This window comes from Streptomyces sp. NPDC004721 (assembly GCF_053601495.1).
In genome coordinates this window covers 1-229,533 of the sequence record NZ_JBSGBZ010000007.1, presented here as the reverse complement: position 1 = coordinate 229,533, position 229,533 = coordinate 1, and the positions used below count along the sequence as shown (strand labels likewise).

The following is a 229,533-nucleotide window of genomic DNA, read 5'->3' as shown; positions in this document are numbered from 1 at the left end:
GGGACGCCGACGACCTGATACGGGATGTGGCGATGTTCATCCGCCTGGTCGAACGCATGCTCCTCCTCCAGCCGGTCCTGCCCCAGCCCCGCCCCGACACCGACCCCCCGGCCGGGGCGGGCGAACCAACCGGAACGAACCCCTCCCACCCCGAACGCACCCCGTCCCGCAACCTGCCGGACGCGGGCTGAAACCCACGGCACGCGCCCGTACGGCAGTTGCCGCCCCGGCGAACCGCCACGGCGGGGCGGCGACCGGGGCGGCGGCGGAGCCGAGCGGCAGGTCGGGGGCTGGAGGCAATAGGGTGGAAGGCGCCTGAAGCCCTTCCAGTTCCCGTGCGCCGGGCGGGGAGGGGCAGCCCGATCGCTCCGCCGTGCAAGAGGCGGTGCCGCGCCGAGGAGTCAACTGCCGTGTCGGACCCGATGCGCCCGCCCGCCTCCCACCACCCTCACCCGACGTCGCCGCGCTCCGACCCCTCTCGCCCCCGCGCTTCTCTCCGCACCGCCGTGGTCTGGGAGGTCCTGCACGACGCCCTCGACCGCCGGGTCAAGGCCACGGGCCGGGAGTCCCTGGACGTCCTCGACACCGGCGGCGGCAGCGGCAACTTCGCCGTGCCCGCCGCCCGGCTCGGCCACCGGGTCACCGTCGTCGACCCCAGTCCCAACGCGCTGTTCGCGCTGGAGCGCCGTGCCGCCGAGGCCGGCGTGGCCGACCGGGTGCGGGGCGTCCAGGGCGACGCCCGCGGCCTCTTCGACGTGGTCGAGCGCGGCGGCTACGACGCGGTGCTGTGCCACGGCGTCCTGGAATACGTCGACGACCCCGCCGAGGGCGTGCGCAACGCGGTGGCCGCCCTGCGCGCCGAGGGCGTCCTGAGCGTGCTCGCCGCCGGTCTTGGCGGCGCCGTGCTCGCGCGGGCCCTCGCCGGGCACTTCAAGGAGGCCCGGCAGGCGCTAGACGACCCCGACGGGCGCTGGGGCGAGGGCGACCCGGTGCCGCGCCGCTTCACCGCCGAGCAGCTCACCGCGCTCGTCGAGGGCGCGGGCCTGCGGGTGGGCGCCGTGCACGGGGTGCGGATCTTCGCCGACCTGGTGCCCGGCGTGCTCGTGGACACCGAGCCCGGAGCACTGGACGCCCTGCTGAAGCTGGAGGCGGCGGCGGCCGAGCGGCCCGCGTTCCACTCCGTGGCCACACAGCTCCACGTACTCGGTGAGACCCGGGGCGCGGCGGAGGACTGAGCCGCTTCACGGGGCGGGCCGCCGACCGGCCCTTCGGCCGGGCATGCAGTCCGCCACAGGCCACCCGGTCGGCCGCTTCGCGCCGTATGATCGAGGGAGACCGTCCGGCATGACGGCCCGCCCGCCGGGGAATGGAAGCCTCAGCGGACCGGGACGGACATGGCGGATTCCGGTTGGCCAATTGGCGCAGAGGGGCGGGTTTCACGGGGGCGATTCCCTGCCTATCCTGAAGGGACCCCCCGAGTCGCCCCGGCGACTGCACGATGAGGAGGACTCCGTGCCGCTCTCGGAGCACGAGCAGCGCATGCTCGAGCAGATGGAGCGAGCGCTGTACGCCGAAGATCCCAAGTTCGCGTCGGCGCTCGAGGGAAGCGGGCTGCGTACGTACACCCGGCGGCGGGTCTACCAGGCGGTCGTGGGCTTCCTCGTAGGTATCGCGCTCCTCATGGCAGGAATGGTCGTCCAGCAGCTCATCTGGGTCAGTGTGGTGGGCTTCCTGGTCATGCTGGGCTGCGCCGTACTGGTCGTGACCGGCTGGCGCAAGGCGCCCAAGCCGGGCGAGCAGGCCGCCGCAGGCCCGCAGGCCCGCCGTCCGGCCCGTCAGAAGCGTTCGATGATGGACCGCATCGAGGAGCGCTGGCAGCGCCGCCGGGACGAGCAGGGCGGCCGCTAGCCCGCCGTGCACCACAGCCCTTGCACGAGGGGGTGACCACCATCGGTGGTCACCCCCTCGTGCGTGTCCGGGAGCCGGCACGGGCGCCGGTCACCTCAGCCGGGGCTCCCGGTCAGCCGGAGCCTCACCGGGAGCCCCGGCCGGAGGCCTCGGCAGGGCCCCTCAGCCGGAGGCCTCGGCCCGGTCCCCCGAGCCCTGCTGCTCCGACGGTCCGCGCAGCCTCGCCCGGGCTGCGGCGACCCGGGCACTGACACGGGACCTGAGCGCGTTCCACCAGGCCGACGTCGCCCAGACCACGCGCACCATGGAGCGCGGGGCGAGTGCGGCCCGCAGCCCGGTGCGCCGGGACGCCGTGTCCCGCAGGCCGCCGGCGACCCGCCGGACGTCCTCGGCCAGCCCCGCCACCGGACGCGGGCGCGGCGCGTAGAGGACTTGCTCCACGGCGTCCGCCAGCCGGTGCGCCGAGGCGGCGGCCACCTCATCGAGGCGCCCCAGGCGGACGATCCGGGCGGCCGCCTTGCGCGGGGTCTGCGACTCGTCCGGCAGGATCCCGAAGTCCCAGGCGGTGTCGCCCAGTTCCTGCCAGACCGCCAGGATGTGCGGCCCCGCGTCCGCCTCGCCGCGCCCGTGCGCGCCCAGCCGCACGGCGCGCATCCGCCGGCGCCACAGCAGCGGCGACAGCGGCAGGGCGAGGACCAGCAGGCCGCCCAGCGTCCACCCCAGGACGGCGTACCACTTCGGGCCATCGTCGCCCTGGACCTGCACGGCTTGCGCGGACGGGCCACCGCACTCCTGGAGCCGCCGCAGTTCCGGCGGGCAGCTCTGGTTCGCCGACGGCGCGGCGGAGGGCGCCGTGCTCGCGTCCTCGGACGGCGTCGTCGGCTCCGGCAGGCGGGTGCCCGGCGTGTCCGACTGGGTGTACGTCGGCACCGAGCCGCGCGTGGGGGTCGGTTCGAAGCGGGTCCAGCCGACGCCCTCGAAGTACAACTCGGGCCAGGCGTGGGCGTCTTTCAGACCCACCGCCATGGTGCCGTCGCTCTGCGCGGTGCCGGGCGCGAAGCCCACCGCGACCCGGGCCGGTATGCCAAGCGTGCGGGCCATGGCGGCCATCGCGAAGGAGAAGTGCACGCAGAAGCCGCGCTTGTCCTTCAGGAACCGCGAGATGGCCTGCGGTCCGCTGCCCGCCTCGACCTGCGTGTCGTACTGGAAGCCGCCGCCGAGGGTGAACCAGTCCTGGAGCTCGACCGCCTGCTCGTAGTGGTTCGTCGCGCCCTCGGTGACCCGGCGGGCGGTGCTCGCGACGTCCGCCGGCAGCGACTTGGGCACCTTGGTGTACTCGTGCCTCAGCGCCGCCGACGGTTCCGGCGCCGCGGCGAGCTGCTCGGCGGTCGGCCGCACCTGAAGGCTCTTCACCTCGTAGGTCAGTCCGCGCGTGTTCTGCCCGTGGTCGCCGACGAGGGTCATGCCCACGGGCTCGTAGCGCCAACTGCCCTTGATCCGCACGGCGCTCGGCGGGTACGGCATCGGCAGCCAGTCCTGGCCGTACCAGTCCGCCGCCGAGATCGTCGTGGTGATCTCCGTGCGTTTGACGTCGCCGTCCAGGCCCAGGGGGGCGGGCAGCGGGTCGGGTACGCCGACGATGTGCCGCTGGGACGGCTTCCAGGTGGTGCCGTCGAAGTCGTCCAGGGACACGATCCGCAGGTACAGGTTCGAGGTGTCGGACGTGTCCGTGCGCAGGGTGATGACCGTGCGGTCCTCGTCGACGTTCAGGCTGTCGCGCAGCGACACCAGCGGGTTGACCGCGGAGATCGTGCCGCCGTTGCCGCTGCCCGAGCCGACCCCGGTTCCGGCGGCGCCGAGCAGCCCGCCCTGCATCGCCGGGAGGCCGAGCGGCACCACAAGGGCGATGCCGAGGGCGAGGGCGCCGATCCGGCGCCCGGTGCGCACGGGCGCGGTCGCGCCGCCCGGCTCGCCGCTCACCGGGCGCGATGCCCCGGAGAACACCCGCCCCCACTGCGAGAGCCGGTCCCGGCCCTCGACCAGCAGCAGCATCAGATAGCCGGCGGCCGCGATCAGGAACCACCACCAGCCGGTGCCGCCGTCGGACAGGCCCGCGGCCACGGAGTACACGGCGAGCAGCGGCAGGCCGGCGGGGGCCGCGCTGCGGAAGGTCACCGCGAGCGTGTCCACGATCAGCCCGATCAGCAGGACGCCGCCCACGAGCATCAGGCGGATGCCGTCGGTCTGTGGCGCCGGGATGGCGTACCGCCCGACGTCGTCCGCGCCCTCCCGCAGCAGTTCGGCCAGGTGCCGGAAGGCCTCCGGGCCCGGGATCAGCCCGGCGAAGGCCTGCCCCCGGGCGAAGACCAGGGTGAGCAGCATCAGTGTGGCCAGGGCCTGCGCCGCGACGGTCAGCGGCCGGGCCAGCGGCACCCGTCGGGTCACCGCGCCGACCCCCGACTGCACCGCCAGCAACAGGATGGCCTGGAGGATCCACGAGGCGGGGGATACCAGCGGCAGCAGCGCGGACGACGCCGCCAACGTCGCCGCCGCCGCACACAGCGCCAACCGTGTCCGCCCGCTCATACCCACCCCTCCCCGTCGCCGGTGCCGTTCGCGGGTACGTGGCGCTGGTCCTGACGCCGGTTCGGGGCCGTCCGGTTCGTTACGTTGCTCATGGTCATCGCGCTGGTGCCGTTCGCGGGCACGTCGCGCCGGACCTGGCGTCGGTCTGGGATCGTCCGGTTCGTCGCGCCGTTCATGGCCATCGCGCCGGTTCTGCTCGCGGGTATGCCGCGCCGGTCCCGGCGTCGGTATGCTGCCGTCCGGGTCGTCATGCCGCTCATGGTCATCGCGCTGGTGCCGTTCGCGGGTACGTGGCGCTGGTCCTGGAGCTGGTCCGGGGTCGCCTGGTTCGTCACGCCGTTCATGACCATCCCCCGCCCAGCCCCGTTCCGCCGGCCGCGCCCGCGCTGGTGCGCTCCTGGTCCGCGCGGCGCCACAGCTCGTCCGGGCCGGTGCCCCGGGGCACCGGCACGGCCGTCCAGCCCGCGTCGCGCAGCAGCCGGAGGCGGTCGTCGGCCTGCGACACGGGCCCCGGTACGTCGCCCGGCTCCCGGACCCAGGTCTCGCTGTCCAGGACGAAGGCGACCGCTCCGCCGCTGCGCTGCCGCATCTTGGCCGCGACCCCGGCCTGCGCCTCGTCGAGGTCGCCGAGGAAGGCCACCAGCAGTCCCTCGTTGCCGCCGCGCAGCACGTCGTAGGCGCGGGACAGACCCGCCCCGTCGGAGTGGTCGATCACGGCGAGGGTGTCCATCATCAGCCCGGCCGAGTCCGCCGACTCCTGGCTGGTGCCCGCGAACCCGGCGCCGCCCTCGCCGGGCACGGAGTTGCCGGTGTCGGTCAGCAACCGCACCGAGAAGCCCCGCTCCAGCATGTGCACCAGGACCGACGCGGCGCCGGACACGGCCCACTCGAAGGCCGAGTCGGGGCCCGCGCCCCGGTAGGCGAGCGCCCGGGTGTCGAGGAGCACCGTGCAGCGGGCGCGCTGCGGCTGCTCCTCGCGGCGCACCATCAGCTCACCGTAGCGCGCGGTGGACCGCCAGTGCACACGGCGCAGATCGTCGCCGTAGCGGTACCCGCGCGGGATGACGTCGTCCTCGCCGGCCAGCGCCAGCGAGCGCTGCCGTCCGTCGCCGTACCCCTTGGCCTCCCCGCTCAGGCGCACCGGTGACAGCGGCTCCACCCGCGGGATCACGGTCAGGGTGTCGTGGGCCGAGAAGGAACGGGTCAGTTCGCACATCCCGAAGGGGTCGGTCAGCCGCAGTTGCAGCGGGCCCAGCGGGTACCGTCCGCGCAGGTCGGAGCGGACCCGGTAGGACACCTCGCGGCGCCCGCCCGGCTCGACCCGGTCGAGCACGAACCGGGGCCGCGGCCCGAGCACGTACGGCACCCGGTCCTGGAGCATCAGCAGCCCGGTGGGCAGCCGCGAGACGTTGTCCATCCGCAGATGCACCCGGGCCTCGCTGCCGGCGGGCACGCGCGCGGGGGAGAGCCGGCGGCTGCCGGCGACCCGGTAGCGCGTGCGGAAGAGCACCGTGGCGCACACCAGCGGCAGCGCCGCCAGCAGCAGCCCGACCCGCAGCAGGTCGCTCTGACCGAGGACGTAGGCGCAGATCGCGGCGGCGATTCCGGCGGCCAGGAAGGAGCGCCCGCGGGTGGTCAGACCGGCCAGCGCGGTGCGGACGCCGCCCCGCTCCCTGCGGTCGTCGTGCGCGTGCGCCGTCCCCGCGTCGGACATCACAGGCTCCGCGGCGGCTGCTGGCCGTACACGGGCGCGCCCCGGCCCAGGCCGAAGCCGCCGGACTGCTGGGGCGCCGCGGGCACCGGGGTGCGCTGGAGGATCTCCTGGACGACCTGTTCGGCGGTGCGGCGGTTGAGCTGGGCCTGGGCGGTGGGCAGCAGCCGGTGGGCCAGGACGGCCACGGCCAGCGCCTGCACATCGTCCGGCAGCGCGTACTCCCGGCCGCTCAGCGCGGCGGACGCCTTCGCCGCGCGCAGCAGGTGCAGCGTCGCGCGCGGCGAGGCGCCGAGTCTGAGGTCGGGATGGGTACGGGTGGCGGAGACCAGGTCCACCGCGTACCGCCGCACCGTCTCGGCGACGTGCACCCCGCGCACGGCCTCGATCAGTTTCACGATCTCGTGCGCGTGCGCCACCGGCTGGAGGTCGTCCAGCGGGCTCACCCCGCCGTGCACGTCCAGCATCTGCAACTCGGCGTCCGGACTCGGGTATCCGATGGACACCCGGGCCATGAAGCGGTCGCGCTGGGCCTCGGGCAGCGGATAGGTGCCCTCCATCTCGACCGGGTTCTGCGTGGCCACCACCATGAACGGCGAGGGCAGTTCGTAGGTCTGCCCGTCGATGGTGACCTGCCGCTCCTCCAAGGACTCCAGCAGCGCGGACTGGGTCTTGGGCGAGGCCCGGTTGATCTCGTCGCCGATCACGATCTGCGCGAAGATGGCGCCCGGCTTGAACTCGAAGTCCCGGCGCTGCTGGTCCCAGATGGACACGCCGGTGATGTCCGACGGCAGCAGGTCGGGCGTGAACTGGATACGCCGCACCGAACAGTCGATGGACCGCGCCAGCGCCTTGGCGAGCATCGTCTTGCCCACCCCTGGAACGTCCTCGATCAGAAGATGCCCCTCGGCGAGCAGCACGGTCAGCGAAAGCCGTACGACCTCGGGCTTGCCCTCGATCACTTCTTCCACCGAACGGCGGACCCGCTCCACCGTGGCGGTCAGATCGGCCCCCACTCTCGACTCCGCTCGAGCGGGGGCACCCCCATGGCTCGCTCGATCGTCATAGGTCGTCACCCGGCGGCCCTCCTCGGCCCTTCCCCACGCTCGTCGGCGAGCGGGGGATACCCCAACTTTCCGGGCCGACGCTCTGCTGTGCGGACCGGCCCACCCCGAATCAGGCACCACGCGTGAATCGTTCCGCGTGAGGCCACCCCCGCATTCTTGCCGCCGTTACCGATTCGTGTCACTCGCCTGTGGACAACTGGCCGCGATTTGTCGGGTCTTGCGGCTTTCGCTGGTGACGGAGGCATGCCGCGCACCGGACTCCCGGTGCGCGTGCGGCGGTCAGGCGGGGTCGATCTCGCGCAGCAGGCCCGTCCTGACGTCGAAGACGAAACCGCGTACGTCGTCGGTGTGCAGCAGGAACGGCGAGGTGCGGACGCGCTGCATCGACTGCCGCACGTCCTGGTCCACGTCCCGGAAGGCCTCCACGGCCCAGGCCGGACGCTGCCCGACCTCCATCTCCAGGTCGTGCCGGAACTCCTCGGTGATGGACTGCATGCCGCAGTTGGTGTGGTGGATCAGCACGATGCTGCGGGTGCCCAGGGCACGCTGGCTGATGGTGAGCGAGCGGATGACGTCGTCCGTGACCACACCGCCCGCGTTGCGGATGGTGTGGCAGTCGCCGAGTTCCAGGCCGAGCGCGGCGTGCAGGTCGAGGCGGGCGTCCATGCAGGCCACGACGGCGACCCTCAGTACGGGCCGGGCGTCCATCCCCGGATCGGTGAACGCGGCGGCGTACTGCTGGTTGGCCTCCGCGAGACGGTCGGTGACGGTGCCACGCCGGTCTATGGCGTCCTCGGACCCGGCGGGAACTGATGCAGAAGTCGTCATACTCATGACGTTAGTGGGCGTCGGGGCCCGGGTCCTGTTGTGAGACGGTACAAAGAACCCCGTCATGGCTTGTTGTGAGGGACCCCACACGCAGGGCGAATCCACACCCGTACGAGTGAATTTTCTTCTTGCCGTGCGGCCGCTACTCCGTCGGGCGACGCGCAGGCCGGTTGATTGACCGCGAGACAGGGTGCACTAAAGTGACGCGAAGCGGGAGGCGTGGCCCTCCCTGCTGGACTGCATTCCCGACAGGCCCCGGCCCACGCGCCGGCGGTCTCCCCACGTGCGCGGCGCGTACGTACGGCTCGGCCTCCTCCCGCTTCCGGTCGGCTGACGCTTCCGGCGCCGGCAGGCCCTTTTCTTTCCTGAGCGGTCGGGGACCCGGCGGTGCGTGCGGGACGCGCCGGACTGAGAGGGCTCCTTGAGCGACAGCCGACACGTCCCCGTGATGCTCCAGCGGTGCCTGGATCTGCTGGCGCCCGCCCTGGAGCGGCCGGGAGCGGTGGTCGTCGACTGCACCCTCGGCCTCGGCGGACACAGCGAGGCGCTGCTCACCCGCTTCCCCGAGGCGCGGCTGGTGGCCCTCGACCGCGACAAGGAGGCCCTGCGCCTGTCCGGCGAGCGCCTGGCCCCCTTCGGCGACCGGGCCACCCTGGTGCACGCCGTCTACGACGAGCTGCCCGACGTGCTCGACCGGCTGGGCGTCCCGCGCGTGCGGGGCGTCCTGTTCGACCTCGGGGTGTCCTCGATGCAACTCGACGAGGCCGACCGCGGCTTCGCCTACGCCCAGGACGCCCCCCTGGACATGCGCATGGACCAGAGCACCGGGATGAGCGCCGCCGAGGTCCTCAACACCTACCCGCCCGGCGAGCTGGTCCGCATCCTGCGGGCGTACGGCGAGGAGAAGCAGGCCAAGCGGATCGTGGCCGCCGTCGTGCGCGAGCGCGAGAAGGAGCCGTTCACCAACAGCGCCCGGCTGGTGGAGCTGATCCGCGACGCGCTGCCGCAGGCCGCCAAGCGCACCGGCGGCAACCCGGCCAAGCGCACCTTCCAGGCGCTGCGGATCGAGGTCAACGGCGAACTCGCCGTGCTGGAGCGGGCGATCCCGGCCGCGGTGAAGGCGCTGGACGTCGGCGGGCGGATCGCCGTGCTGTCGTACCACTCCCTCGAGGACCGCCTGGTCAAGCACGTGTTCGCGGCCGGCGCCGCGTCGAGTGCGCCCCCCGGGCTCCCGGTCGTGCCCGAGCGCTACCAGCCCCGGCTCAAGCTGCTCACCCGCGGTGCCGAACTTCCCACCGAGGAGGAGATCGCCGAGAACCGGCGGGCGGCGCCGGCCCGGCTGCGCGGCGCCGAGCGCGTCAGGGAGGACGTCGAGTGAGCCAGGGGGACCAGTGAGCAGGAAACCCGTACTGAGGGGCCGTGCCGCCCGGCTCGCCCGGCTCTTCCCGGTCGGCCGGGGCCAGGCCGCCCGGACCCCGTTCGTCCTCCTCGTCGTGCTCCTGCTCGGCGGCGGCCTCATCGGGCTGCTGATGCTGAACTCCGCCCTCAGCGAAGGCGCGTTCCAGCGGGAGGCGCTCCAGAAGGACGCCAAGAACCTCACCGACGAGGAGCAGGCCCTCCAGCGGGACATCGACTCCTACTCCGCCCCGGACGCCCTCCAGCGCCGCGCCCGGCAACTGGGCATGGTGCCCGGCGGCGACCCGGCCTTCCTGGGCGCCGACGGGACCGTCAAGGGCGTCCCCTCGGCCGCCCCCACGCCGCCCCCCGCGCAGGAGACGCCGCTGTCGCTCCTGCCGCCCGCGGCGCTCGCCCTCTCGCCGTCCGCCACGGACGGCGCCGCCCCGGCAGCCGCGGACCTGGCACCGCCACCGGCCCAGGGACCCGTCCCGACCCCGGAGAACACCACCCCGGCCGTCCCGGCCGCCCCTCCTCCCGCCCCGACCCCGACCCCCGGCAGGTGACGGACGTGACCGACAGCGAACCGCCGCGCCGTCCGGTTCCCGGGCTGTCCGGGTCTGACGTGCCTGACAGGGTCCCGCCGAGTCGCCGGGTGCCTGGCCGGTCCGGGGCTGTCGGGCAGGGGGTTCGGCTGGGTTCGGTTTCTGGGGGTGTCGTGTCTGCCGCCTCGGCGGTCGGGGCTGTGTCTTGGCTCGCTCCGACCCGGGCTTTCGGCAGGTTGGCGGATGTGCCCGGTGGGGAACCGCCATGCCGTCCGGTTCCCGGCCTGTCCGGGTCTGACGTGCCCGACCGGGTCCCGCCGAGTCGCCGGGTGCCTGGCCGGTCCGGGGCTGTCGGGCCGGGGACTGGGCCGTGCTCGGTTTCCGGGGGTGTCACGGCCGGCGTTTCGGTCGGCACCGCTGTCTTCCCGTTCGCTTCGATCTCGACTTTCGGCAGGTGACGGACGTGTCCGACAGGGAACCGCCGCGTCGCCGGGTGCCCGGGCCCGCCAGGCCGGCGCGTCCGGCCGCCCGGCAGCGGCCCGGCCCCGGTGCCCGGCCGGCCCGCCGTCCGGCCCCGGCCCGGCCCCAGGCCGCGCGCATCCGGCTCGGCAGCCCCCGCCCCCGGTTGCGGCTGGTCGCCCTCGCGCTGACCCTGGTGCTGCTCGTCTTCGCCGTACGGCTGCTGCAGGTGCAGGCCGTCGACGCGAGCGCGTACGCCGCCAAGGCCGAGGAGAACCGGTACGTGGTGCACACCCTGGCCGCCGAGCGGGGCCGCATCACCGACCGCAACGGCGTCGACCTGGCGACCAGCGTGGACGCCGACGACATCACCGCCGACCCCACCATGTTCGGCCGCGACCAGCTGCACATCGGCGACGGCCCCGAGCAGGCGGCCGCGCTGCTCGCCCCGATCCTCGGCCAGGACCAGGCGGCCCTCACCGCGAAGCTCCGCACGCCGAACACCCGCTACGTGCTGCTCGCCCGCCGCGAGACCCCGCAGGTCTGGAAGCAGATCAAGGACCTGAAGACGGCCCTGGCGAAGAAGGCCCAGAAGGACAAGACCACCGTCAACGTGCTCGCCGGCGTCTTCTCCGACCCCAGCAGCAAGCGGGTCTACCCCAACAGCGGCCTCGCCGCCGGGATACTGGGCTGGGTCAACGCCGACGGGAAGGGCGGCGGTGGCATCGAGCAGCAGCTGAACGAGCGGCTGGCCGGCAAGCCCGGCAAGATCCGCTACGCCCAGTCCGGCGGCCGCGAGGTGCCCACTGCGGGCTCCACCGAGACGCGCGCGGTGCCCGGCTCCGACACCGAGCTCACCATCGACCGCGACATCCAGTGGGCCGCCCAGAACGCCATCACCGAGCAGGTGGCGAAGTCCGGGGCGGACCGCGGCTACGTCATCGTGCAGGACACCCGCACCGGCGAGATCCTCGCCATGGCCAACTCCCCGGGCTTCGACCCGGGCGACCTGTCCCACGCCGACCCGGCCGCGCTGGGCAACGCCGCCGTCCAGGACGCCTACGAGCCCGGCTCCACCGCCAAGGTCATGTCCATGGCCGCCGTACTGGAGGAGAACGCGGCGACGCCGCTCACCCACGTCGTCGTGCCCAACCGGCTGCACCGCGGCGACCGCCTCTTCCAGGACGACGTCGACCACGACACCTGGTACCTCACGCTGAACGGCGTGCTCGCCAAGTCCAGCAACATCGGCACCATCCTGGCCACCGGCCAGCTCGGCAAGACCCAGCCGGAGGCCAACAAGGTCCTCTACTCCTACCTGCGCAAGTTCGGCATCGGCGAGCCGACCGGGCTCGGCTTCCCCGGCGAGACCCGGGGCATCCTGGCACCCCCCGACAAGTGGTCCACCTCGCAGCAGTACACGATTCCTTTCGGCCAGGGCTTCTCCATCAACGCCGTGCAGGCGGCCTCCGTCTACTCCACGATCGCCAACGGCGGGGTGCGTGTGCAGCCGACACTGGTGCGCGGGAGCAAGGGGGCCGACGGCCGCTTCGCGCCGGCCGACAAGCCCGAGAAGACGCGGGTCGTGAGCGCGAAGACGGCGAAGACGCTCGCGCACATGCTGGAGTCCGTGGTCGGCGACGAGCAGGGCACCGGTGTCAAGGCGCGCATCCCCGGCTACCGCGTGGCGGGCAAGACCGGCACGGCCAACCGCGTGGATCCGGCCACCGGCAGATACCACGGCTACACGTCCTCCTTCGCCGGGTTCGCGCCCGCCGACAACCCCCGCGTCACCGTCTACTGCGCGATCCAGAACGCCACCAAGGGCAGCTACTACGGCGGCCAGATCTGCGGCCCGATCTACAAGGAGGTCATGGAGTTCGCGCTGAAGACGCTCCAGGTGCCGCCGACCGGCGTGCAGGCCGCGAACCTGCCCGTCGACTTCAAGCCGTGACCGGAACAGAACGACCAGGAACCAGCCCGTGACAACGATCACTCCCGGCCCCGGGAACCGCCCGTCGCACCGGCCCTCGTCCGCGCCGGACGGCGCTGCGCGCGATCCCCTTTTTAGCCCCACGGCGGGTACTCCCGGTACGCTCACCGCCGTGCCACACGCTGATCAGTCCCAAACCACCCAGAAGGGCGCTTCCGTGACATATCCGGGACCGCCGCGACCGGTTCAGGTCTCCGCCGCACCCCTCGCGGAGCTCGCCGATCAGCTGGGGGTCACCGCTCCGGACGGCGCCGCCGAGGTCACGGGCATCACCCATGACTCGCGCGCCGTGCGCCCCGGCGACCTGTACGCAGCCCTGCCCGGCGCCCGCACGCACGGCGCCGACTTCGTCACCCAGGCGGCGAGCCTGGGCGCCGTCGCCGTGCTCACCGACCCGTCCGGCGTCGAGCGCGCCGCCGCCACCGGCCTGCCGGTCCTGGCCGTGGACGACCCACGCGGCCGGATGGGCGAGCTGGCGGCCGCGATCTACGGCAGGCCCGGCCGCGACCTGCTCCAGATCGGCATCACCGGCACCTCCGGCAAGACCACCACCGCCTACCTCGTCGAGGGCGGCCTGAAGACCGTGAAGTCCACCGGACTGATCGGCACCGTCGAGATGCGCATCGGCGAGGAGCGCATCAAGTCCGAGCGCACCACCCCCGAGGCCACCGACCTCCAGGCCCTGTTCGCGGTCATGCGCGAGCGCGGGGTCGAGGCGGTCGCCATGGAGGTCTCCAGCCACGCCCTCGTGCTCGGCCGTGTCGACGGCTGCGTCTTCGACATCGGTGTCTTCACCAACCTCAGCCCGGAACACATGGAGTTCCACTCCGACATGGAGGACTACTTCCGGGCCAAGGCGCAGCTGTTCACGCCGGAGCGCAGCAAGCTCGGAGTGGTCAACTTCGACGACGAGTACGGGCGCCGGCTGGCCGGGGAGGCCACGGTCCCGGTCGTCACCTTCTCCGCCGAGGGCAACCCCGACGCCGACTGGCGCGCCGAGGACGTCCAGGTCGGCCCGGTCGACTCCACCTTCACCGTGGTCGGCCCCGAGGGCCGGCGGATCGCCGCCAGGTCGCCGCTGCCGGGCCCGTTCAACGTCGCCAACACGCTGGCCGCCGTGGTCGCCCTGGCCGCCGCTGGCCTCGACCCGCAGTCCGCCGCCGACGGCATCGCCGCCGTTCCGGGCGTACCGGGCCGGCTGGAGCGCGTCGACGTCGGCCAGCCGTACCTCGCGGTCGTCGACTACGCGCACAAGACGGACGCCGTGGAGTCGGTCCTCAAGGCGCTGCGCAAGGTCACCAAGGGACGGCTGCACATCGTGCTCGGCTGCGGCGGGGACCGCGACCAGACCAAACGCGCGCCGATGGGCGCCGCCGCGGCCCGGCTCGCCGACATCGCCGTGCTGACCTCCGACAACCCCCGCTCCGAGGATCCCCTGGCGATCCTCGCCACCATGCTCGAGGGCGCGGCCTCGGTGCCCGCGCACGAGCGCGGCGAGGTGCTCCTCTTCGAGGAGCGGGCCGCCGCGATCGCCGCCGCCGTCGACCGCGCGCAGCCCGGGGACGCCGTGCTGGTCGCGGGCAAGGGCCACGAACAGGGCCAGGACATCGCCGGAGTGGTCCGTCCCTTCGACGACCGCCAGGTGCTTCGCGAAGCTATCCAGAAGACCCAGGGATGAACTTGTGATCGCCCTCTCCCTCGCCGAGATCGCAGCAGTCGTCGGCGGGCAGACCTACGACATACCGGATCCGTCCGCGGAGGTCATCGGGCCCGTGGTCCGGGACTCCCGTGAGGTGGTGCCCGGCAGCCTCTTCGTCGCCTTCGTCGGCGAGCGCGTGGACGGCCACGACTTCGCCGCGGCCGTCGTCGAGGCGGGCGCGGCCGCCGTGCTGGCGTCCCGCCCGGTCGGCGTGCCCGCGATCGTCGTCGAGGACGTGCAGGCCGCGCTCGGCGCCCTCGCCCGCCACGTCGTCGAACGGCTGGGCGCGACCCTCGTCGCCCTCACCGGCTCCGCGGGCAAGACCAGCACCAAGGACCTCATCGCCCAGGTGCTGCGGCGCAAGGCGCCGACCGTGTTCACGCCCGGCTCCCTCAACAACGAGATCGGGCTGCCGCTGACCGCGCTGAGCGCCACCGAGGAGACGAGGTTCCTCGTACTGGAGATGGGCGCCCGCGGCATCGGCCACATCCGCTACCTGACCGAACTGACCCCGCCGAAGGTCGGCCTGGTGCTCAACGTCGGCACCGCACACATCGGTGAGTTCGGCGGCCGTGAGCAGATCGCCCAGGCGAAGGGCGAGTTGGTGGAGAGCCTGCCGGCGGCCGAGGACGGCGGAACCGCGATCCTCAACGCCGACGACCCGTTGGTACGGGCCATGGCCTCCCGTACGAAGGCGAAGGTGATCCTTTTCGGAGAGTCCGGCGAAGCGGACGTACGCGCCGAGAACGTGAGACTCACGGACAGCGGGCAGCCCGCCTTCAGGCTTCACACACCCTCCGGTGCAAGCGATGTGACGATGCGCCTGTACGGTGAGCATCACGTGTCGAACGCGCTCGCCGCGGCCGCCGTCGCGCATGAGCTGGGCATGTCCGTAACTGAGATCGCCACCGCGCTCTCCGAGGCGGGCTCCCTCTCCCGCTGGCGGATGGAGGTCACCGAGCGCCCGGACGGCGTGACGGTCGTCAACGACGCCTACAACGCCAACCCCGAGTCCATGCGGGCCGCTCTGCGCGCGCTCGCGGCCATGGGCGGGGGACGGCGGACCTGGGCGGTGCTCGGCAAGATGGCCGAGCTCGGGGACGAGGCGCTCGCCGAGCACGACGCGGTCGGACGGCTCGCCGTCCGGCTCAACGTCAGCAAGCTCGTCGCGGTCGGGGGCAGGGAAGCGTCCTGGCTGCAACTGGGCGCATATAACGAGGGTTCGTGGGGTGAGGAGTCGGTGCACGTGTCCGACGCACAGGCGGCGATCGACCTGTTGCGCAGCGAGTTGCGCCCGGGGGACGTCGTCCTCGTGAAGGCGTCCCGTTCGGTCGGCCTCGAGAGCGTCGCCCAGGCGTTGCTCGAGACCGGTGCCGAGGGTGAGGTCGCCGCCCGATGATGAAGCAGATCCTGTTCGCGGGCGTCATCGGCCTCTTCCTGACGCTGGTCGGCACCCCGTTGCTGATCAAGCTCCTGGCCCGGAAGGGCTACGGCCAGTACATCCGCGACGACGGCCCCCGCGAGCACGCCAGCAAGCGCGGTACGCCGACCATGGGTGGCATCGCCTTCATCCTGGCCACGGTCGCCGCCTACTTCCTGTCCAAGGTGATCACCGGCTACACCCCGACCTACTCGGGTCTGCTGGTGCTCGGCCTGATGGTCGGCATGGGCCTGGTCGGATTCCTCGATGACTACATCAAGATCGTCAAGCGCCGTTCGCTGGGTCTGCGCGCCAAGGCGAAGATGACCGGCCAGCTGATCGTCGGCATCGCCTTCGCGGTGCTCGCGCTGCAGTTCTCCGACAACCGCGGCAACACCCCCGCCTCCACGAAGCTGTCGTTCATCACCGACTTCGGCTGGACGATCGGCCCGGTGCTGTTCGTGATCTGGGCGCTGTTCATGATCCTCGCGATGTCGAACGGCGTGAACCTCACCGACGGTCTGGACGGTCTGGCCACCGGCGCCTCCGTGCTCGTCTTCGGCGCCTACACGTTCATCGGCGTCTGGCAGTTCCAGGAGTCCTGCGCCAACGCGCAGACCCTGACCAACCCCAACGCCTGTTACGAGGTCCGCGATCCGCTCGACCTCGCGGTCGTGGCCTCGGCGCTGATGGGCGCCTGCCTGGGCTTCCTGTGGTGGAACACCTCGCCCGCCAAGATCTTCATGGGCGACACCGGTTCGCTCGCGCTCGGCGGTGTGCTCGCGGGCCTGGCGATCTGCTCCCGCACCGAGCTGCTGCTCGCGCTGTTGGGCGGTCTGTTCGTGCTCATCACCATGTCGGTGGTCATCCAGGTCGGCTCCTTCCGGCTCACCGGGAAGCGGGTCTTCCGGATGGCGCCTCTCCAGCACCACTTCGAACTCAAAGGCTGGTCCGAAGTGCTCGTCGTGGTCCGTTTCTGGATCATTCAGGGCATCTGTGTGATTGTCGGACTGGGCCTCTTCTACGCGGGATGGGCAGCGGACAAGTGACCGACTGGCAGGGTAGGAACGTCACCGTCGCGGGACTCGGCGTCTCCGGTGTCCCGGCGGCCAAGGTCCTGCACGGTCTCGGCGCGCACGTCACCGTCGTCAACGACGGCGACGACGAGCGTGCCCGGACCCAGGCGGCCGAGCTGGAGGCGCTCGGTGTCACCGTGCGCCTCGGTGACGGCGACACCCTGCCGGAGGGCACCGAGCTGATCGTCACCGCGCCCGGCTGGCGGCCGGACAAGCCGCTCTTCCACGCCGCCGGGCAGGCCGGCGTACCCGTCTGGGGGGACGTCGAACTCGCCTGGCGGCTGCGCGGCCCCGACGCCGCCCCGTGGCTCGCCGTGACCGGCACCAACGGCAAGACCACCACCGTGCAGATGCTCGCCTCCATCCTGAAGGCGGCGGGCCTGCGCACGGCGGCCGTCGGCAACATCGGCGTCTCCCTGCTGGACGCCGTCCTCGGCGAGGAGCGCTACGACGTCCTTGCGGTGGAGCTGTCGAGCTACCAGCTGCACTGGGCGCCCTCGCTGCGCGCCCACTCCGCCGCCGTCCTCAACCTCGCCCCCGACCACCTCGACTGGCACGGCTCCATGGAGGCCTACGCCGCCGACAAGGGCCGTATCTACGAGGGCAACCGCGTCGCCTGCGTCTACAACGCCGCCGACAAGGCCACCGAGGACCTGGTGCGTGAGGCGGACGTCGAGGAGGGCTGCCGCGCCGTCGGGTTCACACTCGGCACGCCCGGCCCCTCCCAACTCGGCGTCGTGGACGGCATCCTCGTCGACCGCGCCTTCGTCGAGAACCGGCACAAGAACGCCCAGGAGCTGGCCGAGGTCTCCGACGTCCACCCGCCCGCCCCGCACAACATCGCCAACGCCCTCGCCGCGGCGGCCCTGGCACGCGCCTTCGGCGTCCCGGCGCAGGCCGTCCGGGACGGCCTGCGGGCCTTCACCCCGGACGCCCACCGCATCGCGCACGTGGCCGACGTGGCCGGCGTGGCCTACGTCGACGACTCCAAGGCCACCAACACCCACGCGGCTCAGGCCTCGTTGGCGGCGTACGAGTCGATCGTGTGGATCGCGGGCGGTCTGGCGAAGGGCGCGACCTTCGACGAGCTCGTCGCGAACTCGGCGAAGCGGCTGCGCGGTGCCGTCCTCATCGGAGCCGATCGCGCGCTCATCCGTGAGGCCCTCGCGCGACACGCCCCGGAGGTACCCGTCGTCGACCTCGGCCGGACCGACACTGGGGCGATGCTCCAGGCCGTCCAGGAGGCGCGGCGGCTCGCACGGCCCGGCGACACGGTACTGCTGGCCCCGGCCTGCGCCTCCATGGACATGTTCGCCAACTACAACAGGCGCGGCGAGGCGTTCGCGGAGGCCGTATCCGGACTCGGCGCCTGATCCCGGCCGCCCGCGCTGCCGGGCGACCTCGGGAGGGAGGCGTGGGACCCGTGAGCCGAGCCGGACTTGCGCGGCCGACGTACAGCGGAGGACCCGATGCCCGGTAGTCCCGGCAGCAGCCGTACCGGTCGCCCGCCCGTGCAGCGGACCGTCAAGCGCCCGACGGCCGACCGGACCCCCGGCCGGCGCTCCGCGGCGCGCCTGATCGATCGCGCGCGCAAGGCCTGGGACCGGCCGCTGACCGCCTACTACCTGATCCTCGGCGCCAGTCTGCTGCTCACCGTGCTGGGGCTGGTGATGGTCTACTCGGCCTCCCAGATCACCGCGCTGCAGAAGGCACTGCCGGGCTCGTACTTCTTCCGCAAGCAGCTGCTCGCGGCCGCGATCGGCGCCGGGCTGCTGCTGCTCGCCGCCCGGATGCCGGTCAGGCTGCACCGGGCGCTGGCCTACCCGATCCTGGCGGGCGCGGTGGCCCTGATGGCGCTGGTGCAGGTGCCGGGGATAGGGATGGCGGTCAACGGCAACCAGAACTGGATCGCGCTCGGCGGCTCCTTCCAGATCCAGCCCAGCGAGATCGGCAAGCTGGCGCTGGTGCTGTGGGGCGCCGACCTGATCGCGCGCAAACAGGACAAGCGGCTGCTGACCCAGTGGAAGCACATGCTGGTGCCGCTCGTCCCGGTCGCCTTCATGCTGCTCGGGCTGATCATGCTCGGCGGCGACATGGGAACCGCGATCATCCTCACCGCGATCCTGTTCGGCCTGCTGTGGCTGGCGGGGGCGCCCACCCGGCTCTTCGTGGGGGTGCTGTCGTTCGCCGGCGTGATCGGCTTCCTGCTGATCCAGATGAGCCCCAACCGCCTCGGCCGGTTCGCCTGCGTCGGCTCCAGCGACGCGACCAAGTGCTGGCAGGCGGTGCACGGCATCTACGCCCTGGCCTCCGGCGGACTGTTCGGATCCGGACTCGGTGCCAGCGTGGAGAAATGGGGCCAACTCCCCGAAGCCCACACCGACTTCATCTTCGCCGTCACCGGCGAGGAACTGGGTCTCGGGGGGACGCTGTCGGTGCTCGCCCTGTTCGCCGCTCTAGGCTATGCGGGCATCCGCGTGGCCGGACGCACGGAGGACCCCTTCGTGAGGTATGCCGCGGGAGGCGTGACCACCTGGATCACCGTGCAGGCGGTGATCAACATCGGTGCGGTGCTCGGTCTGCTGCCGATCGCCGGCGTCCCGCTCCCGCTGTTCTCCTACGGAGGATCCGCCCTGCTGCCGACCATGTTCGCCATCGGGCTGCTGATCGCCTTCGCGCGTGACGAGCCCGCTGCGCGGGCGGCGCTTGCCATGCGGCAACCTCGCTTTGGTAGAAAGCGGGCAGGAGGCTCCGCGCCCGGCCGGAGATCCGACCGCGGATCCGGTCGCGAGCCTCGGAGATGGAACACGATGCGACGGCGTGCCTCGGCGGCGCGTCCGTCCGGAGAGCGGTGAATTTCGGTGCATGTCGTACTCGCCGGCGGAGGTACCGCGGGCCACATCGAGCCCGCGCTCGCCCTCGCGGACGCCCTGCGCAGGCAGGACCCGACCGTGGGGATCACGGCCCTGGGCACGGAGCGCGGCCTGGAGACCCGGCTCGTCCCCGAGCGGGGCTACGAGCTCGCGCTCATCCCGGCGGTGCCGCTGCCGCGCAAGCCCACCCCCGAGCTGATCACCGTCCCGGGCCGGCTGCGCGGCACGATCAAGGCGGCCGAGCAGGTCCTGGAGCGGACCAAGGCGGACGCCGTGGTCGGATTCGGCGGCTACGTCGCCCTGCCCGGCTACCTGGCCGCCAAGCGGCTCGGTGTGCCCATCGTCATCCACGAGGCCAACGCCCGCCCGGGCCTGGCCAACAAGATCGGTTCGCGGTACGCCGCGCAGGTCGCCGTCTCCACGCCCGACAGCAAGCTGCGCGGCGCCCGTTACATCGGTATCCCGCTGCGCCGCGCCATCGCCACCCTGGACCGGGCGGCCGTGCGCCCCGAGGCCCGTGCGGCGTTCGGGCTCGACCCGAACCTGCCCACGCTGCTGGTCTCCGGCGGCTCCCAGGGCGCCCGCCGGCTCAACGAGGTGGTCCAGCAGGTCGCGCCCTGGATGCAGCAGGCGGGCATCCAGATCCTGCACGTGGTCGGCCCGAAGAACGAACTGCCCCAGGTACAGCAGATGCCGGGAATGCCGCCCTACATCCCGGTAAGTTACCTTGATCGGATGGACCTCGCGTACGCCGCGGCCGACATGATGCTCTGCCGCGCCGGCGCGATGACCGTCGCCGAACTCTCCGCCGTCGGGCTCCCGGCCGCCTACGTCCCGCTGCCCATCGGCAACGGTGAACAGCGGCTGAACGCCCAGCCGGTGGTCAAGGCCGGCGGCGGACTGCTGGTCGACGACGCGGAACTCACCCCCGAGTGGGTGCAGCAGAACCTCCTGCCCGTGCTCGCCGATCCGCACCGGCTGTACCAGATGTCCCGCGCCGCCGGGGAGTTCGGCCGCCGGGACGCCGACGAGCTGCTCGTCGGCATGGTGTACGAGGCCATCGCCTCGCACCGTTAGGACCGTATGCACGAAAGGGCTTGAGAGCGTGGCCGGACCGGCGACCGCTGAGCGCGGTGAACGTCAGCAGGAGTCGTCGTCCGGCCCGCCTCTGGTCCACCGGCTGAGACGGATGAGCCCTCGTACGATCATCATCCTTTCGCTGGTCCTGATCTGCCTGGGCGCCGGCTCCCTGTGGCTGCTGTACGACTCGCAGTGGACGCGCGTGGAGCACGTATCCGTCTCCGGCACCACGGTTCTGACGCCCGCCCAGGTGAGCGCGGCGGCCAGGGTCCGGATCGGAACGCAGTTGATTTCCGTCGACACCGATGCGGTCGAGGCCCGACTGCGCCATGAATTGCCCCGAATTGACTCGGTTGACGTGGTGCGTTCGTGGCCGCACGGAATCGGGTTGAAAGTCGTCGAGCGCACTCCGGTCATGGTGGAGGAAAAGGGCGGAAAGTTCGTCGAAGTGGACGCGAAGGGTGTCCGGTTCGCCACGGTTTCGCAGGCGCCGAAAGGCGTGCCCCTGCTGGAATTGTCGCTTTCCCGCTCGAGTGCGGCCGCCGCGAGCCTGCGGCGCCTCGGCGAGGCCCGGCTGGTGCGTGAGGCCGTCGCGGTCGCCGGGCGGATTCCCGCCGCGGTCGCCCGTGAGACCCGGGTCGTCAAGGTCCGTACCTACGACGACATCTCGCTGGAGTTGAGCGGTGGCCGCACCGTCGCCTGGGGCAGCAGCGAGAACGGCCGGCTGAAGGCCCGCACCCTGACCGCGCTGATGAAAGCGGCGCCCGGAGCACGGCACTTCGACGTCCGGGTTCCCACCGCCCCGGCGTCTTCGGGGAGTTGACGCACATCAGTGCAGGCCAACACCCTGGTTGAGCGCCGCTATGGCTGATCACATAGGGTGAAAAGAAAAACGGGAGGTTCGGCGTGTTCGTTGAACGGGCGCCACTTGTCGACTTAGTGTCCTGTTCCGAAGACTTCAAGGAACAGACACACTGGTAACCCTAAACTTCAGGGTTAGGGTTCGGGTCGGCGTTCGGACCGTCCCATTCGGCATCAGTCGTCGGATCGCGGCAGGACCGCGAGGCGGCGACACGTAACTCGAGGCGAGAGGCCTTCGACGTGGCAGCACCGCAGAACTACCTCGCAGTCATCAAAGTCATCGGTGTCGGCGGCGGTGGTGTCAATGCCATCAACCGGATGATCGAGGTCGGTCTCAAGGGCGTCGAGTTCATCGCCATCAACACCGACGCACAGGCGCTGTTGATGAGCGACGCCGACGTCAAGCTCGATGTCGGCCGCGAACTCACGCGCGGACTCGGCGCCGGGGCCAACCCGGCCGTCGGCCGCAAGGCCGCCGAGGACCACCGTGAGGAGATCGAGGAGGTCCTCAAGGGGGCCGACATGGTCTTCGTGACGGCCGGTGAGGGTGGCGGCACCGGTACCGGCGGCGCGCCCGTCGTGGCCAACATCGCGCGCTCGCTGGGTGCCCTCACCATCGGTGTGGTCACGCGCCCGTTCACCTTCGAGGGGCGGCGCCGGGCGAACCAGGCCGAGGACGGTATCGCCGAGCTCCGCGAAGAGGTCGACACCCTCATCGTCATCCCCAACGACCGGCTGCTGTCCATCTCGGACCGTCAGGTCAGCGTGCTCGACGCGTTCAAGTCCGCGGACCAGGTGCTGCTGTCCGGTGTGCAGGGAATCACCGACCTGATCACCACCCCCGGCCTGATCAACCTCGACTTCGCCGACGTCAAGTCGGTCATGTCCGAGGCCGGCTCGGCGCTCATGGGCATCGGCTCGGCCCGCGGTGACGACCGCGCGGTGGCCGCGGCCGAGATGGCGATCTCCTCCCCGCTCCTCGAGGCCTCCATCGACGGCGCCCGGGGCGTGCTCCTGTCCATCTCCGGTGGTTCGGACCTCGGTCTGTTCGAGATCAACGAGGCCGCCCAGCTGGTCAGCGAGGCAGCGCACCCCGAGGCCAACATCATCTTCGGCGCGGTCATCGACGACGCCCTCGGCGACGAGGTCCGGGTCACCGTGATCGCGGCCGGCTTCGACGGCGGCCAGCCGCCGGCCCGCCGGGACAACGTCCTCGGCTCGTCGTCCACCCCGCCCCCGGCCCGCCGCGAGGAGCCGGCCCCGGTGCGCCAGCCCGAGAGCCGCCCGACCTTCGGCTCGCTCGGCAGCGTGACGCCGAAGGAGGAGCCGGAGCCCGTCGCCCCCGAGCCGGTGCAGGACCTGCCGCCCGTGACCCCGCCCATCACGCCGTCGCCGCGCAGCTACTCCGACAGCGCGGCCGAGGAGCTGGACGTACCGGACTTCCTCAAGTGATAGGTCGGCACGACACCGTGAGCGGCGCGCACTTCGCCTTCACCGACCGGTGGGGCGGGGTGAGCGCCGTTCCGTTCGAGGAGCTCAATCTCGGCGGCGCGGTCGGCGACGACCCCGGCGCGGTACGCGCCAACCGCGAACTGGCCGCCAAGTCCCTTGGACTCGACCCGGACCGGGTCGTCTGGATGAACCAGGTGCACGGCAACGACGTCGCCGAGGTCGACGGGCCGTGGACCACGCGGCTCACCCCGCCGGTCGACGGCCTGGTGACCGCGACCCGCGGGCTCGCCCTCGCCGTACTCACCGCCGACTGCGTTCCGGTGCTGCTCGCCGACCCGGTCGCCGGTGTGGTCGCCGCGGTCCACGCCGGGCGGCCCGGCATGGTCAAGGGGGTCGTCCCGGCCGCGGTCGACGCGATGGAGTCGCTCGGCGCCCGGCCCGACCGCATCACCGCCCGCACCGGACCCGCCGTGTGCGGCCGGTGCTACGAGGTGCCGGAGGCGATGCGCGCCGAGGTCGCCGCCGTCGAGCCGGCGGCGCACTCCGAGACGAGTTGGGGTACACCGGCCGTCGACGTGAGCGCCGGCGTGCACGCGCAGCTCGAGCGCCTCGGGGTGCACGACCGGGAGCAGTCGCCGGTGTGCACGCGGGAATCGGGCGATCACTTCTCGTACCGCCGCGACGCCACCACCGGTCGGCTCGCGGGCTATGTCTGGCTGGACTGATGGGGCATGACGGACCGTAGGAACGAACTCGCCGCGAATCTGGCGAAGGTGGAGCGGCGCATCGCCGCCGCGTGCGCGGCCGCGGGCCGGGCGCGGGAGGAGGTGACCCTCATCGTGGTCACCAAGACGTATCCGGCCTCGGATGTGCGGATCCTGTCGGAACTCGGTGTGCGCCACACCGCCGAGAACCGGGACCAGGAGGCGGCGCCCAAGGCCGCCGAGTGTGCTGATTTGCCCCTGACGTGGCATTTTGTTGGTCAACTTCAGACCAATAAAGTGCGATCCGTGGTCGGTTACGCCGATGTCGTACAGTCGCTCGACCGTTCCCGGCTTGTCACCGCGCTCTCACGGGAGGCCGTGCGGGCGGAGCGCGAGGTGGGCTGCCTCATCCAGGTGGCGCTGGACGCGGGGGAGAGCGGACGCGGGGAGCGCGGAGGCGTCGGGCCGGGCGGAATCGAAGAGTTGGCCGACCTCGTCGCCCGCTCCGAAGCGCTGCGGCTCGACGGGCTGATGACCGTCGCCCCGCTGACCGGGGAGTACGCCGGCCGGCAACAGGCCGCGTTCGAGCGCCTCATGGATTTGTCGACCGACCTGCGCGCGGCCCATCCGGCTGCCACCATGGTCTCGGCAGGGATGAGTGGGGACCTCGAGCAGGCCGTTGCCGCCGGTGCGACACATGTGCGCGTCGGCAGCGCGGTACTCGGAGTCCGTCCCAGGCTCGGGTAACGTCGCCAAGAAGTCGGACCACAGCAGAAAATATGGTCAATATCGCCCAACGGGGCGCAGCGACCTCGTGGATCGCGGGCACTTGGCGGTCGTCAGCGGATCCACCACAGAGCGGAGGACTCAGAGCATGGCCGGCGCGATGCGCAAGATGGCGGTCTACCTCGGCCTCGTGGAGGACGATGGGTACGACGGCCGGGGATTCGACCCCGATGACGACTTCGAACCCGAGCTGGACCCGGAACCCGAGCGGGACCGCCGACGGCACGACCCACCGCACCAGTCGCATGGGGCGCATCAGCCCCAAAGGGATGAACCGGTGCGAGTGGTGCAGCCTCCGGCGCCCCGCGAACCGGTGTCGCATTCCGCTTCGCTCCCGGCGGAATCCGGGCGTCCGGCGCGCATCGCGCCCGTGGCGTCCATCACACAAGACCGCGCAAGCCTGGAGAAGAACGCACCGGTGATCATGCCCAAGGTCGTGTCGGAACGAGAGCCGTACCGGATCACCACACTTCACCCCCGGACGTACAACGAGGCCCGTACCATCGGGGAACACTTCCGTGAGGGCACCCCGGTGATCATGAATCTGACTGAGATGGATGACACAGATGCGAAGCGACTTGTCGACTTTGCTGCCGGTTTGGTGTTTGGTCTTCACGGCAGTATCGAGCGGGTGACGCAGAAGGTGTTCCTGTTGTCGCCTGCTAACGTCGATGTCACGGCGGAGGACAAGGCCCGCATCGCAGAGGGCGGGTTCTTCAACCAGAGCTGAGACGCACCACCGTAGAACTGGCACGGAACAGGGGAGAGGGAAGCACCGATCATGCGTGTGGCCATGGAGGTTCTTTACATCGCGCTGATGGTGTTCCTCATCGTGCTGATCTTTCGGCTGGTCATGGACTATGTGTTCCAGTTCGCCCGCTCATGGCAACCCGGCAAGGCGATGGTGGTCGTTCTGGAGGCCACCTACACTGTCACGGATCCACCGCTGAAGCTTCTGCGGCGGTTCATCCCGCCGCTGCGTCTCGGGGGCGTGGCGCTCGACCTGTCCTTCTTCGTACTGATGATCATCGTCTACATCCTGATCTCCATCGTGGGGAACCTCGCGAGGTGACTGTGGACGATACGGTCTTGCCGACTGCCGATGACTACGTTGAGGTGAAGAGATGCCGTTGACCCCCGAGGACGTGCGGAACAAGCAGTTCACGACCGTCCGCCTCCGAGAAGGCTATGACGAGGACGAGGTCGATGCCTTCCTCGACGAGGTCGAAGCCGAGCTGACCCGACTGCTCCGTGAGAACGAGGACCTGCGCGCCAAACTGGCCGCGGCCACGCGTGCTGCTGCCCAGAACCAGCAGAACATGCGCAAGCCTCCGGAGGACCAGCAACCACCGCATCCTCAGCAGCAGGGCATGCGAGGGCCGGGCGCTCCTGTGCCCGCCGGGATATCGGGCCCGCCGCAGCAGCAGATGGGTGGCCCCATGGGTGGTCCGCCCCAGCTGCCCAGCGGTGCTCCGCAGCTGCCCGCCGGCCCGGGCGGCCAGGGACCCCAGGGTCCCGGCCCCGGCCCCGGCCAGATGGGTCCCGGCCCGATGGGTCAGGGTCCGATGGGCCAGGGTCAGATGCCGGGTCAGATGCAGGGCCAGATGGGTCCCGGCCCGATGGGCGGCGGCCCCGGCCCGATGGGCGGCGGCCCTGGTCCCATGGGCGGCCCCGGCCCGATGGGTCAGGGTCCCGGTGGCGACAGCGCCGCGCGCGTCCTGTCGCTGGCCCAGCAGACCGCCGACCAGGCGATCGCCGAGGCCCGTTCCGAGGCCAACAAGATCGTCGGCGAGGCGCGTTCGCGTGCCGAGGGTCTGGAGCGTGACGCCCGTGCCAAGGCCGACGCCCTGGAGCGGGACGCGCAGGAGAAGCACCGCGTCGCGATGGGCTCCCTGGAGTCCGCCCGCGCCACGCTGGAGCGCAAGGTCGAGGACCTGCGCGGCTTCGAGCGCGAGTACCGCACGCGCCTGAAGTCGTACCTGGAGTCGCAGCTGCGTCAGCTGGAGACCCAGGCCGACGACTCCCTCGCCCCGCCGCGCACGCCTGCGGCCCCGTCCCTCCCGCCGTCCCCGGCGCCCTCCATGGCTCCGGCCGGCGCGAGCGCCCCGTCGTACGGCGGCGGCCAGCCGATGGGCGGTGCGCCCGGCCCGGCCGGTCCGTCCTACGGCGGTCAGCAGCAGATGGCCCCGGCGATGACCCAGCCGATGGCCCCGGTGCGTCCGCAGGGTCCGGCCCCGATGGGTCAGGCGCCTTCGCCCATGCGCGGCTTCCTGATCGACGAGGACGACAACTGAGGGAATCCTGAAGGGTTCTGGAGACTAGGCGTCGGCAGCCTGAGAGAACGGCCCCGGAGGGACATCCCTCCGGGGCCGTTCTCGTATGCCGGGGGCCGTGTGCCCGCTGCCCCACCGGGGGCCACGCCCCGTCAAGCCGCGCGGGGAGCCCGCCGGTTCGTGGCCGGGCGGGCTCCCCCCGGTGGGTCATGCCTTGCGGAGGCGGAAGACCAGGGACAGGCCCTCGTCGGTGAAGGCGTCGCCGTAGGTGGCGTCCGCCTCGCCTTGGGCGAAGTCCGTCGCCAGGACCTCCTCGGCGATCAGCGACGCGTGCTCGCTCAGGGCGGCGATGGTCGCCGGGTCCGTCGCGGTCCAGCGCAGCGCGATCCGGTCGGCCACGTCGAGGCCGCTGTTCTTGCGGGCCTCCTGGATCAGCCGGATCGCGTCCCGGGCCAGGCCCGCGCGGCGCAACTCCTCCGTGATCTCCAGGTCCAGGGCGACCGTGGCGCCGGAGTCGGACGCCACCGACCAGCCCTCGCGCGGGGTCTCGGTGATGATCACCTCGTCCGGCGCGAGCGTCACCGTCTCGCCGTCGACCTCCACCGACGCCGTGTCCTCGCGCAGCGCCAGCGACAGCGCCGCCGCGTCCGCGCCCGCGATGGCCTTGGCGACGTCCTGCACCCGCTTGCCGAACCGCTTGCCCAGTGCACGGAAGTTGGCCTTGGCGGTGGTGTCCACCAGGGACCCGCCGACCTCGCTCAGCGACGCCAGGGAGGAGACGTTCAGCTCCTCCGTGATCTGCGTGTGCAACTCCCGGTCCAGGGACTCGAAGCCGGCCGCCGCGACCAGCGCCCGGGACAGCGGCTGGCGGGTCTTGACGCCCGACTCCGCGCGCGTGGCGCGGCCCAGCTCCACCAGGCGGCGCACCAGCACCATCTGCTTCGACAGCTCCGGGTCGATCGCCGGCAGGTCCGGCTCCGGCCAGGTGGCCAGGTGCACCGACTCCGGGGCGCCCGGCGTCACCGGCACGACCAGGTCCTGCCAGACCCGCTCGGCGATGAACGGGGTGATCGGCGCCATCAGCCTGGTCACCGTCTCCAGCACCTCGTGCAGCGTGCGCAGCGCGGCCTTGTCGCCCTGCCAGAACCGGCGGCGCGAGCGGCGGACGTACCAGTTCGACAGGTCGTCGACGAACGCCGACAGCAGCTTGCCGGCGCGCTGGGTGTCGTACGCCTCCAGGGCCTGCGTGACCTGGTCGGTCAGCGCGTGCAGCTCACTGAGCAGCCAGCGGTCGAGCAGCGGGCGGTCGGCCGGGGCCGGGTCGGCACCGGTGGGCGCCCAGGCGGACGTACGGGCGTACAGGGCCTGGAAGGCGACCGTGTTCCAGTAGGTCAGCAGCGTCTTGCGGACGACCTCCTGGATGGTGCCGTGGCCCACCCGGCGGGCCGCCCACGGCGAGCCGCCGGCCGCCATGAACCAGCGCACCGCGTCCGCGCCGTGCTGGTCCATGAGCGGGATCGGCTGGAGGATGTTGCCCAGGTGCTTGGACATCTTCCGGCCGTCCTCGGCGAGGATGTGACCGAGGCACACGACGTTCTCGTACGACGACTTGTCGAAGACCAGCGTGCCGACCGCCATCAGCGTGTAGAACCAGCCGCGGGTCTGGTCGATCGCCTCGGAGATGAACTGCGCCGGGTACCGGCTCTCGAACAGCTCCTTGTTCTTGTACGGGTAGCCCCACTGCGCGAACGGCATCGAACCCGAGTCGTACCAGGCGTCGATGACCTCGGGCACGCGCGTGGCCGTCTTCTCGCACTGCGGGCACGGGAAGACGACGTCGTCGATGAACGGGCGGTGCGGGTCGAGGTCCGACTGGTCGGTGCCGGTCAGCCCGGTCAGCTCCGCGCGGGAGCCGACACAGGTGAGGTGGCCGTCCTCGCAGCGCCAGATGGGCAGCGGGGTGCCCCAGTAGCGGTTGCGGGACAGCGCCCAGTCGATGTTGTTGTTCAGCCAGTCGCCGTACCGGCCGTGCTTGACGCTCGAAGGGAACCAGTTGGTCTTCTCGTTCTCCTCGAGCAGCCGGTCCTTGATCGCTGTGGTGCGGATGTACCAGGACGGCTGCGCGTAGTACAGCAGCGCGGTGTGGCAGCGCCAGCAGTGCGGGTAGCTGTGCTCGTACGGCACGTGCCTGAAGAGCAGGCCGCGGTCGCCGAGGTCCTCGGTGAGCTTCTCGTCCGCCTTCTTGAAGAACACGCCGCCGATCAGCGGGACGTCCTCCTCGAACGTGCCGTCCGGGCGGACGGGGTTGACCACCGGCAGGCCGTAGGACCGGCAGACCTTCAGGTCGTCCTCACCGAAGGCGGGGGACTGGTGGACCAGACCCGTGCCGTCCTCGGTGGTGACGTACTCGGCGTTGACCACGTAGTGCGCCGGCTCCGTGAACTCCACGAGCTCGAACGGGCGTTGGTACGTCCAGCGCTCCATCTCGGCGCCGGTGAAGGTCTCGCCCGTGGTCTCCCAGCCCTCGCCGAGCGCCTTGCCGACGAGCGGTTCGGCGACGACGAGCTTCTCTTCGCCGTTCGTCGCGACGACGTAGGTCACCTCAGGGTGCGCGGCGACCGCCGTGTTGGACACCAGGGTCCAGGGGGTCGTCGTCCACACCAGGAGCGAGGCCTGGCCGGCGAGCGGACCGGAGGTGAGCGGGAAGCGGACGTAGACGGAGGGGTCGACGACCGTCTCGTAGCCCTGGGCCAGCTCGTGGTCCGACAGGCCCGTGCCGCAGCGCGGGCACCAGGGGGCGACCCGGTGGTCCTGGACCAGCAGGCCCTTGTTGAAGATCTCCTTCAGCGACCACCAGACGGACTCGATGTACTCGGGCTCCATGGTGACGTACGCCTCGTCGAGGTCGACCCAGTAGCCCATGCGGGTGGTCAGCTCGGAGAACGCGTCGGTGTGGCGGAGAACGGACGCGCGGCACTTGTCGTTGAACTCGGCGATGCCGTACGCCTCGATGTCCTTCTTGCCGCTGAAGCCGAGCTCCTTCTCGACCGCCAGCTCCACCGGGAGGCCGTGGCAGTCCCAGCCGGCCTTGCGGGCCACGTGGTAGCCACGCATGGTGCGGAAGCGGGGGAAGACGTCCTTGAAGACGCGTGCCTCGATGTGGTGGGCGCCCGGCATGCCGTTGGCGGTGGGCGGGCCCTCGTAGAACACCCACTCGGGGCGGCCCTCGGACTGCTCCAGGCTCTTGGCGAAGATCTTCTGCTCACGCCAGAAGTCGAGCACGGCGTGCTCGAGGGCGGGCAGGTCGACCTGCGCGGGCACCTGGCGGTACTGCGGCTGCGTATTCAACGAGCTTCCTCCGGCGGATGTGCTGCCTTCCGTCGGAGGGACGAGAGCCTTTGAGCTGTCCACGCCGTGTGCGGCGCGCTCCCGCGGTACCACCCTCCTTGGCTCACCGGTGCGCCGTACGCTCCGACGAGCCCCCTCATTGGGGTCGCGATGCCGGTTCTACCGGCCCCTGGCTCCGTGCTGGGGCGTTCTTCCGGCGGCTCCGGGGTGATCTTCACGTCGCGCTCGCCCCCGGGCTCACACCGTCCCCGGGTCGCTCTGGGCTGCTGACGCCGCTACTCGTCCCCATCCACGCTTTTCGCTCCGCCCAGTGTACGGCGCCCCGGCGACCGGGGCCGACCTGATTTCCGCCGCGGGGGTGACCCGGATGGCGCGACGGTGCCGTTCGGATCGTAGGACGTGCGGCTGGTCGGATTACGTGGCGGCGAGCTGGGCACAACGCATGCATGCCGGCCGCGCGATCCGCGCGAGGCGGGCGAATCGGGCGGCGTGCCCCGTTGCCGCGGGACTCGAGTCGATTTATCGTCCCAGCACGATTCGCGAGCAAGATCACAATATGTGAAGGGGCCGCGGCCATGGTGGCGAAGAAGACCGCCGAGCAGTCGGCGTCCGGCAGGTCCCGGGGCACCATCCCCGATGCCGTCGGCGGCGCGGCCAGGAAGACCACCCGAGCGGCGGCCAGGGCATCAGGCACGGCCGCGAAGGAGGCGGTGGCCATGAAGGACAGGGTCACGCCGAAGCAGGCGGCCCAGGCCGGACCGGCGACGGGTCGCGGGCGCAGGGGCCCGACGGCCGGGGCGAACGCGGCCAAGCCGGCCGCGGCCATGCCGGGCCGGTCCCGGCCGGCCGGGACCGGGGCGGCGGCCGGGGAGGAACCGGCTGCCGCGAGGTCGGGCGAGGAGCGGAAGGGCACCCCGTCGGAGTCCGTGGGGGAGAGGCCGGCGGCGCTTCCGGAATCCGCCCGGGCGACTCCCGCGAAGAGCGCGCGGAAGACGACGGCGAAGAGGTCGGCCGCGAGGAAGCCCGTGGCGGGCAAGGCCCCGCCGGAGGCGGCGCCTGGGAAGCGGCCCGCCGCCGAGGAGCCCGGCTCCAAGGGCGCCCCGGCGAAGAAGTCCCCGAGCAAGCGGGCCACGGCGAGGAAGACCGCCGCCGAAGCCCCGGACGTGGGGGAGAAGGCCGCCGAGGGCCTCGGCACGGCGGAGGCAGCCGACAGGGGCGCCCGTGCCGGTCGGGCGGCCATGAAGAAGGCACCCGCCGAGCGGCCGGGTGCCGGGGCGGCGGCCGGCGAGGAAGCGGGCGCCGAGGAGACGACCGCTGGGCGTGCCGTGGGCGGGCACGCAGGCGGCGGGAGCGCGGGTGCCCACGGCGCTGCCGCTGAGAAGGCGGATGCCCGCAAGGCGGGCGGAAAGGGCTCTCTCGGGAAGGCGGTCGCCGTCGGCGGGGATGCGGCTGCCGGGGAGGTGGGCGCGCTGGAGCGGTCCGTCGGTGACGGGGCGGGTGCCGGCGAGGGGTCGGTGCAGGAGACGGTCGGGGCGGGGGCTGGTGGCCGGAGCGGCGCTGCCGCCGAGAAGGCGGGTGGAAAGGGCTCTCACGGGAGGGCGGCGGCCGGGGAGGTGGATGCGCGGGAGCGGTCCATCGGTGACGGGGCGGGTGCCGGTGAGGGCTCGGCGGGGGCGGGCAGGCGGAGGAAGGCCGGCAGGAGGGCGACCGCGGGGACGGTCCCCGACCGGGGCGGCGGGGCGGATACGGGGGCCCAGGGAGATGGGGACGGTGCGGGTCGCGTGGCGGCTCCTGGTGTCTCCGGGACGGGTGGGGGCAGGAAGAGGACGGCCAAGAAGGTGGGCGCGGCGCGGGCCGCGAAGCAGACGGGAGCCACGACAGTGGTTGCGAAGAAGACTCCTGGCACGGCCGCGGCGGCGAAGACCGCCGTGCCCAAGGCGCGCATCGCCGCGGCGGTGGAACCGGGCGACCTCCCGGTGCGCCCGGGTGAGGATCCCTGGACGCCGGAGGAGGTCTCGGAGGCCCGCGCGGAGCTGGAGTCCGAGATGCAGCGGCTGAGCACCGAGATCACCTCGTCCGAGGAGTCCCTCGCGGGCCTGATGCGGGACTCCGGCGACGGCGCGGGCGACGACGAGGCGGACACCGGCAGCAAGAACATCACGCGCGAGCACGAGATGGCGCTGGCCGCCAACGCGCGCGAGATGCTCACCCAGACCGAGCGTGCCCTGCAACGGCTCGACGCGGGCACCTACGGCCTGTGCGAGAACTGCGGCGACCCCATCGGGAAGGCCCGCATGCAGGCCTTCCCGCGCGCCACCCTGTGCGTGGCGTGCAAGCAGAAGCAGGAACGCCGGTACTGAACCGGGTGCGAGGCGTGCCGTAGTCTCGTCCTCAGTCAGGTACCTAGGTCAAGGGACTCACGTGGCAGAGGCGGAGCGCATCATCGGTACGCCGGACACTCCGGACGCGGCGGGAGCGGGGCGGCAGCGCCCCGGAGGCAACGCCGGGCGGGGCGGCCCGTCCGGCGCCGAAGGGGCACAGGCCCCTTCCGGCGGGCCCGGCACCGACGGCACGGCGGCGGGCGCGGACGGGACGAGCGGGACGCCGGCCGGCGCGGACGGACGGGCATCCGCCGCTGAGCGGCCCCGCGGCCGGCGCCGGATCGCCGTGCTGTTCACGGTCGCCGCCATCGCCTACGGCCTCGATCTGGCCAGCAAGATGCTCGTGGTGGCCAAGCTGGAGCACCGCCCGCCGATCCAGCTCATCGGCGACTGGCTGCAACTGGAGGCGATCCGCAACGCGGGCGCGGCCTTCGGCTTCGGCGAGGCCTTCACCGTGATCTTCACGGTCATCGCGGCCGCCGTGATCGTGGTGATCACCCGCCTCGCGCGCAAGCTCTACAGCGTGCCCTGGGCCATCGCGCTCGGCCTGCTGCTCGGCGGTGCGCTGGGCAACCTCACCGACCGCCTCTTCCGCGCGCCGGGCGTCTTCGAGGGCGCCGTCGTCGACTTCATCTCGCCCAAGCACTTCGCCGTGTTCAACCTCGCCGACTCGGCGATCGTATGCGGCGGCTTCCTGATCGTGCTGCTCTCCTTCCGCGGCCTGGACCCGGACGGAACCGTCCACAAGGACTGAGCCCGGGACGGGAGCACCGGACCGGTCCGGCATACTCGACGGGTGAGCACGCTTCCCGAGATCCGTACCCTGCCCGTGCCCGAAGGCCTGGAGGGCGAGCGCGTCGACGCCGCCATCTCCCGGATGTTCGGCTTCTCCCGTACGAAGGCGGCGGAGCTGGCCGCCGCGGGCAAGGTGCTGGTCGACGGCACGGTGGCCGTCAAGTCCGAGCGGGTGCGCGGCGGCGCCTGGCTCGAGGTCGAGATGCCGCAGGCACCCGCACCCGTGCAGGTGGTCGCCGAGCCGGTCGAGGGCATGGAGATCGTGCACGACGACGACGACGTGGTCGTGATCGTCAAGCCCGTCGGCGTCGCCGCGCACCCCAGCCCCGGCTGGTCAGGCCCGACCGTGATCGGCGGCCTCGCGGCGGCCGGCTACCGCATCTCCACCTCCGGCGCCGCCGAGCGCCAGGGCATCGTGCACCGCCTCGACGTCGGCACCTCGGGCCTGATGGTGGTCGCCAAGTCCGAGTACGCGTACACGTCGCTCAAGCGCCAGTTCAAGGAGCGCACGGTCGACAAGCGCTACCACACCCTGGTCCAGGGCCACCCCGACCCGACCAGCGGCACCATCGACGCACCCATCGGCCGGCATCCGAACCACGACTACAAGTGGGCGGTCACCGCCGACGGCAAGCCCTCCGTCACGCACTACGACCTGATCGAGGCGTTCCGCGCCGCCTCCCTGCTCGACGTCAAGCTGGAGACCGGGCGCACCCACCAGATCCGCGTCCACATGGCCGCCCACCGCCACCCCTGCGTCGGCGACCTGACCTACGGCGCCGACCCCACCCTCGCCAAGCGGCTGAGGCTGACCCGCCAGTGGCTGCACGCGGTGCGGCTCGGCTTCGAGCACCCCGGCGACGGCCAGTGGGTGGAGTTCGCCAGCGACTACCCCGAGGACCTCCAGAAGGCCCTGGACCAGGTCCGCGAGGAGACGTACGCATGAGCCTGCCGTACGAGGTGCGTGTCGCCGAGGACCCCGCCGACCGCGAGGCCTGCTTCGCGGTGCGCAAGGAGGTCTTCGTCGTGGAGCAGGGCGTTCCGCAGGACATCGAGTACGACGAGTACGACGCCCTCGCGGTGCACGTGCTGGCGGTCCGCGAGGACGGCGTGCCGCTCGGCACCGGGCGGCTGCTGTACGGCGCGGAGGCCGCCGCGAAGACCGGCGGCGACCCGGCGGTCGGCTCACTGGGACGGCTCGCCGTCACCGGGGACGCGCGCGGGCTGGGCGTCGGCGCGGCCCTGGTGCGCGCCATCGAGGACGCGGCACGCGCGCGCGGCCTCTCGGCGGTGGACCTGCACGCGCAGAGCCACGCGCTCGGCTTCTACGAGCGGCTGGGGTACGAGGCGTACGGACCGGAGTTCCCCGACGCGGGCATCCCGCACCGGGCGATGCGGCGCGCCCTGTAGTCCACGGGCGCGAAGCGGCCGGTGAGCGGGGTGGCGTGGCAGGCTTGAAGCCTGTCGTGTGTACGTCCGACGTCCCGGAGCGCTGAGCGTGGATCAGTTGGCCCTGCTGTTCGTCGTGTTGCTGGGGGCCGTGATCAGCGTCCCGGTCGGCGACCGGCTCGGGCTGCCCGCGCCGGTCCTGATGACGCTGCTCGGGGTAGGCCTCACGCTGCTCGACTTCGTGCCGAACGTCAACATCCCGCCCGGCCTGATCCTGCCCACCCTGCTGCCGCCGCTGCTCTACGCCGCCGTACGGCGGACGTCCTGGCGGCAGTTCGCGGCGAACAGACGGCCGATCTTCCTACTGGCCGTGGCGCTGGTGTTCGTCACCACGTTCTGCGTCGCCGTCGTCTCGCACAGCATCGTGCCGGGGCTGCCCATCGCCGCCGCGGTGGCCCTCGGCGCGCTGGTCGCGCCGCCCGATCCGGTCGCGGCGACCGCCGTGGCCGGGCAGCTGGGGCTGCCACGCCGCCTGGTGTCGATCCTGGAGGGCGAGGGGCTGTTCAACGATGTCACGGCCATCGTCCTCTACCACGTGGCGATCGCCGCCGCCGTCAGCGGGGAGTTCTCGGCCTGGCGGGCCGGGCTCGACCTGGTGCTGTCCGCGGTGGTGGCGGTGGTCGTGGGTCTGGCGCTCGGCTGGGGCGCGAACAAGTTGCTGGGTCTGCTGGGCGACGCGACCCTGCAGATCGGGCTGACACTGCTGGTGCCGTTCGCCTCCTACGTGCTGGCCGAGGAGCTGCACGGCTCCGGGGTCCTCGCCGTGCTCACCACCGCGCTGTTCCTGGCCGAGTACGCCTCCGACGCCGACGACGTGCTGACCCGGCTGGCCGGACACACCGTCTGGGACGTCGTGGACACGCTCGTCACCGGGGTCGCGTTCGGACTGGTCGGCCTGGAGCTGCACAACGCCCTGCGCACGGCGTCGGGTCGGTGGGGCGAGCTGCTCGGCTGGGCGGGCGTGGTGGTGGGCGTGGTGGTGTTGGTACGGCTGCTGTGGCTGCTGCCGGCGACCTGGTTCACCAAACGGCTGCACGCGCGGCGGGATCAGGACGAGGACATCCCCACGACCTGGCGGGAGACCGTCGTCATGTGGTGGTCCGGGATGCGCGGTGTGGCCTCGGTGGCGCTCGCGCTGGCCATTCCGCTGAAGACGGACAGCGGTGCGCCGTTCCCCGACCGGGGCGAGATCGTGTTCATCGCCTTCGCGGTGATCATGGCGACGCTCGTGCTCCAGGGGCTCACGCTGCCGTGGCTGGTCAAACGGCTGGGGGTGCGGGCGGACACCGAGCGGGAGAAGGCGTTCGAGGAGGAGCTGGCGGCCCGGGCGGCGCGGGCGGCCAGGCGGCGGCTGCGGGAGATCGAGGCGGTCGAGGAACTGCCGGAGGAACTGTCCGAGCAGATGCTGCGGCGGGCCTTCGACATCGGGCTGCGGATCAGCCCGCAGTGGGGGGAGGAGGAGCGCCGGGAGGGCCATGACAAGCGCGTACGGCGGCTGAAGCGGTTGCGGCGGATCCAGAGCGAGATGCTGAGCGCGGCGCGGCACGAGGTGCTGGCGGCGCGCCGGGAGCCGGGGGCCGACCCGGAGATCGTGGACCGGGTACTGCGCCACCTGGACGTACGCAGTCTGCGGTGAGCCGCGCTCGGCGTACGGGACCGGCCGGTGCCGTCTCGGTACGCTCGTGACCATGAGTCGCAACGTCGTCATCAGCGGGGGCGGAACGGGGATCGGACTCGCCGCGGCGCGGACCTTCGCGGCCGACGGGGACCGGGTGCTGCTGCTCGGGCGGCGGGGCGAGGTGCTGCACAGGGCCGGGGTGCCGGGCGCGCTGACGTTCGCCGCGGACGTGGGTGACGTGGCCGGGGTGCGGTCGGTCGCCCGGTTCGTGGCCGACGAGCTCGGGGCGGTGGACGTGCTGATCCACAGCGCCGGAGGGTCGGGGCGGCTGGAGCCGCGGGTGGAGCGGGAGGATCCGCTCGACCTCGTCGCCGACAACTGGTTGGTCAACTTCCGGATCAACACCCTGACCGCCGTGCTGCTCACGGAGGCCCTCAAGGAGCGGCTCGCCGAACCGGGCGGCCGGGTGCTGTTCCTCAGCTCCATCGCCGCCTACCGGGGTTCGGGCAGCGGCGCCTACGCCGCATCCAAGGCCGCCCTGCATCCCTATGCCCATGACCTGGCCCGCCAGTTGGGCCCGCGCGGGATCACGGTGAACCTGGTGGCGCCCGGGTACGTCGAGGACACCGACTTCTTCGGCGACGCGATGGACGACGCCCGCCGCGAACGGCTCATCGCCGAGACCTCCACCGGCCGCCCCGGCACCCCGGGCGACGTCGCGGCCACCCTCCACTGGCTCGCCTCCGCGTCCGCCGCCCACATCACCTCCCAGATCATCCAGGTGAACGGCGGCGCAGAACGCGGCCACTGACCCCGCGGTGCGGCCACGGCCACGTCCCGCCCGGCGGCCGACGATCACCACGGCCGCTCCACGGTGGCCGAACCCGCTCCCGGCAGCGCACACCTGCCGACCGGGGGAGCCCGCGACCCGGACGCCGGACCGGCCCGCCCGGTCCGCGTGGGGCGGGAGGTCAGCCAGAGGCTGTTTGGGAATTGTTGAAGGCGGGGTGGGGCGTGCCGTCGTGGGGTGGTGTGGCGTTGGCCGTGGTGACGCGGGGGAGGGCGTAGGGGTGCTGTTCGGAGAGCCAGCGGAGCATCTGCTCGCGGACCACGACCCGTACCGTCCAGATGTCGTCGGCGTCCTTCGCCGTCACCAGCGCCCGTACCTGCATCGTGGTCGGCGTCGTGTCCGTCACCACCAGGTTGTAGGCGCGGCCGTCCCAGGCCGGGCACTCGCGCAGGATGTCGCGCAGCTTCTCGCGCATCGCGTCCATCGGCGCGCGGTGGTCGAGGTGGAAGAAGACGGTGCCGGTCATCTGCGGGGTGCCGCGCGACCAGTTCTCGAACGGGTTGGACGTGAAGTACGACACCGGCATGGTGATCCGGCGCTCGTCCCAGGTCCGTACCGTCAGGAAGGTCAGCGTGATCTCCTCGACCGAGCCCCACTCGCCGTTGACGACCACGGTGTCGCCGATCCGCACCATGTCGCCGAAGGCGATCTGCAGCCCCGCGAACATGTTGCTCAGCGTGGACTGCGCGGCGACACCGGCGACGATGCCGAGGAGGCCGGCCGAGGCCAGCAGCGAGGCACCGGCCGCGCGCATCGCCGGGAAGGTCAGCAGCATCGAGGCCGCCGCCACCACGATGACCACCGCCGAGACCACGCGCATGATCAGCTCGACCTGGGTGCGCACCCGCCGCACCCGGGCCGGATCCCGGTGCTCCCGGGCGTTGGCGTAGCGCGTGTACGAGGTCTCGACGATGGCCCCCGCGATCCGGATCACCAGCCAGGCCGCCGAGCCGATCAGCACCAGGGTCAGCGTCCGTCCGACGCCGACCCGGTGCTGCTCCAGCAACTGGGTCTGGTCGTAGGAGCCGCGCAGCAGGGCGGCGCACAGCACAAGCTGGTAGGGGACGCGGGCACGGCGCAGCAGGCCCCACAACGGTTTGTCGTGGTGCCGTTCGTCGGCCTTGCGCAGCAGCAGGTCGATGGCCCAGCCGATGACCAGTGTGAGGACGACCGAGCCGCCGACAACGATCAGAGGGCGGAGTACGTTCTCCATGCCTGCGAACCTAACCTGCGACGCGCGGTGTGAACATGTGTGGACGTGAAGATCGCGGGTAGGGCGGGGGTGGTGTGACGAGACTCTCTTCGGGCGCACGCGCACCGCGGTGGGCCGACGCCTTCCTGACCGGCTGGCACCATGGGCCCATGAACATCGTGCTCTTCCACTCGACCTACGGCCTCAGACCCGCGGTACGCCAGGCCGCGGACCGGCTGCGTGCCGCCGGGCACGAGGTGTGGACGCCGGATCTCTTCGAGGGCCGTACGTTCGACACCGTCGAGGAGGGCAGGGCCTGCCAGGAATCGATCGGCAAGGACGAGCTGCTCAAGCGGGCGGTACTGGCCGCGGCGCCCTACTCGGAGCGGGGCCTGGTCTACGCCGGGTTCTCGTTCGGGGCCGCCACCGCGCAGACGCTCGCCCTCGGCGACGACAAGGCCCGCGGACTGCTCCTGCTGCACGGCACCTCGGACGTCGCGCCGAACGCGAGCGCCGAGGGCCTGCCCGTCCAGCTGCACGTGGCCGAGCCCGACCCGTTCGAGCCGGACGACTGGCTGAGCGCCTGGTACCTCCAGATGGGCCGGACCGGCGCCGACGTGGAGGTCTACCGCTACGCCGGCGCCGGTCACCTCTACACCGACCCCGACCTGCCGGACTACGACGAGGAGGCCGCCGAGGCCACCTGGCGGGTGGCGCTCGGCTTCCTCGCGGAGCTCGAAGCCGACTAGGGCTGTCGGCCAGCACTGCCGACCAGGGCTCAGACCGGGTCGTAGGTGCGCTCGATCTTCTGCGTGCCGCTGCGTGTGCGGTACGAACGGGTCCAGGCCGAGGTCGCGTTCGGGCTGGTGCGGTCGGACAGCACGTAGTAGTCCGTCTGCGCGCGGTCGGCGGTCAGGTCCAGCACGCCGTAGCCGTGGCGGTCGGTGTCGACCCAGTGGACGTGCCGGTTGGCGGCGCGGATCACCGGTGCGGCGATCGCCGAGACCGTGCCCTCGGGAACCTTGACGAAGTCGTCGAGGTTGTCGGAGGTCACCGAGGTGACCACGAACTCCGTGGCGGCGGACGCCGACAGCGGGTACGTGCCGGCGTCCACCGGGACGTCGTTGGCCTACGCCATGTGGATGTCGCCGGTCAGGAAGACGGTGTTGCGGATGGCGTTCGCGCGTAGATGGGCCAGCAGTTCGCGGCGGTCGTCGGTGTAGCCGTCCCACTGGTCGGTGTTGACGGCCAGGCCCTCCCGCGGCAGCCCGAGCAGCTCGGCCAGCGGCCTCAGCAGGTCCGCGGAGAGCGCGCCGATGGCGAACGGCGCGATCATCACCGAGTTGCCGACCAGCCGCCAGGTGGTGTCCGACGCCTTCAACCCGGCCTTGAGCCAGTCGAGTTGGGCGCGGCCGGTGATCGTGCGGATTGTCGACCGAGCCGCTGCCCGTGGCGGCCTGCTGCGAGCGGAAGGAACGCAGGTCCAGCAGGGACAGATCGGCCGGCTTGCCGAAGCGCAGCCGCCGGTAGGTGGTGCCCTCGACCGCCGTGCGCATCGGCATCCACTCGAAGTAGGCCCGGCGGGCGGCCGCCGCGCGGGCGGTCCAGGTCCCCTCGGCGCCCTCGGTGTGGTTGACCGCGCCGCCCGACCAGGCGTTGTCCGCGAACTCGTGGTCGTCCCAGATGGCGATGACCGGGGCGCTGTGGTGCAGCGCCCGCAGATCGGGGTCGGTCCTGTACGTCGCGTGCCGGGTGCGGTAGTCGGCGAGGGTGAGGATCTCGTGCGCGGGGACGTGCGGCCGTACCACCTTGCCGCGGGCCGCGAACTCCCCCGACTCGTACTCGTAGATGTAGTCGCCGAGGTGCAGCCAGGCGTCGAGGTCGCTACGGGCCGCGAGGTGGCGGTAGGCCGCGAAGTGGCCGGCCTCCCAGTTGGCGCAGGAGACCACGCAGAAGCGCAGGTTGGCGACGGCGGCGTCGGCGGCGGGCGCGGTGCGGGTGCGGGCGATGGGGGAGTCGGCGCCCCCGGCCGAGAAGCGGAACCAGTAGTCGGTGGCCGGGCGCAGCCCCCGGACGTCGGCCTTGACGGTGTGGTCGGAGGCGGCCGTCGCGGTGGTCGAGCCCTCGGCGACGACGTCGGTGAACCCCCTGTCCCTGGCGACCGCCCAGCGCACCTCGGTGTCCGGGCCGAGCCCGGACACGCGTGCCGCCTCGGGGACGGGGGGCACCCGGGTCCACAGCAGGATGCCGTCCGGTGGGGGTCCCCCCACGCCCTCAAGGCAGTGGGGGAGGATCGCCGGAGGCGACGCCGTGCAGGAAGGCGGGCGCACCGGTGGTGGCGCGTGCGGGCAGCGCGGCGGCGAGCGGGCCCGCCAGCACGGCGCCTGCCGCCGCGGCCTTGACGAACGTACGGCGGCGCGCGACGGGTGGGTCGGCGCTCTCGGGGTGGCTCTGTCGACTGGTCACGGGCGATCAGACTACTGACCGGTAAGTGCGAAGAGCGGGCGAACCGGAAAAGGTTGGCCCGCTCTTCGCACGGGATTCACGGCGGCGGCGGTGCCGCCCGCCCGGGGATCAGCCCTTGAGGGCCGCGTCCACCGCCGCGTTGAACTCGTCCACCGTCATCGGCGGGTTCTGGGTGCCGGGCGTGGTCACCTTCTTGCCGTCCATGACCAGGCTCGGGGTGCCGTCCACACCGTCCTTGTTGTTGTCGAAGGTCTTCGACATCGCGACCGCCCAGGCGTCGTACTTGCCGCTCTTGACGTCGTTGCGGAACGACGCGTTGCCCTTCAGGGCCGGCACGGTGTCCGCCACCTTGATGAGGTAGTCGTCGCTCTTGAACTTGTCGTCGGTCTCCTCCGGGTGCCACTGCTTCGAGTACAGCGCGGCCTTGTACTCGAGGAACGCCTCGGGGCTGACGTTGAGCGCGGCGCCCATGGCGCTCATCGAGTTCTTGGAGCCCTCGCCGTTGTCGTGGTTGTCGATGAAGGTGCCGCCGATGTACTGGAGCTTGAACTTGCCGTCGTCGACGTCCTTCTTGACGGTCGCGCCGACGGTCTCCTCGAACTGGCCGCAGATCGGGCAGCGCGGGTCCTCGTAGATCTTGAGGGTCTTCTGGGCCGAGCTCTTGCCGATGACCACGGTCGTGCCGTCGGTGCCGGTGGTGTTGGCCGGGGCGACGACCTTCTCGTCCTTCACGGCCTCCCAGTGGCTGGGCTTGTTGGCCTGGACGACGGCGTAGCCGATGCCGCCGGCCGCCGCCAGCACGACCACGACCGCGGCGGCCACGGTTATCTGCCGCTTGACCTTGGCCCGCTTGGCGTCGCGTTCGCGCTCGGCGCGCAGCCGCTCCCGGGCCGCCGTCTTCGCCGACTGGCTGTTGCGCTTGCTCATGATGGTGTTCTCCTGTGGGACGCGCAGCTTCGTGCGCGGGGTGCGAATGGGGGACTGGTCGTGCTCGGGGGGCCCAGGGGAGTCGCTCAGACGAGCGCGAGGGCGTCCGGGCACGGCGGTCCGCGCCGTCCCAGGGAGTGCACGAGGATGCGGGCGCGCAGCGCGGCGATCCGCGGCGCGGGACGCGCCGGCCGGCCCACCGAGCGGGTGCCGCGCACCGTGACCGCCGCCACCGCGAGCAGCAGCGGCCGGAAGGTCGTGGCGGCCACCGCGCACAGCAGCTGGGCGAGCGCCCGCTCGCCGCGGCGCAGCCAGCCGGCCGCGACCAGGCCGACGCCGACGTGCGCGGCCAGCAGCAGCCAGGCCGTGGCCGGGTCGGCGTGTGCGAGCAGGGCGGTCAGCCGGCCGGTGTCGGTGCCGGTCATCTGGGCCAGCGGGGTGCCGACGTCGGTGTGCCCGCCGCACAGCACGTCGAAGCCGACCGAGCGCAGGGGACCGGCGACCGGGCCGCCCGCGGGGCCGTAGCAGAGGTGCTGGCCGGTGGTGAAGACGGTGTCGGCGGCCAGCTCCAGCGGGACCAGCAGGGCGGCGATCCGCCCGAAGCCGCGCTCGCGGCCGGCCAGGGCGTAGGAGAGCAGGAACACGGCGACCGCGACCGCGGCCACCGTGTTCAGCGGCAGCGGGACCTGTGACAGCAGCACGTGCGACGCGGTGCTGAGCGTCACGACCACGGCCGTGAACAGCGCCGCGCGCACGGCTCTGAGTTTGGTCCCTGATATGTCCATAGCGAGACAAGAGTCTGTCATGTGGGCCGGTAAGGGACCCCTAAAGGGTTCCTGTGTGCGGCCCATCCGTCACAGACCCGGAATCCCTCCGTTGCGGAGCAGGTCCACGAAGATGCGGTGGTCGTCACGCGCGCGTGCGCCATAGGCGTGCGCGAAGTCGACGAGCAGCGGCGCGAAGCCCTCCTCGTCGCCCGCGATCGCCGCGTCGATGGCCCGCTCGGTGGGGAACGGCACCAGCGACTCGCCCGAGGTGTCGTCCGCCGCCGCGTGCATGGCGGCCGTGGCCCGGCCCAGGTCGGCGACCACCTGCTCGATCTCCTCCGGGTCGTCGACGTGGTCCCAGTCCAGGTCCACGGCGTACGGCGAGACCTCGGTGACCAGCCGGCCCGCGCCATCCAGCTCGGTCCAGCCCAGCCACGGGTCGGTGTGCGCCTGGAGGGCGCGCCGGCAGACCACCGTGCGGTGGCCGTCGTGCCGGAAGTGGTCGTGGATCGCCTGGTCCGTGATGTGCCGGGCGGCCGCCGCGGTCCCGGCCCGCTGGATGGAGATCACCACGTCGTGCTCCAGGGCGTCGCTGTGGCCCTCCAGGAGGATGTCGTACGACAGTCCGGCCGGGCCGATTCCGTGGCGGCCGACGACGTCCTTGACGCGGTAGGACTCCGGGCGGGCCAGCGACGCATCCGGCAGGGTCTCCAGATAGCCGTCGAAGGCCGCGAGGACCTTGTAGCGGGTGGCGGCGTCCAGCTCGACCGCGCCACCGCCGGGCACGAAGCGGCGCTCGAAGTCGCGGATCTCGGTCATCGACTCCAGCAGCCCGGCACGGGTCAGCGAACGGGCGTCACGCAGCGCGTCCAGAAGGGGGCCGTCGGCGGTGTCCAGCGTGAAGGGCGGCACCTCGTCGCTCTTGGCGCCGGTGGCCAGGGCGTGGATCCGGTCGCGGTAGGCGGTCGCGTAGAGCGTCACCAGCTCGGTGATCCGGTCGTCACTGAGCGCCTTGGCGTACCCGACGAGGGCGAGGGAGGCGGCGAACCGCTTGAGGTCCCGGGTGAAGGGGCCGACGTAGGCCTCGTCGAAGCCGGTGGCGCTGAAGACCAGCCTGCCGTTGGCGTCCATGCAGGTGCCGAAGCTCTCCGTGTGCAGGTCGCCGTGGATCCACACGCGCGAGGTGCGGTCGTCCAGGTAGGGTCCGCCGCGCCGGTCGGCGTCCAGGTCGTGGTGGAAGAGACAGGCCGTGCCCCGGTGGAACGCGAGGGCCGAGGCCGCCATCCTCCGCAGCCTCATGCCGTACGCGGCCGGATCGTCGGCCAGGAGCTCGCCGAAGGCGGTGTCGAGGACGGCGATGATCTCCTTGCCGCGCTGCTCGTCGCTGAGCTGGGGGACCGACATCGCGGAGTGCCTCCTGGTGCAGGTGGTGCATGACGTGTGGAGTGGGTCCGGCTTGGGCGTTCCACCACACCAACGTCCGGCGGTGCGGTGGAGTGCCCGTGCTGACCCGCCTGAAGGTACGGCGCAAACGCGGCCGCGTGTCAGTGCCGGGGCATAGACTTCGACGCTGTCCCCCGGACTGTCCGCAGCACGTCGTCTATGTTGTCCATGGAGGCCGAACCGTGTCGAAGCCGCCGTTCACGCACCTGCACGTCCACACCCAGTACTCGCTGCTGGACGGTGCCGCGCGGCTGAAGGACATGTTCAACGCCTGCAACGAGATGGGCATGACGCACATCGCCATGTCCGACCACGGCAACCTCCACGGGGCGTACGACTTCTTCCACTCCGCGAAGAAGGCCGGAGTCACCCCGATCATCGGGATCGAGGCGTATGTCGCCCCTGAGTCCCGGCGCAACAAGCGCAAGATCCTATGGGGTCAGCCGCACCAGAAGCGGGACGACATCTCCGGTTCCGGCGGTTACACCCACAAGACGATGTGGGCGGTGAACAGGACCGGCCTGCACAACATCTTCCGCCTCTCCTCGGACGCCTACGCCGAGGGCTGGCTCCAGAAGTGGCCCCGGATGGACAAGGAGACGATCGCCCAGTGGTCCGAGGGCATCGTCGCCTCCACCGGCTGCCCCTCCGGCGAGGTCCAGACCCGGCTGCGCCTCGGCCACTTCGACGAGGCACTGAAGGCCGCCGCCGACTACCAGGACATCTTCGGCAAGGACCGCTACTTCCTGGAGCTGATGGACCACGGCATCGACATCGAGCGCAAGGTCCGCGACGGCCTCCTCGAGATCGGCAAGAAGCTCGGCATCCCGCCCCTGGTCACCAACGACTCGCACTACACCTACGCGCACGAGGCCGGCGCCCACGACGCCCTGCTGTGCATCCAGACCGGCAAGAACCTCTCCGACCCCGACCGCTTCAAGTTCGACGGCACCGGCTACTACCTGAAGTCCACCGAGGAGATGTACGCCATCGACTCCTCGGACGCCTGGCAGGAGGGCTGCGCGAACACCCTCCTGGTCGCCGAGATGGTCGACACCACCGGCATGTTCGAGAAGCGCGACCTCATGCCCAAGTTCGACATCCCCGAGGGCTACACCGAGGTCACCTGGTTCAAGGAGGAGGTCCGCCGAGGCATGGAGCGGCGCTTCCCCGGCGGCATCCCCGACGACCGCCAGAAGCAGGTCGCGTACGAGATGGACGTCATCATCCAGATGGGGTTCCCGGGCTACTTCCTCGTGGTCGCCGACTTCATCATGTGGGCCAAGAACAACGGCATCGCGGTCGGCCCCGGCCGAGGCTCCGCGGCCGGCTCGATCGTCGCCTACGCGCTCGGCATCACCGACCTCGACCCGATCCCGCACGGTCTGATCTTCGAGCGGTTCCTCAACCCCGAGCGCATCTCGATGCCCGACGTCGACATCGACTTCGACGAGCGTCGGCGCGTCGAAGTGATCCGGTACGTGACCGAGAAGTACGGCGCCGACAAGGTCGCCATGATCGGCACCTACGGCACCATCAAGGCCAAGAACGCGATCAAGGACTCCGCGCGCGTGCTGGGTTACCCGTACGCGATGGGCGACCGCATCACCAAGGCCATGCCCGCCGACGTCCTCGGCAAGGGCATCCCGCTGTCCGGCATCACCGACTCCGAGCACCCCCGCTACTCGGAGGCGGGCGAGGTCCGCTCGATGTACGAGAACGAGCCGGACGTGAAGAAGGTCATCGACACCGCGCGCGGTGTGGAGGGCCTGGTGCGGCAGATGGGCGTGCACGCGGCCGGCGTGATCATGTCCAGCGAGACCATCACCGAGCACGTCCCGGTCTGGGTGAGGCACACCGACGGCGTGACCATCACGCAGTGGGACTACCCGAGCTGCGAGTCGCTCGGCCTGCTGAAGATGGACTTCCTGGGCCTGCGCAACCTGACGATCATGGACGACGCCGTGAAGATGGTGAAGTCCAACAAGGGGATCGACATCGATCTCCTCAGCCTGGAGCTGGACGACCCCAAGACCTTCGAACTGCTCCAGCGCGGCGACACCCTCGGCGTCTTCCAGTTCGACGGCGGCCCGATGCGCTCCCTGCTGCGTCTGATGAAGCCGGACAACTTCGAGGACATCTCCGCCGTCTCGGCCCTGTACCGCCCGGGCCCGATGGGCATGAACTCCCACACCAACTACGCGCTGCGCAAGAACGGCCAGCAGGAGATCACGCCCATCCACCCGGAGCTGGAGGAGCCGCTCAAGGAGGTCCTGGACGTCACCTACGGCCTGATCGTCTACCAGGAGCAGGTGCAGAAGGCCGCCCAGATCGTCGCCGGCTACTCGCTCGGCGAGGCCGACGTGCTGCGGCGTGTGATGGGCAAGAAGAAGCCGGAGGAACTGGAGAAGAACTTCGTCATCTTCCAGGGCGGCGCCCGCAAGAAGGGCTTCAGCGACGAGGCCATCCAGGCCCTGTGGGACGTGCTGGTCCCCTTCGCCGGCTACGCGTTCAACAAGGCCCACTCGGCCGCGTACGGCCTGGTGTCGTACTGGACCGCCTATCTGAAGGCCAACCACCCCGCCGAGTACATGGCCGGCCTGCTGACCTCCGTCAAGGACGACAAGGACAAGTCGGCGGTCTATCTCAACGAGTGCCGCCGCATGGGCATCCGGGTGCTCCCGCCCAACGTCAACGAGTCCCAGTCGAACTTCGCCGCGCAGGGCGACGACGTGATCCTCTTCGGCCTGTCCGCCGTGCGCAACGTCGGCACCAACGTCGTCGAGTCCATCATCAAGTCCCGCAAGGCCAAGGGGAAGTACGCCTCGTTCCCCGACTACCTCGACAAGGTCGAGGCGGTGGTCTGCAACAAGCGCACCACGGAGTCGCTGATCAAGGCGGGCGCCTTCGACGAGATGGGGCACACCCGCAAGGGCCTCACCGCGCAGTACGAGCCGATGATCGACAACGTGGTCGCGGTCAAGCGCAAGGAGGCCGAGGGCCAGTTCGACCTCTTCGGCGGGATGGGCGAGGAGACCAGTGGCGAGCCCGGCTTCGGTCTTGACGTGGAGTTCTCCGCCGAGGAGTGGGACAAGACGTATCTGCTCGCCCAGGAGCGGGAGATGCTCGGCCTCTACGTCTCCGACCACCCGCTGTTCGGCCTGGAGCACGTGCTCGCGGACAAGGCGGACGCGGGCATCTCCCAGCTCACCGGCGGCGAGCACGCCGACGGCGCGGTCGTCACCATCGGCGGCATCATCTCCGGCCTCCAGCGCAAGATGACCAAGCAGGGCAACGCCTGGGCGATCGCCACCGTCGAGGACCTGGCGGGCTCCATCGAGTGCATGTTCTTCCCGGCGACCTACCAACTGGTGTCGACCCAACTCGTCGAGGACGCCGTGGTGTTCGTCAAGGGCCGCCTCGACAAGCGGGAGGACGTGCCGCGTCTGGTGGCAATGGAGCTGATGATCCCCGACCTGTCGAACGCGGGGAGCAACGCACCGGTGATCCTCACCATCCCGGCACTGAAGGTGACCCCGCCCATGGTCAGCCGCCTCGGTGAGATCCTCAGCCACCACAAGGGCGACAGCGAGGTCCGCATCAAGCTCCAGGGGCCGAGCAGGACGACGGTGCTGCGCCTGGACCGGCACCGGGTCAAGCCGGATCCGGCGTTGTTCGGCGATCTGAAGGTCCTGCTCGGCCCGTCCTGCCTGGCCGGCTGACATGAACGAGGGGCGTACCCGTGCGCATCGGGTACGCCCTCTCGTCGATTACCGCGCTTTGTTCAACAGCCCATGGACCGGACTCAGTTGTGGCCGAAGCGCTTCTGACGTCCCTTGCGGGCCATGGCAGTCGGACTTGTCTGCGGCCCGTGGGCATGATGCTCGGGCTGCGGCTCCGACGCGGAGTGCTCCGTCTCCTGCGGGCCGTTCGCGGCCACGGACGCCTTCTGCCGGCTGCGGTCCTGCTTGCGGTTCTTGGCCATGGTGATCATCCTCCTGTGGGGGATCTAGGGGCCAGGGCCGGGACCAGATTCACATAGGCCGACAATGAACGCATGTTGGATAATTACCGTATGTAACGCGGGGCGTCGGGGGGCGGGCGCCCGAAACGCCACGCCGAAGATCGAGTTCGGGCCGTTAACCCCGGCCGTGTCGGGCAGACTCGAAGCACATCCCGAAGCACATCCCGAAGCACATCCCGAAGCAACCTCCCGGAAAGAGGGTGGATCGCGTGGACCGCTGCATCGTCCTGGTGGACGCCGGGTATCTGCTGGGCGCCGCGGCCAGTCTCCTCGCCGGGGAGCCGTCGCGGTCCCGGATCACCGTCGACCACACCGCCCTTGTGCAGGGGCTGCGTGAACAGGCCGAGTCCGACACGGAGCGGCCCCTGCTCCGCATCTACTGGTTCGACGGCGCGCCCGACCGCGTACCGCAGCCCGAGCACCGCCGGCTGCGCGTGATGCCCCGGGTCACGGTCCGGCTCGGCGCGCTCACCCGCAGCGACGGACGCTGGGCGCAGAAGGGCGTGGACGCCGCGATGCACGCCGAGCTGACCGAGCTGGCCCGCAACCGCGCCTGCTCCGACGTCGTCCTCGTCACCGGCGACGGCGATCTGCTGCCCGGCATGATGGCCGCCAAGGAGCACGGCGTCGCCGTCCACCTGTGGGCGGTGCAGGCCGCCGACGGCGACTACAACCAGTCCGAGGACCTGGTCGCCGAGGCCGACGAGCGGCGCGTGCTGGACCGTACGTGGATCACCAAGGCCGTGCGCGCCAAGGAACTCGGCGGCATCTGCGCGCCACCGCCCGCGCCCCGCCCCGAGATCGCCGCGATCCTCTCCGCGCCGCTGCCCGAGTCCACGCTCGCCCAGGCCGCCGAAGGCCCCGCCGAACAGCGGCAGCACCCGGCCGCCGCCGCGGGACGCGGCGGCACCGAGGAGCGGGTGCCCGCCACCAAAGGCGTGCCCACCCCCAAGGACCTCGCCGCCCTGCGCGCCCCCGGCACCCCGTCCGCGCAGCACCCCTCCACGGCGACCCTGCGCTGGTCCTCGGACCGGGGCTGGGTGGACCGGCCGGGCCTGCCCGCCGAGCCGCCCGAGGCCGCTTCCATGCCGACGCTCGCCCAGCTGACGACGGCCGAGCAGCGGTGGGCGGACCGGGAGGAGGACATCACGACCGTCGGCGGCGACTCGTACGAGGTGGGACAGGTCTTCGCCCGGCGCTGGGTGGACCGGCTGGGCGACCAGGCGCACCTTCAGAAACTGTCGTCGATGTACCCCCGGATCCCGCACCGCGTCGACGGCGAGCTGCTGCGCTACGCCGCCCGCTTCGGTCTGCTCGCGCACAAGGACGACCAGATCGATGAGCACGACCGGTACGCCATCCGGGCCGGGTTCTGGCGGGAGATCGACGTACGGACGTCCACCGAGCGCGCTCCCGCCGGCGACTGAACCGCGGACCGGGCCGGCTCGGGGCGCCCCGAGGGCGAATGGGGCTCCGCGACCCCGTACCCTCGTCCCTTGTGAGTACGCGCACGGCACAGGCACTTCGGCCCGGGGACGACGTCGTGTGCGCGGTGCGCGGACTGACCCGGACCTACCCCGCGGTACGCGGCCGGCGCGGCGCTCCCGGGACGCCCGCGGTGCTGGCCACCGACGCGGTCGAGCTCGACGTCCGGCGCGGCGAGATCTTCGGGCTGCTCGGACCGAACGGCGCCGGCAAGTCCACCCTCGTACGCCAGCTCACCGGGCTGCTGCGCCCCGACAGCGGCACGGTCGAGATCCTCGGCCACGACATCGTGGCGCACCCCGAGCGGGCCGCGCGGATCCTCGCCTACCTCGGGCAGGAGTCCACCGCCCTGGACGAGCTGACCGTCTCGCTCGCCGCCGAGACCACCGGGCGGCTGCGCGGCCTGGACCTCAGGCGGGCGCGGGCCGAGCGGGACGCCGTCCTCGACGAGTTGGGTCTCGCGCCGATCGCCGGGCGCCCGCTGAAGAAGCTCTCCGGCGGCCAGCGGCGGCTCGCCTGCTTCGCGTCCGCGCTGGTCGGCGAACGCCCGCTGCTGGTGCTCGACGAGCCGACCACCGGGATGGACCCGGTGGCCCGGCGGGCGGTGTGGTCCGCCGTCGACCGGCGGCGCGCCGAACGCGGCACCACCGTCGTGCTGGTCACCCACAACGTCATCGAGGCCGAGACCGTCCTGGACCGGGTCGCGGTCCTGGACCGGGGCCGGGTCATCGCCTGCGACACCCCGGCCCGGCTCAAGGAGCGGGTCTCCGGCGAGGTGCGGGTCGAGCTGGTGTGGCGGGAGCGGGCGCCCCTGGAGGTGGCGGAGGTCGCCGTGCTCAGGGAGCGGGCCGTGGAGTCGGGTCGCCGCTGGACGCTGCGGCTGGCGCCCGAGGAGGCCCGCGCCGCCGTCGCCACGGTCACCGGCGGGGCCGCCTTCGCCGCCCTGGACGACTTCACCCTGACCACGCCCAGCCTGGAGGACGTCTACCTGGCGCTGGGCGGCGCCGCCCGGCAGGGGCTGGTGAAGACATGAGCCGCATGAACGGCATGAGCGCGCGGAACGACGGATCCGTAGAGGACTACGCGGGCGCCGGGGGGAACCCGTCCGGTGCGGGAGACGCGACCGCGCCCGCCGCACCGGCCGTGTTCGCCGCCGCGGACAAGCGCGCCGCGTCGTTCGCTGCCGCAGGTGAGCCGGCCGCGTTCGCTGCCGGCGGTAACCCGGCCGCTTGCGCTGCCGCAGGGAAGGGGAGCAGTTCGACGTGAGTGTCGTACCCGCCGGTGTGCTGCCGGGCGCGACGGCCGTGCAGGACGGCGGCGCCGGTGAGGCGGCCGTGCTCGGGCCGCGGGCGCGGCTGTGGCCGTCGCTGGCCGCCGTGTACCGGGCCCAGCTGTCCCGGGCGCGGGTGGCGCGGATTCCGCTGCTGTTCGTGGCGACCTTCCAGTCCGTCGGCATCATGATCATGATGCGGGGCGTGGTCAGCGGTGGGAGCGAGGCCCGGTTCGTGGTGTCCGGCGCCTCGGTCGTCGTCGTCGCCTACGTCGCCCTGAACCTGCTCTCCCAGTACTTCGGGCAGCTGCGGGCCAGCGGCGGGCTCGACCACTACGCGACGCTACCGGTACCGCCCGCGGCCGTGGTGCTGGGCGCGGCGGCCGCGTACGCCTCCTTCACGGTGCCGGGCACGCTGGTGACCGCCGTGTTCGGGTGCGTGCTGTTCGGGCTGCCGCTCGGCAACCTGTGGGTGCTGGTGGTGGTGATCCCGCTCGCCGGTGCCGCGCTCTCCGGGCTCGGCGCGGCCTGCGGGCTGCTCGCCCCGCGCCCGGAACTGGCCACCCTGCTGGGCCAGTTGGGCATGTCTGCGGCACTGCTGCTCGGCGTGCTGCCGCCCGACCGCATGCCCGGGGCGGTACGGCTGCTGCGCGACCTGCTGCCGTCCACGTACGGCGTGGAGGCCTACGCGCACACCTTCGCGGCCCGTCCCGACTGGGCTCTGGTGGCCGGTGACATGGCCGTCTGCGCCGGAGTCGGGGTGGTCTCGCTGGCCGTCGCCACCTGGGCCTATCGCCGGGCCGCCGTCCGGTGACGCGGCCGTCCCCCGCAACTGGCACGATGACAAGGTGACCGCTCCGTTGACTCCGCCACCACCGCCGCACCGGCGCTCCTCACAGCATTCCGGGTCCTCAGAGTCGTCTGAGTCCTCGGGATCGGGATCCGGGCAGGCCCCGAAGCCGGGGCCGGTCTCGCCCTGGCATTCCTGGCAGGTGCCGCCCGCCGGAGCCCGGCCGGTGAGCGCGTACGAACAGGACGGACCGGGCTGGGCGGCCGAGATCCGGGAGGCCGTCGTCGTCATGGTCGCCGTGGCCCTCTGCGGAGTGCCGCTGGGACTGCTCTGGCTGCGGCTGGCGCCCCGGGTGCCGCTGATCGCCGATGTGTCCGGGAGCAACTGGGTCGTCTACCTCAAGGACACCGAGGGGGAGCAGGCGATCGGCGTCGACGGCACGTTCACACTGCTGGCCCTGGCCTTCGGTGTGCTGAGCGCGGTGGTCGTCTTCCTGGTGCGGCGGCGCGGAGGGGTGCCGCTGGTGGTGGCCCTGTGCGTCGGAGGACTGCTCGGGTCGCTGCTGGCGTGGCGGCTCGGGGTGTGGCTCGGGCCCGAGCAGGACGTGGTCGCCCACGCCAAGGCGGTGGGCAAAGGGGTGACGTTCCCGGCACCGCTGAAGCTCGAGGCCCTGGGGGCGCTGCTGACCTGGTCGCTGGCCGCGCTGCTCGTCCACCTGGGGCTGACGGCCCTGTTCGGGCCGCGGGACCCGGAGATGTACGGGCCTGCGGTGCACGGGGACGGGGCACATGGGCACGGTTCGCACGGAGACGGTGCGCACGGGCACGGGTCGCACGGAGGGTCCTCGGCGCCCTAACCGGTCAGAGTCTGACCGGCGGGCGGGGTGTGGCGCGGACGCGGGGGGCCGACAGGACGGGCTCCGGCCCGGTCTCGTCCGCCGGCAGCCGCCGTGGGCGGTGCGCGGGCGCGGGCCGGTCAGGCGCGACCGATCGGGGCGAGGGTCGCGTTCGTGAGGCCCAGCAGGTCGCCGGGGGACAGTTCCACCTCCAGGCCGCGGCGGCCCGCCGAGACGCAGATGGTGGCGTGGGCCGGGGCCGAGTCGTCCAGGACCGTGGGGAGCCTCTTGCGCTGGCCGAGCGGGGAGATGCCGCCGCGGACATAGCCGGTGGTGCGTTCCGCGAGGGCCGGGTCGGCCATCGCCGCCCGCTTGCCGCCGACCGCGGCCGCGAGGGCCTTGAGGTCCAGGGAGCCCGCGACCGGCACCACGGCCACCGTCAGGGCGCCGTCGACGTCCGCCACCAGCGTCTTGAAGACCCGGTCCGGGGAGACGCCCATCGCCTCGGCCGCCTCCTCGCCGTAGGAGGGGTGGGAGGGATCGTGGTCGTAGGAGTGGACGGTGTAGGGCACGCCCGCCGCGGTCAGCGCCACCGTCGCCGGGGTGCCGCCCGCCCCTTTTTCCTGCTGCTTCTTCGCCTTCTTGGCCATCCCGACCCGTTCCTTCAGTTGAGACTCGTCGGGCCGCGGGTCAGCTCCGCGGCCGGCAACGACGGCAGACTACGGATGATCGCCGTCTCCCCGCGAAGGAGTTTCAGCTCGTCACGCAGCCGGGAGGAGACGTCGGGCGCCTGGAGCAGCCGCTGCTTCGTCGGAATGTCGAGCATCATCGCCGCCGCCACCAGGTACGACACCACGCTCGGCTCGTCCGGCAGCTCCGCGGCGGTCGACAGCGACCGCTCCCGGGCGCCCGCCAGCCGCTTCTGGTACTGGCGGAAGGACCGCAGCACCCCCTCGGCCAACGCGCCCGCCTCGTCGCCGGGCTCCTCGGTCAGCTCCTGCAGTTCCGCCACGAGGTACGGACCGGAGGCGTCCACCGACAGCAGCCGGACCCGGGTGGTGCCCGTGGCCAGCACTTCGAAGGAGCCGTCGGCCCGCTCCCGTATCGTCGCCGCGTCCGCCACGCAGGCCACGGAGTGGAAGGCCTTGGCGGGATCGGGGCCGAAGCCGGCGGCGGGGCCGCGTTCGGGCAGTGCGGTCGGATCGGGCATGCCCGGGGCGCTCACGGCCACTTCGTGGCCGTCGCGGATCGCCACGACGGCGAACCGGCGGGGCTCGTCCTCGGGTGTCTTCAGCAGCGCGCGCATCATGGCGCGGTAGCGCTCCTCGAAGACGTTCAGGGGCAGCACGAGCCCCGGGAACAGCACCGTGTTCAGGGGGAAGAGCGGAAGCCGGACGGTGGTCACGGCGCAAAAGCCTAATGCTCGCCGCGACGGGCGCGTCCGCCGAGCCCGTATCGCGGGCGCCGGGACGGCCGCGCGGGCGGTACCGACCCCAGGCCGGCGCGCAGTTTCAGGAAGAGTCCGAGGGGGTCGTCCGACAATCGGTCCCAGGGGAAGGAGGTGGCGTACGGGCCGATCAGGCGCAGCTGCGCGAGGGCGTCCTCGTGGCGTTCGAGCCGCAGCAGGACGCAGGTCAGCAGGTTGCGGATCTCCGCGGGCCAGGTCACGGCCGCCGGGAAGCGGGCGGAGAAGGCGATCGCCCGGTCGGCCGCCGCGTACAGCCGGGCCCTCGGCACCCGCGGACCGCAGCCGTCGGTCAGATAGGCGAAGGCAGCCCGCACGGGCAGCGCCTGGACGAGCGAGTCGGCCGGGGCGTCCTGGGCGGCCAGGTCGGCGAAGTCGAAGCACTCGCGGTGCGAGCCGTGCCAGGAGGCGGCCAGATAGCGCAGGGCGGCCACATGACAGCCGTAGTGGTGCGGGGCGCGGCGGACCGCGGCCTCCCACAGCTCCTCGAAGTACCGGTGCCCGGCGCGGCTGCCGCGCGCGTGGTCCAGCGCGACCCGCCACGGCACCGGGTCGCGGCTGTCGGCGCGTGCGGCGGCCGTGATCAGCGGGCTGACCCCGCGCAGCAGCTCGGCCCGCGCGGGCGAGGGCCAGGCGCGGTCGACCGCGAGCTGGGCGGCGACCAGCAGCGCGTCCGGGTCGTGCGGGGCGGCGGCCCGCCAGGCGTCCAGCCACTCCGGGCGCGAGCGGGCGATGGCGGCCAGCCGCGTCGCGTACCGGTCGCGCTCCTCCCACCGGCCTCTCTCCCGGGTGCCGGCGAGCAGCGCCGCGGCGGGCCGGTACGCGCCCTGGGCGGCGGCGACCAGCGCCGGGCCGAGAGGTTCGTCCGGTGCGTCGAGGAGGACCTCGTCATCGGAGGGGAGCCCGGCGGAGGGGAGCCCGGCCGCGGGGCTGGGGGCGGTTCTTGTCATCCGGGTGGGGCGGATGAAAGCGGGCAGCGATGCCATGGTGCCGACCATTGAAAGACGCAGGTCGCGGACGCGCCAGGGGGTTCGGGCAAGGCGGGGAAAGTTGTACGGCGGATAGTCAAGGTCAAGTAAAAGGTGACAGTTTCAACAACTGCCGCCCGCCGCCGGCACCCCGATCGCCACGCCTGGTTCCAGGAAACCGCCCTACCCGCTCACAGCACTAGTGCCCCAACACCAACGTTCGCCCCGTCGCGACGCCCGGCACGCTCCCCCGAGCTCTTCGAGCAGGGGCCCCCACTCGCCGCACCGCCCGAAAGCCCGAGTACGTCCAGTACGAGGACTTCCTGCCGGCACTCCCCCAAGCTCTTCGAGCAGGGGGTACCCCCAGAGCACGCACCGGACGCCGCTCCTTCACGGGCAGACGTTGCCTGCCGGGGCACTAGCTCCGCCGCAGTAGCCGGGTCGCGCCCGCCGCCACCGTCGTGGCCAGGGTCCAGCCGAGCAGGATCAGTGCCGCGGCGAGCCACTGCCAGCCGCCGCGCAGCTGCCACTCGCCCGCCTGGCCCAGGTCGACGACCGGCAGCAGCAGGTCCAGGGCGAACAGGGCGGGGTTCCACTCCGGGTGGCGGCCGGGGTCGGCCGGGGGCGGGGCCGCGCGCGCGAAGGCGAGCGAGCCGGCCGCCCACAGCACCGCCATCCACACCGCGGCCCGGCCGGGCCGGTATCCGTAGGCCACCGTCCAGTCCTGGAGGTAGCCGACGAGCTTGGCGGCGAGCGGCAGGGTCTCGCGGCGGCGGCGCTGCTTGGCGAGCAGCACCTCGCGCGCGTCCACGTCCTCGCCCGCCTCCCGCAGCACGGCGGCAAGGCGCTCGTACGGTTCCGGGTTGTACTCGGCGGTCGCCGCCGCCACCCAGTTCAGCCGCTCGGTCAGCGGGAACGGGCCCCGCGGCACCAGGTTCTCGTAGGCGAAGCCGCCCATGTGCAGGCTGCCCGGGGCGGGCCAGCTGCTCGCCCGGTCGACGAGAGTGACGACCCGCGCCCCGGACAGCAGCACCTGCCCGCGCGGCGGCCGCTCCCCGAGGAAGCGCAGCTCCGGCGTCTGCACCCGGCGCAGCGACAGCACCTGCTCGTCGGTGAGGGTGAAGCGGGCCCGTTCAAGATCGACCGCGTCACCGAACCGCCCGTCGTCCAGGCGCAGCCCGCCCCGGCACTCGAATGGCTGAATCCGCGTCCCGTGCGCGGGCGTCACCCCGCTCAGCGGTCCGCCGACGCCCGCCGGGGTGAGGTACAGGGTGCGCTCCACGGTGAGCTGCGGCGCGTTCAGCGCGAACCGCTCCCGCGGGTTGGCGAGCCGCGCGCCGCGCAGGCTCAGCGACACGCCGATCTTCGCGCTGCGCAGGCTGAACTCGCCGTACGACTCCAGCAGCTCCGCCTGGAGGTCCTGGCCCACCGTCATCCCGTCGGCGGCTATCGAGCGGCCGGCGCGGTCCCGGTGCACGACCGCCTGGTTGAGCAGCAGGTCCGTGCCGATGTGCGCGTCGGTCAGCCGTATCCCGCCGGTGAACCGGCAGCGCGGCAGATGCAGGTCGCCCTCGGTGCGCACACGGGCCGCCTCCAGCCGCGGCACCGCGCAGTCCACCAGCCGCACGGTGGTGAAGTGCGCCTCCGGCAGCAGGACCTCCTGGTCGAACCGGCAGCCGTTCAGCTCCATGTACGGCAGCACCGCGCCCCCGGCGAGGTCCAGGGCGCCCGTGATCCGCAGGCCGTGGAGCTTCAGCGACGACACGCGCCCGGCGAGCGCGGGCGGCCCGTCCAGCAGCAGCCAGCAGACGACGCGTGCCCGCACCGTCCGCTCGGGCCCCCACGGATGCCCGCCGTGCGGATCGTCCGCCACGGCGTCGCCGCTGCGCAGGTCGTACACGCTGCCGTTGCGGAAGGCCTGCCACATTCCCGCCTCGGTGGCGGTCAGGTCGTCGGACAGGTCCCCGGAGTGGACGCCGGCCCCCTCGGCCACGATCCTCCCTCCCTCCCTCCCCGGCTACTCGCTGGTTGACTACGCTTCGTACAACCGGTCATGCCCGATCGGTGACGCTCTGAACACGAAACGTGAAGGGGACCTTCCGTGTTCCGTACCAGCCACTGATGCGGCGTTCTGTATCAGCCACTGATACGGACGGACGGTGCCCGCGCGCGGTCTGAGAGAATTGACACCGTGATCTCCCGAATCGATCTGCGCGGCGACGCCCTCCCCGAGGGACCCGCCCTGCGCGACCTGCTGCCCCGAGCCGACTTCGACGTCTCGGTCGCCCTGGAGAAGGTGCGCCCGATCTGCGAGGCCGTGCATCATCGCGGGGACGCGGCGCTGATCGACTTCGCCGAGAAGTTCGACGGTGTACGTCTGGAGTCGGTGCGGGTCCCGGCGCAGGCACTCGAGGACGCGCTGGAGAAGCTCGACCCGGACGTGCGCGCGGCCCTGGAGGAGTCCGTCCGCCGCGCCCGGCTCGTCCACCGCGAGCAGCGCCGCGCCACGCACACCACCCAGGTGGTGCCCGGCGGCTCGGTGACCGAGAAGTGGGTGCCCGTCGAGCGTGTCGGGCTGTACGCGCCGGGCGGCCGGTCGGTCTACCCGTCCTCCGTGGTCATGAACGTCGTGCCCGCCCAGGAGGCCGGCGTCGAGTCGATCGCGCTCGCCTCGCCGCCCCAGGCCGAGTTCGGCGGGCTGCCGCACCCGACGATCCTCGCCGCCTGCGCCCTGCTCGGCGTCGACGAGGTGTACGCGGCCGGCGGCGCCCAGGCCGTCGCGATGTTCGCCCACGGCACCGAGTCCTGCCCGCCCGCGAACATGGTCACCGGCCCCGGCAACATCTGGGTCGCCGCCGCCAAGCGCTACTTCACCGGCAAGATCGGCATCGACACCGAGGCCGGCCCCACCGAGATCGCGATCCTCGCGGACGCCGGCGCCGACCCGGTGCACGTCGCCTCCGACCTGATCAGCCAGGCCGAGCACGACCCGCTGGCCGCCGCCGTCCTGGTCACCGACTCCGCGGAACTCGCGGACGCGGTCGAGGAGGAGCTGGAGCCGCAGGTCGCGGCGACGAAGCACGTCGAGGACCGGATCCGCCCGGCCCTGGCCGGCAAGCAGTCCGCGATCGTCCTGGTCGACGGCCTCGACGAGGGCCTGAAGGTGGTCGACGCCTATGGCGCCGAGCACCTGGAGATCCAGACGGCCGACGCGGCGGCGGTGGCCGACCGGGTGCGCAATGCCGGAGCGGTCTTCGTCGGCCCCTGGGCGCCGGTCTCGCTCGGCGACTACGCGGCCGGTTCCAACCACGTGCTCCCCACCGGCGGCTGCGCCTGCCATTCCTCGGGCCTGTCCGTCCAGTCCTTCCTGCGCGGCATCCACATCGTGGACTACACCCGGGACGCCCTCGCCGAGGTCGCCCACCACGTGGTGACGCTGGCGGAGGCGGAGGACCTCCCGGCGCACGGCGCGGCGATCAAGGCGAGGTTCGGCTGGAAGGTACCGACGAGCAAGTGAGCGGCAAGTGAGCTTCGGAATCGACGATCTTCCCGTACGGGATGAGCTGCGCGGCAAGTCCCCTTACGGCGCGCCCCAGTTGGACGTCCCCGTACGGCTGAACACGAACGAGAACCCCTACCCGCTGCCCGAGCCGCTGGTCGAGCGGATCGCCCAGCGGGTGCGCGAGGCCGCCCGCAGCCTCAACCGCTATCCCGACCGGGACGCGGTGGAGCTGCGCACCGAGCTCGCCGGGTACCTGACGAGGACCGGCGGCCACCGGGTCGGCGTCGAGAACGTCTGGGCGGCCAACGGCTCCAACGAGGTCATCCAGCAGCTGCTCCAGGCCTTCGGCGGTCCGGGCCGCACCGCGATCGGCTTCGAGCCCTCGTACTCCATGCACGCGCTCATCGCGCGCGGCACGGGCACGGGCTGGATCTCCGGGCCGCGCCGCGAGGACTTCACGATCGACCTCGCCGCCGCCGAGCGGGCGATCGCGGAGCACCGCCCGGACGTCGTCTTCGTCACCACCCCCAACAACCCCACCGGCAACGCGGTGTCGCGGGAGACCGTCCTCGCGCTGTACGAGGCCGCGCAGGCGGCCAAGCCGTCCATGGTGATCGTGGACGAGGCGTACATCGAGTTCAGCCACGGCGCCTCGCTGCTGCCGCTGCTCGAGGGCCGGCCGCACCTGGTCGTCTCCCGCACCATGTCCAAGGCGTTCGGCGCCGCCGGCCTGCGCCTGGGCTACCTCGCGGCGCACCCGGCGGTCGTGGACGCCGTGCAGCTGGTCCGGCTGCCGTACCACCTCTCGGCGATCACGCAGGCGACGGCGCTGGCCGCCCTGGAGCACACCGACACGCTGCTGGGCTATGTCGAGCAGCTGAAGGCCGAGCGGGACCGGCTGGTCGGCGAACTGCGCGCGATCGGCTACGACGTGATCGAGTCGGACGCCAACTTCATCCAGTTCGGGCGGTTCGAGGACGCCCACACCGCCTGGCGGCGGATCCTGGACAGGGGCGTCCTGGTCCGGGACAACGGCGTACCCGGATGGCTGAGGGTCACCGCGGGAACGCCGAAGGAGAACGACGCGTTCCTCGACGCGGTACGGGAACTGAAGAAGGAACAGGAGCAGAGCGGATGACTCGCGAGGGACGCGTCGGCAGGGTCGAGCGCACCACAAAGGAGACCTCGGTCCTGGTCGAGATCGACCTCGACGGCACCGGCAGGACCGACATCGCCACCGGTGTCGGCTTCTACGACCACATGCTCGACCAGCTCGGCCGGCACGGTCTGTTCGACCTGACCGTGAAGACGGACGGCGACCTGCACATCGACTCCCACCACACCATCGAGGACACCGCCCTCGCGCTGGGCGCCGCCTTCAAGCAGGCGCTCGGCGACAAGGTGGGCATCTACCGCTTCGGCAACTGCACGGTCCCGCTGGACGAGTCGCTCGCCCAGGTCACCGTCGACCTGTCCGGCCGCCCGTACCTCGTGCACACCGAGCCCGAGAACATGGCGCCGATGATCGGCGAGTACGACACCACGATGACCCGCCACATCCTGGAGTCCTTCGTCGCCCAGGCGCAGATCGCGCTGCACGTGCACGTGCCCTACGGGCGCAACGCGCACCACATCGTGGAGTGCCAGTTCAAGGCGCTGGCCCGGGCCCTGCGGTACGCGTCCGAGCGCGACCCGCGCGCGGCCGGCATCATCCCTTCCACGAAGGGCGCGCTGTGACCGGTCTGTCGACCCTGCTGATCGTCGTCGGCCTGTTCCTGCTCGGCGGCATCATCTCCTTCGTCAAGCAGCAGATGCCGAAGAGCCTCATCGTGCTGCTGTCCATCGGCGCGGCGATGTGCCTCGTCGCGGGCGTGATGCGGCTGGAGGTGTGGAATTGAGCACCGGCGCGAAAAGGGTGGTGGTCTTCGACTACGGCTTCGGCAACGTCCGCTCCGCCGAGCGGGCCCTCGCCCGCGCGGGAGCCGACGTCGAGATCACCCGCGACTACGACGCGGCGATGAACGCCGACGGTCTACTGGTGCCGGGCGTGGGCGCCTTCGCGGCCTGCATGCGGGGCCTGAAGGACGTGCGCGGCGACTGGATCATCGACCGCCGGCTGTCCGGCGGGCGGCCGGTGATGGGCATCTGCGTCGGCATGCAGGTCCTCTTCGCGCGCGGCATCGAGCACGGGGTGGAGGCCGAGGGCCTGGACGAGTGGCCCGGCACGGTCGAGCCGCTCCAGGCCGATGTCGTGCCCCACATGGGCTGGAACACGGTGCAGGCGCCGGCAGGTTCGGAGCTGTTCGCCGGCCTGGACGCGGACGCCCGCTTCTACTTCGTGCACTCCTACGCCGTCCACGACTGGCGGTTGGAGACCCACAATCCGGTGCTGAACGCCCCCAGGGTGACCTGGGCGACGCACGGCAAGCCCTTCGTGGCCGCCGTGGAGAACGACGCCCTGTGGGCCACCCAGTTCCACCCCGAGAAGTCCGGCGACGCCGGAGCGCAGCTGCTCACCAACTGGATCGGAACCCTGTAGAGACATGGCCAAGCTCGAACTCCTCCCCGCCGTCGACGTCCGCGACGGCCAGGCCGTGCGCCTCGTGCACGGCGAGTCCGGCACGGAGACCTCGTACGGCTCTCCGCTGGAGGCCGCCCTGGCCTGGCAGCGCGCGGGCGCCGAGTGGCTGCACCTGGTGGACCTGGACGCCGCGTTCGGCACCGGCGACAACCGCGAGCTGATCTCCGAGGTCGCCCGGGCCATGGACATCAAGGTGGAGCTGTCCGGCGGCATCCGCGACGACGACACCCTCGCCGCCGCCTTGGCCACCGGCTGCACCCGCGTGAACCTCGGCACCGCCGCCCTGGAGTCCCCCGAGTGGGTCGCCGAGGTCATCGCCCGGCACGGCGACCGGATCGCGGTCGGCCTGGACGTACGGGGCACCACGCTGCGCGGCCGCGGCTGGACCCGCGACGGCGGCGACCTGTACGAGACGCTGGAGCGCCTCGACAAGGAGGGCTGCGCGCGCTACGTCGTCACCGACATCGCCAAGGACGGCACCCTTCAGGGCCCCAACCTGGAGCTGCTGAGGAACGTCTGCGCGGCGACCGACCGCCCGGTGGTGGCGTCGGGCGGTGTCTCCTCGCTCGACGACCTGCGGGCGCTCGCCGGCCTGGTGCCGCTCGGTGTCGAGGGCGCCATCGTCGGGAAGGCCCTGTATGCGAAGGCGTTCACCCTGGAAGAGGCCTTGGAGGCAGTGGCGTCATGACGTCGGAAGCCGTACGGCGCGTGCAGAGCGGAAGTCCTTGGGAAGAGACATTCGGTTACGCGCGCGCCGTGGCGGCGGGCGACCGGGTCCTGGTGGCCGGCACGACGGGCTTCAAGGGCCGTGTCCTGTACGGGGAGGGCGATCCGTACGAGCAGGCGAAGGTCGCGTTCACCAGCTCGCTGGAAGCGATCGCCGAGTTCGGACTGGGCCCCGAGTCGGTGGTCCGGACCCGGATGTACCTGACCCATCTGCGGGACGTGGACGAGGTGGGCAGGGCTCACAAGGAACTGTTCGACTCGGTGCGTCCGGTCTCGACCCTGCTGGTGGTCGAGGGCTTCGTGGATCCGCGCATCCTGGTCGAGATCGAGCTAGAGGCATACAGAGGAGCCGTGGATTCATGACCCTGGCGGTCCGAGTCATCCCCTGCCTGGACGTGGACGGCGGCCGGGTGGTCAAGGGCGTCAACTTCCAGAACCTGCGTGACGCCGGCGACCCCGTCGAGATGGCCAAGGTGTACGACGCCGAGGGCGCCGACGAGTTGACGTTCCTGGACATCACCGCGTCCTCGGGCGACCGGGAGACGACGTACGACGTGGTGCGCCGCACCGCCGAGCAGGTGTTCATCCCCCTGACGGTGGGCGGCGGCGTCCGCACCACCGAGGACGTGGACAAACTGCTGCGGGCGGGCGCGGACAAGGTGGGTGTCAACACGGCCGCGATCGCCCGCCCGGACCTGATCCGGGAGATCGCCGAGCGCTTCGGCCGCCAGGTGCTGGTCCTGTCGGTGGACGCCCGCCGCACTCCCGCCGGGAGCTTCGAGGTGACCACCCACGGCGGCCGCCGGGGCACCGGCATCGACGCGGTGGAGTGGGCGCACCGGGCGGCGGAGCTGGGGGCGGGCGAGATCCTGCTCAACTCGATGGACGCGGACGGCACGAAGGACGGCTACGACCTGGAGATGATCGCGGCCGTCCGCAAGCACGTGACGGTACCGGTGATCGCCTCGGGCGGGGCCGGCAAGCTCGCCGACTTCCCCCCGGCCGTCACAGCCGGCGCGGACGCGGTCCTGGCCGCCTCGGTCTTCCACTTCGGCGACCTGCGCATCGGCCAGGTCAAGGAGGCCCTGCGCGGGGCGGGCCACCCCGTCAGGTAGTCGCGAGGCAAGGCCCCGGCCGGTTCCGGCCGGGGCTTTCTCACAGGCAGACGCGAAAGAGAAGTTGCGCAAATTATGTTGTGCAGTTTTTCTTTCGCGTCTAGCCTGTCGGCATGGCAGATGCGCAGAACCGCCGGATCACGGACGTGGGCACCCTCAAGGCGCTCGCGCATCCGCTGCGGTTGAAGCTCTACCGGGCGCTGTACCTGGAGCGCGTGGCGACGGCCTCGCGGCTGGCCGACGTCGTCGACGAGGCCGTGTCCCTGGTCAGCTACCACCTGCGCAAACTCGCCGAGCACGGGCTGATCGAGGAGGCCGAGGCGCAGAGCGACGACGGGCGGGAGCGCTGGTGGCGCCCTGCCGCGGAAGGCGTCAGCATCCACGACGAGGACTTCCGGGACGCGCCCGAGAAGACGGCCGCGCACACCGCGGCCTCCCGGCTCTTCTACGAGCAGCGCGGCGAGCTGTACCGGCGCCACCTCGACGAGCGGGCCCACTGGAGCCCCGAGTGGAACAGCGCGTCCATCGACTCCGAGTACCTGGCGCGGCTGACCGCGCCGGAGCTGGCCGATCTCGCCCGCGAAATGAACGCCTTGATCAAGAAGTACGAGGCGAAGGGACGCGCCGCCGAAGAGGCCGGCGACACCGAAGAACGCGAGCACGTCGCGTTGCACCTGTACGGATTCCCGTTCCGCGTCTGAGAGAGGCCACCCACGTGACCACCGTCTCCGCGGCATCCGCCGAGGCTCCCGCCGCCGAGCGTCCCGCCCACCGCGACGGCAACGTCCTGCGGTGGCTCGGGGCCTATACCGCCTCGATGGTGGGCGACAACATCTACTACCTCGCCCTGTCCTGGGCGGCCGTCCGGGCCGGGTCGCCCGCGCAGGCCGGAGTGGTGATGGCGGTCAGCGCGCTGCCCAGGGCCCTGCTGATGCTGGGCGGGGGAGTGATCGCCGACCGGCTCGGGCCGCGCAGGGTCGTCATCGGCAGCGACGTCGTGCGGTGCGCGGCCGTGCTCGGTGTGGCGGCGCTGCTGTGGCTCACCAGTCCCGGCCTGTGGCCGCTGGCCGCGCTCGCCCTGGTCTTCGGCGCCGTGGACGCCGTGTTCATGCCCGCCGTGGGCGCCCTGCCCGCGCGTGTGACCAGCCGGGGCCAACTCGCGCGCGTGCAGGGCATGCGCGGGCTGGCGATCCGCTTCGCGAGCGTCGTCGGCGCCCCGCTCGGCGGTCTCGGCGTGGCCCTCGGGGGTGCCGCCGCGGCGTTCGGGTTCGCCGGGCTGCTGATCGCCGTGTCCGTGCCGCTGCTGGTCTCCGTGCGGATGAGGGACCTGCCGCCGGACGACACCGCGGGCGCGGGCGACTCCACCGCCTGGCGTGACCTGGTGGGCGGCCTGCGGTACATCCGCCACCACCGCGTCCTCGCCCCGCTGATGCTGGCCATCGCCTTGGGCGACCTCGGCTTCGTCGGCCCGCTCAACGTGGGCCTGGCCCTGCTGGCGGACCAGCGCGGCTGGGGCGCCTCCGGCATGGGCTGGGTGCTGGCCGGGTTCAGCACCGGGGCCGGAGCCGCCTCCCTGCTGCTGACCGTCCGGGGCCGGCTGCCCCGCGCGGGAAGCCTGGCCGGCTGCTCGATCTTCGCCGGCTCCGCGGCCATCGGCGCCCTCGCCCATGTACCGAACGTCCTCGGCGCCGCCGCGGTGGCCGTGCTGGTCGGCCTCCTCACCGGCCTCAGCGGTGCCCTGTGCGGCGCGCTGCTGCAGACCCAGTCCGAACCCGCCTACCTCGGGCGGGTCACCGCCGTCGCCGGTCTGGCCGGCCTGGGCCTCGCCCCGCTCAGCATGCCGCTGTCCGCCGCCGCGATCGGAGCCTGGGGAACCGGCCCGGTGTTCGTCGCCAGCGCGGTGGTGTGCGCCCTGGGCGGGGTCGTGGCCCTGGCCGCCCCCGCCCTGCGCCGCGCCGAACTGCCCCACTGACCCCGCCGAGGCGGCGCGGCGGGGCTCAGAGCCCCAGCTGCTTCGTCTCCGACAGCTTCGTGATCGCGTCCTGGTCGCCGACCGTCTCGACCCGGGCCGTGCCCTGCCGGCCGAACGCGAACAGCAGCAGCTCCGACGGCTCGCCCGTCACCGTCACCACCGGCGTGCCCCGGTGCGCGACGGCCGTCCGGCCGTCGGGGCGGCGCAGGACCAGGCCGGTGGGGATGCCCCGGCCCAGCAGCCGCGCGGTGCGCTCCAGCCGGGACCACAGGGTCTCCTGGAAGACCGGGTCGAGCTCGCGCGGCGTCCAGTCGGGCTGGGCGCGGCGCACGTCCTCGGTGTGGACGTAGAACTCGACGGTGTTGGCCGCCTCGTCGATCTGCTTGAGCTGGAAGGGTGAGAAGCGGGGCGGGCCGGTACGGATCAGCTGGATCAGCTCCTCGTACGGCTTGGCCGCGTACTCCTCCATCACTTTCTGGAGGCGGGGCGCCAGCGGCTTGATCAGCACGCCCCCGGCCGCGTCGGGACGCCGCTCGCGCACCACCACGTGCGCCGCCAGATCACGGGTGAGCCACCCCTCGCAGAGGGTGGGCGCCTCGGGACCGGCGGTCTCCAAGAGATCGGCGAGAAGGAGCCGTTCACGCTTGGCAAAGGTCGACATGTGGTCAGCCTACGACCACGTAGCGCTTCCGCCCACCCGTCGACCGGCCACGCCGCGGCGCCGAGCCGCCCCGGGGCCCGGCGCCCGGAGGACCCCCGTCGCGCCGCGGCGCCCAGCCAGTGGAACGCCGCCCCGGCCGCCGGTCCCGCGCGGCACAATGGCACCCATGACCAGCACGCCCGGTACGCCCACGCCCAGCAGCCTCGACCAGGAGATCGCCCGCCGCCTCAAGCGCAGCGCCGACGGGCTCCTGCCCGCCATCGCCCAGCAGTACGACACCGGCGAGGTACTGATGCTCGGTTGGATGGACGACGAGGCGCTGCACCGCACGTTGACCACCGGCCGCTGCACCTACTGGTCGCGCAGCCGCCGGGAGTACTGGGTCAAGGGCGACACCTCCGGGCACGTGCAGCACGTCAAGTCCGTCGCCCTGGACTGCGACGCCGACACCGTGCTGGTCAAGGTCGACCAGGTGGGCGCCGCCTGCCACACCGGCGACCGCACCTGCTTCGACGCCGACGTCCTGCTGAAGGATGTTGGTTCCGGCGCGACGGCCGAAGGTCAGTAGGGTCAGCCGCCATGGACCTCGAGACGTTCCGCAAGCTCGCCACCGACCGCCGCGTCATCCCGGTCACCCGCAAGCTCCTCGCCGACGGCGACACCCCGGTCGGGCTCTACCGCAAGCTCGCCGCCGAGCGCCCCGGCACCTTCCTGCTGGAGTCCGCGGAGAACGGCCGTACTGCGTTCACATGGTCTCGGTACTCCTTCGTCGGAGTCCGCAGCGACGCCACCCTCACCGAGCGCGGCGGCCAGGCCCACTGGCTCGGCGCCCCGCCCGTCGGCGTCCCCGCCGAGGGTGACCCGCTCGCCGCCCTGCGCACCACCGTCGAGACCCTGCACACCCCCCGCGACCTCGCCCACGACCTGGGCCTGCCGCCCTTCACCGGCGGCATGGTCGGCTACCTCGGCTACGACATCGTGCGCCGCCTGGAGAAGATCGGCCCCGGCGAGCGCGACGACCTGCGCCTGCCCGAGCTGACCATGCTGCTCACCTCCGACCTCGCGGTCCTCGACCACTGGGACGGCACGGTCCTGCTGATCGCCAACGCGATCAACCACAACGACCTGGACACCGGCGTCGACGAGGCCTACGCCGACGCGGTGGCCCGCCTGGACGCCATGGAGGCGGACCTGTCCCGCCCGGTCGTCCAGCCGCCCGCCACGCTGCCGCCCTCCGAACTGCCCGAGTACACCGCGCTGTGGGGCGGCGAGGACTTCCGGGCGGCCGTGGAGGACGTCAAGGAGCGCATCCGCGCGGGCGAGGCCTTCCAGGTCGTCCCCTCGCAGCGCTTCGAAACGCCGTGCACGGCGAGCGCGCTGGACGTCTACCGGGTGCTCAGGGCGACCAACCCGTCGCCGTACATGTACCTGTTCCGGTTCGACGGATTCGACGTCGTCGGGTCCAGCCCCGAAGCCCTGGTGAAGGTCGAGGACGGAGGCGCGATGGTCCACCCCATCGCCGGCACCCGGCCGCGCGGCGCCACCCCGCAGCAGGACCAGGCCCTCGCCGAGGAACTGCTCGCCGACCCCAAGGAGCGCGCCGAGCACCTGATGCTCGTCGACCTCGGGCGCAACGACCTGGGCCGGGTCTGCGAGCCGGGCTCCGTGGAGGTCGTCGACTTCATGTCCGTCGAGCGGTACTCGCACGTCATGCACATCGTCTCCACCGTGACCGGACGCGTCGCGGCGGGCCGCACCGCCTTCGACGTGCTGACCGCCTGCTTCCCGGCCGGTACCCTCTCGGGCGCCCCGAAGCCGCGGGCCATGCAGATCATCGACGAACTCGAGCCGTCCCGGCGGGGGTTGTACGGCGGCTGCGTGGGCTACCTGGACTTCGCCGGCGACTCCGACACCGCCATCGCCATCCGCACCGCCCTGCTGCGCGACGGCACCGCCTACGTCCAGGCGGGCGCCGGCATCGTCGCCGACTCCGACCCGGTGGCCGAGGACACCGAGTGCCGCAACAAGGCGGCGGCCGTGCTGCGGGCGGTGCACACCGCGAACCGGCTGGGGCAGTAGGGCGTTTCTCACGTCCGGCACATGAACCCCGGATGACACCACGCCCGCGGTCCGAGCGATAGTGGAGTACGTGACTGCCCTACCTCACCCCCGTTCCGAAGCCGCCGCCCCCGCCCGGTCCGGCCGCCGCAGCCTCGCCGTCGCCCTGCTGTGCGGCGCGCTCGGCGCGGCCGTGGCGCTGCTCGCCACCCGGCAGCGCTGGGCGGAGGGCACCGCGACGGTGGCCGGCGGCGCCTTCCCGCTGACCGCCAAGGGCAGCGAGGTCACGGGCGTGCCCGCGGCGCTGGCCATAGTGGGCCTGGCCGCGCTGGTCGCCGTCTTCGCCGTCCGCCGCTCCGGTCGCGTCCTGGTCGCCGTGCTGCTCGCGCTCTCCGGCGCGGGCACGGTCGCCGCCGCCCTGCTCGGCGCCGGCGGCGACAGCGCCCTCGACGAGAAGGCCGCCCAGGTCTCCGGCGACACCGCCGCGACCGCCGCCGCGCTCAGCCACACCGGCTGGCCCTACGTCGCCGCCGTCGGCGGGGCGCTGCTGCTCCTGGCCGGCCTGCTCGCCCTGCGCTACGGCCGCCTGTGGCCGGCCATGTCCGGCCGCTACGAGCGCTCCGGCGCCCCCCGCTCCCGCGCGACCCGCCGGGTCGACCCCGACCGCCCAGAGGACCTGTGGAAGGCCCTCGACCGGGGCGAGGACCCGACCGGCTCCGGACCCGCCTGACCGCCGCCCGGCCGGGCGCGCTTTCCGCCGTGCCCGGACGGCGGCCGGGAGGTGCCACCCCCGCTCACGTCGTGTGCACGCGTACGGGACAATGGAGCCGAGCGTCCGGCTCAGACAAGAACACAGCAACGAGGAGCAAGTCATGGCGGGCAGCAGCCACGGTCACACCCCGGCCGCCTGGACCGGTGTCATCATCGCCTTCATCGGTTTCTGCGTCGCGGGCGCCTTCATGGTGATGGCTCAGCCGGTCGGCTTCTGGGCCGGCATGGGGATCGTGCTGGCCGGCGGCGTCGTCGGCGGCATCATGCGCATGATGGGCCTCGGCCAGAAGAACGAGCACCCGGTGCACCAGGTCGGCCCGCGCGAGCCGGCCCGCGCCGAGGGCTGAGGTCCGCGCGAGGCGGACCCGTACCACCCGACAGCCCAAGGGGCGGCCCGGTGCCGCCCCTCACGCGCGTGTGTGCCCGGTCCGGGGCAGAATGCGAGGCGTGAACCCCGACAGCCGGAGGGTGACGCACGGCCGGACGCCCATACCCCGCCCGCGGCGCACCCAGGAAGCCACCGCCGTCCCCACGCACGCCTCGGCCGTGCTCAGGCGGCTCGCGGTCCCGGCCGGGGTCCTGACCGCCGTCGCCGGCGCCTTCGCCTACGTCGGGGCCGTGGACCCCAACCAGCCCGGCCACTACCCGGTCTGCCCCCTGCTGCGCTACGCCGGTCTCTACTGCCCCGGCTGCGGCGGGCTGCGCAGCGCCCACGCCTTCGTCCACGGGGACTTCGCGACGGCCCTGCACGACAACGCCCTGGCCGTCGCGGGCTACCTGGTCTTCGCCGTGGTGTGGACGCTGTGGGTCCTGCGCGCCGTGCGCGGGCGGCCGCCGCGCCTCGTACTCGGGACTGCGCACCTGTGGAGCCTCGGTGCCCTGCTGCTGGTGTTCACCGTTGTCCGGAACCTGCCGTTCGGTGGCTGGCTCCATCCTTGATCGGGCCCGGTATGTCCAGGTAGTGGGACCGCCGTCCACCGGATGCGAGGTCGGCGCCCGGCTCCGGATACCATCGCAGTAACCACCGGTTTTGCCCGCCTGATCGGTTCGCGGCGGACCACCGGGGGCCGTTCGACCCGCTGGAACAGTCCACCGTCTGGAAGGGGGCCGCTCGCGTGAGTGTGCTCGACGAGATCATCGACGGAGTCCGTGCCGACCTTTCGGAGCGGCAGGCGCGCGTCAGCCTCGACGAGCTCAAGGAGCGCGCGGCGAAGGCGCCTGCGGCCAAGGACGGGGCCGCTGCGCTGCGCGGCGACGGCGTCAAGGTGATCTGCGAAGTCAAGCGCTCCAGCCCGTCCAAGGGCGCACTGGCCGCGATCGCCGACCCGGCCGGGCTCGCCGCGGACTACGAGGCGGGCGGCGCCTCCGTCATCTCGGTGCTGACCGAGCGGCGCCGCTTCGGCGGCTCGCTGGCCGACCTGGAGGCGGTCCGCGCGCGCGTGGACATCCCGGTCCTGCGCAAGGACTTCATCGTCACCTCCTACCAGCTGTGGGAGGCCCGGGCCTACGGCGCCGACCTCGCCCTGCTGATCGTCGCAGCCCTGGACCAGCCGGCCCTGGAGTCGCTGATCGAGCGTGCGGTGTCCATCGGACTCACCCCCCTTGTCGAGGTCCACGACGAGGAGGAGGTCGAGCGCGCGGTGGACGCGGGCGCCAAGGTGATCGGCATCAACGCGCGCAACCTGAAGACGCTCGAGGTCGACCGCGACACCTTCGAGCGGGTGGCCCCGGAGATCCCGGACGATCTCGTCAAGATCGCCGAGTCCGGCGTGCGCGGCCCGCACGACCTCATCGCCTACGCCAACGCCGGCGCCGACGCGGTCCTGGTCGGCGAGTCCCTCGTCACCGGCCGCGACCCGAAGACGGCGGTCGCCGACCTGGTGGCGGCCGGGGCGCACCCGGCGCTGCGGCACGGGCGGAGCTGAGCGAGCCGCTCACCCGAGTGGCCGTACGCCGGTAGTGTGTGCCCCGATGACCCTCCCGATCGCCGAACCCTCCCGGGACCCGTACGCCCGCCTCGCGCGCGGCTGCCGGCCCCGTGGCTGCCGCGCGCCCGCACGCCGTGTGCACGGCCGCAGGGTGCGGTACGTCATCGGCGACGAACCGGGCCAGGTCAACGGCATGCGATGGCGTCGCCCGCGTGCGCGCCACCAGCGGTGAGCTGAGCAGCGTCGTCCGGCCCCAGGCCGGTCGCCCCGCCTCCGCCGCTCCCGGCCCGTGCCGCCGTACCGCGACCGCGGTCCGCCCGCCGGCCGAGTGGCCCGCCCGCTGACGCCGTGCCCGCACACCCGGAGCACGGCACGCGCACGCGACCACCGTGACCCTCAGACCCACCGATCCCGGGGCAGACGCCCCTGTGAGGTATCCGCATGCCCAGCGAGTTCTTCATTCCCGACCCGGAGGGCCAGGTGCCGAGCGCCGAAGGCTACTTCGGCGCGTTCGGCGGCAAGTTCATCCCGGAGGCGCTCGTCGCCGCCGTGGACGAGGTCGCCGTCGAGTACGACAAGGCGAAGGCCGACCCCGAGTTCGCCCGCGAACTCGACGACCTGCTCGCCCACTACACCGGCCGCCCCAGCGCCCTCACCGAGGTGCCCCGCTTCGCCGAGCACGCCGGCGGCGCCCGCGTGTTCCTCAAGCGCGAGGACCTCAACCACACCGGCTCCCACAAGATCAACAACGTGCTCGGCCAGGCCCTGCTCACCCGGCGGATGGGCAAGACCCGGGTGATCGCCGAGACCGGCGCCGGACAGCACGGCGTCGCGACCGCCACCGCCTGCGCGCTCTTCGGCCTCCAGTGCACGATCTACATGGGTGAGATCGACACGGAGCGGCAGGCCCTGAACGTGGCCCGGATGCGCATGCTCGGCGCCGAGGTCGTCGCCGTGAAGTCCGGCAGCCGCACCCTGAAGGACGCCATCAACGAGGCCTTCCGCGACTGGGTCGCCAACGTCGACCACACTCACTACCTGTTCGGGACCGTCGCAGGACCGCACCCCTTCCCGGCCATGGTCCGAGACTTCCACCGGGTCATCGGCGTCGAGGCGCGCCGCCAGCTCCTCGATCGCGCCGGGCGCCTGCCCGACGCCGCCATCGCCTGTGTCGGCGGCGGCTCCAACGCCATCGGCCTCTTCCACGCCTTCATCCCGGACACCGGCGTCCGCCTCATCGGGTGCGAGCCCGCCGGGCACGGCATCGAGAGCGGCGAGCACGCGGCCACCCTGACCGCGGGCGAGCCCGGCATCCTGCACGGCTCCCGCTCCTACGTCCTCCAGGACGACGAGGGCCAGATCACCGAGCCGTACTCCATCTCCGCGGGCCTCGACTACCCCGGCATCGGCCCCGAGCACTCCTACCTCAAGGATTCCGGCCGCGGCGAGTACCGCGCGATCACCGACGACGCGGCCATGCAGGCGCTGCGCCTGCTGTCGCGGACCGAGGGCATCATCCCGGCGATCGAGAGCGCGCACGCGCTGGCAGGGGCCCTGGAAGTGGGCCGGGAACTGGGCGAGGACGGACTGATCGTGGTCAACCTCTCCGGCCGCGGCGACAAGGACATGGACACCGCCGCCCGCTACTTCGGCCTGTACGACACCGACGCCGAGGTGGCCGCCGACGAAGCCGACACCGCCGAGATCGAGGGGGACGCCAAGTGAGCGGGACTGCATCGACCGGTGGACAGGGCCGGCTGCTGGCCGACACGCTGGCCGCCGCCAAGGCGGAGGGCCGGTCCGCGCTCATCGCCTACCTGCCGGCCGGGTTCCCGACCGTGGACGGCGGCATCGAGGCGATCAAGGCCGTCTTCGACGGCGGCGCGGACGTCGTCGAGGTCGGGCTGCCGCACAGCGACCCGGTCCTGGACGGTCCGGTCATCCAGACCGCGGACGACATCGCGCTGCGCGGCGGCGTCAGGATCGCGGACGTCATGCGGACGGTGAAGGAGGCCCACGCGGCCACCGGCAAGCCGGTGCTCGTCATGACGTACTGGAACCCGGTCGACCGCTACGGCGTCGAGCGGTTCGCCGCGGAACTCGCCGAGGCGGGCGGCGCCGGCTGCATCCTGCCGGACCTGCCGGTCCAGGAGTCGGCCCTGTGGCGGGAGCACGCCGAGAAGCACGGCCTGGCGACGGTGTTCGTCGTCGCGCCCAGCAGCAGGGACGAGCGGCTCGCCGAGATCACCGCGGCCGGTTCCGGATTCGTCTACGCCGCCTCCCTGATGGGCGTCACCGGCACCCGTGAGTCAGTGGGCACGCAGGCCCAGGACCTGGTGGAACGCACCCGGGCCACCGGCACCGGCCTGCCCGTCTGCGTCGGCCTCGGCGTCTCCAGTCGCGCCCAGGCCGCCGAGGTCGCCGGCTTCGCCGACGGCGTGATCGTCGGTTCGGCCTTCGTCAAGCGGATGCTGGAGGCCCCGGACCCGGCGGCCGGAGTCGAGGCCGTCCGCGCCCTCGCGGGCGAGTTGGCGAGCGGGGTGCGCGGACAGGCGTAGCGACGGCCGCGGCACATCCTTCGATCGTCCGAACGGGTGGTCCTGGCACCGGGGAGGCGCAATGCGCCTCCCCGGTTCGTTCAGGGGGTGTGAGCGAGAAGAACCATCAGGGAAAGCGCCCCGCCCGGCAGCGTCTGGCGGCCGAGCGGGAGAAACAGAAGATCACGGAGAGGCGACGGCGCACACTGATCGTGGCCGCGACGGTCGTGTGCGTCCTGGGCCTGGCGGCGGTGATCGGCGTGGTCGCCGCCAACTCCGGCAAGCACAAGAGCAGCAGTTCGGGCCCGGTCGTGGGGCCCTCCGGCGCGCGGGGCAAGGACAGCCTGGCGATCCCGGTCGGCCGGGACGGAGCCAAGTCGACGCTCACCGTGTGGGAGGACTTCCGCTGCCCGGCCTGCCAGGCCTTCGAGACGGTGTACCGGCCGACGGTCCACGAGCTGGCCGACGCCGGCAAGCTCAAAGTCGAGTACCGCCTGGTCAGACTGATCGACGGCGCCCTCGGGGGCACCGGCTCCCTGCGCGCGGCCAACGCGGCGGCCTGCGCCCAGGACGCCGGCAAGTTCCCGGCCTACCACGACGTGCTCTACCGGAACCAGCCCAAGGAGTCCGACGACGCCTTCGCCGACAACGGCAAGCTCATCCAGCTCGCGGGCAAGGTGAGCGGCCTGAACACCCCGGCCTTCGACAAGTGCGTCAAGGACGGCACGCACGACAGCTGGGTCGACAAGTCCAACCAGGCCTTCAACGCCGGCGGCTTCTCGGGCACCCCGACCGTCCTGCTGAACGGGAAGAACATCCTCCAGGACCGGACGATGACCCCGGCGAAGCTGAAGCAGATGGTGGAGGCGGCCGACAGCAAATGAGTGAGGCACGAGCCGCCCGTTATGGACCCGTAGCCGAGCTGCTTGCCTTGGCCCCGCCCCGGCTGCGGTAGCGTCGACCCTGCCATGGAACTTGCCTACATCCCCAGCCCGTCGCGCGGTGTGCTGTACCTCGGTCCCATTCCGCTGCGCGGCTATGCCTTCAGCATCCTCGTCGGTCTCTTCGTCGCCCTCTGGATCGTCGACCGCCGGTGGGTCGCGCGTGGTGGGAAGAAGGGCACCGCCTGGGACATCGCCGTCTGGGCCGTCCCGTTCGGCCTACTGGGCGGTCGCCTCTACCACGTGATCACCGACTACGAACTCTATTTCGGTGAAGGCCGGAACTGGGTCGACGCCTTCAAGGTCTGGGAAGGCGGACTCGGTATCTGGGGAGCCGTCGCGCTGGGCGCGCTCGGTGCCTGGATCGGCTGCCGGCGCCGGGGTATCGCGCTACCGCCGTATGCCGACGCCGTGGCTCCCGGCCTGGCGCTCGCGCAGGCGTTCGGGCGCTGGGGCAACTGGTTCAACCAGGAGCTGTACGGGCGGGAGACGGACCTTCCGTGGGCGCTGCACATCACGTCCTCGGCGGACGGCCGCGTGCCGGGGTACTACCACCCGACGTTCCTGTACGAGTCGCTGTGGTGCGTCGGCGTCGCGCTGCTGGTGTTCTGGGCGGACCGCCGTTTCAAGATGGGTCACGGTAGGGCGTTCGCCCTCTACGTCGCCGCGTACTGCGCGGGCCGGTTCTGGATCGAGTACATGCGGGTCGACGAGGCCCACCACATCCTGGGCCTGCGGCTGAACAACTGGACCGCGTTGATCGTCTTCATCGCGGCCGTCGTCTACATGGTCCTCTCGGCCCGGCTCCGGCCCGGCCGGGAAGAGACGGTCGAGCCGGACGCCACGGACGGCGGCGCCCAGGACGCCGAAGAGGGCGAAGGCGCGGAGGGTCCCATTGTGCTGGACAAGGACGCGCCGGAGGCCGCGAGTAAGGAAACGTCCATTTCCGGTCAGGACGCAGTGGCTGATGAGGCTTCAGTGATGTCGGGGGAGAAGCAGCGGAAGCCCCGCTCGTAGCCGTACGCGGACGAGGGTGCCCCGGATCGCGGCGGCGCCCTCGTCGTGTCAGCACCGCCGGGCCAGTGCGAGGGTGCGCCGGGCCGCCGCCACGACCGCCGCGTCGATGAAGCGGCCGTCGGGGAGGGCCTGCGCGCCCCGGTCCGCGGTGGCCGCCTTGATGACCGTCTCGGCCTCCTCCAGTTCCCGGTCGGTCGGCAGGTAGGCGCGCTCGATGATCGGGAGCTGGCGCGGGTGGATGGCCGCGCGGCCGAGGAAGCCGAGGGCGCGGCCGTGCGCGCAGGAGGCCGCCAGGCCCTCCAGGTCCCGGATGTCGGGGTGGACGGACTGGGGCGGCGGGGCGAGGCCGGCCGCGCGGGCGGCCACGACGACCCGGGCGCGGCACCAGTCCAGGCCGGAGTCCTGCCGTACGCCCAGGTCGGCACGGAGGTCGGCCTCGCCGATCGAGACACCGCGCAGCGAGGGGTGCGCGGAGGCGATGGCGTAGGCGCGCTCGATGGCCAGCGCGGTCTCCAGGAGGGCGTACAGCGGGGGCCCCGAACCGTCCGCCGGCGGCGGACCCTGTACGGTCTCCGTCCGCGCCGCGACCCGGGCGACCTGCCCGGCGCACGTCACCTTCGGCAGCCGCAGCCCGGCCAGACCCGGCCGGGGTGCCACCGCCGCCAGGTCCGCGGCGGCCAGCGGACCGTCGACCGCGTTGATCCGCACGTGCACCGGGACCGGCGGCGGTTCGGTCAGCAGCTCGGCGGTGGCCGCGCGGGCGTACTCCTTGCGGTCCGGGGCGACCGCGTCCTCCAGGTCGACCACCACCACGTCGGCGCCGGAGACCAGTGCCTTGGCCACGACGTGCGGGCGGTCACCGGGGGCGTACAGCCACGTGAGCGGGCAGAAGGCGGTCGCCGTCACAGGGCGCCCTCCGCACGCAGCGCGGCCAGTTCCTCCGGGGTGAGGCCGAGTTCGGTCAGGACCGCGTCCGTGTCGGCGCCGTGCGGGCGGCCCGCCCAGCGGATCGCGCCCGGGGTGGCGGAGAGCCGGAAGAGGACGTTCTGCATGCGCATCCGGCCGAGCTCCGGGTCGTGCAGTGTGGTCAGGGTGCCGAGGGCCCGGTACTGCGGGTCGGCCATCACGTCCCGTACGTCCTGGATCGGCGCGATCGCCGCCTGGGCCTTCTCGAAGGCGGCCAGGACCTCGGTGCGGGTGTGCCGGGCGATCCAGCCGCCCACCGCCTCGTCGAGCACGTCGGCGTGCGCGGCCCGCTCCGCGCCGGTCGCGAACCAGGGCTCGTCGATCAGCTCCGGGCGGCCCACCAGCCGCATCACGCGTTCGGCGACCGACTGCGCCGAGGTGGAGACCGCCACCCAGGTGCCGTCACTGGTGCGGTAGGTGTTGCGCGGGGCGTTGTTCCGGGTGCGGTTGCCGGTGCGGGGCTGGACGTAGCCGAGCTGGTCGTACCACAGGGGCTGCGGGCCGAGGACGGTCAGGATCGGCTCGATGATCGCCATGTCCACGATCTGGCCGGCCCCGGTGCGCTCCCGCGCCGCGAGCGCGGTCATCACCGCGTACGCCGTGGCCAGGCCCGCGATCGAGTCGGCGAGCCCGAACGGCGGGAGCGTCGGTGGTGCGTCCGGTTCGCCGGTGATCGCGGCGAACCCGCTCAGCGCCTCCGCCAGGGTGCCGAACCCGGGCCGGGAGGCGTGCGGGCCGAACTGCCCGAACCCGGTGACCCGGGCCAGCACCAGACGCGGATTGGCCGCCGACAGCTCCGGCCAGCCGAGCTCCCACTTCTCCAGGGTGCCGGGCCGGAAGTTCTCCACGATCACGTCGGCGGTGGCGGCCAGCCGCAGCAGGGTGCGGCGGCCACCGGGTTTCGACAGGTCAAGCGTGATGGTGTGCTTGTTGCGGCCGAGCAGTTTCCACCACAGGCCGACCCCGTCCTTCGAGGGCCCGTGGCCCCGGGACGGGTCCGGCTTGACCGGGTGCTCCACCTTGATCACCTCGGCACCGAAGTCACCGAGCATGGTGGCGGCGATGGGTCCGGCGAAGAGGGTGGCGAGGTCGAGCACGCGCAGACCGGAGAGCGGCCCGGTGGCGTCGGGCGCGGCGTCGTGGGGCGCGGTCATGGGGTGAGCCGGTCGATGTCGCTCATGGGGCGGGACGCCTCCAGGTGCGTGAGGTGGGCCAGGGTGTCGAAGCCGGTGCCGTCGAAGTCGCCCACCGATGTGGCCAGCCGGTTCTTGAGCGGCGCCGTCCAGCGGTCGGGCAGCGCGTTCAAGGAACCGGCGAGGAGGGCCGCGACACCGCCGGCCGTGGCACCGTTCGAGTCGGTGTCCCAGCCGCCGGAGACGGCGCGGCAGACGGAGCCGGTGAAGTCGCCGTCGGCGTGGGTCAGGGCGGCGGCGATCAGCGCGGTGTTGGGGACGGCGTGCACCCAGTGGCAGTCGGCGTGGGTGGTGTGGAGTTCGTCCACGACCGTCTCGAAGTCCTCGTGGGTTTCCGCCAGTTGGACGGCGTGGCGCACGGCGCGGGCGAGCCGGGAGCCGGGCGGTACGACGGTCAGGCCGGTGGCCAGGCAGGTGTGGACGTCGTGGGTTCCGGTCGCCGCGGTGGCGATGGCGGCGGCGGCGAACATCGCGGCGTAGACGCCGTTCGCGGTGTGGGTGAGGGTGGCGTCGCGGTGGGCCTGCGCGGCCGCGGCCGCCGGGTCGCCGGGGTTGGTCCAGCCGTGCATGTCGGCGCGGATCAGGGCGCCGATCCACTCGCGGAAGGGGTTGCGGTGCCGGGCGGTGTGCGGGGGGTCGATGCCGAGCAGCAGGTTGCGGTAGGCGACGCGTTCGGCGGTGAAGGTGCGGCCTGCGGGAAGTTCGTCCAGCCAGAGGCGGGCGGTGTCGGTGGTCGTGAACCGCTTCCCGTGGCGTTGCAGGAGAAGGAGGTTGAGCAGAGGGTAGTTGAGGTCGTCGTCCTCGGGCATGCCGTCGATGTTCTCGGCCAGGGAGTTGGCCGCCGAGCGGCGGTTCCAGGGGTACGCGGCGGCCAGGTCCTCGGGTACGCCCTTGCCCGTGAACCAGGTGCTCAGGGGCCAGTTGCCGGTGGCCCGGGCGAGTTGGCGGATGCCGGTGAGGGGCAGCTTCTCCACGGGTTTGCCCAGCAGGCAGCCGGCGGCCCGGCCGAGCCAGGCGGCCTCCAGGGGCTCGGCGGTCACCGAGGGCGCGGGGGTGCCCGGCTGCTCGGGCCAGGCCGGGCACAGGGCCTTGATCGCGGCCAGGTCCGTCGGTTCCGCGTCCGCCAGCCTGCTGGGGAGTTCGGCCAGTTCGTCCAGGAGGTCCTCCGCCAGGAGGCGTAGGTAGCGGGAGGCGCGCCCTGGGGACGCGCCCGCGCGGGCCGGGGCCTCGGGTCCGCCCGCCGCGCGCCAGCGGGCGGCGATCGCCGACGGTTCGCGGCCGTCCTGCACCGCCTGGCGCAACTCGTGGCCGAGCAGGTCCTCCGGCTGGATCCAGGTCAGTCGGAGCATTCCGGGCCTCCCATTCCGGCGAACGCCCGCTCGTGGGCGCGCCGCCGCCGTACGTCCTTCTCGAAGATCTCCCGGGTCACCCCGGCCAGCGTGCGCGCCGGTTCCCACAGGTCCAGGCGGCTGGCCTCGGACACCGTCTTCGCCCAGTCCTGAGGGACGGGCGAGCCCAGTGCGCCCGCCAGCGCCCCGGCCATCGTCGCGATGGAGTCGCAGTCGCGGCCGTAGTTCACCGCGCCGAGGACGGCCTGGCGGAAGTCACCGCGCGCCACCGTCAACATGCCCAGCGCGACGGGCAGTTCCTCGATCGCGTGCAGCCGGGAGGGGCGGCGGGCGCCCAGGGACGGGTTTCGGTAGTCCGGCCCGACCGTGTCGTACGGCGCCATCGCCTCCCGTAGTGGGCCCAGCGCCGACTCGAAGTCCGTGCGGCCGCGGGCCACCTCGCAGACCCGCTCGATCGCGGCGCGGGTGCCGTCCTTCGCCAGCGACAGGCACGCGGTCACCACCGAGTCCGGGCTCGCCCTCGGCGTGCACGCCGCCGCGACCCCGGCCGCCAGGACGCCCGCCGCCTCCCTGCCGTAGGACGACTGGTGGGCGCCCGCGATGTCCAGGGCCTCGGCGTAAGCAGCCGCCGGATTGGCCGCGTTGACCAGGCCCACCGGCGCCATGTACATCGCGGCACCGCAGTTGACGATGTTTCCGGTGCCGGCCTCGCGCGGGTCGACGTGGCCGTAGTGCAGCCGCGCCACGAGCCACTTCTCCGCCAGGAAGACCCGGTGCAGCGGCAGCGCCTCCGCCTGGAGTTCCGGGATCCAGCGCGGGTTCGTCATCAGGTCGGGCACCAGGTGGTCGGCGATCGCGTAGGCGTCGAGGTGGTCGCGGACGTGTGCGTACACCCGAACCAGGGCGTGCGTCATCAAGGTGTCGTCGGTGACGTGGCCGTCGCCCTTGTGGTACGGGGCGATGGGGCGGGCGGTGCGCCACCGTTCGCCGTGCCAGGGGCCGACGACGCCGTGCACGCGGCCGCAGTGGCGCTCGAGGATCTGGTCGGGGGAGTAGCCCTCGACGGGGCCGCCGAGCGCGTCGCCGACGGCCGCTCCCACGAGCGCGCCGGCGATCCGCTCCTCCAGGTCCGCGTCCCGGACCACGCCTCGGCTCTGTTCTCCTTTGGGCGTCATGCCCGGAATCATCCTCCTGGAGGGGCCGGTTGTGCGGCTTCCAGGAGTTCGGCGAGTTCCACGAGGTCGGTGCCGGTGAGGCGGGGCAGCACGCAGCCGGACAGGGTGCGGCAGGCCTCCCGCCAGGACTCCGGGATCGCCTCGCCGCCGCCCAGCGCGCCGGTCAGCGCGCCCGCCAGGGCCGGGGCGGAGTCGGCGACCCGGGACAGGCAGGCCGCCGCCGGCAGCGCCTCGGCGATCCGGCCGTCCGCCGCCGTGGCCAGGGCGAGGGCGACCGGAACCGTCTCGGCGGCGGCGATGCCGTAGCTGTAGACGTGGTCGACGATCCGGTGCTCCAGCAGCGGGACGAGCGCGAACGCGCCCTCGGTGTCCCGGGCCAGGCGCAGCGCGTGCCGGGCGTTGCGGCCGATCTCCGTCCGCTCGGGCAGTTCGGCCAGCGCCGCCGTGACGCACGCCCCGACCTCCGCGCCCGCCAGTGCCTCGGCGAGTGCCGCCGCCATCGCGCGGGCTCCGTGGACGCCGTCGCCGTCCTGGGTGTACCGGGCGTCGAACTCGGCCAGTTCGGCGGCGCTCCGGGGGTCGCCCGGGTGGGCCGTGGCCAGCACACAGGCCCGTACGCAGGCGGCGTCGTCGAAGTAGTGCGGGTTGTCGTGCCCGCTGGCGGGCGGGCGCAGTCCGGTCGCCAGGTTGCCGAGCCCGGCATGGACGGAGATACGGGCGCGCAGCGGCAGTACCGCCGACTCGACCTCGGGGGCGCGTTCGGCCGCCGCCGCGACCTCGCCGGCGACGGCGTTCCAGGTCAGGTCGATCGCGGCCCGGATACGCCGCTCCCGGCCGAGGTCGCCGAGCGCCGCGTCGTCCCCCGCCCGCAGCAGGGCCTCCGCGGCGAACACCGCCCACTCCGCGTCGTCGGAGGGGCCGAGGCGCAGCGGCTCCGGAGGCTGGTTGAGCGCGATGGGCACGGGCAGCGTCGTCGTCGCGTTCAGCTCGGCGAACGTGTCCAGTTCCCGGGTGAGCCGCCGGGTCCACTCCGGCATCCGAGCGGCCCGATGCCGCGCGGCGGGCCACCCGGCGGCATCCCCGGCGGCCAGCCCCAACAACAGCCCTTCGACCCGCCGCGTCACGGCCGCGCCTCGTCTTTGTCGCTGATGGCGGTGTGGCCGTGCCGCGCGTGCGGATCGCCTGCCGCCACCGGCGGGCGGCTGTTCCATGCCGGCTTCTCGGCGGGGCGGCTCATGGTTGCGCCTTGTCTTCGTCGCTGGTGGGGACGTGGTTGCGCCGGGCGTGCGGGCTGCCGTCACCGGCGGGTCGCTGTTCCGCGCGGGGTCGCCGGCCGCCGGCTTCGTGGTTACGCCTCGCCTTCGTCGCTGGTGGGGGATGGCTGTGCCGGGTGTGCCGGCGTGGCGACATCGACGGGTGGCCGTTCCGGGCCGGGTGATCGGTTGCCGCTGTGGCGGGGTAACCCCGTGTGGCCGGGTGTTCGGGTGCGTGCCCCGCGGCGGGCCTCGTCCGGTGGTTCACGGCCGCGCCTCCTCGTCTCCGGCGGTGAGTGCGTACGCCGACCGGTCCGGAGCGGGGAGTGCCTCAGGTCGTACGGGGGCTTCGTGCCGGGGGAGACCGGTGGAGGCGCTCACCAGCAGGTCCGCCACGTCCAGTACGTGCCGGCCCGCCATCGACGGCAGGCAGCTGCCCCGGGCGGGGCCGATGGCCGTCGCCCACTCGTCCGGGATGGCCGAGAGTCCCTGCGTCGCGCCGGCCAGCGCGCCCGCGACCGCCGCCGTGGTGTCGGCGTCGCGGCCCATGTTGACGGCGGCGAGGACCGCCTCGCGGAAGTCGCCGTCGGCGGCGGCGTACGCGCCGAAGGCCAGGGCGACCGCTTCGGGGGCCAGGTCGGTCCAGGGATAGCCGCCGATGACCACCGCGGAGCGGACCGCGCGTTCGCCGCGGTGGGCGGCGGCCGTGGCCCGGCGCAGCGAGCGGGCCGTCCAGGAGTCGTCCGGGACGACGGCGAGGGCGGCGGCCACGACCGCGACCGGGGTCGCGCCCGCCATCGCCGCCGCGACCCCGGCGGCCACCGCCCGGCCGCCGTGGATGCCCTCACCCTCGTGGCTGACCGAGCCGTCGATCGCCACCAGCCGGGCCGCCTCGGCGGGCCGCCCGGCGGCGAACACCCCGAACGGCGCCGCCCGCATGGCGAGCCCGTCGCTCCAGGCGTGCCGGTGCTGGGCGGAGATGGGGGCGGCCAGCCCCCGGCGCAGGTTCTCCAGCGTGCCCCGCTCGCTGAACCCCGCCCCGCGGAAGGGGCCCTCGGCGCGGTCGGCGATGAACTCGTGCCAGGCCGCCTCCACCAGGGCGGGGGTGAGCGCATGGCCGTGCCGGGCCAGCAGCAGCCCGGAGAAGATGGCGTACTCGGTGTCGTCCGTGCCGGCCGGCCGGTCGGTGACGTAGCCGGTGATCCGGCCCCAGCGGGCGCGGATCTCGGACGGCTTCAGGTTCTCCGCGGGCGCCCCGAGCGCGTCTCCGACGGCGAGGCCGAGCAGCGCGCCGTGTGCCCGTTCGCGCGAGGCGGCCGGCGCCGGGGTCTGCGGGGCGCGGATGGTCGATCCCATGGCGGGCTCTCCTCTCGGGGCGACCCGCAGGGCGGGGAGCCCTCAGCGGAACTGTCCCCGGCGCGGGGCCCGGTGCAGCCTCGGGAACCTCACCATCACCCGTACGACATCTGGGCGCACTACGTCACGGATGAGCGTCACGACGCAAAACCGCAGGTTAGCCCAGCCTTCCCTTGCTGGCGGTGATGAAATTTCCAGCATAGATTCAGTGTTGTCAAAAAGTAGAACTCGTCCAAAAGTCAGCCTTACCTAAGTTCTCGTCGGCTCTCAGGGGGACCTCGTCATGGCCATCATCGACACCGAAGCGACGCTCCACGAGGCGCACCGCGACAACCACACGCACCGCGACGTGAACGGTGGCTGGCTGCGTCCCGCGGTCTTCGGCGCGATGGACGGCCTGGTCTCCAACCTCGCCCTGATGACCGGTGTGGCGGGCGGCGCGGTGGGCCAGCAGACCATTGTCCTCACCGGCCTCGCGGGCCTGGCCGCGGGTGCCTTCTCCATGGCGGCCGGCGAGTACACCTCCGTCGCCTCGCAGCGCGAGCTGGTCGAGGCCGAGCTGGACGTCGAGCGCCGTGAGCTGCGCAAGCACCCGGAGGACGAGGAGCGGGAGCTGGCCGCCCTGTACGTCTCGCGCGGCGTGGAACCCGGGCTCGCCCAGGAGGTGGCCCGGCAGCTGTCGAAGGACCCGGAGCAGGCCCTGGAGATACACGCCCGCGAGGAGCTGGGCGTCGACCCCGGCGACCTGCCCTCCCCGCTGGTCGCCGCCGTGTCGTCGTTCGGCTCGTTCGCGCTCGGCGCGCTGCTGCCGCTGCTGCCGTACCTGCTGGGCGCCAGCGCGTTGTGGCCGGCCGTGCTGCTCGCCCTCCTCGGGCTGTTCGCCTGTGGCGCGGTAGTGGCCAAGGTGACGGCGCGTAGCTGGTGGTACAGCGGTGTGCGGCAGCTCGCCCTGGGTGGTGCCGCCGCCGGTGTGACCTACGCCCTGGGTACCCTGTTCGGAACCGCCGTAGGATAAGGCGCTGGAACTTATGCGGACAGTTGCATAAGTAAGCCGTTGCTCGTTACCCGTTGGTTTCGGCCGTGTGACCACGGGGCATGAGCCGTAAGCACCCGCAGGCAATGAGGCCTGTCGCGCATGCGCAGGGCCGGGCGACTCCGTCCTCCCTGTTCCTCCGGGCCGACGGACACCGATCCGACCGATCTCGTCCGCCGCCCGCCCACAGCTTTCACCGCCGGTCGCGGTACCCCCTGTCGACCCACGGTGCCCGCATGCTGGAACGGAGTTTCCGATTCCCGAGAAACCCCCCATCATGTAATCTGCATGAAATTTCGCATTTCCGGCAGAGGGCCAACGTCGTCCCTCGGCACTCGCACTTGCCACATGACGACGACGGGAGAGCCGATGCGTATGCCGCGCCAGCCGTCCCAGCATCCCGCGAACGACCAGAACTGGTCGTTCATGGATGCCCGCCCTGCCGCGCAGGGGATGTACGACCCCCGCAACGAGCACGACGCCTGCGGCGTCGGCTTCGTGGCCACCCTCACCGGCGAGGCGAGCCATGCGCTGGTCGAACAGGCGCTCACGGTTCTCCGCAACCTGGAACACCGCGGCGCGACCGGCTCCGAGCCGGACTCCGGCGACGGCGCCGGTCTGCTCTCCCAGGTGCCCGACGCGTTCCTGCGCGAGGTGGCCGGATTCGAACTGCCCGCGGCCGGTGCCTACGCCGTCGGCATCGCCTTCCTGCCCGAGGACGGCACCGAGGACACCGTCTCGCGCATCGAGGCGATAGCGGGCGACGAGGGTCTGACCGTCCTCGGATGGCGCGAGGTCCCGGTCGCCCCCGACCTGCTCGGCGCCACCGCCCGCTCCACCATGCCCGTCTTCCGCCAGCTGTTCGTCACCGACGGCGTGAGCGAGGGCATCGCCCTGGACCGCAAGGCGTTCGTGCTGCGCAAGCGCGCCGAACGCGAGGCCGGCGTCTACTTCCCGTCGCTGTCGGCCCGCACCCTCGTCTACAAGGGCATGCTCACCACCGGCCAGCTCGAGCCCTTCTTCCCGGACCTGTCCGACCGCCGCTTCGCCTCGGCCATCGCGCTCGTCCACTCCCGCTTCTCCACGAACACCTTCCCGAGCTGGCCGCTCGCGCACCCGTACCGCTTCGTCGCGCACAACGGCGAGATCAACACCGTCCAGGGCAACCGCAACTGGATGCGTGCCCGTGAGTCCCGGCTGGCCTCCGGCCTGTTCGGCCCCCAGGAGACGCTGGAGCGGACCTTCCCGGTGTGTACGCCGGGCGCCTCCGACTCCGCCTCCTTCGACGAGGTCCTGGAGCTGCTCCACCTCGGCGGCCGCTCGCTGCCGCACTCCGTGCTGATGATGATCCCGGAGGCGTGGGAGAACCACGACGCCATGGACCCGGCCCGGCGCGCCTTCTACGAGTACCACTCCACGATGATGGAGCCCTGGGACGGCCCGGCCTGCGTCACCTTCACCGACGGCACCCAGGTCGGCGCCGTGCTCGACCGCAACGGTCTGCGCCCCGGCCGCTACTGGGTCACCGACGACGGCCTCGTCGTCCTCGGCTCCGAGGTCGGCGTGCTCGACATCGACCCGGCCAGGGTCGTCCGCAAGGGCCGGCTCCAGCCCGGCCGCATGTTCCTCGTCGACACCGCCGAGCACCGCATCATCGAGGACGACGAGATCAAGGCGACCCTCGCCGCCGAGGAGCCCTACGCCGAGTGGGTCCAGGCCGGCGAGATCGAGCTGGGCGACCTGCCCGAGCGCGAGCACATCGTGCACACCCACGCCTCGGTCACCCGCCGCCAGCAGACCTTCGGCTACACCGAGGAGGAGCTGCGCGTCCTGCTCGCGCCGATGGCCAAGACCGGCGCCGAGCCGATCGGCTCCATGGGCACCGACTCGCCGATCGCGGCCCTCTCCGAGCGCCCGCGGCTGCTCTTCGACTACTTCACCCAGCTGTTCGCGCAGGTCACCAACCCGCCGCTGGACGCGATCCGTGAGGAGCTGGTCACCTCCCTGCGCAGCTCGCTCGGTCCGCAGGGCAACCTGCTCGAACCGACCGCGGCCTCCTGCCGCAGCGTCGTCCTGCCCTTCCCGGTGATCGACAACGACGAGCTGGCCAAGCTCATCCACATCAACGCCGACGGCGACATGCCCGGCTTCAAGGCCGCGACCCTCTCCGGCCTGTACCGGGTCTCCGGTGGCGGCGAGGCGCTGGCCGCGCGCATCGAGGAGATCTGCGCCGAGGCCGACGCCGCCATCGGCAACGGCGCCCGCCTGATCGTCCTGTCCGACCGCCACTCGGACGCCGAGCACGCCCCGATCCCGTCGCTGCTGCTCACCGCGGCCGTCCACCACCATCTGATCCGCACCAAGCAGCGCACCCACGTGGGCCTGCTGGTGGAGGCCGGCGACGTCCGCGAGGTCCACCACGTCGCCCTGCTGATCGGCTACGGCGCCGCCGCGGTCAACCCGTACCTGGCGATGGAGTCCGTCGAGGACCTGGTCCGCGCGGGCACCTTCCTGCCGGGCGGCGAGCCCGAGGACGCCCTGCGCAACCTGATCCACGCACTCGGCAAGGGCGTGCTGAAGGTCATGTCCAAGATGGGCATCTCCACCGTCGCCTCCTACCGCGGCGCCCAGGTCTTCGAGGCCGTCGGCCTGGACGAGGCCTTCGTCGACAAGTACTTCGACGGCACCGCCACCAAGATCGGCGGCGTCGGCATCGACGTCGTCGCCAAGGAGGTCGCCGCCCGCCACGCCAAGGCCTACCCGGCCTCCGGGATCGCCCCTGCGCACCGCGCGCTGGAGATCGGCGGCGAGTACCAGTGGCGCCGCGAGGGCGAGCCGCACCTGTTCGACCCGGAGACGGTCTTCCGCCTCCAGCACTCCACGCGCACCGGCCGCTACGACATCTTCAAGAAGTACACGGACCGGGTGAACGAGCAGTCCGAGCGCCTGATGACGCTGCGCGGCCTGTTCGGTTTCGCTTCCGACCGCGCGCCGATCCCCGTCGAGGAGGTCGAGCCGGTCTCCGAGATCGTCAAGCGCTTCTCCACCGGCGCGATGTCGTACGGCTCCATCTCCAAGGAGGCGCACGAGACCCTTGCCATCGCCATGAACCAGCTGGGCGGCAAGTCCAACACCGGTGAGGGCGGCGAGGACGCGGACCGCCTGTACGACCCGGCCCGCCGGTCCGCCATCAAGCAGGTGGCCTCCGGCCGCTTCGGGGTGACCAGCGAGTACCTCGTCAACTCCGACGACATACAGATCAAGATGGCCCAGGGCGCCAAGCCCGGCGAGGGCGGCCAGCTGCCCGGCCACAAGGTCTACCCGTGGGTGGCCAGGACCCGGCACTCGACCCCCGGCGTCGGCCTGATCTCCCCGCCGCCGCACCACGACATCTACTCCATCGAGGACCTGGCCCAGCTGATCCACGACCTGAAGAACGCGAACCCGCGGGCGCGGATCCACGTCAAGCTGGTCTCCGAGGTCGGTGTCGGCACGGTGGCCGCCGGCGTCTCCAAGGCGCACGCCGACGTGGTCCTGATCTCCGGCCACGACGGCGGTACCGGTGCCTCCCCGCTGACCTCGCTGAAGCACGCGGGCGGCCCCTGGGAGCTGGGCCTGGCCGAGACCCAGCAGACGCTTCTGCTCAACGGACTGCGGGACCGCATCGTCGTGCAGACCGACGGTCAGCTCAAGACCGGCCGCGACGTGGTGATCGCGGCGCTGCTGGGCGCCGAGGAGTTCGGCTTCGCGACCGCGCCGCTGGTCGTCTCCGGCTGCGTGATGATGCGCGTGTGCCACCTGGACACCTGCCCGGTCGGCATCGCCACCCAGAACCCGGTGCTGCGCGAACGGTTCTCCGGCCAGGCCGAGTACGTGGTGAACTTCTTCCGGTTCATCGCCGAGGAGGTCCGCCAACTGCTCGCCGAACTGGGCTTCCGCTCCGTCGAGGAGGCCGTCGGCCACGCCGAGGTCCTGGACGTGGCCCGGGCGGTCGACCACTGGAAGGCGCAGGGCCTGGACCTGGAGCCGCTGTTCCACGTGCCCGAGCTGCCCGAGGGCGCGGTGCGCCACCAGGTGACCGCCCAGGACCACGGCCTGGAGAAGGCGCTCGACAACGAGCTGATCAGGCTCGCCGCCGACTCCCTGGCCGCGCCCGGCGCCGCCGACGCCCAGCCGGTGCGCGCCCAGGTCGCCATCCGCAACATCAACCGCACGGTCGGCACCATGCTCGGCCACGAGGTGACGAAGAAGTTCGGCGGTGCGGGACTGCCCGACGACACCATCGACATCACCTTCACCGGGTCGGCCGGCCAGTCCTTCGGCGCCTTCGTCCCGCGCGGCATCACGCTGCGCCTGGAGGGCGACGCCAACGACTATGTCGGCAAGGGTCTTTCGGGCGGCCGGATCGTGGTCCGCCCGGACCGCGCCGCCGACCACCTCGCCGAGTACAGCGTCATCGCGGGCAACACCCTCGCCTACGGCGCGACCGGCGGCGAGATGTTCCTGCGCGGCAAGACCGGTGAGCGGTTCTGCGTGCGCAACTCCGGCGCGCTGGTCGTCTCCGAGGGCGTGGGCGACCACGGCTGCGAGTACATGACCGGCGGGCGCGCGGTGGTCCTCGGCGAGACCGGCCGCAACTTCGCGGCCGGCATGTCCGGCGGCATCGCCTACGTCGTCGACCTCGACCGCGACAACGTCAACCCCGGCAACGCCGACGCGGTCGGGCCGCTGGACGACTCCGACCGGCAGTGGCTGCACGACGTGGTGCGCCGGCACCAGGAGGAGACGGGCTCGACCGTCGCCGAGAAGCTGCTCGCCGAGTGGGACACCGCGGTGGAGCGCTTCAGCAAGATCATCCCCAGCACCTACAAGGCAGTGCTCGCCGCCAAGGACGCCGCCGAGCGGGCCGGTCTGTCCGAGACCGAGATCACCGAGAAGATGATGGAGGCGGCGATCCATGGCTGACCCGAAGGGCTTTCTGAATCACGGCCGCGAGGTCGCCGAGTCCCGCCCGGTCGAGGAGCGCAAGAGGGACTGGAACGAGGTCTACGTTCCCGGCTCGCTGCTGCCGATCATCAGCAAGCAGGCCGGCCGGTGCATGGACTGCGGCATCCCGTTCTGCCACAACGGCTGCCCGCTCGGGAACCTGATCCCGGAGTGGAACGACTACGCCTACCGCGGGGACTGGGCCGCCGCCTCCGAGCGGCTGCACGCGACGAACAACTTCCCCGAGTTCACGGGCCGGTTGTGCCCGGCGCCCTGCGAGTCGGCCTGTGTGCTCGGCATCAACCAGCCGCCGGTCACCATCAAGAACGTCGAGGTCTCGATCATCGACAAGGCGTGGGAGGGCGGCGACGTCGCCCCGCGGATCCCCGAGCGACTGTCCGGCAAGACCGTCGCGGTCATCGGCTCCGGCCCGGCGGGCCTGGCCGCCGCCCAGCAGCTGACCAGGGCGGGCCACACCGTCGCCGTCTACGAGCGCGCGGACCGCGTCGGAGGCCTCCTGCGCTACGGCATCCCCGAGTTCAAGATGGAGAAGCGGCACATCAACCGCCGTATCGAGCAGATGCGCGCGGAGGGCACCCGCTTCCGTACCGGCGTCGAGATCGGCCGCGACCTGAAGGCCACCGACCTCAAGAAGCGCTACGACGCGGTCGTCATCGCCGCCGGCTCCACCACCGCCCGCGACCTTCCCGTCCCCGGCCGCGAACTCAAGGGCGTCCACCAGGCGATGGAGTACCTGCCCCTGGCCAACAAGGTCCAGGAGGGCGACTACGTGGTGGCGCCGATCTCGGCGGAGGGCAAGCACGTCGTGGTCATCGGCGGCGGTGACACGGGCGCGGACTGCGTGGGCACCGCCCACCGCCAGGGCGCGGCCTCCGTCACCCAGTTGGAGATCATGGCCCGCCCGAACGACGAGCGGCACCCGGTCGACCAGCCCTGGCCGACCTTCCCGATCCTCTACAAGGTCACCTCGGCCCACGAGGAGGGCGGCGAGCGGATCTACTCGGCCTCCACGACCCACTTCGAGGGCGACGAGGACGGCAACGTGCAGTGGCTGCACCTGGCCGAGGTCGAGTTCGTGGACGGCAGGCCGGCCCCCAAGCCGGGCAGCGAGCGCAGGATCCCGGCCCAGCTGGTCACCCTGGCCATGGGCTTCACCGGCACCGACCGGGAGAACGGCTTGGTCGACCAGTTCGGCCTGGAGCTGGACGAGCGCGGTAACATCGCCCGTGACGCGGACTTCCAGACCAACGTGCCCGGTGTCTTCGTCGCCGGTGACGCCGGCCGCGGCCAGTCCCTCATCGTGTGGGCGATCGCCGAGGGCCGCTCGGCCGCCCGCGGCGTCGACCGCCACCTCATGGGCGCCGGCGACCTGCCGGCCCCGATCCGCCCGACGGACCGCTCGCTGACGGTCTGACGGCACAACGGTGACCTGACGGTCGCTCATATACGTCCCACACAAAGGCGTGTGGAACACAGGCGGCGCCTGCCCAGTCCCCGACCGGACCACAGGGCAGGCGCCGCCGCATGTCCCAAGCGCTAGGACGCCTTGTACGTCTCCCCGTACACCTTCCACACCAGCGGGGTCTTCAGGTCCATGTTCCCGTCGTACAGGAACTGCCGCTGGGCGGTGTCGATGCGGCTGGTGTCGCGGTTCGTCTTCCGGGCCTTCATGGCCTCGCGGCGGATGTCCAGGAAGACGTCGAGGTAGCTCTTCTCCCGGCCGCCCGCGGCCGGGGTGTCGGCCTCCTTCAGGGCGTGCTCGCGCAGGGCGTAGAAGCCGTCCTTGTCGACGCCGGGGCCGTGGAAGACCATCGCGTCGTAGTAGATGAACTGGCCCAGCGTGCCGAGGCCGTCGAGCTTGGCGAGGCGGACGGCCGGGTTGAAGTAGGCGCGGTCGCGCTCGTCCTCCTGGGCCTTGCGGAACGCCGGACGTTCGGACTCCGCCTTCCACGCCGAGGTGAAGTCCGGGTCCAGGCCCTCGTGGGAGTCCGTGCCGTCCACCTCGCGCAGCGCCGGCAGGAAGCGGGCGAGGCCGTTGTCCGGGTGGGCCTTGGTGTAGCGCTCGACCAGGGTCAGCAGGTCGTGGGTACCGGTGCAGTAGCCGACGATCCCCGCGGTGTAGCCGTCGCCGTCGTCGACGTCCTCGATATAGCCGTAGGTGCTGCGCCAGTCGAGCGTGGAGTTCTCGGCGCTCGCCACGAGCCGCTGGGCCAGCTCCTTCTTCGCGGGCGCGGCCAGGCCCGGCGGTGCCTGGGCGACCACCTCGTCGTCCTGGGCCTTCTCCGACCGTTCGGCCCGCGCCTTGGCGTCCTCACGGGACTCGTGCGCGGCCGTGTGCTGCTTCGGCGCGGACGGGTCCGGGTCCCGCGGATCGAAGGCGAGCAGAACCGCCAACGCGACGACCGGAGTGGCCACCAAAAACAATATTCCAGGACGTTTCATGAAAATTACCGTACGGCCCTGATCAGGCCGCCCCTCCCGACAGTTCCGAGACCTTCGCCCAGCTGAGCGCCATGAGCAGGACCAGCAGGGCCACGCACACGCCCGCCTGGACCAGAGTGCGACGGCCGCCGCGCGGCGCGTACGCGTACGCCAGGGTCACCACGCCGCCCGCCAGCAGGCCACCGAGGTGCGCCTGCCAGGAAGTGAGCCCGGCGGAGATCACCAGCCACAGCAGCAGGCCCGCCATGTACCGGTTGACGTCGTTCATGTCGTAGCCCAGCCGGCGGGCCATGACGTAGTACGCGGCGCCGAGACCGAAGATCGCGCCGGACGCGCCGACCGTCAGGGCGTCCGGCGCGATCAGCAGGACCAGGACCGAGCCGCCGAGCGCCGACAGCAGGTACAGGGCGAGGTAGCGCGCGCGGCCCAACTGCGCCTCGACCACGCGGCCGGTGCTCCACAGCGCCGCCATGTTCATCACGATGTGCAGGATGCCGAACGTCCCCTCGGTGGCCGGCATATGCAGGAACGCGCCGGTCAGCAGCCTGTACCACTCGCCGCCGACAAGCCCCTCCGCGTGCATGTCGGAGCCGTACGGGTACTCCCACAGGTAGTGGCCGCCGTCGGTCCCCGCCAGTCCGCGCCCGAGCATCCCCAGACTGTCCACGACCGCCGGGCGCACCAACTCGCCCAGATAGGCGGTGACGTTGAGCCCGATGAGGACATACGTCACGACCGGCACCGCGCTGATCCGGCCGCCGAACGCCGTTCGCGCCTGCCGCACCGACCGGGCGCCCTCCCTCACACACTCCGGGCACTGGTGGCCGACGGAGGCCTCCCGCATGCAGTCCGGGCAGATGTACCGGTCGCAGCGGACACAGCGGACGTAGGACTCCACCTTGTTGTGGCGGTAGCAAGTGGTGACGGCGGACTCGGCATCCACGACCGGCTCCTCGGGCAACGCGGGGACATGGCTGAGCCGGTGGGGACGGCGGCGAACAAAATAGCGAAGTGCTGTGACAGATGGTAAAGGTGGGGCCCGCGATCCCGGAACCGCGATCAGGTCAGGTGTCGCACTCCAGGACGGTGCGGCACAGGGCGCACCGGGCGCGCATACGGCCTCCGACCGGGACCCTGATGCGCTGGTGGCAGGTGGGGCAGGAGAAGGACACGCGCAGGGGCTCCGGGCCGCCGCGGCTGAAGGAGTACGGCGCCTCCGGCTGGGCGAGCGGCGCACGGCCGTGGTCCTGGGCGTGCCGGCGGTCGCGGGCGTACCGGCGGCGGCCCGCCCAGCCCGCCGCCGTCAGGGGCGGCTGCTGCTCGTCACTGCGGGCCCGGGCCATGCCCTTGACGTACGCCTCGTACCCCTGGGGGCTGGTGAACCACGTCGAGGGATCCTCACCGAACACCAGCGCCCGCTTGGCCAGCACGTAGCCGAACTCCTCCGGAGTGAGGTAGCCGAGCTTCTGCGACGACACGCCGTCCTCCCGGAAGGCGTCCAGCAGCAGCCAGCCCGCGCCCAGGTACGTCGCCACCGTGTCCGTGAGGATCTCGTTGTCGCGGGTGCTGGGGAAGGACAGGTCCAGGCGGTGCAGGTAGACGTGGGTCACCTCGTGGGCGAGGGCCGCGCCGATGTCCCGGCGGTGGGTGCGGAAGCGGTCGTTCAGCTCGACGAAGTACTCGGGGCCCGCCGCCAGCTCGACGTTCGCCGCGTGCGTCATCTCGCGGAAGCCGACGATCATGCGGGCGTCCGGCAGCCGGTAGTGGCGGACCAGTTCGCGGGCCACGCGCTGGGCCCCCAGATGCAGGTCGTCGGTGTCGCAGAAGGCCACGTCGGCCGGGGCCACGCTGGTCGCGAACGTCTGCACGGTGCCGTAGGAGAGCCGCTTGTACAGGGAGGTGATCGCGGCCCGCACCGTCTCCAGATGCGGGTAGCCGTGCACCACCGGTCCGCCGTTCGCCACGTCCGAACCCCCAAAGACGCCCTGAACTCTCTCCCACTTTATGCGCGGGAGCCCCGGTTCCGCCCGGCGTCCGCGTCCCACGGTGCCTGGCGCCCGCCGTCCGCACCCGCTGTTGACCACGGGTCGGACGCTCATGATCGGAGCGCCGCCCACCCCGTAGGGTTGGAGCCCATGACCACCAGCAGCACCGGTACCGGTGACGTCGCCCCCGCCGTTCACGAGGAGCTCGCGCGGCTGCGCGAGAGCATCGACAACATCGACGCGGCCGTCGTCCACATGCTCGCCGAGCGGTTCAAGGCGACCCAGCAGGTCGGCCACCTCAAGGCCGCCCACCAGCTGCCGCCCGCCGACCCGGCCCGCGAGGCCCGGCAGATCGCCCGGCTGCGCTCCCTCGCCGAGGACGCCAAACTGGACCCGGCGTTCGCCGAGAAGTTCCTGAACTTCATCATCGCCGAGGTGATCCGCCACCACGAGCGCATCGCGGAGGACGCCGGCAACGGCGAGACACCGGCTACCTGACCGCCGCCTGCCCGCCTGCCCGCCTGCCCGCGCGCCGCCGAACGCGCCCCCGCGGACCGCGAACGCCTTGCGTCCCTCGGCGACACCCCCTCGTGTCCGCTCCGGGCCATCAGGCAGCATGGCGTCCATGTCCGTACTCACGCGCGACGAAGCGCAGACCCGTGCCAAGCTCCTCGACGTCCACCGCTACACCGTCGACCTCGACCTGACCGGCGGGGACGACACCTTCGACTCCCGGACCGCGATCCGGTTCACCGTACGGGCAGACCCGGACAGCACGGACACGTTCGTCGAGCTCAAGCCCGCCCACCTGCGCTCCGCCACCCTCGACGGACAGCCCCTCGACCCACGCGATCTCACCGGCAACCGCCTGCCGCTGAAGAACCTCGCCCCCGGTGAGCACGAACTGCGCATCGACGCCGCCATGCGCTACTCCCGCACCGGCGAGGGCATGCACCGTTTCACCGACCCCACCGACGGCGAGGCCTACGTCTACACGCAGCTGTTCCTGGACGACGTCCAGCGCGTCTTCGCCGCCTTCGACCAGCCCGACCTCAAGGCCGTCTTCGAAGTCGCCGTCACCGCCCCCGAGGGCTGGACCGTCCTCGCCAACGGCGTCACCGAGCACACCGGCGACGGCGTCTGGAAGGCCGCGCCCACCCCGCTGATCTCCACCTACCTCGTCGCCGTCGCCGCCGGCCCCTGGCACTCCGTACGCACCGAGCACCGCGGCCTGCCCTTCGGCATCCACTGCCGCCGCTCGCTGGCGCCCCACCTCGCCGCGGACGCCGACGAGATCCTCGACGTCACCCGCGCCTGCTTCGACCGCTACCACGAGAAGTTCGACGAGCCCTACCCCTTCGACTCCTACGACCAGGCCTTCGTCCCCGAGTTCAACGCGGGCGCCATGGAGAACCCGGGCCTGGTCACCTTCCGCGACGAGTTCGTCTACCGCTCCGCCGTCACCGACACCGAGCGGCAGACCCGCGCCATGGTCATCGCCCACGAGATGGCCCACATGTGGTTCGGCGACCTGGTCACCCTCAGGTGGTGGGACGACATCTGGCTGAACGAGTCCTTCGCCGAGTACATGGGCTACCAGACCACCGCCGAGGCCACCCGCTTCACCGGCACCTGGACCGACTTCGGCGTCGCCCGCAAGTCCTGGGGCTACGACGCCGACCAGCGCCCCTCCACCCACCCCGTCGCCCCCGACGCCGTCGACGACACCGCCTCCGCCCTGCTCAACTTCGACGGCATCTCCTACGCCAAGGGCGCCTCCGCCCTGCGGCAACTGGTCGCCTGGCTCGGCGAGAAGGACTTCCTGGCCGGTATCAACACCCACTTCAAGCGGCACCGGTTCGCCAACGCCACCCTCGCCGACTTCATCGACTCCCTCGCCTCCGCCACCGACCGCGACGTGCACGCCTGGGCCGAGGCCTGGCTGCGCACCACCGGCGTGGACACGCTCACCGCGTCCGTCGACGCCGTGCCCGGCCAGTGGACCCTCGCCCTCGACCGCGACGGCAGCCGCCCGCACCGCGTCACCGTCGGCGTCTACGACCGCGACCTGGGCGACGGCCGCAGCCTGGTCGTCCGGGAGCGCTACGAGACCGACGTCCCGCAGGACGGCGCCGGCCGCGCGCGCTCCGGCACCCGGCCCGCCCTGGTCGTGCCCAACGACCAGGACCTGACCTACGCCAAGATCCGCCTGGACGAGACCTCCCTGGAGACCGCCCTGCGCGGCCTGTCCGGCGTCCCCGACGCGCTCACCCGCGCCGTGGTGTGGAACACGCTGCGCGACATGGTCCGCGACGGTGAACTCGCCCCCGCCGACTATCTGGCGACCGCCTCCGCCCACCTGCCCGAGGAGACCGACCTCGCCCTCGTCCAGGGCGTCCTGGCCTTCGCCACCGGGCAGATCGCCGACCGGTACGTCGACCCCGGGCAGCGGCCCGCCGCCGTCGCCGCCCTCGGCTCCCTGTGCCGCGACCTCATCCGCCGCACCGAGGACGGCGACAACCCCGGCCTGCGCCTGATCGCCGTGCGCCACTTCATCGACGTCGCCGCCCACCCGGACACCATCGCCGCCTGGCTCGCCGACGGCACCGTCCCCGGCGGCCCCGAACTCGACCCGGAGCTGCGCTGGCGCGTCCTGAGCCGCCTCGCCGTCCTCGGCGCCGTCGACGAGGCCGCCATCGCCGAGGAACTCGGCCGCGACCCGTCCGCCACCGGCCAGGAGGGCGCCGCCCGCTGCCGGGCCGCGCTGCCCGACGCCGAGGCCAAGCGCGCGGCCTGGGAGTCGATGTTCGCCACCGACGAGCGCACCGACCTGTCGAACTACCTGTTCATCGCCACCGCGCAGGGCTTCTGGCAGCCCGAACAGGCCGATCTCGTACGGGACTACGTCCCCCGCTTCTACCAGGACGCGGTCGCCCTCGCCGACCGCCGCGGCCCCGCCATCGCCGAGGCCGCCGGACGCTGGGCGTTCCCGGTGCACGCCGTCGACGCCGACCACCTGCGGCTGGGCGAGGCCTGCCTGCACGACGGCGCCCCCACCCCGGCGCTCCGCCGCAAGCTCGTCGACCAGCTCGACGACCTGTCCCGGACGCTGAAGGTACGGGAGGCGTAGAACACGACCGGTCGCCGCCGGTCTGCGGGCCGGCGACGACCGGGATCACCGCCCCGCTGTGGGCACCCCGCGAAGCCGGCCCTCCTGCTCTCCTCCCCGAAGACCGGCGCTACGTCGAGCCCGTCCACCACCCCCTTTCCGAGGGGACGCCCGGCTGTTCAGGGCGGTGGTGTGGTGGTCACTCGTTCGTGTGGGCCTGGTGGGATTCGAAGAGGGGAGCGAGCGGTGGGATTACGTTGACGGCATGTCACGTTTTCGTATGTATCCGACGAGCGAGCAGGCGGGCATTATGCTCGAACACTGCGCGCACGCCCGGTACGTGTGGAACCTGGCCCTCGAGCAGCACGCGCACTGGGCGCCGGGCAGGAACCCCGCCCCGGGGTTTGCCGAGCAGTGCCGTCAGCTGACCGAGGCGCGCCGGGCAAGTGAGTGGCTGCACGCGGGGAATGCTGATGTGCAGCAGCAGGCATTGAAGGATTTCGCCAGGGCGAAGAACGCGCGGTTCACCTCCGGGCTCGGCGAGCCGACGTGGCGGAAGAAGTTCGTGCACGAGGGTTTCCGCGTGATCGGCACGGATCGGGTGCCGGAGTTCGAGGGCGACGGTAGGCCGAAGCTGAACGCCAAGGGCAGGCAGGTCATGAGCCGGTTGGTGGTGGTGCAGAAACTCAACCGGCGCTGGGCTCAGGTGAGGGTTCCCGGCTGTGGCTGGGTACGGTTCAGGCCCACCCGCCCGGACCTGCCCCAAGCGAAGACGTTCCGTGTCACCTTCCGCAACGGTCAGTGGCACATCGCGTTCGCGGTCATCCCCGAGCCGATCGGTGCATCCGGCACGGGTGGAGTCATCGGCGTCGACCGGGGAGTCAGGATCACCGCCGCGTTGTCGGACGGGCGGAAGCTGAACTGCCCGCAGCTCACCGTCCGGGAGCGTGCCCGGATCCGTAAGCACCAGCGTCGGGCGGCCCGCGCCCCGAAGGGAAGCGAGTGCAAGCGAGCCGAGCACGCCAAGGTGGCCAAGCTCAAGGCCCGCGAAGCCGGCCGACGCAAGGACTGGTGCGAGAAAACCTCGACGATGCTCGCCCGCGGCTATGACCTGGTGCGGTTCGAAAAGCTGAACATCAAGAACATGACCGCCTCAGCGGAGGGGACCATCGAGCAGCCCGGCAGGAATGTACGAGCCAAGGCTGGGCTGAACCGGGCGATCCTTGCCCAGGGCTGGGGCCTCCTGCGTCGTCGGACGCAGGAGAAGGCCCATGGCCGGGTCGAAGACGTACCCGCCCAGTACACGTCTTTGCGCTGTAGTGCCTGCGGATGGATCGAGAAGAACTCGCGCAAGAGCCAAGCCGAGTTCGTCTGCGTGTCCTGCGGGTTCAGCTGCAACGCCGATGAGAATGCAGCACAGAACGTCGCGGCAGGACAGGGCGGCATTCCCCGCCCCCGGCGCACAGCCGGTGCCGGAGGGGTGACAGCGGCCACCAGCCGCTCGAGCGCCCGTGAACCTCAACCCGCCTGGGTTGGAATCCCCCTCTTTTGAAAGAGGGGGAGGATGTCAAGGAGGACAGTCCCATGAGCACCCCGCCGCCCCCGGAGCACCCCGCCCGCCTCGCCTCCGGCCCCGACGGCCCGCACGCCCTGCGGCCCCTGCTCGACACCGTGCTCGACGCCCTCGACAGCGGCCGCCGCGCCCGCGGCGGCCCCCTGCCCGCGGGCGGGCCCGAGGTGGTCGCCGCCCGGGTGCGCGACGCCGTGGGCGAGGTCCTGCCCGAGCACGGCGACCCGGACGCCCTGCGCGGCCTCGTGCACGCGCTCGCCGAAGGCGCCGCCGACCCCGCCGACCCGCTGTGCGCGGCCCATCTGCACTGCCCGCCGCTCGCCGTGGCCACCGCCGCCGACCTCGCCGTCAGCGCCCTCAACCCGTCCCTGGACTCCTGGGACCAGGCACCCGCCGCCTCCGAACTCGAAGCCCTCGTCACGCGGACGCTCGCGCACGAGGCCGGCCTCGCCGACTCCGTCGTCACCACCGGCGGCACCGAGTCCAACCAACTCGCCCTGCTGCTCGCCCGCGAGTCCTGCGGCGGCGGCCTCCGCCTGGTCTGCGGTGCCAACGCGCACCACTCCCTGCCCCGCGCCGCCTGGCTGCTCGGCCTGCCCGAACCCGTGGTCGTGCCCGCACCCTCCGGCACCCTCGACCCCGCCGCGCTGCACAGCGTCCTCACCGACCTCGGCGGACCGCGCGGCTCCCTCCTCGTGGCCGCCACCGCCGGCACCACCGACGCCGGCCTCATCGACCCCCTCCCGGAGATCGCCGGACTCTGTGCCGCCCACGGCGCCCGGCTGCACATCGACGCCGCTCACGGCGGGGGACTGCTGTTCAGCGAACGCCACCGGGACAAGCTGACCGGGCTCGAAGCCGCCCACACCGTCACCCTCGACCTGCACAAACTCGGCTGGCAGCCGGTCGCCGCCGGACTCCTCGCCGTCCGCCACCCCCGCGACCTCGCCGTCCTGCACCAGCGCGCCGACTACCTCAACGCCGGGGACGACACCGAGGCCGGCCTGCCCGATCTGCTCGGCCGCTCCCTGCGCACCACCCGCCGCCCCGACGTCCTCAAGATCGCCGTCACGCTCAAGGCCCTCGGCCGCCGCGGCCTCGGCGCCCTCGTCGACCAGGTCTGCGCCCGCGCCCGTGAGTTCGCCGACCTCATCCACGACCACCCCGGCTTCGAGCTCCACGACCGGCCCACCATCAGCACCGTCCTGTTCCGGCCCGCCGGCGCCACCGCCGACGCCGTCGCCGCCGTACGCCGCCGACTCCTCACCGAAGGCCGCGCCGTCCTCGGCCGCGCCCGCCTCGACGACCGGCTCTGGCTCAAGGCCACCCTGCTCAACCCGGACACCCGGACCGAAGACCTGGCCGCCCTGCTGAAACTGGTGGAAGGAAGCACTCCCCGATGAACCATCCCGCGCACCACACCTCCCAGGCCCCCCGCGACCTGGTCGGCATCGGAATCGGGCCGTTCAACCTGTCCCTGGCCGCGCTCGCCCACCCGCTCATCGGCCTCGACAGCGTCTTCTACGAGCGGCGCCCCCGCTTCCACTGGCACCCCGGCCTGCTCATCGACGGCTCCCGCGTCCAGGTGCCCTTCCTCGCCGACCTGGTCACCCTCGCCGACCCGGCCAGCGAGTGGTCCTTCCTCAACTACCTCAAGACCCGCGGCCGGCTCTTCCCCTTCTACTTCGCCGAACGCTTCCACATCCAGCGCGCCGAGTACGACGCCTACTGCCGCTGGGTCTCCGAGAACCTGCCCGCGGTGCGCTGCGGCCACCAGGTCGACGCCGTCCGCTGGAACCCCGAACTCGCCCTCTTCGAGGTCGACTTCACTCAGCTCGACGCCGACGGAGAAGCACAGGCCGTCGGCCGCGCCCACACCCGCAACGTCGTCCTCGGCATCGGCACCGAACCCCATGTGCCCGCCCCGCTCAGGCCCCTCGCCGACGCCTCCGGCGTCCCCGTCGTACACGCCGCCGACTACCTCGGCCACCGCGACACCCTGCTCGCGGCCGGCCACATCACCGTCGTCGGCTCCGGACAGTCCGGCGCCGAGGTCTTCCTCGACCTGCTGCGCCACCGCCGGGCCGGCGGCGAGCGGCTGCACTGGATCGGCCGCACCGAGGCCTTCGCCCCGATGGAATACTCCAAGCTCGGCCTGGAGCACTTCACCCCCGACTACATGCGCTACTTCCACGCCCTGGCCGAACCCGTGCGCGACCGCCTCGTCGACGGCCAGTGGCAGCTCCACAAGGGCGTCGACGCCGACACCCTCGCCGCCATCCACGACGAGCTCTACCGCCGCACGCTGGACGGCGGCTGGCCCGACGCCGTCCTGACCCCCGGCGTCCGGGTCCGCACCGCCGGCCGGGTCGCCGGCTCCCGGATCGAACTCCACCTCGAACACGTGCAGCAGGGCACCCGCACCCGCCTCACCACCGACGCCGTCGTCCTCGCCACCGGCTACCGCGAACGCCCCGTCACACCCCTGCTCACCGGTCTCGACCCCTATCTGTGCCGCGACGGCAAGGAACGCCTCCGTGTCGACGAGCAGTTCCGCCTCGCCCTCGACCCGGCCATCACCGCCACCGGCTGCCATGTCTACGTGCAGAACGCCGAACGCCACACCCACGGCGTCGGCGCCCCCGACCTGGGCCTCGCCGCCTGGCGCAGCGCCACCATCCTCAACGCGGTGACCGGAACACAGGCCTACCCGCTGCCCGCCCGCACCGCCTTCACCACCTTCGGCCTGGAACGGGAACGGCCCCAGATCCCGCCGTCCCGCCAGGTCAAGGCGCTGACGCCGCTGGCGGACGGGATCTGAGGCCGTCCCTCGAAGAAGGAAACCGATCAGAACACCGGCGTGCCGTTACGCGTCAGCTTCCAGTCCAGCGACGCGAAGTCCTTCGGGTCGAGCACGCCCTTCGCCGTGACCCACTCCGCGATCCGGGTGCGGATCTCGGTCGACTCCGCCCACAGCTCCTTCGCCGAGGCCACGTGCGGGAACGCGCCGCCGCCGTTGGCCCGGTAGTTGTTCACCGCCATCACGAACTCCTGGGCGTCCTCCAGCGCCGCACCGTTGAACGTCAGGTTCTTGATCCGCGAACCGGCCGGCTGGGCGATGTCGATGTCGTACTGCAGCCCCGACACATAGTCGTAGTTGTAGTCCGGGCGGCCGCCCGCGTTCGTCAGCTTGTTCACGTCGACCGTCGCGCCGGCGGCCGTCTGCACGAAGTACTCCGCCGAGTACTCCAGGTACGCCCGCAGCTGGGCACCCGTCATCAACTTGGCGACCAGCGTGTTGTCGTACACGTACAGGCTCGACAGGTCCCGGATCGTCACCTTGCCGGCCGGGATCTCCGAGGTGCGCGAGAAGGGGGAGGCCTGCGAGACGACCGGCAGCGTGGCGTACTGCGTGCCCGCCAGCGCGGCCTTCACCACGTCCTCCTGCACCTTGTTGATCAGGTCGATGATCGGGGCGTCCTTGTAGCGGGCGTCGACGGTGGTGAGGGTCACCGTCGCCTGGCCGACCACCTGGTTGACGTACTTCACGACCTCCGCGTGCTGGTCCGACAGCAGCTTGGTGATCTTCGGGTCGTCGGCGACGGTGTTGGCGTTGCGCAGCGAGGCGGAGACCGACTCCACCTCCCACTGGCCCTTGACGAACACCAGCTCGATGTCGAAGAGGGAGAGCCGCTCGGCATAGCACAGCGGCTCCGACAGCACGACCGTCTTGCCGGTCTTGTCGTTGGCGACCTTCAGCTCCGCGATCTCCTTGTGCGCGTGGCCCACCAGGATCGCGTCGATGCCGGGCACCTGCCGGGCGATGTTCGCGGCGGCGTCCTCCACGTACGGCAGCTGGTCGCCGTACGACGAGGTGCCGGACGTGCCCGAGTGCGCCGAGACGATGACCACGTCCGCGCCCATCGAACGCAGCTTGGGCACCCACTTCGCGGCCTGCTCCTCAAGGCCCGGGAAGTCCAACTTGCCCTGGACGTAGGCCTTGTCCCAGATCGCGATGCCCGGGTTGGTCAGACCCAGCACGGCCACCGTCACCGGGGCGGCACCCGGCACGTGGAACTTCTTCATGAAGTACGGCGGGAAGGCCGGCTTCTGGGTCTTGTGGTCCACCGCGTTCGCGCCGAGCAGTGGGAAGTCGCACTGCTCCTCGAACTTGCGCAGCGTCTCGATGCCGTAGTTGAACTCGTGGTTGCCGAGCGCCACCGCGTCGTACCCGATGGCGTTCATGGCCTTGGCCATCGGGTGCACCGGACCGCGCTTGGCGGTGATCGGGTCGACCTTCGCGTAGTAGTACGTCAGCGGGGTGCCCTGAATCGTGTCACCGGCGTCCAGGAGCAGCGTGTTCTCACGGCCCTTCTCCTTGCGGACCTGGTCGACCAGCGTGGAGACCCGGGCCAGGCCCTGGGCGTTGCCCGCCGCGTCGCTGTACTCGCCGTCCTTGAAGTAGTCCCAGTTGAACACGTGCCCGTGCAGGTCGGTCGTGCCCATGACGGTGAGGGAGTAGCGCTTGCCCGGCTTCTCGGGGTTCTTGCCCGCCGTGGCGGAAGCGGCGGGCGCGGCCTGCGCCGCCGGAGCCGCCACGGCACCGGCCAGCGCCACCCCCGCCCCGGTGGCGGCGGACTTCGAAAGGAACTTCCGGCGGTTCAACGGCATGTCTGGTTCTCCTCGTGAACAGGTCGATGACGCGCGTAGATTCTGGCGGCCCGCGACGAACCGCAACACCCCCGGAAGGTTGCGATCTGATGACCGGCGGGCGCGGAGAACCGGGCACTGGTGACAGAGTGGGACGTATGACCTCAGCCCCCGCACCGGAACCCGTCCCAGCCGTCCCCTACGGCACCCCCGACGCACCCCGGATCGCCGTCCGCGGTGAGGCACACCTCGAAGTCGACCCCGAGATCGCCCGTATCGGCATCACCGTCACCGCCCGCGGCAAGGACCGCCGTTCCGCCCTGGACGACCTCACCCGGCGCAACGCCCGCGTCCTCGACCTCGTCAAGTCCTACGGCCAGGCGGTCGAACACCTGGAGACCGGCGCCTTCTCCATCGCCCCCGAACCGGCCCGGCACGGCCGCGGCGAGCGCGTCCGCACGTACCACGGCGTCGTACGCCTCACCGCCGAACTCTCCGACTTCACCGCCCTCGGTGAACTCACCACCCGACTGGCCGACTTGGAACTCACCCGGGTGGACGGACCCTGGTGGTCGCTGCGCCCGGGCTCGCCGGCCCACCGGGAGGCACGTCGGCAGGCCGTGCAGGAGGCCGTCCAGCGGGCCAGGGAGTACGCCGAGGCGCTCGGCACCTCGCTCACCGCCCTCGTGGAGATCGCCGACATCGGAGTGGAGAGCGCCCCGCCCCAGCCGCAGGCGCCCGGACGGATGCGGGCGATGGCGGCCTACGGAGGTCCGGCGCCGCAGGACGAGGCCGCGCCCCTGGACCTCGAACCCGAGCGGCAGCACGTCCACGCGCAACTCGACGCGCGATTCGTCATGGCACCGCCCAGACTGTGATTACGTCAGTTGCGTCTTCCGGTCCGCGAACGGGGCGAACGCTCGTCGGAGCGCCGCCCCGCACAGTTCAACAGTTGTCAATACTCCTTCATTCAAAGGTTGTTGAGTAGTCACGTCGCACCAATCGTCTACCCACTGGTAAGGCCTAGGCTCACATCATGCGCCGAGCAAAGATCGTCTGTACTCTGGGGCCCGCCACCGATACGTACGACCAGATCAAGGCACTGGTCGACGCCGGAATGGACGTCGCCCGATTCAACCTCAGCCACGGCGGTCACGCCGAACACGAGGAGCGCTACCGGCGCGTACGCCGGGCCGCCGACGAGACCGGACGCAGTGTCGGAATACTCGCCGACCTTCAGGGTCCGAAGATCCGGCTCGGCCGCTTCCGCGAAGGACCCGTACTCCTCGAACGCGGCGACACCTTCACCATCACCGTCGAAGAGGGTGTCGAGGGTGACCGCCGCATCTGCGGCACCACCCACGCCGGCCTCGCCGAGGACGTCACCCCCGGCGAGCGCATCCTCGTCGACGACGGCAAGGTGGGCCTCGAGGTCACCGCCGTCCACGGCCCCCGCGTCCGCACCCGGGTGATCGAGGGCGGCGTGATCTCCGACCACAAGGGGCTCAATCTGCCGGGCGTCGCCGTCTCGGTCCCCGCCCTGTCCAAGAAGGACGAGGACGACCTGCGCTGGGCGCTGCGCACCGGCTTCGACGTCGTCGCGCTGTCCTTCGTCCGCAGTGGCCGGGACATCCTCGAGGTCCACCGTGTCATGGATGACGAGGGCCGCCGCCTCCCCGTCATCGCCAAGATCGAGAAGCCGCAGGCGGTGGAGGCCGTCGACGACATCGTGGCCGCCTTCGACGGCATCATGGTCGCCCGCGGCGACCTGGGCGTGGAAATGCCGCTGGAGCAGGTCCCCATCGTCCAGAAGCGTGCGATCAAGCTGGCCCGGCGGAACGCCAAACCGGTGATCGTCGCCACCCAGATGCTCGACTCGATGATCGGCAACTCCCGCCCGACCCGCGCGGAGGCTTCGGACGTGGCCAACGCGGTGCTCGACGGCACCGACGCGGTGATGCTGTCGGGCGAGACCAGTGTGGGCAAGCACCCGGTGGAGACGGTGCGGACGATGGCCCGCATCGTCGCGGCGGCCGAGGAGGACCTCCTGGCCAAGGGACTGCCGCCGCTGACCGATCACAACAAGCCCCGCACCCAGGGCGGCGCCGTCGCCCGCGCGGCGGCGGAGATCGGCGACTTCCTCGGCGCCAGGTTCCTGGTCGCCTTCACGCAGTCGGGCGACACCGCCCGGCGGCTCTCCCGCTACCGCTCACCCATTCCCCTGCTGGCCTTCACCACGGAGCCGGCCACCCGTTCCCAACTCAGCGCCACCTGGGGCGTGGAGACGTTCCTGGGTCCGCGCGTCGACTCGACCGACGCCATGGTCGACCAGGTCGACGAGCTGCTGCTGCGGTACGGCCGCTGCAAGAAGGGCGACGTGGTGGTGATCACAGCGGGCTCGCCCCCGGGGGTGCCGGGCTCGACGAACCTGGTCAGGGTTCACCACATCGGGGAGGACGACACTCCCAAGTAGAACTTGCGACCTTGGATTTGGAGGAAACGTACCCCGGGTCGGATTCGAACCGACGCTGGATGGTGTTTGAGACCATTGCCTCTACCGCTGGGCTACCGGGGCCCCCTTTGAAACAAAGATCGACGGTCACCCGCCGTCCCCCCACCTTACCGCAGCTGGGTACGCTCTTGGAGCAGTACCGTCCGCCCCGGAACAAGGAGCGCCCCCGTGACCGCCGAGTCGCCCGAGCCCGTAGACGTGTCCGACGACGACAAGTCGCACGTGCCTCCGCTGACGACCCGCGTCGTCATCGCCGAGGACGAGGCGCTGATCCGGCTCGATCTCAAAGAGATGCTGGAGGAAGAGGGCTACCGGGTCGTCGGTGAGGCCGGGGACGGCGAGCGGGCCGTGGAGCTGGCCCGCGAGCACCACCCGGACCTGGTGATCCTCGATGTGAAGATGCCCAAGCTCGACGGCATCTCGGCGGCGGAGCGGATCGCCGAGGAGCGGATCGCGCCCGTGCTCATGCTCACCGCCTTCTCGCAGCGCGACCTGGTGGAGCGCGCCCGGGACGCCGGGGCGATGGCGTACCTGGTGAAGCCGTTCAGCAAGAGCGACGTCGTTCCCGCCATCGAGATGGCCGTCTCGCGGTTCACCGAGCTGAAGGAGCTGGAGAAGGAGGTCGCGGACCTCGCCCAGCGGCTGGAGACCCGCAAGCTGGTCGACCGCGCCAAGTCGATCCTTCAGACGGAGTACGGGCTGACCGAGCCGGCCGCCTTCCGCTGGATCCAGAAGACCTCGATGGACCGCCGCATGTCGATGCAGCAGGTCGCGGAGGCGGTCATCCAGGACAGCGAGGAGAAGAAGGCCGCGAAGGGCGCCAGGCCCGACAAGGACTGAGCCGGGCGGGCCGGTACCCGCAGGCGATGGGCCCGCGTCCCCTCACGGGACGCGGGCCCATTCTCGTTCCGGTGGTCACCGGGCGGGGTCAGTCCTCGCCCAGGTACGCCTTGCGGACCGATTCGTCGTGCAGCAGGTCCTGGCCGGTGCCGGACAGCACGATGTTGCCGACTTCCATGACGTGCCCCTGGTCGGCGAGGGAAAGCGCCGCCTGGGCGTTCTGCTCGACGAGCAGAATCGTCGTGCCCTGGGATTTCAGCTCGGCGATGGTCGCCATGATCTTCTGCATCATGATCGGCGAAAGACCCATGGAGGGCTCGTCGAGCATGAGCAGTTTCGGCTGGGACATCAGTGCCCGGCCCATGGCGAGCATTTGCTGCTCGCCGCCGGAGAGAGTGCCCGCGGCCTGCTTTCTGCGTTCACCCAGGATGGGGAAGAGATCGTAGGCGCGCTGAATGTCCTTTTCGATGCCTTCCCTGTCCTTGCGCAGGAAGGCGCCGAGCCGCAGATTGTCCTCGATCGTCATCCGCGGGAAGATGTGCCGCCCCTCGGGGGAGTGGGCGAGTCCCAGCGAGACGATCTGGTGGGCGGGGACCTTCTTCAACGACTTGCCGTCGAATCTGATGTGCCCGCCGACCGGCTTGAGCAGCCCGGACAGGGTGCGCAGCGTGGTGGTCTTGCCGGCGCCGTTGGTGCCGATGAGGGTGACGACCTGGCCGGCCTCGACCGTGAAGGAGATGCCCTTGACGGCCTGGATCTTGCCGTAGGCGACGCGGAGGTCCTCTACTTCGAGCAGTGCGGTCATCGGTCGTTCTCCTTGCCGGGCGCGGCGTCCTGCGGGGTGTCGTCCTCTGCCTGCGCCTCTGCCTGCGCCTCTGCCTGCGCCTCGGCCGCCTCGGCTTGTATCTCGGCTTTCTCGACCTCGGCGGCCTCCTCGGCGCCGGGGGCGCCCTCGAAGGGTTCGCCGAGGTAGGCGGCGACGACGCGCTCGTCGCGCTGGACGGTGGCGCTGTCGCCCTCGATGAGCTTTTCGCCCTGGACGAGCACGGCGACGCGGTCGCAGAGGTTCATGATGAACCGCATGTCGTGCTCGATGACGAGCACCGCGATGCCCATGTCCCGGATCGCGAAGACCAGTTCCTCGGTGGCCCGGGTCTCCTGCGGGTTCATGCCGGCGGTGGGCTCGTCCAGGAGCAGCAGGCCCGGCTCACTGGCCAGGGCGCGGGCGATCTCCAGCTTGCGCTGCTCGCCGTAGGGCAGGTTGCGCGAGAGGTGCTCGGCCTTGTGGGCGAGGCCCACGAACTCCAGGAGTTCCATGGCCCGCGCGCGGGAGGCGGCTTCGGCCCGGTGGAATCCGGGGCCGCGCAGCAGGGCGGACCAGAGTCCTTCCTTGGTGCGGGTGTGCCGGCCGACGAGCACGTTCTCCAGGACCGTCATGTTGGCGAACAGACGGATGTTCTGGAAGGTGCGGGCGATGCCTGCGGCGGTGACCTTGAAGGACTTGGGCGGCAGGACGTTGCCCTTGTAGCGGACCTCGCCCTCGGTCGGGATGTAGAGGCCGGTGAGGCAGTTGAAGAACGTGGTCTTGCCGGCGCCGTTGGGGCCGATGAGTCCCACGATCTCGCCGCTGTGGACGGTGAGGTCGACTTCGCGTACGGCGGTCAGGCCCCCGAAGCGCATGGTGACGCCGCGTGCGTCGAGGACGGTCTCGCCCGGCGCGGCCGGGGTGGGCGTGGTGTCCCTGGTGGTGGTGTCGGTAGTCATGGGTCAGACCCCTGCCTTGCTGAGGACCGCGGGTGCCTCCGTCTGCTCGTGGAACTCGAGCTGGCGGCGCCGGTTGGGGATGAGGCCTTCCGGGCGGAAGCGCATCAGCAATACGAGTGCGAGACCGAAGGCCAGCAGCTGGTAGTCGCCGAGGAACTGGAGCTTGGCCGGGATGAGGTAGAGCAGCGCCGCACCGACCAGGGGGCCGCTGATGGTGCCCATGCCGCCGAGGACGACGGCGGCGAGCAGGAAGGCGGAGTTGGGCGGCACGACATGGGCGAACTGGTACTGCTCGGGGGTCACGGTGTAGGTGACGTGGGCCTGGACGGCGCCGGCGAGGCCGGCCAGCGTGGCGCCGAGGGCGAAGGCGATGAGCTTGACGCGGAAGCCGTTGATGCCCATCGCGCGTGCGGCGGTCTCGTCCTCGCGGATGGCGATCCAGGCGCGGCCGATGCGGGAGTCGCTGCTGCGCCGGAAGACCACGACGACGATCAGCGTGATCAGGAGCATCAGCAGGAAGTAGTTGGCGAAGCGGGCGATGGTCAACCCGAGGAAGGTGTGCTCCTGGCCGAAGTCGAAGCCGAGGATGTTCAGGTTCGGGACGGAGGAGATGCCGTTGGAGCCGTTGGTGACGTCGGGTCCGGAGGTGCCGTCCATGTTGAGGACGGTGATGCGGAAGATCTCACCGAAGCCGAGGGTGACGATGGCGAGGTAGTCGCCGCGCAGCCGCAGGGTGGGGGCGCCGATGAGCACGCCGAAGATCATGGCGACCACGCCGCCGAGCAACGCCGAGGCCCAGAACGGGAGATGGAGGTTCAGGGGCGAGGACGGCGAGCCGGAGACCAGGGCCGCGGTGTAGGCGCCGACGCCGAGGAAGGCGACGTAACCGAGGTCGAGCAGGCCGGCGAGGCCGACGACGATGTTCAGGCCGAGTGCGACGGTGGCGAAGATCAGGATGTAGACGCCGATCGCCGCGTACTGGTCGTCGGACTGGGTGAAGGGGAAGGCGGCGGCGGCGACGAAGGCGCTCAGCATGGTGACGTTGCGGTGCTTGGCGGTGATCGCCGAGACACGGGCCACGAGCCCGGCCTTGAAGATCGCGGCGAAGCCGAAGCCGACGGTGACGAGGAAGCCGATGAAGAGTTCGTCGTACGAGGTGCTGATGCCGTATGTGAAGACGGTGAGGCCGATGGCCATGGCCGCGATGATGACGAGGATCTCGGCGTAGAGCGGCAGGGCGCGGGCCGGAGCGGGGGTGCCGGAGGGGACGGCGGCCCGGACCACGGCGAGCTTGTTGCGCGTGCTGTGGCGTACCCGGTCCCAGGCGCCGTCCTCGGGGTCGACGGGCTCGGTCACCGGCCGTTCGAACGGCAGGGAGAGTACGCCGATCACGGTGATGACGGTGGCCGCGGCGAGGACCCAGGCGCCTGGTTCGAGGTTGACCAGTCCGCCGAGTTTGCCGCTGATCGCGAGGATGGTGTACCAGGCGGTGCCGAAGGTGCCGAGTGCGGCCAGGGTGAGTCCGCCGCTGCCGCCGGCGGGCACGAGCCAGCCGAGGCCCTTGACCCCGTGGGCGGCGAGGCCGAGGAGGGCGGTGAGCGCCGCGCCGATGAGGACGAGGACCTGGAGGCCGCCCGGGTAGCCGTAGACGGTGAGGTCGCCGGGGAATTCGGAGGTCCAGGTCCAGGCGAGGAAGGCGGAGACGACGGTCAGCAGTGAGCCGCCGGTGGCCAGGGCGAGGCCGATGGGCTCGGGCAGGCGGATGAAGCCGGTGGGGGCGGCGCTGCCGGCGGTGGGTGCGCCGGCGGCGTCGGGTGCGGTGGTCTGTGTGGTCATCGGTGTCACGCCCTGTCCGCCACGCGCTCGCCGAGCAGGCCCTGGGGCCTGAACAGCAGCACGAGGATGAGGAGTACGAACGCCCAGACGTCGGCCCAGGACTGGCTGCCGAACTGGTGCATGCCGGGGATGTCGGAGATGTAGGCGGTGGCGAGGGTCTCGGCGACGCCGAGGACGATGCCGCCGATCATGGCGCCGTAGATGTTGCCGATGCCGCCGAGGACGGCCGCGGTGAAGGCCTTCAGACCGAGGATGAAGCCCATCCGGAACTGGATCTCGCCGTACTTGAGGCCGTAGGCGACGGATCCGACGGCGGCGAACGTGGCGCCGAGGGCGAAGGCGACCACGATGATGCGGTCGGTGTTGACGCCCATCAGCTTTGCGGTGTCCGGGTCCTGCGCGGTGGCCTGCATGCCTCGTCCGGTACGGGTCTTCATGACGAAGTAGGCGAGGATGGCCATGCTGAGGGGGGCGGCGCAGATGAGGAAGATGTCACCGGTCTGGATGGTGACGCTGCCGATCTCGAAGGGGCCTCCGGCGATCTGCGGGAAGGTGCGCGCGGACTTGGCGTCCGGGTACCAGGCCCACACCGCCTGCTGGAGCGCGAGGGAGAGACCGATCGCGGTGATCAGGGGCGCCAGGCGCGGGCCGCCGCGCAGGGGACGGTAGGCGAACCGTTCCGCCCCGATGGCGACGAGGACGGCGACGATGATGGCGCCGACGAGCATGAGCGGCAGCGTGATCCACATGGTGGTGCCGCCCGGCAGCCACAGGTAGACCGAGAGTGCCCCGAAGGCGCCGGTCATGAAGATCTCGCCGTGGGCGAAGTTGATGAGCTGGACGATGCCATAGACCATCGTGTAGCCGATGGCGACGAGCCCGTACATGGATCCCAGTAGCAGGCCGTTGACCAGCTGCTGCGGCAGTTCGTTCACCGCATGTCCTCCGAGACTTTCGGATATTCGACGGATTGGGGCCGGATGCGCGTGCGCGCGGGGCGCCAGTGGAACAGCGCCCCGCGCGACGGTTGAGCGGTGCTGGTGGTGACTCAGCCCGTGAACGTCCCGGAGTGGACCGACTCCCAGGCACCGTTCTTGACGGCGTAGACGGTGAGCTGCTTGTTGGTGGCGTCGCCGAACTCGTCGAAGGAGACCTTGCCGGTCACTCCGTCGAAGGAGACGTTCTGCATGGCCTCGGTGACCTTGGCACGGGCGTCGGAGGGCAGCTTGCCGCCGTTGTCGTCGACGACCTTCTTGACGGCCTCGATGATGGCCCAGGCGGAGTCGTAGGAGTAGCCGCCGTAGGCGGAGTACTCCTCCTTGTAGCCCGCGGCCTTGTAGTCGGCCGTGAACTGCTTGGCGGAGTCGAGTTCCTCGACCGGGGTGCCGACGGAGGTGGCGAGGTCGCCGCCGCTGTCGGGGCCGGCCAGCTCGATGAACTTGGCGTCGTTGATGCCGTCGCCGCCGATGAGCGGGATCTTGGCGCCGGCGGCCTTGATCTGCTTGCTGAGCGGGCCGGCCTGCGGGTACTCGCCGCCGTAGTAGACGATGTCCGCGCCGGACTTCTTGACCTTGGTGGCGACCGCGGAGAAGTCCTTGGTGTCGGGGTTGATGTGCTCGGTGCCGACGACCTTGCCGCCGAGCTTCTTGAACTCGTCGGTGAAGGTGCCGGCCAGGCCGGCACCGTAGGTCTTCTTGTCGTCGATGACGAAGACCTTCGTCTTCTTCGCCATGTTGTAGACGTACTGGGCGGCGAACGGGCCCTGGATGGCGTCCGTGGTCGCGGTGCGGAAGTACGACTTGTACTGGCGCACCTTCTTGGTCCGCCAGTCGGGGCCCTGGCTGAGGGAGGGACCGGTGTTGGCGGGGGAGACCTGGACCAGCTTGGCGTCGTCGAAGACCTTCTGCATGGACTCCGCGACGGAGGAGTTGAGGGGGCCGACGGCGCCGAGGACGTCCTTGTTGGCGACGAACTTGACGGCGTTCTGCTGGCCCGAGGAGGGCTGGGCCTGGTCGTCCAGGGCCTGGATCTTGAAGGTGACGCCCTTGACGAACTTCTGCTTGTTGGCCGTCTTGGCGGCCAGGTCGGCGGAGTTCTTGATGCCGAGACCCATCGCGGACAGGTCGCCGGTCAGCGGGGCGTCGACGCCGATGACCACGGTGGTGCCACCGTTGCCGGAGTCCGAACCCTTGTCTCCGCCACCCCGCGAGCCGCAGGCGGTGAGGGTGAGTGCTCCCGCTGCCAGTGCTGCGGTAATGGCGATGAGTGAACGTTGACGCACGATCAGTCCTTTCCCTGGCACGGCCCCTCCCCCCTGGAAGAGGTCGAGTCGAGCGCGGAGTCGAAGAGGTAATCCGACGCGCCGTGACTGGCGGTGACTCTAGGCGTGCGCAGGGAACGTCGAGGAGGGCTTGGCCAAGGCTGTGACTCTCTTGTTATGACACGACGTAATGCAGAGCGGTACGTGGCGGGTGGAAGTGTGGAATTCAGGCGGATTCGCCCGGTCCGGATTCTGAGAACCCGCAGGACGTGCAGTGCTGCGATCAGGCGTCTCAACGGTTTTGGTGATTACCGGGAATCGTTGCCGCAGGCGACTCGCAGGGCCTGGGAGAGGCTCTGTGCATAGCGTGGCCCGAGGATGAAACTGTGCACCTGGATTGCGCGCTTATTACGCAGTGTTACGTCCAGGAAAGGGAGTCCGGCGTTCCACGGCACCTTTCCGCATTCCTTCACATGCATGGTGATCACAACTTTATGGGCGGATCCTGCCCGGGTGAGGAAAGGGGCGGGGGGCTCGGAGGTGAGGGAAAGTCCCGCGTACGGCTGGGTGATGCCGGTGACGGTCACGGGTGGGCCGGACTGCACGCTGACCAGCACCGCGAAGGTGAATGTCCTGGTTTCGGCGTCCCCGGGCGCGGCGACCTCGTCCAGGTAGGACACGTCGGTCACCAGGGAGGGGTAGGGCGGCGCCGGGGGCTGCGGCCGGGGCTGCGCCGTGTCCTGGTGGGTGGTGAACAAGTAGCCGCCGCCCGCGAGGAGAAGGGTGAGCGTCAGGGCCGTGAGGGCGGCGCGGCGGTGCCGCTGGTACAGCCGCGCGAGAGAGCTGTGCGCGAGGCCGTCGGTGCGGGGTGGGTCGTCCGGGTCGGGCGTGCCCCACGCGCGCGTGCCCTCGCCCGGTTCGAGTGGCCCGACGCCGCTCACGGCAACGGCCTGCCGCCGGACGTGCCGACTTGGTGCCGGCCGGTGCGGTCTCCTGGGGGGTGGCGGCGAGTCAGTTCGCCGAGGGGGCAAGCGGCTTGGCGCTTCCCCTCGGGGCCCGGCCAGCGCGGGGCGAGCCGAGGTGGTACCGGGGGCGGGGCGCCGTGTCCGGGCGGGATCCGGGGTGGTGTTGGGGGTGCGGTGCCGTGCCTGGTGGGTGTGGGTTCGGCGTGGGCAGGTCCGGTGGGTGCGGGCCTGGCGGGTGTGGGTTCGGCGTGGGCGGGTCCGGCGGGTGTGGGCTTGGCGTGGGCAGGCCTGGCGGGGTTGGGTTCGGCGGGTGTGGGCTTGGCGTGCGCAGGCCTGGCCGGGGTGGGTTCGGCGGGCGTGGGCCCGCCGGGTGTCCGCCCGCCCGGGGTGGTCGCCGACGCGGTTGGCAGGGGCGGCAGTTGGGGGCGGGACCGGCTCGACCGTGCCCCCGGCCGGGGGGCTCCTCCCGTTGTCATGGCAAGAAGCTAGGCGGCCCGGTGTCCGGGGGCAACGGTGGAGGAGGCGCCTCCGCGGCTCAGCCGGCCGCGCCGGTGGGGCCGTCGCCCGGCTTCGCGTCGCGCAGCAGGCAGGTCAGGCGGGCGCTGCACACCCGCCGACCCTCCTCGTCGCTGATCACGATCTCGTACGTCGCCGTCGAGCGTCCCCGGTGGACGGGCGTGGCCACGCCGGTGACCAGACCGGAGCGCGCCCCGCGGTGATGGGTGCAGTTCAGGTCGACACCGACCGCGATCTTGGAGCTGCCGCCGTGCAGCATCGCACCCACCGAGCCGAGGGTCTCGGCGAGGACGGCGGAGGCGCCGCCGTGCAGCAGTCCGTAGGGCTGGGTGTTGCCCTCCACCGGCATGGTGCCGACGACGCGCTCGGCGGACGCCTCCAGGATCTGGACGCCCATGCGGGTGCCGAGATGTCCGGCGGAGAAGAGGGCGGGCAGGTCGACGCCGAGCGCGGCGTACTCGTCGAGGACTTCCTGCGGGAACTTCACGTTCTGCTGCTCGCCCATGGGGTCCGGCTCCGTTCGTCCTTGATCGGCTCGGCGTCGACCGGTTCGGCGTCGATCGGCCGCCGCATTCACTGAGCGAACGCTCAGTCGGCCGCCGATTGTTCCAGACGCACCACGACGGACTTGCTGGCCGGGGTGTTGCTGGTATCGGCGGTGGCGTCCAGCGGCACCAGCACGTTGGTCTCCGGGTAGTACGACGCGGCACAGCCGCGGGCCGTCGGATAGTGCACGACCCGGAAGCCCGGCGCCCGCCGCTCCACGCCGTCCTTCCACTCGCCGACCAGGTCCACGTACGACCCGTCGGCCACTCCCAGTGCCCGCGCGTCCTCCGGGTTGACCAGCACCACCCGCCGGCCGTTCTTGATCCCCCGGTAGCGGTCGTCGAGGCCGTACACCGTGGTGTTGTACTGGTCGTGCGAGCGCAGTGTCTGCAACAGCAGCCGCCCCTCGGGCAGTTCGGGGTACTCCACCGGCGCGGCGGTGAAGTTGGCCTTGCCGGTGGCCGTCGGGAAGCGGCGCTCGTCGCGCGGGGCGTGCGGCAGCGCGAAGCCGCCGGGGTGGGCCACGCGCGCGTTGAAGTCCTCGAAGCCGGGGACGACCCGGGCGATCCGGTCGCGGATCGCGCCGTAGGCCTTCTCGAACTCCTCCCACGGCACGACGGTCTTCTCGCCCAGCACCCGGCGGGCCAGCCCGCACACGATGGCCGGCTCGGACTTCAGCTGCGCGCCCGCGGGCCGCAGCCGGCCCCGGGAGGCGTGCACCATGCCCATGGAGTCCTCGACGGTGACGAACTGCTCGCCGCCGTCCTGCACGTCCCGCTCGGTGCGGCCGAGTGTGGGCAGGATCAGCGCACGCGCGCCCGTGACCACGTGGGAGCGGTTGAGCTTGGTCGACACGTGCACCGTCAGCCGGGCCCGCCTCATGGCGGCCTCGGTGACGTCGGTGTCGGGGGAGGCGGAGACGAAGTTGCCGCCCATGGCGAAGAACACCTTCGCCTCGCCGTCGCGCAGGGCCCGGATGGCCCGTACGACGTCGTAGCCGTGCTCGCGCGGCGGCGCGAAGCCGAACTCCTTCTCCAGGGCGTCCAGGAAGTCGTGGTCGGGGCGCTCGAAGATGCCCATCGTGCGGTCGCCCTGCACGTTGGAGTGGCCGCGCACCGGGCACACGCCCGCGCCCGGGCGGCCGATGTTGCCGCGTAGCAGCAGGAAGTTGACCACCTCGCGGATGGTCGGCACCGAGTGCTTGTGCTGGGTCAGGCCCATCGCCCAGCACACGATGGTGCGCTGGGAGGCGAGGACCATCTCCAGCGCTCGGTCGATCTCCGCGCGCGTGAGCCCGGTCGCGGTGAGCGTCTCGTCCCAGTCCGCGGCGCGGGCAGCCTTCGCGAACTCCTCGTAGCCATGGGTGTGTTCGCGGACGAACTGCTCGTCCACCGCGCCCTCGGCGTCGAGGATCAGCTTGTTGAGGAGGCGGAAGAGGGCCTGGTCGCCGCCGATGCGGATCTGGAGGAACAGATCGGTGAGCGCGGCGCCCTTGAGCATGCCCTGCGGGGTCTGCGGGTTCTTGAACCGCTCCAGGCCGGCCTCGGGCAGCGGATTGACGCTGATGATCTTCGCGCCGCCCGCCTTGGCCTTCTCCAGGGCGGAGAGCATACGGGGGTGATTCGTCCCCGGGTTCTGCCCGGCGACGATGATCAGGTCGGCCTTGTAGAGGTCCTCCAGGAGCACACTGCCCTTGCCGACCCCGATCGTCTCCGACAGGGCCGAGCCGGAGGACTCGTGGCACATGTTGGAGCAGTCGGGCAGGTTGTTGGTGCCCAGTTCGCGTGCGAAGAGCTGGTAGAGGAAAGCGGCCTCGTTGCTGGTGCGGCCGGAGGTGTAGAAGAGGGCCTCGTCGGGGGAGCCGAGGGCGGCGATCTCCTCGGCGACGATGTCGAAGGCGCGCTCCCAGGTGACCGGTTCGTAGTGATCGGCACCCTCGGGCAGGTACATGGGGTGCGTGAGCCGCCCCTGCTGGCCCAGCCAGTACCCGCTCCGGTCCGCCAGATCGGACACGGAGTGCGCGGCGAAGAACTCCGGGGTGACCCGGCGCAGGGTGGCCTCCTCGGCGACCGCCTTCGCGCCGTTCTCGCAGAACTCCGCCGTGTGCCGGTGCTCCGGCTCCGGCCAGGCACAGCCCGGGCAGTCGAAGCCGTCCTTCTGGTTGACCCGCAGCAGGGTCAGCGCGGTGCGCCTCACCCCCATCTGCTGCTGGGCGATCCGCAGCGTGTGCCCGATGGCCGGCAGCCCGGCCGCCGCGTGCTGCGGCTCGGCTACCTGTGGCGCGTCCTGAACCGGATCACCCATGGGGGGCTTCGTGGCCATCGCACGCTCTCCTTCGACTGCGGTGTGTGAAGAACGTCTCCGATCCTCGCACGGCCCCCTGGCAGGGCTTACGGCCGGGGACGCCGACCGCGAGGGCCCCGCGCGAAGGCCGGGCCGGCCGGACCCGGGGCGGTCCGTCCCGCGGACCGCGGAGGCGGACGGCGGGCCCCGGCTGTCAGTGGCACGTGGCAGGATCGGGGACGTGGCAGAGACAGCATCGAAGAAGACCGACACCACCCACGGCGGCGCCCGGCCGCGGCTGATGCTCATGGACGGGCACTCGCTGGCCTACCGCGCGTTCTTCGCGCTGCCCGCGGAGAACTTCACGACCGCGACGGGCCAGCCGACGAACGCCATCTACGGCTTCGCGTCGATGCTGGCCAACACCCTGCGTGACGAGGAGCCGACGCACTTCGCGGTCGCCTTCGACGTCTCCCGCAAGACCTGGCGCTCAGCGGAGTTCACCGAGTACAAGGCGAACCGCTCCAAGACCCCGGACGAGTTCAAGGGCCAGGTCGAGCTGATCGGCGAACTGCTCGACGCGATGAACGCCTCCCGCTTCGCCGTCGACGGGTACGAGGCGGACGACGTGATCGCCACCCTCGTCACCCAGGCCGAGGCCGAGGGCTTCGAGGTGCTGATCGTCACCGGCGACCGCGACTCCTTCCAGCTGGTCTCCGAGCACACGACGGTGCTCTACCCCACCAAGGGCGTCTCCGAGCTGACCCGGTTCACCCCGGAGAAGGTGATCGAGAAGTACGGACTGACGCCGGCCCAGTACCCGGACTTCGCGGCGCTGCGCGGCGACCCGTCGGACAACCTGCCGGGCATCCCCGGCGTCGGTGAGAAGACGGCCGCGAAGTGGATCAACCAGTTCGGTTCGTTCGCCCAGCTCGTGGAGCGGGTCGAGGAGGTCAAGGGCAAGGCCGGCCAGAACCTGCGCGACCACCTGGAGTCCGTCAAGCTCAACCGCCGGCTCACCGAGCTGGAGCGGAGCGTGGAACTGCCCAAGGCGGTCACCGACCTCGCCCGCACGCCGTACGACCGCAAGGCCGTCGCGATGGTCCTGGACACCCTGGAGATCCGCAACCCCTCGCTGCGCGAGCGGCTCTTCGCCGTGGACCCGGGCGCCGAGGAGGCCGACACCACCCCGATCACGACGGACGGGGTGCAGCTGGACGGCACCGTGCTCGGCACCGGCGAGCTGGCCGGCTGGCTCGCCGAGCACGGCACGCAGGTCCTCGGTGTCGCCACCGTCGACACCTGGGCGCTGGGCGCCGGCTCGGTCGCCGAGATCGCGCTCGCCGCGCCCGGGGGAGCGGCCGCCTGGTTCGACCCGTCGCAGCTGGACGAGGCGGACGAGAGCGCGCTCGCGGGCTGGCTGGCCGACGCGGACCGGCTCAAGGTCTTCCACAACGCCAAGGGCGCCATGCGGGTCTTCGCCGAGCACGGCTGGACCATCGAGGGCGCCACCATGGACACCGCGCTCGCCGCCTACCTGGTCAAGCCGGGCCGCCGCTCCTTCGACCTGGACGCGCTGTCCCTGGAGTACCTGCACCGGGAGCTGGCCCCCGCCGCCGCGGCCGACGGCCAGCTCGCCTTCGGCGCGGACGAGGGCGCCGAGGCCGAGGCCCTGATGATCCAGGCCAGGGCCGTCCTCGACCTCGGCGAGGCCTTCGAGGCGCGCCTTCCGGAGGTCGGCGCGGCGGACCTGCTGCGCGACGTGGAACTGCCGACGTCCGTGTTGCTGGCCCGCATGGAGCGGCACGGCATCGCGGCGGACCGCTCCCACCTCGAGGCGATGGAGCAGACGTTCGCGGGCGCGGTGCAGCAGGCCGTGAAGGAGGCGCACGCGGCGGCAGGGCACGAGTTCAACCTCGGCTCGCCCAAGCAGCTCCAGGAAGTCCTCTTCGGCGAACTCGCCCTGCCGAAGACGAAGAAGACGAAGACGGGCTACACCACCGACGCCGACGCCCTGGCATGGCTGGCCACCCAGACGGACAACGAGCTGCCGGTCGTCATGCTCCGCCACCGCGAGCAGGCGAAGCTGCGCGTCACCGTCGAGGGCCTGATCAAGACGATCGCGGCCGACGGCCGGATCCACACCACGTTCAACCAGACGGTCGCCGCGACCGGCCGTCTGTCGTCGACGGACCCGAACCTTCAGAACATCCCCGTCCGCACCGACGAGGGCCGGGCCATCCGGCGCGGCTTCGTGGTCGGCGAGGGCTTCGAGTCGCTGATGACGGCCGACTACAGCCAGATCGAGCTGCGCGTGATGGCCCACCTGTCCGAGGACGCGGGCCTGATCGAGGCGTTCACCTCCGGTGAGGACCTGCACACCACGGCGGCCTCGCAGGTCTTCGGCGTCGACCGCTCGGCGGTGGACGCGGAGATGCGGCGCAAGATCAAGGCGATGTCCTACGGCCTGGCCTACGGGCTCTCGGCCTTCGGCCTCTCCCAGCAGCTGAACATCGAGGCGGCCGAGGCGCGCGGCCTGATGGACGCGTACTTCGAGCGCTTCGGCGGCGTACGGGACTATCTGCGCCGCGTGGTCGACGAGGCGCGGGCGACCGGCTACACCGAGACCCTCTTCGGCCGCCGCCGCTATCTGCCCGACCTCAACAGCGACAACCGCCAGCGCCGCGAGATGGCCGAGCGCATGGCCCTCAACGCGCCGATCCAGGGCACGGCGGCCGACATCGTCAAGATCGCCATGCTGCACGTGGACCGCGCCCTGCGCGAGGCGGGTCTCGCCTCCCGCATGCTCCTCCAGGTCCACGACGAAATCGTCCTGGAGATCGCCCCCGGCGAACGCGAGACCGTGGAGCAGATCGTCCGCCACGAGATGGCCGGCGCGGTACAGCTCAGGGCCCCCCTGGACGTCTCGGTCGGCGTGGGCCCGGACTGGGAGTCGGCGGCGCACTAGCCTGCGGCGACGGGGACGTCTGGGCGCCCCGGCCCTCCACGACGGCGCCTCGGCGCGCCGTCGTGGAGGGCGACGGCGCCTCGGCGCGCCGTGCCTTCGGGCGGTCCCGCAGCGCCGCCCCACATGGGCACACCGCCCGACGCGGAGGGCCCGCCGGCTCGTGGTGGAGCGACCGGGGCGTCTGGTCGCCTCCGAGCCCCGCGACGGTGACTCGGAGGCGGTCGTGCCTCTCGTGGGGGCCGCGCAGCGCGGCCTGCGGGGACGCGGCGTCCGGTGCTGGGGGTACCTCCCACGCCTTTCAGGCTGTGGGGGAGCATCGCAAGGCGGAGCGTCGCCCGCGTACTGGATGTACTCGGGTGATGCGACAACGCGGCGTGGGGGTGCCCCCGGCCGAAGGCTGGGGGAGTGCCGTGCCGGGCGTCGCGAGCCGGTGAACCTTTCCGGTCGCAGCCCTAGACGGGCCCGCCGATCCGCGGTGGCATGGCGGGGGCGCTTGGGCGCTGCGGTGCCACCACGAATGGTGGCTCGTGGCGGCTGTGCCTCCGCGGCCTGCGGCGGCGTACCGCCCGGCTCGGGGGCCCGTCGGTCCGCGGCGGTATGGCGGAGGTGTCTGGGTGCCGCTGTGGCTCGTGACGGTGGTTCGGCCTGCCGTGCCTTTTGCGGCGGTTCCGCAGCGCGGCCCGCGCGGGCGGCTGCCCGTCTCGGAAGCCCTGCCGCCACGGGGGCACGGCGCGGGGCGGTCCTCGCTGCGGGCATCCTGCCCCGGAGCCGGAGCCGGAGCCGGAGCCGGAGCCGGAGCCGGAGCCGGAGCCGGAGCCGGAGCCGGAGCCGGAGCCGGAGCCGGAGCCGGAGCCGGAGCCCTGTGCGTTCCCTGTGCACCGCACGCCGGTCTCTGTCGGCGGCTTCGGGCGCTTTGGCGCGCTCACGGCGGGGGGTTCCCTCCCGTGGCGCACATGCGGCAGGGCTCGTCACTCACGTGGACCCCGCGGAGGCGCAGCCGTGCGCCGTGGCCGACAGGATGCGGGCATGGGTATACGCATGCTCAACCGCCGACCGGCGGTGATACGGGCGGACATGGGCGAGGTTCCCGCAGGGCCACCTCCGTCGGTCCGGCCCGTCGCGGCCGACGCCAGCACGGCTCGCGTTCCCGCGGATCTGACGGCGACCCTGCGCCGTGCCGCGAGCGCACTCCGGGACCGGTGCGGTCCCGGCGATCCGGTCCTCGGGGAGACACCCCCCTGGTGCTTGTGGGCGGACACCGCGCGCGGCTACCTCGCGCTGTTCCTCTCCCCGCTGCACCGACCTCGCCCCGTGCGCAGCGTCACCGTCTTCGTCGCCACCGTGACCACCTCCGGCGGCAGTCCGGGCGGCCCGCCCGGACACCGCCCCCGCCGGAACCGCCGGAACCACTGAGACCGACCGAACCGGCCTCACATGACGGGACCGGCTAACCTGCGGACACTGAACCGCTCCCACCGCCGCGACCGCCAGAGGCACCCGCACCGGCACAGTCCCCCTCATGGCTGGAACCGATCGATCCGTCCGGCCCCGCCACACCGTCCCCGCCGCCCGGAGCCCGGGCACCACGACGGAGCCTGACGTCCAGGGCGTACAGGGGCAGGCCCACGGCCAGGCCAGCGCCCGCGCCGAAGCACAGGGTCGGAATCAGTTCCCAGAGAGCGGCCGTCGACCCGCGGCCCGTCCACCACTGCCAGGTCCGCTGCACGGCACCGGCGACCGCGCAGACCGCGATCACGGCGAAGGCCCGCCGCCGGTCCAGTACCGACAGGTCGGGGACCCCCACCGGCTCGCCCGCCGGAGCCCGCCGCAGCGCGTACACCAGGAACCCGGCGATCACGACGGCCGCCACCGCCGAGCTGCCGTACTGCAGGTACCAGTAGACAGGCGCCCCGGCCAGCTCTCGGCCCAGCACAGGGAACAGCCGCATCCCCCACCGGTCGTGGTGGGTGAACGCGTCCCACACCACGTGCGTCAGCGCGCCCAGCGCGGCGGAGGCGTACCACCACGGCACCGACGCCGGGCGCGGCCGCGTCCAGGGCGTACCGCACCGCGTCAGCGAAGCCGTCCGCCCCTGCCGCGCGCGCGGCAGCAGTGCGACGAGCGGCTCGCGCAGCACCAGCCACACCCCGACCAGCAGCCAGGCGACGAGCACATCGAGGGTGAAGACCCCGGCGAAGGAGTGCGTGACCGCGCCGAACTCCATCGCCCCGGGCACAACTCCCGCCGTGTAATAGGTCAGATCGGGCGCGAAGGAGCCCGCCACGAGCACCGACGGGACCAGCCGGCCCCGCCCCCTTCCGTCGCCGCGCACCGCGGGCAGTACGGCCGCCGCATGGCTCAGAGTGAACGGCAACGGTGCTCCTCCTGGCGCGCGTCGACCGGACCGGCGGCCCGTGTGATCACCGCCGTCCAGTATGCGCGTCACGCGAGGGGCGCACCCGTTAACCAGTCGTGGCCAACCGGTGAAAATCGGGCGCGAACGGGTCCCTATGAGAAGGAAGTTGTCGTAGGGTCACCTGGATTCGTCAACCGTGCGGCTCCGCGAGGGCAACCAGTCACACGGGTCGATCGTCACAACAGGGCGAACGGACAGACAGAGACGGACGCCCGGGCGTCCACAGGAGGGGCTCACTCTATGGCGGCGCATTTCGGCAGCAGGCTGCGCAAGGGAGCGGCAACCACGGCCGTGGCCGCAGCGGCGGTCGCGGCCCTGTCTGCCTCGCAGGCTCCCGGCGTCACCGTCGACGACCACGGCAGACAGGCCTCCGCCGAGGCGACGCCCCAGCCCGACGGGAACGCCGACGGCAGCGCGACCGGCGGTTCGCCGTACTACACGGACCTGCCGCCCCTCAACAGCCCCAGCCCGGCGCCCGTCGTCGGCACCCCGATCTCCAAGGGCCCGGCCGAGTCCGGCATACCCGCCACCGTGCTCGACGCCTACAAGAAGGCCGAGGCCGAACTGCGCGCGTCCAAGCCGGGCTGCAACCTGCCCTGGCAACTGCTCGCCGCCATAGGCAAAGTCGAGTCCGGACACGCCCGCGGCGGCAACGTCGGGGCCGACGGCACCACGGTGTCCCCGATCCTCGGCCCGGTCCTCGACGGCAACGGCTTCGCCCACATCAGCGACACCGACCACGGCCAGTACGACGGGGACAGCAGGTACGACCGCGCGGTCGGGCCCATGCAGTTCATCCCCTCCACCTGGGCCTGGGCGGGCCGCGACGCCAACGGCGACGGCAAGAAGGACCCCAACAACGTCTACGACGCCGCCCTCGCCGCCGGCCACTACCTGTGCCGCAACGGCTGGGACCTGTCCACCGACGGCGACCTCCGGAGCGCGATCCTCAGCTACAACAACTCGACGGACTATCTGAACACCGTCCTGACGTGGCTGGAGTTCTACCGCAAGGGCAGCCACTCCGTCCCGGACGGGACCGGCCCCCTGCCGTCCCACCGCAGCGACCACACCCCCGGCGCGGACCCCAGTCCGACGCCGCAGCCGCCCGCCCCGCGGGCGAGCGACAAGCCCGGGGGCGCCGGCAGCCCCGGCGGTTCCGGCGGTTCCGGCAAGCCCACCGCGCCCGGCAAGCAGGGCGGCGGCTCCGCGAGTCCGAGCCCGGGCCAGCCGTCCCCACCGGCCCAGCCGTCCGAACCGACTCCGCCGTCCACCCCGGGCACCCCCACCGCGCCGCCCACCGCGACCGACACCGTGCACCACCTCCAGGACGCGGGCACGGGCAAGCTCACCGCCATGGCCGGCGACGCGTTCGCGGAGAAGATCAGCACCCGTGCCGTGACCAGGGACGGCAAGGCCGTCGGCAAGGTGCGGATCCGGTTCACGATCACCGGTGACACCGACGCCGCCTTCCCCGGCGGCGAGAAGGTCGCCACCGTCGCCACCGACGCCTCCGGCGTGGCCGTCGCACCCGCGCTCCAGGCCGGTGAGCAGACGGGCGACTTCACCGTCCGGGCGGCGGTCGTCGGCCGTACGCTCCCCGGCGTCGACTACACGGCAACGGTCACCGTGCGCGCCGCCGACGCCCTCACCCGCACGACCGGCACCGCGCTGGTCTGCACCCCGGGCGGCGAGTTCGCCGACCAGGTCGAGGTCAAGGCCACCTACAAGGGCGCCGTCGCGGACCGGGTCGCGGCCACCGCCACCCTCGTCAAGTCGGCCGACGACCCCGCCCAGAACGACAAGGGCCCCTACTTCAAGGACGCCGACGGCAAGCCCGTGCGCACCCTGAAGGACCTTCAGACGGACGCAGGCGGCCTGCTGAAGCTGCCGAAGCTGTACGCGGACGACACCACCGGCACGTTCCTGCTGCGCATCACCACCGCCGGCGGCGCGACGCTGACCGTGGAGCTGAAGGTGGCGGCGGCCGACACCTCGGCCGAGCCGTCCCCCAGCCCGTCGGCATCCTCGTAGTAGCACCGGCCTGGACACCATGAGGGCGCCCCGCCACAGCGGCGGGGCGCCCTCGTGATGTCCGGTGACCGTCCGCCCGACCCCCGCCCGGAGGGCGGAAGCCGAACGGAGTCCCGCACCGGTCAGCGCCTGAGCCGGGCGTTGGTGTGCCGGGTCGGCTCCGCGGACGCCGGGTTCTCCGGCCAGGGGTGCTTCGGATACCGCCCGCGCAGCTCCGCCCGTACGTCCCGGTAGCCGGTCCGCCAGAAGGAGGCGAGGTCGGCGGTGACGGCGGCGGGACGCCCGGCCGGGGAGAGGAGGTGCACCAGGACCGGGACCCCGGCGACCGTGGGCGAGTCGTCCAGGCCGAACATCTCCTGGAGTTTCACGGCGAGCACCGGCCGTTCGGGATCCGCGTAGTCGACCCGGATCCGGGACCCGCTGGGCACGGTGAGTCGTTCCGGCGCGAGTTCGTCCAGCCGGACGGCGTCACCGGAGGCCCAGGGCAGCAGCCGGGCCAGCGCCTGCCCGGCGTCGATCCGCGCCAGGTCCGCGCGCCGCCGGGCCCGCCCGAGCTCCGGTTCCAGCCACTCGTCCACGCGCGCGTGCAGCGCGTCGTCGGACACGTCGGGCCAGGGCTCGCCGAGGTGCCGGCGCAGGAAGGCGAGCCGCTGCCGCAGCACGTCCGCCTCCGCCGACCAGCAGAGCAGCCCGAACTCCTCCTGCCGCAATCCGTCGAGCAGCGCCGCCCGTACGAGACCGGGCTCGGCGTCCGCCAGGGGCCGCACCGCCAGCTCCACGGCCCCCAGCCGCTCGACCCGTCGCGCGACGACGTCCCCGTCGCCCCAGCGCACCTCGTCCTGTTCCGCGCGGAGCGCCCCGGCCGCCAGCCGGGCGACGTCCTCGTCGACGACCGCGGCGAGCTGCACGCGCGCGTGCCGCCTGCCCACCGGCCGATCGGCCACGGCGACGGCGATCCAGGGCGCGCCCCACAGCGGGGACCCGTCCGTGAGCTCCGCCCGGGTCCCGGAGACCATGAGATACGAACCACCGTCGAGCCGTGCCACCCGCTCCGGAAACGCAAGAGCGGCAACAAGCCCCACAAGCCCCACGCTCCCGGCGCCCCCCGCTCGGCTGCCGCCACCGGACAGCGCTCCCGCGTCCTTCCCCTCCGGGCCCACCGGCCCCACTTCACTGTCCGTCCGTGAGTGTGCGGGCCGGAGCCCGGCGAGGCCGGTATCCCCGGCGGTCCCTGGCCGGGACCTGCTTCCGGCCTTGGCGCCGGACAGCGGTTCCGCGCTCTTCCCCTCCGGGCCCACCGCGTCCGCTTCGCGGTCGGTCCGTGAGGGTGAGGGCTGGAGCCCGGCGAGGCTCGTATCCCTGGTGGCCCCCGGTCGGGGGACGCTCACGGCCCCGGCGCCGGACAGCGGTTCCGTCGCGGCCTCTCCCTCCGGGCCCACCGCCTCGGCCTCGCGGTCCGTCCGTGAGTGGGCGGGTCGGGTGGACCTGTCGGAGACCTCCGACACGGCGGCCCGCAGTCGCCGGACCTCGGTCCGCCACCGAGCCGCGTACGCGTCACCGCCGCGCCGGGCAGCACGCAGAGCCGCGGCGAGATCGTCCCCGTACTCCCGGGGCAGCTCCTCGCTCAGCAGTGCGACGATCTCCGCGGCCCGCTCGGTCCCGCCCGCGGCGGACGCGTCCAGCAGGGCCCGCCCCAGCCGCGGATGCACCCCCAGGCGCGCCAGCGACCGCCCCCGGTCCGTGGCCCGTCCGGCGGAGTCCACCGCGCCGACGGCCGTCAGCACCTCCCGCGCCGCCGCCATCGCCCCGCCCGGCGGCGGGTCCGGCAACGCGAGGCCGGAGGCGTTCGGATCGCCCCAGCAGGCCGACTGAAGGGCGAACGCCGTCAGATCGGCCACCTTGATCTCCGGCGCGGGGTAGGCGGGCAGACGCGCCTCCTCGGCCTCCGCCCAGCACCGGTACACCGCGCCCGGCGCCTCGCGTCCGGCACGCCCCGCCCGCTGCCGCCCGGAGGCCCGCGAGGCCCGTACCGTCGTCAGCGCGCTCAGTCCGCGCGCGTGGTCCACGCGGGGCTCGCGCGCGAGCCCCGAGTCGACGACGACCCGCACCCCGGGTACCGTCAGTGACGACTCGGCGACCGAGGTCGCGAGCACCACGCGGCGCCGCCGCCCCGGCACCAGCACCGCGTCCTGCACGTCCGCCGGCGCCCGCCCGTGCACCTGGAGCACGTCCACGTCCCCGAGATCCCCCAGCAGACCCGCGACCCGCCCGATCTCGCCCACGCCCGGCAGGAAGCACAGCACGTCCCCCACGCGCTCGGCCAGCGCCCGCCGCACCACCGACGCCACGTGCGTCAGCAGCGCGGGGTCCACCCGCATCCCGTGCGGCGGCCGTACCGGCCGGGCCGGCGGCGCCCACACCGCATCCACCGGATGCGACACGCCGTGCGTCTCGACCACCGGCGCCCCGCCCAGCACCCGCGTCCACACCCGCGCGTCCGTGGTGGCCGAGGCGGCCACCAGACGCAGTTCCGGCCGCAGCGCCTCGCGCACGTCCCACAGGAACGCCGCCACCGTGTCCGCGTCCAGATGCCGCTCGTGGCACTCGTCGAGCACCACCACGTCGACGCCCGCCAGCTCCTGGTCCCGCTGGAGCCGCTGGAGCAGCACACCGGTCGTGACGACCTCCACGCGCGCGTGGCGCCCGACGACACGCTCCCCGCGCACGGTGTAGCCGACGCTCTCGCCGACCTTCTCGCCCAGCAGCCACGCCATCCGCCGGGCCGCCGCACGCGCCGCGATCCGCCGCGGCTCGGCCACGACCACCCGCCGCGCGGGCCCCTGGCCCAGCAGCCCGGCCAGCTCCAGTGGCACCAGCGTGGTCTTGCCCGTGCCGGGCGGCGCCACCAGGACCGCGGTCCCGTGACCGTCCAGGGCCTCGTGAAGGGCCGGCAGCGCGCCGCGCACCGGCAGCGCGCCCAGTTCGTCGTGGCGGATCACGCGCTCAGTCCCGTACTCCCGCACTCGGTCACTCGGTCCCGCACTCACTCCCGCATTCAGTCCCGTACGCAGACGAAGATCGCCGTTCCCGGGATCAGGCTCCCGCGCAGCGGCGACCAGCCGCCCCACTCGGAGGTGTTCCAGACCGGCCACTCCGGCTCGACCAGGTCCACCAGCCGGAAGCCCGACGCCACCACGTCGCGCACCCGGTCCCCGACGGTCCGGTGGTGCTCGACGTACACCGCGCGGCCGTCCTCGTCCTGCTCGACGTACGGCGTGCGGTCGAAGTAGGAGCCGGACACCGACAGTCCTTCCGGGCCGGGCTCGTCCGGGAACGCCCAGCGGATCGGATGCGTCACCGAGAACACGAGCCGCCCGCCCGGCCGCAGCACCCGGCGTACCTCCCGCAGCACCGCGCGCGGGTCGGCGACGAACGGCAGCGCCCCGTACGCCGAGCACGCCAGGTCGAAGGAGCCGTCCGCGAACGGCAGCGCGCCCGCGTCGGCGCACACCAGCGGAAACCCTCCGCCGATGCGCAGCGCGTGCTGGAGCTGGCGGTGCGACAGGTCCAGGGCGACCGGGCGCGCGCCCTGCCCGGCCAGCCAGCGCGAGCACTGCGCCGCGCCGGCCCCGATCTCCAGGACGTCCTTGTCCTTGAGGTCCTCGGGGGCGCCGAGCAGCCCCGCCTCCACCTCGTCCAGGCCCTCCGGGCCCCACACGAAACGGTCGTCGCCGAGGAACGTGCCGTGCTCGATCTGATACTCGTCCGCGTTGCGGTCCCACCAGCCCCGGTTGGCCCGGTAGCTCTCCGCGGCACCGGCCTCGCGCCGGGTGGCCTCCGGTTCGGCCGGTTCGAACTGTTCGGACGGTGCTGGCTCTTGGATGATCGGCTCCCTCGTACTAATCTGCGGGCTCTCCCGTCCGACCGGTCCCGGCGCTGTCAACACAGGGACTGGCTCGGGTCGGCATGGCCTCGGGAGACGGGTTTTCTGCCGGATATGGGGCGATCTGTCCCGGCTGTGCGGCTTCGCGCATTGACCATGTCCGGCTGCCCCCGTATGCTACAAGTTGCGCTGCGGGCCTGCGCGCCTCAGACGGAGCAGGCTGCGCTCGCATCTGTTGTATGTCCCCTCGGTTGTCGAGGCGCCACCAGTGGTTTCATGTGACGCTTCCTTGGCTGTCCGGCTTCTACAGAGCGAAACGGGCTCCCGGCGTAAGCAGTGCCTACGACTTCAATGTCCGTACCGGAGCCCTTTCCCACATGACGAGCAGCACCGAGACCACCGCCACCACCCCGCAGGTAGCGGTCAACGACATCGGTAACGAGGAAGCCTTCCTCGCAGCGATCGACGAGACGATCAAGTACTTCAACGACGGCGACATCGTCGACGGCGTCATCGTGAAGGTCGACCGGGACGAGGTCCTGCTCGACATCGGTTACAAGACCGAAGGTGTCATCCCGAGCCGCGAGCTCTCGATCAAGCACGACGTCGACCCGAACGAGGTCGTGGCCGTCGGCGACGAGATCGAGGCCCTGGTCCTCCAGAAGGAGGACAAGGAAGGCCGCCTGATCCTCTCGAAGAAGCGCGCGCAGTACGAGCGTGCCTGGGGCACCATCGAGAAGATCAAGGAAGAGGACGGCATCGTCACCGGTACCGTCATCGAGGTCGTCAAGGGTGGTCTCATCCTCGACATCGGCCTCCGTGGCTTCCTGCCGGCGTCCCTCGTCGAGATGCGCCGTGTCCGCGACCTCCAGCCGTACGTCGGCAAGGAGCTCGAGGCCAAGATCATCGAGCTGGACAAGAACCGCAACAACGTGGTCCTGTCCCGCCGTGCCTGGCTGGAGCAGACCCAGTCCGAGGTCCGCCAGACGTTCCTCACGACCCTCCAGAAGGGTCAGGTCCGCTCCGGTGTGGTCTCCTCGATCGTCAACTTCGGTGCCTTCGTGGACCTGGGTGGCGTCGACGGTCTGGTCCACGTCTCCGAGCTGTCCTGGAAGCACATCGACCACCCGTCCGAGGTTGTCGAGGTCGGCCAGGAGGTCACCGTCGAGGTCCTCGACGTCGACATGGACCGCGAGCGCGTCTCCCTGTCGCTGAAGGCGACCCAGGAAGACCCGTGGCAGCAGTTCGCCCGCACCCACCAGATCGGCCAGGTCGTGCCCGGCAAGGTCACGAAGCTGGTTCCGTTCGGTGCGTTCGTCCGCGTGGACGAGGGCATCGAGGGTCTGGTGCACATCTCCGAGCTGGCCGAGCGCCACGTGGAGATCCCGGAGCAGGTCGTCCAGGTCAACGACGAGATCTTCGTCAAGGTCATCGACATCGACCTCGAGCGTCGCCGCATCAGCCTCTCGCTGAAGCAGGCCAACGAGTCCTTCGGTGCCGACCCGTCCGCGGTCGAGTTCGACCCGACCCTGTACGGCATGGCCGCGTCCTACGACGACCAGGGCAACTACATCTACCCCGAGGGCTTCGACCCCGAGACCAACGACTGGCTCGAGGGCTACGAGAAGCAGCGCGAGGAGTGGGAGCGCCAGTACGCCGAGGCGCAGTCCCGCTTCGAGCAGCACCAGCAGCAGGTCATCAAGTCCCGCGAGGCGGACGCCGCTGCCGCCGCCGAGGGTGGCGAGGCCGCTGCTCCGGCCGCGTCCGGCGGTTCGTACTCCTCCGAGGGTGGCGACACCTCCGGCGCCCTGGCGTCGGACGAGGCGCTGGCCGCGCTCCGCGAGAAGCTGGCCGGCGGCCAGAGCTGAGCTCCCACACAGGGGCCCAGCCGCTGAGGCTCAGCCGATGACTTGAAGGGCCGCACCCGTTCCGGGTGCGGCCCTTCGGGCTGTTCGGAGTGGGTCGCGACCACTTGCCGCCGGTGGGGAATGCGAACGTCCCACAGCTCGTTGTGAACCTACGAATACGAGGAGGGGCGGTCACACAGTGCTTGATCCGCAGGGTTTGTACGCATGGGAGCCGAAGGGTCTGGCCGTCGTCGACATGGCGCTCGCCCAGGAGTCGGCCGGTCTTGTCCTGCTCTACCACTTCGACGGATACATCGACGCGGGGGAGACCGGCGACCAGATCGTCGATCGGCTGCTGGACTCGCAGCCCCACCAGGTCGTGGCGCGCTTCGACCACGACCGGCTCGTCGACTACCGGGCCCGCCGCCCGCTGCTGACGTTCCAGCGGGACCGCTGGACCGAGTACGAGGTGCCGGGCATCGAGGTGCGTCTGGTCCAGGACGCCACCGGCGCGCCGTTCCTGCTGCTGTCCGGGCCCGAGCCCGACGTGGAGTGGGAGCGTTTCGCGGCGGCCGTGCGGCAGATCGTCGAGCGTCTCGGGGTACGTCTGTCGGTGAACTTCCACGGCATCCCCATGGGCGTCCCGCACACCCGCCCGGTGGGCCTGACCCCGCATGGCAACCGCAGTGACCTGGTACCGGGCCACCGCAGCCCCTTCGAGGAGGCGCAGGTGCCGGGCAGCGCGGAGGCGCTGCTGGAGTACCGCCTGATGGAGGCCGGGCACGACGTGCTGGGCGTGGCCGCGCACGTGCCGCACTACATCGCGCGCTCCCCGTACCCGGACGCGGCGCTGACGGCCCTGGAGGCCATCACCTCGGCCACCGGGCTGGTCCTGCCGAACGTCGCCCACTCCCTGCGCAACGAGGCCCACCGCACCCAGACCGAGATCGACCGGCAGATCCGCGAGGGCGACGAGGAGCTCACCTCCCTCGTCCAGGGCCTCGAGCACCAGTACGACGCCGCGGCCGGCGCGGAGACCCGGGGCAACATGCTCGCCGAGCCCGTCGAGATCCCGTCGGCGGACGAGATCGGCCGCGAGTTCGAACGCTTCCTGGCGGAGCGGGAGGGCGAGAACTGACGCGGAGGGTGTGAGCCGACGGAGGAGGGCGAGAGGTGGTGCCCGCCCGGCGGGCGGGCCGCCGGGGACAGGGCCTAAGCTGCCGCTCATGCTGAAAGTGGGCCTCACCGGGGGCATCGGTGCCGGTAAGAGCGAGGTGTCGCGGCTGCTCGTGGAGTGCGGGGCGGTGCTGATCGACGCCGACCGCATCGCGCGCGAGGTCGTCGCTCCGGGCACGCCCGGCCTCGCCGCGGTCGTCGAGGCCTTCGGCCCGGACGTGCTGACCGCGGACGGGAGCCTGGACCGGCCCAGGCTGGGTTCCCTCGTCTTCGCCGACTCCGGGAAGCTGGCCGTCCTGAACTCGATCGTGCACCCCCTGGTGGGCGCCCGCTCCCGCGAACTGGAGGAGGCCGCCGCCGAGGACGCCGTCGTGGTCCACGACGTCCCGCTCCTCACGGAGAACGGCCTGGCCCCGCTCTACGACCTCGTGATCGTCGTGGACGCGAGCCCCGCGACCCAACTGGACCGGCTCCTGCGGCTGCGCGGGATGACCGAGGAGGACGCACGCGCGCGCATGGCCGCGCAGGCGACCCGTGAGAAGCGCCTGGAGATCGCGGACATCGTGATCGACAACGACGTACCGCTGGAGCGGCTCGAGCGGCGGGTGCGGGAGGTCTGGGCGGAGCTGGTCCGCAGGGCGCACACGCCCGGTCGGGCGCACCGGGAGCAGGGATCCGAGGAATAGGGCTGCCCGGCCGGGGCGTTGAACCACCTCGGCCAGGGAAGGAAGTAGTCGTGCCCGAACGTACTCCGGAGACCCACGTCATCGACTACCGCGCCGCCGAGAAGCTGCTCGCCGCGCGGGACCCGCGGGGCGCGGTCAAGCTGCTCGATCGGGTCATAGCCGCCCATCCAGAGAACACCTCGGCCCGGCTGCTGCGCGCCCGCGCCTTCTTCGCGGCCGCCCAGCTCCGGCCCGCGGAGCTGGAGTTCACCATCGTGCTGGAGCGTGAGCCGGACAACGCGTACGCGCACTTCGCGCTCGCCCGCACCTATGAGCGGCAGGGCCGCCCCGACGAGGCCAGGCGCCACTTCCGGCTGGCTGCCGCGCTGGACCCGAACCCGGAGTACCTGCAACGGGCGCGGTTCGACACCTGACACCCGCCCGCGGCCGGCCATCCTCCGCGCGGCCGGCGGCTACCGCTGCCGGTCGTCCGGCGGCCAGTACGGCGGTACGTCCCGCCCCGGCTGGTAGTGCGGACCCTGCCGCAGGTGCCGGACGATCACCATGAAGTCGACGGCCATCACCAGCCACAGCACCCCGCAGGCCGCCGCCCAACCGGGCCGTCCGAGCAGCACGAAGATCACCGTGCCGAAGCTTGCCCAGACCAGCCCCCACACACTCAGCCAGAACCGCGCCCGCAGGGCACTGCGCGCGGTGGCGGGTTCACTGCCTGTACGCATCGCCGATCTCCACTTCTCCTTGCAACGTAACTCTCGCCCGGGCCGCACTCCAAAGCCGTGCCGGCCTCACTCGGACGGGTGAACCGGGCCGGGAGGGGAACGGCTGTGCGGAGGCGGGCCGTTGTTCGGGCATGGAGCTGAGAATGCGCGAGGGTCATCAGGGGACGGGACCGGGAGCGATCACGCCGGACGGCTGCGCCGTGGAGCTGTACGCGCGGCTGCCCGTGGGGAGCGAGCCGGACGTCATCACGGCGGCCGTGCCCGCGGGCGCGCACATCCTGGAGCTGGGCTGCGGTGTGGGCCGTGTGACCCGTCCGCTGCTGGAGCGTGGCTTCACGGTCACGGCGGTGGACGAGTCACCGGACATGCTGGAGCGGGTGCGCGGGGCGCGGACCATATGCAGCCCCATCGAGAGCCTGGACGCGGGGGAGACCTTCGACGCCGTGGTGCTCGCGTCGTTCCTGGTGCACACGGGCGACCCCGAGGTACGGCGAGGGCTGCTGCGCACCTGCGCACGGCATGTCGCGGAGGGCGGCTGCGTACTGATCCAGCGGGAGGGCGGCGACTACCACATCAATGTTCCGCGCGAGCGGATGGACCCGGCAGGTTTCACGGTGCGGATCCTGTCGGCCGAGCCGGTCGGGGACGGGGTGAACAGGGTGCGCGCGGAGTACGTGTTCCCGGACGCGACCTGGACCCAGACCTTCCGGTCCCGGCCGCTGACCAAGGACGAGTTCGAGGAGGCGCTGGCGGAGGGGGGCCTGAGGGTGGACCGGTATCTGACGGAGGACGGGACATGGGTGAGGGCGGTGCCGGAGGTGCGGAAGGAGTGTCTTTGACGGAGCCCGGACAGCGATGAGTTCCGGGGTGCGGCCCGGTCTACCCCTGCGAAAGCACCACAGCCGCTCCTCATCGCCGCACGCAGGGAGACCCACATGTCCGAGCGCACCTCGCCCATCGCATCCACCGCGACCACCGCGACCACCGCGCCCACCACGGCCGTCCCGTCGTCCGTCGCCGCCGAGCCGTCCGCCTCCGGCCGCCGCGCGGCCCGTGTGGCGCTGCGGGTCGTGCAAGTGCTGCTCGGGCTGTTCTTCGTGTTCGCCAGTGCGCTGCCCAAGCTCATCGCGCATCCGACGGCGGTCGAGATCTTCGACGAGATGGGCTGGGGGAGCGCGGGCATGTACAGCATCGGGGTGCTGGAGCTGGCCGGGGGCGTGGCGCTGCTGATCCCGGTGCTCCAGTCGGTGTCGGCGGTGGCGCTGAGCGCGCTGATGGTGGGGGCGTTCATCGTGCAGATGACCGCCTTCGACGGGCAGAACGCGGCGACCCCGATCGTCCTGATCGTTCCGCTGGCGGTCATCGCCTGGGCGCGGCGGGACCACAACGCACAGCTGCTGCGGCTGGTGCGGCGGCAGGCGTGACGGGCGTGGCCGTCCGGACCGCGGCGCGCCCGGACCGGCTCACCGCGCGCCCGGACCGGCGTCACCGCCCCTTGGGACGGCTCTCCGGGCTGCCTCCGGAACCACCCGGACCGCCCAGGTCCCGCAGGCGTTCCAGCTCGCGGCGATCGCGCTTGGTCGGGCGGCCGGTGCCGCGGTCGCGGATGCCGATCGGGGCGATGGCCTCGCGGGGCGGGGGCGGCGGGGAGTTGTCCACGTAGCACTGGACGGCGACGGGAGCGCCCACGCGCTTGCGGATCAGCCGCTTGACGACGACGATCCGCTCGCGGCCCTCGTGCCGCAGCCGCACCTCGTCGCCGACGCGCACCGAGTGGGCGGGCTTCACCCGCTCCCCGTTCACCCGGACATGCCCGCCCCGGCACGCGGTGGCGCCGACGGAGCGGGTCTTGACCAGCCGGACGGCCCAGATCCAGCTGTCGATCCGCACGTTCTCCCCGCTCGCGGGCCCGGCCGCCTCGGCGGCGGCGACGGCGGCGGCGGTCTTCGGATCCACGTCTCGGTCGTCCTGCGAAGCCATGTGTCCGACCTTAGCGGCCCGACCGCTCCGGCCCGGAGGTAATTACCGTGGAGCCATGGACAGCAACACCCTCGCCGCCCTCGACGAGCGGATCGCCTGCTGCCGGGCCTGCCCGCGGCTGGTCGCCTGGCGGGAGGAAGTGGCCCGCACCAAGCGGGCCGCGTTCGCCGACTGGACGTACTGGGGCCGTCCGGTACCGGGCTACGGACCGGCGGACGCCCGCCTGCTGATCGTCGGACTGGCCCCGGCGGCGCACGGCGGCAACCGCACCGGCCGCATGTTCACCGGCGACCGCTCCGGCGACGTGCTGTACGAGACGCTGTACGAGCTGGGCCTGGCCTCCCAGCCCACCTCCACCTCCGCCGACGACGGCCTGGAGCTGTACGGGGTACGCGTCACCGCGCCCGTGCACTGCGCGCCCCCCGCCAACAAGCCCACCCCCGGCGAACGCGACACCTGCCGCCCCTGGCTGGTCCAGGAACTGACCCTGCTGCGCCCCACCCTCCGCGCCGCGGTCGTCCTGGGCGCCTTCGGCTGGCAGGCGGCTCTTCCGGCCTTCGCCGAAGCCGGCTGGCCGGTACCCCGCCCCCGCCCGCCCTTCGCCCACGGCACCCGGGTGTCCCTCGACGGCCTCGACCTCTTCGGCTGCTTCCACGTCAGCCAGCGCAACACCTTCACCGGCAAGCTCACCCCGGGCATGCTTCGGGACGTCCTGCGGACGGCGGCCCGAGCGGCGGGGCTTCCGGTGGGATAGCCCCCGGTCACCTGGGGAAATGAGGCGACGTGGCCGCCGTACGCCCGTTACGGTGCCCCGGTGGGCCTGTATCCGGAGATCGAACCGTACGACCAGGGCATGCTCGACGTCGGCGACGGCAACCGCGTGTACTGGGAGGTCTGCGGCAACCCCCGCGGCAAGCCGGCGGTGATGCTGCACGGCGGGCCGGGCTCCGGGTGCACGCCGGGCCACCGGCGCTACTGCGACCCGGCCGCGTACCGGATCGTGCTGCTCGACCAGCGCGGCTGCGGTCGATCCACGCCGCACGCGAGCGTGTACGGCACCGACATGAGCGTCAACACGACCGCGCACCTGATGGCCGACCTCGAGCTGCTGCGGCGGCACCTGGGCGTCGAGCGGTGGCTGGTGTGGGGCGCTTCGTGGGGATCGGTGCTGGCGCTGCGCTATGCGCAGACGCATCCCGGCGTGGTCTCCGAGCTGGTGCTGACGGGGATCGCGACCGGCTCCAACCCCGAGGTGACCCTGCTGACCCACGGCCTGGGGAGGGTCTTCCCCGAGGCCTTCGAGCGGTTCCTCGCCGAGCTGCCCGTGCCGGACCGCGCCGGAAACCTCGCTGCCGCCTTCAACCGGCTGATCGAGTCGCCCGACCCGGCGGTGCGCGAGCGGGCCGCGCGCGCCTGGACCGACTGGGAGACGGCGACCATCCCCGCTCCGCCCCGCTCCGTCGAGCGCTACGAGGACCCCGCGTTCCGCATGGGCTTCGCCCGTACGGTCACGCACTACTTCGGCAACGACCACTTCCTCGGCGACGGCAACGACGAGGGCGTGGTGCTGCGCGACGCCCACAGGCTCAAGGGCGTTCCCGGCACCCTCATCCAGGGCAGCCTCGACTTCGGCAACCTCCTCGGCACCCCCTGGCGCCTCCACCGGGCCTGGCCGGACAGCGAGTTGACCGTCGTCGACGAGGCCGGTCACGACTCGGGAGCACCGGGCGTGGTGGAAGCCCTGGTGGCCGCGACGGACAAGTACGCCCGGCGTTAGCCGGCCCGGCCCGGACTCACGGCCGCCACACGTACCGCACGTCCGGCTCCCGCTCCTCGTTCCCGCTGCCGTCGGTGTACTCGGCGGCCACGAAGCCGTGGCGCTCGTAGAAGCGGTGGGCGGGACGGTTGACCTGGAAGGTCCACAGGGAAAGGCCCCGCGGCCTGCGCTCCTTGGCGAGGGCGACGAAGCGGTCGCCGAGGCCGCGGCCTCGCCAGTCCGGGGCGAGGTACAACTGCTCCAGCATGTCGTCGTCGAGCACCATGACCCCCATGACGCCGCTGCCACCGCCGTCCTCGGCGACCCAGGTCTCCTGCCGCGGCACCACCACCTCCCGGAACCAGGCGCGCACCGCGTCGTCGGAGTGCGGCCTCGCGACGCCCGGCAGCGCGGCGGCGAAGGACCGCAACCACACGTCGGCGGCATCCCGCGCGTCCCCTGCACCGGCCCGCCGCAGCACGACACCACTCACCACACTCACGCCCCGTCCCCTTCTTCCGCCTCCGGCACGACCGCCGACTTCCCGATCATGCGCGCCCGCCCTTGGTGGCGCAGCCGAATTATCTGCGGGACCTGGACGTGGTTCAGCGGGACCGCGAAGGCCCCTGGCCGGCATCACCGCCGGTCAGGGGCCCCTTCACGCGATCAAGCAGCCGTCAGCCGTCAGCCGTCAGCCGTCAGCCGTCCGACTCCGGCGACGGGATGTACGCGCCCGGCACGTCCTCCGGCGCGAAGATCTTCTTCTCGCCGGGGTACGGCTTGCTCCACCCGTGCGTCTCGTACCACGTGAAGTGGTTCATCTGAGCGGGGTTCGCGAAGTCGGGCTTGGCGTTGGGACCGGTCAGCCGCTGCTTCGACTTCCAGTTGTCCCACTTCGCCGCGACCACCTGCTGGTCCGCCGGCACCGTCGCCGGCGCCACGGCCGCCGCCTTGGGGTTCTGCGGCGCCGGGGTGTCCAGGCCGCAGGAAGGCGCGGTCTTCACACCATCGGTCAGCGGGGTCCGGTTGGGCAGAGCGGTGAACGGCGTGAAGTCCGGCTCCTCGGTGAAGGCCCCACGCATCGGGCTGGCCGCGCTGTCCTTCTGGTTCATCGGGTGGATCCCGAGGATCTGCTCGATGGTGCGGATCATCGTGATCTGCGAGTAGTAGCGGCTGTCGACGGTGCCGCGCTGGGCCCAGGGGCTGATGATCTGGATCGGGGCACGGTGGCCGTCGACGTGGTCGAGGCCGGCCTGGGAGTCGTCCTCGACAACGAAGATCGCCGAGTCCTTCCAGTACTTGCTGTGCGAGATCGTGTCGACGATCTTGCCGACCGCGAGGTCGTTGTCCGCGACCTGCGCGGCCGCGCTCGCCGGACCGCCGGTGTGGTCGCTGGAGAGCCAGAACATGTTCAGGTTCGCCGGCCCGTTCTTCTCGAAGTCACGCTTCCAGATCTGGGCCCGGTAGACGTCCGGGACGCTGAGGTCGTACTTCGGGAAGCCGGGCACCGACACGTCGTTGAGCGACGGGATCGGGGAGGACGACTTCAGGGTGTAGGCGGTGTCCTGACCGTTCGCCTCCATGTTCTTGCTGTCGCAGTACAGGTTCTGCCAGGTCGCGTCCGCCGGCTTGGTCAGGAACTGGTGGAACTCGCCGAAGTTTCGAACCGTCTTGCCCGCCGCCTGCGCACCGCTCCAGATGAAGCCGGTCCGCTGGTGGCCGAGAGCGTCGTCCTCGGTGTCGTAACTGCGCACGTACTCACCGGCCGAGGACTCGGTGTACTCCGGGTTGTCGGCCTGCATCAGCCAGTTGTGACCCTCGGCCGAGTTGGTGCCGATGTCGTACGTGTTGTCGTACAGCCCGAACTGCTTGGCCAGCGCGTGCTGGTTCGGCGTCACGTTCTCGCCGAACTGCGTCAGCGACGGGTCGCCGTTGCCCTGCGGGATGTCGCCGAAGACCTGGTCGTAGGTCCGGTTCTCCTTGACGATCATGAAGACGTGCTTGATCGTCGAGGGGTCGCCGAGCTTCGTCGGGACCGGCACCGGGGTCCGGCCCAGGCCCTTGCCCTCGGCCAGCTTGACCGAGCCGTTGGTCCAGCCGTTCCGCTTGAAGATCCTTGCTGTCTCGGACTTGATGACGTTGTCGTCCGGCAGCGTGAACCGCTGCACGCTCGACGTCGTGTCGTGGGTGCCGTGCCCGGCGCTGTTGGTGGGGCGGCGGGCGTCGATACCACGGGTGTTGGAGACCACTATCTCGTTGCCGACGGTGGCGATCTCCGCGGGGACGTAGTCCGTCGGGAGCAGTCCGACATAGCTGACCGGCTCCTGCGGGGACGTGTACCGGTAGACGGCGACCGCGTTGGCGCCGCCGAGCGTCACCAGCAGATGACCGTCGTCGGTGAGCGTCACCGCGTTGGGGTGGTAGCCCACCGACGCCTCCGGCCACGGCTGGGTGGCGATGGTCTGCACGACCTTGTCGCGGCGGGTGTCGATGACCGACACGTCGTTGGTGGCGGTGTTGGTGACGAACACCGCCCCCTTCTTGGCGTACATGGCGGTCGGGTGCAGACCGACGTCGATGTTCCCGACGGCGGCAGCCGGGTTCGCCAGGTCGATGACGCTGACCGTGCCCGTGGTGGTGGCGCCGGTCTCCGGGTCGGCCGGCACCTGGGTGCCGTACGAGTTGATCGTGGTGTCGCCGGACTTCGCCGGACGCCCGCCCTCGTTGCTGACGTAGAGCTTGGTGCCGACCTGGACCATGCCACGCGGGGCGTTGCCCACGGTCCAGCTCTGCTCGATGGCCCCGGTCGCCGCGTTGATGGCGACCACGCGGTTCTGGCCGTTGACCGCGGAGTACACGGTCTTGCCGTCGGCCGAGAACACCGCAGCACTCACGAGCGCGCGCTTGGACCCGTCCTTCGGGATCGGGATGAACGTAGGGTTGGCGACGGTGCCGTCCGGGTTCACGGTGAACTTGCGGTAGCCGTCAGCCTGGCCCAGCCACAGCTGCGAACCGTCGGGCGAGTACGTGGGGCCTTCCTGGCCCACGTCGTTGCCGCTGATGCGCAGGTCCGCGGCCGCGTTGTTGCCGATGAGCTGCTGAACCTTCCAGTCCTTCAGGTCCACGATGGCCAGCGCCATTCCACCGTCGGTGACCGAGGCCGCGACGTGGGTGCCGTCCGGGCTGACCGAGGACGACATGATCTTGCCGTTGTTGATGACGAGGCGCTCGCCGATCGGGGCGATGTACTGGTCGCTGGAGATCAGCTGGCCCAAGGCGGTGGTCTGGCCGACCTGGCCGGTGCCGAACTGGTGTGTCGCGGCGAAACCGATGCCGGCGCTGGCGGCGAGGACGACAGCGGTGGCGGCTGCCGTCATGACGGTTCTCCGGCTGCCGGTCCGTCGGCCGAGAAGGCCTGAAGCGTTCGTCTCGGCATGCACGCGGCGGCGTGTGACCTGCATTGAGTTATCCCTTCGGGGTGGTGGAAAGAAGTTCGACGTTGCCGTCGAACTGCCAGAGCGGGTTCGGTGTGTCCCCTGTCGGGGTCCGCACCAGGAAGTAGCCGTTCACTTCCTTCGGTCCGTCGCCGTCGGCCACGAACCGGCCGTCCGCGGTGACGTCGAGCTGGTAGATGGCGGTCCCCGGGGCCTCGACGCCGGGGAGATGCCAGGTGACGACGCAGCGCCAGTCATTGCCCGGCCCCTGTGCGGTGATCTGGCCGCCGCCCTTGTCGCACGCCGCCGTGACCCGCAGCCGCGCCTCGGTGACGTCCGGGCGGTTGAGCTGCTCGGTCTGCATGCGGTAGAGGTGCGCGAACGCCGTGGCGACCGACCGCTGCACCTTGTCCTGCTCGATTCCGGAGCCCGTCGACGGCGTCGCCACGGCGACGACCGCGACCGTGAGGGCGGTCAGCCCGGCCAGCGGCAGGAGTCCGGTGGTGATCGCGCGGCGCCCGGAGCCGTCGTAGGCCGGGTTGGTGAAGTCGCGCCGCAGGAAGAGCAGATACGCCAGGGCCGTGGCGGCCACCGTCCACGCCAGGGCGACCACGATGCCGATCAGGAGCGGGCCGAGCTGCGCCGGGCTGGTGAACAGGCCGTTCCAGGCGATGAAGGCGTAGCCGGGCAGGGCGAGGCGTACGGCGACGGGCAGCGGCAGCATCTGGGCGAGCTGCATCGCGAGCGCGGTGAGCGCGGGCAGCAGCAGCCCCATCGGGGACCGCCCCAGCGCGACGGACCCGAGCAGTCCGATCGCGGCGAGGGCCAGGGTGGGGGCGAGTACGCAGAGCCAGGCGAGGAGGACCTTGCCGGCGGCGTCCGCCGGCGTCAGCAGGTGGCCGTCGAGGCCGACCAACGGCTGGTTGCCGACCGCGAGGACGCCGCCGACCGTGCTCGAACAGGCCAGTCCGGCCACGAGCAGCAGGATGACGGTCAGGCCCGACAGCGCCTTCGCCGCGAAGATCCGCCGGGGCGAACGGACCGCCACGAGCAGGTGGCGCCAGGTGCCGAGCCGGTCCTCGGCGGCGAACACGTCGCCGGCGACCACCGAAGTCAGCATCGGGAGCGCCCAGGTGCCCGCGAAACCGAGCATCACCAGCGGCCCGGCCCACCCGGTGGCGTGCATCCAGCGGCCGAAGAGGGTGTCGGAGGGGAGCGTGCTCTGCAGGCTCACCGCGGCGACGAAGAGCGCAGGAACGATCCAGCAGGCGAGGACCAGCAGGCGGATCCGCCATTGCGAGACCAGCTTGACCAGTTCGAAGCGGTAGGCGCGGGCCACCGGGACGCGGCGGGCGCCGACGGCGCGCTCGGGAGTGGCGGTCGCGGTCATCGGCCGGCCTCCTGCTGCTCGGTCAGGGCGAGGAACGCGGCCTCCAACGGCGACACCACGGGGGCGAGTTCGCGCAACGCGATGCCCGCGCCCACGAGCCGCGCCACCAGTTCGTCGAGAGCGGGCACCGGCGCGCGCACGACGAGCGTCTCGGCGCCGTACCGCGCCCCGGCGCCGTCGGCGACGCGGATCCCGGCCGTGCCGTCGGCCAGTTGGCGGGCGGCCTGCGGATCGGAGGTGAGCAGCCGGTAGTCGAGTTCGCGGTTCTCGGCGGCCAGCTTGCTCAGCGGGCCGGAGAAGACCACCCGGCCGGTGGCCAGGATGGTGACCTCGGAGCACAGCGCCTCCAGGTCCTCCATGCGGTGGCTCGACAGCACGACGCAGGTGCCGTCCGCCGCGAGCCGGGTGAGGACTCCGTGCACGTGGTTCTTGCCGGCCGGGTCGAGGCCGTTGGCGGGTTCGTCGAGCACGAGCAGCCGGGGCTTGGTGAGCAGGGCCGCGGCGAGTCCCAGCCGCTGACGCATCCCGAGGGAGAAGCCACGGGCCGGATCCTCGGCGACATCGGTGAGCCCGACCTGGTCGAGCACGTCGTCGATCCCCGCCGCCCGCGCGTCGAGGCCGCGCAGAGCGGCCAGCGCGGCGAGGTTCTGCCGTGCGGTGAGCGAGGGGTAGAGACCGGGCCCGTCCACGAACCCGGCGACACCGTCGGGAGCGGCGAGCGCCCGCCCGACCGGCGTGCCCAGGATCTCGAGGGACCCGCTGTCGGCGACGGCCAGGCCCAGCAGCAGACCGAGCAGTGTCGTCTTGCCGGCGCCGTTCGGTCCGACCAAGCCGTGGATCTTGCCACGCTCCACGGTCAGATCGACGCCGTCGAGCGCGACGACATCGCCGAAACACTTGGTCGTCCCGCTCGCCCGGATCGCGAGAAGTGTGTCCATGAGTCCCTTCCTTGGCAGACCTCAAGGACCGTAGGGACGGCACACGACCCGTGCGGGGACGGCGAGTTGAACGCTCATGGAACGGAATGCAGAGATCGTGCCCACGACAACCCCCGCCAAGTCGACACGTACGGTGACCACTTGGGGCCCGTGCGACATGCCGGTCATACGGGGCAGGCGCACTCCGCCCATACGGTCTTGCCGGGACCGGCAGGCCGGGGAACCACACCCCAGCCGTCCGCCAGGGCCTCGATCAGGAGCAGACCGCGCCCCGACTCCCCGTCAGGACACGGCTCCCCGCGTGCGGGCAGCCGCTCGGTACGGGTGTCCGTGACCTCGACGCGCAGGATGCCCCGGCTCTCCGCGAGCCGGAGATGGAAGTCCCGCCCGGGGACATGACCGTGCCGGACGGCGTTCGCGGTCAGTTCCGCCGTGATCAGGGTGACGGTCTCGTTCACGGACGAGGCGTACGGATGCCCCCAGTCGTTCAGCCGGTGCGCCACCAGCCGGCGGGCCAGCCGCGCCCCTCGCGGTGTCGACGTGAACCGCATCGCGAACTCACGCACCGCTGCCCGGTCCCGCGGCGTACGCCCTCGTGGGGAAGTCGCTGATCTCATGGGGTAAACGTTCGCTGCCTGTACGTGACGTCGACCAGGTGTGACGCTGCCACCGGCATCGGCTGTACGCCGCCGGTACGCGGCTGTACGCGCGTGAGGCGTGACCGGCCCTCCGCGCGGCGCGTTGGTCCCGCGAGCGGTCGTGGCGCGGGTTCGGTGTTCGGCGGGAGCGGTACGTACGGGAGGTGCCGGGCGTGGAGGAAACGCAGGCGGAGGACGAGCGGGAGCGTGAGTACGAGCCCGGTTCGGGGATCCTGCACATCTTCGGACGGCAGTTGAAGCTGTGCCGTGAACGGGCGGGGCTCGACCGGGCGGAGTTCGGCGGCCGGGTCGGATACTCGGCCTCGACGATCGCCTCCTTCGAGCAGGGGAGGCGGATCCCGCCGCCCAGGTTCATCGACCAGGCCGACGACCTGCTGAACGCCGGTGGGGTGTTGAAGGCGGGGAAGGAAGGGGTGGCTCGGGCGCAGTATCCGGCGTTCTTCCGGGATGCGGCCAGGTTGGAGGCCAAGGCGGCGGCTCTCCACGTGTATGCGACGAAGGCGGTACCCGGGCTGTTGCAGAGTGACGAGTACGCGCGGGCGGTATTCACCATGTGGCGGCCGCTGCTGGACGAGGAGACCATCAACGAGCGGGTCGTCGCCCGCCTGGCACGGCAGGAGATCTTCTCCCGCACACCCATGCCCACCATCAGCTTTGTCATCGAGGAGTACGTGCTGCGTCGCCCGCTGGGCGGATGGGGCGTCATGCGAGGCCAACTGGAGCAGATCCTGCTGTGCGGTCAGCGTCGCAACGTCGAAATCCAGGTGATGCCGATCGAGCGGGAGGAGCATGCTGCATTGGAAGGCCCGTTCACCTTGATCGACACGTTGGAAGGGCAGAGGATCGCGTACGTGGAGGCGTACAAGGACAGCCGTCTCTACACGGAGCGGAGCTTGGTGAGGGAGATCGAGGATCAGTACGGCATCCTTCGGGCGCAGGCCCTCACTCCGCGCGAGTCGCTGGCCCTCGTCGAGAAGTTGCTGGGAGAGAAATGAACGCTGTACCCGAGTCGGCTTGGTTCAAGAGCAGCTACAGCACAGGTTCGGGCGGCGAGTGCGTCGAGGTCGCCTCCTGGTCGGGCGCCACGCACGTGCGCGACTCGAAGGACAAGGCCCGTCCTGCGGTGATCGTCGAGCCGGAGGCCTGGGCCGAATTCGTCGGGTTCGCCGCTCGGCACTGAACGTGGCGGTGCCCCGTGACCCTCACCTCGGGTCACGGGGCACCGGCGTGCCTACGGCGGCGCACACGTGAACACGGGGTGTACGCGGATCAGCGCGGATGGTGCTCGTACTGTCCGGAAATGTGAAGTGGAACGCACCCTTGGTGGTGAACTGGTGTCACGTACGTCTCAGTAGGGTCACCAGGAGAGGCGTTCGCCCCCTGCAAGGCGTTTAAATCTGCAAGTAAGCATTGAACGTGGAGGTGCAGGGTGAACGGGCGAACGGTGCTCGAGCGCTTTCCCGCCGGCGGTCCGCGCGGGTCGTGGCCGGCGGAGGAGTTCGCGCATGCGCGGCGTCTGGAAGGCCTGCCCGCCGAGGTTGTCATGGACCTCGCGACAGACACGTTCCTGGTGATCGTCCGGGGCGGAGAGTCCGGCGGTGGCGTCACGGCGTGACCCGTCGGCTTACCGACCCCTCCGGTTTTCCTTACGCGCTGACGGTGCGGGACCAGGCCGGCGTCGTCCCAGTGATCCGGCACAGGGCCAGATAGAGGGGGATCGGCGGGGTGTAGGGGATCGTGCCCGCCGGGCGGTGCACGAGCGTGGGCGCCGTCGGAGAGGCGGGGAGCGTCGCGCCCGGGGAGTAGTGGGCCGGGGCGGGCCAGCGCAGGGCGTAGTCGGAGTCCGCGGGGACGATCCACCACCAGTGCGCCCGGTCGGCGTAGACGCAGCCCACGCGGGGCAGCCGGGGCATCAGCTGCGGCCCGAGATGGGCAGGGATGGCGACCGCGTCGCAGCCCAGGGGGACGGTCATGTCCTCGGGCACGGAAAGCCGCCGGGGTTCGCTGTGGGTGCGCAGACTGCGCCCCAGGCGTACGAGCGTGTCCAGGTTGAGCGACTGGCCGGAGCCGCCCAGGGCGCCGGAGCCGGTCACAGCCATGCGGCCCCCGTTCCGTGATGTGCCTGCCGATGCGTCTGCCGGTGCGCCTGGCCGTGAGCCTGCGCTTCGTTCTTGTCGCCCGTGTCGCGGGCGGGGGCCGGCTTGGGGCGGGCGCCCCAGCCCAGGTCGCTCCGGGCGGGCGCGGTGCGGCGCGGCAGCTCCGCCCACACCACCAGGCCGGTGCCCTGCTCCTGGGCTCCCCAGGCCAGACACATGGCGTCGACGAGGAGCAGTCCCCTTCCGTGCTCCTCCTCGGGCTGCCGCGGCGACGGCTGCGGCTCACCCGGCGCGCACCCCTCGTCACGCACGGCTATGCGCACCAGCTCGTCCTCGTCCTGCAGCTCGCACACGATCTGCCTGCTGGCGGTGTGCACGATGGCGTTGGTGACCAGCTCGGAGACGACCAGGGCCGCCGCGTCGCAGGTGTCCTCGCACACGGACCAGCCGGTCAGCCGGGTCCGGGTCAGGCGCCTGGCCCGCGCGGGGGAACCGGGGTGCGCGGCCAGCTCGAAACGGAACCGACGCTCGGCGACGGCCCCGCCGGGGCCCGCTCCCGTACTCGCGCCGCGACTCAGCGGGCTCGCGGCGGCGTCTGTTCCTAAGGGCGGAGACGGAATCACGCTTGCCACTATCGCCCCGCCGTGAACACTTGGCAAGTGGCACTCTGAAAAATGCAGAGTGTTGTTGACGCGCTCAGGGGCCATGGCACACTGCTCGCAACAGCACGTCGAGCGGCGCCAGTTGAGACCGCCGGCTCCGCCGGATTTTCGAACGGGTCTTCGAGCGGTTGCCGAGGGCTGTGCGGGATTCATGACGGGAACCTCCTGAATCCGCACGTCCGTCCGTACAGTTCGCTCTTGGGTCAGTGGAGGTGGAGTGTGAGCGAGCCGCGGTCCGCGCCGACCGTCGGGCAGGTCGTGCTCGGCCGGCGCCTGTTGGACCTGCGGGAGAGCGCGGGGCTCAAGCGTGAGGAGGCCGCCCGCATCCTGCACGTGGCCCCCGCCACCGTGCGCCGGATGGAGATGGCCGAGGTCGCCCTCAAAATCCCGTACCTCCAACTGCTGCTGAAGGCATACGGCGTCTCCGACGAGGAGGCCGAGGCCTTCATGCGGCTGGCCGAGGACGCCAACCAGCCGGGCTGGTGGCAGCGGTTCCACGACATCCTGCCGGGCTGGTTCTCGATGTACGTCAGCCTGGAGGGTGCCGCCGCCCTCATCCGGTCCTACGAGCCGCACTTCGTCCCCGGACTGCTCCAGACCGAGGACTACGCGCGCGGAGTGCTCAAGTCCGGCGCCGTCGGACAGACCAGCCCCGAGGACATAGAGCGCCATGTCGCGCTGCGCATGCAACGCCAGGATCTGCTCACCCGTCCGGACGCCCCCAGGTTCTGGGTGGTGATGGACGAGACCGCACTGCGCCGGCGGGTGGGCGGCCCCGAGGTGATGCGTGCTCAGATCGACAGGCTGCTGGAAGCCGCGAAGCTGCCCAACGTGACGTTGCAGGTCGCCCCGTTCTCCGCGGGGCCGCACGCCGGCACGTACGGGCCCGTCGTGCTGTTCCGATTCGCCATGCCCGAACTGCCGGACATGGTCTACAGCGAGTACCTGACCGGCGCGGTCTACCTGGACGCGCGTCAGGAGGTGGCGAGCCATCTCGAGGTCATGGACCGTATGGCGGCGCAGGCCGCTACTGCACATCGCACGAAGGAGATCCTCCGGGATTTCCGCAAGGAGCTGTGAATGGAACGCATCACGTCCCAGACCAAGCCGCGGCTGCGCCGCGGGATCTACAACGGCATGCCTGCCGGTGAACTCGGCAGCGAGGGCTGGCACAAGCCGTGGAGCGGGGGCAATGGAGGCAACTGCCTGGAGGCCATGAAGCTGGACGACGGCCGGATCGCGGTCCGTCAGTCCACCGACCCGGACGGACCGGCCCTCATCTACACGACCGACGAGATGACGGCGTTCATCAACGGCGCGAAGGCGGGAGAGGCGGACTTCCTTCTGACCTGAATGACCCCTGTCTGTTGGCTATCTCAACTCCCTAATCTTGGTACCGACTTGATCATGACCACTGCTCATTCCAGACGCTTACGAGGTGCCGTATGACCGAGATCGACACCAGCAAGCCGCACCCCGCGCGGATGTACGACTGGTACCTCGGCGGCAAGGACAACTACCCGGTCGACGAGGAGCTCGGCCGGCAGATGCTGGCACTCGACCCGCGGGTGCCGGTGATGGCCAAGGTCAACCGCGCGTTCATGCACCGGGCGACGCGGTGGCTGGCCGGCCAGGGCGTACGGCAGTTCCTGGACATCGGCACGGGCATACCGACCGAGCCGAACCTGCACCAGGTCGCCCAGTCGGTCGAGCCCGACGCGCGTGTCGTCTACTGCGACAACGATCCGATCGTGCTGGCCCACGCGGCGGCCCTGCTGCGCAGCGCGCCGGGGGGCATCACCGAGTACGTGCAGGCCGACGTCCGCGACCCGGCCACGATCCTGGAGGGCGCCGGGAAGGTCCTGGACTTCGGTCAACCCGTGGCCCTGTCCCTGGTGGCGCTGCTCCACTTCATCACCGACGAGGACGGCGCCCACGACCTGGTCGCGCGTCTCCTCGCCGAACTGCCCTCCGGCAGCTACCTGATGATGACCCACGCCACCTCGGACTTCACCCCGGAGGAGTCTGCGGCGGCCACGGCCAAACTGAAGGCGGGAGGCGTCACCCTCGCCCTCCGCACCCGCGAGGAGTTCACCCGCTTCTTCGACGGCCTGGAACTCGTCGACCCCGGCGTGGAGGTCGTCCACAAGTGGCACCCGGAACTGGGCGAACCGGTCCCCGGCCAGGACGACGGAGTCATCCCGGGCTACGGGGCGGTGGCTCGGAAGCCGTGACGGAGTGATGTCCACGGCGCCCCGCCTGCCAGGTGGGGCGCCGTTGGCATCACACCCGCATCGGACGGTCGTACGGGCCGATCGGGGACGGGAGGCTCCAGGCACCCGTCAGCTGGTGGTCCACGGCCGCCGCGACCGCGCGGCCCTCGGCGATGGCCCAGACGATCAGCGACTGACCGCGGGCGGCGTCCCCCGCGGCGAACACGCCCGGGACGTTGGTCGCGAAGGCGGGGTCGCGGGCGATCGTGCCACCCGGAGTGAGCCGCAGACCCAACTGGTCGATGAGGCCGTCCTCCTGGGACGGGCCGGAGAAACCCAGCGCCAGCAGCACCAGATCGGCCGGGAGCGTGCGCTCGGTGCCCGGCAGGGGGCGGCGCGCCGCGTCCACCTCGGTCAGGTGCAACTCGCGGACATGCCCGCCGGCGTCACCGGCGAAGCGGAGCGTCGACGCGGCGAACAGCCGCGCGTCGGCGTCCGCGGCCGGCGCCGTGCCCAGGTCGCCCGCCTCCTGGTGCGCGGGCGACAGCCGGTAGATCTTCGGGTAGGTCGGCCACGGCTCGAGGTCCTCGTCGCGCTCGGCCCCCGGCTGGGCGTAGATGTCCAGCTGGGTCACGGACGCGGCGCCCTGCCGCACCGCCGTGCCCAGGCAGTCGGCTCCCGTGTCCCCGCCGCCGACGATCACGACGTGCCGGCCGGCCGCGGACACCGGGGAGGTCTCCATGTCGCCCTCACACACCCGGTTGGCCAGCGGCAGGTACTCCATCGCCTGATGGATTCCGAGCAACTCCCGCCCTGGTACCGATAGTTCACGCCAGGCCGTGGCGCCCGTGGCGATCACCACGGCGTCGTAGCGCGCTCGCAGCTCCCCGGCCCCGACATCCCGCCCGACCTCCGTCGACGTACGGAACTTCGTCCCCTCGGCCAGCATCTGCTCCAACCGCCGCTCAAGATGGTGCTTCTCCATCTTGAACGCGGGGATGCCGTACCGCATCAGCCCGCCGAGCCGGTCGTCCCGCTCGTACAGGGCGACCGTGTGTCCCGCGCGCGTCAGCTGCTGGGCCGCGGCGAGCCCGGTCGGCCCCGACCCGACCACCGCGACGGTCCGCCCGGACAGCCGGTCCGGCGGGCGCGGCGGGGTGAACCCCTCCTCCCAGGCCCGGTCGGCGATCGCGCACTCGACGTTCTTGATGGTGACCGCCGGCTGGTTGATCGCCAGCACGCACCCCGCCTCGCACGGCGCCGGACACAACCGCCCCGTGAACTCGGGGAAGTTGTTCGTCGCGTGCAACCGGTCGGCGGCCGCCCGCCAGTCCTCCCGGGACACCAGGTCGTTCCACTCGGGGATCAGATTGCCCAGCGGGCAGGCCTCGTGGCAGAACGGCACCCCACAGTCCATGCACCGGTCGGCCTGCTTGCTGATGATCGGAAGCAGCCCGCCCGGCACGTATACCTCGTGCCAGTCCCGCACCCGCTCCTCGACCGGCCTGCGGGGCCACTCCTGGCGGGGTGTGGTCATGAAACCCTTGGGATCGGCCATGGCCGTCCCCCTTGCCTCGGGCACCACCTCTTTCCGGCCACGATACGACCGCCACGCCCCAGGTGCAGAGCCCGGTATGCCCGTGGTGCGGGGCGCGCGGAGTCGTCGGCTCGGGTGGGTGCTATGCGTGCGGGTTCTGCTCCCGCCAGGCCCGCAGCACCGAGTCCACGGCGGCCCTGATCCGCTGCCGGGCCTCGGGCCGTGCCACCCCGCTCATCAGCAGCCGGTCGTACGGCGTGTCCAGGTGGCGTACGGAGGCCGCCACCGCCGAGATGACCGCGGTCTCGGACAGCGCGCGCCCCGACGCGCTGCGGCCGACCCGTCCGCTGCCGCGCACGGAGGCGTGCCCGGCGATGGCCCGCGCGCGCTCCGGCGGGCAGGCGGGAAAGAGCCGCAGGATCTCCGCTGCGAACGCGTCCGCGAACCGTATGTCCTCGGCCGCCCGTCGCCGTGCGTCGCGCGCACGGCGACGGCGCCGCGCCTCGGCGTCCGCCAGGCACCGCAGCTCCGCGCGGGCGAGTGCCGCCTCCTCGACGAGGACGCCCCGCCGCTCGTACCGGCTTCTGCGCCGGTTGAACCGCACCACCACCGCCGACAGCGCGCTCTCCTCCCGCGACCGGCGCGTCAGCGCGGTGTCGCCGCGCGGCAGGAAGACCAGGTGCCCGAGGTCGGCGCAGTCCAGGCACCGCGGCACCCCTTCCTCCAGTACGAGCAGCGGCAGCGGGCCGCGCCGGCACGCGGCGCAGTGCTTGCGCCGCAGCGGCTGGAGGACGAGGAGGCCGTCGGACGGCCGGGGGACCGGGAGCGGGGCCATACGCGAGGCCATACGACGTACATTCCCGGGCGCGTACCCTGACGCTCCTCCCGCCGCACCCAGCTTCCAACCTGACGCATCATGGGCCGTGTGCGTCTTCAAGCGATCACCTGGGAACGGCTCGGCGACCTCCTCGCCGAGCGCCTGCTCGACCTGAAGCCCGCCGATGGCAGCCCCTGGCCGCGCATCGCCTTCGACGGTGCCCCCGCCGCCCTCCCGGGCGACCTGGCCCACCGCGTCGCCGAGGTGTTGCGGCCCCTCGGCCGCCCCGCGCTGGTCGTGGGCACCGAGGGCTTCCTGCGCCCTGCCTCCCTCCGGCTGGAACACGGCCACCGGGACGAGGAGTCCTACTACAACGGCTGGCTCGACACCGGCGCCCTGTGGCGCGAGGTCTTCGGCCCGCTCGAACCCGGCGGTGACGGACGTGTCCTGCCCGACCTGTGGGACCCGGTCACCGACCGCGCCACCCGCAGCGCCTACGTCCAGCTCCCGCCCGGCGCCCCGTTGTTGCTGCACGGCCCCCTCCTGCTGCGTCACTGGTTCCCCTTCGACCTGACCGTCCACGTCCTCCTCTCCCCGGGTGCCCTGCGCCGCCGCACCCCGGAGGCCGAGCACTGGACGCTGCCTGCCTTCGAGCGCTACGACGCCGAGACCGACCCCGCCCGCACCGCCGACGTCCTGGTACGCGCCGACGACCCCCGGCACCCGGCCTGGAACGGCTGAGCCCGGGCCGGCGGCTCAGAGCCAGCCGTTGCGGCGGAAGCCGCGGTACAGCGACACGCACACGGCCGATATCAGGCAGATGACCAGCGGATAGCCGTACCGCCAGTGGAGCTCCGGCATCACCTGGAAGTTCATGCCGTACACCCCGCACACCATGGTCGGCACGGCGATCACCGCCGCCCATGCCGTGATCTTGCGCATGTCCTCGTTCTGCGCCACCGTCACCTGCGCGAGGTGGGCCTGGAGAATCGAGTTCAGCAGTTCGTCGAAGGCGGCTATCTGCTCCTTGGCCCGGGTCTGGTGGTCGAGGACGTCCCTGAAGTACGCCTGTATCTCCGCGCCGACCACCTGCATCGGCCGGGCGGAAAGCTCCTCCAGCGGGCGGCCCAGCGGCACGACGGCTCTCTTCAGCTCCAGCAGCTCCCGCTTGAGCTGGTAGATCCGCCCCGGATCGACCCGCGCGCCGTCGTCCGCGAACACCTCGGTCTCCACCTCGTCGATGTCCTCCTGGAACGAGTCGGTGACGTTCAGGTAGTCGTCGACCACATGGTCCGCGATCGCGTGCAGCACCGCCGCCGGCCCCTTGGCGAGCTGCCCCGGATCGGACTCCAGCTCCTCGCGCAGCGGACCGAGCGAGCCGTGCCGGCCGTGCCGCACGGTGATCACGAAGTCCTGCCCGGTGAACACCATGATCTCGCCGGTGCTGACCACCTCGCTGGTCGGCGTCAGCTTCTCGTGCTCGAGGTAGCAGACCGTCTTGAACACCGCGAACAGCGTCTCGCCGTACCGCTCCACCTTCGGGCGCTGATGCGCCTTGACCGTGTCCTCCACCGCCAGCGGGTGCAGGTCGAAGAGGTCCGCGATGCCCGCGAACTCCTCGTCCGTCGGCTCGTGCAGCCCCAGCCAGACGAAACCGTCACGGGCCTTGCGCACCCGCGTCACGGCCTCCACGAGATCGCCGGCCTCCGGGATCCGCTCGCCGTCCTGGTAGGCCACGCAGTTCACCACGGAGGAGCCCAGCGGGGACCGGGCAGGATGGCTCAGGTCGACCCGGCGCCGCCCTCGGGCCAGCCGAGCCACCTTCCGTAGATTCCCCGCCATGGACATCCGGATCTCCTCGCGTGCACCTTTTGCCGCCTGGTCGAGCCAGTCTGCCAGGCTCACGTGAGCGCCGGGTAAGCCTGTGGAAACCGCACATTCCGCATTGTTCCCGCCTGTGGACGGGTACGGCAGGCGCCGAGGGAGGCTGGGATGATCCCGGTATGACGCACAGCGACGGGCACCTGGACGGGCATTCGGGAGCGGACACCGACCAGGACAAGGACTGGGACAAGGACCAGGACAAGGGCTGGGACAAGGACGGCGACGAGGGCCCGGACGCGGGTCAGCACGAGAGCCGGGGCGAGGGGCAGGGCGAGGGGCGGCGCGAAGGCCCGGGTGGAAGCCGATATCTGCTCGAGAACCGGCAGACCGAGGCCGGCGAGCGCTTCGACGCCTTCGCGACCCTCTTCGATCCCACGACGTTCCGCCACTTCCAAGGACTCGGCGTCGGACCAGGATGGCGCTGCTGGGAGGTCGGTGCCGGCGGTACCTCCGTCGTCTCCTGGCTGGCCGAGAGGGTCGGCCCCACCGGCACGGTCGTCGCGACCGACATCGACACCTCACTGGTCGCCGGGGCCGCCCACCCGCCGGTGGAGGTGAGGGTGCACGACGTGGGCGCCGAGGAGCCGCCGGGGGAGGGTTTCGATCTCGTGCACGCCCGGCTCGTCCTGGTCCACGTGCCGGACCGGGAACGGGCCCTGCGGTCCATGGTCAAGGCACTGCGCCCCGGCGGACGGCTGCTGCTGGAGGACGCCGACCCCGCCCTCCAGCCCCTGCTCTGCCCGGACGAGCACGGCCCGGCGGAGGAACTGGCCAACCGGCTGCGCCGCGGCTTCCGCCGCCTGCTGGCCGACCGCGGCGCCGACCTGTCCTACGGCCGCAGACTCCCGCGCCTGCTGCGCGAGGCCGGCCTGCGCCAGGTGGAGGCCGACGCCTACTTCCCGGTCACCTCCCCGGCCTGCACCGCCTTGGAGTCCGCCACGGTCCGGCAGATCCGCGCCCGCCTCGTCACCGCGGGCCTGGCCACCGACGAGGAGATCGACCAGCACCTGGCCAACGTGGCCTCCGGCACCATGGATCTGACCACAGCGCCGATGATCTCCGCGTGGGGTACCAAGCCGTAGCACCGCGGGGCCGCCAACCGGAATGTCACCTTACCGACCTCGCAGGCAGCCTCAAGACCCACGGTCAGAAGCAGGCGATCACGGTCATGAACCGAGACGCCTACATCCAGGCCAACCCAGAACGCGAAGCCGACCTCGAGCCGCCGCCTCGTCGGCGGGCGAGGTACCAGCGTCGGCCAGTGTCGAAGGCGCGCCGTGCCGTGCGCACCGCAGCGATCTGAGTGGCGAGGTGGAGTTGGTGGTGCCAGGGGTTCTGGCCACCTTGGCGTACCGACATGGCATGCGCGAACGCCACAGCATCGCGGTCGACGTACTGGTCCAGGTGCTCGAACCACGCCATGCTCGTACGCGAGGCCGCCTGCACCGGATGGAGTTCCGCGCGGCGATGGCGGTCGTACTCCCGCAGCGCGTCCTCCACGTCAAGGTATGTCTGCAGGCTGTGTGCAAGGACGATCGCGTCGATGATCGCCAGTCTGGTGCCCGACCCCAGCGTGAAGTGGGTGGTGTGGGCAGCGTCGCCGACGAGCACCGTCGTGCCGTGGTGCCAGGTCTTGTTGGTCACGTGCGCGAAGCGCTGCCAATGCGCCGGTGCACCCCGTGATCGGCTGATCAGGCGGTGGCCGTCGAGTGCGCGCTTGAAGACGTCCTCCAGCAGTCGCACTCCCTGGTCGCGGCCGAGCACGTCGAGTCCCAGACCGTGCCAGGTCTGCGGTGAGCATTCGACGATGCAGGTGCTGATTCCCGCGACCGAGGGGTAGGCGTGAAACCAGATCCATCCGGCGGACGTCCGCTCGAAGCTGAAGACGAAGCTGCGGAACGCCTGGTCCGTGCCGAGCCAGATGTAGGGATTGAGACCGACCTCGATGCGAGTTCCGAACGCTGCGCTCTGTCCCCGGATCCCGCTGTTCGCACCGTCGGCAGCAACGAGAAGGTCCGCTTCGGGAAGCGTCGAGAGATCTGCGACGCGGTGGCCGTACTGGACGTCGACGCCGAGCTGCAAAGCACGCCGGGCCAGGACGTCGAGCAATGCAGATCTGCTCATGCTGTATCCGTAACCCCCGAAGTACGCCGTCTGCTCGCCGCCCGAGCCGTGCACGCGCACCTCCTGGTCCTGCCACAGCACGGACCTGGCGGTGACCTCCCGAGCGCATTCCGGATCGTTGCGATAGAGGACGTCCAACAGGTCGTCCCAGTACACGACGCCCCAGCCGTAGGTGGCCGCGGGTGGGTCACGGTCGTACACGGTGATCTCGTGCCCGGCATCGCGCAACTTGGCCGAGATCGCGAAGTACAGCCCCGCAGGCCCCGCACCGACGCACACGATCCTCACCGCTACACACCGCCCCGACTACCGGTCGGATGGGAGGCCTGCCGCTCCAGACGGCTCCGGATGCCCGAGACGTCCGGGCATCCGGATGCAGCCCTCACAAAACTGCCGCAGGTAGATCGCGAGCTCACTGCGCTGGAGCGTCAGTAGCCATGCCCGCCACCGCCGTGCCCGCCACCGCCGTGGTCACCGCCACCGAAGCCGTGATCGCCACCGAAGCCGTGATCGCCACCGAAGCCGTGATCGCCACCGAAGCCGTGGTCACCACCGAAGCCGTGATCGAAGCCCCAGCCCCAGCCGTCACCGAAGAAGCAGCGGACTCCCCAGCCCCAGCCGTCACTGAAGAAGCAGCGATCTCCCCGGACCTTGCTGTCGGGAGCCGAAGCGGCATGGGACGACGAGGGGAAAGCGGCCGCGCTGGCAGCGCCTGCTCCGGCCGCGATGGCAAGGATGGGTGCCGTGCAGATCACAGCGGCTATTCGCCGCATCCTGCTCGTAGTTGCGCGCATGATGTTGTCCCCCTTCCGGGGGTCGAAACAGGGATCTCGGGCACTCGGGGGATGCCCATACGCGCCAGATCCTGCGCGCGGGTCTGACGCGCAGTGACCCACCCGCCGGACGTACTGAACATCGTCGGAGCAGTTTCCAGGCAGGCTTGCGGATCTTACTATTGAGTGCAAGACGGAGCATACGGTACGAAACGCCCCGTTTCGTTAAACATAGAGCCAGTTTCCGGGCAAAGTCAACGGGGGTGCCAGTGGCTCACAAGGGAGGCATCCGGTGGACACTCCCAGGTCCCAGGACGGCCGTCAGAGCGCTTTGGCTCCTGAGTACGCCCAGCCCGACCGCATCACGCCTGACTCGCGGCGGCGCCGCCGGGAGTCTCACGAAGCCGTGCTCCGAGCCACGAAAGACCTCCTTGGCGAGGTCGGATACCAACGGCTGGCCTTCGAAGGCATCGCCCGGAGGGCCGGAGTCAGCAAGGCCACCATCTACCGGTGGTGGCCGAACAAGGCCGCACTCGTGATCGAGGCCCTCAGCGGGGAAGTCCCCCTGCCTGCCATCCACGAGACCGGTGACCTCGAAGCCGACCTGCGCACCGCCGTCCGTCTCACGATCGAGCTCGTCTCCGCCATGCCCACTTGTCTGATCCTCCCGGCGCTTCTCGCCGACGTGATCGAGGATCCCACCGGCACGAAAGCCTTCGCCGAGCTCATCGAACCCCGCCGCGCGTCGGTCGTGAACCTGCTGGAGCGGGCCCGCCTCGAAGGCCGGTTGCCGCCGAACACCGATACGTCACTGATGGTCGACATCTACTCCGGGACGGTCGTGTACCTGGCCGCGGTGAACCGCATACCGCCGGGCGAGGCGGTGGTGGACCAGCTCGTCAGCCTCCTCTTGCACGGCCACCTTCCGGTCTCGAAAGGACCCGCCCCGGCAGACCGGGATGGATCGCCAGGCGGGTGAGCCGGCCGCGCAGAAGTCGCCCCCTTGCGGGGACGATCTCGTCGATCTGCTGCGGCCAGGTGCAATCTTCACGCGTGCACCACAGTCGACGATCACCCAGAACGGCGCGCCAGCGAACGTCACCGGGCTCTTGGAGGTCTCCCGCCCACACGCGCCACCGCGAGCGCGCCCGCCGCGCAGCCCCGGGCTGCCGCGGTTTGGGGGTCGGCGCCGGCCAGAAGGGCGGCGAGGAAGGCGCCGGTGAAGGCGTCGCCCGCGCCGGTGGTGTCCCGCGCGGTGGCCGGCACAGCGGGTACGTGGGCGCGGACGGCACCCGCGTGCGCCACCCGTGCCCCGGCGGCGCCCTGCTTCACGACCACCAGCGGGACGTGGCGGCTCAGCTCGGCCGCCGCGTCCGCCGGGTCGGGCAGGCCCGTCAGCAGACAGGCCTCGTCGCGGCTCGGCAGCAGCACGTCCACCCCCTCGACGAGCGAGAGGAACCGGTCCACGCCCAACGTGACGAGGAACCCGGCCGACGCGGGATCCAGGCTCACCGGCACCCCACGGGCGCGGGCCGCCGCGACGGCGCTCGCCACCAGCGCCCGGCCCGTACCGGAGAACAGCAGGTAGCCCGACAGATGCAGCCTGGCCACCCCGTCGAGCAGCGCGTCGGACCAGTCACCCGCCTCAAGGCGCAGCGAAGCCCCGCTGTCCGTGAGGAACGTGCGCTCGGCCGCCGCCGAGGAGTCGACGAGGCAGACCACCGTCCCGGTCGGCGCCCCGGGATCGACGACCAGGTGGGGGCGTACTCCCGAGGCGACCAGCGCCCGTTCGTGCCAGACCGCCGACTCCGCGCCCACCCGCCCCAGCAGCCGGACCTCCCGGCACCCGCTGTGGGCCGCCCAGCAGGCCACATTGGCCCCCGCCCCGCCGGGCAGCATCCGGACCGCGGCGAAGGTGTCGGTGCCGGTGGCGAGAGGGCCGCGATGCCGTACGACGACATCCGTCACGACGTCCCCGACCACCAGCAGCGCCCCGCCCCCGCCGTCCGTCACGGCAGGGCCCGTCACGGCAGGGCCCACGCCGCCGCGATCCGCGCCGCCAGCCGTGCGTTGCCGCGCACCGCCGCCAGGTTGGCGCGCAGCGAGGCGCTGTCGGTGTGCCGCACCAGGTAGTCGAGCAGGAAGGGGGTGACCGCCTGCCCCGTGACGCCCTGCTCCGCGCACGCGTGCAGCGCGTCGGCGAGCACACGCGCGTGCAGTTCGGGATCCAACTGTTCCTGCCGCGGCACCGGGTTGGCGACGATCAGCGCCGACTCCGGCGCCCGCAGCGCGTTCTGCGCCCGCATCACCGCGGCCACGTCCTCCGGCGTCCGCAGCGTCCAGTCCACCGGATGACCGGAGTCGGACAGGTAGAACCCGGGGAAGCGGTCCGTGCCGTACCCGGCCACCGCGACCCCCAGCGTCTCCAGCCGCTGCAACGTCGCCGGCACGTCCAGGATCGACTTCACCCCCGCGCACACGACCGTGATCCGCGTGCGCGCCAGCAGCCCGAGGTCGGCGGACTCGTCCTGCGTCACCGTCCACTCCCGGTGCACTCCGCCGAGCCCGCCCGTGGCGAACACGCGGATGCCCGCCAGCGAGGCCAGCAGCGCCGTCGCCGACACCGTGGTCGCACCGCTCGCCCCCGCGGCCATCGCGAGCGGCAGGTCGCGGTGGCCGAGCTTGCGCATCCCCTCCTCGTTCGCGACCCGCTCCAACTGCCCCTCGTCCAGGCCGATGTGAGGTTGGCCGTCCAGTACCGCGATGGTCGCGGGCACGGCACCCTCCTGCCGCACCGCGTCCTCAAGCTCCAGCGCCACCTGGAGATTGCGCGGGCGCGGCAGCCCATGGGCGATGATCGTGGACTCCAGGGCCACCACGGGACGACGCGCGGCCAGCGCCTCCCGCACCTCTTCGGACACCACCAGCACGTGCCTGCCTCCCGTCTGTCGCGCTCTCCCCTCATCTCTGGCGGCTGCCGCACCGGGTCAAACCCTTGCGGCCCGTACCGCACGGCACCAGCCTGGGACGCATGACCGACAACACGCCACGCCTCGACCATGTCGTCCTCTGGGTGCGCGACCCGGTCGCCGCGGCAGGCTTCTACGAGCAGGTGGTCGGCCTGGAGCCGGTCAGGGTCGCCGAGTTCGCCGCGGGCCAGGTGTCCTTCCCCTCCGTGCGCCTGAACGAGGAGACGATCCTCGACCTCGCCCCGCTCGACATGGCCGAGCGCATGAACATGGTCCCCGGCGCGGCAGGCAGCGCGGGCCACCCCGTGAACCACGTCTGCCTGTCCCTGCCCGCCGACGGCTTCGACTCCCTGCGCGCCCGCCTGGAGGAGCACGCCGTCCCCGTCTCCGGCTTCTCCCACGACTCCTTCGGCGCGCGCGGCAAAGCCAGGCGCAGCTTCTACTTCCGCGACCCGGACGGCAACGTCTTCGAGGCCCGGCACTACGACCAGCGCGCGCGAGGTGACTAGTGCTGCGACCGGAAAGGTTCACCGGCTCGCGACGCCCGGCACGGCACTCCCCCGGCCTTCGGCCGGGGGTACCCCAACGCCGCGTTGTCGCATCACCCGAGTACATCCAGTACGCGGGCGACGCTCCGCCTTGCGATGCTCCCCCACAGCCTGAAAGGCGTGGGAGGTACCCCCAGCACCGGACGCCGCGAGCTTCCCGGCAAACCTTTCCGGTCACAGCACTAGCGCACGCGCGGTCCGGCACCACGAGGAGGGCACGCCCGGCCAGGTACTACGAGCAGTGTGCTTCGCGCCCGTACGGGCAGTGCGTCTCGCGCCCGGCGCTTCAGAACAGCGGCTCGGGCAGCACGCCTTCCAGCGCGAGCAGCCTGCGCTTGGCCTCCAGACCGCCGCCGAAGCCGCCGATGCCCCCGTCGCTCTCGACGACCCGGTGGCACGGCACGACCACCGGCAGCGGATTGGCGCCCATCGCCGCGCCCACCGCCTGGGCGGCGCCCGGCTGCCCCACCCGGTCGGCCAGATCGCCGTACCCGACGACCGTGCCGTACGGCACGCCGGACGCCAGTTCGCGCAGCACCTGCCGGTTGAAGCCGGAGATCAGCGACCAGTCCAGCGGCAGCTCGAAGTCCTGCCGCTCGCCCGCGAAGTACGCCCGCACCTGGCGTATCGCCTCAGCGAGCAGTGGGGAGCCGGGCGCCTCGACCGGCTCGGTGCCCAGCCGGGACGCCAGCCGGTCCAGCGCGCGCTCCCGTATCGCGTCGGTGGCATGGAAGACGACGTTGACCAGACCCTCGGGGGTGGCGGCCAGCAGCAGGGGGCCGATGCCGGTACCGACGACGGCCCACACGACCTGCTGCTCGTCCGGTACGACCCGCTGCTCGTCCTGCTCGTCCTGCTCGTGGCTGTCCATGCGATTACGGTACGGCCCGCCACTGACAACGCCCTCTGACCTGCGCCGCCGCGAGACCAGACGGTCTTGGGCGATCAGACGGCCTTGGGCGATGAAACGGTCCTGAGCGATCAGACGGTCTTGAGCGCCGCGCGCACCACTTCCGGCTTGTTCGTGATGATGCCGTCCACTCCATAGCCGGCGACGGTCCGGGCGCCGGCGGCGTTGTCCACCGTGTAGGCGAAGATCCCCAGCGGTACGCCGTGCGGTCCCCGGTGCGCGCGGACGGCCGCCGTGTAATGCGCCGACAGCTTGCGGTAGGAGGGGTTGATCAGGTCCACGAAGGCCGCGTACCGGTGCAGGTCCGCCGTGTCCGGGCGGCCGAGGAAAGCGGTGCGGACGGCGGGCTTCAGCGCGTGCACGGTCCGCACGCTGGCGGCGCTGAAGCTCTGCACGATCAGCCGGCTCGCCAGGTGTCGGTGGTCGAGCCAGCCGTCGTTGGCGAGCACCTTGAGGGTCTGTGCCTCGATCCCCGGATACAGCTCTGGGTTCTTGATCTCCAGGAGCAGCTTCTCGTGGTTGTGTTCGAGCCGGCGCATGTACTGGTCGAGCGTCGGCACGCGCGTGCCCGCGAACCTGGGGGAGAACCAGCTGCCCGCGTCCAGGCGGGCGATCTCGGCGGCGGTGAAGTCCTTCACCTTCCACGGGGCCCGGCCGGGAAAGACCTGCTCGACGTTGGTCGTCCGCTTCAGGGTGGCGTCGTGGATGACCACGAGCTCGCCGTCCCTGGTGCGCTGCACGTCGTTCTCCACCCAGGAGAAGCCGAGCGCCGCCGCCTTGTCGACGGCGGGCAGCGTGTTCTCCGGGGCGTGGGCGGAGGCACCCCGGTGGGCGACGACCACGGGCTGCGGTCGGTGGGCGTCCGCGGCCCGTACCTCCGAGCCGGGCAGGAACAGGGCGACGGCCGCCGCGAGGGCGGTGGTCAGGGCGGCGACTGCGCGCGCGTGCATACGTACTCCTCGCGACGAATGACCACAGACAGCACAAGAGTGACAGCACAGAGTCAACGAGGCGCTCACGGAAGGGCCACGGGTGGAGTCACGATCCGCACAGAGCCGACCGGGCCCGCTCACGGGTGCCGCACATCTGCGACGAGGCCGTGCTTCTTTGCCGGAAAGTCGTTCGGCCATTCCGGTGGCAGTCATACTCTCAGCGTCAACCCTGATCGCGTGGCGGTCCTGGGACGGGGGCATTCACGGATTTCCGGGACTTCAAGAGGGCGGAAGGGCAACCGCGCATGCACGGCACCGTCGACGGATTCAGCTACGGGCTCGTCACCCCGCTGGTGGCCTGTCTCATGGCCTGCCTCGGTGGGGCACTGGGCCTGCGCTGCACCACCCGCGCCCTGCTCGTCGCCCGCTCCTGGCGCCCCGGCTGGCTCGCCCTCGGCTCGGCCGCGATCGGCTCGGGCATCTGGACGATGCACTTCGTCGCGATGACCGGCTTCACCGTCGAAGAGGCGCCGATCGGCTACGACCGGCCGACGACGTACGCGAGCCTGGCCGTCGCCATCGTCATGGCGGGGATCGGGATCTTCATCGTCGGCTACCGGGGCGCGACCGGCTCCGCCCTGTTCACCGGCGGCACGATCACCGGCCTCGGCGTCGCCAGCATGCACTACCTGGGCATGGCCGGGATGCGGCTCGACGGCACGCTCGAGTACAACACCCTCACCGTCGCGGCCTCCGTGGTCATCGCCGTCGTCGCCGCGACCGCGGCCCTCTGGGCGGCCGGGCGGGCGAAAGGGTTCCTCTGGAGCGTCGGCGCCAGCCTCGTCATGGGTCTCGCCGTCGTCGGCATGCACTACACGGGCATGGCCGCCCTCAGCGTCCACCTGCACGAAACGGGCGGCGCCGCCACCGGCGAGTCGTCGGCCGCCCTGCTCACGCCGATGCTGATCGGCCCGCTCCTCTTCCTCCTGCTCACCGGTGCCGTCGTACTGTTCGACCCGCTGATGATCACGGGCAGCTCCGACTGGACCCCCGTCGAGCACAAGCCGGGCGTGCCGGCGCGCGAACTCGTCGCCCATTCCGCCGGCCGCCCCCCGGCCGGCGCCCACCGCGACCCCGGCCGCGAGACGGTCCGCGAACGCCTCCGCGCTCCGCAGAACCGCTGATCCGGACCCGTTGTCAGTGGCGGGTCGTACGGTGGATGTCATGCGGCCCGTCTCTCACATCGAACGCACGGTGGCGCCCTTCGAGGTCGTCAGCCCCTACCAGCCCAGCGGTGACCAGCCGCAGGCCATCGCCGAACTCGCCCAGCGCATCGAGGCGGGGGAGCCGGACGTCGTCCTGCTCGGTGCCACCGGCACCGGCAAGTCCGCCACCACGGCGTGGATGATCGAGAAGCTTCAGCGCCCGACCCTCGTCATGGCGCCGAACAAGACGCTCGCCGCCCAGCTGGCCAACGAGTTCCGCGAACTGCTGCCGAACAACGCGGTCGAGTACTTCGTCTCGTACTACGACTACTACCAGCCCGAGGCCTACGTCCCGCAGTCGGACACCTACATCGAGAAGGACTCCTCGATCAACGAGGAGGTCGAGCGCCTGCGCCACTCGGCGACCAACTCGCTGCTCACCCGTCGCGACGTCGTCGTGGTCGCCTCCGTCTCCTGCATCTACGGCCTGGGCACCCCGCAGGAGTACGTGGACCGCATGGTGCCCCTCCGGGTCGGCGACGAGATCGACCGCGACGAGCTGCTGCGCCGCTTCGTGGACATCCAGTACACGCGCAACGACATGGCCTTCACCCGCGGCACCTTCCGGGTGCGCGGCGACACCATCGAGATCTTCCCGGTCTACGAGGAGCTGGCCGTCCGCATCGAGATGTTCGGCGACGAGATCGAGGCGCTGTCGACCCTGCACCCCCTCACCGGCGAGATCATCAGCGACGACCAGCAGCTGTACGTCTTCCCGGCCTCGCACTACATCGCCGGCCCCGAGCGCATGGAGCGGGCGGTCAGGGGCATCGAGAAGGAGCTCGAGGAGCGCCTGGCCGAGCTGGAGAAGCAGGGCAAGCTGCTGGAGGCCCAGCGGCTGCGGATGCGCACCACCTACGACATCGAGATGCTCCGCCAGATCGGCACCTGCTCCGGCGTGGAGAACTACTCGATGCACTTCGACGACCGCGCGCCCGGCACCCCGCCCAACACCCTGCTCGACTACTTCCCGGACGACTTCCTGCTCGTCATCGACGAGTCGCACGTCACCGTGCCGCAGATCGGCGCGATGTACGAGGGCGACGCGTCCCGCAAGCGCACCCTCGTCGAGCACGGCTTCCGGCTGCCGTCCGCCCTGGACAACCGCCCGCTGAAGTGGGAGGAGTTCCAGGAGCGCATCGGACAGACGGTGTACCTGTCGGCGACGCCGGGCACATACGAGCTGTCCCGCTCGGACGGGCAGGTCGAGCAGATCATCCGCCCCACCGGCCTGGTCGACCCGCAGGTCGTCGTCAAGCCCACCGAGGGCCAGATCGACGACCTGGTGCACGAGATCCGCGGGCGCGTGGAGAAGGACGAGCGCGTCCTGGTCACCACGCTGACCAAGAAGATGGCCGAGGACCTGACGGACTACTTCCTGGAACTCGGCATCCAGGTGCGCTACCTGCACAGCGACGTCGACACCCTGCGCCGGGTCGAGCTGCTGCGCGAGCTGCGCAGCGGAGAGTTCGACGTCCTGGTCGGCATCAACCTGCTGCGTGAGGGCCTCGACCTGCCCGAGGTGTCGCTGGTGGCGATCCTCGACGCCGACAAGGAGGGCTTCCTGCGCTCGGGCACCTCGCTGATCCAGACCATCGGCCGCGCGGCGCGCAACGTCTCCGGCCAGGTCCACATGTACGCCGACAAGATCACCCCGGCGATGGAGAAGGCCATCGAGGAGACCAACCGCCGCAGGGAGAAGCAGGTCGCGTACAACAAGGCGAACGGCATCGACCCGCAGCCGCTGCGCAAGAAGATCAACGACATCGTGGCGCGGATCGCCCGCGAGGAGGTCGACACCGAGCAGCTGCTCGGCACCGGGTACCGCAAGGGGAAGGACGGCAAGGGCGCGAAGACCCCCGTGCCGTCCCGCGGCGAGAACGGCGCCAAGGCCGCCGGTGCCGCCAAGCCGGCCAAATCCGCCAAGGGCAAGGCGAAGGAGACGGTGCCCACCGACCGTCCTGCCGCCGAACTCGCCGAGCAGATCGAGGAGATGACGGAGCGGATGCGCGCCGCCGCCGCCGACCTCCAGTTCGAGGTCGCGGCCCGGTTGCGCGACGAGGTCGCGGAGATGAAGAAGGAGCTGCGCCAGATGCGCGAGGCGGGGCTGTCCTGACCGACTGCGCTGTGTTGCAAGACCGACACAAAGTGCGGACCCGTATGCGGCGCTGCCACTGCCTCTGCGTAGGGTTCTTGGCAGCCGCGGAACCGGCGGCGACAGGGGTGTAGCTCGAGAGGGGAATCAGCCGTGACCGTCAACTTGACCAAGGGTCAGGCCATCAGTCTGCAGAAGAACGACGGAGGCAGCCTGACCGCGGTCCGCATGGGTCTCGGCTGGCAGGCGGCTCCGCGCCGGGGCCTGTTCGGCTCGCGCACGCGCGAGATCGACCTCGACGCCTCCGCCGTGCTCTTCGCCGAGAAGCAGCCGGTCGACGTCGTCTTCTTCCGCCACCTGGTGAGCGACGACGGCTCCGTTCGCCACACCGGCGACAACCTGGTCGGCGGCGCGGGCCAGGGCGGCGACGACGAGTCGATCCTCGTCGACCTCCAGCGCGTCCCGGTCCACATCGACCAGATCATCTTCACCGTGAACTCCTTCACGGGCCAGACCTTCCAGGAGGTGCAGAACGCGTTCTGCCGCCTGGTCGACGAGACCAACGGCCAGGAGCTCGCCCGCTACACCCTGGCCGGCGGTGGCAACTACACCGCCCAGATCATGGCGAAGGTGCACCGCGTGAACGGCGCCTGGACGATGACGGCCCTCGGCGTCCCCGCCAACGGCCGCACCTTCCAGGACCTGATGCCGACGATCCTGCCGCACCTGTAGAACGGTCCGAACGGTCCGAACGGTCCGAACTGTTCGGACTATCCGGACTGTTCGGACGGTCTGGCGAGCGGCGCACGACAGCACATGACACCAGGGGGACGAAGGCGATGACGGCCGAGCTGGTGCGGGGGCAGAACCACCCGCTCTCCGAGATCCGCCTGGAGATCCGGATCTCGGCCGGCCGTCCGGTCGTGGCGGTGGCCGCGCTCAGCGACGACAGTGGCAGGGCGCGGGGTGCCGAGTGGCTGGTGCACCCCGGCACTCCCGTCCTGCCCGGTCTGGAGGTCTCGCGCCAGGCCGCCGCCGACCACCGGCTCGCCGTCGATCTGGGTGCCATACCCGAGGCGGTGCACCGCGTCGACGTGCTGCTGGCGCTGCCCGCCGCGGGTGGGGGCCCGACCCGGTTCGGCGCGGTCGCCGCCCCCTTCGTCGCGGTCACCGGCCTGGACGGCACCGAACTCGTCAGCTACACGATCACCGGTCTGGACGCCGAGTCGGCCGTGATCGCGGTGGAGCTGTACCGCCGCCAGGGCGCCTGGAAAGTGCGCGCCGTCGGCCAGGGCTACGCGGGCGGCCTCACCGAACTTCTCACCGACCTGGGGCTGACCCAGGCCGCTGAACTGGCCGGCGCCGCCGAGGAGGCGGTGGCCGAGGGGCTGGCCCGCTCGGTGGCGGTACCCCCGCCCCGCACGACGGATGACGACCGTTCCCACCAGGCCTCCGCGCCGCCCCGGCCGAACCCGGCTGCTTCCGTTTCCTCCCGCGAAGGTTCCTCCAGCGAGGGTTCTTCCCACGAGGGACAGGTCTCCGGGACCCCCGGACCTTCGGCTCCGCAGCCCGCGGGTCCTGGGGGATCCGGAGACGGGACCCCCGCGGCCGGACCATCGATGTCGGTGCCCGCGGGCGGAACCATCGACTACCGGCACCCGCGGCGACAGCCCGCACCCCCGTCCGGACAGCCCGCACCCCCGTCCGGACAGCCCGCACCCCCGTCCGGACAGCCCTCGGGCCCGTCCGGACAGTCGGCGCCGCCGCCGGACGCACCGGCCGCGAGTCCCGGCCACGACGGGCAGCCCGCGCGGCCCATCGCGGGGGACGCGACCGGGTGGTCGATGGAGGAGCGGCTCTACAACCAGGTCTGGGGGATGTTCGAGGACCTGGCCCGCACCACGGCCGCCTACCGCAGCGCCGTCGACTTCGCCGAGTCGCGCATGGAGAAGGAACTGGACCAGGTCCTGTCCGACCCGCGCAGCCGCATCGGCGGTCAGGGCGATGCCGCCCGGGAGGCGGCCCTTGCCAAGCACGCGCAGCTCGTCGACCAGGCCAGAGCGGCGCTCGACAGAGACCTGGCCCAGCTCACCGACGAGTCCGAGGTCGTCGAGCCGGCCCTGCCGGCGGCGTACGCCCGCTGGGACAACCCGGTCTGGCACGGCTACCGCGTGCCGATGGAGATCCCCATGGCGGTACGCCTCGGCGATCTCCACCTGCCCGAGGACCCGTCCCTGCGCATCCCCATGCTGATCCGGCTGCCGCTGGAGCGCGGCCTGTGGATCGACAGCGGCCGCTGGGCGTCCCCGGACGAATCCTTCGCGGACGCGGGCGAACGGCGTCGCCTGGCGATGGAGGCGGCCGTGGCGCACGCGGCCCGGCTGATCGCCGTCTACCCGGCGGGCGAGTTCGGCGTCCATGTCATCGACCCGGCCGGATCCGGAGCACAGGCACTCGCGCCCCTGGTGCGCACGGGTGTGCTCGCGGGACCGCCCGCGGCCGCCGCCGCCGGGGTCGCGGACGTCCTGAGCCGGCTCACCCAGCGGGTCGACCTGGTGCAGATGGCCGTGCGCGGGGGCGCGCCGGACGCGCTGCCGCCCGGCTTCGACGCCGCCGAACAGCTCCTGATCGTCAACGACTTCCCGCACGGATTCGACGACCGCGCCGTGACCCAGCTGCGCTACCTCGCCGACGAGGGCCCGGCCGTGGGCGTCCACCTGATGATGGTCGCCGACCGCGAGGACGCCGCCGCCTACGGCCCGTTGCTCGACCCGCTGTGGCGTTCGCTGATGCGACTGACCCCGGTGCCCGACGACCACCTCGCCGACCCCTGGGTCGGACACGCCTGGACGTACGAGCCGCCGGTGGTGCCGCCGGGCAGCCAGGTGCTCCAGCTGGTGCTCACCGAGGTCGCGACGGCCCGCCGCGACTGGAACCGCTGAGCCGCCGCGACTGGAACCCCCAGTCGTCGCGACTGGACCGCTGAGCCCGGGTACACGCCCCGCATCGCCCCTTCCCAAGGAATCGTAAACTCCTCTGACCTGCGACTTTGATCTTTTCTTTGCCTTGCGCTTTACCATCCCTTGGTGATTCGGGTACCGTTTTGTCCTGTGAATGTCTCGTTGTCCCTGTGGGTCCTGACCATCATCGGCCTGGCCGCCCTGATCGCCGTCGACTTCTTCATCGGCCGCAAACCTCATGACGTGTCGATCAAGGAAGCCGGGATCTGGACGGCCGTCTGGGTCGTCCTGGCCGGCCTCTTCGGGCTCGGTCTGCTCGTCTTCGGCGGCGGCCGGCCGGCCGGTGAGTTCTTCGCCGGCTTCATCACCGAGAAGTCGCTGAGCGTCGACAACCTCTTCGTCTTCGTCCTGATCATGGCCAAGTTCGCCGTGCCGTCGCAGTACCAACGGCGGGTGCTGATGATCGGCGTCCTCATAGCCCTGGTGCTGCGGGCCGGCTTCATCGCCGCCGGAGCCGCGATCATCGCGAGCTTCTCATGGGTGTTCTACCTCTTCGGCGCCTTCCTGATCTGGACCGCCTGGAAGCTCATCCAGGAGGCCCGCTCCGGCGGGGACGAGGAAGAGGATTTCGAGGAGAACAAGCTGCTCAAGGCCGTCGAGCGCCGTTTCGGCGTGGCCGACCGCTACCACGGCACCCGGCTGTGGATCCGGCAGAACGGCAAGCGGGTGATGACGCCGATGCTGGTCGTGATGCTCGCGATCGGCACCACCGACGTCCTGTTCGCCCTCGACTCGATCCCCGCGATCTTCGGCCTCACCCAGGACCCGTACATCGTCTTCACCGCCAACGCCTTCGCGCTGATGGGCCTCCGGCAGCTGTACTTCCTGATAGGAGGCCTGCTCAAGAAGCTGGTCCACCTGTCCTACGGCCTGTCGGTGATCCTCGGCTTCATCGGCGTCAAGCTGGTGCTGCACGCGCTGCACGAGTCCGGCGTGCACGTCCCCGTGATCAGCATCCCGGTCTCCCTCGGCGTGATCTGCGCGGTTCTGGCCGTCACCACCGTCACCAGTCTGCTGGCCGCCCGGAAGCAGGCCGCGGAGAAGGTGCGGGAGACGAAGGCACAGGAGGAAGGCCACGAGGACGCGGCGAAGGACCGGGTCGATGCGTGAGTGCGAGGGGGAGCGCACCCGACCCCTGATCGCGCATGCGAACGCTCTGGGACTCTGCGACGATCGCAGCATGATCACGCGGCTCAGGGGGCTCTTGACGGCGTGGACGATCATCGTGCCGGTCCTCGCGGTCGTCCTGCTGATCCTCACCTGGGGGCGGTCCCTGCCCGGCGTGGTCGTCGGCGTGGCCACCCTGGTCCTCGCGGGCTCGGTCCTGGCCGCGGTGCACCACGCGGAGGTGGTCGCCCACCGGGTCGGCGAACCCTTCGGCTCCCTGGTCCTCGCGATCGCCGTCACCGTCATCGAGGTCGCGCTCATCGTGACCTTGATGGCGGACGGCGGCGACAAGTCCTCGACGCTCGCCAGGGACACGGTGTTCGCGGCCGTGATGATCACCTGCAACGGCGTGGTCGGACTGAGCCTGCTGGTCGGCTCCCTGCGCCATGGCACGGCCGTCTTCAACGCCGAGGGCACCGGGGCCGCGCTCGCCACCGTGGCGACCCTGGCCACACTCAGCCTGGTGCTCCCGACATTCACCACCACCCAGCCGGGACCGCAGTTCTCCGGAGTCCAGCTCACCTTCGCCGCGATCTCCTCGCTCGTCCTGTACGGCCTGTTCGTGACCACCCAGACCGTGCGGCACCGCGACTACTTCCTGCCGATCACCCGGCAGGGCGAGGTGATCACTTCCGAGGACCACGCGGCGGCACCGTCCGCCCGCACCGCCTGGATCAGCCTGGGACTGCTGGGCCTGGCCCTGGTCGGCGTGGTCGGACTGGCCAAGGGCGTGTCGCCCACCGTCGAGTCCGCAGTGGAGGCCGCCGGTCTGCACCACGCGGTCGTCGGCGTGATCATCGCCCTGCTCGTGCTGCTGCCCGAGACCATCGCCGCGCTGCGCTCCGCCCGGCGCGACCGGGTGCAGACCAGCCTCAACCTCGCGCTGGGGTCCGCGATGGCCAGCATCGGCCTGACCATCCCGGCCGTCGCGCTGGCGTCGCTGTGGCTGTCCGGGCCACTCGTCCTCGGCCTCGGCTCCACCCACATGCTGCTGCTCCTGCTCACCGTGGTGGTCAGTTCGCTGACCGTGGTGCCGGGACGGGCCACGCCGCTCCAGGGCGGCGTCCACCTGGTGATCTTCGCGGCCTACCTGGAGCTGGCGATCAACCCCTAGGCGCACCGGCGTGCCGTGATAGACCGGGTCCGAGCGGCGGTCGCCCATCGGCCGCCGCAGGACGAACGGACCGGAGGAACCATGCGCACCCTGGCCAACGCCCCGATCATGATTCTCAACGGCCCCAACCTGAACCTGCTCGGGCAGCGGCAGCCGGAGATCTACGGCTCCGACACCCTCGCGGACGTCGAGGCGCTGTGCGCCAAGGCAGCCGCGACGCACGGCGGCACGGTCGACTTCCGCCAGTCCAACCACGAGGGCGAGCTGGTCGGCTGGATCCACGAGGCCCGGCTGAACCACTGCGGAATCGTCATCAACCCGGCCGCCTACTCGCACACCTCCGTCGCCATCCTCGACGCGCTCAACACCTGCGACGGGCTGCCGGTGGTGGAGGTGCACATCTCCAACATCCACCAGCGCGAGCAGTTCCGGCACCACTCCTATGTCTCCCTGCGCGCCGACGGCGTCATCGCCGGGTGCGGAGTGCAGGGCTACGCGTTCGCGGTGGAGCGGGTCGCGGCACTGGCCGGCGCACAGCGGGCGGCCGACGTGTAGCCGCCCGCCGCCCGCCGCGCGGCCGGGGCCGCCGGCCGAGGGCGGGACAGAGGACCGGCGGCCCGTACCGCGCGGGAGCCGTCCTCCCGCGCGGGGCTGCCCCCAGTCGACTGCGCGACGACGCGGAGGGGGAGCGGGTGCGCGCCCCCGGTGTGTGCGCGGGGTTCACACGGGGTGCGCGGGGCGCACGGCCGGGGAGCGGCGGGCGGCCGTACGCCGCCCGCTCATCACCAGCCGCCCGCTCACCAGCCGCGCGCGTGCCACTCCGGCAGATGCGGGCGCTCGGCGCCCAGCGTGGTGTCGTTGCCGTGGCCCGGGTAGACCCAGGTCTCGTCCGGGAGAGCGTCGAAGATCTTCGTCTCCACGTCGTGGATCAGGCTGGCGAACGCCTTCGGGTTCTTGTGGGTGTTGCCGACCCCACCGGGGAAGAGGCAGTCGCCCGTGAACACGTGCGGATGCCCGTGCGGGTCGTCGTAGACCAGCGCGATCGAGCCGGGGGTGTGGCCGACGAGGTGGCGGGCGGTGAGTTCCACCTGCCCCACCCGTACGGTGTCCCCGTCGCCCACGAGGACGTCGGTCGGCACCGGGATGCCCTCGGCGTCGTCCCGTCCCGCGTACGTACGCGCGCGCGTGGCCGCCACGACCTCCGCCAGCGCCTGCCAGTGGTCGGCGTGCCGGTGGGTGGTGACGACGGAGGCGATGCCGTCGTCACCGATCATGCCGAGCAGCGTGTGCGCGTCGTTCGCCGCGTCGATCAGCAGTTGCTCGTCCGTGGCCCGGCAGCGCAGCAGATAGGCGTTGTTGTCCATCGGGCCGACCGCGATCTTGGTGATCATCAGGTCCTTCAGCTCGTGCACGTCCGCCGGGCCGCCGACCTTCACCTCTCCGCTGTACGTCATGGCCGTCAGCCTATAGCGGGGGCGGCCGCCCGGGGACCGCGCACGCGGCTACAGCGGCGGCAGTGCCGGGAGCGCGCCGCCCGCCACCGTCAGGGCGGAGCCGTCGCGGCGTCCCGCGAGCCAGCCGAGCAGGTCCGCCCGGGCACCTGTGACGGTGACCGCGGGCTGGTCCGCCTCCCGGCCCGTGTCCCACGCGTGCGTGCCGTCCGTCAGCCGGGCCGGCGGCACGTCCGGGTGCCCGGAGAACCGCTGGGCCAGGAACTCGATCTCCCGCTCGACGAACTCCGCCGGCAGGTCCTCGAGTTCGTGGCCGATGCCGAGGTCCACGTGGTGCAGTTCGATCTCCACCCAGCGCCGGAAGGGCACCCGGGACGCGGAGTCGGTGACGCCGTTGCGCAGCTCCACGGTCCGCGACCAGTCCGCGGGCTCGGCCGCCGTCCGCTGGAAGCGGGCCGCGGTGTCGCGCACGTCGGTGAGCTGGACGTCGAGGGGGCGCGGGGCGTCGCGCTCGATGTCGGCGTCCCGGGCCTCGGCGGACACGTACATGGGACGGCCCTCGAAGACGTTCACCAGCGCGTCCGCATTGCGGGCGAGGTGGGCCAGGATGTGGCCCCGGGTCCAGCCGGGCAGACGTGACTGGTCGGTCACAGCCGCGTTGTCCATCTTGCCGACAGCGGTCAGCAGTCGTTCGGTTGCGTCCTGCACAGATGCCAGGTCGCGCGCGTGATCCATCATGACGCCGACCCTAGCCCCGCCACACCTTCGGGTGAAGGTGGTGAAGGACCGCCGTAAATCGAATGTACGTGCTATAGGGTCGAGGGTGGCATCGGGCATGCTGGAGAGCCGGGGATTGTTGTGTATCCGGGTGCATCCGGGAATCCAGCCCGGCGTTGTCAGTGGCTCCCCCTAGTCTGAGAAAGCACGGGGGCCCCGCCCCTGTCACTTCTCTCAAGAAAGGTGCGGACCGGCGTGGCCGACCGTCTCATCGTCCGTGGCGCGCGCGAGCACAACCTGAAGAACGTCTCGCTCGACCTGCCTCGGGACTCGCTCATCGTCTTCACGGGCCTGTCCGGGTCGGGCAAGTCCTCCCTGGCCTTCGACACCATCTTCGCCGAGGGCCAGCGGCGCTACGTGGAGTCGCTCTCCTCGTACGCCCGCCAGTTCCTCGGCCAGATGGACAAGCCGGACGTCGACTTCATCGAGGGCCTCTCCCCGGCGGTCTCCATCGACCAGAAGTCGACCTCGCGCAACCCGCGCTCGACGGTCGGCACCATCACCGAGGTCTACGACTACCTGCGCCTGCTCTTCGCCCGCATCGGCAAGCCGCACTGCCCCGAGTGCGGCCGCCCGATCTCACGGCAGTCGCCGCAGGCCATCGTCGACAGGGTGCTCGAGCTGCCGGAGGGGAGCCGCTTCCAGGTGCTCTCGCCGCTGGTGCGCGAGCGCAAGGGCGAGTTCGTCGACCTCTTCGCCGACCTCCAGACCAAGGGCTACTCCCGCGCGCGCGTGGACGGCGAGACCATCCAGCTCTCCCACCCGCCCACGCTGAAGAAGCAGGAGAAGCACACCATCGAGGTGGTCGTCGACCGCCTCACGGTCAAGGACTCCGCCAAGCGCCGCCTCACCGACTCCGTCGAGACCGCGCTCGGCCTGTCCGGCGGCATGATCGTGCTCGACTTCGTCGACCTGCCCGAGGACGACCCCGAGCGCGAGCGGATGTACTCGGAGCACCTGTACTGCCCGTACGACGACCTGTCCTTCGAGGAGATGGAGCCCCGTTCCTTCTCCTTCAACTCGCCCTTCGGCGCTTGCCCCGAGTGCACCGGCATCGGCACACGCATGGAGGTCGACCCGGAGCTGATCGTCCCGGACGAGGAGAAGACCCTCGACGAGGGCGCCATCCACCCCTGGTCGCACGGGCACACGAAGGACTACTTCGGCCGGCTGGTCGACGCTCTGGCCGACGCACTCGGCTTCCGCACCGACATCCCTTTCGCGGGCCTGCCGCAGCGCGCCAAGAAGGCCCTGCTCTACGGCCACAAGACGCAGATCGAGGTCCGCTACCGCAACCGGTACGGGCGCGAGCGTGTCTACACCACGCCCTTCGAGGGCGCCGTGCCGTTCGTCAAGCGCCGGCACAGCGAGGCCGAGAGCGACGCCAGCCGCGAGCGCTTCGAGGGGTACATGCGCGAGGTGCCCTGCCCCACCTGTGAGGGCACGCGGCTGAAGCCGGTCGTCCTCGCGGTCACGCTCATGGGCAAGTCGATCGCCGAGATCTCCGCGATGTCCATCAGCGACTGCGCGGACTTCCTGCGCGGGCTGAAGCTGGACGCCCGCGACAAGAAGATCGCCGAGCGCGTCCTCAAGGAGGTCAACGAGCGGCTGCGGTTCCTGGTCGACGTCGGCCTCGACTACCTCTCGCTGAACCGCGCGGCCGGCACGCTCTCCGGCGGCGAGGCCCAGCGCATCCGTCTGGCCACCCAGATCGGCTCCGGCCTGGTCGGCGTCCTGTACGTCCTGGACGAGCCGTCCATCGGCCTGCACCAGCGCGACAACCACCGGCTGATCGAGACCCTGGTCCGGCTGCGCGACATGGGCAACACGCTCATCGTCGTCGAGCACGACGAGGACACCATCAAGACCGCCGACTGGATCGTCGACATCGGCCCCGGCGCGGGCGAGCACGGCGGCAAGGTCGTGCACAGCGGCTCCCTGAAGGAACTGCTCGCCAACGCCGAGTCGCAGACCGGGCAGTACCTGGCCGGCAAGAAGGCGATCCCGCTGCCCGACATCCGGCGCCCGCTCGATCCGTCCCGGCAGCTCACCGTGCACGGCGCCCGGGAGAACAACCTGAAGGACATCGACGTGTCCTTCCCGCTCGGCCTGTTCACGGCGGTCACCGGAGTCTCCGGCTCGGGCAAGTCGACGCTGGTCAACGACATCCTGTACACGCATCTGGCCCGCGAGCTGAACGGCGCCCGCAACGTGCCGGGCCGGCACACGCGCGTGGACGGAGACGACCTCGTGGACAAGGTGGTGCACGTCGACCAGTCGCCCATCGGCCGCACCCCGCGGTCCAACCCGGCGACGTACACCGGCGTCTTCGACCACGTCCGCAAGCTGTTCGCCGAGACCACCGAGGCTAAGGTCCGGGGCTACCAGCCCGGCCGCTTCTCCTTCAACGTCAAGGGCGGGCGCTGCGAGAACTGCGCGGGCGACGGCACCATCAAGATCGAGATGAATTTCCTGCCGGACGTCTACGTCCCCTGCGAGGTCTGCCACGGCGCCCGCTACAACCGGGAGACCCTGGAAGTCCACTACAAGGGCAAGTCCATCGCCGACGTGCTCAACATGCCGATCGAGGAGGCGACCGAGTTCTTCGAGGCGGTCCCGGCGATCGCCCGCCACCTCAATACCCTCAAGGACGTCGGCCTCGGCTACGTCCGGCTGGGACAGTCCGCGACCACTCTCTCCGGCGGTGAGGCGCAGCGCGTGAAGCTCGCCAGCGAGCTGCAGCGCCGCTCCACCGGACGCACGGTCTACGTCCTGGACGAGCCCACCACCGGTCTGCACTTCGAGGACATCAGCAAGCTGCTGAAGGTGCTGTCCGGACTGGTCGACAAGGGCAACACGGTCATCGTCATCGAGCACAACCTCGATGTGATCAAGACCGCCGACTGGGTCGTCGACATGGGCCCCGAGGGCGGTGCAGGCGGCGGCCTGGTCATCGCCGAGGGCACGCCCGAGGAGGTCGCCGGCGTCCCGGCCAGCCACACCGGGAAGTTCCTGCGCGAGATCCTTCAGCCGGACCGGATCAGCGACGCCGCCTCCTCGGCCAAGGCCCCGCGCGGGACCGCCGCCAAGAAGGCCGTCGCGGCCGCGTCGGCGACCCGCAAGACGGCCACGGCCAGGACGACGACCAAGACCGCCAACAGCACGGCGAGCAAGAAGGCGACGCCCGCGAAGAAGACGACGCGGGCCCGCAAGGCCTGAGACACCGTCCGGCAGGCCACCGCGCCCCGCGGGCACTCCCGCGGGGCGCGGCTCGCTCCGGAGGTCTACGGCGCGCCCACCTCCGCCGCGTACGGCGGCTCCGCTCCCGCGCGTGAGCAGGTGATCGCCGCCGCGCGGGCCGCGAACCGCAGCAGCCGGTTCCAGCCCGAGGCGCCGAGGCCCGCAAGGCCCTCGGGGGAGAGGGCGTCCTGCACGGCCAGTGCGTGCAGCAGGGCCGCGTTCACGGTGTCGCCCGCGCCGATGGTGTCGACGACGTCGACCTTCTCGCCCGGCACGGAGTGCTCCGCGCCGTCCCGGGTGTACGCGGTGAGCCCGTCGCCGCCGTGGGTGATCACCACGGCCCCGGGCCCGGCGGCCAGCCACTCGCGCGGAGTGCCGCCCAGCCACCCCGCGTCCTCCTCGGAGAGCTTCAGCAGCGACACCGAGGGCAGCCAGCTCGCGAAACGCGCCCGGTAGGTGTCCGCGTCCGCGATCAGCCCGGGCCGGATGTTCGGGTCCAGCGCGGTGAACACACCCTGCGCGGACGCCGTCCGCATCAGCTCCTCGTAGGCGCTCGCGCCCGGCTCCAGCACCAGCGAACAGGTGCCGAAGGACACCGCGCGGGTTCCGGCGGGGAGGGCGGGGGGCACCGTGAACAGGCGGTCGGCGGTGCCGTCGACGTAGAACGAGTACGCGGCGGAGCCGTCGGTGCCGACCGTGGCGACCGCCAGCGTGGTCGGCTCGGCGCCGCGCTGCACGCCGGACACGTCCACTCCGGCCCCCCGCAGCCCGTCGAGCAGGGCCTCGCCAAAGGCGTCGTACGACGTGCGGGAGCAGAACGCCGTGGGTGAGCCGAGGCGGCCCAGCGCGACGGCCGTGTTGTACGGGCCGCCGCCGAGCGCCGGTCTGAGGTCCGCGAGGGCTCCCCTTCCCCGCGGTACCAGGTCGATCAGGGCCTCACCGGCGACGACGATCACGAGTCGGTTCCTCTCTCGGACAGCTCGGGCCGGGAAGCTATCCCATTGCGCGCCGGAGGTAAAACGCTGGCCCGGGTCGTCCGCGTCCGTCCGTCCGACCCGCCCCCGTCCGGTCCGGGACCGGTGGGTATCGTCGGCGTTGTCCAGCCCCTTGACCAGTGGAGGCCTTCATGTCCGGCCGCCCCTCCGCGAGCCGCCGCACGATCCTGCGGGGAGCGGCCCTCACCCCCGCCGTCGCGCTCGGGCTCACCGCCTGCGGACCGATCGGCGGCGGCGTCACGACCCCCGCCACGCCCACCGCGCCGGTCGACCTCGGCGCCGTGAGCGAGGTCCCCAAGGGCGGCGCCACGCTGTACCGGGACCACAACGTGGTGGTCAGCCGGGAGGCGGACGGCACCCTCAAGGCGTTCAGCACGATCTGCACGCACGCGCAGTGCCCGATCAACAAGCTCCAGGGGACGAAGCTGATCTGCCCCTGCCACGGCAGCGAGTTCGACGCCACGACCGGCGAGGTGGTGCGCTCCCCGGCAAGCGCGCCGCTGCCCGAACTGCCCGTGCGCGCCGAGGGCGGCAGGCTCGTCGCCGGGCCCGGCGCCTGACGTCCGCCGCCGACCCGGCCCGCTCACTCCCAGTCCCAGCCGACCCCCACGGTCCCGGACCGCACGCGCGGCTCCACGAGGTGCACCGAACGGTGCCGCTCGCTCACCGCCAGCTCCCGGCGGCCACTGCGCGGAGCCGCCGCCGACGCCTGAGTGAACCGGTGGCAGCGCACCGGCAGGGTGCCGGCGTCGAACCGCACCTGAAGGGCGTACTGGCCGCCGGCGGAGGCGAACTCCCGGACGTACTCGCGCGTCGTCCCGGCCGTTCCGTCCTCCACACCATGCCGGAACAGGAACGTGTCGCCTGCCCGCAGCCGGGTGTCGAAGAGCAGCTCGGCGACCAGCACCCCGGTGTCGTGGTGCCGGCGTACCCGCCCGGTGCGGCAGTTCTCCAGGGCCCGCACGGTCATCCGCTCCGGCGCGCACCCCGGATCGCCGTGGTGGACGGCCACGAAGCGGTCCACGCCGTCCCGGTGGGCCCGCACGATGTGCTGGGACTCGCGGCCCGCGAGTTCGCGGCGCGCCCCGATCAGCACCCGCTCGTGGTGCCCGAGCACGTGCAGCCCGCCGCCGGACGGGCAGTCCAGCTCCGCCAGCAGCCCGCGCAGTACGTCGGAGGCCCGGACCAGGGAGCGGTAGGAGCGCACGGCGGGCCGCCCGTCGGCCGCGTGCTCGTCGGCGTCGGCCAGCAGCCGGATCAACGACTCGTCCGGCAGTTGCAGGATCTCCTCCAGCGCCCGTACGGCCCGCAGCGACTCCGGGCGCTGCGGGCGCCGGGCGCCCTGCTGCCAGTAGCTGAGGCTGGTGACGCCGACCTTCACCCCGTAGCGCGTCAGATGGTGCTGCACGCGCTGCAACGGCAGTCCGCGGGCGGCGATCGCGGCGCGCAGCGCCACGTGGAACGGGCCGCCCCGCAGGGCCGTGTCCAGTTCCGCGGTGGCGACATCCGCCTCCTGTGTGGCGTGCGGCATGCGCGGGCCTTTCTGTGAAGGTGCGGGCGGCTCGGCGGACCCTTCACGCGGGTCGTCGGGGCCGCCCCGCGCGAAGGCAGGGTTCTTCACATCCGTACGCCGTCGTTCACGGCCCCGAGTTCCCCCGCATTGAAGCGTGTTGACCAAGTCCCGACAACACCTGAGACCCGACAGGAGTGCGCTCCTGGCCAAGGAAGCAGCCGTGGCCGGGGCGCGCCGCTGCCCGGGTGGTGGAGGGCCGCCGCGGTGTCGGTGCTCGACAGTAGGGTTGAGACATGGCCGACCCCTCCAGCTACCGCCCCAAGCCGGGAGACATCCCGGACTCACCCGGGGTCTACCGGTTCCGTGACGAGTACCGCCGGGTCATCTACGTCGGAAAGGCCAAGAGCCTGCGCCAGCGCCTGGCGAACTACTTCCAGGACCTCGCGAACCTCCACCCGCGCACCCGCAGCATGGTCACCACGGCCGCGTCCGTGGAGTGGACAGTCGTGTCCACGGAGGTCGAGGCGCTGCAGCTGGAGTACTCCTGGATCAAGGAGTACGACCCCCGGTTCAACGTCAAGTACCGCGACGACAAGAGCTACCCGTACCTCGCGGTGACGATGAACGAGGAGTTCCCGCGGGTGCAGGTGATGCGCGGCCACAAGAAGAAGGGCGTGCGCTACTTCGGGCCGTACGGGCACGCGTGGGCCATCCGCGACACCGTCGACCTGCTGCTGCGCGTCTTCCCGGTGCGCACCTGCTCGGCCGGTGTCTTCAAGAACGCCGCCCGCACCGGCCGCCCCTGCCTGCTGGGCTACATCGGCAAGTGCTCCGCGCCCTGTGTCGGCCGCGTCTCCGCCGAGGAGCACCGCGAACTGGCCGAGGACTTCAGCGATTTCATGGCCGGCCGCACCGGAACGTACCTGCGCCGCCTGGAGAAGCAGATGACGGAGGCGGCCGAGGAGATGGAGTACGAGCGGGCCGCCCGCCTGCGCGACGACATCGAGGCCCTGAAGAAGGCCATGGAGAAGAACGCGGTCGTGCTCGCCGACGCGACCGACGCCGACCTCATCGCCGTCGCCGAGGACGAGCTGGAGGCCGCGGTGCAGATCTTCCACGTACGTGGCGGACGGGTGCGCGGCCAGCGCGGCTGGGTGACCGACAAGGTGGAGGACGTCACCACCGGCGCCCTCGTCGAGCACGCCCTGCAGCAGTTGTACGGCGAGGAGAGCGGGGACGCCGTCCCCAAGGAGGTCCTCGTCCCGGCCCTGCCCGACCCGGTCGAGCCGGTCCAGGAGTGGCTCGCCGAGCGCCGCGGGTCGAACGTCTCGCTGCGCATCCCGCAGCGCGGCGACAAGAAGGCCCTCATGGAGACCGTGCAGCGCAACGCCCAGCAGGGGCTCGTCCTGCACAAGACCAGGCGCGCCTCCGACCTCACCACGCGCTCGCGCGCCCTGGAGGAGATCGCCGAGGCCCTCGACCTGGACAGCGCCCCCCTCAGGATCGAGTGCTACGACATCTCCCACCTCCAGGGCGACGACGTGGTGGCCTCCATGGTCGTCTTCGAGGACGGCCTCCAGCGCAAGAGCGAGTACCGCCGCTTCCAGATCAAGGGCTTCGAGGGCCAGGACGACGTCCGCTCCATGCACGAGGTGATCACCCGCCGCTTCAGGCGCTACCTCGCGGAGAAGGAGAGGACCGGCGAGTGGGCCGACGGCGAGGACGTCCCCGTGGACGGCTTGCCCGACGGCTCCCCCGACGGCTCCCCCGACGGCTCCCCCGACGGCGCACCTGGCAGCCCCGTCGGCTCCCTCACCGAGGACGACGGCCGCCCCAAGCGCTTCGCCTACCCGCCCCAGCTCGTCGTCGTCGACGGCGGGCAGCCCCAGGTGGCGGCTGCCCAGCGGGCCCTGGACGAACTCGGCATCGACGACATCGCCGTGTGCGGACTGGCCAAGCGGCTGGAGGAGGTCTGGCTGCCCGGCGACGACGACCCGGTGGTCCTGCCCCGCAGCAGCGAGGGCCTGTACCTGCTGCAACGCGTGCGCGACGAGGCCCACCGGTTCGCCATCACCTACCAGCGCACCAGACGGGCCAAGCGCTTCCGCGCCGGGCCCCTGGACGACGTGCCCGGCCTCGGCGAGACACGCAAACAGGCGCTGATCAAGCATTTCGGCTCGGTGAAGCGGCTGCGGTCCGCGACAATCGACCAGATCTGCGGGGTACCCGGTATAGGCCGTAAAACGGCCGAGACCATCGCCGCGGCACTCGCCCAGGCGGCCCCGGCCGCACCCGCCGTCAACACGGCGACTGGAGAGATCATGGAAGACGTGGAAGAAGCGCCGCCGGCGACTACGGCGGGTGACGCGGAGACGCCCGTGCCCACGGGCGTTCCGGACGACCGACGGGGGCAGGAGACATGACCGAGCACGACGCACGGCGAAGCGCCGAGCGAGATCAGTCCCACGAGGGACCGCGCGAGGAACAGCACGAGCGCGCGTCCAAGGAAAACGGAGCACAGGTGAGTACGGGCATCGACACGGCTGGCGTCCCCGACACGGCCATTCCCGAGCTGGTGATCATCTCCGGCATGTCCGGGGCCGGCCGGTCCACGGCCGCCAAATGTCTGGAGGACCTCGGCTGGTTCGTCGTCGACAACCTGCCGCCGGCACTGATCCCCACCATGGTGGAGCTCGGTGCCCGCTCGCAGGGCAACGTGGCACGCATCGCGGTCGTCGTCGACGTCCGCGGCCGCCGCTTCTTCGACAACCTGCGCGAGTCCCTGGCCGGCCTGGAGGCCAAGAACGTCACCCGGCGGATCGTTTTCCTGGAGTCCTCGGACGAGGCCCTGGTGCGCCGCTTCGAGTCGGTGCGCCGGCCCCACCCGCTCCAGGGCGACGGCCGCATCGTCGACGGCATCGCCGCCGAGCGTGAGCTGCTGCGCGAACTGCGCGGCGACGCCGACCTGGTGATCGACACCTCCAGCCTCAACGTGCACGAACTGCGCGCCAAGATGGACGCCCAGTTCGCCGGCGAGGAGGAGCCCGAACTGCGGGCCACCGTGATGTCGTTCGGCTTCAAGTACGGCCTGCCGGTCGACGCCGACCTGGTCGCCGACATGCGGTTCCTGCCCAACCCGCACTGGGTCCCCGAACTGCGCCCGTACACCGGCCTGAACGACGAGGTCGCCGCGTACGTCTTCAACCAGCCCGGCGCCAAGGAGTTCCTCGACCGCTACGCCGAGTTGCTGCGGCTCATCTCGGCCGGCTACCGGCGCGAGGGCAAGCGGTACGTGACCATCGCGATCGGCTGCACGGGCGGCAAGCACCGCTCGGTGGCCGTGTCGGAGAAGCTCGCCGCGCGGCTCGCGGCCGAGGGCGTGGAGACCGTCGTCGTCCACCGGGACATGGGGCGCGAGTGAGCGGACGTACTCCGCGGCTGAGCAGGCTGCGCCGGGTGGTGCCGGAGGGGCGTTCGGCGCGGCAGGCGATCGCGGCGCGCGCGGGGCGCCCGGCCGAGGCCCGGGGCGGCCGGGCGCGCCGCCGCGGCGCTCAGCCCAAGGTGGTCGCCCTCGGCGGCGGCATGGGCCTGTCCGCCTCGCTCGCCGCACTGCGCCGGATCACCGGCGACCTCACGGCCGTCGTCACCGTGGCCGACGACGGGGGCTCCAGCGGGCGCCTGCGCGACGAGCTGGGCGTGCTGCCGCCCGGGGACCTGCGCAAGGCGCTGGCCGCGCTGTGCGGCGACGACGACTGGGGCCAGACCTGGGCCCGAGTGATCCAGCACCGCTTCACCTCCCAGGGCGACCTGCACGACCACGCGGTGGGCAACCTGCTGATCGTCGCCCTGTGGGAACAGCTCGGCGACCACGTCCAGGCGCTGGACCTGGTGGGCAAGCTGCTGGGGGCGCACGGGCGCGTGCTGCCCATGTCCGCCGTGCCCCTGGAGCTCCAGGCCCTGGTCAAGGGGCACGACCCGGAGCGGCCCGAGGACGTCGACACCGTGCGCGGCCAGGCCACCGTCGCGCTCACCTCGGGCGAGGTGCAGTCCGTGCACCTGGTGCCGCTCGACCCGCCCGCCGTGCCCGAGGCCGTCGACGCGGTCCTGGACGCGGACTGGGTGGTTCTCGGACCCGGCTCCTGGTTCTCCTCGGTCATCCCGCACCTGCTGGTGCCCGAGCTCCTGGACGCGCTCACCGAGACCAGGGCCCGCCGGGTGCTGTCCCTGAACCTCGCGCCGCAGCCGGGAGAAACCGAGGGCTTCTCCCCGCAGCGTCATTTGGAGGTTTTGGGACGACACGCCCCTAAACTCGCCCTGGACGTGGTGCTGGCCGACGAGGCCGCCGTGCCCGACCGCGAAGTGCTGACCGAGGCCGCCAAGCGGTTCGGCGCCGCGGTCGAGCTCGCGCCGGTGGCCCGGAGGGACGGAACTCCGCGGCACGACCCGGAGCTGCTGGCCGCCGCGTACGACCGTATTTTTCGGATGCATGGAAGGATCGGCCCATGGCGATGACGGCAGCGGTGAAGGACGAGATCTCCCGGCTCCCCGTCACCCGGACCTGCTGCAGGAAGGCGGAGGTCTCCGCCCTTCTGCGGTTCGCCGGCGGCCTCCACCTGGTCAGCGGGCGGATCGTGATCGAGGCGGAGCTGGACACCGCCATGGCGGCACGGCGCCTGAAGCGGGACATCCTGGAGATCTTCGGTCACAGCTCCGAGCTGATCGTGATGGCGCCGGGCGGGCTGCGCCGCGGCTCGCGCTACGTCGTGCGCGTCGTCGCGGGCGGTGACCAGCTGGCCCGCCAGACCGGTCTGGTCGACGGTCGGGGCCGGCCGATCCGCGGCCTGCCGCCGCAGGTGGTCTCGGGGGCCACCTGCGACGCGGAGGCCGCCTGGCGCGGTGCCTTCCTGGCCCACGGCTCGCTCACCGAGCCGGGCCGCTCCTCCTCCCTGGAGGTGACCTGCCCGGGCCCGGAGGCGGCCCTCGCGCTGGTCGGTGCCGCGCGCCGGCTGTCCATCGCCGCGAAGGCCCGCGAGGTGCGGGGCGTGGACCGGGTGGTGGTCCGCGACGGCGACGCGATCGGCGCCCTGCTGACCCGTCTGGGCGCCCACGAGTCCGTGCTGGCCTGGGAGGAGCGGCGGATGCGCCGCGAGGTCCGCGCCACGGCCAACCGCCTCGCCAACTTCGACGACGCCAATCTGCGCCGCTCGGCCCGCGCGGCCGTCGCGGCCGGCGCGCGGGTGGCCCGCGCCCTGGAGATCCTCGCCGACGACGTCCCCGAGCACCTCGCCGCCGCGGGGCGCCTGCGCATGGAGCACAAGCAGGCCTCCCTGGAGGAGCTGGGCGCCCTCGCCGACCCCCCGCTGACCAAGGACGCGGTCGCCGGCCGCATCCGCCGCCTGCTGGCCATGGCCGACAAGCGGGCCTCCGACCTCGGCATCCCCGGTACCGAGGCGAACCTCGCCGACGAACTGGCGGACAACCTGGCGGGCTGACCGCCACGGGCCGGCCGACCGGCCCGGCCCCATGTTCCGACCGGCCCACGTCCTGATCGGTCCCGACCGCCCTGCCGCCTCCGGCCGGCCGCGTCCTCCACGGGTCGGTCGGGTGGTGCCGACCGACCCGCGCCGGCCGCCATCGGCGTGCCGCCTCACACCGATCGTCACCGCACCCCGACCGGCCACCATCGGCCAACCAGCACCGGCTGGTTGGCCGATGGTGGCCGGTCGGTTGATGTACGACTACCGACAGTCACCAGCCCGGGTCGGTCAACGCGGGTCGGTGGCGGTGCTTGACAGGCCGTTTCGGCCGCCGAGGAGGGAGGTCGCCGAGGTATGGACGGGCGGTGGGGACACTCCGCCACGGAGGCGGCCCCGTGGGTGAATTGACGGGTTTGCCGGAAGTCCGGATTGGTCGGAGATCACGGTATTTCACAAGTGAGCTGAGGTGCTCACGAACGAGTGACCAACACGGTCAATTGGTATGGGCAATCCATAGCGAAATCGGGTGATCCCGGCGGCCTGCGCGAGGGGTTCGGACCTTTGTCGAAGCCGTGCTGTCCAGGACGCGTCCGGATGTCACTTCGGAGGCCCTGGAGGGGTAGGGTCGTGGGTGGTCGGGGACATCCCAATACAGCTCGCCGGCGTCGAAACCGGCGTACCAACGAGGAGATCGGTTCGTGACGATCCGCGTAGGCATCAACGGCTTTGGCCGCATCGGTCGTAACTACTTCCGCGCGCTGCTGGAGCAGGGTGCAGACATCGAGATCGTGGCTGTCAATGACCTGGGTGACACCGCGACCACCGCTCACCTGCTGAAGTACGACACCATCCTGGGCCGCCTCAAGCAGGAGGTCTCCCACACCGCCGACACCATCACCGTCGACGGCCACACCATCAAGGTGCTGTCCGAGCGCAACCCCGCCGACATCCCCTGGGGTGAACTCGGCGTCGACATCGTCATCGAGTCCACTGGCATCTTCACCAAGAAGGAAGACGCCGAGAAGCACATCGCCGGCGGCGCCAAGAAGGTCATCATCTCCGCCCCGGCGAAGAACGAGGACGTCACCATCGTGATGGGCGTCAACCAGGACAAGTACGACCCGGCCAACCACCACGTCATCTCCAACGCCTCCTGCACCACCAACTGCGTGGCGCCGATGGCGAAGGTCCTCGACGAGAACTTCGGCATCGTCAAGGGTCTGATGACCACCGTGCACGCGTACACGAACGACCAGCGCATCCTGGACTTCCCGCACAAGGACCTGCGCCGCGCCCGTGCCGCCGCAGAGAACATCATCCCGACCACCACCGGCGCCGCCAAGGCCACCGCCCTGGTGCTGCCGCAGCTCAAGGGCAAGCTGGACGGCATCGCGATGCGCGTCCCGGTTCCCACCGGCTCGGTCACCGACCTCGTCGTCGAACTCTCCCGCGAGGTCACCAAGGAAGAGGTCAACGCCGCCTTCCAGAAGGCCGCCGAGGGTGAGCTGAAGGGCCTCCTGGACTACACCGAGGACCCGATCGTCTCCTCGGACATCGTCAACGCCCCGGCGTCCTGCACGTTCGACTCCTCCCTGACCATGGTTCAGGACGGCAAGAACGTGAAGATCATCGGCTGGTACGACAATGAGTGGGGCTACTCCAACCGCCTCGTCGACCTCACCGTCTTCGTCGGCAACCAGCTCTGACCGGCAGGGCAGGCACCTCGATGTGAGATCAGGGCTCGGGCGGCGCGCCAAGCGCCGTCCGGGCCCTGACGCACGTACAGCGGGCCGAACGACCACAACCCGCCCACGTGCGGATCGATCAGCCCTCGTACGATCAAGAGCCCCCTTCTCAGGAGTCCCACCCCATGAAGACGATCGACGAACTTCTCTCCGAAGGCGTGGACGGCAAGCGGGTCTTCGTCCGCGCCGACCTCAACGTGCCGCTGGCCGACGGTGTCATCACCGACGACGGCCGCATCCGCGCCGTCCTGCCCACCGTCAAGGCCCTCGCCGAGGCCGGCGCCAAGGTGGTCGTCGCCTCCCACCTGGGCCGCCCCAAGGGCGCCCCGGACCCGGCCTTCTCGCTGCTGCCCGCCGCCGAGCGGCTCGGCGAACTCCTGGGCGCCCCCGTGGCGTTCGCCCAGGACACCGTCGGCCCGGCCGCCCACGCCGCCGTGGACGGCCTTCAGCCCGGCCAGGTCGCGGTCATCGAGAACCTGCGGTTCAACCCCGGCGAGACGTCCAAGGACGACACCGAGCGCGGCGAGTTCGCCGACCGGCTCGCCGCCCTCGCGGACGTCTACGTCGGCGACGGATTCGGCGCCGTGCACCGCAAGCACGCCTCCGTCTACGACCTGCCGGCCCGCCTGCCGCACTACGCCGGCTACCTCATCGCCACCGAGGTCGGTGTCCTGAAGAAGCTCACCGAGGACGTCCGGCGGCCCTACGTCGTCGCCCTCGGCGGCGCCAAGGTCTCCGACAAGCTCGCCGTCATCGACGAGCTGCTCGGCAAGGCCGACCGGCTGCTCATCGGCGGCGGCATGGCGTACACCTTCCTCAAGGCCCAGGGCCACGAGATCGGCACGTCCCTCCTTCAGGAGGACCAGCTCCCGGCCGTCAAGGAGTACATCGAGCGGGCCGAGAAGACCGGCGTCGAGCTGGTCCTGCCGGTGGACACGCTGGTCTCGCCCGAGTTCCCGGACCTGAAGGCCAAGGCCCCGGTCCACCCCGCCGCCGTCGCCGCGGACGCCATGCCGGCCGGCCAGCAGGGCCTGGACATCGGCCCGGAGTCCCGCAAGCTGTACGCCGCGAAGCTCGCCGACGCCGCCACCGTCTTCTGGAACGGCCCGATGGGCGTCTTCGAGCACCCCGACTTCGCAGAGGGCACCAAGGCGGTCGCCCAGGCCCTGGTCGACTCGGACGGCTTCACCGTCGTGGGCGGCGGCGACTCCGCCGCGGCAGTCCGTACGCTGGGCTTCGACGAGACGGCATTCGGCCACATCTCGACCGGCGGCGGCGCCTCCCTCGAATACCTCGAGGGCAAGACGCTCCCCGGCCTCGCCGCACTGGAGGACTGAAACCGTATGAGCACGCGCACGCCGCTGATGGCGGGCAACTGGAAGATGAACCTCAACCACCTCGAGGCCATCGCGCACGTCCAGAAGCTCGCCTTCGCCCTGGCCGACAAGGACTACGAGGCCGTCGAGGTCGCCGTCCTGCCGCCCTTCACCGACCTGCGCTCCGTGCAGACGCTGGTCGACGGCGACAAGCTCAAGATCAAGTACGGCGCCCAGGACATCTCGGCGTACGACTCCGGCGCGTACACCGGCGAGATCTCCGGTCCGATGCTGGCCAAGCTGAAGTGCACCTACGTGGTGATCGGCCACTCCGAGCGCCGGCAGTACCACAACGAGACCGACGAACTGGTCAACGCCAAGGTCAAGGCCGCCTACAAGCACGGCCTGACCCCGATCCTGTGTGTCGGCGAGGAACTGGAGGTCCGCGACGCGGGCAACCACGTCGCGCACACGCTCGCCCAGGTCGAAGGGGGTCTGAAGGATCTCCCGGCCGAGCAGGCCGAGTCGATCGTGATCGCCTACGAGCCCGTCTGGGCCATCGGCACCGGCAAGGTCTGCGGCGCGGCGGAGGCCCAGGAGGTCTGCGGCGCCATCCGCGGCAAGCTCGCCGAGCTGTACTCGCAGGAGGTCGCCGACCAGGTGCGCATCCAGTACGGCGGCTCGGTGAAGTCGGGCAACGTGGCCGAGATCATGGCGCAGAAGGACATCGACGGCGCCCTGGTCGGCGGTGCCTCGCTGGACTCGGACGAGTTCGTCAAGATCGTGCGCTTCGCCGAGCAGTGAGCCGGGTCCACCGCGGGCACTGAGCCGGGCCCGCCGTGAGCGGCGGGCCCGGGCCGTGAGTATGCGTGGGCGGCGATCCGTCGTACCCTTGCGGGGGCATGGTAGGCATGACCTGCCACACCCCGTCGTCCATCCGAATCCGAGGAAGTTGGTCCAGCCGTGGTTTTGGGGTTCTCGATCGCCCTGATCGTCTTCAGCCTGCTGCTGATGCTGCTGGTGCTGATGCACAAGGGGAAGGGCGGCGGCCTCTCCGACATGTTCGGTGGCGGTATGCAGTCCTCTGTCGGCGGCTCCTCGGTCGCCGAGCGCAACCTCGACCGCATCACCGTGGTCATCGGCCTGCTGTGGCTCGCCTGCATCATCGTGCTCGGCATCCTGATGAAGACGAGCAGCTGACGAGCGGCTGCCCGTCGGCCGGGCCCGCACATTCCACACGTATGGCCCCATGGTCGGTGCGCGCTCCTGAGCGCGGCCTATCATGGGGCTTGCGTCTGTGTGGGAGCGGTAACTCCCATCATTGGACGCGCGTTGGGCCTTACGTAGACTGAGGCGCTCGCGGCGGAGCGGAGGCCGACTCGCTTCGCGGCACCATCACGCAGGGAGTTACGACCGTGGCAAGTGGCAACGCGATCCGAGGAAGCCGGGTCGGGGCGGGGCCGATGGGCGAGGCCGAGCGTGGCGAGTCCGCGCCGCGTCTGCGCATCTCCTTCTGGTGCTCCAACGGACACGAGACCCAGCCGAGCTTCGCCAGCGACGCGCAGGTTCCCGACACCTGGGACTGCCCGCGCTGCGGCTTTCCGGCCGGGCAGGACCAGGACAACCCGCCGGCCCCGCCGCGGACCGAGCCCTACAAGACGCACCTGGCCTATGTGCGGGAGCGGCGCAGCGACGCGGACGGTGAGGCGATCCTCGCCGAGGCGCTCGCCAAACTGCGGGGCGAGATCTAGGACTTGAGGTCCGGTCGGCCGCCTTCGGGTGCGGGGCCGGACCTGTTGCGTATCCGGGCGGACCGGCCGCCGCGGACCGATTGTCAGTGGTGCCCTCTACGGTTTGCGCATCGGTGAATCGTGAGGCGGGGGAAGCCATGACAGGGGTCGAGGCCGGGCGCGAGGCCGTCGACGCGGGTGCGCCGGCGTGGCGCGGTGGATTCGGACGGCTGTGGAGTGCCGCCGTGCTGTCCAGCTTCGGCGACGCGCTGCGTACGGTCGCGCTGCCGCTGCTCGCGCTGTCCCTGACCGACGACCCGCTGCTCGTCGCCTCCGTCACGGCCTGCGGCTATCTGCCCTGGATCGTCTTCGGGCTGCTCGGCGGCGCCGTCGCGGACCGTGTGGACCAGCGACGCGTGATGTGGGCGGCGGACACGGTACGGGGCCTCCTTGTCGGCGGCTTCGCCCTTGCGGTGGCCCTCGGGCACGCCTCGATCGGCCTGCTGATCGCCCTGGCCTTCGCGCTGACCACGCTCCAGACACTCTTCGACAACGCCGCCACGGCCCTGTTGCCCGCCCTGGTGGGACCCGAGGCGCTCGGCAGCGCCAACGCCCGTCTGATGACCGGGCAGCGCCTCGCGGGCGGGCTGCTGGGCGGTCCGGTCGTCCCCCTGCTGTTCGCCGCGGGGGCCGCCGCGCCCTTCGCGGCCGATGCCGCCACCTTCCTGGTGGCCGCCGCTCTCGTGGCCTCCCTGCGGGTCCCGGCGCCCGAGCGGCAGCCGAGACCGGCGGGCAGCACGCTGCGGCGGGAGATAGCCGAGGGGCTGCGCGCCCTCGGGCGGGACAGGGCCCTGCGCGGGCTGTGCGCCGCCACTGCCCTGTGCAACGTCGGGATGGGCGCGCTCATCGCCACCCTGGTGGTCGTCGTGACCGGCTGGCTGGGCGCGGGCACCAAGGGGTACGCGGCGGCGCTGACGGCGTACACGCTCGGCAGCCTGGCCGGGGGAGCGGTCAGCCGGCGGATCGTGGCCCGGCTCGGGCGGATGCGGGCCGTGGTGCTGGCCGGCGCGGTGCAGATCGCCGCGCTGGTGGTCCTGGGACTGGTGCCCAGCCTGGCCGCCGCGGTGGCCGCGCTGGCCGTGTTCGGGCTGATGGGCATGGTGTGGAACGTCAACACGACGACCTTGATGCAGCAGCGCAGCCCCGCCGGGATGCTGGGCCGGGTCAGCGCGGCCTTCCGGACCCTCGCGGTGGCCGGGGCGCCGCTGGGCGCGGTGCTCGGCGGGGCCGTCGCCGCCGTGTGGGGGCCGAACTGGCCGGCGCTGCTCACGGCCGCGTTCTTCGTCCTTTCCGTGGCCGCGCTGATACCCGCGCGCCGTGCCGACGTACTCGTTGTTGCGCCGGACGACGGCGTGACGACGACTCATGTCACCCGCTGATCAACTAGGTTGGACCGGCAGCGGGGCAAGGACGCAGGACAGCTAGGAAAGAAGGCTGAGGTCCGAATGAACGCAGACGCCCGTACCAGGCTCAACCAGAGGCCCGAGTGGACCGCTCTGGCCAGGCATCGTGAGGAGCTCGCCGACACCGGTCTGCGGGATCTGTTCGCGGCCCACCCGGAGCGCGGCGAGGCGTACGCCCTCCAGGTCGGTGATCTGTACGTCGACTACTCCAAGCACCTCGTCACCGACGAGACCCTGCGGCGGCTGCGGGAGCTGGCCGCCGCGACGGACGTGTTCGGGCTGCGGGACGCCATGTTCCGCGGTGCGAAGATCAACGTCACCGAGTACCGGGCCGTGCTGCACACGGCGCTGCGCGCGCAGCGGGACGCGGTGATCGAGGTCGACGGGGAGAACGTCGTGCCGGGGGTGCACGCGGTCCTCGACAAGATGAGCGACTTCGCCCACCGGGTGCGGTCGGGGGAGTGGACGGGGCACACCGGCAAGCGGATCCGCAATGTGGTCAACGTCGGCATCGGCGGCTCCGACCTGGGCCCCGCGATGGCGTACGAGGCGCTGCGGGCCTACACCGACCGCGGGCTGACGGTGCGGTTCGTGTCGAACGTCGACGGCGCGGATCTGCACGAGGCCGTGCGGGATCTGGACGCGGCGGAGACGCTGTTCGTCATCGCGTCCAAGACGTTCACCACGATCGAGACGATCACCAACGCCACGTCGGCGCGCAACTGGCTGCTGGGGGAGCTGAAGGCCGGCCCGGAGGCGGTCGCCCGGCACTTCGTGGCGCTGTCGACGAACACGGAGAAGGTGTCCGAGTTCGGTATCGACGTCGAGAACATGTTCGAGTTCTGGGACTGGGTCGGGGGCAGGTACTCGTACGACTCCGCGATCGGCCTGTCCCTGATGATCGCGATCGGGCCGGACCGGTTCCGGGAGATGCTGGACGGCTTCCGCGTCGTCGACGAGCACTTCAGGACCGCACCGGCCGAGTCCAACGTGCCGCTGCTGCTGGGGCTGTTGGGGATCTGGTACGGCAACTTCCACGACGCGCAGTCGCATGCGGTGCTGCCGTACTCGCACTATCTGTCGAAGTTCACCGCGTATCTCCAGCAGCTGGACATGGAGTCCAACGGGAAGTCGGTGCAGCGGGACGGGGAGCCCGTGGAGTGGCAGACCGGGCCGGTGGTGTGGGGGACGCCGGGTACGAACGGGCAGCACGCGTACTACCAGTTGATCCACCAGGGCACGAAGCTGATCCCGGCGGACTTCATCGGCTTCGCCGAGCCGGTGGCCGAGCTGAGCGGTGAACTCCGGACGCAGCACGATCTGCTGATGGCCAACTTCTTCGCCCAGACCCAGGCGCTGGCCTTCGGCAAGACGCCGGAGGAGGTACGGGCGGAGGGGGTGCCGTCGGAGCTGGTGCCGCACAAGACGTTCCGCGGGAACCACCCCACGACCACGATCCTCGCGCGCGAGTTGACTCCGTCGGTGCTGGGGCAGTTGATCGCGCTGTACGAACACAAGGTGTTCGTCCAGGGCGCCGTCTGGAACATCGACTCCTTCGACCAGTGGGGAGTCGAGCTGGGCAAGGTCCTCGCGAAGCGGGTGGAGCCGGCTCTGACGGAGGGTGCGGAAGTGGAGGGTCTGGATCCCTCCACGACGACCCTGGTCGCCAAGTACCGCGCCCTTCGTTCCCGCTGATCCCTTTTCCCACCCATCCGTCTCGCTGGAGCGGAGCCCCCGGACCCTGGGTCCCCCGGGCTCTCCGGACTCCCGGGCCTTCCGGGCATCCGGGGCTCCGCCCCAGCCCCCGCCCGGACCCTTGGGTGTTCAGGCCACCGCTGACAACGTGTCTGCCAGGCGGCGCTGGGCGGCCCTGGTGGCGGGGAGGGTGGAGAGAGCCGCGGCGCCCAGAGCCGCCGAGGTGATGAAGAGGAGGAGCAGGAGCGGGGAGGGGGTTCTGGCGATGCCGGCGCCTATGCCGCTGGAGTGGCCCTGGGCGTTGATCAACCAGTTGGACAGGGGGAGCGCCAGGGCGGTGGCGGCGGCCGCGGCGGCCAGGGCCGTGCAACTGGTCGCGGTCACCGTGATCGCGGTGATCTGGCGCGGGGAGAGGCCGATGGCCTTCAGGGCCAGGAGGTCCCGTTCGCCCTCGCGGATCGTGCCGCCGATCGCGGAGAGGAGCTCGATCAGGCCGATCAGGGCCAGGACGCAGATCAGGCCCACGATGACCGCGCGCATCGACGACAGTCCGTCGGCCGGGTTGGTCACCGGATGGACGTCCAGGTGGCCGTGGGCGGCGGCGGACAGGGCGGTGGCGACGTGGCGCGGATCGGCGCCCGGATCGAGGCGGAGCTGGTAGAAGGTGGGGCTGAGGTTCGGGTCGTTCTCGTGCAGGGTGTCCAGGGACGTGGAGATGACCCGGCCGGCGTTCTCCGGCTCGATGCTGCGGCCGACGATGTGCAGGATCTGCGGCTGGTCGCCCACCGTCATGCGCACCCAGTCGCCGACCCGGACGTCGAGCAGGTCCAGCAGGCCCTGCCCGGCCACCGCCTCGTCGGGCCCGTCGGCGCGGCGGCCCTCGGCCAGGGCGAACGGGTAGGGAGCCTCGCGGGTGCCCAGGCCCCGCAGGGCGATCGTGGCCGTCTGGCCGGGGACCAGGGCGGCCACCTCCACACCGGGGTAGACGGCGGCGACTCCGGGTTCCCGATCCAGCAGCTCCCGCGTCCCGATGTCGTTCAGGGTGCTGTCGGGGCGGACGGTCAGCGCGGCCGGCAGCCCCAGCTCCTCCGGCCGGTTGTGGAAGCGGTCGATCGTGGTCCAGGCACTCATCGCCACCACCATCAGCAGCAGCGGCAGCGCCAGCCGCCCCACCGTGGCGAAGGTGCGCGGGCGGCGGGTGAAGGCCCGGTGCCAGCCCAGGACCAGCGCGGGCGGCAGGCGCAGCCCCAGCGCCCTGCGGGCGACCGCGGTCAGCCCGCCGCCCGCCACCGCCGCCGGGTGCGGCACCGGGACCGGCGGCACCCGTCCCGCCCGCCACGCCGCGAGCCCGGTCACCGCGCCGATGAGCAGCACCGCGCCCACCGGGACCGCGCCCATCGCCACCGTGTGGCCCGGCAGGCCCTGCCACACCCCGACCGCGTCGCCCAGCCGGCCCGGGATCCGCGCACCCAGCCCCTCCGTCAGCACCACCGCGGCCACGGCGCCCAGCACGGCGTACGCCACATGCTGGAGCAGGAAGATCCGGACCACCTGGGCGGGCGTGAAGCCGATCGCCTTCAGTACCGAGATGTCCCGCAGATGCCCCCGGATGCGGGTGCCGATCGCGCCGTGCACCGCCAGCCCGGCCGCGATCAGCGCGCCCAGCCCGAACAGGCCCAGCACCTGCCCGAGCAGCCGGTTGTCGCCCTGCGCCTCGGCCCGCGCCTGCTGCCAGGTGGACACCTCGCCGACCACGCCGGCGCCCAGCACGGTGACGGCACGCTGCACGGTGTAGTCCGTGTCGTCGGGATCGGCCAGCCGCAGCCCGACCACCCGTCCGCCGGGCTCGCGCACCGCGGACGGCTGCGCCCACACCAGTCCCGGCTGCTCGCCGGGGCCGTAGCGGGGCTCGGCGCTGTCGGCGATGCCCACCACGCTCAGCGCGCGCCCGGTGCCGGGCAGGGCGAGCGTGTCCCCGGGCTCGGCCAGCAGCGCCCTGGCCAGGCGGCTCTCCAGGACCACGCCGTCCGGCACCCCGGCGTCCAGCCAGTGCCCGGCGGTGAGCAGCGGGCGACCCACGGCGGGCAGCGAGGGCGTACCGCGCAGTTCCACGGTGGCGCGGGTGCCGCGGGAGACGACCGTGGCGGACTCGACGAGATAGGCGTCGGTGACCGACTCGACGCCGTCCAGCGCGGCGAGCCGCTCCGTCTCGGCGGACCGCGCCGTGTGCAGCCACACATGGGCCCCGTGGGACTGGGTGAAGACCCGCTGCCAGGGGTTGGTCGCGTAGCCGAACAGCGCGGTGGCCAGCAGCAGCGAGGCGACGATGCCGGCCGTGGCCAGCACGATGAACAGCGCCTCCCCCCGGTGGGCGCGCAGATCGGAGTGCGCCCAGCGCAACGTGGCTCGCACCGGCCTCACTCCCTCGGCCCGGAACGCGGACCCGGGCACGCCGGGCGGCCGTACCCCGGGCACACCGGGCGGCCGTACCCCGGGTGCGCCTGGTGGGCGCACCCCGGGCACATCAGGTGGTCGTACACCGCACTCAGTCCCTCAGTTCCAGCACGCCCGAGATCCCCGTGCTCCGCGACGGCGTCGTGCCGTCCAGTTCCGCGTCGTCGGCGATGCGGCCGTCGAAGAAACTGATCACCCGGTCCGCGGCGCTCGCCAGCCGGGCGTCATGGGTGACCAGCACGATCGTCTGGCCGCGCTGGTGGAAGCGGGACAGCAGCCGCATCACCTCGCGGGTGCCCTTGCTGTCGAGGCTGCCGGCGGGCTCGTCGGCGAGCAGCAGCGGAGGGTGGTTGACCAGCGCGCGGGCGAGCGCGACCCGCTGCTGCTCACCGCCGGACAGCTCGCCCGGCATACTGCGCTCCTTGCCCTCCAGGCCCAGTTCGGACAGCAGTTCCTCCCGCTCGGCGCGCGCCTGCCGCGGCGAGCGGCCGGCGAGCAGGGCGGGCAGTTCGACGTTGTCGGCGACGGACAGGTTGGAGACCAGGTTGAAGAACTGGAACACGATCCCGATGCCGTTGCGGCGTTCCTCGGCCCAGCGGGCCTCGCTGTAGGAGTCGGTGCACCGGCCGTCCAGCCAGATGCTGCCCTCGTCCGGCCGCTGCAGTCCGCCCAGCAGGTGCAGCAGCGTCGACTTGCCGGCCCCGGACGGGCCGGTGACCGCCACGAACTCGCCGCGGGTCACCGACAGATCCACCCCGCGCACGGCCCGGGCGGGCGCCCCCTGGCCGTGGTGCGTCTTGACCAGGCCCTCGGCCCGCAGCAGCGCCGGAGCTCGGACGTCGCTCACTCCAGCCCCTCCAGTTCCTCCTGGCACCGCTCCAGCCAGTCCAGGTCGGCCTGAAGGTGCAGCATGGCGCCCTCGATCAGCAGTTGGGCGATTCGGTTGTCCCGGCTCTCGGCGGCGGCCAGCTTCGACAGGTTGCGCATGGTGTTGAGGTACTGGCGCCGCTGCTTGTTGATGAGGGCGATCTGGTCGGCGAGACCGGTCTGCGGGGCGAGGGCGAGCTTCATGAAGAACTCGTCCCGCACCCGTGGTTCGTCCTCGGGCTCCTCGAACCAGGCGCGCAGCGCCCCCCGCCCGGCGTCGGTGAGGTGGTAGATCTTCTTGTTGGGCCGGCTGGACTGCTCGACCTCCTCGCCCTCGATCAGTCCCGACTTCTCGAGGCGGCCGAGGGTCACGTAGATCTGGCCGACGTTCGGCTGAGGGTACGCGGAGCCCAGCAGTTGCTCAAGGTCCTGCTTCAGCTCGTAGCCGTGGGCGGGACCGCGCGCGAGAAGTGCCAGGAGGGGCAGGCGCACGCGTGCTCTCCTCCTAGGTCCTCGTCAGACGCGTCATGCGGGGTGTCTCCGGGTGGACGACGTGAGATTGACGCCAGGCCCTAGTATCGCCCATACCTAACAGGTATACATGGCCTGAGCCGGGCGAAGGTGCCCGGCGCCGGTGTGCAAGGAGGAACCTATGCGGTGGATCCACGCCGCCGGTAGGGGCCTCCTCGTCCTGGTCGTGATCACGACCGGCTACATCTCCTCGGGTGCCCGGGCGACCGAGGGGAGCGGCGAGGGCCGCGGCCCGCTCACCCTGGCCACCGCGGGCGATCTGACCGGCTACCTCGGCCCGCTGCTGGAGGGCTGGAACCGCACCCACCCCACCGAGAGGGTCACCCTCGTCGAGCTGCCCGACGCCGCCGACGAGACCCGGGCGCAGATGGCCACCGACCTGCGCGGCGGCAACCGCAGCCGGTTCGACGTGCTCAACATCGACGTGAACTGGACCTCGGAGTTCGCCGCCGCCGGCTGGATCCGCCCGCTGCCGCGTGAGCGCTTCCCACTGGGGACCTTCCTGCCCCCGGTCGTCGACACGGCCACCTACGACGGACGGCTGTACGCGGTCCCGTACGTCACCAACGCCGGCCTGCTGCTGTACCGCAAGGACGTCCTGGCCAAGGAGGGCGTCCCGCCGCCGCGCACCTGGGCCGAGCTGGAGCACGCCGCCCGGACCATCGCGCCGAAGTACGGACTGGACGGCTACGCGGGCCAGTTCCTGCCGTACGAGGGACTGACCGTCAACGCGGCCGAAGCCGTGTACTCGGCGGGCGGCACGATCCTCGGCGACGAGGGTGAGCGTGTCACCGTCGACTCGGGCGCGGCCCGCGAGGGTATCGGCTTCCTGGCGCGCGGCTTCGCCGAGGGCTGGATCCCCAAGGAGGCGCTGACGTACAAGGAGGAGGAGTCCAAGCAGGCCTTCCAGGACGGCCGGCTGCTCTTCCTGCGCAACTGGCCCTACGCGTACGCCGTCGCCTCCGCCGAGGGCTCCGAGGTCGCCGGGAAGATCGGCGCCGTACCGCTGCCCGGACCCGACGGGCCGGGGACCAGTGTCCTCGGCGGCTCCAACCTGGCCGTCAACACGCACGCGCGGCACCCCGACTCGGCCGCGCGCCTCATCGCGTACCTCACCAGCGAGCCCGTCCAGCGCCAGGTGCTCACCGAGGGCGCGCTGCCGCCCGTGCGCGCCGCGCTGTACGAAGACCCCGCGCTCGTACGGCGGTTCCCGTACCTGCCGACCCTGCGTGCCTCCGTGCTGGCCGCCGCGCCGCGCCCCAAGAGCCCGCACTACGACCAGGTCAGCCTGGTGGTGCAGGCGGTCGTGCACGACACGCTGGCCGGGCGGCAGACCCCCGAGGCGGCCGTGCGGCGCCTCGCGCGCGAACTCGACGCCATCGCCGGGCGCTCGTAGCGCTCGTACCGCTCACAGCGGAAGCCCGGTAGTAGTTACATGTTAGGTAACGCCGCCATCACATCTGCGGTCATCCCGTCCGGATAAGTCCGGTTATGGGCAGTCAACCGCCCAGGAGCTTCTGTTCTGTTCGTTGACACCTTCGTGACACCGATACCTAACATGCATGCATAACAGCTGCCTTCACAGGAACAGGTCAATGGATTGAACAGGCATGGTTGGTGGCGCGACGCGGTGATCTACCAGGTGTACGTCCGCAGCTTCCTGGACAGCACCGGCGACGGCATCGGCGATCTCGCCGGGGTCCGGGCCGGGCTGCCGTATCTGAAGAAGCTCGGCGTCGACGGCATCTGGCTGAGTCCCTTCTATCCCTCCCCGCAGCACGACCACGGCTACGACGTGGCCGACTACTGCGGTGTCGATCCGCTCTTCGGCGACCTCGCCGAGTTCGACCTGCTGATGGCGACCGCCCATCGGCTCGGGATCAGGGTGCTCCTCGACATCGTCCCCAACCACTGCTCCAGCGAGCACCCGTGGTTTCGCGAGGCGCTCGCCGCCGGGCCCGGCAGCGAGGCCCGCGCCCGCTTCCACTTCACCGACGGCCGCGGCCCGGACGGCGCCGAGCCGCCCAACAACTGGCATGCCATGTTCGGCGGCCCCGCCTGGACCCGGATCACCGAGCCGGACGGTCGCCCCGGCCAGTGGTACCTGCACATGTTCACGCCCGAGCAGCCCGACTGGAACTGGCGCAACCCCGAGATCCCCGCCGAGTTCGAGCGGGTCCTGCGCTTCTGGCTGGACCGGGGCGTGGACGGCTTCCGCGTCGACGTCGCCGCCGGCCTGTTCAAGCACCCCGAACTGCCCGACTCCGCGGACCCGGAGGCCGACGCCCGCACCCGCGACTCGGTCAACCCGCTGGCCTGGAACCAGCCCGAGGTGCACGACGTGTGGCGGAACTGGCGTGCGGTGTGCGAGGAGTACACCGCCCGCGACGGCCGCGAACGCCTGCTGGTCGGCGAGGTGTCCGTGCCCAGCGCCCGCGAGCACGCCAAGTACGTCCGCCCGGACGAACTGCACCAGGCCTTCTTCTTCGACCTGCTCGGCGCCCCCTGGGACCCCGACGCCTTCCGCAAGGTCATCTCCGAGGCCATGCAGGACATCGCCGGCACCGGCTCCACGGTCACCTGGGTCCTCAACAACCACGACCAGGTCCGCACCGTCACCCGTTACGGCGAGGCCGCCATGGAGGGCAGCGGCCCAGTGCCCCAACAGGCAACGTTCGCCCCGTCGCAACGCCCGGCACTCGGCGCCGCCCGCGCCCGCGCCGCCGCGCTGCTGATGCTGGCGCTGCCCGGAGCCGCGTACGTCTACCAGGGCGAGGAACTCGGCCTGCCCGAGGTCGTCGACCTGCCCGACGACGTGCTCACCGACCCGATCTTCCGCCGCACCGGAAGCCGCGCCCGCGTCCGCGACGGCTGCCGGGTGCCGCTGCCCTGGTCGGGGCAGGTCTCCCCGTTCGGCTTCACCTCCGGGACCCGGAGCGCCAAGCCCTGGCTGCCGCAGCCGTCGTACTTCGCCGAGTACGTCACCGAACGTGCCCTCGCCGACACCCGCTCCTTCTGGCACCTGTACCGCGACGGACTGCAACTGCGTTCCGCGCTGCCCCAGTTGGGCGAGGGATCGCTGCGCTGGCTGGACACCCCGCCGGACGTCCTCGCCTTCGTCCGCGGCGACGGCCTGGTCTGCGCCGTCAACTTCGGTACGTCGCCCACCGCCGCGCCGGTCTCCGGCACCCCGCTGCTGGCCAGCGGCGACTGCCCGCCCGGGGTGCTCGCCGGGTCCACCGCGGCCTGGTGGATCACCGACGGCACCGACCTCTGAACCTCGTCAATTCCCCACCTTCCGAAGGGACATCAACGATGATGCGACGACGTACCACCCTGCTCACCGGCTGCACCGCCCTCGTCCTCGCCCTCGGCGCCACCGCCTGCGGCAGCGACGACCCCGTCTCCGCGGGCGGCGGCGACAAGACGCTCGACGGCCAGACGGTCACCGTGGCCGGCGTCTGGTCCGGCAGCGAGCAGAAGAACTTCCAGAAGGTGCTGGACGCGTTCTCCGCGAAGACCGGCGCCAAGACCCAGTTCATGTCGACCGGCGACAACGTCTCCACCGTCGTCGGCAGCAAGATCGAGGGCGGCAACGCCCCCGACGTCGTGATGGTCCCGCAGGTCGGTGTGCTCCAGCAGTTCGCCAAGAAGGGCTGGCTCGAGCCGCTGTCCGGCACCACCCAGAAGTCGGTGGACACCAACTTCGCGCCGGTGTGGAAGAAGTACGGCAGCGTCGACGACACCCTGTACGGCCTGTACTTCAAGGCCGCCCACAAGTCGACCGTCTGGTACAGCCCCGACGCCCTCGACCAGGCCGGCGTCAAGCCGCCGGCGACGTACGACGAGATGCTCAAGGCCGGGCACACCCTCTCCGACTCCGGGCTCGCCGCCTTCGCGGTCGCCGGACAGGACGGCTGGACCCTGACCGACTGGTTCGAGAACATCTACCTCTCCCAGGCCGGCCCCGAGAAGTACGACGCCCTCGCCGCGCACCAGCTGAAGTGGACCGACGACAGCGTGGTCAAGGCGCTCACCACGCTCGGCAAGCTGTTCAAGGACAAGCAGCTGATCGCGGGCGGCCAGAAGGGCGCCCTCAACACCGACTTCCCGGGCTCGGTGGAGAAGGTCTTCGGGCCCAAGCCCGAGGCCGGCATGGTCTACGAGGGCGACTTCGTCGCGGGCGTCGCCCACGACCAGTTCGACCGGACCATCGGCAAGGACGCGGACTTCTTCCCGTTCCCGCCGGTCGACGGCGGCAACGCGCCGGTCGTCAGCGGCGGTGACGCGGCCGCCGTCCTCAAGGACGGCAAGAACGCCAAGGCCGGCATGAAGCTCCTCGAGTACCTGGCCACCCCGGAGGCCGCGGCCGTGTGGGCCAAGGCCGGCGGCTTCCTGTCCCCGAACAAGAACCTCGACCTCGCCTCCTACGGCGACGACGTCACCCGCGCCACCGCCAAGTCCCTGGTCGCCGCGGGCGACTCCGACGCGGTCCGCTTCGACATGTCCGACCAGGCACCGGCGGCCTTCGGCGGCACCAGCGGCGTGGGCGAGTGGAAGCTGCTCCAGGACTTCCTGCGCGACCCCTCCGACCCGAAGGGCACCGCGGCGAAGCTGGAGGCCGCGGCGGCCAAGGCGTACAAGAACCAGGGCTGACCCACCATGACCGCCACCACGCTCGCGAAGGAGAAGGGCGCGGGCCCCCCGTCGCCCGCCGCGCGCGCCGAGCACACTCGGCGCGCGCGGCGGCGGGGCCGGGTCGTCGCGCTGCTGTTCGTCTTCCCCGCACTGCTGCTACTCGGCGCGCTCGTCGTCTACCCGGTGTTGTTCTCCGTCGGCCGGAGCCTCTTCGACGCCTCCGGCACCCGGTTCGTCGGCGGGGACAACTACACCGAGATGTTCCGCGACCCGGCGACACTGAAGGCCGTCCGGAACACCACGATCTGGGTCGTCGTCGCCCCGGCGCTGCTCACCGGGCTCGGACTGATCCTCGCCGTGCTGGTGGAGAAGGTCCGCTGGGCGACGGCGTTCAAGCTGCTGCTGTTCATGCCGATGGCCGTGTCCTTCCTGGCCGCCGGCATCATCTTCCGGCTCGCCTACGACGAGGACCCGGACAAGGGCGTCCTCAACGCCGCCGTGGTCTCCGTGCACGACGCCTTCAAGGGATCCCCGTCCTACCCGAGCGCCCGTGCCCGTGAAGGATTCGGGCTGACCCAGGGCCGGGACGGCTCGTACCTCACCGACGCGAGCCTCTCGCCGGGCGCCACGGTGACCCTGCCGATGGTCGGCGTGCTGCCCAAGGACCTGCCCGGCGACGCCTCGCCCGCCCGCCCGGTGGAGGGCGGGAAGGCCGCCGGGGACGAACTGCGCGGAGTCGTCTACCTGGACTTCGCGCCCGGCGGAGGCGGCACCCAGGGCAAGGTCGACCGCGGCGAGAGCGGCTTGCCCGGCATGAAGGTCGAGGCGGTGCGCGACGGCCGGACGGTCGCGAGCACCACCACGGGCTCCGACGGCTCCTTCCACTTCTCGGGCCTGACGGCGGGCTCGTACGAGGTGAAGCTGCCGCAGGCCAACTTCGCGCAGCCCTACCAGGGCATCTCCTGGCTCGGCCCGACGCTCGTCACCCCGATGATCATCGGCGCCTACCTGTGGATCTGGACCGGGTTCGCGATGGTGCTGATCGGCGCCGGGCTGTCCGCGCTGCCGCGTGACGCGCTGGAGGCGGCGCGCATCGACGGGGCCAACGAGTGGCAGATCTTCCGCCGGATCACCGTGCCGCTGCTCGCCCCCGTCCTCACCGTCGTCTTCGTCACCCTCGTGATCAACGTGATGAAGGTCTTCGACCTCGTCTACATCATCGCGCCCGGCCCGGTGCAGCAGGACGCCACCGTGCTGGCGACCCAGATGTGGCTGGTGTCCTTCGGCGGTGGCAACAACCAGGGCCTCGGCAGCGCGCTCGGCGTGCTCCTGCTGCTCCTGGTGATCCCGGCGATGGTGTTCAACGTCCGCCGTTTCCGAAGGAGTCAGCGATGAACGCGGTCAGGCGGGGCCTGGGAAACGGGCTGGTCCAGGCCGTCCTCGTGGTGATCGGCCTGATCTGGATGACCCCGCTCGCGGGGCTGTTCGTGTCGTCGCTGCGCTCGGCCCAGGACACCGCGAAGGGCGGCTGGTGGACGGCGCTGGCCGGCCCCGGGCAGCTGTCCTTCGACAACTACTCGGCGCTGCTGAGGAACTCGGGCATCACCAAGGCCTTCTGGAACACGGTGCTGATCTCGGTGCCCGCGACGGTCCTGGTCGTCGTCATCGCGGCGCTGGCCGGATACGCCTTCGCCTGGCTGGACTTCCCGGCCCGTGAGCCGCTGTTCCTGCTGGTGGTGGCGATGCTGGTGGTGCCGGTGCAGATCGGTCTGCTGCCCGTCGCCAAACTCTTCGGCCAGCTCGGCCTGTTCGGCACGATCCCCGGTGTGGTCCTGTTCCACGTGGCCTACGGACTGCCGTTCGCCGTGTTCCTGCTGCGGAACTACTTCGCCGAGATGCCGAAGGAGATGCTGGAGGCGGCCCGCATGGACGGGGGCAACGAGTGGCGGATCTTCACCCGGCTGGTGCTGCCGGTGGGGCGGCCCGCGATCGCGAGCCTCGCCATCTTCCAGTTCTTGTGGGTGTGGAACGACATGCTGGTGGCGCTGCTGTTCGCCGACACCTCCTCGCAGCCGCTGACGGTGGAACTCCAGTCGCAGATCCGGCAGTTCGGCAGCAACATCGATGTGCTGGCGCCGGGGGCGTTCCTGTCGCTGGTCGTGCCGGTGGTCGTGTTCTTCGCCTTCCAGCGGCACTTCGTGCAGGGGGTGATGGCGGGGTCGGTGAAGTGACGGCGACCCCTGGTTCGGCCTGAAAAGCAAAGTGCGGCGGCGGTGTTCCTCACCGCCGCCGCACTTTTCCGTTTACGCCGAGGCGGGTGGATACAGCGACCGTGGCAGCTGTGAGGCCGCCGCCGTGTCCAGGAGCCACAGGGTGCGGGCGCGGCCCTGGGCGCCGGCCGCCGGGGCCTGGATCTCGCCCGCGCCCGAGAGGGCCATCGCCACCGCGTTGGCCTTGTCCTCGCCGGCCGCCAACAGCCACACCTCACGGGCCGAGCGGATGGCCGGCAGCGTGAGGGAGACGCGGGTGGGCGGCGGCTTGGGGGAGCCGTGCACACCGATCACCGTACGCTCCGTCTCGCGCACCCCCGGGTGCTCCGGGAAGAGGGACGCGACATGGGTGTCCGGGCCGACGCCCAGCATCAGGACGTCGAACGACGGGACCGCGCCGTGGTTCTCGGGACCGGCCGCGCGGGCCAGTTCCTCAGCATAGGCCTCCGCCGCCGCCTCGACGTCCGCGCCGTAGGGACCGTCCGACGCGGGCATGGCGTGCACGCGCTCGGGGTCGAGCGGCACGGAGTCGAGCAGGGCCTCGCGGGCCTGCGTGACATTGCGTTCCGGGTCGCCCTCCGGCAGGAAGCGTTCATCGCCCCACCACAGGTCGAGCCGGCCCCAGTCGATCGCGTCGCGGGCGGGCGCGGCCGCCAGCGCGGCCAGCACCCCGTTGCCGTTGCGGCCGCCGGTGAGGACCACGGACGCCGAGCCCGTCGAGGCCTGCGCGTCCACGATCCGGGTGATCAGCCGGGCCGCGGCGGCCTGCGCCATCAGCTCCTTGTCGTGGTGGACGACCAGTTGCGGAGTGCTCACTCGGCGGCCTCCTCCTGGGGGACGGGCACCGCGACCGGCTCCTTCGCGGACGCCTTGGAATCGTCGGACGCCCTGGGGCCGTCCAGCCGCTCCACGCCGAACCGCAGCGCGGACGCGTACGTGTCGTCCGGGTCCAGCCGCCGCAGTTCCTCCGCGATCAGCTCGGCGGTCTCCCGTCGCTTCAGCGCCACCGCCCGCTCCGGCTGCCCCTGGATGGACAGGGTCGCCAGCCTGCCGTCGGCCCGGTCCAGGGCGATCGGGCCGCAGCTGGTGTCCATGCGGACCGCGGTCAGACCGGGACCCGCGGACCGCGAGCGCTTGACCGGTACGTCCAGCCGGTGCGCGAGCCACATCGCCAGCAGCTCGCAGCTCGGGTTGAACTCCTCGCCCTCCACCTCCACGGCCCTGACCTCGCAGGTGACCTGGTCGAGGGCCGCGGCCAGCATCGAGCGCCACGGCGTGATCCGGGTCCAGGACAGGTCCGTGTCGCCGGGCGTGTACGCCTCGGCCCGCGCGGAGAGCTCCCGCACCGGCTGCTCGGCGGCGTAGGTGTCGGTGACACGGCGCTGTGCCAGGGCGCCCAGCGGGTCCTTGGCCGGTTCGAGCGGGGCGTTCACCGGCCACCAGACGACGACCGGCGCGTCGGGGAGCAGCAGCGGCAGCACCACCGACTGGGCGTGGTCGGCCACCTCGCCGTGCAGGCGCAGCACCACCGTCTCGCCGGTGCCGGCGTCCGCGCCCACCCGCACCTCGGCGTCCAGCCGCGAGGACGTGCGGTCGCGCAGGGTGCGGGCGTGCCGCTTGATGACCACCAGCAGGCGCGAGGGGTGCTCCCGCGAGGCGTCGCCCGCGGCCTTCAGCGCGTCGTAGGCGTTCTCCTCGTCGGTGACGATGACCAGCGTGAGCACCATGCCCACGGCTGGGGTGCCGATCGCCCGCCGGGCCCGCACCAGTGCCTTGTTGATCTTGCTGGCCGTGGTGTCGGTCAGGTCTATCTTCATGGCCGGCGCCAGCTCCGTCCGTCTCGTGCGAGCATCTCGTCCGCCTCGGCGGGCCCCCACGTCCCGGACGGGTACTGCGCGGGCCTGCCGTGCTTGTCCCAGTACGTCTCGATCGGGTCGAGGATCCGCCAGGACAGCTCGACCTCCTCGGTGCGCGGGAAGAGGTTGGAGTCGCCGAGCAGCACGTCCAGGATCAGGCGTTCGTACGCCTCCGGGCTGGACTCCGTGAAGGACTCGCCGTAGGCGAAGTCCATCGACACGTCCCGGATCTCCATCGACGTGCCGGGCACCTTGGAGCCGAAGCGGACCGTGACGCCCTCGTCCGGCTGGACGCGGATGACGATGGCGTTCTGCCCGAGTTCCTCGGTGGCCGAGGTGTCGAAGGGGGAGTGCGGCGCCCGCTGGAAGACGACCGCGATCTCGGTGACCCGGCGGCCCAGGCGCTTGCCGGTGCGCAGGTAGAAGGGGACACCCGCCCAGCGGCGGTTGTCGATCGCCAGCTTGACGGCCGCGTACGTGTCGGTCTTCGACTTCTTGTCGATGCCCTCTTCCTCGAGGTAGCCGATGACCTTCTCGCCGCCCTGCCAGCCCGCCGCGTACTGCCCGCGCACGGTGGACTTGCCCAGGTCCTTGGGCAACTTCACCGCGCCGAGCACCTTGGTCTTCTCCGCGGCCAGCGCGTCCGCGTCGAAGGAGGCGGGCTCCTCCATCGCGGTCAGGGCCAGGAGTTGCAGCAGGTGGTTCTGGATGACGTCGCGGGCGGCGCCGATGCCGTCGTAGTAGCCGGCCCGGCCGCCGATGCCGATGTCCTCGGCCATGGTGATCTGCACATGGTCCACGAAGGACCGGTTCCAGATCGGCTCGAACATCGTGTTGGCGAAGCGCAGCGCCAGGATGTTCTGGACGGTCTCCTTGCCCAGGTAGTGGTCGATGCGGAAGACCTGGTCCGGGGCGAAGACCTCGTGCACGATCGAGTTGAGCTCCTCGGCCGACCTCAGGTCGTGGCCGAAGGGCTTCTCGATGACCGCGCGCCGCCACGAGCCGTGGCTCTGGTCGGCGAGCTGGTGCTTCTTCAGCTGCTGGATGACCACCGGGAAGGACTTCGGCGGCACCGACAGGTAGAAGGCGAAGTTGCCGCCCGTGCCCTGTGCCTTGTCCAGCTCCTCGATCGTGCCGCGCAGCCGCTCGAACGCGTCGTCGTCGTCGAAGGTGCCCTGCACGAAGCGCATCCCCTGGATGAGCTGCTGCCAGACCTCCTCCCGGAACGGCGTGCGCGCGTGCTCCTTGACGGCGTCGTGCACGACCTGGGCGAAGTCCTCGTGCTCCCAGTCGCGGCGGGCGAAGCCGACGAGCGAGAAGCCCGGCGGCAGCAGACCCCGGTTGGCGAGGTCGTACACCGCGGGCATGAGCTTCTTGCGCGACAGGTCGCCCGTCACACCGAAGATGACCAGGCCCGACGGCCCCGCGATACGCGGGAGCCGTCGGTCGGCGGGGTCACGGAGCGGGTTCGCTCCGGTGACGGAAAGGGGCGCCAAGGTTCTCAGTCCTCCGCGGGAGCGAGGCGCTCCAACTCCGCCTCGGTGGACTTGAGCAGGTCGTTCCAGGACGACTCGAACTTCTCGACGCCCTCGTCCTCCAGGACCTGGACCACGTCGTCGTACGAGATCCCGATCCCCTCCAGCGCGTCGATGTCCGCGCGGGCCTGCTCGTAGGTGCCGGTGACCGCGTCGCCGCGGATCGCGCCGTGCTCCTCGGTGGCCTCCAGCGTGGCCTCGGGCATGGTGTTCACCGTGTTCGGCGCCACCAGCTCCTCGACGTACATGGTGTCCTTGTACGCCTTGTCCTTCACCCCGGTGGACGCCCACAGCGGACGCTGCTTGTTGGCGCCCTGCCGCTCCAGCGCGCTCCACCGGTCGGAGGCGAAGACCTCCTCGTACGCCTCGTAGGCCAGACGCGCGTTGGCCACGCCCGCCTTGCCGCGCAGCGCCTTGGCCTCGGCGGTGCCGAGCTCGTCGATCCGCCGGTCGATCTCGGTGTCCACGCGGGACACGAAGAAGGACGCCACCGAGTGGATCTTCGACAGGTCCAGGCCGCGCTCCCCGGCCTTCTCCAGGCCGCTCAGGTACGCGTCCATCACCGCGCGGTAGCGCTCCAGCGAGAAGATCAGGGTGACGTTGACGCTGATGCCGTTGCCGATGGTCTCGGTGATCGCCGGCAGGCCCGCCCTGGTGGCCGGGATCTTGATGAGCGTGTTGGGCCGGTCGACCAGCCAGGCCAGCTGGCGGGCCTCGGCCACCGTCGCCCTGGTGTTGTGCGCCAGGCGCGGGTCCACCTCGATGGACACCCGGCCGTCCTTGCCGCCGGTGGCGTCGAAGACCGGGCGCATGATGTCGGCGGCGTCCCGGACGTCCGCCGTGGTGATCATGCGGATGGCCTCTTCCACCGTGACTCGGCGGGCGGCCAGGTCAGCGACCTGCTTTTCGTAGCCGTCCCCCTGCGAGATCGCCTTCTGGAAGATCGTCGGGTTGGTGGTGACGCCCACGACGTGCTGCTGGTCGATCAGCTCGGCGAGGTTGCCGGACGTGATCCGCTTGCGCGACAGGTCGTCCAGCCAGATCGCGACGCCTTCGTCGGAAAGGCGCTTCAGTGCGTCTGTCATGGAAATTGCATCTCCTACGGGTCGTGTATGAGCGTCAGCGCTGGGCGGCGGCGATGGATTCCCGGGCCTTGTCGGCCACGTTCTCCGCGGTGAAACCGAACTCGCGGAAGAGCACCTTGGCGTCGGCCGAAGCACCGAAGTGCTCGAGGGAAACGATGCGGCCGGCGTCTCCCACGTACTTGTGCCAGGTCAGACCGATACCTGCCTCGACCGCGACGCGTGCCCGCACGGCCGGCGGCAGCACGCTGTCCCGGTACCCCTGGTCCTGCTCCTCGAACCACTCCACGGACGGCATGGACACCACCCGGGTGGGGACGCCCTCGGCCTGGAGCCGCTCACGGGCCTCCACGGCCACGTGCACCTCGGAACCGGTGGCGATCAGGACGACCTGCGCCTCGGTGTTCTGCCCGTCGGGCCCCTCGGCCTCGAACATGACGTAACCGCCGCGCGCGGCGTCGTCGTTGGGCTCGTACGTCGGCACGCCCTGGCGGGTCAGCGCCAGACCGTGCGGGGCGCCCTTGCCGAACTCCTTCGTCCAGCGGCGCAGGATCTCGCGCCAGGCGATCGCGGTCTCGTTGGCGTCGGCCGGGCGGACGATGTTCAGGCCCGGGATGGCGCGCAGCGAGGCCAGGTGCTCGACCGGCTGGTGGGTGGGGCCGTCCTCGCCCAGGCCGATGGAGTCGTGGGTCCAGACGTACGTCACCGGCAGGTGCATCAGGGACGACAGGCGCACCGCGTTGCGCATGTAGTCGGAGAAGACCAGGAAGGTGCCGCCGTAGACGCGGGTGTTGCCGTGCAGCGTGATGCCGTTCATCGCCGCGGCCATCGCGTGCTCGCGGATGCCGAAGTGGATGGTGCGCCCGTACGGGTTCGCCTCCGGCAGCGGGTTGCCCTCGGGCAGGAACGACGAGGTCTTGTCGATGGTGGTGTTGTTCGAGCCGGCAAGGTCCGCCGAGCCGCCCCACAGCTCCGGGATCACGTCGCCGAGCGCCTGGAGCACCTTGCCGGACGCGGCGCGCGTGGCCAGGCCCTTGCCCGCCTCGAACACCGGGATCTTCTCGTCCCAGCCGGCGGGCAGTTCGCCCGCGGCGATCCGGTCGAACTCGGCGGCCCGCTCGGGGTTGGCCTCGCGCCAGACCTGGAGCGTCTTCTCCCACTCGGCCCTGGCCCGGCGGCCCCGCTCGACAGCGGCGCGGGTGTGGTTCAGGACCTCGTCGGAGACCTCGAAGTGCTGCTCGGGGTCGAAGCCGAGGACGCGCTTGGTGGCCGCGACCTCCTCCTCGCCCAGCGCCGAGCCGTGCGCGGCCTCGGTGTTCTGCGCGTGCGGGGCCGGCCAGGCGATGATCGAGCGCATCGCGATGAAGGACGGCCGGTCGGTGACGGCCTTGGCCGCCTCGACGGCCGCGTGGATCGCCTGCGGGTCGAGGTCGCCGTCCTCCTTGGCCTCCACGCGCTGCACGTGCCAGCCGTAGGCCTCGTACCGCTTGACGGTGTCCTCGGAGACGGCCGTCTCGGTGTCGCCCTCGATCGAGATGTGGTTGTCGTCCCACAGCAGGATGAGGTTGCCGAGCTTCTGGTGGCCGGCCAGCGAGGACGCCTCGGCGGAGATGCCCTCCTGGAGGCAGCCGTCACCGGCGACGCAGAAGACGAAGTGGTCGAACGGGGACTCGCCCGCGGGGGTCTCCGGGTCGAACAGGCCGCGCTCGTAGCGGGCGGCCATGGCCATGCCCACCGCGTTGGCGACACCCTGGCCGAGCGGGCCGGTCGTGGTCTCCACGCCCGCCGTGTGCCCGTACTCCGGGTGGCCGGGCGTCTTCGAGCCCCAGGTGCGGAAGGACTTCAGGTCGTCCAGCTCCAGCCCGAAACCGGCCAGGTACAGCTGGGTGTAGAGGGTCAGGGAGGAGTGGCCGGCGGACAGTACGAAACGGTCGCGCCCCGCCCACTGCGGATCGGCCGGGTCGTGCCGCATCACCTTCTGGAAGAGGGTGTAGGCGGCGGGAGCCAGACTCATCGCCGTGCCGGGATGGCCGTTGCCGACCTTCTGTACGGCATCGGCGGCCAGGACGCGCGCGGTGTCCACGGCACGCTGGTCCAACTCGGTCCACTCGAGGACTGTGGTGGTCGGCTTGGTGCTCACCCTGGGTCAGGGCTCCTCTCCACATGTCGGATGCCGGCGTACGGGGGGACCGCGCACCGGTTTGCCGGCCTTCTCGGCGTCGGCCGGCGTTGTCGAGCCTATCCCGTCAGAACGTGCGTTTTTCCGCGTCGTTCCAGAGTGCCGGGACTCTCGGAGATCCGCCTCCCCGCTGGTCGGAATCGCATTCGGCACATGAATACGGAGCTGCTCATTCGATCGCTCAATCGAGCCGGATCGCGCCCTTCCGGAGGGCCTCGCCAACACGACCCGACCCCCGCGAATGTCCGGGTCTGGGCAACGTCTACAGTGGCGTGGTACGCGCGAGTCCTTACCGTCGGTTCACACGGGCGGCTCGCTGGGAGTCTCTGTCAGGGGTGTGCGTGACGGCCGTCGAATCCCGTCCAGCGGGGGTACTCGGTGCGAGCCAGAGCCCGAGTCACCGGCCGTTCGGGGCCCGTGTCAAGGCGTTTGTGGCGCTGACCAAGCCGCGGATCATCGAACTGCTGCTGATCACCACCGTTCCGGTGATGTTCCTGGCGCAGCGGGGCGTGCCCGATCTGGGGCTGGTCCTGCTCACCTGTGTCGGCGGCTACCTGTCCGCGGGCGGCGCCAACGCGCTGAACATGTACATCGACCGCGACATCGACGCGCTCATGGACCGCACCTCCCAGCGCCCGCTGGTCACCGGCATGGTCAGCCCGCGCGAGTGCCTGGCCTTCGGCATCGCGCTGGCGGTCGTCTCCACACTGCTGTTCGGCCTCACCGTCAACTGGCTGTCCGCGTGGCTGTCGCTCGGAGCGCTCCTCTTCTACGTCGTCGTCTACACGATGATCCTCAAGCGCCGTACGTCGCAGAACATCGTGTGGGGCGGCATCGCCGGCTGCATGCCGGTGCTGATCGGCTGGTCCTCGGTCACCAACTCGATGTCCTGGGCGCCCGTCATCCTCTTCCTCGTCATGTTCTTCTGGACGCCGCCGCACTACTGGCCGCTGTCCATGAAGGTGAAGGACGACTACGCGCGCGTGGGCGTGCCGATGCTGCCAGTCGTCGCCTCCAACAAGGTGGTCGCCCGCCAGATCGTGCTCTACAGCTGGGTGATGGTGGGGGTCTCGCTGCTGCTGACCCCGCTCGGCTACACCGGCTGGTTCTACACGGCGGTGGCGCTGGCGGCGGGCGGCTGGTGGCTGTGGGAGGCGCACGCGCTGCAGAACCGGGCCAAGGCCGAGGCGACCGGCGCGAAGCTGAAGGAGATGCGGCTGTTCCACTGGTCCATCACCTATGTGTCGCTGCTGTTCGTGGCGGTGGCGGTGGATCCGTTCCTGCGCTGACCCCGCGTACGGGTCGTAGCGGTTTCCCCCGGGCGGGGTGCGTGGTCAAGGCCACGCACCCCGCCCGTCGCCGTTTGATCTACTCGTGGGTAGCATCCTGGCCATGGCAGACACGCAGCAGGTTGACCCCAAGGCCGAGCGCAGGGCCGCCCGCCTCGCCCGGCGGATCGGCTCCTTCTCCAAGGCTCACGGAGGCGCCGAGGGACAGGTCGCGTACCTCGGGGAGCGCGGCGCCAGGATCGTCCTGGTCGGCGAGGACGGCACCTGGGGCGACCTCGTGGCCCCGACGTACGCCATCGCCGAGCAGGCGGTGGAGAAGTCCGGGATCACCGTCCACGAGGCGTTCGACGGTGAGTTCGCGGCCAAGGTGCGGACGGGCCCGTACGAGTGGACCCGTATGGCGGGCCTCCAGCTGGGCGGCCCGTCCAGCGGCTGACCGGATCCGGGCGACCCGGGTCAGCCCCAACACCTGACGGCCGGTTCACCCGTTAGGGCCTGACGGAGGCAGTGGGCCCAGCGTCGGGAGAACCGGATGATCGAAACGCCGTCCCTCGTGGATCAGCACTGCCACGGGGTCCTGAGAACGGAGCTGGGCCTCGGCACCTTCGAGGCCCGGCTGGCCCGCACCGAGGGTCCGCCCGCGCCGGGCACCACACTCTTCGACACCCAGACCGGTTTCGCCCTGCGCCGCTGGTGCCCGCCGCTGCTCGGCCTGGAACCGCACTGCCCGCCCGCGCGCTATCTCGCCCGGCGCCGGGAACTCGGCGTGCTGGAGGCCGGCCGCCGCCTGTTGCGCGGCAGCGGCATCACCACCTACCTCGTCGACACGGGGCTGCGGGGCGATCTGACCGGGCCCGGTGAGATGGCGGCCGCGGGCGACGCGGCCGCACACGAGATCGTGCGCCTGGAACCGCTGGCCGAGCAGGTCGCCGACACCTCCGGCACCGTCGATTCGTTCCTCACCAACCTCGCCGAGGCGGTGCACGGTGCCGCCGCGCACGCTGTCGCCTTCACCTCCGTGGCCGGCGTACGGCACGGGGCGGCGCTCGCGCCGGAGCCGCCCGGCCCGGGGGAGGTGCGGGGCGCGGCGGGCCGCTGGCTGGCAGGGCGGCGGGCCGGCGGGGAACTGAGCGATCCGGTGCTGCTGCGGCACCTGCTGTGGATCGCCGTGGCCTGCGGGCGGCCGCTCCAGCTGCACGCGGGGCTCGGCGGGCCGGGCTCAGCCGGTACGGATCCGCTGCCGCTGACGGACTTCGTCCGGGCGACGGCGGGCCTGGGCACGGATCTCGTCCTGCTGTACGGCCATCCGTACCACCGCCACGCCGCCCACCTCGCCGGCCTCTTCCCGCACGTCTACGCCGACTCGGGTGCCGCACTGGCCCGCACCGGCGGCCGCGCCGCGACGGTCCTCGCGGAGATCCTGGAGCTGGCCCCGTTCGGCAAGGTCCTGTTCTCCAGCGGGGCACATGGGCTGCCCGAACTGCATGTGGTGGGCGCACACCTGTTCAGGGAGTCCCTGGAGAGGGTGCTCGGGGGGTGGGTCGCCGAGGGCGCCTGGTGCCCCGCCGACGCACAGCGCGTGGCGGCGATGGTCGCGGCGGAGAACGCCATGCGGGTGTACGGGCTGGGGTGAATCCCCGGCTGAACCCCGGTTGAACCCCGGCGCGGCCCGGCTTCAGGCCTGCCGGCCTCCGGCGGTCCGGCTCCGTGCCCGGCTGACCCCCGGCGGTCCGGCCTCAGGCCTTCGCCAGCGTCGCCTCGGTGGCGGGTCCCGGCAGGTCGGCGACCGCCTCCGGCCGCTCGCGCAGCGACAGCAGCACGCGCAGCACCCAGATCCACATGACGCACGAGCCCAGCATGTGCAGGCCGACCAGGACCTCGGGCAGGTGCGTGAAGAACTGGACATAGCCGATGGCGCCCTGGCCCAGCAGGATCAGGAACAGTTCACGGGTCCGCGCCAGCGGGCCCCGCGGCGCGTCGACGGCCTTGAGGATGAACCACAGGGCGAACGTCAGCGTGATCACGATCCACGCCAGCACTGCGTGCAGCTTGGCGACCGTCTGCCAGTCGATCGGGATACGGGAGACCTCCTGGGAGTCGCCCGCGTGCGGACCGGCGCCCGTGACCACCGTGCCCACCGCGATCAGCAGCACGCTCGCGAGGACCAGGAACCACACCAGTTGCCGGACCGGTTTGCCGACCAGCGGGCGCGGCTCGGCGTCACCCTCGCGGGTGCGCTGCCACATCACCGCGGCGACCGCGATCAGCGCCGAGGAGAGCAGGAAGTGCGCCGCGACGGTGTACGGGTTCAGGCCGACGAGGACGACGATGCCACCGAGCACCGCGTTGCCCATGACCACCCAGAACTGCGCCCAGCCCAGCCGGGTGAGGCCGCGCCGCCACGGCTTCTGGGCGCGCGCGGCGACGATCGCCCAGCCCACGGCGGCGCACAGCACGTACGTCAGCATCCGGTTGCCGAACTCGATCACGCCGTGCACACCCATCTCGCGGGTGGTGGTCAGCGAGTCGTCCGTGCAGGTGGGCCAGGTCGGGCAGCCGAGGCCCGAGCCGGTCAGGCGGACGGCGCCGCCGGTGACGACGATGACCACCGCCATCACCAGCGCGGAGAGGGCCGCCCGCTGGACGGTCCTCGGATGCGGGGTCCAGCGTTCGGCGATGAAGGCGAGCGGGTTGCGCGCGGCGGACACGACGTCGGCGCGGGTCAGGTTTGGCACGCGATCCATCGTAGGCGTCCGCTTGTGCACTGTTTCACGAGGGTCCATCGCGCCTTACTCCCAGCGGAAGAACTTTCCGGCGGCCGCGAGCCCCGCCACCGCCCAGACGGCGAGGACCGCCAGGTTGCCCCACGGCATCCCGGCACCGTGCTGAAGCACGTCCCGCAGTCCGCCGGAGAGCGCCGAGATGGGCAGCAGGCCGAGCACGTCCTGGGCGGCGGGCGGGAACTTGTCCAGCGGGACGACCACCCCGCCGCCGACCAGCAGCAGCAGGAAGACCAGGTTGGCGGCGGCCAGCGTGGCCTCCGCCTTCAGGGTCCCCGCCATCAGCAGGCCCAGCCCGGAGAAGGCGGCCGTGCCGAGGACCATCAGCAGGAGCACGGCGAACGGGTTGCCGTGCGGCGACCAGCCGAGCGCGAACGCGATCACGGTCAGCAGCACGACCTGGAGCACCTCGGTGACCAGCACCGACACCGTCTTGGCGGTCATCAGCCCCCAGCGCGGCAGCGGCGAGGCGGCCAGCCGCTTCAGCACGCCGTAGCGCCGCTCGAAGCCGGTGGCGATGGCCTGCCCGGTGAACGCGGTCGACATCACGGCGAGCGCCAGGACACCGGGGGTGAGGAAGTCCACGGCCCTGCCCGCGCCGGTGTCGACGATGTCCACGGAGCTGAACAGCACCAGCAGCAGCGTGGGAATGACGACGGTGAGCAGCAGCTGCTCACCGTTGCGCAGGAGCATCTTCGTCTCCAGCGCCGCCTGCGCCGCGATCATGCGGGTCAGCGGGGCCGCGCCGGGCTTCGGGGCGTAGGTACCGGTGGCGGTGGCGGTGGTCACGAACGAAGCTCCTTGCCGGTCAGCTCCAAGAAGACGTCTTCCAGGGTGTGCCGCTCCACGGAGATGCGGTCCGGCATCACGCCGTGCTGGGCGCACCAGGACGTCACGGTGGCGAGCAGTTGCGGGTCGACCTTGCCGACGACGCGGTAGGAGCCCGGGGTCAGCTCGGCGGCCGAGGAGTCGGCGGGCAGTGCCTTGAGGAGGGAGGCGACGTCGAGTCCCGGGCGGCCGGTGAAGCGCAGGGTGTTCTCGGCGCCGCCGCGGCACAGCTCCTCCGGGGAGCCCTGGGCGATGACCCGGCCGGCGTCGATGATCGCGACGTCGTCGGAGAGCCGCTCGGCCTCCTCCATGTAGTGCGTGGTGAGGATCACCGAGACACCGTCGGCGCGCAGGTCGCGCACCAGGTCCCAGGTGGCCCGGCGGGCCTGCGGGTCGAGTCCGGCGGTCGGCTCGTCGAGGAAGACCAGTTCGGGCCGGCCGACGACGGCCATGGCGAGCGCGAGCCGCTGCTGCTGGCCGCCGGACAGCCGGCGGTAGGAGGTCCGCCCGCAGCCGCCGAGCCCGAGCCGTTCCATGAGGGCGTCGACGTCCAGCGGGTGGGCGTGCAGCTTGGCGACGTGGCGCAGCATCTCGTCGGCCCGGGCGCCGGAGTACACGCCACCGGACTGGAGCATCACGCCGATACGGGGTCTGAGCTGCGCGGACTGTCTCACGGGGTCGAGGCCCAGGACGCGTACCGTGCCGGAATCCGGCCGCCGGTACCCCTCGCAGGTCTCGACCGTCGTCGTCTTGCCCGCCCCGTTGGGACCGAGCACGGCGGTCACACCCGCCCGGGCCACCAGGTCGAGGCCGTCCACCGCGGTCTTCGCGCCATACCGCTTCACCAAGGCCTGGACCTGGACCACGGGCTCACTTCGCATGAGGCCAAAGTCTAGGTACGCGCCGGACGGCTCAGGCGGCCGGGTGCGGGAAGTCGTCCTCCCGGGGCCGGTGCACCGCGAGCCACCGCTCCGCGTACGCCACCGCGTCCGCCACGGGGAACAGCCGCGACCGGGCGGCGCCCACCGTCCCGCGGACCACCGGCCGGTCACGTTCGAAGTCGTGCCCGAGCTCGTCGAACCGCTCGGAGGTGATGGACACGTCGGTGACGACCTCCCAGCCGTGCGGCCCCGGCCGGCCCACCTGGACGAGCGGCGCGGGGATCCGGTACTCGGCCAGGTGGAAGCAGGTGCAGGAGTCGTATCCGGCGCCCAGCAGCAGCACCCGGGCACCGAGCGCCTCCAGCCGGGCGAGCGGGCTGCGCTCGCCCAGCCGGCAGTCGGTGGCGTGCCCGCCGACGATCGCGGCGGCGCGGGGGCCGATCGCCGCGAACGAGGTCTGCGGGTGCGCGCTGCGCAGAGCGCCCGGCCAGGTGCGCACGGTCTCCGGGATCACTCCGACCCCGAACGCGGGGGTGATGCGGGGGTCGTAGGCGGGCATCGTGGCCCGGATGGTGTCCCACCACTCCTCGGGCACCGGCGGTCTGCTCCACCACGCCGGGTCGGAGAGGTCGCCGGAGTGGGTGGGGACCACGAGCGTGCCGTCGGGACCGAGCGCGTCGAGCAGTCCCCGGACGACCGCGACCGGGCCGCCGCAGACCCAGCCGAGCGATCTGAGGGAGGAGTGGACGAGGAGGGTCTCGCCGGGGCGTACGCCGAGGTCACGCAGCTCTTCGGCGACCGTGTCCCGGGTGACGAGCGGGCCGGCCGGCGGGGGTGTGGGCATGGCCGGGCAGTCTGGCGCATCGCGTCGGCGGGTGCCACCCGTTTGATCGATCGGAGATCGTTTCCGCAGGTGGGATTAGGTTTGCCTAAGTGATGCAGGGCACCGCCCGGGCGGACCAGGGCCGCTTGTCAGGTCTCGAGGAATTACGCAACAATGGCGTTGTGAAAAACGTCGGCGAGGCTCGGGAGACCCTCACGGGGGCTCCGCAGGAGGAGTTCGCGGCCGGGGTGCGCTCGGATCGATCCACGCGCAACCGGGTCGTGCGGTCCATCCTGGACCACGGGCCGTCGACCGTCGCCGAGCTGGCCGGCCGGCTGGGGCTCACCCAGGCGGCCGTACGCCGCCACCTGGACGCGCTGGTCGCCGAAGACGTGGTGGCGGCGCGGGAGCAGCGGGTGTACGGCGCGCGGACGCGCGGCCGGCCCGCCAAGGTCTTCGCGCTCACCGACTGCGGGCGGGACGCCTTCGACCAGTCGTACGACAAGCTCGCCGCGGACGCGCTCCGCTGGATCGCCGAGCGGGAGGGCGGGCCGGAGGCGGTCGCCGCCTTCGCCCGGGCCCGGATCGCCGCGCAGGCGGGCGCGTACCGCAAGGCGATCGAGGCCGTCACCCCCGATCAGCGCACCGAAGCGCTGGCCAAGGCCCTGAGCGTGGACGGGTACGCTGCTACGGCGCGCAACGCGCCCCTCCCGCAGCGGGGTGAGCAGCTCTGCCAGCACCACTGCCCGGTCGCCCATGTCGCGGAGCAGTTCCCGCAGCTGTGCGAGGCGGAGACGGAGATCTTCGCCGAGCTGCTGGGTACTCACGTCCAGCGACTGGCGACCATCGCGCACGGCGACGGCGTCTGCACGACGTTCATCCCCAAGATTTCCCAGACCGATCACCAAAGCCACAACGCATCCGCAAGCACGGCCGGGAGGAACCCCGCATGACTCTCCCCACGGAGACTGCCCACCCCGAACTCGAGGGCCTGGGCAAGTACGAATACGGCTGGGCCGACTCCGACACGGCCGGCGCCTCTGCCAGGCGCGGTCTGAACGAGGAGGTCGTCCGCGACATCTCGGCGAAGAAGTCCGAGCCGGAGTGGATGACCAAGCTGCGCTTGAAGGGCCTGCGGCTCTTCGAGAAGAAGCCCATGCCGAACTGGGGCTCGGACCTGTCGGGGATCGACTTCGACAACATCAAGTACTTCGTGCGCTCCACGGAGAAGCAGGCGGAGTCCTGGGAGGACCTGCCCGAGGACATCAAGAACACGTACGACAAGCTCGGCATCCCCGAGGCGGAGAAGCAGCGCCTCGTCGCCGGTGTCGCGGCCCAGTACGAGTCGGAGGTCGTCTACCACCAGATCCGCGAGGACCTGGAGGAGCAGGGCGTCATCTTCCTCGACACGGACACCGCCCTGAAGGAGCACCCGGAGCTCTTCAAGGAGTACTTCGGGACCGTGATCCCCGTCGGTGACAACAAGTTCGCCTCGCTGAACACCGCCGTGTGGTCCGGCGGCTCCTTCATCTACGTCCCGCCGGGCGTCCACGTGGAGATCCCGCTCCAGGCCTACTTCCGCATCAACACGGAGAACATGGGCCAGTTCGAGCGGACCCTGATCATCGTCGACGAGGGTGCCTACGTGCACTACGTCGAGGGCTGCACCGCCCCGATCTACAAGAGCGACTCCCTGCACAGCGCGGTCGTCGAGATCATCGTCAAGAAGAACGCCCGCTGCCGTTACACGACCATCCAGAACTGGTCGAACAACGTCTACAACCTGGTCACCAAGCGCGCCGTGGCCTACGAGGGCGCGACCATGGAGTGGATCGACGGCAACATCGGCTCCAAGGTGACGATGAAGTACCCGGCCGTCTACCTGATGGGCGAGCACGCCAAGGGCGAGACCCTGTCGATCGCCTTCGCGGGCGAGGGCCAGCACCAGGACGCCGGTTCCAAGATGGTCCACATGGCGCCGAACACCTCGTCCAACATCGTCTCCAAGTCGGTGGCGCGCGGCGGCGGCCGTACCTCGTACCGCGGCCTGGTCGAGATCGGCGAGGGCGCCGCGGGCTCGAAGTCCAACGTGCTCTGCGACGCGCTGCTCGTGGACACCATCTCCCGCTCCGACACGTACCCCTACGTGGACGTCCGCGAGGACGACGTGTCCATGGGCCACGAGGCGACCGTCTCCAAGGTCTCCGAGGACCAGCTCTTCTACCTGATGAGCCGTGGCCTCTCCGAGTTCGAGGCGATGGCGATGATCGTGCGCGGCTTCGTCGAGCCGATCGCCAAGGAGCTGCCCATGGAGTACGCGCTGGAGCTCAACCGGCTGATCGAGCTGCAGATGGAGGGCGCGGTCGGTTAAGCACCGACCCGGGCCGGCGAACTGCCGGCCCGTAGTCCGCCGTCAAGCCCATACGCAAGAAAGCGAGCAATACGACAGCCATGGCTGAGGCCCAGAACTCCCCCACCCTCGGATCCGCTCGGGCGGGGGGACCCCCATCGGTCGGTTCGACGACCGCCGGCCAGATCGCGGTCGCCGCCGAGTCGACCGTCGCCACGCGCATGAGCGCGCCGCCCTCGTTCGACGTGGCGGACTTCCCGGTCCCGCACGGCCGCGAGGAGGAGTGGCGCTTCACACCGCTGGAGCGGCTGCGCGGTCTGCACGACGGCACCGCGACCGCCACCGGCGAGGGCGTCAAGGTGGACGTCCAGGCCCCCGACGGCGTCACCGTCGAGACCGTCGGCCGCGACGACGCGCGGCTCGGCAAGGCCGGCACCCCGGTGGACCGCGTCGCCGCCCAGGCCTACTCCGCCTTCGAGAAGGCCTCGGTCGTGAGCGTCCCCAAGGAGGCCGTCCTGACCGAGCCGATCCGCATCGCGGTGCACGGCGAGGGCGGGGTCGCCTACGGCCACCAGGTCATCGAGCTCGGGGCCTTCGCCGAGGCCGTCGTCGTCATCGACCACACCGGTGACGCGGTGCTCGCGGCCAACGTCGACTACCTGCTCGGCGACGGCGCCAAGCTGACCGTCGTCTCCATCCAGGACTGGGACGACAAGGCCGTGCACGTCGCCCAGCACAACACGCTGGTCGGCCGGGACGCCTCCTTCAAGTCGGTCGTCGTCACCTTCGGTGGCGACGTGGTCCGCCTGAACCCGCGCGTGACCTACGCCGGCCCCGGGGGCGAGGCCGAGCTGTACGGCCTGTACTTCACCGACGCCGGCCAGCACCAGGAGCACCGCCTGCTGGTCACCCACAACACCCCGCACTGCAAGTCGAACGTCGCCTACAAGGGCGCCCTCCAGGGCGACGACGCGCACGCGGTGTGGATCGGCGACGTGCTGATCGAGGCCAAGGCCGAGGGCACGGACACCTACGAGATGAACCGCAACCTGGTGCTGACCGACGGCGCCCGGGTCGACTCCGTGCCGAACCTGGAGATCGAGACCGGCGAGATCGTCGGCGCCGGCCACGCCTCCGCGACCGGCCGCTTCGACGACGAGCAGCTCTTCTACCTGATGGCCCGCGGCATTCCGGAGCAGGAGGCCCGCCGTCTGGTGGTCCGCGGCTTCTTCGCCGAACTGGTCCAGCAGATCGGTGTCACGGACATCGAGGAGCGCCTCATCGCCAAGATCGAGGAGGAGCTCGAGGCGGCGGTCGCATGAGCGGCGCATTCGTACGCGTCTGTGGGCTGAGCGAGCTGGAGGAGGACACCCCGAAGCGGGTGGAACTCGACGGCACGCCGGTCTCGGTCGTGAAGACCGAGGGGGAGGTGTTCGCCATCTACGACATCTGCTCGCACGCGAACGTCTCGCTCTCCGAGGGCGAGGTGGAGGACTGCCAGATCGAATGCTGGCTGCACGGCTCCAGCTTCGACCTCCGCACCGGCAAGCCGTCCGGCCTTCCCGCGACGCGCCCTGTCCCCGTATACCCCGTAAAGATCGAAGGGGACGACGTGCTCGTCTCCCTCACCCAGGAGTCCTGAGGCACCCATGGCAACGCTTGAAATCCGAGACCTGCACGTCACCGTCGAGGCCGACAACGCCACGAAGGAGATCCTCAAGGGCGTCGACCTCACCGTGAAGCAGGGCGAGACGCACGCCATCATGGGCCCCAACGGCTCGGGCAAGTCGACCCTCGCCTACGCCCTCGCGGGCCACCCCAAGTACACCGTGTCCGGCGGCTCCGTCACCCTCGACGGTGAGGACGTCCTGGAGATGTCCGTCGACGAGCGCGCCCGCGCGGGCCTGTTCCTGGCGATGCAGTACCCGGTCGAGGTCCCCGGCGTCTCGGTCTCCAACTTCCTCCGCTCCTCCGCCACCGCCATCCGCGGCGAGGCGCCGAAGCTGCGCACCTGGGTGAAGGAGGTCAAGGAGGCCATGCAGCGGCTCTCCATGGACCCGGCCTTCGCCGAGCGCAACGTGAACGAGGGCTTCTCCGGCGGTGAGAAGAAGCGGCACGAGATCCTCCAGCTCGAGCTGCTCAAGCCGAAGATCGCGGTCCTCGACGAGACCGACTCCGGCCTCGACGTCGACGCCCTGCGTATCGTGTCGGAGGGCGTGAACAGGGTCCGCGAGAGCGGCCAGGTCGGCACCCTGCTCATCACCCACTACACGCGCATCCTGCGCTACATCAAGCCCGACCACGTCCACGTGTTCGCCGGCGGCCGGATCGTCGAGTCCGGCGGCGCCGCGCTCGCGGACAAGCTGGAGAACGAGGGCTACGAGGCATACGTGAAGGGTGGCGCATCCGCGTGACACAGCTGCCGGGCCTCCTCGACACAGAGGCGATCCGCAAGGACTTCCCCGTCCTGGACCGGCTGGTCCACGACGGCAGGAAGCTCGTGTACCTGGACAACGCGGCGACCTCGCAGAAACCGCGCCAGGTGCTGGACGCCCTGAGCGAGTACTACGAGCGCTACAACGCCAACGTCCACCGCGGTGTGCATGTGCTCGCCGAGGAGGCCACGGCGCTGTACGAGGGCGCGCGCGACAAGGTCGCCGCGTTCATCAACGCACCGAGCCGCGACGAGGTGATCTTCACCAAGAACGCCTCCGAGTCGCTCAACCTCGTGGCGAACATGCTCGGCTGGGCCGACGAGCCCTACCGGGTGGACCACGAGACCGAGATCGTCATCACGGAGATGGAGCACCACTCCAACATCGTTCCCTGGCAGCTGCTGGCGCAGCGCACGGGCGCGAAGCTGAAGTGGTTCGGCCTCACCGACGACGGCCGCCTCGACCTGTCCAACATCGACGAGGTCATCACCGAGAAGACGAAGATCGTCTCCTTCGTGCTGGTGTCCAACATCCTCGGCACCGTGAACCCGGTCGAGGCGATAGTCCGCCGCGCGCAGGAGGTCGGCGCGCTGGTGTGCATCGACGCCTCGCAGGCCGCGCCGCACATGCCGCTGGACGTACAGGCCCTCCAGGCCGACTTCGTGGCCTTCACTGGCCACAAGATGTGCGGCCCGACCGGCATCGGCGTGCTCTGGGGCCGCCAGGAGCTGCTGGAGGACCTGCCTCCGTTCCTCGGCGGCGGCGAGATGATCGAGACGGTGTCGATGCACTCGTCGACGTACGCCCCCGCCCCGCACAAGTTCGAGGCGGGCACGCCGCCGATCGCGCAGGCGGTCGGTCTGGGCGCGGCGATCGACTACCTGAACTCGATCGGGATGGACAAGGTCCTCGCCCACGAGCACGCGCTCACCGAGTACGCGGTGCGGCGGCTGGCGGAGGTCCCCGACCTGAGGATCATCGGCCCGACGACGGCCGAGGACCGGGGCGCGGCCATCTCCTTCACACTCGGTGACATCCACCCGCACGACGTGGGCCAGGTCCTCGACGAGCAGGGCATCGCGGTGCGCGTGGGCCACCACTGCGCGCGGCCGGTGTGCCTGCGGTACGGAATTCCTGCGACCACGCGAGCGTCGTTCTATCTGTACTCCACGCCGGCCGAGATCGACGCTCTGGTCGACGGCCTGGAGCACGTACGGAACTTCTTCGGCTGACGGGACGAGCGATCGCATGAAGTTGGACTCGATGTACCAGGAAGTCATCCTGGACCACTACAAGCACCCGCACGGGCGTGGTCTGAGGGATGGCGACGCCGAGGTGCACCATGTGAACCCGACGTGCGGCGACGAGATCACCCTCCGAGTGAAGTACGACGGCACGACGATCAAGGATGTCTCGTACGAGGGCCAGGGCTGCTCGATCAGCCAGGCCTCGGCCTCCGTACTGAACGAGCTGCTCGTCGGCAGGGAGCTGGCCGAGGCGCAGAAGATCCAGGAGACCTTCCTGGAGCTGATGCAGTCCAAGGGCCGGATCGAGCCCGACGACGCGATGGCGGACGTCCTGGAGGACGCCGTGGCGTTCGCCGGGGTGTCCAAGTACCCGGCCCGGGTGAAGTGCGCCCTGTTGAGCTGGATGGCCTGGAAGGACGCGACGGCCCAGGCGCTGGGCGGCGCCGACGCCGAAAGGAAGACCGCATGAGCGAGACCGTGGAGATGAAGCCGGCCTCGGAGGAGGAGCTCCGTGAGGCCCTGATGGACGTCGTCGACCCCGAGCTGGGCATCGACGTCGTCAACCTCGGCCTGATCTACGGCATCCACGTCGACGAGTCGAACATCGCGACCATCGACATGACCCTGACGTCCGCGGCCTGCCCGCTCACCGACGTCATCGAGGACCAGGCCAAGTCCGCCACGGACGGCCTTGTCAACGAGCTGCGCATCAACTGGGTCTGGATGCCGCCGTGGGGCCCCGACAAGATCACGGACGATGGCCGTGAGCAGTTGCGGGCGCTCGGCTTCAACGTCTGAGATCCACGAGCGAACGACGAAACGGCGAGGTCCCTCGGAGGACCTCGCCGTTTCGGCATTCGCTCGCGGGGCGAGTCGGTCCTCTTCGGCGTGTCGTCGGCCCTCACGCGCGGCGCTCCTCCAGGTCTGTGCCGTCACCCGCCGCAGCATTATCAGTGGTGATCGAAGACCCCGATGTGTACGGCCGTACACATCGGCGGATACGCTCGCCCTCATGGGATACGTGATGCTCGTCGGTGCCATCGCCGCGGAAGTCGCGGCCACGACGGCCATGAAGTACAGCGAAGGCTTCAGCAGGTTCGGGCCCTCGCTGGTGACCGTCGTCGGGTACGTCCTCTCCTTCGTGCTGCTCGCCCAGACCCTGCGGACCGTGGCCATCGGCACGGCCTACGCGATCTGGTCCGGCATCGGCACCGCGGCCGTCGCCGCGCTCGGCCTGGTGCTGTTCGGGGAGGGGATGAGTCTTGCCAAGGTCGCCGGGATCGTCCTGATCATCGGCGGAGTGGTCGTCCTCAGCCTGGGCGGGGCCCACTGATGGCCCGGCGGCACGACCCCGAGCGACGGCAGCGGATCATCGACGCGGCGCTCCGCGTGGTGGGCGCCAAGGGCCTCGCCGGGCTGACCCACCGTACGGTGGCCGCGGAGGCGGACGTACCGCTGGGCTCCACCACGTACCACTTCCGGACGCTGGACGAGCTGATGGTCGCGGCCCTCGGACAGGCCAGCGACGGCTTCGCCAAGGTGATCGCCGCGCGCGGCGGTCTGGACGACCCGCGCACCGACCTCGCGGAGGCGCTCGCGGGCTGGATGGGGGAGTGGCTGTCCGGTGATCGCACCGGGGTGGAGCTGGAGTACGAGCTGTACCTCGCCGCCCTGCGCCGGCCGGCGCTCCGTCCCGTCGCCGCCGAGTGGGCCGAGGACGTCGCGACCCTGCTCTCCCGTCGCACCGACCCGACCACCGCCCGCGCCCTGGTGGCCCTGATGGACGGCATCTGCCTCCAGGTGCTGCTGACCGGAACCTCGTACGACGAGAGCTACGCGCGCGAGATGCTGACGCGGATGATCCCGCCGCCCGCGGACACCTGAGCAGGAGGCGGCGCACCACCGTGCCGCCTCCCGCGCGGGCCCCTGACCGGCACTTGAGACGCCCATGGCACCGGTTCGCCGGTGCGCGCCGCCTCACGTTAGGTTTCCTTCTATGACCGACACGACTGCTCCCCGCACCACCGGCGCCGTGGCCGCCGGACTCGCCACGATCGCCGCCGACGGCACCGTTCTCGACACCTGGTTCCCCGCCCCCGAGCTGACGGACCAGCCCGGCCCGGCCGGCAGCGAGCGGCTGTCCGCCGAGCGGGCCGCGGAACTGCTCGGCGACGGTGCCACCGCGGCGATCGGGCCGGACGCGCGCCGGGGCGTCGAGGTGGTCGCGGTCCGCACGGTCATCGCCTCGCTCGACGAGAAGCCGATCGACGCGCACGACGTCTACCTGCGCCTGCACCTGCTCTCGCACCGGCTGGTCAAGCCGCACGGCCAGAGCCTGGACGGCATCTTCGGTCACCTCGCCAACGTCGCCTGGACCTCGCTCGGCCCGGTCGCCGTCGACGACATCGAGAAGGTGCGGCTCAACGCCCGCGCCGAGGGCCTGCACCTCCAGGTGACCTCGATCGACAAGTTCCCGCGGATGACCGACTACGTCGTCCCGAAGGGCGTCCGCATCGCCGACGCCGACCGGGTGCGGCTCGGCGCACACCTCGCCGAGGGCACCACCGTGATGCACGAGGGCTTCGTGAACTTCAACGCGGGCACCCTCGGCACCTCCATGGTCGAGGGCCGCATCTCCGCGGGCGTCGTGGTCGGCGACGGCTCCGACATCGGCGGCGGCGCCTCCACCATGGGCACTCTCTCCGGCGGCGGCAACGTGATCATCGCGATCGGCGAGCGCTGCCTGGTCGGCGCCGAGGCGGGCGTGGGCATCGCGCTCGGCGACGAGTGCGTGGTCGAGGCCGGTCTGTACGTCACCGCCGGCACCCGTGTGACGATGCCCGACGGCCAGATCGTCAAGGCACGCGAGCTGTCCGGCGCCTCCAACATCCTCTTCCGCCGCAACTCGGTCACCGGCGCCGTCGAGGCCCGCCCGAACAACGCGGTCTGGGGCGGCCTGAACGAGATCCTGCACAGCCACAACTGAGCAACGGCGGCCGTGACGTGCGGCCGCGTACGGCATCAATGCTCTGACCTGCTGCTCTGACCTGCTGCTGTGAGCTGTCGGCAGCTGTCGGCGTTGGTCACCGTTGAGCGCCCTTCCACGGCCCCAGGACGGCCCGGGAGGGCGCTCATGCGTGAGTTCGTCCTGACCGCCCGCCAGGGACCGGGCCGCTACCAGCTCACGGACAAGTGGCGGAATGGAGGACCGCTCACGGGCGCCACCTGCCACCACAGGTGACGGAGGCCCATCTCGGTCATGCCGCCGCCTGTGAGGTTGGGGGCCAGCAGGGGCACCCAGAAGACGGCGATCGCGAGCGCGAGCGAGGTGAGGCCGACGACCCGGGCGACAGGACGACCCCGCGGCAAGCGTTTCTCCGCGGTGACGATGGCGGCCAGGCCCACCATGGCCCAAGGATTCATCACACCGAACGCCGTGAGCAGCAGCATCAAGGACCAGCAGCATCCCAGGCAGAACGCGCCGTGATGCGCTCCGGCACGTAGGTGGCGTGAGGGGCCGCGGTACGACGCGTAGCGCAGCAACAGGCCGATCGGTGAGCGGCACTTGGCGAGGCAGAAATCCTTGAGGGCGGTCAGCTGATAGACACCGTTGATGGCGAAAACGGCGGCGGCGGCCGCCGTCCCGGTCGCGGGATGTGTCGTTGCGACGTGCGTCGCGACGACGGCCAAGGCGTACGCCGGCAGCCCGGCGGCGGCCCAGACCAGCACGTAGCCGGCGGTGAACGCGATCATGCGCGGCGCCCGGTGAATGGGGACCGTCCTCGCGTACAACGAGGCGACAGGTGCCGTGGCCGGCAGCATCATCGCGGTCATCATGATCGTCCACATGCCCATGAAGGCGGGCAGATTCCCTGCCATGGTCCGGAAGCCCATGTCCCCCCAGCGCAGTGCCACCCACGCCCAGGCCGCGGCCGCCGTGAGCAGCACCGGCCCGGAGTAGCGCGCGCTGTGCTGGACTGTGATCGTTGTCCTGGTCACGCCGACCATGAGAAGGGTGCCGAGTGTGCGTTGCGGCCGGTGAAGTCCCATGAGCGGCCGTGTACGCCATTGCCGATGGCCCGCGTCGATCGGGCGATCGTCAACGTACTGTTCGCCGGGTGGAACATGCCGGTCAGCCCCATCACAGGACCGTCCTCGCCGAACTGTGGGGCCACCTGGTCCTCGATCTCGATGTCGATGACGTCCGCCACCCGCACCGTGTGGCGGCGACCGTCGTCGTGGAAGCCGATGGAAACGCGTTCGACGCCGAGGACCTCGCCGATGAGGGGGACGAGCGCCGCCATCGGTCCGCCCACCTGCCCGGAGAAGACCTTGCCCAGCGCGTCCGCCTGGCTGTCGTCGGCCGAAGCGTCGACGTACAGCACGACCTGCCAGCCGCCGTCGGCCATCACGCGGGGCGTGTCGGCGAAGACCACGACGCTGTGGTCCGACACGTCCACGCCGTCGACCTCACCCCGTGCGACGTGGAACGCGAGAGTCACCTGGCAGCGCTCGTTGTCGGCGGGTGCGGTCATGCCTGAGGTGGTGCACGGACACACGGTGTCGCAGTTGCAGCTCTCGAGGTAGGTACCGTTCACATTCCAAGCCATCTCTGTCCTCCTGCCTGGGACACACGCCTGTCGGCGATGCGAAGGGGCGCCCAGCCAGAGGGCGAAAGGCCTGATGAGGGTGCCGACTTTGAGCGGCGCCTCGACCTCATGAGGAAGAATGGAGACCCTGAACGCGTGCCGCGCGCCCGCTTGGCCACAAGGTCGACACCAGGAAAGCTCCTCGGCCCGAACGGCCGCCCGAGTACTTTCCAGGCTAGTCCCGCACTCGCACCAGCACACCACGACCGTCACGCCTGCCTCCACGGCCTACCGAGACCGAGGGGTGCGCCTTGGTCCGCAGCGGAGACCCCCGACGTGGACGATGGCCACTCCATGGGGCCTGGCACTGCCTGGCCGGAACTGCTCTCCGCCCTGCCCGAGGGTCGTCTGCTGGAGATCGGCAAGGCGCTGAACGATGACGAACGACGCGGCGCCGGAGCCGCCGGTGCGGGTACAAGGCGGCGGCCGGCGGCGGTGTGATGACCGCGCTGTGCCGGCAGCGATCATCTCTGTCCCACGTCCTACGGCTGGAAGTACTCCGACATCAGGCGGCTGACCCATTCCGGCTGCTTGATGTTCACCGGGCGGAACTCCTCCATCGTCGGCTTCAGGTCGATGACCGGCGTGCCCGAGACCGCGTCGAGGCCCACCACCGTCAGTTCGCGGCCGTGGACGGATTCGATGGCGCAGGGCGTCACCCCGATGCGGTTCGGCCTGCGGGGGCCGCGGCCGGCGAAGACGCCAACGGGCGGGAGGTCGGAGCGGCCGCGGTAGGGGCGGGGTTCGCGGTAGTCGTCGTGTTCCGGGAACTGGTCGAAGATGAAGAGGACCTCCACGTGGGAGAAGCCCTCCAGGCCCTGGAGGCAGGCCTCGCCGAAGCGCTCGTCGATGGTGATCGTGCTGCGGACGGCACCCCAGTTGTCCGTGTGCTGGACGTTCGTCCGGTTGTTCCGGACCGTACCTATCGGTGTGATCTCGAAGCTCGGCATGGCCAGAGGCTATCCCCGCCGCACCCCTGCCGGCATCGAGGCGATCGGCGCCGCCGTGGACCAGGTCCTGAACCGTCGGCGAGCCCGCATCCAAGGACCAGCACCGAACTTCACCAGAGCCGCTGAGACCGTGTCCCACGTGGTGAGGCAGTCGTTGCCGCGGAGCGCTCGCGGCAGGCGACGCTTGCCCGTGAAGGAGCGGCGTCCGGTGCGTGCTTGGGGGAGTGCCGGCCGGAAGTCCTCGTACTGGGCGTACTTGGGCTTTCGGCCGGTGCGGCGAGTGGGGGTCCCCCCTGCTCGAAGAGCTCGGGGGAGCGTGCCGGGCGTCGCGACGGGGCGAACGTTGTCTGTCGGGGCACCAGCTGTGATTACGCCGCCCGCAGTCGTTCGTACGCCGCCCGCAGGCCGTCGGTCGTCTTTCGGTCGGCGGGGCGCAGGGGGGCGCGGACCGGGCCCGCGGGCAGGTCCAGGTCGTTCAGCAGGGCCTTGACGGTGACCGTGCCGGGCAGGCCGGCGGACATCGTCGACTCGATCAGTTCGGTGGCCTGTTGCTGGAGCCGGGCGGCCCGGGCGGTGTCGCCCGCGTCGAACGCGTCGAGGATCGAGCGCAGTTGGCGCGGGACGAGGTTCGCGACCGTGCTGACGTAGCCAGTACCGCCCACCGCGTACAGCGCGAGGATGTGTTCCTCGCAGCCCGCGTAGTACGCCAACTCGGTGCGGGACAGCACCTTCTGGGTGCCGAGGAAGTCGTAGGAGCAGTCCTTGACCGCCACGATCCGGGGGTGCGCGGCCAGCCGCAGCATGGTGTCCGGCTCGATGCGCGTGCCGGTGCGGCCGGGGATGTCGTAGAGCACCACTGGCAGCCCGGAGGCGTCCGCCACCGTGCGGAAGTGCTCCTCCACGGCGTCCTGCGGCGGCCTGCTGTAGTACGGCGTCACCACCAGCACCCCGTCCGCGCCCGCCTTCTCGGCAGCCAGCGCCAGCTCGACGGTGTGCCGGGTGTCGGCGGTGCCCACGCCCGCCACGATCGAGGCGTGCTCCCCGACCGCCTCGCGCACGGCCCGAACCAGCGCCGACTTCTCGTTGTCCGTCGTGGTCGGCGACTCGCCCGTCGTGCCGCTGAGCACGAGGCCGTCGCAGCCCTCGGTCACCAGCCGGTCGGCGAGCCGCTGGGCGCCGTCGAGGTCGAGCGCGCCCGAGTCGGTGAAGGGCGTGATCATGGCGCACAGGGCGCGGCCGAAGGGAGGGGCGGCAGTGGCTGTGGTCGTCGTCATGGAAGTAGTGTCGACAGGGCGACCGTGAAGCTCCACTTAATTCCTCTACCGGATATCCGTAAGCAGAGCTGGAGCGATGGTGCCCTGTGTCCAAGTCGCCCGTCATGCGTCACCATGGGCAGGAGGTCACCGACGTGCAGGCACGGGAGGCTTCCTAATGTTGTTGTCAAGCCGCCCCGGTGACGAGTGGTGCGACTTGGTAGCACCTTCGGTCACGGATCAGTGCCCAGATGACGTTCACGCGGCGCCGTGCGAGGGCGAGTACCGCTTGGACGTGCCGCTTGCCTTCGGCCCTCTTCCGGTCGTAGAACGCCCGAGAGTTGGGGTCGCATCGGATGCTGATAAGCGCGGACGTGTAGAAGACGCGCTGAAGTCTGCGGTGGTAGCGCTGTGGCCGGTGCAGGTTCCCGCTGGTCTTACCGGAGTCGCGGGGTGCCGGTGCGACGCCGGCGAAAGCGGCGAGCCGGTCAGGGGTCGGGAACGCGGCCAGGTCACCGCCGACGGCAGCAAGGAACTCGGCGCCGAGCAGGGGCCCGATACCGGGCACGCTTGCGATCACTTCGGCGAGTTCGTGCTGGCGAAACCGGCCCTCGATGAGCTTGTCGGTCTCGGCGATCTTCTCGTTGAGGGCGATCACCTCCCTCGCCAGGGTGTGGACCATCGCGGCGATGGGCTTCTCGCCGACCACAGCGGTGTGCTGGCGCTCGGCGGCCTGCACGGCCTCGCTAGCCAGGGCCTCAGCACTACGGACCTTGCGATTGCGCAGCCAGGTGGCAAGGCGCTTGGCCCCGGCACGGCGAATGGCGGCCGGGGTCTGGTAGCCGGTCAGCAGGATCAGCGGCCCGGCGTTAGTGACGTCCAAGGCCCGCTCGAGAGCCGGGAACATGCTGGTCATAGTGGCGCGCAGGCGGCTGACCGTCCGCGTGCGGTCTGCCACCAGGTCGACGCGCCGGGCGGTGAGCAACTCCAGTTCCACGGTCGCCTCGTCACCCGGGCGGATCGGCTGGAGGTCGCGGCGCATCCGGGCCTGGTCGGCGATGACCAGGGCGTCGCGGGCGTCGGTCTTGCCCTCGCCGCGGTAGGAGTCGCTGGCACGGTTGACGGCCTTGCCCGGGATGTAGACCAGTTCCTGGCCGTGGCCGAACAGGAGCGTGATCAGCAGGCCCGGCTCCCCGCCGGTCATGTCCAGTGCCCAGGTGACCTGGCCACCGTCGGCGAGGTCGAGTACGACACGCAGGAGTTCAAGCAGCTCCGGCTCGTCGTTGGCGACCCGCCGCGACAGCAGCGTGTTCCCTTCGGCGTCCAGCACCAGGCAGTGGTGGTGGGTCTTGCCACAGTCGGTCCCAGCCCATATCCGGCTCATCGTGCTCCAGTCGGTCGTACCTGCATGCCACACCACGGACGACCTCGCCGGCATTGCTCTACACAGCGACTTGTTCGCACTTCCCAATTGGCGGCCGAGTCGTCGTGGGGAGCCGGGCGGCCAAGCCTCCCAAGCCATGGTCGGCAGCGTCATGAAAGCCACACCCGGCTCCCCTGGGTCCCCAAACCCTACGAATGGCTGGGGCAGGCCCGGCAGAAAGGTAGAGCGTCATGAAGCTCGGCAAGGCACTGGCCACCGGAGTCGCGGAGGAGCGGTCGCCGGCCCGCGAGAAGGAGACCGGACTCCCCGAGGCGGTCCAGGAGATCCAGCGGATCCAGGAACCGCGGGCCGCCGCCACGCCCGAAGAGGCTCCGGCCGTCCGATGAGGCTGCGGCTGCCCGCGGAACGCCCCACGGAGCCGCCGACCGGATACAAGATCGCCCACCCGGTGCTGTCCCACGACGGCACCCGGGTCCGCTTCACCGGTGTGTCGCTCGGCGGCGCACTGCCGTACGGCGTCGTCGCGGACGCGGCCTGCGTCTACGGCCGCCGGCACCGGCCACCCGCCCGCCTGTGCGACTGCGGGTTCCACTGCGTGCACGAACGCGTCGCCGCCGAGGCCCTGCTGTGCACGGCCGACCACCGCAGTGCCGTCCTGCTGGAGGTCTCCGTCCTCGGCGCCTACATCCGCTACGAGCGCGGTTTCCGCTACGCCCGCCAGCGAGTGCGCACGGCGGCGGTCGGCCCGTGCGCGTGCGGCGCGCCCGCCTCCGCCCTGGCCGACGCGGGCTGGGGCAGGCCCGGCTGGCGCGCGCTGACCGCCGTCTGCGCGGGCTGCCTGCGCGGTCGTACGTCCGTGACGCTCGCCGGCTTCGCCCGGCTGGCCGGGGACGGGCTGCGGGTCGTGGCGGGCGGCTGCGGGCCGGCACTGGTCGCCGCGGCGGTTGCCGCATCGGGATCGCCCGCCGGGCCGCTCGCCGGACCCGAAGGGCTCGGGGTGCCCGAACTCGTCGCGGAGGCCGCCCTGTTGCAGGCGCGCCTCGACTGGTTCCAGACCCAGCTGGCCAGGCTCGGCGAGCACGGGCCCGGCGGTACGGGCCAGGGGTTGTGAACTGCTGGCGTTTGACTGTGGCTGGGCGTGTTCTGGTGCGTATGAGTGAGCATGGCGTGCGTGAAGGCGCGCGGTCTTTGTAGGCGACCGGGAGTTCTCGTTTCGAATGCGTGACCTTCGGCCGGAGTGGTCGTTGGGTGCGGTGAGGAGTTCTTCGGCATCGGGTGGGGTGTGGTGTGGGCGGGCTGCGCGAGGTGGCGGCGTCGTTCGTGGTGCCCGGCCCGTCCGGGGTGGCGATCCGCTCCAGCCTCAAGGGCCTGACCGGGCAGGACGAGACGGTCCTGCGCCTGGTCGGCGCTCTGCTCGGCTCGCTGGCCTCCCGCGACCTGCATGCCCGCTGCGCGGCGGGCCTGGACCACGACGGTGAGCAGTGGGCGCGGCGCAAGCGGGCGTTGACCGGCGATTCGTCTTCGCGGTGGGCGGGCAGCATCACCAAGGCCACGCACGATCAGTGGGCGTTGGCCCGGCGCGGTCAGCTCGCCCACCTCCACAGCCTGCAGGCAGGCGTCGAGACGATCAGGAACCGGCTCTCGCAGCCCGTTGGGGCCAAGGGCTTCAAGGTCCCGCCGGGCGGTTACCGCTCCCGGCGGGAGTGGTTCGCCAAGTCTCGGCGGCTGCACGTGCTTCAGGACCGGCTGGAGCAGGTACGGGCCGACTGGGAAGCCGGACGGGTGCGGGTGGTGCGCGGCGGCAAGAATCTACTCCGCAACCGGCACCACCTCGAAGCCGCCGGGCTGACCGAGGTCGGCTGGCGGTTGCGCTGGGAGGCCGGGCGGTGGTTCCTGCAGGCCGATGGTGAGTCCGGGAAGCGGTACGGCAACGAGACGATCCGCATCACCCCCGGCGGTGAGGTGAGCATCCGGCTTCCGGCGCCGCTGGCGGGGCTGGCGAACGCGCCTCATGGCCGGTACGTGCTCGCCTGCCGGGCCGTATTCCGGCACCGGGGCGGGCAGTGGGCCCACCGCATCGCCGCGAACCGGGCGGTGGCCTACCGCATCCACTACGACACCGGCCGAAACCGCTGGTACGTGACCGCCTCCTGGCAGAACCCGCCGGTCAGGACTGTGCCGCTGCAGGCGGCTCGTGCGGGTGGGCTGGCCGGGGTGGACATGAACGCCGACCACCTGGCCGCCTGGCGCCTGGACGAGCACGGTAACCCCGTCGGCAAACCCCGCCGCTTCGACTACCAGCTGACCGGCACCGCACAGCACCGCGACGCACAGCTGCGGCACGCTCTGATCCGCCTCCTGCGCTGGACCGCACGGCACGGCCTGGCCCTCGCGATCGAGGACCTGGACTTCGCCGCCGAGAAGACCCGGGAGAAGCACGGACGCCGCAAACGGTTCCGCAAACTGATCTCCGGGATGCCCACCGCCTGGCTGCGCGCACGGCTGGTGTCGATGGCGGCCGAGCTGGGCGTCACGGTCGTCGCCGTCGACCCGGCCTACACCAGCCGCTGGGGCGCTCAGCACTGGCAGCGACCCCTGAACACGAACAGGCGTAGGACCACCCGTCACGA

Annotated in this window: 204 protein-coding genes, 1 tRNA gene and 1 pseudogene (1 of these 206 only partly in view); 128 read left to right on the top strand and 78 right to left on the bottom strand. The window is 71.5% G+C overall.

The genetic code is table 11. The features are described from left to right. The 3 genes from ACWEK3_RS08830 to ACWEK3_RS08820 form a co-directional block, all read left to right on the top strand. On the top strand, positions 1–191 hold the end of the coding sequence (locus tag ACWEK3_RS08830; RefSeq protein ID WP_453249266.1) for an SAV_6107 family HEPN domain-containing protein. It extends 412 nt beyond the left edge of the window; the window shows 191 of its 603 coding nt (coding positions 413–603); the start codon falls outside the window, past its left edge; its stop codon occupies positions 189–191. A 219-nt stretch (positions 192–410) separates the two neighbouring features. Continuing rightward, positions 411–1,235 carry a class I SAM-dependent methyltransferase gene (locus ACWEK3_RS08825; RefSeq protein ID WP_450544660.1) on the top strand — a complete coding sequence of 275 codons (825 nt, stop codon included), beginning with the start codon at positions 411–413 and terminating at the stop codon, positions 1,233–1,235. Between the two features lie 277 nt (positions 1,236–1,512). After that, positions 1,513–1,908, top strand: a complete 396-nt coding sequence (locus ACWEK3_RS08820; RefSeq protein ID WP_376395352.1) for a DUF3040 domain-containing protein — start codon at positions 1,513–1,515, stop codon at positions 1,906–1,908. 162 nt (positions 1,909–2,070) lie between these two features. On the opposite strand, the gene ACWEK3_RS08815 is transcribed toward ACWEK3_RS08820, so the two are convergent. The 5 genes from ACWEK3_RS08815 to ACWEK3_RS08795 all read right to left on the bottom strand — a co-directional run bounded on the left by ACWEK3_RS08815 (position 2,071) and on the right by ACWEK3_RS08795 (position 8,100). Next, positions 2,071–4,494 carry a transglutaminase TgpA family protein gene (locus tag ACWEK3_RS08815; RefSeq protein WP_450544662.1) on the bottom strand — a complete coding sequence of 808 codons (2,424 nt, stop codon included), beginning with the start codon at positions 4,492–4,494 and terminating at the stop codon, positions 2,071–2,073. Next, positions 4,491–4,838, bottom strand: a complete 348-nt coding sequence (locus tag ACWEK3_RS08810) for a hypothetical protein (protein WP_453249265.1) — start codon at positions 4,836–4,838, stop codon at positions 4,491–4,493. Before ACWEK3_RS08810 ends, ACWEK3_RS08815 begins: the two co-directional genes overlap by 4 nt. Further along, positions 4,835–6,208, bottom strand: coding sequence for a DUF58 domain-containing protein (locus ACWEK3_RS08805; RefSeq protein WP_453249264.1), 1,374 nt, complete (start codon positions 6,206–6,208; stop codon positions 4,835–4,837). The genes ACWEK3_RS08810 and ACWEK3_RS08805 overlap by 4 nt, the downstream gene beginning before the upstream one ends. Further along, on the bottom strand, positions 6,208–7,281 hold the full coding sequence (locus tag ACWEK3_RS08800; protein ID WP_450544668.1) for an AAA family ATPase: 1,074 nt from the start codon (positions 7,279–7,281) through the stop codon (positions 6,208–6,210). The genes ACWEK3_RS08805 and ACWEK3_RS08800 overlap by 1 nt, the downstream gene beginning before the upstream one ends. 270 nt (positions 7,282–7,551) lie before the next feature. Beyond that, complete coding sequence (locus ACWEK3_RS08795) at positions 7,552–8,100, bottom strand: beta-class carbonic anhydrase (RefSeq protein WP_361423855.1); 549 nt, start codon at positions 8,098–8,100, stop codon at positions 7,552–7,554. A gap of 421 nt (positions 8,101–8,521) precedes the next feature. Here ACWEK3_RS08795 and rsmH point away from each other — a divergent pair, with 421 nt between their 5' ends. From rsmH to ACWEK3_RS08715, 16 genes are all read left to right on the top strand, one after another. Then, positions 8,522–9,478 carry a 16S rRNA (cytosine(1402)-N(4))-methyltransferase RsmH gene (rsmH, locus tag ACWEK3_RS08790; protein ID WP_376547122.1) on the top strand — a complete coding sequence of 319 codons (957 nt, stop codon included), beginning with the start codon at positions 8,522–8,524 and terminating at the stop codon, positions 9,476–9,478. A 13-nt stretch (positions 9,479–9,491) separates the two neighbouring features. Then, complete coding sequence (locus ACWEK3_RS08785) at positions 9,492–10,061, top strand: septum formation initiator family protein (RefSeq protein WP_450544671.1); 570 nt, start codon at positions 9,492–9,494, stop codon at positions 10,059–10,061. A 442-nt stretch (positions 10,062–10,503) separates the two neighbouring features. Then, positions 10,504–12,453, top strand: coding sequence for a peptidoglycan D,D-transpeptidase FtsI family protein (locus tag ACWEK3_RS08780; protein WP_450544673.1), 1,950 nt, complete (start codon positions 10,504–10,506; stop codon positions 12,451–12,453). Between the two features lie 28 nt (positions 12,454–12,481). Beyond that, on the top strand, positions 12,482–14,170 hold the full coding sequence (locus ACWEK3_RS08775; RefSeq protein WP_450544675.1) for a UDP-N-acetylmuramoyl-L-alanyl-D-glutamate--2,6-diaminopimelate ligase: 1,689 nt from the start codon (positions 12,482–12,484) through the stop codon (positions 14,168–14,170). Positions 14,171–14,174: 4 nt separating this feature from the next. Then, positions 14,175–15,590: a UDP-N-acetylmuramoyl-tripeptide--D-alanyl-D-alanine ligase gene (locus tag ACWEK3_RS08770; RefSeq protein ID WP_453249263.1), complete on the top strand. Its 1,416-nt coding sequence runs from the start codon at positions 14,175–14,177 to the stop codon at positions 15,588–15,590. Then, positions 15,590–16,660, top strand: coding sequence for a phospho-N-acetylmuramoyl-pentapeptide-transferase (gene mraY / locus ACWEK3_RS08765; protein ID WP_361423873.1), 1,071 nt, complete (start codon positions 15,590–15,592; stop codon positions 16,658–16,660). The genes ACWEK3_RS08770 and mraY overlap by 1 nt, the downstream gene beginning before the upstream one ends. Beyond that, positions 16,642–18,060 carry a UDP-N-acetylmuramoyl-L-alanine--D-glutamate ligase gene (murD, locus tag ACWEK3_RS08760; protein WP_453249262.1) on the top strand — a complete coding sequence of 473 codons (1,419 nt, stop codon included), beginning with the start codon at positions 16,642–16,644 and terminating at the stop codon, positions 18,058–18,060. The genes mraY and murD overlap by 19 nt, the downstream gene beginning before the upstream one ends. Positions 18,061–18,156: 96 nt before the next feature. Further along, a complete protein-coding gene (gene ftsW / locus ACWEK3_RS08755) occupies positions 18,157–19,542 on the top strand; it encodes a putative lipid II flippase FtsW (RefSeq protein ID WP_390725351.1) in 1,386 nt (461 codons plus the stop codon). Positions 19,543–19,548: 6 nt separating this feature from the next. Beyond that, positions 19,549–20,637 carry an undecaprenyldiphospho-muramoylpentapeptide beta-N-acetylglucosaminyltransferase gene (gene murG, locus ACWEK3_RS08750; RefSeq protein ID WP_376395384.1) on the top strand — a complete coding sequence of 363 codons (1,089 nt, stop codon included), beginning with the start codon at positions 19,549–19,551 and terminating at the stop codon, positions 20,635–20,637. Positions 20,638–20,665: 28 nt separating this feature from the next. Beyond that, the gene (locus ACWEK3_RS08745) at positions 20,666–21,463 is read left to right on the top strand and encodes a cell division protein FtsQ/DivIB (protein ID WP_450544680.1); all 798 of its coding nucleotides are present in this window, start codon (positions 20,666–20,668) and stop codon (positions 21,461–21,463) included. 278 nt (positions 21,464–21,741) lie between these two features. Beyond that, positions 21,742–22,953, top strand: a complete 1,212-nt coding sequence (gene ftsZ, locus ACWEK3_RS08740) for a cell division protein FtsZ (protein ID WP_225074279.1) — start codon at positions 21,742–21,744, stop codon at positions 22,951–22,953. Next, complete coding sequence (pgeF, locus tag ACWEK3_RS08735) at positions 22,950–23,678, top strand: peptidoglycan editing factor PgeF (protein WP_376547114.1); 729 nt, start codon at positions 22,950–22,952, stop codon at positions 23,676–23,678. The genes ftsZ and pgeF overlap by 4 nt, the downstream gene beginning before the upstream one ends. A 6-nt stretch (positions 23,679–23,684) precedes the next feature. Then, positions 23,685–24,404: a YggS family pyridoxal phosphate-dependent enzyme gene (locus tag ACWEK3_RS08730; protein ID WP_361423821.1), complete on the top strand. Its 720-nt coding sequence runs from the start codon at positions 23,685–23,687 to the stop codon at positions 24,402–24,404. Positions 24,405–24,531: 127 nt separating this feature from the next. Further along, complete coding sequence (locus ACWEK3_RS08725; RefSeq protein ID WP_361423818.1) at positions 24,532–25,173, top strand: cell division protein SepF; 642 nt, start codon at positions 24,532–24,534, stop codon at positions 25,171–25,173. 51 nt (positions 25,174–25,224) lie between these two features. Next, the gene (locus ACWEK3_RS08720) at positions 25,225–25,515 is read left to right on the top strand and encodes a YggT family protein (RefSeq protein ID WP_361423815.1); all 291 of its coding nucleotides are present in this window, start codon (positions 25,225–25,227) and stop codon (positions 25,513–25,515) included. A gap of 52 nt (positions 25,516–25,567) precedes the next feature. Continuing rightward, entirely contained in the window at positions 25,568–26,737 is a 1,170-nt protein-coding gene (locus tag ACWEK3_RS08715) for a DivIVA domain-containing protein (protein ID WP_450544684.1), read from the top strand. A 186-nt stretch (positions 26,738–26,923) separates the two neighbouring features. Here ACWEK3_RS08715 and ileS read toward each other — a convergent pair whose 3' ends face one another. After that, on the bottom strand, positions 26,924–30,064 hold the full coding sequence (gene ileS / locus ACWEK3_RS08710) for an isoleucine--tRNA ligase (RefSeq protein ID WP_453249261.1): 3,141 nt from the start codon (positions 30,062–30,064) through the stop codon (positions 26,924–26,926). A 1,238-nt stretch (positions 30,065–31,302) separates the two neighbouring features. Here ileS and ACWEK3_RS08705 point away from each other — a divergent pair. The 6 genes from ACWEK3_RS08705 to ACWEK3_RS08680 all read left to right on the top strand — a co-directional run bounded on the left by ACWEK3_RS08705 (position 31,303) and on the right by ACWEK3_RS08680 (position 37,118). After that, positions 31,303–32,424, top strand: coding sequence for a TraR/DksA family transcriptional regulator (locus ACWEK3_RS08705; protein WP_453249276.1), 1,122 nt, complete (start codon positions 31,303–31,305; stop codon positions 32,422–32,424). A gap of 61 nt (positions 32,425–32,485) precedes the next feature. Then, positions 32,486–33,199 (top strand): signal peptidase II, encoded by a 714-nt coding sequence (lspA, locus tag ACWEK3_RS08700; protein ID WP_453249260.1) that lies wholly within the window; start codon positions 32,486–32,488, stop codon positions 33,197–33,199. 42 nt (positions 33,200–33,241) lie between these two features. Further along, positions 33,242–34,186 (top strand): RluA family pseudouridine synthase, encoded by a 945-nt coding sequence (locus ACWEK3_RS08695; RefSeq protein ID WP_390725345.1) that lies wholly within the window; start codon positions 33,242–33,244, stop codon positions 34,184–34,186. Beyond that, entirely contained in the window at positions 34,183–34,650 is a 468-nt protein-coding gene (locus ACWEK3_RS08690; protein ID WP_376553672.1) for a GNAT family N-acetyltransferase, read from the top strand. The genes ACWEK3_RS08695 and ACWEK3_RS08690 overlap by 4 nt, the downstream gene beginning before the upstream one ends. Positions 34,651–34,738: 88 nt before the next feature. Then, on the top strand, positions 34,739–36,325 hold the full coding sequence (locus ACWEK3_RS08685) for a Na+/H+ antiporter (RefSeq protein WP_450537900.1): 1,587 nt from the start codon (positions 34,739–34,741) through the stop codon (positions 36,323–36,325). 52 nt (positions 36,326–36,377) lie between these two features. Then, entirely contained in the window at positions 36,378–37,118 is a 741-nt protein-coding gene (locus ACWEK3_RS08680) for an SDR family NAD(P)-dependent oxidoreductase (RefSeq protein WP_450537901.1), read from the top strand. Positions 37,119–37,278: 160 nt separating this feature from the next. On the opposite strand, the gene ACWEK3_RS08675 is transcribed toward ACWEK3_RS08680, so the two are convergent. Next, positions 37,279–38,370: a mechanosensitive ion channel family protein gene (locus ACWEK3_RS08675; RefSeq protein ID WP_453249259.1), complete on the bottom strand. Its 1,092-nt coding sequence runs from the start codon at positions 38,368–38,370 to the stop codon at positions 37,279–37,281. 149 nt (positions 38,371–38,519) lie between these two features. Here ACWEK3_RS08675 and ACWEK3_RS08670 point away from each other — a divergent pair, with 149 nt between their 5' ends. Beyond that, the gene (locus ACWEK3_RS08670) at positions 38,520–39,098 is read left to right on the top strand and encodes a dienelactone hydrolase family protein (RefSeq protein WP_450537903.1); all 579 of its coding nucleotides are present in this window, start codon (positions 38,520–38,522) and stop codon (positions 39,096–39,098) included. 29 nt (positions 39,099–39,127) lie between these two features. Here the strand turns inward: ACWEK3_RS08670 and ACWEK3_RS08665 are convergent. From ACWEK3_RS08665 to ACWEK3_RS08645, 5 genes and pseudogenes are all read right to left on the bottom strand, one after another. Then, positions 39,128–40,577, bottom strand: a pseudogene (locus ACWEK3_RS08665) (alkaline phosphatase D family protein). A gap of 46 nt (positions 40,578–40,623) precedes the next feature. Beyond that, complete coding sequence (locus ACWEK3_RS08660) at positions 40,624–40,815, bottom strand: hypothetical protein (RefSeq protein ID WP_453249258.1); 192 nt, start codon at positions 40,813–40,815, stop codon at positions 40,624–40,626. 108 nt (positions 40,816–40,923) lie between these two features. Next, entirely contained in the window at positions 40,924–41,742 is an 819-nt protein-coding gene (locus ACWEK3_RS08655; RefSeq protein WP_390876167.1) for a thioredoxin domain-containing protein, read from the bottom strand. 86 nt (positions 41,743–41,828) lie between these two features. After that, complete coding sequence (locus tag ACWEK3_RS08650; RefSeq protein ID WP_450537904.1) at positions 41,829–42,527, bottom strand: hypothetical protein; 699 nt, start codon at positions 42,525–42,527, stop codon at positions 41,829–41,831. A 69-nt stretch (positions 42,528–42,596) separates the two neighbouring features. After that, positions 42,597–43,913 (bottom strand): DUF2252 domain-containing protein, encoded by a 1,317-nt coding sequence (locus ACWEK3_RS08645; RefSeq protein ID WP_453249257.1) that lies wholly within the window; start codon positions 43,911–43,913, stop codon positions 42,597–42,599. Between the two features lie 221 nt (positions 43,914–44,134). On the opposite strand from ACWEK3_RS08645, the gene dnaE reads away from it, so the two are divergent. After that, positions 44,135–47,674 (top strand): DNA polymerase III subunit alpha, encoded by a 3,540-nt coding sequence (gene dnaE, locus ACWEK3_RS08640; RefSeq protein ID WP_450537906.1) that lies wholly within the window; start codon positions 44,135–44,137, stop codon positions 47,672–47,674. Between the two features lie 83 nt (positions 47,675–47,757). Here dnaE and ACWEK3_RS08635 read toward each other — a convergent pair whose 3' ends face one another. Further along, on the bottom strand, positions 47,758–47,937 hold the full coding sequence (locus tag ACWEK3_RS08635; protein ID WP_390725336.1) for a hypothetical protein: 180 nt from the start codon (positions 47,935–47,937) through the stop codon (positions 47,758–47,760). Positions 47,938–48,185: 248 nt separating this feature from the next. Between ACWEK3_RS08635 and ACWEK3_RS08630 the strand changes: the two genes are divergently transcribed. The 4 genes from ACWEK3_RS08630 to ACWEK3_RS08615 all read left to right on the top strand — a co-directional run bounded on the left by ACWEK3_RS08630 (position 48,186) and on the right by ACWEK3_RS08615 (position 52,377). Then, complete coding sequence (locus ACWEK3_RS08630) at positions 48,186–49,403, top strand: NYN domain-containing protein (RefSeq protein WP_453249256.1); 1,218 nt, start codon at positions 48,186–48,188, stop codon at positions 49,401–49,403. A 116-nt stretch (positions 49,404–49,519) separates the two neighbouring features. Continuing rightward, the gene (locus tag ACWEK3_RS08625; RefSeq protein WP_450538053.1) at positions 49,520–50,494 is read left to right on the top strand and encodes an ABC transporter ATP-binding protein; all 975 of its coding nucleotides are present in this window, start codon (positions 49,520–49,522) and stop codon (positions 50,492–50,494) included. Positions 50,495–50,723: 229 nt separating this feature from the next. Next, positions 50,724–51,545, top strand: coding sequence for an ABC transporter permease (locus tag ACWEK3_RS08620; protein ID WP_450537908.1), 822 nt, complete (start codon positions 50,724–50,726; stop codon positions 51,543–51,545). Between the two features lie 34 nt (positions 51,546–51,579). Next, positions 51,580–52,377, top strand: coding sequence for a hypothetical protein (locus ACWEK3_RS08615; RefSeq protein WP_450537909.1), 798 nt, complete (start codon positions 51,580–51,582; stop codon positions 52,375–52,377). A 119-nt stretch (positions 52,378–52,496) separates the two neighbouring features. Here ACWEK3_RS08615 and ybaK read toward each other — a convergent pair whose 3' ends face one another. From ybaK to ACWEK3_RS08595, 4 genes are all read right to left on the bottom strand, one after another. Next, complete coding sequence (gene ybaK / locus ACWEK3_RS08610; RefSeq protein ID WP_453249255.1) at positions 52,497–53,006, bottom strand: Cys-tRNA(Pro) deacylase; 510 nt, start codon at positions 53,004–53,006, stop codon at positions 52,497–52,499. A gap of 14 nt (positions 53,007–53,020) precedes the next feature. Then, positions 53,021–53,761, bottom strand: a complete 741-nt coding sequence (locus ACWEK3_RS08605) for an LON peptidase substrate-binding domain-containing protein (protein ID WP_361411623.1) — start codon at positions 53,759–53,761, stop codon at positions 53,021–53,023. 11 nt (positions 53,762–53,772) lie between these two features. After that, positions 53,773–54,819: a hypothetical protein gene (locus ACWEK3_RS08600; RefSeq protein ID WP_453249254.1), complete on the bottom strand. Its 1,047-nt coding sequence runs from the start codon at positions 54,817–54,819 to the stop codon at positions 53,773–53,775. A gap of 388 nt (positions 54,820–55,207) precedes the next feature. Continuing rightward, on the bottom strand, positions 55,208–56,782 hold the full coding sequence (locus tag ACWEK3_RS08595) for an oxidoreductase (RefSeq protein ID WP_450537911.1): 1,575 nt from the start codon (positions 56,780–56,782) through the stop codon (positions 55,208–55,210). A gap of 198 nt (positions 56,783–56,980) precedes the next feature. Here ACWEK3_RS08595 and hisD point away from each other — a divergent pair, with 198 nt between their 5' ends. From hisD to ACWEK3_RS08545, 10 genes are all read left to right on the top strand, one after another. Then, a complete protein-coding gene (hisD, locus tag ACWEK3_RS08590) occupies positions 56,981–58,306 on the top strand; it encodes a histidinol dehydrogenase (protein ID WP_453249253.1) in 1,326 nt (441 codons plus the stop codon). 7 nt (positions 58,307–58,313) lie between these two features. After that, entirely contained in the window at positions 58,314–59,429 is a 1,116-nt protein-coding gene (locus ACWEK3_RS08585) for a histidinol-phosphate transaminase (protein WP_453249252.1), read from the top strand. Continuing rightward, positions 59,426–60,028: an imidazoleglycerol-phosphate dehydratase HisB gene (gene hisB / locus ACWEK3_RS08580; protein ID WP_225074245.1), complete on the top strand. Its 603-nt coding sequence runs from the start codon at positions 59,426–59,428 to the stop codon at positions 60,026–60,028. The genes ACWEK3_RS08585 and hisB overlap by 4 nt, the downstream gene beginning before the upstream one ends. Next, positions 60,025–60,189, top strand: coding sequence for a hypothetical protein (locus tag ACWEK3_RS08575; protein ID WP_172632997.1), 165 nt, complete (start codon positions 60,025–60,027; stop codon positions 60,187–60,189). The genes hisB and ACWEK3_RS08575 overlap by 4 nt, the downstream gene beginning before the upstream one ends. Beyond that, the gene (hisH, locus tag ACWEK3_RS08570) at positions 60,180–60,830 is read left to right on the top strand and encodes an imidazole glycerol phosphate synthase subunit HisH (RefSeq protein ID WP_376395465.1); all 651 of its coding nucleotides are present in this window, start codon (positions 60,180–60,182) and stop codon (positions 60,828–60,830) included. Before ACWEK3_RS08575 ends, hisH begins: the two co-directional genes overlap by 10 nt. Before the next feature lie 4 nt (positions 60,831–60,834). Continuing rightward, positions 60,835–61,560, top strand: a complete 726-nt coding sequence (priA, locus tag ACWEK3_RS08565) for a bifunctional 1-(5-phosphoribosyl)-5-((5-phosphoribosylamino)methylideneamino)imidazole-4-carboxamide isomerase/phosphoribosylanthranilate isomerase PriA (protein ID WP_376552170.1) — start codon at positions 60,835–60,837, stop codon at positions 61,558–61,560. After that, positions 61,557–61,961 (top strand): RidA family protein, encoded by a 405-nt coding sequence (locus tag ACWEK3_RS08560; protein ID WP_450537915.1) that lies wholly within the window; start codon positions 61,557–61,559, stop codon positions 61,959–61,961. Before priA ends, ACWEK3_RS08560 begins: the two co-directional genes overlap by 4 nt. Next, the gene (gene hisF, locus ACWEK3_RS08555; RefSeq protein WP_450537916.1) at positions 61,958–62,713 is read left to right on the top strand and encodes an imidazole glycerol phosphate synthase subunit HisF; all 756 of its coding nucleotides are present in this window, start codon (positions 61,958–61,960) and stop codon (positions 62,711–62,713) included. Before ACWEK3_RS08560 ends, hisF begins: the two co-directional genes overlap by 4 nt. A gap of 113 nt (positions 62,714–62,826) precedes the next feature. Next, on the top strand, positions 62,827–63,414 hold the full coding sequence (locus ACWEK3_RS08550; protein ID WP_450537917.1) for an ArsR/SmtB family transcription factor: 588 nt from the start codon (positions 62,827–62,829) through the stop codon (positions 63,412–63,414). A gap of 14 nt (positions 63,415–63,428) precedes the next feature. Continuing rightward, positions 63,429–64,685 carry an MFS transporter gene (locus ACWEK3_RS08545; protein WP_453249251.1) on the top strand — a complete coding sequence of 419 codons (1,257 nt, stop codon included), beginning with the start codon at positions 63,429–63,431 and terminating at the stop codon, positions 64,683–64,685. Between the two features lie 25 nt (positions 64,686–64,710). Here the strand turns inward: ACWEK3_RS08545 and ACWEK3_RS08540 are convergent, their stop codons facing one another. After that, positions 64,711–65,346 (bottom strand): TIGR03085 family metal-binding protein, encoded by a 636-nt coding sequence (locus tag ACWEK3_RS08540; protein ID WP_141361816.1) that lies wholly within the window; start codon positions 65,344–65,346, stop codon positions 64,711–64,713. A gap of 166 nt (positions 65,347–65,512) precedes the next feature. Between ACWEK3_RS08540 and hisI the strand changes: the two genes are divergently transcribed. The 11 genes from hisI (at position 65,513) to lgt (ending at position 74,598) form a co-directional block, all read left to right on the top strand. Beyond that, positions 65,513–65,914 (top strand): phosphoribosyl-AMP cyclohydrolase, encoded by a 402-nt coding sequence (hisI, locus tag ACWEK3_RS08535; RefSeq protein WP_453249250.1) that lies wholly within the window; start codon positions 65,513–65,515, stop codon positions 65,912–65,914. Between the two features lie 11 nt (positions 65,915–65,925). Beyond that, the gene (locus ACWEK3_RS08530) at positions 65,926–67,425 is read left to right on the top strand and encodes an anthranilate synthase component I (protein ID WP_453249249.1); all 1,500 of its coding nucleotides are present in this window, start codon (positions 65,926–65,928) and stop codon (positions 67,423–67,425) included. A gap of 61 nt (positions 67,426–67,486) precedes the next feature. Further along, positions 67,487–68,134 (top strand): TIGR02234 family membrane protein, encoded by a 648-nt coding sequence (locus tag ACWEK3_RS08525; protein WP_453249248.1) that lies wholly within the window; start codon positions 67,487–67,489, stop codon positions 68,132–68,134. A gap of 142 nt (positions 68,135–68,276) precedes the next feature. Further along, a complete protein-coding gene (locus tag ACWEK3_RS08520; protein ID WP_361411592.1) occupies positions 68,277–68,522 on the top strand; it encodes an HGxxPAAW family protein in 246 nt (81 codons plus the stop codon). Between the two features lie 91 nt (positions 68,523–68,613). After that, a complete protein-coding gene (locus ACWEK3_RS08515) occupies positions 68,614–69,114 on the top strand; it encodes a DUF2752 domain-containing protein (RefSeq protein ID WP_450537921.1) in 501 nt (166 codons plus the stop codon). Positions 69,115–69,290: 176 nt separating this feature from the next. Then, complete coding sequence (gene trpC, locus ACWEK3_RS08510) at positions 69,291–70,100, top strand: indole-3-glycerol phosphate synthase TrpC (protein WP_453249247.1); 810 nt, start codon at positions 69,291–69,293, stop codon at positions 70,098–70,100. A gap of 46 nt (positions 70,101–70,146) precedes the next feature. Continuing rightward, entirely contained in the window at positions 70,147–70,335 is a 189-nt protein-coding gene (gene trpM, locus ACWEK3_RS08505) for a tryptophan biosynthesis modulator TrpM (RefSeq protein ID WP_361411586.1), read from the top strand. A gap of 209 nt (positions 70,336–70,544) precedes the next feature. Beyond that, on the top strand, positions 70,545–71,828 hold the full coding sequence (gene trpB / locus ACWEK3_RS08500) for a tryptophan synthase subunit beta (protein ID WP_365422004.1): 1,284 nt from the start codon (positions 70,545–70,547) through the stop codon (positions 71,826–71,828). After that, positions 71,825–72,661: a tryptophan synthase subunit alpha gene (gene trpA, locus ACWEK3_RS08495; RefSeq protein ID WP_450537923.1), complete on the top strand. Its 837-nt coding sequence runs from the start codon at positions 71,825–71,827 to the stop codon at positions 72,659–72,661. Before trpB ends, trpA begins: the two co-directional genes overlap by 4 nt. A gap of 89 nt (positions 72,662–72,750) precedes the next feature. After that, positions 72,751–73,524 carry a DsbA family protein gene (locus ACWEK3_RS08490; protein ID WP_450537924.1) on the top strand — a complete coding sequence of 258 codons (774 nt, stop codon included), beginning with the start codon at positions 72,751–72,753 and terminating at the stop codon, positions 73,522–73,524. Positions 73,525–73,608: 84 nt separating this feature from the next. Then, positions 73,609–74,598, top strand: coding sequence for a prolipoprotein diacylglyceryl transferase (gene lgt, locus ACWEK3_RS08485; RefSeq protein WP_450537925.1), 990 nt, complete (start codon positions 73,609–73,611; stop codon positions 74,596–74,598). 48 nt (positions 74,599–74,646) lie between these two features. Here the strand turns inward: lgt and ACWEK3_RS08480 are convergent, their stop codons facing one another. From ACWEK3_RS08480 to ACWEK3_RS08455, 6 genes are all read right to left on the bottom strand, one after another. Continuing rightward, complete coding sequence (locus ACWEK3_RS08480) at positions 74,647–75,504, bottom strand: HpcH/HpaI aldolase/citrate lyase family protein (RefSeq protein ID WP_453249246.1); 858 nt, start codon at positions 75,502–75,504, stop codon at positions 74,647–74,649. Then, the gene (locus tag ACWEK3_RS08475; protein ID WP_450537927.1) at positions 75,501–76,718 is read right to left on the bottom strand and encodes a CaiB/BaiF CoA transferase family protein; all 1,218 of its coding nucleotides are present in this window, start codon (positions 76,716–76,718) and stop codon (positions 75,501–75,503) included. The genes ACWEK3_RS08480 and ACWEK3_RS08475 overlap by 4 nt, the downstream gene beginning before the upstream one ends. After that, entirely contained in the window at positions 76,715–78,106 is a 1,392-nt protein-coding gene (locus ACWEK3_RS08470; protein WP_453249245.1) for an ADP-ribosylglycohydrolase family protein, read from the bottom strand. The genes ACWEK3_RS08475 and ACWEK3_RS08470 overlap by 4 nt, the downstream gene beginning before the upstream one ends. Continuing rightward, a complete protein-coding gene (locus tag ACWEK3_RS08465; RefSeq protein ID WP_453249244.1) occupies positions 78,094–79,281 on the bottom strand; it encodes an ADP-ribosylglycohydrolase family protein in 1,188 nt (395 codons plus the stop codon). The genes ACWEK3_RS08470 and ACWEK3_RS08465 overlap by 13 nt, the downstream gene beginning before the upstream one ends. 8 nt (positions 79,282–79,289) lie before the next feature. Continuing rightward, positions 79,290–80,492 carry an ADP-ribosylglycohydrolase family protein gene (locus tag ACWEK3_RS08460; protein ID WP_450537930.1) on the bottom strand — a complete coding sequence of 401 codons (1,203 nt, stop codon included), beginning with the start codon at positions 80,490–80,492 and terminating at the stop codon, positions 79,290–79,292. A 306-nt stretch (positions 80,493–80,798) separates the two neighbouring features. Then, positions 80,799–81,890, bottom strand: a complete 1,092-nt coding sequence (locus ACWEK3_RS08455) for an ADP-ribosylglycohydrolase family protein (protein WP_453249243.1) — start codon at positions 81,888–81,890, stop codon at positions 80,799–80,801. A 283-nt stretch (positions 81,891–82,173) separates the two neighbouring features. Between ACWEK3_RS08455 and ACWEK3_RS08450 the strand changes: the two genes are divergently transcribed. From ACWEK3_RS08450 to ACWEK3_RS08440, 3 genes are all read left to right on the top strand, one after another. Then, the gene (locus ACWEK3_RS08450) at positions 82,174–82,905 is read left to right on the top strand and encodes a VIT1/CCC1 transporter family protein (RefSeq protein ID WP_361411555.1); all 732 of its coding nucleotides are present in this window, start codon (positions 82,174–82,176) and stop codon (positions 82,903–82,905) included. Positions 82,906–83,376: 471 nt separating this feature from the next. After that, on the top strand, positions 83,377–87,888 hold the full coding sequence (gene gltB, locus ACWEK3_RS08445; protein ID WP_453249275.1) for a glutamate synthase large subunit: 4,512 nt from the start codon (positions 83,377–83,379) through the stop codon (positions 87,886–87,888). After that, positions 87,881–89,344, top strand: a complete 1,464-nt coding sequence (locus ACWEK3_RS08440) for a glutamate synthase subunit beta (RefSeq protein WP_450537932.1) — start codon at positions 87,881–87,883, stop codon at positions 89,342–89,344. The genes gltB and ACWEK3_RS08440 overlap by 8 nt, the downstream gene beginning before the upstream one ends. A 122-nt stretch (positions 89,345–89,466) precedes the next feature. On the opposite strand, the gene ACWEK3_RS08435 is transcribed toward ACWEK3_RS08440, so the two are convergent. From ACWEK3_RS08435 to ACWEK3_RS08425, 3 genes are all read right to left on the bottom strand, one after another. Then, positions 89,467–90,372: a chitosanase gene (locus ACWEK3_RS08435; protein WP_450537933.1), complete on the bottom strand. Its 906-nt coding sequence runs from the start codon at positions 90,370–90,372 to the stop codon at positions 89,467–89,469. Between the two features lie 22 nt (positions 90,373–90,394). Next, positions 90,395–91,315 (bottom strand): rhomboid family intramembrane serine protease, encoded by a 921-nt coding sequence (locus ACWEK3_RS08430; RefSeq protein ID WP_453249242.1) that lies wholly within the window; start codon positions 91,313–91,315, stop codon positions 90,395–90,397. 121 nt (positions 91,316–91,436) lie between these two features. Next, positions 91,437–92,336 (bottom strand): hypothetical protein, encoded by a 900-nt coding sequence (locus tag ACWEK3_RS08425; RefSeq protein ID WP_376553118.1) that lies wholly within the window; start codon positions 92,334–92,336, stop codon positions 91,437–91,439. 171 nt (positions 92,337–92,507) lie between these two features. Between ACWEK3_RS08425 and ACWEK3_RS08420 the strand changes: the two genes are divergently transcribed. From ACWEK3_RS08420 to ACWEK3_RS08400, 5 genes are all read left to right on the top strand, one after another. Further along, positions 92,508–92,855, top strand: a complete 348-nt coding sequence (locus ACWEK3_RS08420) for a chorismate mutase (RefSeq protein WP_450537936.1) — start codon at positions 92,508–92,510, stop codon at positions 92,853–92,855. 118 nt (positions 92,856–92,973) lie between these two features. After that, positions 92,974–95,487 (top strand): aminopeptidase N, encoded by a 2,514-nt coding sequence (pepN, locus tag ACWEK3_RS08415; RefSeq protein WP_453249241.1) that lies wholly within the window; start codon positions 92,974–92,976, stop codon positions 95,485–95,487. Between the two features lie 199 nt (positions 95,488–95,686). Beyond that, positions 95,687–97,018: an RNA-guided endonuclease InsQ/TnpB family protein gene (locus tag ACWEK3_RS08410; protein ID WP_453249240.1), complete on the top strand. Its 1,332-nt coding sequence runs from the start codon at positions 95,687–95,689 to the stop codon at positions 97,016–97,018. Positions 97,019–97,050: 32 nt separating this feature from the next. Then, positions 97,051–98,439 (top strand): pyridoxal phosphate-dependent decarboxylase family protein, encoded by a 1,389-nt coding sequence (locus ACWEK3_RS08405; protein WP_453249239.1) that lies wholly within the window; start codon positions 97,051–97,053, stop codon positions 98,437–98,439. After that, entirely contained in the window at positions 98,436–99,857 is a 1,422-nt protein-coding gene (locus ACWEK3_RS08400; protein ID WP_450537940.1) for a lysine N(6)-hydroxylase/L-ornithine N(5)-oxygenase family protein, read from the top strand. Before ACWEK3_RS08405 ends, ACWEK3_RS08400 begins: the two co-directional genes overlap by 4 nt. Positions 99,858–99,883: 26 nt before the next feature. On the opposite strand, the gene ACWEK3_RS08395 is transcribed toward ACWEK3_RS08400, so the two are convergent. Then, on the bottom strand, positions 99,884–101,707 hold the full coding sequence (locus tag ACWEK3_RS08395; RefSeq protein ID WP_453249238.1) for a bifunctional metallophosphatase/5'-nucleotidase: 1,824 nt from the start codon (positions 101,705–101,707) through the stop codon (positions 99,884–99,886). A 137-nt stretch (positions 101,708–101,844) separates the two neighbouring features. On the opposite strand from ACWEK3_RS08395, the gene ACWEK3_RS08390 reads away from it, so the two are divergent. Beyond that, positions 101,845–102,564: an SIMPL domain-containing protein gene (locus tag ACWEK3_RS08390; RefSeq protein ID WP_453249237.1), complete on the top strand. Its 720-nt coding sequence runs from the start codon at positions 101,845–101,847 to the stop codon at positions 102,562–102,564. A 158-nt stretch (positions 102,565–102,722) separates the two neighbouring features. Continuing rightward, positions 102,723–104,159: a pyruvate kinase gene (gene pyk, locus ACWEK3_RS08385; protein WP_453249236.1), complete on the top strand. Its 1,437-nt coding sequence runs from the start codon at positions 102,723–102,725 to the stop codon at positions 104,157–104,159. A 29-nt stretch (positions 104,160–104,188) separates the two neighbouring features. On the opposite strand, the gene ACWEK3_RS08380 is transcribed toward pyk, so the two are convergent. Further along, positions 104,189–104,261 (bottom strand) — tRNA-Leu (locus ACWEK3_RS08380). A 105-nt stretch (positions 104,262–104,366) separates the two neighbouring features. Between ACWEK3_RS08380 and ACWEK3_RS08375 the strand changes: the two genes are divergently transcribed. Continuing rightward, positions 104,367–105,038 carry an ANTAR domain-containing response regulator gene (locus tag ACWEK3_RS08375; protein WP_376553140.1) on the top strand — a complete coding sequence of 224 codons (672 nt, stop codon included), beginning with the start codon at positions 104,367–104,369 and terminating at the stop codon, positions 105,036–105,038. Positions 105,039–105,126: 88 nt separating this feature from the next. Here the strand turns inward: ACWEK3_RS08375 and ACWEK3_RS08370 are convergent, their stop codons facing one another. The 8 genes from ACWEK3_RS08370 to ACWEK3_RS08335 all read right to left on the bottom strand — a co-directional run bounded on the left by ACWEK3_RS08370 (position 105,127) and on the right by ACWEK3_RS08335 (position 115,247). Beyond that, on the bottom strand, positions 105,127–105,843 hold the full coding sequence (locus tag ACWEK3_RS08370; RefSeq protein WP_390725301.1) for an ABC transporter ATP-binding protein: 717 nt from the start codon (positions 105,841–105,843) through the stop codon (positions 105,127–105,129). Further along, on the bottom strand, positions 105,840–106,802 hold the full coding sequence (locus ACWEK3_RS08365) for an ABC transporter ATP-binding protein (RefSeq protein ID WP_453249235.1): 963 nt from the start codon (positions 106,800–106,802) through the stop codon (positions 105,840–105,842). Before ACWEK3_RS08365 ends, ACWEK3_RS08370 begins: the two co-directional genes overlap by 4 nt. 3 nt (positions 106,803–106,805) lie before the next feature. Next, positions 106,806–108,638, bottom strand: a complete 1,833-nt coding sequence (locus ACWEK3_RS08360; protein WP_453249234.1) for a branched-chain amino acid ABC transporter permease — start codon at positions 108,636–108,638, stop codon at positions 106,806–106,808. A 5-nt stretch (positions 108,639–108,643) separates the two neighbouring features. Further along, the gene (locus ACWEK3_RS08355) at positions 108,644–109,573 is read right to left on the bottom strand and encodes a branched-chain amino acid ABC transporter permease (RefSeq protein WP_225074208.1); all 930 of its coding nucleotides are present in this window, start codon (positions 109,571–109,573) and stop codon (positions 108,644–108,646) included. Between the two features lie 113 nt (positions 109,574–109,686). Then, complete coding sequence (locus tag ACWEK3_RS08350) at positions 109,687–110,919, bottom strand: branched-chain amino acid ABC transporter substrate-binding protein (RefSeq protein WP_390725299.1); 1,233 nt, start codon at positions 110,917–110,919, stop codon at positions 109,687–109,689. A 287-nt stretch (positions 110,920–111,206) separates the two neighbouring features. Further along, positions 111,207–111,839, bottom strand: a complete 633-nt coding sequence (locus ACWEK3_RS08345; RefSeq protein ID WP_453249233.1) for a Tat pathway signal sequence domain protein — start codon at positions 111,837–111,839, stop codon at positions 111,207–111,209. A 559-nt stretch (positions 111,840–112,398) separates the two neighbouring features. Beyond that, a complete protein-coding gene (locus ACWEK3_RS08340) occupies positions 112,399–112,884 on the bottom strand; it encodes a PaaI family thioesterase (RefSeq protein WP_450537948.1) in 486 nt (161 codons plus the stop codon). A gap of 83 nt (positions 112,885–112,967) precedes the next feature. Further along, complete coding sequence (locus tag ACWEK3_RS08335) at positions 112,968–115,247, bottom strand: FdhF/YdeP family oxidoreductase (protein ID WP_453249232.1); 2,280 nt, start codon at positions 115,245–115,247, stop codon at positions 112,968–112,970. Between the two features lie 202 nt (positions 115,248–115,449). Here ACWEK3_RS08335 and polA point away from each other — a divergent pair, with 202 nt between their 5' ends. Next, positions 115,450–118,176, top strand: coding sequence for a DNA polymerase I (polA, locus tag ACWEK3_RS08330; RefSeq protein WP_453249231.1), 2,727 nt, complete (start codon positions 115,450–115,452; stop codon positions 118,174–118,176). 1,026 nt (positions 118,177–119,202) lie between these two features. After that, positions 119,203–119,589 carry a hypothetical protein gene (locus ACWEK3_RS08325; protein WP_453249230.1) on the top strand — a complete coding sequence of 129 codons (387 nt, stop codon included), beginning with the start codon at positions 119,203–119,205 and terminating at the stop codon, positions 119,587–119,589. 34 nt (positions 119,590–119,623) lie between these two features. Here the strand turns inward: ACWEK3_RS08325 and ACWEK3_RS08320 are convergent, their stop codons facing one another. After that, a complete protein-coding gene (locus ACWEK3_RS08320; RefSeq protein ID WP_453249229.1) occupies positions 119,624–120,550 on the bottom strand; it encodes a DUF4184 family protein in 927 nt (308 codons plus the stop codon). Positions 120,551–120,832: 282 nt separating this feature from the next. Here ACWEK3_RS08320 and ACWEK3_RS08315 point away from each other — a divergent pair, with 282 nt between their 5' ends. Further along, on the top strand, positions 120,833–122,626 hold the full coding sequence (locus tag ACWEK3_RS08315; RefSeq protein WP_453249228.1) for a lytic transglycosylase domain-containing protein: 1,794 nt from the start codon (positions 120,833–120,835) through the stop codon (positions 122,624–122,626). A gap of 122 nt (positions 122,627–122,748) precedes the next feature. Here the strand turns inward: ACWEK3_RS08315 and ACWEK3_RS08310 are convergent, their stop codons facing one another. Next, on the bottom strand, positions 122,749–125,625 hold the full coding sequence (locus tag ACWEK3_RS08310) for an ATP-dependent RNA helicase (protein ID WP_453249227.1): 2,877 nt from the start codon (positions 125,623–125,625) through the stop codon (positions 122,749–122,751). Between the two features lie 56 nt (positions 125,626–125,681). Beyond that, positions 125,682–126,569, bottom strand: coding sequence for a class I SAM-dependent methyltransferase (locus ACWEK3_RS08305; RefSeq protein WP_453249226.1), 888 nt, complete (start codon positions 126,567–126,569; stop codon positions 125,682–125,684). Positions 126,570–126,886: 317 nt separating this feature from the next. Here ACWEK3_RS08305 and rpsA point away from each other — a divergent pair, with 317 nt between their 5' ends. The 4 genes from rpsA to ACWEK3_RS08285 all read left to right on the top strand — a co-directional run bounded on the left by rpsA (position 126,887) and on the right by ACWEK3_RS08285 (position 130,631). Further along, on the top strand, positions 126,887–128,377 hold the full coding sequence (gene rpsA, locus ACWEK3_RS08300) for a 30S ribosomal protein S1 (RefSeq protein ID WP_358732746.1): 1,491 nt from the start codon (positions 126,887–126,889) through the stop codon (positions 128,375–128,377). A 178-nt stretch (positions 128,378–128,555) separates the two neighbouring features. After that, positions 128,556–129,494 carry a PAC2 family protein gene (locus ACWEK3_RS08295; protein WP_361411498.1) on the top strand — a complete coding sequence of 313 codons (939 nt, stop codon included), beginning with the start codon at positions 128,556–128,558 and terminating at the stop codon, positions 129,492–129,494. A gap of 88 nt (positions 129,495–129,582) precedes the next feature. Then, on the top strand, positions 129,583–130,218 hold the full coding sequence (coaE, locus tag ACWEK3_RS08290; RefSeq protein ID WP_450537964.1) for a dephospho-CoA kinase: 636 nt from the start codon (positions 129,583–129,585) through the stop codon (positions 130,216–130,218). A 50-nt stretch (positions 130,219–130,268) separates the two neighbouring features. Then, a complete protein-coding gene (locus tag ACWEK3_RS08285; RefSeq protein WP_141361911.1) occupies positions 130,269–130,631 on the top strand; it encodes a tetratricopeptide repeat protein in 363 nt (120 codons plus the stop codon). A gap of 39 nt (positions 130,632–130,670) precedes the next feature. Here the strand turns inward: ACWEK3_RS08285 and ACWEK3_RS08280 are convergent, their stop codons facing one another. Then, positions 130,671–130,937 carry a DUF6343 family protein gene (locus ACWEK3_RS08280; protein WP_361411494.1) on the bottom strand — a complete coding sequence of 89 codons (267 nt, stop codon included), beginning with the start codon at positions 130,935–130,937 and terminating at the stop codon, positions 130,671–130,673. 143 nt (positions 130,938–131,080) lie between these two features. Here ACWEK3_RS08280 and ACWEK3_RS08275 point away from each other — a divergent pair, with 143 nt between their 5' ends. Beyond that, positions 131,081–131,776, top strand: coding sequence for a class I SAM-dependent methyltransferase (locus ACWEK3_RS08275; protein ID WP_453249225.1), 696 nt, complete (start codon positions 131,081–131,083; stop codon positions 131,774–131,776). Between the two features lie 96 nt (positions 131,777–131,872). Then, positions 131,873–132,361, top strand: a complete 489-nt coding sequence (locus tag ACWEK3_RS08270; protein ID WP_453249224.1) for a DoxX family protein — start codon at positions 131,873–131,875, stop codon at positions 132,359–132,361. Between the two features lie 61 nt (positions 132,362–132,422). Here the strand turns inward: ACWEK3_RS08270 and ACWEK3_RS08265 are convergent, their stop codons facing one another. Then, complete coding sequence (locus tag ACWEK3_RS08265; RefSeq protein ID WP_453249223.1) at positions 132,423–132,917, bottom strand: RNA-binding S4 domain-containing protein; 495 nt, start codon at positions 132,915–132,917, stop codon at positions 132,423–132,425. Positions 132,918–132,972: 55 nt separating this feature from the next. Between ACWEK3_RS08265 and ACWEK3_RS08260 the strand changes: the two genes are divergently transcribed. After that, the gene (locus ACWEK3_RS08260; RefSeq protein ID WP_450537972.1) at positions 132,973–133,671 is read left to right on the top strand and encodes a uracil-DNA glycosylase; all 699 of its coding nucleotides are present in this window, start codon (positions 132,973–132,975) and stop codon (positions 133,669–133,671) included. A 60-nt stretch (positions 133,672–133,731) separates the two neighbouring features. Then, entirely contained in the window at positions 133,732–134,694 is a 963-nt protein-coding gene (gene pip, locus ACWEK3_RS08255; protein ID WP_453249222.1) for a prolyl aminopeptidase, read from the top strand. A gap of 16 nt (positions 134,695–134,710) precedes the next feature. On the opposite strand, the gene ACWEK3_RS08250 is transcribed toward pip, so the two are convergent. From ACWEK3_RS08250 to ACWEK3_RS08230, 5 genes are all read right to left on the bottom strand, one after another. After that, complete coding sequence (locus tag ACWEK3_RS08250; RefSeq protein WP_450538055.1) at positions 134,711–135,169, bottom strand: N-acetyltransferase family protein; 459 nt, start codon at positions 135,167–135,169, stop codon at positions 134,711–134,713. Between the two features lie 202 nt (positions 135,170–135,371). Continuing rightward, positions 135,372–138,134, bottom strand: a complete 2,763-nt coding sequence (locus tag ACWEK3_RS08245) for an alkaline phosphatase family protein (protein WP_453249221.1) — start codon at positions 138,132–138,134, stop codon at positions 135,372–135,374. Between the two features lie 4 nt (positions 138,135–138,138). Next, positions 138,139–139,497: an ABC transporter permease gene (locus ACWEK3_RS08240; RefSeq protein WP_453249220.1), complete on the bottom strand. Its 1,359-nt coding sequence runs from the start codon at positions 139,495–139,497 to the stop codon at positions 138,139–138,141. Further along, complete coding sequence (locus tag ACWEK3_RS08235) at positions 139,494–140,435, bottom strand: ABC transporter ATP-binding protein (RefSeq protein WP_450537979.1); 942 nt, start codon at positions 140,433–140,435, stop codon at positions 139,494–139,496. The genes ACWEK3_RS08240 and ACWEK3_RS08235 overlap by 4 nt, the downstream gene beginning before the upstream one ends. Before the next feature lie 164 nt (positions 140,436–140,599). Next, the gene (locus tag ACWEK3_RS08230; protein ID WP_450537980.1) at positions 140,600–141,052 is read right to left on the bottom strand and encodes an ATP-binding protein; all 453 of its coding nucleotides are present in this window, start codon (positions 141,050–141,052) and stop codon (positions 140,600–140,602) included. 194 nt (positions 141,053–141,246) lie between these two features. Here ACWEK3_RS08230 and ACWEK3_RS08225 point away from each other — a divergent pair, with 194 nt between their 5' ends. The 3 genes from ACWEK3_RS08225 to ACWEK3_RS08215 all read left to right on the top strand — a co-directional run bounded on the left by ACWEK3_RS08225 (position 141,247) and on the right by ACWEK3_RS08215 (position 142,709). Then, complete coding sequence (locus tag ACWEK3_RS08225; RefSeq protein WP_453249219.1) at positions 141,247–142,089, top strand: helix-turn-helix domain-containing protein; 843 nt, start codon at positions 141,247–141,249, stop codon at positions 142,087–142,089. Further along, positions 142,086–142,274, top strand: a complete 189-nt coding sequence (locus tag ACWEK3_RS08220) for a DUF397 domain-containing protein (RefSeq protein ID WP_450537983.1) — start codon at positions 142,086–142,088, stop codon at positions 142,272–142,274. Before ACWEK3_RS08225 ends, ACWEK3_RS08220 begins: the two co-directional genes overlap by 4 nt. A gap of 249 nt (positions 142,275–142,523) precedes the next feature. Then, the gene (locus ACWEK3_RS08215) at positions 142,524–142,709 is read left to right on the top strand and encodes a hypothetical protein (RefSeq protein WP_450537984.1); all 186 of its coding nucleotides are present in this window, start codon (positions 142,524–142,526) and stop codon (positions 142,707–142,709) included. Positions 142,710–142,740: 31 nt separating this feature from the next. Here the strand turns inward: ACWEK3_RS08215 and ACWEK3_RS08210 are convergent, their stop codons facing one another. Together ACWEK3_RS08210 and ACWEK3_RS08205 are read right to left on the bottom strand one after the other, a co-directional pair. Continuing rightward, positions 142,741–143,193, bottom strand: a complete 453-nt coding sequence (locus ACWEK3_RS08210; RefSeq protein WP_450537986.1) for a hypothetical protein — start codon at positions 143,191–143,193, stop codon at positions 142,741–142,743. Continuing rightward, positions 143,184–143,822, bottom strand: a complete 639-nt coding sequence (locus ACWEK3_RS08205; RefSeq protein WP_450537988.1) for an ATP-binding protein — start codon at positions 143,820–143,822, stop codon at positions 143,184–143,186. The genes ACWEK3_RS08210 and ACWEK3_RS08205 overlap by 10 nt, the downstream gene beginning before the upstream one ends. A 249-nt stretch (positions 143,823–144,071) precedes the next feature. Between ACWEK3_RS08205 and ACWEK3_RS08200 the strand changes: the two genes are divergently transcribed. The 3 genes from ACWEK3_RS08200 to ACWEK3_RS08190 all read left to right on the top strand — a co-directional run bounded on the left by ACWEK3_RS08200 (position 144,072) and on the right by ACWEK3_RS08190 (position 146,086). Then, positions 144,072–144,932: a helix-turn-helix domain-containing protein gene (locus tag ACWEK3_RS08200; RefSeq protein ID WP_390726662.1), complete on the top strand. Its 861-nt coding sequence runs from the start codon at positions 144,072–144,074 to the stop codon at positions 144,930–144,932. Further along, a complete protein-coding gene (locus ACWEK3_RS08195; RefSeq protein WP_450537990.1) occupies positions 144,933–145,205 on the top strand; it encodes a DUF397 domain-containing protein in 273 nt (90 codons plus the stop codon). Positions 145,206–145,297: 92 nt separating this feature from the next. Continuing rightward, on the top strand, positions 145,298–146,086 hold the full coding sequence (locus ACWEK3_RS08190) for an SAM-dependent methyltransferase (protein WP_390726664.1): 789 nt from the start codon (positions 145,298–145,300) through the stop codon (positions 146,084–146,086). A 49-nt stretch (positions 146,087–146,135) separates the two neighbouring features. On the opposite strand, the gene ACWEK3_RS08185 is transcribed toward ACWEK3_RS08190, so the two are convergent. After that, positions 146,136–147,623, bottom strand: a complete 1,488-nt coding sequence (locus ACWEK3_RS08185; RefSeq protein ID WP_450537992.1) for a glutamate synthase subunit beta — start codon at positions 147,621–147,623, stop codon at positions 146,136–146,138. A 121-nt stretch (positions 147,624–147,744) separates the two neighbouring features. Then, complete coding sequence (locus tag ACWEK3_RS08180; RefSeq protein WP_453249218.1) at positions 147,745–148,437, bottom strand: DUF2293 domain-containing protein; 693 nt, start codon at positions 148,435–148,437, stop codon at positions 147,745–147,747. An 81-nt stretch (positions 148,438–148,518) separates the two neighbouring features. Between ACWEK3_RS08180 and ACWEK3_RS08175 the strand changes: the two genes are divergently transcribed. Next, positions 148,519–149,160: a uridine kinase gene (locus ACWEK3_RS08175; RefSeq protein ID WP_450537996.1), complete on the top strand. Its 642-nt coding sequence runs from the start codon at positions 148,519–148,521 to the stop codon at positions 149,158–149,160. Between the two features lie 15 nt (positions 149,161–149,175). Here the strand turns inward: ACWEK3_RS08175 and ACWEK3_RS08170 are convergent, their stop codons facing one another. After that, the gene (locus tag ACWEK3_RS08170; RefSeq protein ID WP_390726734.1) at positions 149,176–150,267 is read right to left on the bottom strand and encodes a magnesium and cobalt transport protein CorA; all 1,092 of its coding nucleotides are present in this window, start codon (positions 150,265–150,267) and stop codon (positions 149,176–149,178) included. A 155-nt stretch (positions 150,268–150,422) separates the two neighbouring features. On the opposite strand from ACWEK3_RS08170, the gene ACWEK3_RS08165 reads away from it, so the two are divergent. After that, positions 150,423–151,385, top strand: a complete 963-nt coding sequence (locus tag ACWEK3_RS08165) for a methyltransferase domain-containing protein (RefSeq protein ID WP_453249217.1) — start codon at positions 150,423–150,425, stop codon at positions 151,383–151,385. 100 nt (positions 151,386–151,485) lie between these two features. On the opposite strand, the gene ACWEK3_RS08160 is transcribed toward ACWEK3_RS08165, so the two are convergent. Beyond that, positions 151,486–152,706 (bottom strand): FAD-dependent monooxygenase, encoded by a 1,221-nt coding sequence (locus ACWEK3_RS08160; protein WP_453249216.1) that lies wholly within the window; start codon positions 152,704–152,706, stop codon positions 151,486–151,488. A gap of 158 nt (positions 152,707–152,864) precedes the next feature. Between ACWEK3_RS08160 and ACWEK3_RS08155 the strand changes: the two genes are divergently transcribed. Beyond that, entirely contained in the window at positions 152,865–153,308 is a 444-nt protein-coding gene (locus tag ACWEK3_RS08155; protein WP_453249215.1) for a hypothetical protein, read from the top strand. A gap of 298 nt (positions 153,309–153,606) precedes the next feature. Then, positions 153,607–154,179 (top strand): TetR/AcrR family transcriptional regulator, encoded by a 573-nt coding sequence (locus ACWEK3_RS08150; RefSeq protein WP_453249214.1) that lies wholly within the window; start codon positions 153,607–153,609, stop codon positions 154,177–154,179. A gap of 119 nt (positions 154,180–154,298) precedes the next feature. On the opposite strand, the gene ACWEK3_RS08145 is transcribed toward ACWEK3_RS08150, so the two are convergent. Together ACWEK3_RS08145 and ACWEK3_RS08140 are read right to left on the bottom strand one after the other, a co-directional pair. Further along, positions 154,299–155,213: a carbohydrate kinase family protein gene (locus ACWEK3_RS08145; RefSeq protein WP_453249213.1), complete on the bottom strand. Its 915-nt coding sequence runs from the start codon at positions 155,211–155,213 to the stop codon at positions 154,299–154,301. Between the two features lie 11 nt (positions 155,214–155,224). Beyond that, a complete protein-coding gene (locus ACWEK3_RS08140) occupies positions 155,225–156,130 on the bottom strand; it encodes a pseudouridine-5'-phosphate glycosidase (protein ID WP_453249212.1) in 906 nt (301 codons plus the stop codon). Between the two features lie 101 nt (positions 156,131–156,231). Between ACWEK3_RS08140 and ACWEK3_RS08135 the strand changes: the two genes are divergently transcribed. Then, complete coding sequence (locus ACWEK3_RS08135) at positions 156,232–156,678, top strand: VOC family protein (RefSeq protein WP_450538007.1); 447 nt, start codon at positions 156,232–156,234, stop codon at positions 156,676–156,678. A 325-nt stretch (positions 156,679–157,003) separates the two neighbouring features. Here the strand turns inward: ACWEK3_RS08135 and ACWEK3_RS08130 are convergent, their stop codons facing one another. Continuing rightward, positions 157,004–157,588, bottom strand: coding sequence for a methylated-DNA--[protein]-cysteine S-methyltransferase (locus ACWEK3_RS08130; protein ID WP_453249211.1), 585 nt, complete (start codon positions 157,586–157,588; stop codon positions 157,004–157,006). A gap of 110 nt (positions 157,589–157,698) precedes the next feature. After that, positions 157,699–158,577: a glycerophosphodiester phosphodiesterase gene (locus tag ACWEK3_RS08125; RefSeq protein ID WP_450538009.1), complete on the bottom strand. Its 879-nt coding sequence runs from the start codon at positions 158,575–158,577 to the stop codon at positions 157,699–157,701. A 287-nt stretch (positions 158,578–158,864) separates the two neighbouring features. Between ACWEK3_RS08125 and ACWEK3_RS08120 the strand changes: the two genes are divergently transcribed. From ACWEK3_RS08120 to aroQ, 7 genes are all read left to right on the top strand, one after another. Continuing rightward, the gene (locus ACWEK3_RS08120) at positions 158,865–159,743 is read left to right on the top strand and encodes an MHYT domain-containing protein (RefSeq protein WP_450538011.1); all 879 of its coding nucleotides are present in this window, start codon (positions 158,865–158,867) and stop codon (positions 159,741–159,743) included. A 40-nt stretch (positions 159,744–159,783) separates the two neighbouring features. Further along, positions 159,784–161,940: an excinuclease ABC subunit UvrB gene (uvrB, locus tag ACWEK3_RS08115; RefSeq protein ID WP_390726677.1), complete on the top strand. Its 2,157-nt coding sequence runs from the start codon at positions 159,784–159,786 to the stop codon at positions 161,938–161,940. Between the two features lie 132 nt (positions 161,941–162,072). Continuing rightward, positions 162,073–162,651 carry a TerD family protein gene (locus ACWEK3_RS08110; RefSeq protein WP_365423599.1) on the top strand — a complete coding sequence of 193 codons (579 nt, stop codon included), beginning with the start codon at positions 162,073–162,075 and terminating at the stop codon, positions 162,649–162,651. A gap of 107 nt (positions 162,652–162,758) precedes the next feature. Continuing rightward, the gene (locus ACWEK3_RS08105; protein ID WP_453249210.1) at positions 162,759–164,861 is read left to right on the top strand and encodes a TerD family protein; all 2,103 of its coding nucleotides are present in this window, start codon (positions 162,759–162,761) and stop codon (positions 164,859–164,861) included. 168 nt (positions 164,862–165,029) lie between these two features. Beyond that, on the top strand, positions 165,030–166,049 hold the full coding sequence (locus ACWEK3_RS08100; RefSeq protein ID WP_453249209.1) for a TerC/Alx family metal homeostasis membrane protein: 1,020 nt from the start codon (positions 165,030–165,032) through the stop codon (positions 166,047–166,049). A gap of 70 nt (positions 166,050–166,119) precedes the next feature. Continuing rightward, positions 166,120–167,220, top strand: coding sequence for a calcium:proton antiporter (locus ACWEK3_RS08095; RefSeq protein WP_390726680.1), 1,101 nt, complete (start codon positions 166,120–166,122; stop codon positions 167,218–167,220). Positions 167,221–167,301: 81 nt separating this feature from the next. Continuing rightward, positions 167,302–167,775, top strand: coding sequence for a type II 3-dehydroquinate dehydratase (gene aroQ, locus ACWEK3_RS08090; RefSeq protein ID WP_453249208.1), 474 nt, complete (start codon positions 167,302–167,304; stop codon positions 167,773–167,775). 242 nt (positions 167,776–168,017) lie between these two features. Here aroQ and ACWEK3_RS08085 read toward each other — a convergent pair whose 3' ends face one another. Together ACWEK3_RS08085 and ACWEK3_RS08080 are read right to left on the bottom strand one after the other, a co-directional pair. Beyond that, complete coding sequence (locus ACWEK3_RS08085; protein ID WP_383055938.1) at positions 168,018–168,674, bottom strand: MBL fold metallo-hydrolase; 657 nt, start codon at positions 168,672–168,674, stop codon at positions 168,018–168,020. 48 nt (positions 168,675–168,722) lie between these two features. Further along, positions 168,723–169,409, bottom strand: a complete 687-nt coding sequence (locus ACWEK3_RS08080; RefSeq protein ID WP_453249207.1) for a maleylpyruvate isomerase family mycothiol-dependent enzyme — start codon at positions 169,407–169,409, stop codon at positions 168,723–168,725. Positions 169,410–169,643: 234 nt separating this feature from the next. On the opposite strand from ACWEK3_RS08080, the gene uvrA reads away from it, so the two are divergent. After that, positions 169,644–172,667, top strand: a complete 3,024-nt coding sequence (gene uvrA, locus ACWEK3_RS08075) for an excinuclease ABC subunit UvrA (protein ID WP_450538023.1) — start codon at positions 169,644–169,646, stop codon at positions 172,665–172,667. Between the two features lie 65 nt (positions 172,668–172,732). Here uvrA and ACWEK3_RS08070 read toward each other — a convergent pair whose 3' ends face one another. Then, positions 172,733–173,644, bottom strand: coding sequence for a carbohydrate kinase family protein (locus ACWEK3_RS08070; protein WP_453249206.1), 912 nt, complete (start codon positions 173,642–173,644; stop codon positions 172,733–172,735). 170 nt (positions 173,645–173,814) lie between these two features. On the opposite strand from ACWEK3_RS08070, the gene ACWEK3_RS08065 reads away from it, so the two are divergent. Next, positions 173,815–174,243, top strand: a complete 429-nt coding sequence (locus ACWEK3_RS08065) for a Rieske 2Fe-2S domain-containing protein (RefSeq protein WP_450538026.1) — start codon at positions 173,815–173,817, stop codon at positions 174,241–174,243. A gap of 23 nt (positions 174,244–174,266) precedes the next feature. Here ACWEK3_RS08065 and ACWEK3_RS08060 read toward each other — a convergent pair whose 3' ends face one another. Further along, complete coding sequence (locus tag ACWEK3_RS08060; protein ID WP_453249205.1) at positions 174,267–175,214, bottom strand: hypothetical protein; 948 nt, start codon at positions 175,212–175,214, stop codon at positions 174,267–174,269. Positions 175,215–175,489: 275 nt separating this feature from the next. Here ACWEK3_RS08060 and uvrC point away from each other — a divergent pair, with 275 nt between their 5' ends. The 11 genes from uvrC to pgi all read left to right on the top strand — a co-directional run bounded on the left by uvrC (position 175,490) and on the right by pgi (position 188,622). Continuing rightward, complete coding sequence (gene uvrC, locus ACWEK3_RS08055) at positions 175,490–177,619, top strand: excinuclease ABC subunit UvrC (protein WP_453249204.1); 2,130 nt, start codon at positions 175,490–175,492, stop codon at positions 177,617–177,619. Then, positions 177,616–178,617, top strand: coding sequence for an RNase adapter RapZ (rapZ, locus tag ACWEK3_RS08050; protein ID WP_365423631.1), 1,002 nt, complete (start codon positions 177,616–177,618; stop codon positions 178,615–178,617). The genes uvrC and rapZ overlap by 4 nt, the downstream gene beginning before the upstream one ends. After that, a complete protein-coding gene (locus ACWEK3_RS08045) occupies positions 178,614–179,708 on the top strand; it encodes a gluconeogenesis factor YvcK family protein (protein ID WP_376409982.1) in 1,095 nt (364 codons plus the stop codon). The genes rapZ and ACWEK3_RS08045 overlap by 4 nt, the downstream gene beginning before the upstream one ends. Next, the gene (whiA, locus tag ACWEK3_RS08040; protein WP_141362000.1) at positions 179,699–180,688 is read left to right on the top strand and encodes a DNA-binding protein WhiA; all 990 of its coding nucleotides are present in this window, start codon (positions 179,699–179,701) and stop codon (positions 180,686–180,688) included. The genes ACWEK3_RS08045 and whiA overlap by 10 nt, the downstream gene beginning before the upstream one ends. Before the next feature lie 683 nt (positions 180,689–181,371). Next, complete coding sequence (gene gap, locus ACWEK3_RS08035; protein ID WP_225074154.1) at positions 181,372–182,379, top strand: type I glyceraldehyde-3-phosphate dehydrogenase; 1,008 nt, start codon at positions 181,372–181,374, stop codon at positions 182,377–182,379. 164 nt (positions 182,380–182,543) lie between these two features. Further along, on the top strand, positions 182,544–183,755 hold the full coding sequence (locus ACWEK3_RS08030) for a phosphoglycerate kinase (protein WP_376553535.1): 1,212 nt from the start codon (positions 182,544–182,546) through the stop codon (positions 183,753–183,755). Between the two features lie 6 nt (positions 183,756–183,761). Then, on the top strand, positions 183,762–184,538 hold the full coding sequence (gene tpiA / locus ACWEK3_RS08025; protein ID WP_453249203.1) for a triose-phosphate isomerase: 777 nt from the start codon (positions 183,762–183,764) through the stop codon (positions 184,536–184,538). 159 nt (positions 184,539–184,697) lie between these two features. Continuing rightward, complete coding sequence (gene secG, locus ACWEK3_RS08020; RefSeq protein ID WP_100569504.1) at positions 184,698–184,934, top strand: preprotein translocase subunit SecG; 237 nt, start codon at positions 184,698–184,700, stop codon at positions 184,932–184,934. Positions 184,935–185,149: 215 nt separating this feature from the next. Next, the gene (locus ACWEK3_RS08015) at positions 185,150–185,485 is read left to right on the top strand and encodes an RNA polymerase-binding protein RbpA (protein ID WP_073952427.1); all 336 of its coding nucleotides are present in this window, start codon (positions 185,150–185,152) and stop codon (positions 185,483–185,485) included. 137 nt (positions 185,486–185,622) lie between these two features. Further along, positions 185,623–186,903: an MFS transporter gene (locus tag ACWEK3_RS08010; protein WP_453249202.1), complete on the top strand. Its 1,281-nt coding sequence runs from the start codon at positions 185,623–185,625 to the stop codon at positions 186,901–186,903. A 66-nt stretch (positions 186,904–186,969) separates the two neighbouring features. After that, entirely contained in the window at positions 186,970–188,622 is a 1,653-nt protein-coding gene (gene pgi, locus ACWEK3_RS08005; protein WP_453249201.1) for a glucose-6-phosphate isomerase, read from the top strand. A gap of 129 nt (positions 188,623–188,751) precedes the next feature. Here the strand turns inward: pgi and ACWEK3_RS08000 are convergent, their stop codons facing one another. From ACWEK3_RS08000 to ACWEK3_RS07990, 3 genes are all read right to left on the bottom strand, one after another. Continuing rightward, positions 188,752–191,034 (bottom strand): FtsX-like permease family protein, encoded by a 2,283-nt coding sequence (locus tag ACWEK3_RS08000; RefSeq protein WP_450538040.1) that lies wholly within the window; start codon positions 191,032–191,034, stop codon positions 188,752–188,754. A 133-nt stretch (positions 191,035–191,167) separates the two neighbouring features. Then, a complete protein-coding gene (locus tag ACWEK3_RS07995; protein ID WP_450538042.1) occupies positions 191,168–191,923 on the bottom strand; it encodes an ABC transporter ATP-binding protein in 756 nt (251 codons plus the stop codon). Beyond that, complete coding sequence (locus tag ACWEK3_RS07990) at positions 191,920–192,435, bottom strand: PadR family transcriptional regulator (RefSeq protein ID WP_361411392.1); 516 nt, start codon at positions 192,433–192,435, stop codon at positions 191,920–191,922. The genes ACWEK3_RS07995 and ACWEK3_RS07990 overlap by 4 nt, the downstream gene beginning before the upstream one ends. Positions 192,436–192,595: 160 nt before the next feature. Between ACWEK3_RS07990 and ACWEK3_RS07985 the strand changes: the two genes are divergently transcribed. The 5 genes from ACWEK3_RS07985 to ACWEK3_RS07965 all read left to right on the top strand — a co-directional run bounded on the left by ACWEK3_RS07985 (position 192,596) and on the right by ACWEK3_RS07965 (position 199,343). Then, on the top strand, positions 192,596–193,870 hold the full coding sequence (locus tag ACWEK3_RS07985; RefSeq protein WP_450538046.1) for an ABC transporter substrate-binding protein: 1,275 nt from the start codon (positions 192,596–192,598) through the stop codon (positions 193,868–193,870). A gap of 204 nt (positions 193,871–194,074) precedes the next feature. Next, positions 194,075–195,751 (top strand): glycoside hydrolase family 13 protein, encoded by a 1,677-nt coding sequence (locus ACWEK3_RS07980; RefSeq protein WP_453249200.1) that lies wholly within the window; start codon positions 194,075–194,077, stop codon positions 195,749–195,751. A 38-nt stretch (positions 195,752–195,789) separates the two neighbouring features. Continuing rightward, positions 195,790–197,130: an ABC transporter substrate-binding protein gene (locus ACWEK3_RS07975; protein WP_450538049.1), complete on the top strand. Its 1,341-nt coding sequence runs from the start codon at positions 195,790–195,792 to the stop codon at positions 197,128–197,130. A 6-nt stretch (positions 197,131–197,136) separates the two neighbouring features. Next, the gene (locus ACWEK3_RS07970) at positions 197,137–198,507 is read left to right on the top strand and encodes an ABC transporter permease subunit (protein WP_453249199.1); all 1,371 of its coding nucleotides are present in this window, start codon (positions 197,137–197,139) and stop codon (positions 198,505–198,507) included. Then, positions 198,504–199,343, top strand: a complete 840-nt coding sequence (locus ACWEK3_RS07965) for a carbohydrate ABC transporter permease (RefSeq protein WP_453249198.1) — start codon at positions 198,504–198,506, stop codon at positions 199,341–199,343. Before ACWEK3_RS07970 ends, ACWEK3_RS07965 begins: the two co-directional genes overlap by 4 nt. A 72-nt stretch (positions 199,344–199,415) precedes the next feature. On the opposite strand, the gene pgl is transcribed toward ACWEK3_RS07965, so the two are convergent. From pgl to tkt, 5 genes are read right to left on the bottom strand one after another with little or no spacing between them, the layout of a single operon-like run. Beyond that, on the bottom strand, positions 199,416–200,156 hold the full coding sequence (pgl, locus tag ACWEK3_RS07960; RefSeq protein ID WP_263637384.1) for a 6-phosphogluconolactonase: 741 nt from the start codon (positions 200,154–200,156) through the stop codon (positions 199,416–199,418). Between the two features lie 38 nt (positions 200,157–200,194). Then, positions 200,195–201,199: a glucose-6-phosphate dehydrogenase assembly protein OpcA gene (opcA, locus tag ACWEK3_RS07955; RefSeq protein WP_453249197.1), complete on the bottom strand. Its 1,005-nt coding sequence runs from the start codon at positions 201,197–201,199 to the stop codon at positions 200,195–200,197. Continuing rightward, positions 201,196–202,734, bottom strand: a complete 1,539-nt coding sequence (gene zwf / locus ACWEK3_RS07950; protein WP_361411378.1) for a glucose-6-phosphate dehydrogenase — start codon at positions 202,732–202,734, stop codon at positions 201,196–201,198. The genes opcA and zwf overlap by 4 nt, the downstream gene beginning before the upstream one ends. 5 nt (positions 202,735–202,739) lie before the next feature. After that, positions 202,740–203,858, bottom strand: coding sequence for a transaldolase (gene tal / locus ACWEK3_RS07945; protein ID WP_450541580.1), 1,119 nt, complete (start codon positions 203,856–203,858; stop codon positions 202,740–202,742). A 34-nt stretch (positions 203,859–203,892) separates the two neighbouring features. Continuing rightward, positions 203,893–205,995 (bottom strand): transketolase, encoded by a 2,103-nt coding sequence (tkt, locus tag ACWEK3_RS07940; RefSeq protein WP_453249196.1) that lies wholly within the window; start codon positions 205,993–205,995, stop codon positions 203,893–203,895. A 374-nt stretch (positions 205,996–206,369) separates the two neighbouring features. Between tkt and ACWEK3_RS07935 the strand changes: the two genes are divergently transcribed. From ACWEK3_RS07935 to ACWEK3_RS07925, 3 genes are all read left to right on the top strand, one after another. Next, on the top strand, positions 206,370–207,323 hold the full coding sequence (locus tag ACWEK3_RS07935) for a heme o synthase (RefSeq protein ID WP_376546652.1): 954 nt from the start codon (positions 206,370–206,372) through the stop codon (positions 207,321–207,323). Between the two features lie 103 nt (positions 207,324–207,426). After that, the gene (locus ACWEK3_RS07930; RefSeq protein ID WP_453249195.1) at positions 207,427–207,759 is read left to right on the top strand and encodes a hypothetical protein; all 333 of its coding nucleotides are present in this window, start codon (positions 207,427–207,429) and stop codon (positions 207,757–207,759) included. A 96-nt stretch (positions 207,760–207,855) separates the two neighbouring features. Further along, positions 207,856–208,956, top strand: coding sequence for an amidohydrolase (locus ACWEK3_RS07925; RefSeq protein ID WP_453249194.1), 1,101 nt, complete (start codon positions 207,856–207,858; stop codon positions 208,954–208,956). 103 nt (positions 208,957–209,059) lie between these two features. Here ACWEK3_RS07925 and ACWEK3_RS07920 read toward each other — a convergent pair whose 3' ends face one another. From ACWEK3_RS07920 to ACWEK3_RS07905, 4 genes are read right to left on the bottom strand one after another with little or no spacing between them, the layout of a single operon-like run. Beyond that, complete coding sequence (locus ACWEK3_RS07920; RefSeq protein WP_390874228.1) at positions 209,060–210,067, bottom strand: COX15/CtaA family protein; 1,008 nt, start codon at positions 210,065–210,067, stop codon at positions 209,060–209,062. A gap of 45 nt (positions 210,068–210,112) precedes the next feature. Beyond that, a complete protein-coding gene (locus ACWEK3_RS07915; protein ID WP_361411657.1) occupies positions 210,113–210,829 on the bottom strand; it encodes an ABC transporter permease in 717 nt (238 codons plus the stop codon). 59 nt (positions 210,830–210,888) lie between these two features. Beyond that, positions 210,889–211,812 (bottom strand): ABC transporter ATP-binding protein, encoded by a 924-nt coding sequence (locus tag ACWEK3_RS07910; RefSeq protein ID WP_450541587.1) that lies wholly within the window; start codon positions 211,810–211,812, stop codon positions 210,889–210,891. Positions 211,813–211,843: 31 nt separating this feature from the next. Continuing rightward, positions 211,844–212,656: an aminoglycoside N(3)-acetyltransferase gene (locus ACWEK3_RS07905; protein WP_450541589.1), complete on the bottom strand. Its 813-nt coding sequence runs from the start codon at positions 212,654–212,656 to the stop codon at positions 211,844–211,846. Positions 212,657–212,817: 161 nt separating this feature from the next. Between ACWEK3_RS07905 and ACWEK3_RS07900 the strand changes: the two genes are divergently transcribed. From ACWEK3_RS07900 to dapD, 11 genes are all read left to right on the top strand, one after another. Further along, positions 212,818–213,588: a helix-turn-helix transcriptional regulator gene (locus tag ACWEK3_RS07900; RefSeq protein WP_361411360.1), complete on the top strand. Its 771-nt coding sequence runs from the start codon at positions 212,818–212,820 to the stop codon at positions 213,586–213,588. Next, the gene (gene sufB, locus ACWEK3_RS07895; RefSeq protein ID WP_361411358.1) at positions 213,585–215,006 is read left to right on the top strand and encodes a Fe-S cluster assembly protein SufB; all 1,422 of its coding nucleotides are present in this window, start codon (positions 213,585–213,587) and stop codon (positions 215,004–215,006) included. Before ACWEK3_RS07900 ends, sufB begins: the two co-directional genes overlap by 4 nt. An 80-nt stretch (positions 215,007–215,086) precedes the next feature. Then, on the top strand, positions 215,087–216,307 hold the full coding sequence (gene sufD, locus ACWEK3_RS07890) for a Fe-S cluster assembly protein SufD (RefSeq protein ID WP_453249193.1): 1,221 nt from the start codon (positions 215,087–215,089) through the stop codon (positions 216,305–216,307). Continuing rightward, a complete protein-coding gene (locus ACWEK3_RS07885; RefSeq protein WP_141362056.1) occupies positions 216,304–216,627 on the top strand; it encodes a non-heme iron oxygenase ferredoxin subunit in 324 nt (107 codons plus the stop codon). The genes sufD and ACWEK3_RS07885 overlap by 4 nt, the downstream gene beginning before the upstream one ends. A gap of 7 nt (positions 216,628–216,634) precedes the next feature. Then, positions 216,635–217,399 carry a Fe-S cluster assembly ATPase SufC gene (gene sufC, locus ACWEK3_RS07880; protein ID WP_361411354.1) on the top strand — a complete coding sequence of 255 codons (765 nt, stop codon included), beginning with the start codon at positions 216,635–216,637 and terminating at the stop codon, positions 217,397–217,399. Next, positions 217,396–218,652: a cysteine desulfurase gene (locus ACWEK3_RS07875; RefSeq protein ID WP_365777009.1), complete on the top strand. Its 1,257-nt coding sequence runs from the start codon at positions 217,396–217,398 to the stop codon at positions 218,650–218,652. Before sufC ends, ACWEK3_RS07875 begins: the two co-directional genes overlap by 4 nt. A 16-nt stretch (positions 218,653–218,668) precedes the next feature. Beyond that, a complete protein-coding gene (sufU, locus tag ACWEK3_RS07870) occupies positions 218,669–219,136 on the top strand; it encodes a Fe-S cluster assembly sulfur transfer protein SufU (RefSeq protein WP_450541593.1) in 468 nt (155 codons plus the stop codon). Beyond that, positions 219,133–219,465 carry a metal-sulfur cluster assembly factor gene (locus ACWEK3_RS07865; protein WP_100569477.1) on the top strand — a complete coding sequence of 111 codons (333 nt, stop codon included), beginning with the start codon at positions 219,133–219,135 and terminating at the stop codon, positions 219,463–219,465. The genes sufU and ACWEK3_RS07865 overlap by 4 nt, the downstream gene beginning before the upstream one ends. Before the next feature lie 214 nt (positions 219,466–219,679). Then, positions 219,680–220,000: a DMT family transporter gene (locus tag ACWEK3_RS07860; protein WP_361411349.1), complete on the top strand. Its 321-nt coding sequence runs from the start codon at positions 219,680–219,682 to the stop codon at positions 219,998–220,000. Then, positions 220,000–220,551 (top strand): TetR/AcrR family transcriptional regulator, encoded by a 552-nt coding sequence (locus ACWEK3_RS07855; RefSeq protein ID WP_450541595.1) that lies wholly within the window; start codon positions 220,000–220,002, stop codon positions 220,549–220,551. Before ACWEK3_RS07860 ends, ACWEK3_RS07855 begins: the two co-directional genes overlap by 1 nt. Before the next feature lie 112 nt (positions 220,552–220,663). Then, positions 220,664–221,653, top strand: a complete 990-nt coding sequence (gene dapD / locus ACWEK3_RS07850; RefSeq protein WP_361411345.1) for a 2,3,4,5-tetrahydropyridine-2,6-dicarboxylate N-succinyltransferase — start codon at positions 220,664–220,666, stop codon at positions 221,651–221,653. A gap of 188 nt (positions 221,654–221,841) precedes the next feature. Here dapD and ACWEK3_RS07845 read toward each other — a convergent pair whose 3' ends face one another. Both ACWEK3_RS07845 and ACWEK3_RS07840 read right to left on the bottom strand, forming a co-directional pair. Beyond that, on the bottom strand, positions 221,842–222,666 hold the full coding sequence (locus ACWEK3_RS07845; protein WP_450541597.1) for a DUF2182 domain-containing protein: 825 nt from the start codon (positions 222,664–222,666) through the stop codon (positions 221,842–221,844). Further along, entirely contained in the window at positions 222,663–223,277 is a 615-nt protein-coding gene (locus tag ACWEK3_RS07840; protein ID WP_450541599.1) for a DUF1326 domain-containing protein, read from the bottom strand. The genes ACWEK3_RS07845 and ACWEK3_RS07840 overlap by 4 nt, the downstream gene beginning before the upstream one ends. Positions 223,278–223,610: 333 nt before the next feature. Here ACWEK3_RS07840 and ACWEK3_RS07835 point away from each other — a divergent pair, with 333 nt between their 5' ends. Next, a complete protein-coding gene (locus tag ACWEK3_RS07835) occupies positions 223,611–223,757 on the top strand; it encodes a hypothetical protein (protein ID WP_453249192.1) in 147 nt (48 codons plus the stop codon). A gap of 41 nt (positions 223,758–223,798) precedes the next feature. Here ACWEK3_RS07835 and ACWEK3_RS07830 read toward each other — a convergent pair whose 3' ends face one another. From ACWEK3_RS07830 to ACWEK3_RS07820, 3 genes are all read right to left on the bottom strand, one after another. Then, positions 223,799–224,266 carry an SAM-dependent methyltransferase gene (locus tag ACWEK3_RS07830; protein WP_453249191.1) on the bottom strand — a complete coding sequence of 156 codons (468 nt, stop codon included), beginning with the start codon at positions 224,264–224,266 and terminating at the stop codon, positions 223,799–223,801. A gap of 368 nt (positions 224,267–224,634) precedes the next feature. Further along, positions 224,635–225,540, bottom strand: coding sequence for a 4-hydroxy-tetrahydrodipicolinate synthase (dapA, locus tag ACWEK3_RS07825; protein ID WP_450541603.1), 906 nt, complete (start codon positions 225,538–225,540; stop codon positions 224,635–224,637). A 166-nt stretch (positions 225,541–225,706) separates the two neighbouring features. Then, positions 225,707–226,903 carry an IS110 family transposase gene (locus ACWEK3_RS07820; protein WP_453249190.1) on the bottom strand — a complete coding sequence of 399 codons (1,197 nt, stop codon included), beginning with the start codon at positions 226,901–226,903 and terminating at the stop codon, positions 225,707–225,709. A gap of 230 nt (positions 226,904–227,133) precedes the next feature. Here ACWEK3_RS07820 and ACWEK3_RS07815 point away from each other — a divergent pair, with 230 nt between their 5' ends. From ACWEK3_RS07815 to ACWEK3_RS07805, 3 genes are all read left to right on the top strand, one after another. Beyond that, positions 227,134–227,289, top strand: a complete 156-nt coding sequence (locus ACWEK3_RS07815; protein ID WP_450541605.1) for a hypothetical protein — start codon at positions 227,134–227,136, stop codon at positions 227,287–227,289. After that, a complete protein-coding gene (locus ACWEK3_RS07810) occupies positions 227,286–228,014 on the top strand; it encodes a hypothetical protein (protein ID WP_453249189.1) in 729 nt (242 codons plus the stop codon). The genes ACWEK3_RS07815 and ACWEK3_RS07810 overlap by 4 nt, the downstream gene beginning before the upstream one ends. Positions 228,015–228,190: 176 nt before the next feature. Further along, positions 228,191–229,533, top strand: a 1,343-nt coding sequence (locus tag ACWEK3_RS07805; protein WP_453249274.1) for an IS200/IS605 family accessory protein TnpB-related protein, incomplete at its 3' end; no start/stop codon positions are given.

Bases quoted from the DNA above. Each gene is read 5' to 3' on its own strand.
- ACWEK3_RS08815 (WP_450544662.1), bottom strand. From the start codon at position 4,494: ATGAGCGGGCGGACACGGTTGGCGCTGTGTGCGGCGGCGGCGACGTTG.
- ACWEK3_RS08810 (WP_453249265.1), bottom strand. From the start codon at position 4,838: ATGAACGGCGTGACGAACCAGGCGACCCCGGACCAGCTCCAGGACCAG.
- ACWEK3_RS08805 (WP_453249264.1), bottom strand. From the start codon at position 6,208: ATGTCCGACGCGGGGACGGCGCACGCGCACGACGACCGCAGGGAGCGG.
- ACWEK3_RS08795 (WP_361423855.1), bottom strand. From the start codon at position 8,100: ATGACGACTTCTGCATCAGTTCCCGCCGGGTCCGAGGACGCCATAGAC.
- mraY (WP_361423873.1), top strand. From the start codon at position 15,590: ATGAAGCAGATCCTGTTCGCGGGCGTCATCGGCCTCTTCCTGACGCTG.
- murD (WP_453249262.1), top strand. From the start codon at position 16,642: ATGGGCAGCGGACAAGTGACCGACTGGCAGGGTAGGAACGTCACCGTC.
- ftsW (WP_390725351.1), top strand. From the start codon at position 18,157: ATGCCCGGTAGTCCCGGCAGCAGCCGTACCGGTCGCCCGCCCGTGCAG.
- ACWEK3_RS08730 (WP_361423821.1), top strand. From the start codon at position 23,685: ATGACGGACCGTAGGAACGAACTCGCCGCGAATCTGGCGAAGGTGGAG.
- ACWEK3_RS08725 (WP_361423818.1), top strand. From the start codon at position 24,532: ATGGCCGGCGCGATGCGCAAGATGGCGGTCTACCTCGGCCTCGTGGAG.
- ACWEK3_RS08720 (WP_361423815.1), top strand. From the start codon at position 25,225: ATGCGTGTGGCCATGGAGGTTCTTTACATCGCGCTGATGGTGTTCCTC.
- ACWEK3_RS08715 (WP_450544684.1), top strand. From the start codon at position 25,568: ATGCCGTTGACCCCCGAGGACGTGCGGAACAAGCAGTTCACGACCGTC.
- ACWEK3_RS08705 (WP_453249276.1), top strand. From the start codon at position 31,303: ATGAAGAAGGCACCCGCCGAGCGGCCGGGTGCCGGGGCGGCGGCCGGC.
- ACWEK3_RS08690 (WP_376553672.1), top strand. From the start codon at position 34,183: ATGAGCCTGCCGTACGAGGTGCGTGTCGCCGAGGACCCCGCCGACCGC.
- ACWEK3_RS08680 (WP_450537901.1), top strand. From the start codon at position 36,378: ATGAGTCGCAACGTCGTCATCAGCGGGGGCGGAACGGGGATCGGACTC.
- ACWEK3_RS08675 (WP_453249259.1), bottom strand. From the start codon at position 38,370: ATGGAGAACGTACTCCGCCCTCTGATCGTTGTCGGCGGCTCGGTCGTC.
- ACWEK3_RS08670 (WP_450537903.1), top strand. From the start codon at position 38,520: ATGAACATCGTGCTCTTCCACTCGACCTACGGCCTCAGACCCGCGGTA.
- ACWEK3_RS08655 (WP_390876167.1), bottom strand. From the start codon at position 41,742: ATGAGCAAGCGCAACAGCCAGTCGGCGAAGACGGCGGCCCGGGAGCGG.
- ACWEK3_RS08650 (WP_450537904.1), bottom strand. From the start codon at position 42,527: ATGGACATATCAGGGACCAAACTCAGAGCCGTGCGCGCGGCGCTGTTC.
- ACWEK3_RS08645 (WP_453249257.1), bottom strand. From the start codon at position 43,913: ATGTCGGTCCCCCAGCTCAGCGACGAGCAGCGCGGCAAGGAGATCATC.
- ACWEK3_RS08635 (WP_390725336.1), bottom strand. From the start codon at position 47,937: ATGGCCAAGAACCGCAAGCAGGACCGCAGCCGGCAGAAGGCGTCCGTG.
- ybaK (WP_453249255.1), bottom strand. From the start codon at position 53,006: ATGGCCAAGAAGGCGAAGAAGCAGCAGGAAAAAGGGGCGGGCGGCACC.
- ACWEK3_RS08600 (WP_453249254.1), bottom strand. From the start codon at position 54,819: ATGGTCGGCACCATGGCATCGCTGCCCGCTTTCATCCGCCCCACCCGG.
- hisB (WP_225074245.1), top strand. From the start codon at position 59,426: ATGACTCGCGAGGGACGCGTCGGCAGGGTCGAGCGCACCACAAAGGAG.
- priA (WP_376552170.1), top strand. From the start codon at position 60,835: ATGGCCAAGCTCGAACTCCTCCCCGCCGTCGACGTCCGCGACGGCCAG.
- ACWEK3_RS08560 (WP_450537915.1), top strand. From the start codon at position 61,557: ATGACGTCGGAAGCCGTACGGCGCGTGCAGAGCGGAAGTCCTTGGGAA.
- hisF (WP_450537916.1), top strand. From the start codon at position 61,958: ATGACCCTGGCGGTCCGAGTCATCCCCTGCCTGGACGTGGACGGCGGC.
- ACWEK3_RS08550 (WP_450537917.1), top strand. From the start codon at position 62,827: ATGGCAGATGCGCAGAACCGCCGGATCACGGACGTGGGCACCCTCAAG.
- ACWEK3_RS08540 (WP_141361816.1), bottom strand. From the start codon at position 65,346: ATGTCGACCTTTGCCAAGCGTGAACGGCTCCTTCTCGCCGATCTCTTG.
- hisI (WP_453249250.1), top strand. From the start codon at position 65,513: ATGACCAGCACGCCCGGTACGCCCACGCCCAGCAGCCTCGACCAGGAG.
- ACWEK3_RS08530 (WP_453249249.1), top strand. From the start codon at position 65,926: ATGGACCTCGAGACGTTCCGCAAGCTCGCCACCGACCGCCGCGTCATC.
- ACWEK3_RS08520 (WP_361411592.1), top strand. From the start codon at position 68,277: ATGGCGGGCAGCAGCCACGGTCACACCCCGGCCGCCTGGACCGGTGTC.
- ACWEK3_RS08515 (WP_450537921.1), top strand. From the start codon at position 68,614: ATGCGAGGCGTGAACCCCGACAGCCGGAGGGTGACGCACGGCCGGACG.
- trpM (WP_361411586.1), top strand. From the start codon at position 70,147: ATGACCCTCCCGATCGCCGAACCCTCCCGGGACCCGTACGCCCGCCTC.
- trpB (WP_365422004.1), top strand. From the start codon at position 70,545: ATGCCCAGCGAGTTCTTCATTCCCGACCCGGAGGGCCAGGTGCCGAGC.
- lgt (WP_450537925.1), top strand. From the start codon at position 73,609: ATGGAACTTGCCTACATCCCCAGCCCGTCGCGCGGTGTGCTGTACCTC.
- ACWEK3_RS08475 (WP_450537927.1), bottom strand. From the start codon at position 76,718: ATGACCGCGCCCCACGACGCCGCGCCCGACGCCACCGGGCCGCTCTCC.
- ACWEK3_RS08470 (WP_453249245.1), bottom strand. From the start codon at position 78,106: ATGCTCCGACTGACCTGGATCCAGCCGGAGGACCTGCTCGGCCACGAG.
- ACWEK3_RS08465 (WP_453249244.1), bottom strand. From the start codon at position 79,281: ATGACGCCCAAAGGAGAACAGAGCCGAGGCGTGGTCCGGGACGCGGAC.
- ACWEK3_RS08460 (WP_450537930.1), bottom strand. From the start codon at position 80,492: ATGGAACAGCCGCCCGCCGGTGGCGGCAGGCGATCCGCACGCGCGGCA.
- ACWEK3_RS08455 (WP_453249243.1), bottom strand. From the start codon at position 81,890: ATGGGATCGACCATCCGCGCCCCGCAGACCCCGGCGCCGGCCGCCTCG.
- ACWEK3_RS08450 (WP_361411555.1), top strand. From the start codon at position 82,174: ATGGCCATCATCGACACCGAAGCGACGCTCCACGAGGCGCACCGCGAC.
- gltB (WP_453249275.1), top strand. From the start codon at position 83,377: ATGTACGACCCCCGCAACGAGCACGACGCCTGCGGCGTCGGCTTCGTG.
- ACWEK3_RS08440 (WP_450537932.1), top strand. From the start codon at position 87,881: ATGGCTGACCCGAAGGGCTTTCTGAATCACGGCCGCGAGGTCGCCGAG.
- ACWEK3_RS08435 (WP_450537933.1), bottom strand. From the start codon at position 90,372: ATGAAACGTCCTGGAATATTGTTTTTGGTGGCCACTCCGGTCGTCGCG.
- ACWEK3_RS08420 (WP_450537936.1), top strand. From the start codon at position 92,508: ATGACCACCAGCAGCACCGGTACCGGTGACGTCGCCCCCGCCGTTCAC.
- pepN (WP_453249241.1), top strand. From the start codon at position 92,974: ATGGCGTCCATGTCCGTACTCACGCGCGACGAAGCGCAGACCCGTGCC.
- ACWEK3_RS08405 (WP_453249239.1), top strand. From the start codon at position 97,051: ATGAGCACCCCGCCGCCCCCGGAGCACCCCGCCCGCCTCGCCTCCGGC.
- ACWEK3_RS08400 (WP_450537940.1), top strand. From the start codon at position 98,436: ATGAACCATCCCGCGCACCACACCTCCCAGGCCCCCCGCGACCTGGTC.
- ACWEK3_RS08395 (WP_453249238.1), bottom strand. From the start codon at position 101,707: ATGCCGTTGAACCGCCGGAAGTTCCTTTCGAAGTCCGCCGCCACCGGG.
- ACWEK3_RS08390 (WP_453249237.1), top strand. From the start codon at position 101,845: ATGACCTCAGCCCCCGCACCGGAACCCGTCCCAGCCGTCCCCTACGGC.
- pyk (WP_453249236.1), top strand. From the start codon at position 102,723: ATGCGCCGAGCAAAGATCGTCTGTACTCTGGGGCCCGCCACCGATACG.
- ACWEK3_RS08370 (WP_390725301.1), bottom strand. From the start codon at position 105,843: ATGACCGCACTGCTCGAAGTAGAGGACCTCCGCGTCGCCTACGGCAAG.
- ACWEK3_RS08365 (WP_453249235.1), bottom strand. From the start codon at position 106,802: ATGACTACCGACACCACCACCAGGGACACCACGCCCACCCCGGCCGCG.
- ACWEK3_RS08360 (WP_453249234.1), bottom strand. From the start codon at position 108,638: ATGACCACACAGACCACCGCACCCGACGCCGCCGGCGCACCCACCGCC.
- ACWEK3_RS08340 (WP_450537948.1), bottom strand. From the start codon at position 112,884: ATGGGCGAGCAGCAGAACGTGAAGTTCCCGCAGGAAGTCCTCGACGAG.
- ACWEK3_RS08335 (WP_453249232.1), bottom strand. From the start codon at position 115,247: ATGGCCACGAAGCCCCCCATGGGTGATCCGGTTCAGGACGCGCCACAG.
- ACWEK3_RS08325 (WP_453249230.1), top strand. From the start codon at position 119,203: ATGGGTATACGCATGCTCAACCGCCGACCGGCGGTGATACGGGCGGAC.
- ACWEK3_RS08315 (WP_453249228.1), top strand. From the start codon at position 120,833: ATGGCGGCGCATTTCGGCAGCAGGCTGCGCAAGGGAGCGGCAACCACG.
- rpsA (WP_358732746.1), top strand. From the start codon at position 126,887: ATGACGAGCAGCACCGAGACCACCGCCACCACCCCGCAGGTAGCGGTC.
- coaE (WP_450537964.1), top strand. From the start codon at position 129,583: ATGCTGAAAGTGGGCCTCACCGGGGGCATCGGTGCCGGTAAGAGCGAG.
- ACWEK3_RS08280 (WP_361411494.1), bottom strand. From the start codon at position 130,937: ATGCGTACAGGCAGTGAACCCGCCACCGCGCGCAGTGCCCTGCGGGCG.
- ACWEK3_RS08275 (WP_453249225.1), top strand. From the start codon at position 131,081: ATGCGCGAGGGTCATCAGGGGACGGGACCGGGAGCGATCACGCCGGAC.
- ACWEK3_RS08270 (WP_453249224.1), top strand. From the start codon at position 131,873: ATGTCCGAGCGCACCTCGCCCATCGCATCCACCGCGACCACCGCGACC.
- ACWEK3_RS08265 (WP_453249223.1), bottom strand. From the start codon at position 132,917: ATGGCTTCGCAGGACGACCGAGACGTGGATCCGAAGACCGCCGCCGCC.
- ACWEK3_RS08260 (WP_450537972.1), top strand. From the start codon at position 132,973: ATGGACAGCAACACCCTCGCCGCCCTCGACGAGCGGATCGCCTGCTGC.
- ACWEK3_RS08245 (WP_453249221.1), bottom strand. From the start codon at position 138,134: ATGCAGGTCACACGCCGCCGCGTGCATGCCGAGACGAACGCTTCAGGC.
- ACWEK3_RS08240 (WP_453249220.1), bottom strand. From the start codon at position 139,497: ATGACCGCGACCGCCACTCCCGAGCGCGCCGTCGGCGCCCGCCGCGTC.
- ACWEK3_RS08235 (WP_450537979.1), bottom strand. From the start codon at position 140,435: ATGGACACACTTCTCGCGATCCGGGCGAGCGGGACGACCAAGTGTTTC.
- ACWEK3_RS08230 (WP_450537980.1), bottom strand. From the start codon at position 141,052: ATGAGATCAGCGACTTCCCCACGAGGGCGTACGCCGCGGGACCGGGCA.
- ACWEK3_RS08220 (WP_450537983.1), top strand. From the start codon at position 142,086: ATGAACGCTGTACCCGAGTCGGCTTGGTTCAAGAGCAGCTACAGCACA.
- ACWEK3_RS08210 (WP_450537986.1), bottom strand. From the start codon at position 143,193: ATGGCTGTGACCGGCTCCGGCGCCCTGGGCGGCTCCGGCCAGTCGCTC.
- ACWEK3_RS08195 (WP_450537990.1), top strand. From the start codon at position 144,933: ATGGAACGCATCACGTCCCAGACCAAGCCGCGGCTGCGCCGCGGGATC.
- ACWEK3_RS08190 (WP_390726664.1), top strand. From the start codon at position 145,298: ATGACCGAGATCGACACCAGCAAGCCGCACCCCGCGCGGATGTACGAC.
- ACWEK3_RS08185 (WP_450537992.1), bottom strand. From the start codon at position 147,623: ATGGCCGATCCCAAGGGTTTCATGACCACACCCCGCCAGGAGTGGCCC.
- ACWEK3_RS08180 (WP_453249218.1), bottom strand. From the start codon at position 148,437: ATGGCCCCGCTCCCGGTCCCCCGGCCGTCCGACGGCCTCCTCGTCCTC.
- ACWEK3_RS08175 (WP_450537996.1), top strand. From the start codon at position 148,519: ATGGGCCGTGTGCGTCTTCAAGCGATCACCTGGGAACGGCTCGGCGAC.
- ACWEK3_RS08170 (WP_390726734.1), bottom strand. From the start codon at position 150,267: ATGTCCATGGCGGGGAATCTACGGAAGGTGGCTCGGCTGGCCCGAGGG.
- ACWEK3_RS08165 (WP_453249217.1), top strand. From the start codon at position 150,423: ATGACGCACAGCGACGGGCACCTGGACGGGCATTCGGGAGCGGACACC.
- ACWEK3_RS08155 (WP_453249215.1), top strand. From the start codon at position 152,865: ATGCCCGCCACCGCCGTGCCCGCCACCGCCGTGGTCACCGCCACCGAA.
- ACWEK3_RS08135 (WP_450538007.1), top strand. From the start codon at position 156,232: ATGACCGACAACACGCCACGCCTCGACCATGTCGTCCTCTGGGTGCGC.
- ACWEK3_RS08130 (WP_453249211.1), bottom strand. From the start codon at position 157,588: ATGGACAGCCACGAGCAGGACGAGCAGGACGAGCAGCGGGTCGTACCG.
- ACWEK3_RS08125 (WP_450538009.1), bottom strand. From the start codon at position 158,577: ATGCACGCGCGCGCAGTCGCCGCCCTGACCACCGCCCTCGCGGCGGCC.
- ACWEK3_RS08120 (WP_450538011.1), top strand. From the start codon at position 158,865: ATGCACGGCACCGTCGACGGATTCAGCTACGGGCTCGTCACCCCGCTG.
- uvrB (WP_390726677.1), top strand. From the start codon at position 159,784: ATGCGGCCCGTCTCTCACATCGAACGCACGGTGGCGCCCTTCGAGGTC.
- ACWEK3_RS08105 (WP_453249210.1), top strand. From the start codon at position 162,759: ATGACGGCCGAGCTGGTGCGGGGGCAGAACCACCCGCTCTCCGAGATC.
- ACWEK3_RS08095 (WP_390726680.1), top strand. From the start codon at position 166,120: ATGATCACGCGGCTCAGGGGGCTCTTGACGGCGTGGACGATCATCGTG.
- aroQ (WP_453249208.1), top strand. From the start codon at position 167,302: ATGCGCACCCTGGCCAACGCCCCGATCATGATTCTCAACGGCCCCAAC.
- ACWEK3_RS08085 (WP_383055938.1), bottom strand. From the start codon at position 168,674: ATGACGTACAGCGGAGAGGTGAAGGTCGGCGGCCCGGCGGACGTGCAC.
- ACWEK3_RS08080 (WP_453249207.1), bottom strand. From the start codon at position 169,409: ATGATGGATCACGCGCGCGACCTGGCATCTGTGCAGGACGCAACCGAA.
- ACWEK3_RS08065 (WP_450538026.1), top strand. From the start codon at position 173,815: ATGTCCGGCCGCCCCTCCGCGAGCCGCCGCACGATCCTGCGGGGAGCG.
- ACWEK3_RS08060 (WP_453249205.1), bottom strand. From the start codon at position 175,214: ATGCCGCACGCCACACAGGAGGCGGATGTCGCCACCGCGGAACTGGAC.
- uvrC (WP_453249204.1), top strand. From the start codon at position 175,490: ATGGCCGACCCCTCCAGCTACCGCCCCAAGCCGGGAGACATCCCGGAC.
- rapZ (WP_365423631.1), top strand. From the start codon at position 177,616: ATGACCGAGCACGACGCACGGCGAAGCGCCGAGCGAGATCAGTCCCAC.
- whiA (WP_141362000.1), top strand. From the start codon at position 179,699: ATGGCGATGACGGCAGCGGTGAAGGACGAGATCTCCCGGCTCCCCGTC.
- ACWEK3_RS08030 (WP_376553535.1), top strand. From the start codon at position 182,544: ATGAAGACGATCGACGAACTTCTCTCCGAAGGCGTGGACGGCAAGCGG.
- tpiA (WP_453249203.1), top strand. From the start codon at position 183,762: ATGAGCACGCGCACGCCGCTGATGGCGGGCAACTGGAAGATGAACCTC.
- ACWEK3_RS08010 (WP_453249202.1), top strand. From the start codon at position 185,623: ATGACAGGGGTCGAGGCCGGGCGCGAGGCCGTCGACGCGGGTGCGCCG.
- pgi (WP_453249201.1), top strand. From the start codon at position 186,970: ATGAACGCAGACGCCCGTACCAGGCTCAACCAGAGGCCCGAGTGGACC.
- ACWEK3_RS07985 (WP_450538046.1), top strand. From the start codon at position 192,596: ATGCGGTGGATCCACGCCGCCGGTAGGGGCCTCCTCGTCCTGGTCGTG.
- ACWEK3_RS07975 (WP_450538049.1), top strand. From the start codon at position 195,790: ATGATGCGACGACGTACCACCCTGCTCACCGGCTGCACCGCCCTCGTC.
- ACWEK3_RS07970 (WP_453249199.1), top strand. From the start codon at position 197,137: ATGACCGCCACCACGCTCGCGAAGGAGAAGGGCGCGGGCCCCCCGTCG.
- ACWEK3_RS07965 (WP_453249198.1), top strand. From the start codon at position 198,504: ATGAACGCGGTCAGGCGGGGCCTGGGAAACGGGCTGGTCCAGGCCGTC.
- pgl (WP_263637384.1), bottom strand. From the start codon at position 200,156: ATGGCGCAGGCCGCCGCGGCCCGGCTGATCACCCGGATCGTGGACGCG.
- opcA (WP_453249197.1), bottom strand. From the start codon at position 201,199: ATGAAGATAGACCTGACCGACACCACGGCCAGCAAGATCAACAAGGCA.
- tal (WP_450541580.1), bottom strand. From the start codon at position 203,858: ATGACAGACGCACTGAAGCGCCTTTCCGACGAAGGCGTCGCGATCTGG.
- ACWEK3_RS07930 (WP_453249195.1), top strand. From the start codon at position 207,427: ATGGCAGACACGCAGCAGGTTGACCCCAAGGCCGAGCGCAGGGCCGCC.
- ACWEK3_RS07925 (WP_453249194.1), top strand. From the start codon at position 207,856: ATGATCGAAACGCCGTCCCTCGTGGATCAGCACTGCCACGGGGTCCTG.
- ACWEK3_RS07920 (WP_390874228.1), bottom strand. From the start codon at position 210,067: ATGGATCGCGTGCCAAACCTGACCCGCGCCGACGTCGTGTCCGCCGCG.
- ACWEK3_RS07915 (WP_361411657.1), bottom strand. From the start codon at position 210,829: ATGATCGCGGCGCAGGCGGCGCTGGAGACGAAGATGCTCCTGCGCAAC.
- ACWEK3_RS07910 (WP_450541587.1), bottom strand. From the start codon at position 211,812: ATGCGAAGTGAGCCCGTGGTCCAGGTCCAGGCCTTGGTGAAGCGGTAT.
- ACWEK3_RS07905 (WP_450541589.1), bottom strand. From the start codon at position 212,656: ATGCCCACACCCCCGCCGGCCGGCCCGCTCGTCACCCGGGACACGGTC.
- sufB (WP_361411358.1), top strand. From the start codon at position 213,585: ATGACTCTCCCCACGGAGACTGCCCACCCCGAACTCGAGGGCCTGGGC.
- sufD (WP_453249193.1), top strand. From the start codon at position 215,087: ATGGCTGAGGCCCAGAACTCCCCCACCCTCGGATCCGCTCGGGCGGGG.
- ACWEK3_RS07885 (WP_141362056.1), top strand. From the start codon at position 216,304: ATGAGCGGCGCATTCGTACGCGTCTGTGGGCTGAGCGAGCTGGAGGAG.
- sufC (WP_361411354.1), top strand. From the start codon at position 216,635: ATGGCAACGCTTGAAATCCGAGACCTGCACGTCACCGTCGAGGCCGAC.
- sufU (WP_450541593.1), top strand. From the start codon at position 218,669: ATGAAGTTGGACTCGATGTACCAGGAAGTCATCCTGGACCACTACAAG.
- ACWEK3_RS07865 (WP_100569477.1), top strand. From the start codon at position 219,133: ATGAGCGAGACCGTGGAGATGAAGCCGGCCTCGGAGGAGGAGCTCCGT.
- ACWEK3_RS07860 (WP_361411349.1), top strand. From the start codon at position 219,680: ATGGGATACGTGATGCTCGTCGGTGCCATCGCCGCGGAAGTCGCGGCC.
- ACWEK3_RS07855 (WP_450541595.1), top strand. From the start codon at position 220,000: ATGGCCCGGCGGCACGACCCCGAGCGACGGCAGCGGATCATCGACGCG.
- dapD (WP_361411345.1), top strand. From the start codon at position 220,664: ATGACCGACACGACTGCTCCCCGCACCACCGGCGCCGTGGCCGCCGGA.
- ACWEK3_RS07840 (WP_450541599.1), bottom strand. From the start codon at position 223,277: ATGGCTTGGAATGTGAACGGTACCTACCTCGAGAGCTGCAACTGCGAC.
- ACWEK3_RS07835 (WP_453249192.1), top strand. From the start codon at position 223,611: ATGGGGCCTGGCACTGCCTGGCCGGAACTGCTCTCCGCCCTGCCCGAG.
- ACWEK3_RS07830 (WP_453249191.1), bottom strand. From the start codon at position 224,266: ATGCCGAGCTTCGAGATCACACCGATAGGTACGGTCCGGAACAACCGG.
- dapA (WP_450541603.1), bottom strand. From the start codon at position 225,540: ATGACGACGACCACAGCCACTGCCGCCCCTCCCTTCGGCCGCGCCCTG.
- ACWEK3_RS07820 (WP_453249190.1), bottom strand. From the start codon at position 226,903: ATGAGCCGGATATGGGCTGGGACCGACTGTGGCAAGACCCACCACCAC.
- ACWEK3_RS07815 (WP_450541605.1), top strand. From the start codon at position 227,134: ATGAAGCTCGGCAAGGCACTGGCCACCGGAGTCGCGGAGGAGCGGTCG.
- ACWEK3_RS07810 (WP_453249189.1), top strand. From the start codon at position 227,286: ATGAGGCTGCGGCTGCCCGCGGAACGCCCCACGGAGCCGCCGACCGGA.